The 230,532-nt window shown below is 45.3% G+C and carries 201 protein-coding genes, 24 tRNA genes, 1 rRNA gene and 1 other RNA gene; 128 read left to right on the plus strand and 99 right to left on the minus strand.

Annotated elements, in window-relative coordinates; all coding sequences use genetic code 11:
• The first annotated feature begins 1 nt into the window (after position 1).
• The 6 genes from rrf (at position 2) to L3V27_RS19145 (ending at position 2,511) form a co-directional block, all read left to right on the plus strand.
• Positions 2–118: ribosomal RNA gene (gene rrf, locus L3V27_RS19120) — 5S ribosomal RNA — on the plus strand.
• Positions 119–164: 46 nt separating this feature from the next.
• Positions 165–241 (plus strand) — tRNA-Asp (locus L3V27_RS19125).
• Between the two features lie 35 nt (positions 242–276).
• Positions 277–353: transfer RNA gene (locus tag L3V27_RS19130), tRNA-Trp, on the plus strand.
• A gap of 345 nt (positions 354–698) precedes the next feature.
• On the plus strand, positions 699–1,031 hold the full coding sequence (locus L3V27_RS19135; protein WP_005391613.1) for a DUF1904 domain-containing protein: 333 nt from the start codon (positions 699–701) through the stop codon (positions 1,029–1,031).
• A 12-nt stretch (positions 1,032–1,043) separates the two neighbouring features.
• Complete coding sequence (gene mepA, locus L3V27_RS19140; RefSeq protein ID WP_237312536.1) at positions 1,044–1,880, plus strand: penicillin-insensitive murein endopeptidase; 837 nt, start codon at positions 1,044–1,046, stop codon at positions 1,878–1,880.
• 322 nt (positions 1,881–2,202) lie between these two features.
• The gene (locus tag L3V27_RS19145) at positions 2,203–2,511 is read left to right on the plus strand and encodes a hypothetical protein (RefSeq protein ID WP_005391608.1); all 309 of its coding nucleotides are present in this window, start codon (positions 2,203–2,205) and stop codon (positions 2,509–2,511) included.
• A 42-nt stretch (positions 2,512–2,553) separates the two neighbouring features.
• On the opposite strand, the gene L3V27_RS19150 is transcribed toward L3V27_RS19145, so the two are convergent.
• From L3V27_RS19150 to rdgC, 3 genes are all read right to left on the minus strand, one after another.
• Positions 2,554–2,808 (minus strand): YfhL family 4Fe-4S dicluster ferredoxin, encoded by a 255-nt coding sequence (locus L3V27_RS19150; RefSeq protein ID WP_031780214.1) that lies wholly within the window; start codon positions 2,806–2,808, stop codon positions 2,554–2,556.
• 2 nt (positions 2,809–2,810) lie between these two features.
• Positions 2,811–4,211 carry a tRNA 5-hydroxyuridine modification protein YegQ gene (gene yegQ, locus L3V27_RS19155; protein WP_006741904.1) on the minus strand — a complete coding sequence of 467 codons (1,401 nt, stop codon included), beginning with the start codon at positions 4,209–4,211 and terminating at the stop codon, positions 2,811–2,813.
• 165 nt (positions 4,212–4,376) lie between these two features.
• Positions 4,377–5,291: a recombination-associated protein RdgC gene (rdgC, locus tag L3V27_RS19160; protein ID WP_005391604.1), complete on the minus strand. Its 915-nt coding sequence runs from the start codon at positions 5,289–5,291 to the stop codon at positions 4,377–4,379.
• A gap of 224 nt (positions 5,292–5,515) precedes the next feature.
• On the opposite strand from rdgC, the gene phoB reads away from it, so the two are divergent.
• The 3 genes from phoB to L3V27_RS19175 are packed head-to-tail and all read left to right on the plus strand — an operon-like array spanning position 5,516 to position 8,503.
• Positions 5,516–6,205 (plus strand): phosphate regulon transcriptional regulator PhoB, encoded by a 690-nt coding sequence (gene phoB, locus L3V27_RS19165; protein WP_005381752.1) that lies wholly within the window; start codon positions 5,516–5,518, stop codon positions 6,203–6,205.
• Between the two features lie 40 nt (positions 6,206–6,245).
• Complete coding sequence (gene phoR / locus L3V27_RS19170) at positions 6,246–7,544, plus strand: phosphate regulon sensor histidine kinase PhoR (RefSeq protein WP_048626037.1); 1,299 nt, start codon at positions 6,246–6,248, stop codon at positions 7,542–7,544.
• Entirely contained in the window at positions 7,544–8,503 is a 960-nt protein-coding gene (locus L3V27_RS19175; RefSeq protein WP_237312538.1) for a phosphate ABC transporter substrate-binding protein PstS family protein, read from the plus strand. Before phoR ends, L3V27_RS19175 begins: the two co-directional genes overlap by 1 nt.
• 34 nt (positions 8,504–8,537) lie before the next feature.
• On the opposite strand, the gene ppx is transcribed toward L3V27_RS19175, so the two are convergent.
• Entirely contained in the window at positions 8,538–10,043 is a 1,506-nt protein-coding gene (gene ppx, locus L3V27_RS19180; protein WP_237312539.1) for an exopolyphosphatase, read from the minus strand.
• A complete protein-coding gene (ppk1, locus tag L3V27_RS19185) occupies positions 10,027–12,117 on the minus strand; it encodes a polyphosphate kinase 1 (protein WP_005391598.1) in 2,091 nt (696 codons plus the stop codon). The genes ppx and ppk1 overlap by 17 nt, the downstream gene beginning before the upstream one ends.
• Before the next feature lie 207 nt (positions 12,118–12,324).
• On the opposite strand from ppk1, the gene L3V27_RS19190 reads away from it, so the two are divergent.
• Genes L3V27_RS19190 through phoU form a run of 4 tightly spaced genes read left to right on the plus strand, consistent with a single transcriptional unit; the run spans position 12,325 to position 17,783 of the window.
• The gene (locus L3V27_RS19190; protein WP_145532433.1) at positions 12,325–14,529 is read left to right on the plus strand and encodes an ABC transporter permease subunit; all 2,205 of its coding nucleotides are present in this window, start codon (positions 12,325–12,327) and stop codon (positions 14,527–14,529) included.
• A 30-nt stretch (positions 14,530–14,559) separates the two neighbouring features.
• On the plus strand, positions 14,560–16,233 hold the full coding sequence (gene pstA, locus L3V27_RS19195) for a phosphate ABC transporter permease PstA (protein ID WP_237312540.1): 1,674 nt from the start codon (positions 14,560–14,562) through the stop codon (positions 16,231–16,233).
• A gap of 2 nt (positions 16,234–16,235) precedes the next feature.
• Positions 16,236–17,054 (plus strand): phosphate ABC transporter ATP-binding protein PstB, encoded by an 819-nt coding sequence (pstB, locus tag L3V27_RS19200; RefSeq protein WP_005381745.1) that lies wholly within the window; start codon positions 16,236–16,238, stop codon positions 17,052–17,054.
• A gap of 30 nt (positions 17,055–17,084) precedes the next feature.
• Positions 17,085–17,783, plus strand: coding sequence for a phosphate signaling complex protein PhoU (phoU, locus tag L3V27_RS19205; RefSeq protein WP_005381744.1), 699 nt, complete (start codon positions 17,085–17,087; stop codon positions 17,781–17,783).
• A 62-nt stretch (positions 17,784–17,845) separates the two neighbouring features.
• On the opposite strand, the gene ppk2 is transcribed toward phoU, so the two are convergent.
• From ppk2 to L3V27_RS19220, 3 genes are all read right to left on the minus strand, one after another.
• Positions 17,846–18,622: a polyphosphate kinase 2 gene (ppk2, locus tag L3V27_RS19210; RefSeq protein WP_237312541.1), complete on the minus strand. Its 777-nt coding sequence runs from the start codon at positions 18,620–18,622 to the stop codon at positions 17,846–17,848.
• Positions 18,623–18,692: 70 nt separating this feature from the next.
• Positions 18,693–19,442, minus strand: a complete 750-nt coding sequence (locus tag L3V27_RS19215) for a copper homeostasis protein CutC (protein WP_237312542.1) — start codon at positions 19,440–19,442, stop codon at positions 18,693–18,695.
• A 277-nt stretch (positions 19,443–19,719) separates the two neighbouring features.
• Positions 19,720–20,331: a peroxiredoxin C gene (locus L3V27_RS19220; RefSeq protein WP_005381738.1), complete on the minus strand. Its 612-nt coding sequence runs from the start codon at positions 20,329–20,331 to the stop codon at positions 19,720–19,722.
• Between the two features lie 199 nt (positions 20,332–20,530).
• Here L3V27_RS19220 and L3V27_RS19225 point away from each other — a divergent pair, with 199 nt between their 5' ends.
• The 3 genes from L3V27_RS19225 to aceA all read left to right on the plus strand — a co-directional run bounded on the left by L3V27_RS19225 (position 20,531) and on the right by aceA (position 25,105).
• The gene (locus tag L3V27_RS19225; protein WP_005383681.1) at positions 20,531–21,436 is read left to right on the plus strand and encodes a hydrogen peroxide-inducible genes activator; all 906 of its coding nucleotides are present in this window, start codon (positions 20,531–20,533) and stop codon (positions 21,434–21,436) included.
• 606 nt (positions 21,437–22,042) lie between these two features.
• Positions 22,043–23,671 (plus strand): malate synthase A, encoded by a 1,629-nt coding sequence (gene aceB / locus L3V27_RS19230; protein ID WP_237312543.1) that lies wholly within the window; start codon positions 22,043–22,045, stop codon positions 23,669–23,671.
• 120 nt (positions 23,672–23,791) lie between these two features.
• Positions 23,792–25,105, plus strand: coding sequence for an isocitrate lyase (gene aceA / locus L3V27_RS19235; RefSeq protein ID WP_005391585.1), 1,314 nt, complete (start codon positions 23,792–23,794; stop codon positions 25,103–25,105).
• A 124-nt stretch (positions 25,106–25,229) separates the two neighbouring features.
• Here aceA and L3V27_RS19240 read toward each other — a convergent pair whose 3' ends face one another.
• Positions 25,230–25,679: a CBS domain-containing protein gene (locus tag L3V27_RS19240; protein WP_005391583.1), complete on the minus strand. Its 450-nt coding sequence runs from the start codon at positions 25,677–25,679 to the stop codon at positions 25,230–25,232.
• A 323-nt stretch (positions 25,680–26,002) separates the two neighbouring features.
• On the opposite strand from L3V27_RS19240, the gene L3V27_RS19245 reads away from it, so the two are divergent.
• From L3V27_RS19245 to secF, 6 genes are all read left to right on the plus strand, one after another.
• On the plus strand, positions 26,003–27,169 hold the full coding sequence (locus tag L3V27_RS19245; protein WP_046874342.1) for a serine protease: 1,167 nt from the start codon (positions 26,003–26,005) through the stop codon (positions 27,167–27,169).
• Positions 27,170–27,439: 270 nt separating this feature from the next.
• The gene (queA, locus tag L3V27_RS19250; protein ID WP_237312544.1) at positions 27,440–28,492 is read left to right on the plus strand and encodes a tRNA preQ1(34) S-adenosylmethionine ribosyltransferase-isomerase QueA; all 1,053 of its coding nucleotides are present in this window, start codon (positions 27,440–27,442) and stop codon (positions 28,490–28,492) included.
• 150 nt (positions 28,493–28,642) lie between these two features.
• Positions 28,643–29,791, plus strand: coding sequence for a tRNA guanosine(34) transglycosylase Tgt (gene tgt / locus L3V27_RS19255; protein WP_005391577.1), 1,149 nt, complete (start codon positions 28,643–28,645; stop codon positions 29,789–29,791).
• 166 nt (positions 29,792–29,957) lie between these two features.
• Entirely contained in the window at positions 29,958–30,287 is a 330-nt protein-coding gene (gene yajC / locus L3V27_RS19260) for a preprotein translocase subunit YajC (RefSeq protein WP_005381725.1), read from the plus strand.
• Between the two features lie 21 nt (positions 30,288–30,308).
• Complete coding sequence (gene secD / locus L3V27_RS19265; RefSeq protein WP_006741889.1) at positions 30,309–32,165, plus strand: protein translocase subunit SecD; 1,857 nt, start codon at positions 30,309–30,311, stop codon at positions 32,163–32,165.
• A gap of 14 nt (positions 32,166–32,179) precedes the next feature.
• Positions 32,180–33,127 (plus strand): protein translocase subunit SecF, encoded by a 948-nt coding sequence (gene secF / locus L3V27_RS19270; protein ID WP_005391572.1) that lies wholly within the window; start codon positions 32,180–32,182, stop codon positions 33,125–33,127.
• Between the two features lie 197 nt (positions 33,128–33,324).
• Here the strand turns inward: secF and suhB are convergent, their stop codons facing one another.
• Positions 33,325–34,128 carry an inositol-1-monophosphatase gene (suhB, locus tag L3V27_RS19275; RefSeq protein ID WP_012842115.1) on the minus strand — a complete coding sequence of 268 codons (804 nt, stop codon included), beginning with the start codon at positions 34,126–34,128 and terminating at the stop codon, positions 33,325–33,327.
• Positions 34,129–34,359: 231 nt separating this feature from the next.
• Here suhB and trmJ point away from each other — a divergent pair, with 231 nt between their 5' ends.
• The 20 genes from trmJ (at position 34,360) to L3V27_RS19375 (ending at position 53,145) form a co-directional block, all read left to right on the plus strand.
• Positions 34,360–35,079: a tRNA (cytosine(32)/uridine(32)-2'-O)-methyltransferase TrmJ gene (gene trmJ, locus L3V27_RS19280; RefSeq protein WP_006741887.1), complete on the plus strand. Its 720-nt coding sequence runs from the start codon at positions 34,360–34,362 to the stop codon at positions 35,077–35,079.
• Between the two features lie 125 nt (positions 35,080–35,204).
• Positions 35,205–35,711, plus strand: coding sequence for a Fe-S cluster assembly transcriptional regulator IscR (gene iscR, locus L3V27_RS19285; protein WP_005381720.1), 507 nt, complete (start codon positions 35,205–35,207; stop codon positions 35,709–35,711).
• Positions 35,712–35,739: 28 nt separating this feature from the next.
• Positions 35,740–36,954, plus strand: coding sequence for an IscS subfamily cysteine desulfurase (locus tag L3V27_RS19290; RefSeq protein WP_005391556.1), 1,215 nt, complete (start codon positions 35,740–35,742; stop codon positions 36,952–36,954).
• A 38-nt stretch (positions 36,955–36,992) separates the two neighbouring features.
• A complete protein-coding gene (gene iscU, locus L3V27_RS19295) occupies positions 36,993–37,376 on the plus strand; it encodes a Fe-S cluster assembly scaffold IscU (protein ID WP_005381718.1) in 384 nt (127 codons plus the stop codon).
• Positions 37,377–37,446: 70 nt separating this feature from the next.
• Positions 37,447–37,770 carry an iron-sulfur cluster assembly protein IscA gene (gene iscA, locus L3V27_RS19300; RefSeq protein ID WP_005391554.1) on the plus strand — a complete coding sequence of 108 codons (324 nt, stop codon included), beginning with the start codon at positions 37,447–37,449 and terminating at the stop codon, positions 37,768–37,770.
• A gap of 55 nt (positions 37,771–37,825) precedes the next feature.
• Positions 37,826–38,341: a co-chaperone HscB gene (gene hscB / locus L3V27_RS19305; RefSeq protein ID WP_012842113.1), complete on the plus strand. Its 516-nt coding sequence runs from the start codon at positions 37,826–37,828 to the stop codon at positions 38,339–38,341.
• 21 nt (positions 38,342–38,362) lie between these two features.
• Positions 38,363–40,216 (plus strand): Fe-S protein assembly chaperone HscA, encoded by a 1,854-nt coding sequence (gene hscA / locus L3V27_RS19310; protein WP_237312545.1) that lies wholly within the window; start codon positions 38,363–38,365, stop codon positions 40,214–40,216.
• A 13-nt stretch (positions 40,217–40,229) separates the two neighbouring features.
• Positions 40,230–40,568 (plus strand): ISC system 2Fe-2S type ferredoxin, encoded by a 339-nt coding sequence (fdx, locus tag L3V27_RS19315; RefSeq protein WP_005391548.1) that lies wholly within the window; start codon positions 40,230–40,232, stop codon positions 40,566–40,568.
• A 44-nt stretch (positions 40,569–40,612) separates the two neighbouring features.
• Positions 40,613–40,807, plus strand: coding sequence for a Fe-S cluster assembly protein IscX (gene iscX / locus L3V27_RS19320; RefSeq protein WP_005391546.1), 195 nt, complete (start codon positions 40,613–40,615; stop codon positions 40,805–40,807).
• Positions 40,808–40,968: 161 nt separating this feature from the next.
• A complete protein-coding gene (gene pepB / locus L3V27_RS19325; RefSeq protein ID WP_005391544.1) occupies positions 40,969–42,267 on the plus strand; it encodes an aminopeptidase PepB in 1,299 nt (432 codons plus the stop codon).
• A 94-nt stretch (positions 42,268–42,361) separates the two neighbouring features.
• On the plus strand, positions 42,362–42,787 hold the full coding sequence (ndk, locus tag L3V27_RS19330; RefSeq protein ID WP_005391542.1) for a nucleoside-diphosphate kinase: 426 nt from the start codon (positions 42,362–42,364) through the stop codon (positions 42,785–42,787).
• Between the two features lie 377 nt (positions 42,788–43,164).
• Positions 43,165–44,292, plus strand: a complete 1,128-nt coding sequence (locus L3V27_RS19335) for a bifunctional tRNA (adenosine(37)-C2)-methyltransferase TrmG/ribosomal RNA large subunit methyltransferase RlmN (RefSeq protein ID WP_237312546.1) — start codon at positions 43,165–43,167, stop codon at positions 44,290–44,292.
• A gap of 435 nt (positions 44,293–44,727) precedes the next feature.
• Positions 44,728–45,678 (plus strand): cytoskeleton protein RodZ, encoded by a 951-nt coding sequence (gene rodZ, locus L3V27_RS19340; RefSeq protein WP_182033312.1) that lies wholly within the window; start codon positions 44,728–44,730, stop codon positions 45,676–45,678.
• A 6-nt stretch (positions 45,679–45,684) separates the two neighbouring features.
• Entirely contained in the window at positions 45,685–46,803 is a 1,119-nt protein-coding gene (gene ispG, locus L3V27_RS19345; RefSeq protein ID WP_005391537.1) for a flavodoxin-dependent (E)-4-hydroxy-3-methylbut-2-enyl-diphosphate synthase, read from the plus strand.
• A gap of 26 nt (positions 46,804–46,829) precedes the next feature.
• Positions 46,830–48,098, plus strand: a complete 1,269-nt coding sequence (gene hisS / locus L3V27_RS19350; RefSeq protein WP_237312547.1) for a histidine--tRNA ligase — start codon at positions 46,830–46,832, stop codon at positions 48,096–48,098.
• Between the two features lie 126 nt (positions 48,099–48,224).
• The gene (locus tag L3V27_RS19355) at positions 48,225–48,839 is read left to right on the plus strand and encodes a YfgM family protein (RefSeq protein WP_005391529.1); all 615 of its coding nucleotides are present in this window, start codon (positions 48,225–48,227) and stop codon (positions 48,837–48,839) included.
• A gap of 12 nt (positions 48,840–48,851) precedes the next feature.
• Positions 48,852–50,012, plus strand: coding sequence for an outer membrane protein assembly factor BamB (gene bamB / locus L3V27_RS19360; protein ID WP_237312548.1), 1,161 nt, complete (start codon positions 48,852–48,854; stop codon positions 50,010–50,012).
• A 167-nt stretch (positions 50,013–50,179) separates the two neighbouring features.
• On the plus strand, positions 50,180–51,676 hold the full coding sequence (gene der / locus L3V27_RS19365; RefSeq protein ID WP_005391527.1) for a ribosome biogenesis GTPase Der: 1,497 nt from the start codon (positions 50,180–50,182) through the stop codon (positions 51,674–51,676).
• A gap of 59 nt (positions 51,677–51,735) precedes the next feature.
• A complete protein-coding gene (locus tag L3V27_RS19370) occupies positions 51,736–52,611 on the plus strand; it encodes an alanyl-tRNA editing protein (protein WP_237312549.1) in 876 nt (291 codons plus the stop codon).
• A gap of 309 nt (positions 52,612–52,920) precedes the next feature.
• Positions 52,921–53,145 carry a zinc ribbon domain-containing protein gene (locus tag L3V27_RS19375; protein WP_237312551.1) on the plus strand — a complete coding sequence of 75 codons (225 nt, stop codon included), beginning with the start codon at positions 52,921–52,923 and terminating at the stop codon, positions 53,143–53,145.
• Between the two features lie 13 nt (positions 53,146–53,158).
• Here L3V27_RS19375 and xseA read toward each other — a convergent pair whose 3' ends face one another.
• On the minus strand, positions 53,159–54,490 hold the full coding sequence (gene xseA, locus L3V27_RS19380; protein ID WP_237312553.1) for an exodeoxyribonuclease VII large subunit: 1,332 nt from the start codon (positions 54,488–54,490) through the stop codon (positions 53,159–53,161).
• Between the two features lie 231 nt (positions 54,491–54,721).
• Here xseA and guaB point away from each other — a divergent pair, with 231 nt between their 5' ends.
• From guaB to L3V27_RS19405, 5 genes are all read left to right on the plus strand, one after another.
• On the plus strand, positions 54,722–56,188 hold the full coding sequence (gene guaB / locus L3V27_RS19385) for an IMP dehydrogenase (protein ID WP_005391524.1): 1,467 nt from the start codon (positions 54,722–54,724) through the stop codon (positions 56,186–56,188).
• 99 nt (positions 56,189–56,287) lie between these two features.
• Complete coding sequence (gene guaA, locus L3V27_RS19390) at positions 56,288–57,841, plus strand: glutamine-hydrolyzing GMP synthase (protein ID WP_005391523.1); 1,554 nt, start codon at positions 56,288–56,290, stop codon at positions 57,839–57,841.
• 165 nt (positions 57,842–58,006) lie between these two features.
• Positions 58,007–59,530 carry a Na+/H+ antiporter NhaC family protein gene (locus tag L3V27_RS19395; RefSeq protein ID WP_237312555.1) on the plus strand — a complete coding sequence of 508 codons (1,524 nt, stop codon included), beginning with the start codon at positions 58,007–58,009 and terminating at the stop codon, positions 59,528–59,530.
• A 212-nt stretch (positions 59,531–59,742) separates the two neighbouring features.
• Positions 59,743–61,446, plus strand: coding sequence for a chitinase (locus L3V27_RS19400; RefSeq protein WP_237312556.1), 1,704 nt, complete (start codon positions 59,743–59,745; stop codon positions 61,444–61,446).
• Positions 61,447–61,628: 182 nt separating this feature from the next.
• Complete coding sequence (locus L3V27_RS19405; RefSeq protein ID WP_005391518.1) at positions 61,629–62,219, plus strand: GPR1/FUN34/YaaH family transporter; 591 nt, start codon at positions 61,629–61,631, stop codon at positions 62,217–62,219.
• 99 nt (positions 62,220–62,318) lie between these two features.
• Here the strand turns inward: L3V27_RS19405 and L3V27_RS19410 are convergent, their stop codons facing one another.
• Both L3V27_RS19410 and L3V27_RS19415 read right to left on the minus strand, forming a co-directional pair.
• A complete protein-coding gene (locus L3V27_RS19410; RefSeq protein ID WP_012842106.1) occupies positions 62,319–63,866 on the minus strand; it encodes an alanine/glycine:cation symporter family protein in 1,548 nt (515 codons plus the stop codon).
• Positions 63,867–64,173: 307 nt separating this feature from the next.
• Positions 64,174–65,430, minus strand: a complete 1,257-nt coding sequence (locus tag L3V27_RS19415; protein WP_237312557.1) for a D-amino acid dehydrogenase — start codon at positions 65,428–65,430, stop codon at positions 64,174–64,176.
• 106 nt (positions 65,431–65,536) lie between these two features.
• On the opposite strand from L3V27_RS19415, the gene L3V27_RS19420 reads away from it, so the two are divergent.
• A complete protein-coding gene (locus L3V27_RS19420) occupies positions 65,537–66,454 on the plus strand; it encodes a LysR substrate-binding domain-containing protein (protein ID WP_237312558.1) in 918 nt (305 codons plus the stop codon).
• 63 nt (positions 66,455–66,517) lie between these two features.
• Here L3V27_RS19420 and L3V27_RS19425 read toward each other — a convergent pair whose 3' ends face one another.
• The gene (locus tag L3V27_RS19425) at positions 66,518–68,263 is read right to left on the minus strand and encodes an amidohydrolase (protein WP_237312559.1); all 1,746 of its coding nucleotides are present in this window, start codon (positions 68,261–68,263) and stop codon (positions 66,518–66,520) included.
• Positions 68,264–68,552: 289 nt separating this feature from the next.
• Between L3V27_RS19425 and L3V27_RS19430 the strand changes: the two genes are divergently transcribed.
• The 3 genes from L3V27_RS19430 (at position 68,553) to L3V27_RS19440 (ending at position 72,190) form a co-directional block, all read left to right on the plus strand.
• Positions 68,553–69,821, plus strand: coding sequence for an O-acetylhomoserine aminocarboxypropyltransferase/cysteine synthase (locus L3V27_RS19430; protein ID WP_005496305.1), 1,269 nt, complete (start codon positions 68,553–68,555; stop codon positions 69,819–69,821).
• A 207-nt stretch (positions 69,822–70,028) separates the two neighbouring features.
• Positions 70,029–71,360: an aspartate aminotransferase family protein gene (locus L3V27_RS19435; RefSeq protein WP_237312560.1), complete on the plus strand. Its 1,332-nt coding sequence runs from the start codon at positions 70,029–70,031 to the stop codon at positions 71,358–71,360.
• Positions 71,351–72,190, plus strand: coding sequence for a 3-keto-5-aminohexanoate cleavage protein (locus L3V27_RS19440; RefSeq protein ID WP_237312561.1), 840 nt, complete (start codon positions 71,351–71,353; stop codon positions 72,188–72,190). Before L3V27_RS19435 ends, L3V27_RS19440 begins: the two co-directional genes overlap by 10 nt.
• A 70-nt stretch (positions 72,191–72,260) precedes the next feature.
• On the opposite strand, the gene L3V27_RS19445 is transcribed toward L3V27_RS19440, so the two are convergent.
• The 4 genes from L3V27_RS19445 to L3V27_RS19460 all read right to left on the minus strand — a co-directional run bounded on the left by L3V27_RS19445 (position 72,261) and on the right by L3V27_RS19460 (position 77,138).
• On the minus strand, positions 72,261–73,628 hold the full coding sequence (locus tag L3V27_RS19445) for a Na+/H+ antiporter NhaC family protein (RefSeq protein WP_005381672.1): 1,368 nt from the start codon (positions 73,626–73,628) through the stop codon (positions 72,261–72,263).
• A gap of 180 nt (positions 73,629–73,808) precedes the next feature.
• Positions 73,809–74,396: a DedA family protein gene (locus L3V27_RS19450; RefSeq protein ID WP_005391489.1), complete on the minus strand. Its 588-nt coding sequence runs from the start codon at positions 74,394–74,396 to the stop codon at positions 73,809–73,811.
• Between the two features lie 204 nt (positions 74,397–74,600).
• On the minus strand, positions 74,601–76,136 hold the full coding sequence (locus tag L3V27_RS19455) for a bifunctional GNAT family N-acetyltransferase/carbon-nitrogen hydrolase family protein (protein ID WP_005391488.1): 1,536 nt from the start codon (positions 76,134–76,136) through the stop codon (positions 74,601–74,603).
• 120 nt (positions 76,137–76,256) lie between these two features.
• On the minus strand, positions 76,257–77,138 hold the full coding sequence (locus tag L3V27_RS19460; protein ID WP_006741861.1) for a LysR family transcriptional regulator: 882 nt from the start codon (positions 77,136–77,138) through the stop codon (positions 76,257–76,259).
• A 424-nt stretch (positions 77,139–77,562) separates the two neighbouring features.
• On the opposite strand from L3V27_RS19460, the gene L3V27_RS19465 reads away from it, so the two are divergent.
• Positions 77,563–78,126, plus strand: a complete 564-nt coding sequence (locus L3V27_RS19465) for a porin family protein (protein ID WP_164666635.1) — start codon at positions 77,563–77,565, stop codon at positions 78,124–78,126.
• A 285-nt stretch (positions 78,127–78,411) separates the two neighbouring features.
• On the opposite strand, the gene ssrA is transcribed toward L3V27_RS19465, so the two are convergent.
• Together ssrA and smpB are read right to left on the minus strand one after the other, a co-directional pair.
• Positions 78,412–78,779: a transfer-messenger RNA gene (gene ssrA, locus L3V27_RS19470) on the minus strand.
• Positions 78,780–78,845: 66 nt separating this feature from the next.
• Positions 78,846–79,331 carry an SsrA-binding protein SmpB gene (gene smpB, locus L3V27_RS19475; RefSeq protein WP_005391476.1) on the minus strand — a complete coding sequence of 162 codons (486 nt, stop codon included), beginning with the start codon at positions 79,329–79,331 and terminating at the stop codon, positions 78,846–78,848.
• 118 nt (positions 79,332–79,449) lie between these two features.
• On the opposite strand from smpB, the gene L3V27_RS19480 reads away from it, so the two are divergent.
• Positions 79,450–79,893: an SRPBCC family protein gene (locus L3V27_RS19480; RefSeq protein ID WP_005391473.1), complete on the plus strand. Its 444-nt coding sequence runs from the start codon at positions 79,450–79,452 to the stop codon at positions 79,891–79,893.
• The gene (locus L3V27_RS19485; RefSeq protein WP_005391471.1) at positions 79,883–80,236 is read left to right on the plus strand and encodes an RnfH family protein; all 354 of its coding nucleotides are present in this window, start codon (positions 79,883–79,885) and stop codon (positions 80,234–80,236) included. The genes L3V27_RS19480 and L3V27_RS19485 overlap by 11 nt, the downstream gene beginning before the upstream one ends.
• Before the next feature lie 108 nt (positions 80,237–80,344).
• Here L3V27_RS19485 and bamE read toward each other — a convergent pair whose 3' ends face one another.
• The 4 genes from bamE to nadK form a co-directional block, all read right to left on the minus strand.
• A complete protein-coding gene (gene bamE, locus L3V27_RS19490) occupies positions 80,345–80,704 on the minus strand; it encodes an outer membrane protein assembly factor BamE (protein ID WP_005391468.1) in 360 nt (119 codons plus the stop codon).
• 330 nt (positions 80,705–81,034) lie between these two features.
• Complete coding sequence (gene recN, locus L3V27_RS19495) at positions 81,035–82,699, minus strand: DNA repair protein RecN (protein ID WP_237312563.1); 1,665 nt, start codon at positions 82,697–82,699, stop codon at positions 81,035–81,037.
• Between the two features lie 167 nt (positions 82,700–82,866).
• Positions 82,867–84,057 (minus strand): DUF3103 domain-containing protein, encoded by a 1,191-nt coding sequence (locus L3V27_RS19500; protein WP_005391464.1) that lies wholly within the window; start codon positions 84,055–84,057, stop codon positions 82,867–82,869.
• Positions 84,058–84,322: 265 nt separating this feature from the next.
• Positions 84,323–85,207: an NAD(+) kinase gene (nadK, locus tag L3V27_RS19505; RefSeq protein WP_005391462.1), complete on the minus strand. Its 885-nt coding sequence runs from the start codon at positions 85,205–85,207 to the stop codon at positions 84,323–84,325.
• A 146-nt stretch (positions 85,208–85,353) separates the two neighbouring features.
• Here nadK and grpE point away from each other — a divergent pair, with 146 nt between their 5' ends.
• From grpE to dnaJ, 4 genes are all read left to right on the plus strand, one after another.
• Positions 85,354–85,950 (plus strand): nucleotide exchange factor GrpE, encoded by a 597-nt coding sequence (gene grpE / locus L3V27_RS19510; RefSeq protein ID WP_012842091.1) that lies wholly within the window; start codon positions 85,354–85,356, stop codon positions 85,948–85,950.
• 417 nt (positions 85,951–86,367) lie between these two features.
• A complete protein-coding gene (locus tag L3V27_RS19515) occupies positions 86,368–87,642 on the plus strand; it encodes a dicarboxylate/amino acid:cation symporter (protein WP_012842090.1) in 1,275 nt (424 codons plus the stop codon).
• Between the two features lie 347 nt (positions 87,643–87,989).
• Positions 87,990–89,903, plus strand: a complete 1,914-nt coding sequence (gene dnaK, locus L3V27_RS19520) for a molecular chaperone DnaK (RefSeq protein WP_005391455.1) — start codon at positions 87,990–87,992, stop codon at positions 89,901–89,903.
• Between the two features lie 204 nt (positions 89,904–90,107).
• Positions 90,108–91,256 (plus strand): molecular chaperone DnaJ, encoded by a 1,149-nt coding sequence (gene dnaJ / locus L3V27_RS19525; protein WP_005391453.1) that lies wholly within the window; start codon positions 90,108–90,110, stop codon positions 91,254–91,256.
• Positions 91,257–91,325: 69 nt separating this feature from the next.
• On the opposite strand, the gene L3V27_RS19530 is transcribed toward dnaJ, so the two are convergent.
• On the minus strand, positions 91,326–91,757 hold the full coding sequence (locus tag L3V27_RS19530; RefSeq protein ID WP_237312609.1) for a type IV pilin protein: 432 nt from the start codon (positions 91,755–91,757) through the stop codon (positions 91,326–91,328).
• Between the two features lie 103 nt (positions 91,758–91,860).
• On the opposite strand from L3V27_RS19530, the gene L3V27_RS19535 reads away from it, so the two are divergent.
• From L3V27_RS19535 to tadA, 6 genes are all read left to right on the plus strand, one after another.
• Positions 91,861–92,376, plus strand: a complete 516-nt coding sequence (locus L3V27_RS19535) for a GspH/FimT family pseudopilin (RefSeq protein WP_065645090.1) — start codon at positions 91,861–91,863, stop codon at positions 92,374–92,376.
• A 10-nt stretch (positions 92,377–92,386) separates the two neighbouring features.
• Positions 92,387–93,013, plus strand: coding sequence for a pilus assembly protein PilW (locus L3V27_RS19540; RefSeq protein WP_104971338.1), 627 nt, complete (start codon positions 92,387–92,389; stop codon positions 93,011–93,013).
• Positions 93,013–94,308, plus strand: coding sequence for a hypothetical protein (locus L3V27_RS19545; protein WP_065645092.1), 1,296 nt, complete (start codon positions 93,013–93,015; stop codon positions 94,306–94,308). The genes L3V27_RS19540 and L3V27_RS19545 overlap by 1 nt, the downstream gene beginning before the upstream one ends.
• Complete coding sequence (locus L3V27_RS19550) at positions 94,298–94,708, plus strand: prepilin-type N-terminal cleavage/methylation domain-containing protein (protein ID WP_031780848.1); 411 nt, start codon at positions 94,298–94,300, stop codon at positions 94,706–94,708. Before L3V27_RS19545 ends, L3V27_RS19550 begins: the two co-directional genes overlap by 11 nt.
• Before the next feature lie 288 nt (positions 94,709–94,996).
• Positions 94,997–96,556: an AbgT family transporter gene (locus L3V27_RS19555; protein WP_005383758.1), complete on the plus strand. Its 1,560-nt coding sequence runs from the start codon at positions 94,997–94,999 to the stop codon at positions 96,554–96,556.
• 212 nt (positions 96,557–96,768) lie between these two features.
• Positions 96,769–97,317, plus strand: a complete 549-nt coding sequence (gene tadA, locus L3V27_RS19560) for a tRNA adenosine(34) deaminase TadA (protein WP_237312565.1) — start codon at positions 96,769–96,771, stop codon at positions 97,315–97,317.
• Between the two features lie 586 nt (positions 97,318–97,903).
• On the opposite strand, the gene mltF is transcribed toward tadA, so the two are convergent.
• Positions 97,904–99,481, minus strand: a complete 1,578-nt coding sequence (gene mltF, locus L3V27_RS19565; RefSeq protein WP_237312611.1) for a membrane-bound lytic murein transglycosylase MltF — start codon at positions 99,479–99,481, stop codon at positions 97,904–97,906.
• 299 nt (positions 99,482–99,780) lie between these two features.
• Between mltF and purL the strand changes: the two genes are divergently transcribed.
• A complete protein-coding gene (gene purL, locus L3V27_RS19570) occupies positions 99,781–103,674 on the plus strand; it encodes a phosphoribosylformylglycinamidine synthase (protein ID WP_237312613.1) in 3,894 nt (1,297 codons plus the stop codon).
• Positions 103,675–103,969: 295 nt separating this feature from the next.
• On the plus strand, positions 103,970–104,278 hold the full coding sequence (locus tag L3V27_RS19575) for a DUF3622 domain-containing protein (RefSeq protein ID WP_005391432.1): 309 nt from the start codon (positions 103,970–103,972) through the stop codon (positions 104,276–104,278).
• Between the two features lie 90 nt (positions 104,279–104,368).
• Here the strand turns inward: L3V27_RS19575 and L3V27_RS19580 are convergent, their stop codons facing one another.
• From L3V27_RS19580 to L3V27_RS19590, 3 genes are all read right to left on the minus strand, one after another.
• Positions 104,369–104,812 carry a DNA-directed RNA polymerase subunit beta gene (locus tag L3V27_RS19580; RefSeq protein ID WP_114323826.1) on the minus strand — a complete coding sequence of 148 codons (444 nt, stop codon included), beginning with the start codon at positions 104,810–104,812 and terminating at the stop codon, positions 104,369–104,371.
• Between the two features lie 118 nt (positions 104,813–104,930).
• Positions 104,931–107,117 carry a TonB-dependent receptor gene (locus L3V27_RS19585; RefSeq protein ID WP_237312567.1) on the minus strand — a complete coding sequence of 729 codons (2,187 nt, stop codon included), beginning with the start codon at positions 107,115–107,117 and terminating at the stop codon, positions 104,931–104,933.
• Positions 107,118–107,381: 264 nt separating this feature from the next.
• The gene (locus L3V27_RS19590) at positions 107,382–108,449 is read right to left on the minus strand and encodes a succinylglutamate desuccinylase/aspartoacylase family protein (RefSeq protein ID WP_005391426.1); all 1,068 of its coding nucleotides are present in this window, start codon (positions 108,447–108,449) and stop codon (positions 107,382–107,384) included.
• 329 nt (positions 108,450–108,778) lie between these two features.
• On the opposite strand from L3V27_RS19590, the gene L3V27_RS19595 reads away from it, so the two are divergent.
• Positions 108,779–109,318 carry a DUF3332 domain-containing protein gene (locus L3V27_RS19595; protein ID WP_237312569.1) on the plus strand — a complete coding sequence of 180 codons (540 nt, stop codon included), beginning with the start codon at positions 108,779–108,781 and terminating at the stop codon, positions 109,316–109,318.
• Between the two features lie 62 nt (positions 109,319–109,380).
• On the opposite strand, the gene L3V27_RS19600 is transcribed toward L3V27_RS19595, so the two are convergent.
• The gene (locus tag L3V27_RS19600) at positions 109,381–110,853 is read right to left on the minus strand and encodes an aminoacyl-histidine dipeptidase (RefSeq protein WP_237312570.1); all 1,473 of its coding nucleotides are present in this window, start codon (positions 110,851–110,853) and stop codon (positions 109,381–109,383) included.
• Positions 110,854–111,878: 1,025 nt separating this feature from the next.
• Between L3V27_RS19600 and L3V27_RS19605 the strand changes: the two genes are divergently transcribed.
• The 14 genes from L3V27_RS19605 (at position 111,879) to pgpA (ending at position 124,754) form a co-directional block, all read left to right on the plus strand.
• Entirely contained in the window at positions 111,879–113,168 is a 1,290-nt protein-coding gene (locus L3V27_RS19605) for an NCS2 family permease (RefSeq protein ID WP_237312572.1), read from the plus strand.
• A 263-nt stretch (positions 113,169–113,431) separates the two neighbouring features.
• Positions 113,432–113,896, plus strand: a complete 465-nt coding sequence (tet(34), locus tag L3V27_RS19610) for an oxytetracycline resistance phosphoribosyltransferase domain-containing protein Tet(34) (RefSeq protein ID WP_005391418.1) — start codon at positions 113,432–113,434, stop codon at positions 113,894–113,896.
• A 91-nt stretch (positions 113,897–113,987) separates the two neighbouring features.
• Positions 113,988–115,235, plus strand: coding sequence for an esterase FrsA (frsA, locus tag L3V27_RS19615; protein ID WP_237312574.1), 1,248 nt, complete (start codon positions 113,988–113,990; stop codon positions 115,233–115,235).
• A gap of 115 nt (positions 115,236–115,350) precedes the next feature.
• Entirely contained in the window at positions 115,351–115,740 is a 390-nt protein-coding gene (gene crl / locus L3V27_RS19620) for a sigma factor-binding protein Crl (RefSeq protein ID WP_005391414.1), read from the plus strand.
• A gap of 121 nt (positions 115,741–115,861) precedes the next feature.
• A complete protein-coding gene (proB, locus tag L3V27_RS19625; protein ID WP_145474374.1) occupies positions 115,862–117,001 on the plus strand; it encodes a glutamate 5-kinase in 1,140 nt (379 codons plus the stop codon).
• Between the two features lie 17 nt (positions 117,002–117,018).
• Positions 117,019–118,269, plus strand: a complete 1,251-nt coding sequence (locus tag L3V27_RS19630) for a glutamate-5-semialdehyde dehydrogenase (RefSeq protein ID WP_104969126.1) — start codon at positions 117,019–117,021, stop codon at positions 118,267–118,269.
• 206 nt (positions 118,270–118,475) lie between these two features.
• Positions 118,476–118,925 (plus strand): transcriptional regulator NrdR, encoded by a 450-nt coding sequence (nrdR, locus tag L3V27_RS19635; protein ID WP_005381578.1) that lies wholly within the window; start codon positions 118,476–118,478, stop codon positions 118,923–118,925.
• 7 nt (positions 118,926–118,932) lie between these two features.
• A complete protein-coding gene (ribD, locus tag L3V27_RS19640; RefSeq protein ID WP_237312576.1) occupies positions 118,933–120,060 on the plus strand; it encodes a bifunctional diaminohydroxyphosphoribosylaminopyrimidine deaminase/5-amino-6-(5-phosphoribosylamino)uracil reductase RibD in 1,128 nt (375 codons plus the stop codon).
• 8 nt (positions 120,061–120,068) lie between these two features.
• Positions 120,069–120,722 (plus strand): riboflavin synthase, encoded by a 654-nt coding sequence (locus L3V27_RS19645; protein WP_053811835.1) that lies wholly within the window; start codon positions 120,069–120,071, stop codon positions 120,720–120,722.
• 173 nt (positions 120,723–120,895) lie between these two features.
• Positions 120,896–122,005: a bifunctional 3,4-dihydroxy-2-butanone-4-phosphate synthase/GTP cyclohydrolase II gene (ribBA, locus tag L3V27_RS19650; protein ID WP_005381573.1), complete on the plus strand. Its 1,110-nt coding sequence runs from the start codon at positions 120,896–120,898 to the stop codon at positions 122,003–122,005.
• A 169-nt stretch (positions 122,006–122,174) separates the two neighbouring features.
• Positions 122,175–122,645, plus strand: a complete 471-nt coding sequence (gene ribE, locus L3V27_RS19655; protein ID WP_005381572.1) for a 6,7-dimethyl-8-ribityllumazine synthase — start codon at positions 122,175–122,177, stop codon at positions 122,643–122,645.
• On the plus strand, positions 122,645–123,112 hold the full coding sequence (gene nusB / locus L3V27_RS19660) for a transcription antitermination factor NusB (protein ID WP_005381571.1): 468 nt from the start codon (positions 122,645–122,647) through the stop codon (positions 123,110–123,112). Before ribE ends, nusB begins: the two co-directional genes overlap by 1 nt.
• A gap of 78 nt (positions 123,113–123,190) precedes the next feature.
• A complete protein-coding gene (gene thiL / locus L3V27_RS19665; RefSeq protein ID WP_237312577.1) occupies positions 123,191–124,156 on the plus strand; it encodes a thiamine-phosphate kinase in 966 nt (321 codons plus the stop codon).
• A 91-nt stretch (positions 124,157–124,247) separates the two neighbouring features.
• Positions 124,248–124,754, plus strand: coding sequence for a phosphatidylglycerophosphatase A (pgpA, locus tag L3V27_RS19670; protein WP_150916388.1), 507 nt, complete (start codon positions 124,248–124,250; stop codon positions 124,752–124,754).
• Positions 124,755–124,800: 46 nt separating this feature from the next.
• Here pgpA and dxs read toward each other — a convergent pair whose 3' ends face one another.
• From dxs to xseB, 3 genes are read right to left on the minus strand one after another with little or no spacing between them, the layout of a single operon-like run.
• Positions 124,801–126,666: a 1-deoxy-D-xylulose-5-phosphate synthase gene (dxs, locus tag L3V27_RS19675; RefSeq protein WP_237312579.1), complete on the minus strand. Its 1,866-nt coding sequence runs from the start codon at positions 126,664–126,666 to the stop codon at positions 124,801–124,803.
• Positions 126,667–126,686: 20 nt separating this feature from the next.
• A complete protein-coding gene (gene ispA, locus L3V27_RS19680; RefSeq protein WP_005391389.1) occupies positions 126,687–127,571 on the minus strand; it encodes a (2E,6E)-farnesyl diphosphate synthase in 885 nt (294 codons plus the stop codon).
• Between the two features lie 21 nt (positions 127,572–127,592).
• Complete coding sequence (xseB, locus tag L3V27_RS19685; protein ID WP_005381566.1) at positions 127,593–127,835, minus strand: exodeoxyribonuclease VII small subunit; 243 nt, start codon at positions 127,833–127,835, stop codon at positions 127,593–127,595.
• 263 nt (positions 127,836–128,098) lie between these two features.
• On the opposite strand from xseB, the gene pomA reads away from it, so the two are divergent.
• The 7 genes from pomA (at position 128,099) to rlmM (ending at position 134,994) form a co-directional block, all read left to right on the plus strand.
• Complete coding sequence (gene pomA, locus L3V27_RS19690) at positions 128,099–128,860, plus strand: flagellar motor protein PomA (RefSeq protein ID WP_005381564.1); 762 nt, start codon at positions 128,099–128,101, stop codon at positions 128,858–128,860.
• A gap of 14 nt (positions 128,861–128,874) precedes the next feature.
• Positions 128,875–129,822 (plus strand): flagellar motor protein MotB, encoded by a 948-nt coding sequence (locus tag L3V27_RS19695; protein ID WP_074190973.1) that lies wholly within the window; start codon positions 128,875–128,877, stop codon positions 129,820–129,822.
• A gap of 211 nt (positions 129,823–130,033) precedes the next feature.
• Positions 130,034–131,482 carry a tRNA uracil 4-sulfurtransferase ThiI gene (thiI, locus tag L3V27_RS19700; protein ID WP_031780206.1) on the plus strand — a complete coding sequence of 483 codons (1,449 nt, stop codon included), beginning with the start codon at positions 130,034–130,036 and terminating at the stop codon, positions 131,480–131,482.
• Between the two features lie 511 nt (positions 131,483–131,993).
• Entirely contained in the window at positions 131,994–132,914 is a 921-nt protein-coding gene (locus L3V27_RS19705; protein ID WP_005391378.1) for a transcriptional regulator GcvA, read from the plus strand.
• Positions 132,895–133,518 carry an alpha/beta fold hydrolase gene (locus tag L3V27_RS19710; RefSeq protein ID WP_104971354.1) on the plus strand — a complete coding sequence of 208 codons (624 nt, stop codon included), beginning with the start codon at positions 132,895–132,897 and terminating at the stop codon, positions 133,516–133,518. The genes L3V27_RS19705 and L3V27_RS19710 overlap by 20 nt, the downstream gene beginning before the upstream one ends.
• Positions 133,508–133,906, plus strand: coding sequence for a DUF423 domain-containing protein (locus L3V27_RS19715; protein WP_005391376.1), 399 nt, complete (start codon positions 133,508–133,510; stop codon positions 133,904–133,906). The genes L3V27_RS19710 and L3V27_RS19715 overlap by 11 nt, the downstream gene beginning before the upstream one ends.
• A complete protein-coding gene (rlmM, locus tag L3V27_RS19720; RefSeq protein WP_005391375.1) occupies positions 133,903–134,994 on the plus strand; it encodes a 23S rRNA (cytidine(2498)-2'-O)-methyltransferase RlmM in 1,092 nt (363 codons plus the stop codon). The genes L3V27_RS19715 and rlmM overlap by 4 nt, the downstream gene beginning before the upstream one ends.
• Positions 134,995–135,101: 107 nt before the next feature.
• Here rlmM and xni read toward each other — a convergent pair whose 3' ends face one another.
• From xni to queF, 5 genes are all read right to left on the minus strand, one after another.
• On the minus strand, positions 135,102–135,884 hold the full coding sequence (gene xni / locus L3V27_RS19725) for a flap endonuclease Xni (RefSeq protein WP_005391374.1): 783 nt from the start codon (positions 135,882–135,884) through the stop codon (positions 135,102–135,104).
• A gap of 58 nt (positions 135,885–135,942) precedes the next feature.
• Positions 135,943–137,319, minus strand: a complete 1,377-nt coding sequence (ppnN, locus tag L3V27_RS19730) for a nucleotide 5'-monophosphate nucleosidase PpnN (protein WP_005391372.1) — start codon at positions 137,317–137,319, stop codon at positions 135,943–135,945.
• A 290-nt stretch (positions 137,320–137,609) separates the two neighbouring features.
• Positions 137,610–139,175, minus strand: coding sequence for a GGDEF domain-containing protein (locus tag L3V27_RS19735; RefSeq protein WP_237312581.1), 1,566 nt, complete (start codon positions 139,173–139,175; stop codon positions 137,610–137,612).
• A gap of 98 nt (positions 139,176–139,273) precedes the next feature.
• Positions 139,274–141,556 carry a hypothetical protein gene (locus tag L3V27_RS19740; RefSeq protein WP_005391368.1) on the minus strand — a complete coding sequence of 761 codons (2,283 nt, stop codon included), beginning with the start codon at positions 141,554–141,556 and terminating at the stop codon, positions 139,274–139,276.
• Between the two features lie 164 nt (positions 141,557–141,720).
• Positions 141,721–142,566 carry an NADPH-dependent 7-cyano-7-deazaguanine reductase QueF gene (queF, locus tag L3V27_RS19745; protein WP_005391365.1) on the minus strand — a complete coding sequence of 282 codons (846 nt, stop codon included), beginning with the start codon at positions 142,564–142,566 and terminating at the stop codon, positions 141,721–141,723.
• Between the two features lie 108 nt (positions 142,567–142,674).
• Here queF and syd point away from each other — a divergent pair, with 108 nt between their 5' ends.
• Together syd and L3V27_RS19755 are read left to right on the plus strand one after the other, a co-directional pair.
• Positions 142,675–143,220 (plus strand): SecY-interacting protein, encoded by a 546-nt coding sequence (gene syd, locus L3V27_RS19750; protein ID WP_237312583.1) that lies wholly within the window; start codon positions 142,675–142,677, stop codon positions 143,218–143,220.
• Between the two features lie 2 nt (positions 143,221–143,222).
• The gene (locus L3V27_RS19755) at positions 143,223–143,999 is read left to right on the plus strand and encodes a Zn-ribbon-containing protein (protein ID WP_053808746.1); all 777 of its coding nucleotides are present in this window, start codon (positions 143,223–143,225) and stop codon (positions 143,997–143,999) included.
• Positions 144,000–144,108: 109 nt separating this feature from the next.
• Here L3V27_RS19755 and L3V27_RS19760 read toward each other — a convergent pair whose 3' ends face one another.
• The 3 genes from L3V27_RS19760 to metN are packed head-to-tail and all read right to left on the minus strand — an operon-like array spanning position 144,109 to position 146,652.
• Positions 144,109–144,918, minus strand: a complete 810-nt coding sequence (locus L3V27_RS19760; protein WP_005391357.1) for a MetQ/NlpA family lipoprotein — start codon at positions 144,916–144,918, stop codon at positions 144,109–144,111.
• Between the two features lie 32 nt (positions 144,919–144,950).
• Complete coding sequence (locus L3V27_RS19765) at positions 144,951–145,628, minus strand: methionine ABC transporter permease (RefSeq protein ID WP_005391355.1); 678 nt, start codon at positions 145,626–145,628, stop codon at positions 144,951–144,953.
• A complete protein-coding gene (gene metN, locus L3V27_RS19770) occupies positions 145,618–146,652 on the minus strand; it encodes a methionine ABC transporter ATP-binding protein MetN (protein WP_047010146.1) in 1,035 nt (344 codons plus the stop codon). The genes L3V27_RS19765 and metN overlap by 11 nt, the downstream gene beginning before the upstream one ends.
• 341 nt (positions 146,653–146,993) lie before the next feature.
• Here metN and gmhB point away from each other — a divergent pair, with 341 nt between their 5' ends.
• The 4 genes from gmhB (at position 146,994) to treC (ending at position 151,971) form a co-directional block, all read left to right on the plus strand.
• Positions 146,994–147,545: a D-glycero-beta-D-manno-heptose 1,7-bisphosphate 7-phosphatase gene (gene gmhB / locus L3V27_RS19775; RefSeq protein WP_237312585.1), complete on the plus strand. Its 552-nt coding sequence runs from the start codon at positions 146,994–146,996 to the stop codon at positions 147,543–147,545.
• Between the two features lie 103 nt (positions 147,546–147,648).
• Positions 147,649–148,596 carry a trehalose operon repressor TreR gene (gene treR / locus L3V27_RS19780; protein WP_237312587.1) on the plus strand — a complete coding sequence of 316 codons (948 nt, stop codon included), beginning with the start codon at positions 147,649–147,651 and terminating at the stop codon, positions 148,594–148,596.
• Positions 148,597–148,773: 177 nt separating this feature from the next.
• Positions 148,774–150,198 carry a PTS trehalose transporter subunit IIBC gene (gene treB / locus L3V27_RS19785; protein ID WP_237312588.1) on the plus strand — a complete coding sequence of 475 codons (1,425 nt, stop codon included), beginning with the start codon at positions 148,774–148,776 and terminating at the stop codon, positions 150,196–150,198.
• Between the two features lie 87 nt (positions 150,199–150,285).
• Positions 150,286–151,971: an alpha,alpha-phosphotrehalase gene (gene treC / locus L3V27_RS19790; protein WP_237312590.1), complete on the plus strand. Its 1,686-nt coding sequence runs from the start codon at positions 150,286–150,288 to the stop codon at positions 151,969–151,971.
• 101 nt (positions 151,972–152,072) lie between these two features.
• Here treC and L3V27_RS19795 read toward each other — a convergent pair whose 3' ends face one another.
• The 3 genes from L3V27_RS19795 to L3V27_RS19805 all read right to left on the minus strand — a co-directional run bounded on the left by L3V27_RS19795 (position 152,073) and on the right by L3V27_RS19805 (position 155,317).
• Positions 152,073–152,972, minus strand: coding sequence for a hypothetical protein (locus L3V27_RS19795; RefSeq protein WP_006743213.1), 900 nt, complete (start codon positions 152,970–152,972; stop codon positions 152,073–152,075).
• Positions 152,973–153,103: 131 nt separating this feature from the next.
• Positions 153,104–154,624: a winged helix-turn-helix domain-containing protein gene (locus tag L3V27_RS19800; protein ID WP_237312591.1), complete on the minus strand. Its 1,521-nt coding sequence runs from the start codon at positions 154,622–154,624 to the stop codon at positions 153,104–153,106.
• A gap of 90 nt (positions 154,625–154,714) precedes the next feature.
• Complete coding sequence (locus L3V27_RS19805; RefSeq protein WP_031780204.1) at positions 154,715–155,317, minus strand: YitT family protein; 603 nt, start codon at positions 155,315–155,317, stop codon at positions 154,715–154,717.
• A gap of 347 nt (positions 155,318–155,664) precedes the next feature.
• On the opposite strand from L3V27_RS19805, the gene glyA reads away from it, so the two are divergent.
• Positions 155,665–156,915 (plus strand): serine hydroxymethyltransferase, encoded by a 1,251-nt coding sequence (glyA, locus tag L3V27_RS19810; protein ID WP_005391333.1) that lies wholly within the window; start codon positions 155,665–155,667, stop codon positions 156,913–156,915.
• A 447-nt stretch (positions 156,916–157,362) separates the two neighbouring features.
• Here the strand turns inward: glyA and lipA are convergent, their stop codons facing one another.
• The 12 genes from lipA to leuS form a co-directional block, all read right to left on the minus strand.
• Entirely contained in the window at positions 157,363–158,328 is a 966-nt protein-coding gene (gene lipA / locus L3V27_RS19815) for a lipoyl synthase (protein WP_005391329.1), read from the minus strand.
• Complete coding sequence (lipB, locus tag L3V27_RS19820) at positions 158,325–158,987, minus strand: lipoyl(octanoyl) transferase LipB (protein WP_005391320.1); 663 nt, start codon at positions 158,985–158,987, stop codon at positions 158,325–158,327. The genes lipA and lipB overlap by 4 nt, the downstream gene beginning before the upstream one ends.
• 176 nt (positions 158,988–159,163) lie before the next feature.
• Positions 159,164–159,442, minus strand: coding sequence for a DUF493 family protein YbeD (gene ybeD, locus L3V27_RS19825; protein ID WP_005384135.1), 279 nt, complete (start codon positions 159,440–159,442; stop codon positions 159,164–159,166).
• 139 nt (positions 159,443–159,581) lie between these two features.
• Positions 159,582–160,760, minus strand: coding sequence for a serine hydrolase (locus tag L3V27_RS19830; protein WP_012842069.1), 1,179 nt, complete (start codon positions 160,758–160,760; stop codon positions 159,582–159,584).
• A gap of 90 nt (positions 160,761–160,850) precedes the next feature.
• Positions 160,851–161,654, minus strand: a complete 804-nt coding sequence (locus tag L3V27_RS19835) for a septal ring lytic transglycosylase RlpA family protein (RefSeq protein WP_237312593.1) — start codon at positions 161,652–161,654, stop codon at positions 160,851–160,853.
• Positions 161,655–161,656: 2 nt separating this feature from the next.
• Positions 161,657–162,778 carry a rod shape-determining protein RodA gene (gene rodA / locus L3V27_RS19840; RefSeq protein WP_005391317.1) on the minus strand — a complete coding sequence of 374 codons (1,122 nt, stop codon included), beginning with the start codon at positions 162,776–162,778 and terminating at the stop codon, positions 161,657–161,659.
• On the minus strand, positions 162,778–164,694 hold the full coding sequence (gene mrdA, locus L3V27_RS19845; RefSeq protein ID WP_005391316.1) for a penicillin-binding protein 2: 1,917 nt from the start codon (positions 164,692–164,694) through the stop codon (positions 162,778–162,780). Before mrdA ends, rodA begins: the two co-directional genes overlap by 1 nt.
• A gap of 29 nt (positions 164,695–164,723) precedes the next feature.
• Positions 164,724–165,194, minus strand: coding sequence for a 23S rRNA (pseudouridine(1915)-N(3))-methyltransferase RlmH (gene rlmH, locus L3V27_RS19850; protein ID WP_017821762.1), 471 nt, complete (start codon positions 165,192–165,194; stop codon positions 164,724–164,726).
• Positions 165,195–165,198: 4 nt separating this feature from the next.
• Positions 165,199–165,516 (minus strand): ribosome silencing factor, encoded by a 318-nt coding sequence (gene rsfS, locus L3V27_RS19855; protein WP_005373015.1) that lies wholly within the window; start codon positions 165,514–165,516, stop codon positions 165,199–165,201.
• Positions 165,517–165,604: 88 nt separating this feature from the next.
• Positions 165,605–166,624: a DNA polymerase III subunit delta gene (gene holA, locus L3V27_RS19860; RefSeq protein ID WP_012842066.1), complete on the minus strand. Its 1,020-nt coding sequence runs from the start codon at positions 166,622–166,624 to the stop codon at positions 165,605–165,607.
• Positions 166,625–166,629: 5 nt separating this feature from the next.
• Positions 166,630–167,169 (minus strand): LPS assembly lipoprotein LptE, encoded by a 540-nt coding sequence (gene lptE / locus L3V27_RS19865; protein WP_237312595.1) that lies wholly within the window; start codon positions 167,167–167,169, stop codon positions 166,630–166,632.
• A gap of 152 nt (positions 167,170–167,321) precedes the next feature.
• Positions 167,322–169,895 carry a leucine--tRNA ligase gene (leuS, locus tag L3V27_RS19870; protein ID WP_005391313.1) on the minus strand — a complete coding sequence of 858 codons (2,574 nt, stop codon included), beginning with the start codon at positions 169,893–169,895 and terminating at the stop codon, positions 167,322–167,324.
• 153 nt (positions 169,896–170,048) lie between these two features.
• Between leuS and L3V27_RS19875 the strand changes: the two genes are divergently transcribed.
• Positions 170,049–170,519 (plus strand): zinc ribbon-containing protein, encoded by a 471-nt coding sequence (locus L3V27_RS19875; protein WP_005373024.1) that lies wholly within the window; start codon positions 170,049–170,051, stop codon positions 170,517–170,519.
• Between the two features lie 84 nt (positions 170,520–170,603).
• Here the strand turns inward: L3V27_RS19875 and lnt are convergent, their stop codons facing one another.
• The 5 genes from lnt to miaB form a co-directional block, all read right to left on the minus strand.
• Positions 170,604–172,121, minus strand: a complete 1,518-nt coding sequence (gene lnt / locus L3V27_RS19880; protein ID WP_104974405.1) for an apolipoprotein N-acyltransferase — start codon at positions 172,119–172,121, stop codon at positions 170,604–170,606.
• A gap of 33 nt (positions 172,122–172,154) precedes the next feature.
• Complete coding sequence (corC, locus tag L3V27_RS19885) at positions 172,155–173,054, minus strand: CNNM family magnesium/cobalt transport protein CorC (protein ID WP_005384118.1); 900 nt, start codon at positions 173,052–173,054, stop codon at positions 172,155–172,157.
• A 105-nt stretch (positions 173,055–173,159) separates the two neighbouring features.
• Positions 173,160–173,624, minus strand: a complete 465-nt coding sequence (gene ybeY, locus L3V27_RS19890; protein WP_005391311.1) for an rRNA maturation RNase YbeY — start codon at positions 173,622–173,624, stop codon at positions 173,160–173,162.
• 2 nt (positions 173,625–173,626) lie between these two features.
• The gene (locus tag L3V27_RS19895) at positions 173,627–174,724 is read right to left on the minus strand and encodes a PhoH family protein (protein WP_005373033.1); all 1,098 of its coding nucleotides are present in this window, start codon (positions 174,722–174,724) and stop codon (positions 173,627–173,629) included.
• A 73-nt stretch (positions 174,725–174,797) separates the two neighbouring features.
• Positions 174,798–176,222, minus strand: coding sequence for a tRNA (N6-isopentenyl adenosine(37)-C2)-methylthiotransferase MiaB (gene miaB / locus L3V27_RS19900; protein ID WP_005391310.1), 1,425 nt, complete (start codon positions 176,220–176,222; stop codon positions 174,798–174,800).
• A gap of 257 nt (positions 176,223–176,479) precedes the next feature.
• On the opposite strand from miaB, the gene L3V27_RS19905 reads away from it, so the two are divergent.
• Positions 176,480–177,658: a 2-octaprenyl-3-methyl-6-methoxy-1,4-benzoquinol hydroxylase gene (locus tag L3V27_RS19905; RefSeq protein WP_074190987.1), complete on the plus strand. Its 1,179-nt coding sequence runs from the start codon at positions 176,480–176,482 to the stop codon at positions 177,656–177,658.
• A gap of 134 nt (positions 177,659–177,792) precedes the next feature.
• On the opposite strand, the gene L3V27_RS19910 is transcribed toward L3V27_RS19905, so the two are convergent.
• The 25 genes from L3V27_RS19910 to lolB form a co-directional block, all read right to left on the minus strand.
• Positions 177,793–177,877 (minus strand) — tRNA-Leu (locus L3V27_RS19910).
• A 53-nt stretch (positions 177,878–177,930) separates the two neighbouring features.
• Positions 177,931–178,005: transfer RNA gene (locus tag L3V27_RS19915), tRNA-Gln, on the minus strand.
• Positions 178,006–178,055: 50 nt separating this feature from the next.
• A tRNA-Leu gene (locus L3V27_RS19920) sits at positions 178,056–178,140 on the minus strand.
• Between the two features lie 29 nt (positions 178,141–178,169).
• Positions 178,170–178,254, minus strand: a tRNA-Leu gene (locus tag L3V27_RS19925).
• A gap of 46 nt (positions 178,255–178,300) precedes the next feature.
• A tRNA-Met gene (locus L3V27_RS19930) sits at positions 178,301–178,377 on the minus strand.
• A 22-nt stretch (positions 178,378–178,399) separates the two neighbouring features.
• Positions 178,400–178,484 (minus strand) — tRNA-Leu (locus L3V27_RS19935).
• A 53-nt stretch (positions 178,485–178,537) separates the two neighbouring features.
• A tRNA-Gln gene (locus tag L3V27_RS19940) sits at positions 178,538–178,612 on the minus strand.
• 30 nt (positions 178,613–178,642) lie between these two features.
• Positions 178,643–178,727 (minus strand) — tRNA-Leu (locus L3V27_RS19945).
• A gap of 54 nt (positions 178,728–178,781) precedes the next feature.
• A tRNA-Met gene (locus L3V27_RS19950) sits at positions 178,782–178,858 on the minus strand.
• A 22-nt stretch (positions 178,859–178,880) separates the two neighbouring features.
• A tRNA-Leu gene (locus tag L3V27_RS19955) sits at positions 178,881–178,965 on the minus strand.
• Between the two features lie 53 nt (positions 178,966–179,018).
• A tRNA-Gln gene (locus tag L3V27_RS19960) sits at positions 179,019–179,093 on the minus strand.
• A gap of 30 nt (positions 179,094–179,123) precedes the next feature.
• Positions 179,124–179,208, minus strand: a tRNA-Leu gene (locus L3V27_RS19965).
• A gap of 53 nt (positions 179,209–179,261) precedes the next feature.
• Positions 179,262–179,336 (minus strand) — tRNA-Gln (locus L3V27_RS19970).
• Positions 179,337–179,366: 30 nt separating this feature from the next.
• Positions 179,367–179,451: transfer RNA gene (locus L3V27_RS19975), tRNA-Leu, on the minus strand.
• 53 nt (positions 179,452–179,504) lie between these two features.
• Positions 179,505–179,579: transfer RNA gene (locus L3V27_RS19980), tRNA-Gln, on the minus strand.
• Between the two features lie 31 nt (positions 179,580–179,610).
• Positions 179,611–179,695 (minus strand) — tRNA-Leu (locus tag L3V27_RS19985).
• A 54-nt stretch (positions 179,696–179,749) separates the two neighbouring features.
• Positions 179,750–179,826 (minus strand) — tRNA-Met (locus L3V27_RS19990).
• 77 nt (positions 179,827–179,903) lie between these two features.
• Positions 179,904–179,978, minus strand: a tRNA-Gln gene (locus L3V27_RS19995).
• 32 nt (positions 179,979–180,010) lie between these two features.
• A tRNA-Leu gene (locus tag L3V27_RS20000) sits at positions 180,011–180,095 on the minus strand.
• Positions 180,096–180,135: 40 nt separating this feature from the next.
• Positions 180,136–180,212, minus strand: a tRNA-Met gene (locus L3V27_RS20005).
• A gap of 283 nt (positions 180,213–180,495) precedes the next feature.
• Positions 180,496–181,587: a redox-regulated ATPase YchF gene (gene ychF, locus L3V27_RS20010; protein WP_005393178.1), complete on the minus strand. Its 1,092-nt coding sequence runs from the start codon at positions 181,585–181,587 to the stop codon at positions 180,496–180,498.
• A gap of 10 nt (positions 181,588–181,597) precedes the next feature.
• Positions 181,598–182,188, minus strand: a complete 591-nt coding sequence (gene pth, locus L3V27_RS20015) for an aminoacyl-tRNA hydrolase (protein WP_005384112.1) — start codon at positions 182,186–182,188, stop codon at positions 181,598–181,600.
• A 151-nt stretch (positions 182,189–182,339) separates the two neighbouring features.
• Complete coding sequence (locus L3V27_RS20020; RefSeq protein WP_005393176.1) at positions 182,340–183,284, minus strand: ribose-phosphate pyrophosphokinase; 945 nt, start codon at positions 183,282–183,284, stop codon at positions 182,340–182,342.
• A gap of 27 nt (positions 183,285–183,311) precedes the next feature.
• A complete protein-coding gene (gene ispE / locus L3V27_RS20025; RefSeq protein WP_046874292.1) occupies positions 183,312–184,184 on the minus strand; it encodes a 4-(cytidine 5'-diphospho)-2-C-methyl-D-erythritol kinase in 873 nt (290 codons plus the stop codon).
• Positions 184,181–184,792, minus strand: coding sequence for a lipoprotein insertase outer membrane protein LolB (gene lolB / locus L3V27_RS20030; RefSeq protein WP_164666689.1), 612 nt, complete (start codon positions 184,790–184,792; stop codon positions 184,181–184,183). Before lolB ends, ispE begins: the two co-directional genes overlap by 4 nt.
• A gap of 161 nt (positions 184,793–184,953) precedes the next feature.
• Between lolB and hemA the strand changes: the two genes are divergently transcribed.
• From hemA to ybaK, 8 genes are all read left to right on the plus strand, one after another.
• Positions 184,954–186,210 (plus strand): glutamyl-tRNA reductase, encoded by a 1,257-nt coding sequence (gene hemA, locus L3V27_RS20035; protein ID WP_005384104.1) that lies wholly within the window; start codon positions 184,954–184,956, stop codon positions 186,208–186,210.
• Positions 186,211–186,239: 29 nt separating this feature from the next.
• Positions 186,240–187,328: a peptide chain release factor 1 gene (gene prfA, locus L3V27_RS20040; protein ID WP_237312597.1), complete on the plus strand. Its 1,089-nt coding sequence runs from the start codon at positions 186,240–186,242 to the stop codon at positions 187,326–187,328.
• Between the two features lie 3 nt (positions 187,329–187,331).
• On the plus strand, positions 187,332–188,186 hold the full coding sequence (gene prmC, locus L3V27_RS20045; RefSeq protein ID WP_237312599.1) for a peptide chain release factor N(5)-glutamine methyltransferase: 855 nt from the start codon (positions 187,332–187,334) through the stop codon (positions 188,184–188,186).
• A 40-nt stretch (positions 188,187–188,226) separates the two neighbouring features.
• Positions 188,227–188,610 carry a SirB2 family protein gene (locus L3V27_RS20050; RefSeq protein ID WP_005382225.1) on the plus strand — a complete coding sequence of 128 codons (384 nt, stop codon included), beginning with the start codon at positions 188,227–188,229 and terminating at the stop codon, positions 188,608–188,610.
• 6 nt (positions 188,611–188,616) lie between these two features.
• Complete coding sequence (locus tag L3V27_RS20055; RefSeq protein WP_005384098.1) at positions 188,617–189,426, plus strand: SirB1 family protein; 810 nt, start codon at positions 188,617–188,619, stop codon at positions 189,424–189,426.
• Between the two features lie 53 nt (positions 189,427–189,479).
• Entirely contained in the window at positions 189,480–190,331 is an 852-nt protein-coding gene (kdsA, locus tag L3V27_RS20060; protein ID WP_005384095.1) for a 3-deoxy-8-phosphooctulonate synthase, read from the plus strand.
• Between the two features lie 151 nt (positions 190,332–190,482).
• Positions 190,483–192,165: a bifunctional UDP-sugar hydrolase/5'-nucleotidase UshA gene (ushA, locus tag L3V27_RS20065; RefSeq protein ID WP_237312601.1), complete on the plus strand. Its 1,683-nt coding sequence runs from the start codon at positions 190,483–190,485 to the stop codon at positions 192,163–192,165.
• A 102-nt stretch (positions 192,166–192,267) separates the two neighbouring features.
• Positions 192,268–192,741 (plus strand): Cys-tRNA(Pro) deacylase, encoded by a 474-nt coding sequence (gene ybaK, locus L3V27_RS20070; protein WP_237312603.1) that lies wholly within the window; start codon positions 192,268–192,270, stop codon positions 192,739–192,741.
• Between the two features lie 68 nt (positions 192,742–192,809).
• On the opposite strand, the gene rluF is transcribed toward ybaK, so the two are convergent.
• The 3 genes from rluF to L3V27_RS20085 form a co-directional block, all read right to left on the minus strand.
• Positions 192,810–193,967, minus strand: coding sequence for a 23S rRNA pseudouridine(2604) synthase RluF (gene rluF, locus L3V27_RS20075; RefSeq protein WP_237312604.1), 1,158 nt, complete (start codon positions 193,965–193,967; stop codon positions 192,810–192,812).
• 95 nt (positions 193,968–194,062) lie between these two features.
• Positions 194,063–194,644, minus strand: a complete 582-nt coding sequence (gene smrA / locus L3V27_RS20080) for a DNA endonuclease SmrA (RefSeq protein ID WP_005393162.1) — start codon at positions 194,642–194,644, stop codon at positions 194,063–194,065.
• Positions 194,645–194,776: 132 nt separating this feature from the next.
• Positions 194,777–194,917: a DUF3149 domain-containing protein gene (locus tag L3V27_RS20085; protein WP_005382236.1), complete on the minus strand. Its 141-nt coding sequence runs from the start codon at positions 194,915–194,917 to the stop codon at positions 194,777–194,779.
• Positions 194,918–195,177: 260 nt separating this feature from the next.
• Here L3V27_RS20085 and L3V27_RS20090 point away from each other — a divergent pair.
• Positions 195,178–195,254, plus strand: a tRNA-Pro gene (locus L3V27_RS20090).
• A 303-nt stretch (positions 195,255–195,557) separates the two neighbouring features.
• Here the strand turns inward: L3V27_RS20090 and L3V27_RS20095 are convergent.
• Both L3V27_RS20095 and L3V27_RS20100 read right to left on the minus strand, forming a co-directional pair.
• A complete protein-coding gene (locus tag L3V27_RS20095; protein WP_237312605.1) occupies positions 195,558–195,980 on the minus strand; it encodes a hypothetical protein in 423 nt (140 codons plus the stop codon).
• Positions 195,981–196,107: 127 nt separating this feature from the next.
• Complete coding sequence (locus tag L3V27_RS20100; RefSeq protein ID WP_237312606.1) at positions 196,108–196,980, minus strand: TraB/GumN family protein; 873 nt, start codon at positions 196,978–196,980, stop codon at positions 196,108–196,110.
• Positions 196,981–197,475: 495 nt separating this feature from the next.
• On the opposite strand from L3V27_RS20100, the gene L3V27_RS20105 reads away from it, so the two are divergent.
• Together L3V27_RS20105 and L3V27_RS20110 are read left to right on the plus strand one after the other, a co-directional pair.
• Complete coding sequence (locus L3V27_RS20105) at positions 197,476–200,127, plus strand: beta-N-acetylhexosaminidase (RefSeq protein WP_237312607.1); 2,652 nt, start codon at positions 197,476–197,478, stop codon at positions 200,125–200,127.
• Positions 200,128–200,565: 438 nt separating this feature from the next.
• On the plus strand, positions 200,566–201,258 hold the full coding sequence (locus L3V27_RS20110) for an oligogalacturonate-specific porin KdgM family protein (RefSeq protein ID WP_005382004.1): 693 nt from the start codon (positions 200,566–200,568) through the stop codon (positions 201,256–201,258).
• A 55-nt stretch (positions 201,259–201,313) separates the two neighbouring features.
• Here the strand turns inward: L3V27_RS20110 and L3V27_RS20115 are convergent, their stop codons facing one another.
• Entirely contained in the window at positions 201,314–201,763 is a 450-nt protein-coding gene (locus tag L3V27_RS20115) for a DUF411 domain-containing protein (RefSeq protein ID WP_012842060.1), read from the minus strand.
• Between the two features lie 21 nt (positions 201,764–201,784).
• Positions 201,785–204,514 (minus strand): heavy metal translocating P-type ATPase, encoded by a 2,730-nt coding sequence (locus L3V27_RS20120; protein WP_237312608.1) that lies wholly within the window; start codon positions 204,512–204,514, stop codon positions 201,785–201,787.
• Between the two features lie 479 nt (positions 204,515–204,993).
• Between L3V27_RS20120 and chiP the strand changes: the two genes are divergently transcribed.
• The 4 genes from chiP to L3V27_RS20140 all read left to right on the plus strand — a co-directional run bounded on the left by chiP (position 204,994) and on the right by L3V27_RS20140 (position 210,043).
• A complete protein-coding gene (chiP, locus tag L3V27_RS20125; RefSeq protein ID WP_006743034.1) occupies positions 204,994–206,115 on the plus strand; it encodes a chitoporin in 1,122 nt (373 codons plus the stop codon).
• Between the two features lie 125 nt (positions 206,116–206,240).
• Positions 206,241–206,834, plus strand: a complete 594-nt coding sequence (locus L3V27_RS20130; RefSeq protein WP_012842058.1) for a DUF2057 domain-containing protein — start codon at positions 206,241–206,243, stop codon at positions 206,832–206,834.
• A 178-nt stretch (positions 206,835–207,012) separates the two neighbouring features.
• Positions 207,013–208,440, plus strand: coding sequence for a glutamate--tRNA ligase (gltX, locus tag L3V27_RS20135; RefSeq protein WP_005393148.1), 1,428 nt, complete (start codon positions 207,013–207,015; stop codon positions 208,438–208,440).
• 640 nt (positions 208,441–209,080) lie between these two features.
• The gene (locus L3V27_RS20140) at positions 209,081–210,043 is read left to right on the plus strand and encodes an OmpA family protein (RefSeq protein WP_006743033.1); all 963 of its coding nucleotides are present in this window, start codon (positions 209,081–209,083) and stop codon (positions 210,041–210,043) included.
• 113 nt (positions 210,044–210,156) lie between these two features.
• Here L3V27_RS20140 and L3V27_RS20145 read toward each other — a convergent pair whose 3' ends face one another.
• The 3 genes from L3V27_RS20145 to L3V27_RS20155 form a co-directional block, all read right to left on the minus strand.
• A complete protein-coding gene (locus tag L3V27_RS20145; protein WP_031780328.1) occupies positions 210,157–210,663 on the minus strand; it encodes a hypothetical protein in 507 nt (168 codons plus the stop codon).
• A gap of 277 nt (positions 210,664–210,940) precedes the next feature.
• A tRNA-Arg gene (locus L3V27_RS20150) sits at positions 210,941–211,017 on the minus strand.
• Positions 211,018–211,194: 177 nt separating this feature from the next.
• Positions 211,195–212,328, minus strand: coding sequence for a flagellar assembly protein FlgT (locus tag L3V27_RS20155; RefSeq protein WP_124008603.1), 1,134 nt, complete (start codon positions 212,326–212,328; stop codon positions 211,195–211,197).
• Between the two features lie 169 nt (positions 212,329–212,497).
• Here L3V27_RS20155 and L3V27_RS20160 point away from each other — a divergent pair, with 169 nt between their 5' ends.
• Together L3V27_RS20160 and flgP are read left to right on the plus strand one after the other, a co-directional pair.
• On the plus strand, positions 212,498–213,136 hold the full coding sequence (locus L3V27_RS20160) for a FlgO family outer membrane protein (protein ID WP_005382013.1): 639 nt from the start codon (positions 212,498–212,500) through the stop codon (positions 213,134–213,136).
• Between the two features lie 9 nt (positions 213,137–213,145).
• Complete coding sequence (gene flgP, locus L3V27_RS20165) at positions 213,146–213,577, plus strand: flagellar assembly lipoprotein FlgP (RefSeq protein WP_031854523.1); 432 nt, start codon at positions 213,146–213,148, stop codon at positions 213,575–213,577.
• Positions 213,578–213,689: 112 nt separating this feature from the next.
• On the opposite strand, the gene flgN is transcribed toward flgP, so the two are convergent.
• From flgN to flgA, 3 genes are all read right to left on the minus strand, one after another.
• Entirely contained in the window at positions 213,690–214,115 is a 426-nt protein-coding gene (gene flgN, locus L3V27_RS20170; protein WP_012842057.1) for a flagellar export chaperone FlgN, read from the minus strand.
• A 27-nt stretch (positions 214,116–214,142) separates the two neighbouring features.
• Positions 214,143–214,457, minus strand: a complete 315-nt coding sequence (gene flgM, locus L3V27_RS20175) for a flagellar biosynthesis anti-sigma factor FlgM (RefSeq protein WP_005382018.1) — start codon at positions 214,455–214,457, stop codon at positions 214,143–214,145.
• A gap of 116 nt (positions 214,458–214,573) precedes the next feature.
• Positions 214,574–215,320, minus strand: coding sequence for a flagellar basal body P-ring formation chaperone FlgA (gene flgA / locus L3V27_RS20180; RefSeq protein ID WP_005393139.1), 747 nt, complete (start codon positions 215,318–215,320; stop codon positions 214,574–214,576).
• Between the two features lie 76 nt (positions 215,321–215,396).
• On the opposite strand from flgA, the gene L3V27_RS20185 reads away from it, so the two are divergent.
• The 14 genes from L3V27_RS20185 (at position 215,397) to L3V27_RS20250 (ending at position 229,975) form a co-directional block, all read left to right on the plus strand.
• The gene (locus tag L3V27_RS20185; RefSeq protein ID WP_005382022.1) at positions 215,397–216,323 is read left to right on the plus strand and encodes a chemotaxis protein CheV; all 927 of its coding nucleotides are present in this window, start codon (positions 215,397–215,399) and stop codon (positions 216,321–216,323) included.
• Positions 216,324–216,334: 11 nt separating this feature from the next.
• Positions 216,335–217,162 carry a protein-glutamate O-methyltransferase gene (locus L3V27_RS20190; protein WP_005393137.1) on the plus strand — a complete coding sequence of 276 codons (828 nt, stop codon included), beginning with the start codon at positions 216,335–216,337 and terminating at the stop codon, positions 217,160–217,162.
• A 307-nt stretch (positions 217,163–217,469) separates the two neighbouring features.
• The gene (gene flgB, locus L3V27_RS20195; protein WP_005382026.1) at positions 217,470–217,865 is read left to right on the plus strand and encodes a flagellar basal body rod protein FlgB; all 396 of its coding nucleotides are present in this window, start codon (positions 217,470–217,472) and stop codon (positions 217,863–217,865) included.
• A gap of 5 nt (positions 217,866–217,870) precedes the next feature.
• A complete protein-coding gene (gene flgC / locus L3V27_RS20200) occupies positions 217,871–218,284 on the plus strand; it encodes a flagellar basal body rod protein FlgC (RefSeq protein ID WP_005393132.1) in 414 nt (137 codons plus the stop codon).
• A gap of 17 nt (positions 218,285–218,301) precedes the next feature.
• Entirely contained in the window at positions 218,302–219,012 is a 711-nt protein-coding gene (gene flgD / locus L3V27_RS20205) for a flagellar hook assembly protein FlgD (RefSeq protein WP_005393125.1), read from the plus strand.
• A gap of 30 nt (positions 219,013–219,042) precedes the next feature.
• On the plus strand, positions 219,043–220,356 hold the full coding sequence (gene flgE, locus L3V27_RS20210) for a flagellar hook protein FlgE (protein ID WP_005393123.1): 1,314 nt from the start codon (positions 219,043–219,045) through the stop codon (positions 220,354–220,356).
• Positions 220,357–220,645: 289 nt separating this feature from the next.
• Positions 220,646–221,395, plus strand: coding sequence for a flagellar basal-body rod protein FlgF (flgF, locus tag L3V27_RS20215; protein WP_005382031.1), 750 nt, complete (start codon positions 220,646–220,648; stop codon positions 221,393–221,395).
• An 18-nt stretch (positions 221,396–221,413) separates the two neighbouring features.
• On the plus strand, positions 221,414–222,202 hold the full coding sequence (gene flgG, locus L3V27_RS20220) for a flagellar basal-body rod protein FlgG (RefSeq protein ID WP_005382032.1): 789 nt from the start codon (positions 221,414–221,416) through the stop codon (positions 222,200–222,202).
• 30 nt (positions 222,203–222,232) lie between these two features.
• Positions 222,233–223,012, plus strand: a complete 780-nt coding sequence (gene flgH / locus L3V27_RS20225; RefSeq protein WP_006743029.1) for a flagellar basal body L-ring protein FlgH — start codon at positions 222,233–222,235, stop codon at positions 223,010–223,012.
• Positions 223,013–223,055: 43 nt separating this feature from the next.
• Positions 223,056–224,147: a flagellar basal body P-ring protein FlgI gene (locus tag L3V27_RS20230; RefSeq protein WP_048626115.1), complete on the plus strand. Its 1,092-nt coding sequence runs from the start codon at positions 223,056–223,058 to the stop codon at positions 224,145–224,147.
• 16 nt (positions 224,148–224,163) lie between these two features.
• On the plus strand, positions 224,164–225,090 hold the full coding sequence (gene flgJ, locus L3V27_RS20235; protein WP_046874278.1) for a flagellar assembly peptidoglycan hydrolase FlgJ: 927 nt from the start codon (positions 224,164–224,166) through the stop codon (positions 225,088–225,090).
• Between the two features lie 159 nt (positions 225,091–225,249).
• Positions 225,250–227,190 carry a flagellar hook-associated protein FlgK gene (gene flgK / locus L3V27_RS20240; protein WP_012842055.1) on the plus strand — a complete coding sequence of 647 codons (1,941 nt, stop codon included), beginning with the start codon at positions 225,250–225,252 and terminating at the stop codon, positions 227,188–227,190.
• A gap of 13 nt (positions 227,191–227,203) precedes the next feature.
• Positions 227,204–228,397: a flagellar hook-associated protein FlgL gene (flgL, locus tag L3V27_RS20245; RefSeq protein WP_005393113.1), complete on the plus strand. Its 1,194-nt coding sequence runs from the start codon at positions 227,204–227,206 to the stop codon at positions 228,395–228,397.
• A 423-nt stretch (positions 228,398–228,820) separates the two neighbouring features.
• On the plus strand, positions 228,821–229,975 hold the full coding sequence (locus tag L3V27_RS20250) for a flagellin (protein WP_006743025.1): 1,155 nt from the start codon (positions 228,821–228,823) through the stop codon (positions 229,973–229,975).
• Positions 229,976–230,532: the final 557 nt, after the last annotated feature.

Raw genomic sequence — 230,532 nt, forward strand, 5'->3', positions numbered from 1 at the left:
GCTTGGCGACCATAGCGTTTTGGACCCACCTGACTTCCATGCCGAACTCAGAAGTGAAACGAAATAGCGCCGATGGTAGTGTGGGGCTTCCCCATGTGAGAGTAGGACATCGCCAGGCTTTAAATTTTGGACACTTGCTGATTACAAGCGGGTGATACCACTGCGGAGTGGTAGTTCAGTTGGTTAGAATACCGGCCTGTCACGCCGGGGGTCGCGGGTTCGAGTCCCGTCCACTCCGCCACTTATTTGAGAGTCGTCTCATTAAACACGAACTGCAGGGGTGTAGCTCCAATTGGCAGAGCAGCGGATTCCAAATCCGCGTGTTGGGAGTTCGAATCTCTCCACCCCTGCCATATCTCAAGGCTCTGACTTAGGTCAGAGCCTTTTTCGTTTCTAACGAATAGTTCGAATAGTTGTCGATATCTGATACACATTGATCTTAAGAACATATTACATCGGTGACTTAAGCCATTCTATTTTTCCTTGCAATAGATTGCGTCACTAAGCTTCGGTGTATCGTTTTACCCCTTCTTACCTCTATTCATACTCCCATTATTCTTCGTTAGTGAGCTAGTTGATTTACTACTTGATCTATATGACGTGTATAGAAAAGGTTAGTGGTTACATTGGCTTGGATGATTACTGACTTGGTTCCTGTTATTATCATGAGTTAATGCTAATAATTAGGAAGTAAGTTTATGCCACATTTTCGATTCCGTGCTGTAGAGCCGCAAGCTGTTCAGGCACTATCAAAGCCTCTGACGGATGAACTTCAGCCTCTGATGGACTGTCCGCGTGAGGATTTTACTTTTGAGTACATCTACACTACGTTTTTCAATGAGGGCGAGGTGAGTGCTGCATATCCTTTTGTCGAAGTGCTTTGGTTTGACCGTGGTCAGGAAGTACAAGATAAAGTTGCTAAGCTTATTACACAGCAAGTTCGTGGTATTGCTGGTGCAGATATTGATGTTGCAGTTATCTTTTCAGCTTTATCCCCTAAAGCTTATTACGATAATGGCGAACACTACTAAAGGCTAAAAGCTATGAAGCTGAGTTTCATTGTATCTTTGGGTTTATGTTTCTCAGCTTCTGTATACTCTACTCCTTGGGAGTCTGTTGCTAACCCTACCCTAAACTCTTCTTCCTCTATTGGTAGTTATGCCAACGGTTGTTTGGATGGCGCATTACCTTTGCCTCTTGATGGCGTTGGTTATCAAGTTTTACGTAGTAAAACGAAACGCTACTATGGGCACCCTAAAACGATAGAATTTATTGAAAACCTAGCGCTTCAAGCTCATCAAAATCTCAACACAACGCTGCTTATAGGTGATCTGTCTTTACCACGAGGAGGAAGGTTTTCTTCTGGCCATTCTAGTCACCAAACTGGGTTAGATATTGATATCTGGTTAAGACTCGCTGACCAACCGCTTTCTTATAACGAATTACAACTCCCTAAGCCAATGAGTGTGGTGGACTTAAAAGGCTATTCCATACTTAACCATCGCTGGGAAGATAGGCACTTTAGGCTGATTCGATATGCTGCACAGAGTGAGGATGTTGCACGAATTTTTGTACATCCTGTCATTAAGGAGCAGCTTTGCTCGCAAGAAGAAGGCAAAGAACGTTCTTGGTTACGTAAAGTTCGCCCTTGGTGGGGGCATCATTACCACTTCCACGTCAGGTTATCTTGTCCTGAGTCGAGTGGCTATTGTGTTGAACAAGTTCTGCCTCCCGCTGGTGATGGTTGCGGGGTAGAGCTTGCTAGTTGGGGACCGAAAGTTAAGCCTATCGATAAGCCTCCGTCTGCGAAAGTTATTACTAAGCCCAAGCGAAAAAAAGCGATTCCACCGCAATGCCAATCACTTATCTCTACTAACTAGAGTGACTCTACAGGTTTATATTCCCTTACGTATCTCTTTTATGAAACTGGAGAAACATCATACTTTTGTCTACAGTGAATAATACCAATACAAAAACTAACCTAATTAGTTTTGGTGACATAATATAGAAATCTAAATTAAACAAAGAGTTGTAGTATAGATAAGTCGTAACTTCTCTGTTTAGAAAGATCTTTCGTCACGATACTTTGGTTTCTTAGCAATATGTCTGTCAGTTGGCTAGCGAAGCAATAACAAGGCAGACAAGTGTGTGATGCAGGAATGGATACTTCTCCTGCTAGAAGAGTAAATCAAGGATAAAACCATGACTATGATTTGTGCAAAAGAATTTGCAGAGTGGTTAAGACACAGATTTAGCAGTGAAACGAAAGGGGTCTTATTGACTCGGGTTGATGTAAATCACCTGACAGGACGTCAGCGTCTTGATCCCGGATTTGTTAATGATGTGCATTACGAGCTGATGCAATATGGAATGGCTTTCGTTACGGACACGAGCCGAGAAAACTTTTATCTTGTGCCGGTTTCCCAAGCAGAAAATTGGCGAGATAGGTTAGAGTCTCATTTTGAAAAAGAGTTGTTTTGTAATATCTATCCTATTGAAAAGTCGGGTTAAAAAAAGGTTCAACTTTGTCTCCAAAGTTGAACCTACTTGTTCTTATGCCAACCCTTGAATAATCACGAACTTCTCCAGTAACTGCTCTTCTGTTTCTACATGATCCGGGTCTGTGATGATGCATTTTGTAATCGGACACACTGACTGACAGGTCGGCTTTTCGTAATGTCCCTTACACTCTGTACATAGAGCTGGGTCAATCTCGAAAATGCTTTCTCCCATGCTGATTGCCCCATTGGGGCATTCGGGATCGCACATGTCGCAGTTGATGCATTTGTCAGTAATGAGCAAGGCCATGATTACTTACCAGTCGGGTTACGGGTGTCCTGCCCTGAGTTCAAGTTACGCATCAATAGACCGTATTCTAAATCTAGATCTGCTGGTACTGGAATGAAGACGAAGTGACCATTCCCTTTGGCATCCTCAATAGACTCTGACTTACGGTTTTCCATCGCTTCTAGCGTGAAAACAACATTACCTTTTGGCGTCATTAGCTCAAGACTATCACCGACAAGGAATTTGTTTTTCACTTCTACTTCAGCCATATCACCACGACGTTTACCAGTGAACTCACCGACAAACTGTTGAGCATCAGAGACTGAGTAGCCGTAATCGTAATTTTGGTAGGTATCGTGAGTATGACGACGTAGGAAGCCTTCGGTATAGCCACGGTGAGCTAGGCTCTCTAGTGTACCCATTAGGCTTTCATCAAATGGTCGGCCTGCTACAGCGTCATCAATTGCTTTGCGGTAAACCTGTGCAGTACGAGCACAGTAATAGAATGATTTAGTACGACCTTCGATTTTCAGCGAGTGCACACCCATCTTAGTTAAGCGCTCAACATGCTGTACCGCACGTAGGTCTTTAGAGTTCATGATGTAAGTACCATGTTCATCTTCGTACGCTGCCATTTTTTCTTCTGGACGGTGCGCTTCAGAAAGTAGAACGACTTCATCCGTTGGTTTACCACGACCAATTGTGGTTTCAGGGCGTTCGTCTTGTACTTCGACAGGCTGTGCTTCAGATGGGTCAAACTTCTCTACAATATCACCAGCGTCGTTTTCTTTGCCTTCTTCCACTTTGTATTCCCAACGGCACGCGTTGGTGCAAGTGCCTTGGTTAGGATCACGTTTGTTTATGTAACCAGAAAGTAGGCAACGACCAGAATAAGCCATGCATAATGCACCGTGAACGAATACTTCAAGTTCAGTTTCAGGACAATGCTCACGAATTTCTTCGATTTCTTCTAGAGATAGCTCGCGAGAAACGATCACTCGTTCCACGCCATTCGCTGCCCAGAACTTAACAGTCGCCCAGTTTACAGCGTTTGCTTGTACAGAAAGGTGAATTGGCATTTCTGGGAAAGCTTCACGAACCATCATGATTAGGCCTGGATCTGACATGATCAATGCGTCAGGACCCATTTCTACGATTGGTTTAAGATCACGGATGAAGGTTTTTAGCTTCGAGTTGTGTGGTTGAATGTTACATACCACATAAAGCTTTTTGCCTAGAGCATGTGCTTCATCGATACCGATTTTTAGGTTTTCGTGGTTAAACTCATTGTTACGTACGCGGAGGCTGTAGCGAGGTTGGCCAGCGTAAACTGCATCTGCGCCGTAGGCGAATGCGTAACGCATGTTTTTCAGGCTTCCCGCAGGAGACAGTAGCTCAGGTACGAATGCTTTCTCAGTTGTCATTGCTCAATTCTCTTTTATCTGATCACAAGTCAGGCCAATTCCACCTAATGGAAATGGGGCGCAAATTTTACGTCAAAATGTGAACTGTGACTAGGGTAATTGTGCTTCAGATAGAAAAACGCCCTCAAAAAAAGTGAGGGCGTTATGGTTAACCTTTATACAATATTAAGCGTTGGGATTTGGTAAGCCGCCTAGCGCATCGTATAGGTTGGGTAGGAAAGCACTGAACTCCCCACACATCAGAGAGAAGTCTGCATCAAATCGAGCTGCTTGATCTTCACGTGGAATATCGTCATTTTGATCTTTCAATTCATCAGAGAATTTTAGACGCTTAATACCCGCATCTTCTGTCATGATGAATTCAATACGATCTTGCCAATTAAGTGCAAGCTTCGTTACGACTTTATCTGCTGCGATGTGGTTGCGGATTTCATCTGTGGTCAGCTCTTGCTTCTTACAACGAATCACGCCACCTTCTTCAAGCACGGATTTTAGCTCAGCTTCGTCCATCATGGTGATACCTTGAGGTGTGTCGCCCGTTTTCACCCACTCGGTTAGCGTTGTTTCAATCGCTACTTCTGGAATGGCAGGAACAACAGGTAAACTACCCATGGTTTTACGAAGTAGTGCTAATACGTCTTCCGCTTTTTTGTAGCTGCTTGCGTCAACAAGGATGAACCCTTCTTTTGGCATGATGAGCACGTGAGTGTGGCTGCTGCGGCTAAATGCGCGAGGCAGTAAATCCATTACGATGTCATCTTTCAGGTTGTCTTTCTCTTTCTTCTTCAGAGGACGACCTTCTTGCGCTTCCATTGCTTCTACTTTTGCATTCAATGACTCTTTGATCACTGAGGCAGGTAGCATTTTCTCTTCTTTCTTGGCGCAAATCAGAATGCGGTTTTCTGACACGTGAGTCATCATGTCGCCATGTCTACCCATTGCACTGACCCAGCCAAATTTCTGTTTATCTTGACTGCCACATGGGGTGAATCGGAATTCAGACAGTTGAGTTTCTAGTTGTTCGGCGTTGAAAGTAACCTCGCGGTTAACGCGGTATACCAGACAGTTTTTAAACCACATAAATCTTCTCTAGGCTTGATGACAAGGGACTAATCATAGGGAATTTTTGTGCTGATGTCTTAATAGAAATGAAAAATATCCGAATGAACCTCAAAAGAAAGTTATATGAAAATTTGTTTTCAAAGGTCACAAAAGTGTCATAATTGGTAGTGATAATGCTTATGCATAGAGAGGCGCTTTGTCTCTTAAATTCATTAGCTCAACGAACATAAGGTTACTCAATTATGTCTAGAAGGATTCTGGTTGTTGAAGACGAAGCTCCTATTCGCGAAATGCTGTGCTTCGTACTTGAGCAGAAAGGTTACCAAGCGGTAGAAGCGGAAGATTACGATACTGCAGTAACCAAACTGGCTGAACCCTTCCCTGATTTAGTTTTACTGGATTGGATGTTACCAGGAGGCAGCGGCATTAACTTCATCAAGCATATGAAGCGAGAGGAATTAACGCGCAACATTCCAGTTGTGATGCTTACCGCTCGTGGTGAAGAAGAAGATAAAGTGCGCGGTTTAGAAGTCGGTGCGGATGACTACATTACTAAGCCATTTTCTCCTAAAGAGTTGGTTGCCCGTTTAAAAGCGGTGATTCGTCGTGTAACCCCGACCGCACTGGAAGACGTAATTGATGTGCAGGGATTGAAGCTTGATCCTGTATCACACCGTGTCACGGCTAATGATGCACCATTAGATATGGGCCCAACAGAGTTTAAAATGCTACATTTTTTCATGACGCATCAAGAGCGTGTGTATAGCCGTGAGCAGCTATTAAACAATGTTTGGGGTACTAACGTGTATGTTGAAGATCGTACGGTCGATGTTCATATTCGCCGCCTGCGTAAAGCATTGGAAGCCGCAGGTCATGATAAGCTGATCCAAACTGTTCGTGGTGCTGGATACCGCTTCTCGACAAAGGCATAAATTAACACGCAGCTTATCGGTACCATTTCTGGAGTTATGAGTGGTTGAAAGATTAACGTGGAAAAAGCTGGCCTGGGAGCTGGCTTTTTTTTACACCCCATGGGTGATAGTAGGTTGGATATTCGGTTATATGCCGTGGTTGCTTTTGGCAGCTACGGCATTGCAGCTTGTGTGGCATTTGCATAACCAAGTACGTTTATCTTCTTGGTTATGGGATGAAAAGCGCCTGACGCCACCGTCTGGTAGCGGTAACTGGGAATCTTTGTTCAATGGCTTGTATCGCTTACAGCAGCGCCAACGCCGTAAACGCAAAGAGCTTACTAATCTCATTCGCCGATTCAGAAATGGTGCGGAATCGTTACCCGATGCCGTCGTGGTGTTCCGTGCTGAAGGCAATATCGTTTGGTGTAACAAACTGGCTCAACACTTATTGGGTTTCCATTGGCCGGAAGACTCTGGTCAACCTATCTCCAACCTCATTCGTACGCCTGACTTTATCAAGTACCTCAACAAGAAAGACTTCTCTGAGCCATTGGAAATGCGCTCACCACTCAATGTCGAACGCATGCTAGAACTACGTATCGTACCGTATACCGAAGGTGAACATTTGATGGTGGTGCGTGATGTTAGCCAGTTAAAACAACTTGAGGGAATGCGCCGCAACTTCTTTGCTAACGTTTCTCATGAACTTCGTACACCAATGACGGTGCTGCAAGGTTATTTGGAGATGACAGAAGATCCTGACATGGTTGTGGGCCCAATGTGGAGCAAAGCGCATGGTGTTATGACGGAGCAGCTCAACCGCATGAACAGTTTGGTGAACCAACTACTGACGCTATCTAAAATTGAAGCGGCACCTATGCATGAGCTTGAAGATGTCGTGAATGTACCTGCGATGCTAGAAGTACTAGAAAAAGAGGCGGTCAGCCTTAGTGGGGACAACCAACATAAATTGAAATTTGATGTTGATGCTAGCCTACGTGTACTGGGCGATGACGACCAGTTACGTAGTGCTATCTCTAACCTCGTTTATAATGCTGTCAAATACACACCGCCTGGCGCGAACATTAATGTTCGTTGGTTCCAGACATCTCAAGGCGCATGCTTAGAGGTGGAGGATAGTGGTGATGGTATAGAGCCTCAGCACCTCCATCGACTTACTGAGCGTTTTTATCGCGTCGATAAAGCAAGATCACGCGATACCGGAGGGAGTGGGTTAGGGTTGGCTATTGTGAAACATGCGCTGAGCCACCATGATTCTCATTTGGAAATTCACAGTGAAGTGGGCGTGGGCAGTAAGTTTTCTTTTGTATTGCCTGAACGTTTGGTGGTGAAATAATGGCATTAAGAGTCGCAAAAGTGTTCAGTCTACTGGTTCTTGCTTGCTCCGGTATGGCTGTTGCTCAAGATAAACCATTGCCGAATTATCATAAAACGACTGGGATTGTCGGGAATTTGCTCTCTGTCGGCTCCGATACGCTTGCGGGCATGACAACACTTTGGGTTGAAGAGTTTAAATCCATTTACCCGAATATTAATGCGCAAGTCCAAGCGTCTGGCTCTTCCACGGCGCCCCCAGCATTGACCGAACAAACAGCTCAGTTTGGTCCCATGAGTCGCCCGATGCGTTTAAGAGAGGTTGAAGCGTTTGAACGTGAACATGGTTACAAGCCAACGGCGCTTAGGGTTGCGATCGATGCTATCGGTATTTTTGTCCATCAAGACAATCCAATTCAAGGGCTCAACTTTAGTCAGTTAGATGCTTTGTTTTCTGCAACTCTGCGCTGTGGTGAAAGTCAATTTGTCACAAACTGGCAGCAACTCGGTCTTGAATCACAGTGGGCAAAGCGAAACGTACAGTTGTTTGGTCGTAACTCCGTTTCTGGAACTTATGGTTACTTCAAAAGCAATGCCTTATGTGGCGGCGACTTTAAAACCCGAGTTAACGAGCAGCCAGGCTCCGCGTCAGTTGTGCAAGCTGTTGCGTCAACCATCAGTGGAATTGGTTATTCCGGTGTTGGTTATCGAGTAGCAGGCGTACGCTTAGTTCCGGTGGCAAAAACGGGGAATGACTATGTGACGCCAACGCGAGAACATATTGTTAGTGGTAAGTACCCACTATCACGTTACTTATATGTTTACGTGAATAAGCACCCGGATTACCCATTAACACCAATTGAAGCCGAGTTTATTCGCTTTATTTTCTCCGCTCAGGGGCAAGCGTTGGTTGAGAAAGATGGTTATGTGCCCATTACGGCAGATTTTGCAGAAGAAGAGTTAAAAAAAGTCGGCCTGTAAGCCGACTTTTTGTTTAGGTATGAACAGCACGAGATCAGAAAGTGAGTGTCCACTTCGCGCTGTCCCAACGTTCTTGTTCTTCCTGTAAATCAGCATGAAGCAATTTGTTGTTTTCTAGCCATGCTTTATCTGTGCACGTAAGAATCCATTCATCATTTTTGATGGATAAAGTGATGTCAGGCAATGGATCTTCGTTACGCTGTCCATTTAATACGATAGAAAGTCGTAATATTTTGATGAGGCTTATCACGTCACTTTGTTTGTAGAGGTTGAAAACTGGCAGTTCTTGCAGTTTAAGTGCTTTGCGTTGGAAGCGGGCTAATGTTGCGAGCACTAATTGCTGTTCACGGTTGAAGCCTTGTAGAGTGGAATGCAACAGAATATAGAAAGAGTGGCGATGGAAGCTACGTAAATTGATACTTAATCCGACTTCATGAAGCAATGCTGCCCATTCTAGTAAGTCAAATAACTCACTCTTTTTCTTAATGCCTAGTTCAGAGCGCACCTGACATAACATCTCACGTGCATGGCCTTTAACACGAGCAGCATGCTCTAAGTCAACCCGGTGTTTGTTGGCTAAATTTTCAGTTGTGCGCATACGTATATCGGAGCGCGCAAAACGCTCTTCCATTTCGTACAACAGACCTTCGCGCAGAGCACCATCGGAGAAAAACATCTGCTCAATGCGAAGTGCTTTGAAAATGGCGGACAAAATCGCCACGCCTGCCGCGAATACGGGCTTACGTTCTTCTGTTAAACCTGTCAGTTCAATCTCTTCAATTGAATCAAAATTACACAGAGTTTCAATAAGCGTGTCCAGTCTCTTCGCGGTGATCAGGCCATCTTCAAAACCTAATCCTACTAGCACTTCTTGAATCGCTTTGATGGTTCCTGATGAGCCGAGCACGATATCCCAGCCTTTTTTACGGTATGCTGAAGCGATGGACTCGAGTTTTTGCTCGGCGGCTAACATCGCTTTATTGAAGTTTTTCCCAGACAGTTTGCCGTTTTTAAAATATTGCTCTGTAAAGCTGACGCATCCCATCTGTTTACTGTTGAGAAGCTCAGGTTCAAACTCTTGTCCAATGATCATTTCGGTACTGCCGCCGCCAATATCAACGACCAACTTGGAGTTTGACTCTACTTGAGTGTGAGCGACACCTAAGTAAATCAAGCGGGCTTCTTCTTCCCCTGGGATGATTTCTATTGGGAAGGGCATCACTTCTTTCGCACGCTCAATGAATAGATGAGCATTTTTAGCGCGTCTTAGTGTGTGTGTCGCGGCGATACGCACATTCGACTCATCAAGCCCTTGCAGTCTCTCTGCGAACATGGCTAAGCACTCTAACGCACGTTCCATCGCGGAATGACTTAAGTTCAATTCACTGTCGAGTCCTGATGCTAAGCGAACACGCTGTTTATGACGGCTAACCAGTTGTAAGTCACTGCCTACAACTTTGGCCACCACCATGTGGAAACTGTTTGAGCCGAGGTCTATCGCGGCAATGTAGCGAGTATCTTGTTCAAGTATTTGAGGCATCTGAATTTTGTTTTCTAGTTTGCTTTTCTATATTTTTAAGATAGTCATAGATAGCGATTTGAGAACGAACTTTTTTGCGATTACCTCGTGGTACGTAAGCGTTGCTCATTTCCTTATCTATAAAACGAGCCTTTACTGTATCGGTAAAATGGATATTCGTTATATCAATAATTCTCTGTTTCAAACGTGGATCACGGACTGGCGCCGCCACCTCAATGCGGTGATCGATATTTCTTGTCATCCAGTCAGCAGAAGAGATATAGACTTGCGGATCGCCATCGTTATGGGTAATCACCACGCGTGGGTGTTCCAAAAAGCGGTCAACAATACTGATGATGCGAATATTGTCGCTGATCCCCTCAATGCCCGGTACTAATGAGCACATGCCGCGAATGATCATATTTATTTTCACTCCCGCCGTACTTGCTCCATATAGCTTATTGACGATGCCCTTATCGACTAGGTTATTGACCTTGATCGTAAGAGCGGCTTTCTTTCCTAGCTTGGCATTCGCAATTTCATTATCAATTAAGCGGTAGATTTGGGTACGAGAATTACGTGGAGATACCATGAGGTGATTGAACTTCACTGGGCGATATGGATTCTCAATGTAACCGAAGACATTACGAACTTCGTTAGTGATTTCTTGATCTGCGGTAAGGAGAGAGAAGTCGGTATAAATTCGTGCCGTCTTCTCATGGAAGTTGCCTGTGCCGATGTGCGCGTAGCGAATAATTTCTTCACCTTCACGGCGACTGATCATCAGTAGCTTTGAGTGAATCTTAAGGCCAGGCGCTCCGAAGATGACGTGCACACCAGCTTCGGTCAACACTTTTGACCATTCGATATTGGCTTCTTCATCAAAGCGAGCCTGCAGCTCCACGACCACTGTGACATTTTTGCCGTTGTGCACCGCATCAATTAATGAGTTCATCAAGCGAGAATCTTTCGCGACACGGTAAATGTTAATCTTGATACTAAGTACTTTCGGATCGAAGGAGGCTTGGCGCACCAACTCACTAATGTGGTCAAAAGTGTGGTAGGGGTAATAGAGTAGAATATCTTTCGCTTTAATCGCATCAAAGCTGTTAGCGTAACCTTCGAAATCGGCGCATTTCATTGGCGGAAGCGGTTTATTTTCAAGGTACTCTCGCCCAACATTTGGAAACGCAATGAAGTCTTTAAAATTGTGATAGCGGCCGCCGGGGATAAGGTTATCGTAATTAGAGATATTGAGCTTGTTACAAAGAAACTCTAGCATTTGGGGCGGCATATCACGTTCGTAGACGAAGCGAACGGGCTTTGCTGTCAGTCGCTGATTGACACCTTCCGACATTTGTTCGAGCAAGCTGTATTCGATTTCGTTGCGTAAATCGTATTCGGCGTCACGCGTCATTTTCATCGCATAGCCGCTAAGCTCATCATAATCAAAAAAGCCTTTGAACAGCTCATCCAAACAGTGGCGGATAATATTATCAAGTAAGATGATGGTTTTTCGACGCTTTCCTTTCTGTTCTGGTACCATCACAAAGCGGGGAAGGTGATCGGTCGGAATTTCGATCAAAGCGTACTGGTAATGCTCTTCTTTACGTAGCTCTACAGCGATGTAAGCGTACTCGTCTTTGAGAAATTGCAGAACATCGATCTCATCTTTCATTAGCAGAGGAGTGATATGCGGCATGACCTCTCTACGGAAGTATTTCGCGATCCACTTTTGTTGCGATTCATCCAGTTGTTGTTCGTTGACCAAGAAAATGCGACGTCGCGCCATTTCTCGAATCAATTCGCTGTAAAGCTCATCAAATTGTTCGTTAAGCTTGAGTGCTTTCGACTGCATTTTGGTTAACAGTCGTTTAGGGCTATCACTGCCACCGCGCTCTTGGCTGATTAGGATTCTGCGCTTCACGTCCGCAAAGCGTACTTTGTAAAATTCATCTAAATTGTTGGAAAAGATCCCAAGAAAGCGAATACGTTCGATCAAAGGGACGGTTTTATCGGCAGCTTCTTGTAATACTCGTTCGTTGAAAGACAACCAACTAAGTTCTTTTTCTATATATAGTTTTTCTGCGCTCATAACCTTACCTAGCCAAAAGTGAAGTAATACGTACTCATCTTGGAAAAATGGATGAGTGAGAACATTATGAGATTTTCATTACAGATTTATTTCATACCACGCATTGCATAAGAGTTGTATTCTTTTCAGGTGTTTAATGTGATCTGTAATATAATTGTCATCTTAACGACATATTCTAGTACTAAGTCAAAAAAGGTAGATATTTAAATGGCACAAGCCGAGTTTTCATTGCAGGAAAAAGATAAGAAACGACTGATAAAAGATCGTTTAGTTCGACTTGCAGTGACATCCGGTGGTGTCGGCGTACTCGCGGCGCTTATTTTGATCTTTGTCTACCTCGCCATGGTGATCATTCCGCTTTTTTCTGATGCGGAGATCAAAACCAACCAAGCCATTCGAGCCTCCCATATTGAAACACCACTGGCGATTTCGGTGGATGATTACGCTCAGCTCGCGTTCGTTCTAACCCAAAGTGGTGAGATTCAATATTTGTCGATGGACGATCCTACGAAGCCTGCGGTGTATAAACAGCAAATTGTCCAGGAACCCGTCGCTTTCTCTCAATCGGCTCCTGGACTAGGTTGGTATGGGTTTGTTGATGGGCAGGGTAAAGCGCACCTTTTCAAGCCTGAATTTAATGCCACGTTGAGAGAAAATACACGTCCACCGGAAGTGATTGAGCTAGACACCAGCATGGATCTGACGCTGAGTACGCCTCAAGATCCTGTGACTCAGTTTGTGTTTGCAGCTTCAACGCCGTTACCAACAATTGTTTGGCAGACACAAAGCGGTGAAGTGAAGGCTCGTTGGCAAGTGGCTTCGTCTTTGGGGACGCCTCCGACAACGATCGATTTTACGTTCTCTTCAGGCTTTGATGCCCCTCAGCAAATGTTATTGACACCTGATGGTGAAACGCTTTATTTGCGCGATGGCTCTGAGTTGATCGTGTTAAAGAAAACCGCACGTAAATTTGCTGTGCGAGAGGTGGTCGACCTCACTCAAGGTGATAAGAAGCACTCCGTTCGTACAATGGACCTACTGGCTGGTGCTTACTCGCTTTTGGTGACACACAACGATGGTCGGGTGTCGCAATGGTTTGATACGCTGCAAGAAGAGAGACGCACGTTAACGCATATTCGTGATTTTAAATTGGCATCAGAGCTTAAGTATTTGTTGCCGGATTCTCATCGAAAAGGATTTTATAGCTTTTACACCAACGGCACGTTGCAAAGCCATTATACAACCAGTGAAAAACTGGTGTTGTTTAAGCGTGCTTACAATCAAGCGCCCGCAATCGCAGCAATGTCCAACAATGAACGCTACTTAATCACTTGGCAAAGTAATGAGTTAAATGTTGCGGAAGTGGACAATGCCTATCCGGAAATTTCCTTGTCCTCATTATGGCAAGAAGTGTGGTACGAAGGGTATCCTGAGCCTGAATTTGTGTGGCAATCGACTTCGGCGAGCGATAACTTTGAGGCTAAGTTCAGCCTAGTACCTATTGCGTTCGGGACGATAAAAGCGGCAATGTTTGCGATGCTGTTCTCAGTACCGCTCGCAGTGCTAGGTGCTATTTATACGGCGTACTTTATGTCGCCACGCATGCGTCGTGTCGTAAAACCGTCGATTGAGCTAATGGAAGCACTGCCGACGGTGATCATTGGTTTCCTAGCGGGGCTGTGGTTCGCGCCTATTGTCGAAGATCACCTGATTACGATCGTCGTCATGCTGTTTGTTTTGCCCTTGAGCACCATGATTATGGGCGGGCTATGGGCATTAATACCGCAACCTTTGCGTAATCGTCTGCCTAATGGTTGGCATGCTTTAGTGCTCATGCCTGTCATATTGGTACTGATTGGGCTTGGCGTGTGGATTTCGCCTACGATTGAGCAGACGTTCTTTGGTGGCGATATGCGCTTATTCTTAACCGAGCATGGTATTGGTTACGATCAACGCAATGCATTGGTGGTGGGGTTAGCGATGGGGTTTGCTGTTATCCCGACGATTTTTACCATCGCCGAAGATGCCATTTTCTCTGTACCGAAGCATTTATCGGATGGCTCTTTGGCATTAGGGGCCACGCCTTGGCAAACTTTAATCTATGTTGTCTTGCTTACTGCAAGCCCAGGTATTTTTTCTGCCATTATGATGGGCCTGGGACGCGCTGTTGGCGAAACCATGATTGTGTTAATGGCAACGGGCAATACGCCATTAATGGATTGGAATATTTTGGAAGGATTGCGCAGCCTGTCGGCGACCATCGCCGTTGAGTTGCCAGAGTCGGAAGTTGGAAGTTCGCATTATCGCCTGCTGTTCCTAGCTGCATTGATTTTGTTTGTGTTTACGTTTGCAGTAAACGCGCTTGCGGAGTGGGTTCGTCAGAGACTGAGAGATAAGTACCGTGCGTTGTAATAATGGTTTGAATAAAGAGCGAGTAATAACGTGTTAAATTGGATTCGTTCTGGCGCACCGTGGATATGGCTAACAGGCGGTGCAGTCAGCATCAGTTTGTTGTCGGTATTAGGGTTGTTACTCCTTATCGGCTGGAAAGGCCTGACTTACTTTTGGCCAGCTCCTTTGTATCAGTGGAATGTTGCAGCGTTGACCCCTGTGCAAGGCGAAGTGCTACATGAAAATACTATTCTGATTGGTCAAGTGTATGAACGCAGTTTTGTACCGAAGAGTTATCTGCCTGAAAGCGCGGCGCAGCAATTAGAAGACGATGAAGACTTTGCTACGCGACTCAGTATCAAAATCGCCAACCGAGAGTTGTATCCTGCTGATTTTATCTCCGTATTGCAAATGCAGTTGGATGACCCCACGACGCCAAAAGAGTGGGCAGTGATCGAGCGCAGTAGTGGCGGTTACTTTTTTGGTAAGCTGGTGGCGTTTCAGGATGGAGATAACTTATACACCAACGATATTCAATCAATCTTGAACAAAAAACTGGATGATGCAGAAAATCTGCGCCATGAGATTGACTCTTTGGTTGTCGATCAGCTTAAAGAGCTTGGTTGGAAGCTAGAGCAGTTGCGATTAGAAAAGCGCAAGCATGAGTTGAATGAAACGCTGACAGAAAGCTTCTTAAAGGAAAACCAGACGAAAAAAGAGCGGATAGAGAAAGCTCTGGCGACGTTAGATTTACAGCTTGATGGCTTACGATTACAGCTTTCTGGCTATGCCCTGATTGTCGAGGATATGACGGGCTCACAAGTATCGATTCCGCTCGAAGACATTTTGGACTACTGGTACCCAAACCAAATGTCACTGCCTGATAAAGTCATGCACTGGGGGAAGCAGGTTTGGAAGTTTTTATCTGAAGATCCAAGAGAGTCGAACTCTGAAGGAGGCGTGTTCCCTGCGATATTTGGTACGGTTTTCTTAGTACTCATCATGTCGATCATTGTGATGCCACTCGGGGTGATCGCCGCTATCTATCTACATGAATACGCTAAGAATAACGCTCTAACCAGAGTTATTCGTATTGCGGTTATAAACCTAGCGGGTGTTCCATCGATTGTTTATGGCGTGTTTGGTTTAGGTTTCTTCGTTTATACGATTGGTGCCTCTATCGACAACGTATTCTATGCGGAGAAGCTACCGGCACCAACCTTTGGTACTCCGGGTTTGTTGTGGTCTGCACTAACTCTTGCCGTGCTGACGCTTCCAGTTGTGATTGTGACAACAGAAGAAGGTTTAACTCGTATTCCTAGTTCAGTACGACATGGTTCTCTGGCGCTTGGTGCAACTCAGTTCGAAACACTATGGCGTGTGGTTTTGCCTATGGCGACGCCAGCTATTATCACAGGGCTGATCCTTGCGATTGCGCGTGCAGCTGGCGAAGTAGCGCCACTGATGCTGGTGGGGGTCGTGAAATTGGCATCCAGTTTACCGGTTGACGGGCAATTCCCTTATGTGCATTTGGATAGAAAGTTCATGCATTTAGGTTTTCACATTTACGATGTTGGCTTTCAAACCTCCAACATCGAAGCGGCGCGACCATTAGTTTATGCCACCTCTTTCTTACTCGTGACAGTGATTGTCGGGCTAAACTTAACAGCAATCAGTATTCGCAATAATTTACGAGAAAAATACAGAACGTTAGGACAAGATTAAGTATGTTTAATTTTGATAGTACATTAGGTTATGAGCCACCATTGGACGTTCATAATTTAACGGATGAACAAACAGCAATCTCAATCGAGAACCTTAATCTGTTCTATGGTCAAACTCAGGCGCTGCATGATATTTCGATGCGAATTCCCAAAGGGCGAGTCACCGCTTTTATCGGTCCTTCAGGGTGTGGAAAGTCGACGTTATTACGTTGCATCAATCGCATGAACGACTTAGTAGAAGGGTGTCGAGTCACAGGTAAAGTCCGTCTACATGGCAAGAATGTTTATCATCCTAATGTCGATGTTGCGACACTTCGACGCCGAGTGGGGATGGTGTTTCAAAGACCCAATCCATTTCCTAAGTCTATTTATGAAAATGTAGTTTATGGCTTACGCTTACAAGGTGTAAAAAACAGCCGCAGTTTAGATGACGCAGTGGAGCGATCCTTGCGCTCGGCGGCGTTGTGGGATGAGGTAAAAGACCGCTTGCATGAGAACGCATTTGGTTTATCTGGTGGTCAGCAACAGCGCTTGGTCATTGCGCGTGCGGTGGCGATTGAGCCGGAAGTCCTGTTATTGGATGAGCCGACATCAGCGTTGGATCCAATCTCAACTTTAACTATTGAAGAGCTTATCAATGAGCTTAAGACTCAATATACTGTCGTTATCGTTACCCATAACATGCAGCAAGCGGCGCGAGTGAGTGATCACACCGCATTCATTCATATGGGTAAGTTAATTGAATACTCTGACGCGGACTCGATCTTCACTTCGCCAATGAAGAAACAGACCGAAGATTACATTACGGGTCGATACGGTTAAGTCGCGACTCTATACGGAATAAGGAACATCATGCACTTTGGACGTCATATTTCAGGACAATTTAACGTAGAGCTAGAATCGATTCGTACTCATGTATTAACCATGGGTGGCTTGGTAGAACAGCAGCTTTCGTATGCTATTCAAGCCTTGCATAAAGAAGATATCGAACTGGCGCGTAAGGTTGTGCGTGACGATCATAAAGTGAATGCGATGGAAGTCTCGATCGATGACGCCTGCACACGCATTATTGCTAAGCGTCAGCCAACGGCAAAAGACTTGCGCTTAATCATGGCTATCATCAAAACGATCACTGATTTAGAACGTATCGGTGACGTGGCGACACGCATTGCTTACGTTGCCATTGAAAGCCCATCATCAAAAGAACGACAGTTCCAAGTGTCGTTAGAGCCTCTCTGCCGTCAGGCAATTAATATGCTGCATCAGGTTTTGGATGCGTTTGCCCGCATGGATGTAGAAGCGGCAGCAGAGGTGCACAAACAAGATGACAAACTAGACGCCGAGTATGAAGCGGTGATTCGTCAGTTGATGACCTACATGATGGAAGATCCAAAAAATATCCCCAATATTCTGCAAGTGATGTGGTCTGCACGCGCGATTGAACGCGTGGGGGACCGTTGCCAGAACATCTGTGAATACATTATTTACTTCGTGAAAGGGAAAGATGTACGCCATCTAGGTGATCAAAGCATTGATGACGTACTGAAGTAACTGATTTCAATAAATAGACCAGCTTTTAGGCTGGTCTATTTATTAGGGAGAGGGAAAGTACATCAATATTTATCGGGCACGAAGGTCTGATCATCAATGGGCGCTCTGACATTACCTTCTTTATTGAGATCGGGTAATTCAATCGGTGGGTACTCAAGTGCTTTGTAATCAATCTGGCTAAGTAAATGACTGATGCAGTTCAAGCGCGCTTTCTTTTTCGAGTCAGAGGGGACGACCCACCAAGGGCAGTTTTTCGTGTCTGTATAGGCAAACATCTTATCTTTTGCTTCCGAATACTCCGCCCAGCGATGACGTGACTCCAAATCCATTGGGCTGAATTTCCAACGTTTGATCGGCGTATTAATTCGACCTAGAAAACGTTTTTCCTGCTCTTCGTCTGAAACCGAAAACCAATACTTAATCAGAATAATCCCTGAGCGTTGCAACATTCTTTCGAATTCAGGACAAGAGCGTAAAAACTCTTCGTATTCATCAGGCGTACAGAACCCCATGACTTTTTCGACACCTGCTCGGTTATACCAACTTCGGTCAAATAACACGATTTCACCAGCAGATGGCAAATGAGCGACGTAACGTTGGAAGTACCATTGCGTTTTTTCTTTTTCTGTCGGTGCAGGCAGAGCTACCACGCGACAAACACGCGGGTTTAGCTTTTCTGTGATGCGTTTAATCACCCCGCCTTTGCCCGCAGCATCACGGCCTTCAAACAGAACCACCACTTTTAACCCTTTGTGTTTGACCCACTCTTGAAGTTTTACGAGCTCAACTTGAAGGTTTTTGAGCTCCTTTTCGTATTCCTTTTTCTTCAATTTAGACATACACCTTTCCTCACTCCTTGATAAACAATATGTTAGCACTCAAAAGCTATGCGTGTGAGGTTACGGTCGTCTATTTGAGAGCTGCTACGACATCGGTAATGGCTTGTGTACTTGTGATGGGGATTAAGAAATCATCGATATCAGTTGCGCCCATTTTGCTTTGTTCAGCAATAAAGTTCATATTACTAGGTCGAGTCGTTTTGCCTGACAGATGGATTTCAGGAACTTGAGTGTCTTCTACTAACGCACGTACGTTACTCGCATTAACGCCAGCACCCGCCATGATTGCAATGCGTCCTTGGGCTTGCTTAACCAAAGCTCTAAGCACATCGATCCCTTGTGGTGCTGAAGGCGCAAGACCGGAGGTTAAAATACGTTCACAACCTAAGCTGATCACTTCTTCCAAAGCTTTTTCAGCGTCACGACACTGGTCAAAGGCACGATGGAAGGTCACGCCTAAGCCAAGCGCTTGAGCAAGTTCACACAGCGCAGCCGCGTAAGGCATATGAATATCACCGTCTTGAGTGAGCACGCCGAACACGACACCGCTCAAGCCTGATTGGTGAGCTGCTTCAATATCCCAACGCATCATTTCGATCTCTTCTGCATTGTAGAAGAAGTCACCTTGGCGTGGGCGGATCATGGCATAAACTGGAACACTCGAAAGCTTAGCTGCTTGCTGCATAAAGCCATAACTGGGTGTTAGTCCGCCTAAAGCCAAAGAGGAGCAAAGTTCAATCCGAGTGGCGCCGCCAGCAATGGCGTAGTGCAGAGATTCAATATTATCAGTACAGACTTCTAGGTGAGTAACCACGTTCATTCATCCTGCTAACGTTACAAATAAGTGTTGTGGCTAAGATATTAACAGGGCCAGTAAGCAGAATCTGTATGGAGGGGATGATAAATAGAGGTAAAGTTTACGCTGAAGCGTTACCTCATTTTGGCGGTTTATCTGAAGGTAAAAGAAAGCCCAGAGCATTTGCTCTGGGCTTTGATAGGACTTTACTTAGACTGATTGGCGTTTGCGGTTTTCCGCATTAGCTTTTTGCTTTATATACATCCAACCATCACACCCGTTGAGCTAGGGTGAAGGTCTATTATTTTTTGCCTAGGTCAGCTGCGTGCTCAGATAGGAACGCTGCAACACCTTTTGGAGATGCGTCCATACCTGCTTTACCTTCTTCCCATTGTGCAGGACATACTTCGCCGTGCTTCTGGTGGAAGTTAAGAGCGTCAACCATGCGTAGCATTTCGTCGATGTTACGGCCTAGTGGTAGGTCGTTAACTACTTGGTGACGTACAACGCCTTCTTCGTCGATTAGGAAAGAACCACGGAAAGCAACGCCTGCTTCTGGGTGCTCAACGTCGTAAGCTTTACAGATTTCGTGCTTAACGTCAGCAACTAGTGGGTACTTAACTTGACCGATACCGCCATCTTCGATAGCAGTGTTACGCCATGCGTTGTGAGAGAACTGAGAATCGATAGAAACGCCGATTACTTCAACACCTTTAGCTTGGAAATCAGCTAGACGGTTGTCGAATGCGATTAGCTCAGATGGGCAAACGAAAGTGAAATCTAGTGGGTAGAAGAATACTACTGCTTTCTTACCTTTAGTGAACTCTGCAAAGTTGAAGTTTTCAACGATTTCACCGTTACCTAGAACAGCTGCTGCAGTAAAATCAGGGGCTTGACGACCTACTAGTACCATTTTTTTGCTCCTAAAAATTATGGTTAGTTCCAAACCGAATTCAGTTGTGTCGGTTTGGTCCGTGTTTGTACGAGACAAACTATAGTACAGATTGTAGTATTGAAAAAAGCGAAATAAATAGATTGAGTTAATCGAAAAAAACGATAATAGCAAAACTCTTAACTCGATCACTGGAACGGCGGTAGATACAAATACAATTATGAATAAATGGCCCAGTTTGAAGCAGTTGCACTACTTAGTCACACTGCATGAAACAAGACATTTTAGTGATGCTGCAGAGCGTTGTTTTGTCAGTCAGTCTACTTTAAGTAAAGGTATTCAAAACTTAGAGGAATTGATTGGTTGTCCATTATATGAAAAGAAAGACAAGAAAAGCCCACTGGTTTTTACCCAAACAGGAGAAATGGTAGTAAAGCAGGGGCGAGAGCTGTTAGCAAAAGGGCAAGATTTGGTCGAGCTTGGACGTATGTGCCAAGGCGACGATATGCAAGGCCAGCTAAAAGTGGGATGCATACCAACAATTGCTCCGTTTTTACTGTGTGATTTGGTGCAAGAGGTTAACTACCGTTTCCCACAACTGAATCTTTTATTAAGAGAAGACACGACAACAAACTTACTTCAAGCGCTTAGACACGGTGAGTTGGATGTGCTCATTTTAGCGTTGCCAGTGGAAATTGACGGTATGGAAAGTCGAGTGGTGGGTAAGGATCCGTTTCGAATGGTTATTAGTGCGAATCAAGCCCAATCGGTGCCTGTGCCGATTCGTTACGCAGATTTACCTGACGAATCCGTCTTTTTATTAGAGAAAGAGCATTGCTTAACGGAACACGCGGTATCTGCGTGTAAATTAACAGATAAGGAAAAAATTAATCCGTTTACAGCAACCAGCCTTCATACTTTGGTGCAAATGGTTGCGAATGGTTTGGGAACGACGTTCATTCCTCAAATGGCTATCGACCACGGCCTGCTGCATAACCAGAATTTAGTCGTGATCGATCCCCCAGGAAAGCAAGCCTATCGCGAAATTGGCTTAGTTTGGCGTCCGAGTTCATCAAGAACGAAAACATTTAATCAGCTTGCAGAAGTAGTTTCCGAACTGCTTTAGCTATTAGTATTAGCCTCTACATCTCCATTATTTATCTAAAAGCGCACTGAAAACAGTGCGCTTTCTAGTATTTTATTCTGTTGGTGAACTTTGACTTGTAAAATTTTACAGCTCTTCTTTGATGAAGCTTTCATAAAATAGTGAAATTTCACAATGTTAATTTTACACAAAACCTTGTATGTCTTGTTTGACCCTTGTTTGAATCCACCTTGCCAGCCCTTGTGAATACAAGGCGTTTGTTTACCAGTCTATATTCATACACTCGTTTGAAATGATAAATCGACCTTAAAATTAATGTAATTTAATTACGTAATAACTTACAAAAATAGGTGTTCGATAGGCGGTTTTTACCCTGCCGAATAAAACTTCGAATTTTCTGTTTTGTTTATCTTGGGGGTTTCGTTAAACCCTTTGTTGAGATAGCTTATTTAAAGGCCGATAAGACTTATGTCTAGATTGAAAATACACATAACATTACGCAATCTATCGACATGGCTAGACGAGTTGAACACAAAGTTAAAGGATGTAATTTGTTGTTCATAACTTACAAATGTAGCTTTACGCTGACTGCCCAAGATGGATAAAGCACGTTAAGGATGAATGATTATGCTTGCTCAGACAGAACAAAAAACACAACAACTAAAGCAAACCCAAGGCATGCTTGAGGTGAATGGAGTCGTTGCTCCAGAACATCAAGCAATTTTCCCTGTTGAAGCCCAAACCTTTTTATCTCTACTGTGTGAAAAATTTGCCGGACGTGTTGAGCAGTTGCTGGAAGCACGAGAAGAGAAGCAAGCGCGTATCGATGCAGGTGAGCTGCCAGACTTTTTACCAGAGACACAAGACATCCGTGAAGGAAGCTGGAAGATCCTGGGAATCCCACAAGATCTGCAAGATCGCCGTGTGGAGATTACCGGACCAACTGATCGCAAGATGGTGATTAACGCACTGAATGCGAATGTAAAAGTGTTCATGGCAGACTTCGAAGATTCAATGTCTCCAGCATGGAGTAAAGTGCTGGATGGGCAAGTGAATTTACGCGATGCCGTGAATGGCACCATCAGTTACACCAACCCTGGCAATGGCAAGCATTATCAGCTGGAAGATGACCCAGCGGTGTTGATCTGCCGTGTTCGCGGCCTTCATTTAAAAGAAAAACACGTTACGTGGCACGGTCAGATCATTCCAGGTGCGCTATTCGATTTCGCTCTGTACTTCTATAACAACTACAAAGCGTTACTTCAAAAAGGCAGCGGCCCTTATTTCTACATTCCAAAACTGCAATCGCATCACGAAGCGAAGTGGTGGAGCGAAGTGTTCCATTTCACGGAAGACTATTTCGGTCTTGATACAGGCACCATCAAAGCGACTGTGCTGATTGAAACTTTACCAGCCGTATTCGAAATGGATGAGATTCTGTTCTCACTTAAAGAACACATCGTTGGTTTGAACTGTGGTCGCTGGGATTACATCTTTAGCTACATCAAAACCTTGAGGAAGCACCCTGAACGCGTACTGCCAGATCGCCAAGTGGTCACTATGGACAAGCCATTCTTGAACGCTTACTCGCGATTATTGGTGCGTACTTGTCATAAACGAGGCGCATTTGCGATGGGCGGCATGGCAGCCTTTATTCCGGCTAAAGACCCACAAGAAAACCAAAAAGTGCTGGATAAGATCCACAACGATAAATCACTAGAAGCCAACAACGGTCATGACGGTACTTGGGTTGCTCACCCGGGGTTGGCAGACACCGCAATGGAAGTGTTCAGTGCCACACTGGGGCAGCGCACCAACCAATTGGATGTGAGTCGCTCAGAAGACGCACCAATCACCGCTGCAGAGTTACTTGAACCGTGCAAGGGTGAACGTTCAGAAGAGGGCATGCGACATAACATCCGCGTTGCGCTGCAATACATCGAAGCTTGGATTTCTGGTAATGGTTGTGTACCGATTTATGGCTTGATGGAAGATGCGGCGACAGCTGAAATCTCTCGCGCTTCTATCTGGCAATGGATTCAACACGGCAAGTCGCTAGATAACGGATTGAAGGTCACTAAGGATCTGTTCGAGCTCTATCTAAAAGAAGAGATTGAAGTAGTGAAACAAGAAATTGGCGAGCAGCGCTACCAAGCGGGTCGATTTGAAGAAGCGGCAGACTTGATGGCAAGGCTCACTACGAGCGATGAGCTGACCAACTTTTTAACAATTCCTGGTTATGACTACCTGGATTAATAAAGAATAACTGTAACACCAATAACGTGAAGGATTTTCAGGGCAGATAGGGAAGTACTGCCTGAGAACGGAAACTCAACGCACACGCATAAAGTGCAAATTATAAAGAGGGATAGACCAATGACTAACTTAACTCGCCGCCAACAAATTGAAGCTCTGGAAAAAGACTGGGCAACTAACCCGCGCTGGAAAAATGTAAAGCGTACATACACTGCTGAGGAAGTGGTGGAACTGCGTGGTTCTATGGTACCTGCCAACACAATTGCACAACGTGGTGCAGACAAACTTTGGTCACTGGTCAACGGTAGTGCGAAAAAAGGTTACGTAAACTGTCTTGGTGCGTTAACTGGCGGCCAAGCTGTTCAACAAGCTAAAGCTGGTATTGAAGCGATTTACCTATCTGGTTGGCAGGTAGCGGCGGACAACAACACCGCTTCGACGATGTATCCTGACCAGTCTCTATACCCAGTCGATTCTGTACCGTCAGTAGTAAAGCGCATCAATAACTCGTTCCGTCGTGCAGACCAAATCCAATGGTCAGCAGGTAAATCGCCTGAAGATGAAGGCGGTATTGACTACTTCCTACCAATCGTAGCGGATGCTGAAGCGGGCTTTGGTGGTGTGCTTAACGCTTACGAGCTCATGAAGTCGATGATCGAAGCAGGCGCAGCGGGCGTTCACTTTGAAGACCAGCTAGCATCAGTGAAAAAGTGTGGCCACATGGGCGGCAAGGTATTAGTTCCAACGCAAGAAGCGGTACAAAAACTGGTTGCTGCTCGTTTAGCTGCTGATGTAGCGGGTACAACAACCTTGGTTATTGCTCGTACTGATGCGAATGCGGCGGATCTCATTACGTCAGATTGCGACCCATACGATAAAGACTTTATTGAAGGTGAGCGTACTCAAGAAGGTTTCTACCGCGTTCGCGCTGGTATCGACCAAGCCATCTCTCGTGGCCTGGCTTACGCACCATATGCAGATTTGATTTGGTGTGAAACGGCTACTCCATGTTTGGAAGAAGCACGTAAGTTTGCAGAAGCGATTCACGCTGAATACCCAGATCAATTGTTGGCGTACAACTGCTCGCCTTCATTCAACTGGGAGAAAAACCTAGATGCAGAAACCATTGCTAAGTTCCAACAAGAGTTGGCAGACATGGGCTACAAGTACCAATTCATCACGCTAGCAGGTATTCACAACATGTGGTTCAACATGTTCGAACTGGCACACGCTTATGCTCAAGGTGAAGGTATGCGTCATTATGTTGAGAAAGTTCAGCGTCCTGAATTCCAGGCGGCAGAAAAAGGCTATACATTTGTTGCACACCAACAAGAAGTAGGTACAGGTTACTTCGATAGAATGACCAATACTATCCAAGGTGGTAACTCTTCAGTGACCGCATTGACAGGTTCGACCGAAGAAGACCAATTCTAATTGGCAGAGAAACACTTCCTTAATCAGCGTCAGTAATGGCATTTTGAGCGGCAACCTTGCCGCTCTTTTTTCGTTTAAAACGTTTAAGAAACGAAATTTACACCCAAGATAACGCGTTTGCGTATTATTCTTCTGGCTCGATTTCTTCGGGTTCCACTTCTTCTTGCAGTTCCAATAAGTTAATCGCAATGGTCACAAAGTCACTGTCAGTAATGATGCCTACCAATCGACCCTTGGTGACAACAGGTAAACAGCCAACTTTGTGCTTTTGCATGTAGATAGCGCTCTCTTTAAGCCCCGCGATGGGTTCGGCCGTCATGATGTTGGTGTGCATCATTTCGTAGAGCGGTGTATCTAGAGTAAAAGATTGTTCAGCCTCATCTGGGTGCAAGCTCGATTCTTGAGCAGCAAGAATGTCGCGTTGAGTCACCAAGCCTTGTAAGTGGTTATTGGCATCAACAACCGGAATATGTCGAATATCAAGCGCATCCATCATGCTTTTTGCATCACGCAAGGTGTGCGTGCGCAGTAAGGTATGAGGATTACGAGTCATCATGTCTTCAACCTTGATCATAGAGACCTCCAGCGGCATTGTCCTTCTCTTAAATATAGAGAATATTTTTCTGTATATCTGGGAGCTAACTCGTTTTTCATCAATTAAATAGCACAATACACTTGCGCTTCTTTTTGTCTGCGTAATCTGTGTCTTATCGACGTTTTTATTAATTTGAATAAGTCGGTTTGTGTGCGAGTCAGTTGGCATTTTGGGTTGATATTGAATGGACCGCTAAGGTAATCCAATGAATTGAATCGCACATTTTTATTCGCTGGATTTTCCAAAATTCGTCTCTCGAAGAAGATACGTTCAGGCTTACCAAATTGAAGACAGCAACCTAAATGAAAAGAACAACGTGTAACAAACTCATTGCGCTGGCAGTGGCGGCATTCAGTGTGCAATCAGCACAGGCGATTGTGTTAGGAGATGAACTAACCGACTCTGTTGATCGTGTTACTTTACGAGCAAGTAATATGGCAGAGTTCCCACTGTGTGGCGGCACCATGCTGACGGAGCAGTGGGTGTTGACTGCGGCACACTGCGTGGTAATGGGGCAGGGAACGAACGAAGCAAGCTACTATGTGACCCCGCCGGGCGAGTTGTCGGTGAATGCGAATGTGCATGAACTTAATTCAGCAGGGCTTGATAACTTCTATCCGGTGTCTCACGTTGTGGTTCACCCTGATTACACGCGGATTTCAAAAGCTGAGACCGACAGTAATGGCAACGTGAAACCTATCCAAACCGGTTTAGACTCAGACATCGCGTTGCTGTATCTCACGCGCCCAGTGGCAAACGCAAGCTTTGCTGATTTAGCAAACAAAGCCGACATGGAGAGTATCGAAGCGCGGTTGGCAGCGGATTGGAACGATAATTACCTGACCAATCAACGTGTCGAAAATGTGCAAGTGTTTGGGTGGGGGACCACTCAGCCGGATGCTTCTGAACCTTCCAATACGCTCAAAACCACCATTAGTACATTTTTACCCATCGACAAATGTTATGAGCGTTTAGAAATTGGCAGCAGTTTTCCGGGGATCATCGACTCAAGAGAAAACCAAACCAAAATTTGTACGCTACCAACGAAAAACCGAGTATTAGAGCCGGATAGCCACACCCAATATGGTAACTCTGCATGTAAAGGTGACAGTGGGGGGCCGCTGGTCGATGTGGCTACGGGAAAACAGATTGGTATTGTTAGCGGTGGACCTCTCATTCTTCCGACTTGTGGCTCTTTGACGATTCCAAGTTTCTACACCAAGGTGAGCCAATATTACGACTGGGTACAGTCTTACATTACTGCCGATGCGCCACCAAGTAGCTACATCATTGCACCGAACTTTATTAAAGAGGCTAATAACGAAGTCGGCGGAGATAAAGAGTGTCACGACGGTATTGCAACCAATAACTGTGATTTCAAAGGGTCAGATGATGATGGTGGCAGTCTGGGTCTGTGGCTATTGGGTCTATTCGTACCCTTGGCGTGGTGGCGAAGGCGTGAGGTTTGATAGGGCGATTTGAATACCAAACGAGTAAGCAGCGTTATGCGCTGCTTTGCTTTTTAATGTTCCATTTCTGTCGGCTTAAACTGAAAAACAATGCCAAGTGATCGCGGTTTTTCACGTTTTATTACACTCTTCATCATGGCTTTTACAGTGATATTCTGGGGATTTGCTTGCTATTGCAGCATGTAAACATATACTAGTCTGCTGCGAAAAACTCGTCGCAATTTTATCGTCGTCCTAGACGTGATTTGACCAATATATAAGACAAGTAACATGCAAGTATCAGATTTCCATTTCGACCTTCCAGATGAACTTATCGCTCGTTACCCTCAGCCAGAGCGTACCGCTAGCCGACTATTACAAATGGACGGCAATACCGGAGAGCTAATTGATGGCACATTTACTGATGTATTGGGCCAAGTTCAACCCGGTGATCTCGTGGTGTTTAATAATACTCGTGTTATACCTGCTCGTCTTTTTGGTCGTAAAGAGTCGGGTGGTAAGCTAGAGGTGCTGGTGGAGCGCATGCTTGACGAGAAAAGCATCCTCGCGCACGTTCGCTGCTCTAAATCTCCAAAACCAGGTACAACCATCATTGTTGGCGAGAATGATGAATACTCAGCAGAAATGGTGGCGCGTCATGACGCTCTATTTGAACTGAAATTTAACGCTGATAAGACGGTATTAGAAATTTTGGAAGAAATCGGCCACATGCCACTTCCTCCTTACATTGACCGCCCAGATGAAGATGCAGATAAAGAGCGTTACCAAACCGTATATAACCAGAAGCCAGGCGCAGTAGCGGCGCCGACAGCGGGTCTTCATTTTGATGATGTTCTACTAGAGAAAATCAAAGCGAAAGGCGCAGAGTTTGCTTACGTCACTTTGCACGTTGGGGCAGGTACATTCCAGCCAGTAAAAGTAGAAAACATCAACGATCACCATATGCACGCTGAGTACGTAGAAGTACCGCAAGAAGTCGTCGAAGCAATTAAAGCGACGAAAGCGCGAGGTGGACGAATTATTGCTGTTGGTACTACATCGGTACGCTCACTTGAAAGCGCAGCGCAAGACGCATTGAAAAAAGGGACTGAGTTGGTCCCATTCTTTGGTGATACAGAAATCTTTATTTTCCCTGGCTACGAATATCAGCTTGTGGATTGCTTGATTACCAATTTCCACCTGCCAGAATCCACACTGATCATGTTGGTGAGTGCATTTGCAGGTTGTGAGAACACCATGAATGCTTACAAGCATGCGGTAGAAAACAAATATCGCTTTTTCTCATATGGTGATTCAATGTTCATCAAGAAGAAAACGATTTAGTAAAAAATAAGATTTACGAGTGCTAGCAGTAAGCTAGGAAATAGAGCAGAACCTCTGCTTTATCTCTCGCAAGGAAAAGCGACCGCTCCTTAAAGTAGGGTAGAGCCCTAAACACTCAGTCAGACTGTTTCTCTGACACCCGGAGGCATCGTGAAATTAAAATTCGATCTTAAGAAGAAAAACGGCAATGCGCGTCGTGGTCAACTGACTTTCGAACGTGGCACTGTTCAAACCCCAGCGTTTATGCCAGTTGGTACTTACGGTACGGTTAAAGGCATGACGCCAGAAGAAGTGAAAGGTACGGGCGCAGAAATCCTACTCGGTAACACGTTCCACCTTTGGCTGCGTCCAGGTCAAGAAGTCATGAAAATGCACGGCGACTTGCATGATTTTATGAACTGGCACGGTCCTATTCTTACTGATTCAGGCGGCTTCCAAGTATTCAGCCTTGGCAAGATGCGTACTATTACCGAAGAGGGTGTGCACTTCCGTAACCCAGTTAATGGTGACAAGATTTTCATGGACGCAGAAAAGTCGATGGAAATTCAAAAAGACCTAGGTTCTGACATCGTCATGATTTTTGACGAGTGTACGCCATACCCAGCGACACACGATGAAGCGAAGAAATCGATGGAAATGTCGCTACGTTGGGCACAGCGCTCACGTGATCACTTCGAGAAGCTAGAAAACCCGAACAACCTGTTTGGTATTGTTCAAGGTGGTGTTTACGAAGATCTACGTGATGTGTCGGTAAAAGGTCTAACGGAAATCGGTTTTGACGGTTACGCGGTTGGTGGCTTGGCAGTAGGCGAGCCTAAAGAAGATATGCACCGTATTCTTGAGCACACTTGTCCGCAGCTTCCAGAAGACAAGCCTCGCTACCTAATGGGCGTGGGTAAACCAGAAGACTTGGTTGAAGGTGTTCGCCGTGGTATCGACATGTTTGACTGTGTAATGCCAACGCGTAACGCGCGTAATGGTCACCTGTTTGTGACTGGTGGTGTGATCAAGATCCGTAATGCGAAACATAAAACGGATACAACCCCGTTGGATCCGCACTGTGACTGTTACACTTGTCAAAACTACAGTAAATCGTACCTTCATCACTTAGAGCGTTGTAATGAAATTCTGGGTGCTCGTCTGAATACGATCCACAACCTACGCTACTACCAGCGTCTGATGGAAAGTATTCGTAAAGCGATTGATGAAGATCGTTTTGATGAGTTTGTTACCGAGTTCTATGAGCGTCGTGGCCGTGAAGTGCCACCACTAGCAAAAGAACAGTCATTGACGGACTAAAAAGAATTAAAGCCTTTGGCATGTCGCCAGAGGCTTTTGCTAATAAAGTAGGCTAACGCACGTTATTTTTGAGAGAGTGATCGCTATTAGTTACTCTCAGACTTGAATCTAAAATGCGAAAGCCCAACTTGTTGGATTATCAATAAAATATAATGAGGATGTTTTAATGTTTATTTCTCAGGCTCACGCAGCAGCAGAAGGCGCGCCAGCAGGCGGTGGTTTTGAAATGCTAATCATGCTTGGCATGTTCGCAGTGATCTTTTACTTCATGATTTACCGCCCACAAGCGAAACGTGTAAAAGAGCACAAGAACCTAATGGCTTCTATGGGCAAAGGCGACGAAGTTCTAACTAGCGGTGGCCTAGTGGGTAAAATCACTAAGATTGCTGAAGACAATGACTACATTTCAATCGAGCTTAACGCGAACAATGAAGTGGTAATCAAGAAAGACTTCATCACTGCAGTGTTGCCAAAAGGTACGCTTAAGTCTCTATAAAACAGCTAAAGGATCCTCGCTGTGCTAAACCGTTATCCATTATGGAAGTACTTGATGGTATTTTTTGCCATCATCACCGCTGCGTTATACGCACTTCCAAATATCTACGGTGAAGATCCGGCTATTCAAGTTACAGGGGCGCGTGGCGCCTCTGTAGATATGTCAACGCTGGATGCTGTCACTACTGCTCTTGATAAAGAGCAACTCTCTCATAAATCCATTGCTCTCGAGAATGGATCAATTCTTGTTCGTTTTAACGACACTGACACGCAAATCAGTGCTCGTGATGTCATCAGCGAAGCGCTTGGCAAAGACACAATTGTTGCACTTAACCTTGCTCCTTCTACACCCGATTGGCTAGAAGCGATTGGCGCGTCACCATTAAAGCTGGGTCTTGACCTTCGTGGTGGTGTCCACTTCTTAATGGAAGTAGACATGGACGCTGCGATGGAAAAGCTCGTTGGTCAGCAAGAAGAAGCTTTCCGTAGCGAACTTCGTGAGGCAAAAATTCGTTATCGTGCTATCCGCCCTTCTGGCAAAGAAGCGGTAGAAGTTCTGCTACGTAACGAAGAGCAATTAGCAGAAGCGAAAGCAATGCTAGAAAAGAATCACCCGGACATGCTCTTTGTCGAATCTGATTCAAATGGCCGTTACGCTCTTACTGCGACCTTTACCGAGCAACGTTTACAAGAGATCCGTAACTACGCTGTTGAGCAAAACATTACGATTTTACGTAACCGTGTAAACGAGCTAGGTGTTGCAGAGCCTCTCGTTCAACGTCAAGGTGCAAGTCGAATTGTTGTTGAGCTTCCTGGTGTTCAAGATACTGCTCGTGCAAAAGAGATTCTAGGTGCGACTGCAACGCTAGAATTCCGTGAAGTTGACGATAAAGCTGACCTATCAGCGGCGGCAAATGGTCGTGCGCCAGCAGGCAGTGAAATCAAAATGGACCGAGACGGTCGTCCGGTTGTGCTTAAGAAGCGTGTTATTCTTGGTGGTCAAAGCATTACGGATGCAAGCTCAAGTGTCGATGAATACGGTCGTCCACAAGTTAACATCTCGCTAGACAGCGAAGGTGGTAACAAGATGTCAGCGTTCTCTAAGAAGAACATCGGTAAGCTAATGGCTACCGTGTTTGCTGAGTACAAAGACAGTGGTCGTCGTACGCCAGAAGGCAAAGTCATCCTAGATAAGCATGAAGAAGTCATCAACCAAGCGACGATTCAATCGGCTCTTGGACGTAACTTCCGTATCACGGGTATAGACTCCGCAGCTGAAGCGCACAACCTTGCACTTCTATTACGTGCTGGTGCACTGATCGCACCTATCTCTATCGTTGAAGAGCGTACTATTGGTCCATCAATGGGCCAGCAAAACATCGATATGGGTATCCAAGCGTGTATCTGGGGTATGGTTGCCGTAATGCTGTTTACGCTGCTTTACTACCGTGGCTTTGGCTTGATTGCCAACATCGCTCTAATGGCTAACTTAGTGTTGATCATTGGTGTTATGTCGATGATTCCAGGCGCTACCATGACGCTTCCGGGGATTGCCGGTATCGTGTTAACGGTCGGTATGGCGGTTGATGCGAACGTACTGATCTTCGAGCGTATCCGTGAAGAGCTTCGTGATGGGCGTAGTCCACAACAAGCTATTCACCAAGGTTACGCGAATGCATTCAGTACGATTGCCGATGCGAACATCACGACACTGATTACTGCAATTATCCTATTTGCAGTCGGTACTGGTGCAGTGAAAGGTTTCGCGGTTACTCTATCTATCGGTATCTTAACTTCAATGTTCACCGCCATTATTGGTACACGTTGTATCGTGAACCTGATTTACGGTGGCAAACGCGTTGATAAATTGTCGATCTAAGGCTGGGAATTAATATGTTTCAAATTCTAAAAGCAGAGAAGACGATCGGCTTTATGCGTTGGTCGAAAGTAGCATTCGTTTTTTCAATCTTTATGATTGCTGCTTCTATCTTCACTTTGTCAACTAAGTGGCTAAATTGGGGCCTAGACTTCACTGGCGGTACGCTAATTGAAGTTGGCTTTGAAAAACCTGCGAACCTTGAAAAAATCCGAACCGCTTTAGATGCGAAAGGTTTTGGTGATGCGACAGTACAAAACTTCGGTAGTGCTCGTGAAGTAATGGTTCGTCTTCGTCCACGTGATGACGTTTCTGGTGAAACGCTGGGCAACCAAATCATTGGTGCTATCAAAGATGGTACTGGCGAAAGCGTAGAAATGCGTCGTATTGAATTCGTAGGTCCTAACGTTGGTGATGAGCTAACAGAAGCTGGCGGTCTAGCGATCCTCGTGTCGCTGATCTGTATCCTGCTTTATGTCTCGATGCGATTTGAATGGCGTCTAGCGGCTGGTGCGGTTATGGCATTGGCTCACGATATCATTATCACGTTAGGTGTTTTCTCATTCCTACAAATAGAAGTTGACCTAACCATCGTCGCGGCACTATTAACGGTAGTCGGTTACTCGCTCAACGATACCATCGTTGTGTTTGACCGTATCCGTGAAAACTTCCGCAAGATGCGTAAAGGTGAGCCAGCCGATATCATGGATGCTTCAATCACCCAAACGTTGAGCCGTACACTGATTACATCTGGTACGACGTTGTTCGTGGTAATTGCACTGTTCATGCAGGGTGGTGCGATGATTCACGGCTTCGCAACCGCACTTCTACTTGGTATCACTGTAGGTACTTACTCTTCTATCTACGTAGCATCAGCACTAGCGCTAAAACTGGGCATCCAGAAAGAGCACTTGATGCCACCTCAAGTAGAAAAAGAAGGCGCAGAGTTCGACGAAATGCCATAAGGCAGGTTGAGAATCGAAAACAAAAACCGCTGAGCAATCAGCGGTTTTTTTGTATCTGAATCGAGCCGTATGCTTGCAGAACCTCACTGTATGGTGCAGCTAAGTAGATACGGTTCAGTAGATACAAAAAAGCCCCGCTCATTGAGCGGGGCTTTCTAAAGTCATCAGCGTGACGGGCTAAATATGACTTTCAAATCTTACTTAAGGATCGCGCTGTTACCGTTTTCGCGGATGTGCTTAAGGATAGATTTTACGCCACGAGCGCTTGAAGCAACAATGTTACCAGACTTCATGTACTCAGTACCGCCAGCAAAGTCAGTTAGGATTGCGCCAGCTTCACGAGCAATAAGCTCACCTGCTGCCATATCCCAAGGTTTTAGACCTAGCTCGAAGTAACCATCAACACGGCCAGCAGCCACGTAACATAGGTCAAGAGCAGCAGAGCCGCTACGACGGAAATCAGCACATTCAGTGAATAGCGCACCAACGATCTTGATGTAAGACTCAGCGTGTTGTTTCTGTTTGAATGGGAAACCAGTAGCTAGAACAGTACCTTGAAGGTCTTTTAGTTGAGCAACACGGATACGCGCACTGTTTAGTTGAGCGCCTGCACCACGTTGTGCAGTGAATAGCTCGTTTTGCATTGGATCGTAAACACAAGCAACTTCAGTTTTGCCTTTGATACGAACTGCGATAGAAACCGCGAAGTGTGGGTAACCTTTTACAAAGTTAGTGGTGCCATCCAGTGGGTCGATGATCCATTGTACGTCTTTATCTTTACCTTCGATAAGACCTTGTTCTTCAGCAACGATACAGTGCTCAGGGTAAGACTGCTTGATAGTATCGATGATGATGTATTCTGCTTCTTTATCTACATTAGTGACAAAGTCATTAGTGCCTTTAAGAGTAGATTCTACTTTATCAGTGTTTTCTAATGATTTAGCAATATGATTGCCTGCCTTTCGCGCAGCGCGAATAGCAATGTTTAGCATTGGATGCATACGAATTTCCCAACGGATGTTAAAGAACAAATGAAAGCGGCGGCGAGTATACCAGAGATCAGTAAAAAAGGAAGTGGTTATTTTTTGTTCTAAAGTCAGTGGTTTTATTGTATTTAGCTTGAGGCGAACGAGAACAATGACCAAGAATGAGAAGAGAGGCCTTCTTCGCCCTAGGGTGTGTTAAAAAACTATGTTAACATTCTGCGGTTTTAATTTAGGTAGCAAACACAGATGTTGGATCAAGTGAAAATTGTACTCGTAGGTACCTCTCATTCAGGCAATATTGGCTCAGCAGCTCGAGCTATGAAAGTGATGGGGTTAAGCCAACTAGTATTAGTCGATCCACAATGTGAAGTGGACGAACAAACTCTTGCTTTGGCTGCGGGTGCTGGTGATATTGCTCAAAATGCAAAGATTGTCGGCACATTAGAGGAAGCGGTTGAAGATTGCAGCCTTGTGGTGGGCTCCAGTGCTCGCTCTCGTACATTAGAATGGCCAATGCTTGAGCCACGTGAATGTGGTGAGAAATTTGCGGTTGAGGGTAGAAAACACCCTGTCGCGCTCGTGTTTGGTCGTGAAAGAACTGGTCTAACAAACGAAGAGCTGCAAAGGTGTCACTACCATGTTTGCATTCCTGCTAACCCTGAATATAGCTCGCTTAACCTAGCGATGGCCGTACAAACTCTGAGTTACGAAGTACGAGTTGCGCATTTGAACTTAGAGCAAAGCCAGTTTGCCCCAAATGAGCCGGAAGAGTACCCACGTCATAGAGAGCTCGAAATGTTCTTCGAGCATCTTGAAAAGGTGATGGTTGAGACCCAGTTTATCAATAAAGAGCAACCAGGACAGGTGATGAATAAATTGCGTCGCTTGTTCTCTCGTGCTCGGCCAGAAACCCAGGAACTCAATATTCTACGCGGCATTTTAACCTCGATAGAAAAGAAGTTCTGAATAAAGGATAACCACTTTAGGTGTAAGGATGAATACCTGAGTAAAATGGTCAAATAAATACTTGACCAAATTACTCAGGTATGGAAAAATCTTAACCATTACAAACCATGTGGATACGGTGTGGTATGAAACTTACATCTAAAGGAAGATATGCGGTGACAGCCATGCTGGATGTGGCACTGCATTCGCAACAAAACCCTGTACCTCTTGCTGACATCTCAGAGCGTCAGGGGATCTCGCTCTCTTACTTAGAGCAGCTATTTTCAAAATTGCGTAAAGCAGGTCTCGTTGCCAGCGTTCGTGGTCCTGGTGGTGGTTACCGACTTGGTGCCGACGCACACAGTATCGCTATTGGTACCGTGATTGCAGCCGTTGATGAGTCAGTCGATGCAACCAAATGCCAGGGCAAAGGAGATTGCCAAGGTGGAACACGTTGCCTTACTCACACGCTATGGCGCGACTTAAGCTCTCGCATTAGTGACTTCTTGAATAACATCACTCTTGGTGAGTTGATGACAGACAATGAAGTCCTCGAAATTTCTGATCGTCAGGACATTGATCTGGCGGTAACCCATGGGCTATCAAACAAAAATACAACCGCCGCGCCCATCGGTGTAAACGTCCGCTCTTAGCGGTCAGCTTTTTACATTGGAGTAGAGAATGAAACTGCCGATTTATCTTGATTATTCCGCTACATGTCCAGTTGATCCACGTGTTGCTGAAAAAATGGTTCAGTACATGACAATGGATGGCACATTTGGCAACCCAGCGTCGCGTTCGCACCGTTACGGCTGGCAGGCAGAAGAAGCGGTCGATACTGCTCGTGAGCAAATTGCTGACCTTCTAAATGCAGATCCTCGCGAAATCGTATTTACATCTGGTGCGACAGAATCAGACAACCTTGCTATTAAAGGTGCAGCGCACTTTTACTCGAAGAAAGGCAAGCACGTAATCACTTGTAAAACAGAGCACAAAGCCGTTCTTGACCCATGTCGTCAACTTGAGCGTGAAGGCTTTGAAGTGACTTACCTTGAGCCAGAATCAAATGGCTTGATCGATCTAGAGAAGCTTAAAGCGGCAATGCGTGATGACACAGTGCTTGTGTCTATTATGCACGTAAACAACGAGATTGGTGTGGTTCAAGACATTACTGCGATCGGCGAATTGTGTCGTGAGCGTAAAATTGTTTTCCACGTGGATGCAGCGCAATCTGCAGGTAAATTACCAATCGACGTTCAAGAGATGAAAGTTGACCTAATTTCGCTTTCTGCTCACAAAGTTTATGGCCCTAAAGGCATCGGTGCACTTTACGTTCGTCGTAAGCCTCGTATTCGTCTTGAAGCGCAAATGCACGGTGGCGGCCATGAGCGTGGTTTCCGTTCTGGTACACTTCCTACTCACCAAATCGTTGGTATGGGTGAAGCATTCCGCATTGCAAAAGAAGACATGCAAAAAGATTACGATCACGCTTTAGCGCTTCGTAACCGTCTTTTTGATGGCGTGAAAGACTTAGAAGCAGTGACGGTAAACGGTGACCTTGAGCAACGTGTACCACACAACCTAAACATCAGCTTCGCATTCGTAGAAGGTGAATCACTACTAATGTCGCTTAAAGATCTAGCGGTATCTTCTGGTAGTGCTTGTACGTCTGCAAGCCTTGAGCCTTCTTACGTTCTTCGTGCCCTAGGCATGGATGATGAATTGGCTCACAGCTCGGTTCGTTTCTCGTTTGGTCGTTTCACGACTGAAGAAGAAATTGATTACGCAATTGAACAAATCCGCGTTGCAGTGACTAAGCTACGCGACATGTCTCCTCTATGGGATATGTACAAAGAAGGGATTGATTTGAGCACTGTTGAATGGGCTCACCATTAATCTCAGGGATTGAAATAGAGGATTCGAGGTAATTTATCATGGCATACAGCGAAAAAGTAATTGATCACTACGAGAACCCACGTAACGTTGGTTCATTCGATAAAGAAGACCCATCAGTAGGTAGCGGCATGGTTGGCGCTCCAGCTTGTGGTGACGTAATGAAGCTTCAAATCAAAGTGACACCGGAAGGTATCATCGAAGATGCGAAGTTCAAAACATACGGTTGTGGTAGTGCAATCGCATCAAGCTCACTAGTAACTGAGTGGGTAAAAGGCAAGTCAGTTGATGAAGCAGCAGCAATTAAAAACTCTGAAATTGCTGAAGAGCTAGAGCTTCCACCAGTGAAAGTTCACTGTTCAATTCTTGCTGAAGATGCAATCAAAGCAGCGGTTGCAGACTACAAGAAAAAACACCAAGAATAATTATTCCGTAATATAATGGGAGCTTTGACGCTCCCATTCCAATCGAAATTTAGACAGACTAAGGTGCAGTATGGCCATCACAATGACAGAATCAGCGGCAAGTCGCGTAAGAGCATTCCTAGATAACCGAGGCAAAGGTATCGGTTTACGTCTTGGAGTGAAGACGACTGGTTGTTCAGGCATGGCATATGTACTTGAGTTTGTTGATGAGCTTAACGAAGAAGATGAAGTTTTTGAACTCTCTGGAGTGAAAATCATCATCGACAAAAAAAGCTTAGTGTACCTAGACGGTACCGAATTGGATTACGTGAAAGAAGGGTTGAATGAAGGTTTTGAATTCAACAACCCTAACGCGAAAAGTGAATGTGGTTGTGGTGAAAGCTTCAACGTCTAATTGATTGTCCTTCTGGGCAAGCGAGTCCGGAAGGCTTTACTAGGACCCGAACTTAATGAATCACTTTGAATTATTTGGGCTACCAAGTCAGTTTAAGCTGGATGGTAGCCTTCTTTCTTCTCAGTTCCGAGAACTACAAAAACGCTTCCACCCGGATAACTTTGCAACGGGATCTGAACGTGACCGTTTGATGGCGGTGCAAAAGGCAGCGCAAATCAACGATGCCTATCAAGTTCTGAAAAATCCTATCTCCCGTGCCGAGTACATACTCGCAGAGCAGGGAGTTGAGATCCGAGGTGAACAGCAGACAATGCAAGATCCAATGTTCTTAATGGAGCAAATGGAGCTGCGCGAAGAACTGGAAGAAATTGCTGACAGCACCGATCCTGAATCGGCGCTTTTTGACTTCGATTCTAAGGTCAGCAAAATGTACAAACAGCATCTGGCAAGCGTCGAGCAAGAGCTTGATGATGGTCTTTGGGCTGAAGCCGCAGACCGAGTTCGTAAGCTAAAATTCATTGCCAAACTAAAGAACGAAATTGAACTAGTCGAAGACAAACTCCTCGGCTAGTTAGCGTGACAAGGACCTATCATGGCACTACTTCAAATCGCAGAACCGGGCCAAAGCTCGGCACCTCATGAGCATAAGTTAGCAGCGGGTATCGACTTAGGTACTACCAACTCTTTGGTTGCTTCTGTACGTAGCGGCGATGCAACTCCACTTGCGGACGAGCAGGGCCGTACTATTTTACCTTCAGTCGTTAATTACGCTGAGGAAACGTTAACGGTCGGCCACGAAGCCAAAGCTAAAGCAGAGTTTGAACCAGAGAACACGATTATCTCTGTAAAACGTTTGATTGGTCGTTCATTAAAGGACATTCAGTCCCGTTACTCTTCACTTCCTTATCGTTTTAGAGAGAGTGAAAATGGTCTTCCAATCCTGCAAACGCCTCAAGGTGACAAAAACCCGATTGAAGTATCTGCGGACATTCTAAAAGCGCTAGGTAAGCGAGCAGAAGAAACGTTAGGTGGTGAGTTAGCGGGTGTTGTGATCACTGTTCCTGCTTACTTTGATGATGCTCAGCGTGCAGGTACGAAAGACGCCGCGAAATTAGCAGGTCTTCATGTTCTCCGTCTGCTTAACGAACCAACCGCCGCGGCAATTGCTTATGGCCTAGACTCAGGCCAAGAAGGTGTGATTGCGGTTTACGATCTAGGTGGCGGTACATTTGATATCTCTATTCTACGTTTGTCGAAAGGCGTATTTGAAGTATTAGCAACAGGTGGTGACTCTGCGTTAGGCGGTGATGACTTTGACCATCTGTTAGCGGATTACCTAATGGAGCAAGCGGGTCTCGAAGCCCCACTTTCTGCTGAAAAAAACCGTACGCTACTGAACATTGCTACTGCGACTAAGATTGCTTTCTCTGAGCAAGACAGCGTTGATGTTGACGTGTTTGGCTGGAAGGGCACCGTTACTCGTGAGCAGTTCGAAGATCTGATTCGCCCATTAGTGAAGAAAACACTAATGTCTTGTCGTCGTGCATTAAAAGATGCTGATGTTAACGCAGACGAAGTACTCGAAGTTGTCATGGTTGGTGGTTCAACACGCACATTGCTGGTTCGTGAAATGGTAGGCGAGTTTTTTGGCCGCACACCGCTAACAAGCATTAATCCTGATGAAGTTGTCGCAATCGGCGCGGGTATCCAAGCCGACATTCTAGCGGGTAACAAGCCTGATTCAGAAATGTTACTTCTTGACGTGATCCCACTGTCGCTTGGTATTGAAACCATGGGTGGTTTGGTTGAGAAGATCATCCCTCGCAATACCACGATTCCTGTTGCGCGTGCGCAAGAATTTACCACATTCAAAGATGGCCAAACGGCCATGAGTGTTCATGTGGTACAAGGTGAACGTGAAATGGTTGATGATTGTCGTTCACTGGCTCGTTTCTCATTGAAAGGCATTCCACCGATGGCGGCGGGTGCGGCACATATTCGTGTGACTTACCAAGTTGACGCTGACGGTCTTCTTTCTGTTACGGCAATGGAAAAGAGCACCGGTGTTCAGTCAGAGATTCAAGTAAAACCTTCTTACGGGTTAAGCGATAATGAAGTGGCGGATATGCTGCGTGATTCAATGACTCACGCTAAAGAAGACATGCAAGCTCGTGCGCTAGCTGAGCAGCGTGTTGAGGCCGACCGTGTGATAGAAGGCTTGATTGCAGCCATGCAAGCTGATGGTGACGAACTACTATCAGAACAAGAGAAACAAGACCTGATAAAAGCCATCGAAGCCTTGATTGAGCTGCGTAATGGTGATGATGCAGATGCGATTGAGCAAGGCATTAAAGATACCGATAAAGAGAGCCAAGATTTCGCATCGCGCCGTATGGATAAATCGATTCGAGCTGCGCTGTCAGGTCAATCAGTAGACGATATATAAGAGATAAGTAGTTATGCCTAAGATTATTGTATTACCACACGACGATTTGTGCCCAGAAGGCGCAGTGTTGGAAGCAAACACTGGTGAAACCGTTCTGGACGTAGCGCTAAAAAATGGTATCGGTATTGAACATGCGTGTGAAAAATCATGTGCTTGTACCACCTGCCACGTGATCATCCGTGAAGGTTTTGATTCGCTAGAAGAAAGTGAAGAGCTGGAAGACGACATGCTGGATAAAGCGTGGGGTCTAGAGCCTGAATCACGTCTAGGGTGTCAGGCGAAAATTGCGGATGAAGACTTAGTAGTAGAAATTCCTAAGTACACGCTAAACCACGCTTCAGAAGATCACTAAAACTATCTTCCCAATATAGGGAAGAAGCAAAAGGAAGATGAGCAATGAAATGGACAGATTCTCGCGATATCGCGATTGAACTTTGTGACAAGTTTCCAGATGTTGATCCGCAAACGGTGCGTTTTACCGATCTTCATCAATGGATCATGGAGTTAGATGAGTTTGAAGATGACCCAAACCATTGTAACGAAAAGATTCTGGAAGCTGTTATCATGTGCTGGATGGATGAAGCAGACTAAGTCTGTAAAACACAGCCTAGTTAACAATTCTTACTAAAAAAAGCGGACCTTTAGGTCCGTTTTTTTATCCAATTGACATTTTTGCCCTACATAATGCTAACATCCGTGAGTTATTAAAAAGAAGCAGCGTAGGCAACGCTGCTATAAGACAAGGAGAAACCATGTCTACACAGATGTCTGTATTTTTAAGTCAAGAGTCGGCAGCACCACATTGGGGTGAAAAAGCACTGCTTTCATTCGCTGAAAACGGCGCAACCATTCATTTAGGTGAAGGTCACGATCTTGGTGCAATTCAACGTGCAGCTCGTCAGCTAGATGGCCAAGGAATTCGTTCTATTTTTCTTTCCGGTGATAACTGGGATTTAGAGAGCGTTTGGGCTTTCCACCAAGGTTACCGTAACCCCAAAAAACATGGCTCAGTTGAGTGGTCTGCATTGTCTGAAGAAGATCAAGCAGAGCTTCAAGCGCGTATTACCGCGACTGATTTTACCCGCGATATCATCAATAAAACCGCAGAAGAAGTTGCCCCTCGTCAGCTAGCGACAATGGCCGCTGAATTCATCAAATCTGTTGCGCCTAAAGGCACAGTGACAGCTCGTATCGTCAAAGACAAAGACTTGTTGGCAGAAGGTTGGGAAGGTATTTACGCCGTAGGCCGTGGTTCGGAGCGTACTTCTGCGATGCTCCAGCTAGACTACAACCCGACAGGTGACGAGAACGCACCAATATTCGCGTGTCTTGTCGGTAAAGGTATCACCTTTGATTCGGGTGGTTACAGCTTGAAGCCTTCTAACTTCATGAGCGCAATGAAAGCAGACATGGGTGGCTCAGGCACCATCACCGGTGGTCTTGCACTGGCGATTCTTCGTGGTTTGAACAAGCGTGTAAAACTGATCCTTTGTTGTGCAGAGAACATGGTTTCTGGTCGCGCACTCAAGCTTGGCGACATCATCACCTACAAAAACGGTAAAACCGTTGAAATCATGAACACCGATGCAGAAGGTCGTTTAGTGCTTGCTGATGGTCTTATCTACGCCAGTGAGCAAAAGCCTGAGTTAATCATTGATTGTGCAACACTAACAGGTGCGGCGAAGAATGCGTTGGGTAATGATTATCACGCATTAATGAGTTTCGATGACGAGTTATCGCATCAAGCGCTCACTGCGGCAAACCAAGAAAAAGAAGGTTTATGGCCGCTACCACTTGCTGACTTCCACCGTGGAATGCTGCCGTCAAACTTTGCTGACTTATCGAATATCAGTTCTGGTGACTACTCTCCGGGTGCAAGCACAGCAGCAGCATTCTTGTCTTACTTCGTAGAAGACTACAAAAAAGGCTGGTTGCACTTCGACTGTGCGGGTACATACCGTAAAGCCGCGTCTGATAAATGGGCTGCGGGAGCTACGGGTATGGGCGTTCGTACACTTGCTCGTTTCCTCAATGAGCAAGCTGGTAAATAAGATTGATTGCGGCACTCCTTGTTTGAGTGCTGCTCTTACCCAGTAAGTCACTTTAAAAACACAACTATTATTACAAGTACAGAAAGGAAATTTTATGGCTCTAGAAAGAACATTTTCAATCATTAAGCCGGATGCGGTAGAGCGAAACCTAATTGGTGAAATCTATAACCGTATTGAAAAGGCTGGCCTACGTATTGTCGCTGCTAAAATGGTTCACCTGACTGAAGATCAGGCAAGCGGTTTTTATGCAGAGCATGAAGGCAAAGAGTTTTTCCCTCCATTAAAAGAGTTCATGACATCTGGTCCTATTATGGTTCAGGTACTGGAAGGTGAAAATGCGATTGCACGTTACCGTGAACTGATGGGTAAAACTAACCCAGAGGAAGCGGCATGCGGTACGCTTCGTGCCGATTACGCACTTAGCATGCGTCACAATTCAGTTCATGGTTCCGATAGCCCTGAATCTGCAGCGCGTGAAATTGAGTTTTTCTTCCCTGAGTCAGAGGTTTTCTCTCGCTAATTAGGCGTGATACTTCACTTGTTAGTGATGCTCTGATACAGAAAAGCCTCGGAACTTTCCGAGGCTTTTTCATTTCATATACCTAAGTTGAGTGGCAATGTTGACTGCATAAGTGATCTCTTACACGCTAACTAGTCTGACTATATAATGGGCTTTAAAGCCCAGTAACGTGAGTTATTTTTAGTCTTTTCCCTTTACGATTTCTACGCTTTTACTTTTGATAGTGTAATAGCCACTTATAGCGTAAGGGGTGCTTGAAATTTAATCATTTTGATTTTAATGCCTTAGCAAACTCAGGGTTTTACACCCCTTGTTGTGGCTGCATAAAGGCTGTACAATTCGCGCCCTTATTCTTGTTTCAGTCATTGAGAGGCAACATGACCACTGAAAAAATCAATCTACTCGACTTTGATCGCAAAGGCATGCGTCAGTTTTTCGCAGAAGAACTCGGCGAGAAAGCGTTTCGTGCCGATCAGGTTATGAAGTGGATCTACCATTTCGGTGTAGATGACTTCGAAAAAATGACAAACATTAACAAGAAGCTGCGCGAAAAGCTTTTACACAAGTGCGAAATCAAGGCACCAACAGTCGCAGAAGCTCAGCACTCTTCTGATGGTACAATCAAGTGGGCGATGAACGTTGGTGATCAGGATGTGGAAACGGTTTACATTCCAGAAGATGACCGTGCAACGCTTTGTGTGTCTTCTCAAGTAGGTTGTGCGTTGGAATGTAAGTTCTGCTCAACCGCACAGCAAGGTTTTAACCGTAACTTGAAAGTTTCAGAGATCATCGGTCAGGTGTGGCGCGCTGCACGTGAAATTGGTCTTGAGAAAGAAACAGGTCGCCGCCCAATTACTAACGTCGTGATGATGGGGATGGGTGAACCGCTTCTAAACATGAAGAACTTGATCCCGGCATTAGAGCTAATGCTGGACGACCTTGGCTTTGGTTTGTCAAAACGTCGTGTGACTGTATCTACATCAGGTGTGGTTTCTGGTCTTGATCAGATGACAGGCAAAATCGACGTCGCGTTGGCAATTTCCCTTCATGCGCCAAACGACAAGCTGCGTAGTGAAATCATGCCAATTAACGATCGTTGGGATATTCAAGATTTCCTAGCATCAGTTCGTCGTTACATCGCTTCATCGAATGCAAACCGCGGTAAGGTAACGGTTGAGTACGTACTTCTTGATCATGTGAATGATGACATGGACCATGCTCGTGAACTGGCTGAGCTGATGAAAGACACACCATGTAAGATTAACTTGATTCCGTTTAACCCGTATCCAGGTTCACCTTACAAGAAACCAAGTAACTCACGTATCGATCGCTTCCAAAAAACATTGATGCAATATGAGCATACAGTAACGGTTCGTAAGACTCGTGGCGATGACATTGATGCAGCGTGTGGTCAGTTAGTCGGTGATGTGATTGACCGAACTAAACGTACTGCAATGTTAAAAGCGTCGTGCGGTGCTGATACCATTGAAGTAAAAGCCGTATAAACGACCGGAATTCAAAAATAGCCAGAGCCATTTGCTCTGGCTATTTTGTTTAGCGATAAGGGCATTTCTGCCAAGATTTATGACGACAACTCTCCAACTCGAGGTTATTTGGGTATAATTTCGAATTCCTTTGTCAAAGTTTGGACAAAAGCTTGAGCTATCTGTTAGTTTGAGTGTAAAGAGTTTTTGTCTTCGTTACACATTCGCTTATCATGATATGTGACATTAACGATGACACCGATAATTCTCAGCATTTTCTCACATACGCTTTGCTGATTTTTGCAAAACGGGTATTCACACTCAAATCGCTGAGAGTTTCTTAAAATTATTATTTTGGTTAACGCGTTTAGGCTAGCTATCTTTTAAAGAGGCTTAAGAACAATAACGAAAATACATAACCACGTTAGCCACTAAAACAGATTAAATACCACCATTATGACAGAACACGAAAATACGAATGAAGTGCCACTTTCTATTGAAGCTGGCACATTACTGAAAAACAAACGCGAATCTCTTGGGATGAGTCAAAAGCAAGTTGCTGATCGCCTGAGGCTTCGCGTTTCTGTTATTGAAGATATTGAAAATAACCGATTTGAGTCTCAACAAGTTGCGACATTTACGCGTGGTTACTTGCGTTCTTACGCGAAGTTCGTGGGCCTTGATGAGAAGATGGTTTTGACTGCGTTAGAGCAGACAGCAGATGTACAGCCACAAGAGCAAGAAATTGAAATGCAGAGCTTCTCTCGCAAAACAAAAGATGAGAAGCACAATAGCCGTATCATGCTCCTGACTTGGGTTATCGGGTTGGTCATTATTGGTATTTCTGCAGCTTGGTGGTGGCAAAACCAGCAAGAGAATAGCCTAACGAAGGAAGTTACGGATTCAAGTGTTGAAGCGCCGAAGCCCACAGCGCAAGAGTTAGCTGATATCGATTTAATGACGGCTGATGAGTTAATCGCAAGTACTCCTGAAGAAGTTGTTTCAACAAGTAATGATGTTGTTGAAACGAGTGAAGTACCAGTCGAGCAGGGTAGCGATCCTCTGCTTGCTGAAACTGAAAATACAACAAGCGTAGATTCTGAAGAACCTGTTGCCGTGATTGAAACTGCGGAAGAGGAACAGCCTGCGCCAGTCGTACCTGAAGGCATGACACTTCTTACTATGAAGTTTAAAGCGGACTGTTGGATTCAAGTAAAAGACACCAATGGTAAAACGCTGGTAAGTGGTACTCATAAACCAGGACAAGATGTAGAACTTACCGGAAAAGCGCCGTTTAAAGTGATATTAGGCGCACCGGAAGGGGTTACAATGACATTTGCAAGTGAACCTGTCGACCTTTCTGGGTATACTTCAGGCAAAGTAGCTAGATTCACTCTACCGTTATAAAAAATTATGCAACACGAATCTCCAATTATTCGTCGTAAATCGACGCGTATTTATGTGGGTGATGTGCCAATTGGTGATGGTGCGCCAATTGCCGTACAGTCAATGACTAACACTCGCACGACTGACGTAGAAGCGACAGTCGCTCAAATCCGAGCACTAGAAAAAGTCGGTGCAGATATCGTTCGAGTTTCTGTACCTACCATGGACGCAGCAGAAGCTTTCAAACTGATTAAACAGCAAGTTTCTGTACCATTAGTGGCTGATATTCATTTCGACTATCGTATCGCGCTGAAAGTGGCGGAGTACGGTGTTGACTGTTTACGCATCAACCCAGGTAACATTGGCAATGAAGAGCGCATTCGCGCTGTTGTTGACTGTGCTCGCGATAAAAACATCCCAATCCGTATTGGTGTCAACGGTGGATCTTTGGAAAAAGATTTACAGATGAAATACGGTGAACCAACGCCAGAAGCTTTGGTTGAATCGGCGATGCGTCACGTAGATCATCTCGATCGTCTTAACTTTGACCAATTTAAAGTTAGCGTGAAAGCTTCAGACGTCTTCCTTGCGGTGGATTCATACCGTCTGCTAGCGAAGAAAATCGATCAGCCTCTTCACTTGGGTATTACAGAAGCGGGTGGTGCTCGTGCTGGTGCTGTTAAGTCATCTGTTGGCTTAGGTATGCTGTTGTCTGAAGGGATCGGCGATACGCTGCGTATCTCTTTGGCTGCCGATCCAGTTGAAGAAATCAAAGTCGGTTTCGACATTCTTAAATCTCTGCGCATTCGCTCTCGAGGCATCAACTTTATTGCTTGCCCAAGTTGTTCTCGCCAAGAATTTGATGTGATTGGTACAGTGAACGCACTTGAGCAGCGTTTGGAAGACATCATCACGCCAATGGATGTGTCTATCATCGGTTGTGTGGTAAACGGCCCTGGTGAAGCAGAAGTTTCTCACTTAGGTCTAGCAGGTAGTAACAAGAAGAGCGCATTCTACGAAGATGGTAAACGCCAGAAAGAACGCTTTGATAACGATGACCTTGTGAATCAGCTAGAAGCTAAGATCCGTGCGAAAGCAGCCATGATGAATGGCGAAAACCGCATCGAAGTTAAAGTACAAGATTAATCTCAACGAGAATTACGGTAAGTATTGTGGCAAAAACAATTCAAGCAATTCGAGGCATGAACGATTGCCTCCCAACTCAGTCGCCACTGTGGCAAAAACTAGAAAACACAGTGAAAAATGTAATTAGCGCATACGGTTATAACGAAGTGCGCATGCCAATCGTTGAAGAAACAAACCTATTCAGCCGCGCTGTTGGTGAAGAGACAGACGTCGTTTCAAAAGAAATGTACACCTTTGATGATCGTAACGGAGACAGCCTAACACTTCGCCCTGAAGGTACGGCGGGTTGTGTACGTTCATGTATTCAAAACAGCCTTATCAACCGTGATGAACAGCGTCTGTGGTACATGGGGCCTATGTTCCGTCATGAGCGTCCGCAGAAAGGTCGTTACCGTCAATTCCACCAGTGTGGTGTTGAGGTGTTTGGTCTAAATGGTCCAGATGTTGATGCAGAGCTTATCATGATGACGGCTCGACTATGGCGTGAGCTAGGTATCAATGAACATGTTCGTCTTGAGCTGAACTCTATCGGTTCTCAAGAAGACCGCGCAGACTACCGTACTGCACTGGTTGCGTTCCTTGAGCAACATATTGATGTGCTAGACGAAGATTGTAAGCGTCGCATGCACACGAACCCACTGCGTGTTCTGGATACGAAGAACCCTGACGTTCAAGCTATTTTAGGTGATGCACCTCGCCTTTCAGATTACTTAGGTGAAGAATCTAAAGCACACTTCGCAGGTCTATGTGAACTTTTAGACGCCGCAGGTATCGAATACACAGTTAACGAACGTCTAGTTCGTGGTCTGGATTACTACAACCGCACGGTATTTGAATGGATCACTGAGAGTCTAGGTGCTCAAGGCACCGTTTGTGGCGGTGGTCGTTACGATGGTCTTGTAGAGCAATTAGGTGGTAAACCAACACCAGCAGTTGGCTTTGCAATGGGCCTAGAGCGTCTTGTTCTGATGCTAGAAACATTAGAGCTAACAGATGTTCGTCGCAGTGTGGATGTTTACGTAGTAACAGCAGGCGAAGGCACCATGATGGCAGGAATGAAGCTAGCAGAACTGCTTCGTGAGTCTATCCCTGGCGTTCGTGTGATGAATCACTTCGGTGGCGGTAACTTCAAGAAACAGTTTAAACGCGCAGACAAAGTTGGTGCTGTTGTAGCATTAGTTCTGGGTGAAAACGAAGTTGTGGATAATACCGTAGTACTGAAAGATTTGGCCGGTGGTGAGCAAGAGACTTACAACCAAGCAGAAGTTGCAGAAAAGATCGCAGCACTGATTTAAGTCTTTTAGTAATCTAACAAAATTACATCCTAGTTCGTAAGCTAAGGCTCCCAAATGTGGAGCCTTTAAACGAAATAGGAACAATGGCAGCTAAGCTGCCATTTACATGTTTTAAGAGGACAGGAAGTGGAACTTTACGATACTGAAGAACAACAAGTTGAAGCCATTAAAGACTGGTGGAAGGAAAACGGCAAAGCCGTCATCATCGGTGCGGTTGTTGGCTTAGGTGGTCTATTTGGCTGGCGTTACTACCAGGATTCTGTGATTCAGGCGAGTGAAGCAGCTTCTCAAAGCTACACGACAGCAATGAATGCTTTGCAAGATAAAGGTACTGATGCTCAAGCTGACGTGAAAGCTTTCATTGAGTCAAATGAAGTAAAAGAATATTCAGTATTGGCTGCGCTTCAACTTGCTAAAGCGCAAGTTGAAGCTCAAGATCTTTCTGCTGCATTAGAGCAATTGAAGTGGGCGCAAAGCAACACTCAAGATGCTGCGCTGTTACCATTGATTAGTTACCGCATTGCGCGCATTGAAACGGAAATGGGTAACTTCGACGCTGCAACGGCAGAGCTAAGTAACGTCACTGATGCAGCATGGACAGGTCGTATTGCTGAACTTCGTGGCGATATTGCGATTCGCCAAGGTGACAAAGATGCCGCATACGCTGCGTATACTGAAGCTCAGCAAGCGGCAGACGCAAGCCCGACACTACAAATGAAATTGGACGATCTGGCGAAATAAGGACCGCATTGGATGAAAAGAGTCTTTAACAAAGCCTTGTTAGGGGCGTTAACAATGGGAATTCTTGCCGGTTGTGCTGGTGAGAAAGATACCATTGTAATGGCGCCGCTACCTCAGGTAGTCAGTGAGTTTACAACCAGTAGTGAGTGGAGTACATCGGTTGGCGATGGTGTTGGTCATTACTTTTCAAAGCTATCCCCTGTATTTGCGAATGATACATTGTTCGTGGCAAGTCGCGATGGCTTAGTAAAAGCGCTGGATCCTGAAAACGGTAAACAACGTTGGCAAACGGACCTAGAAGAAGATGTCATTGCTCGTCTCTCTGGTGGTATCACAGCAGCATACGGAAACCTTTACATTGGCTCTGAGAATGGTGAAGTCATCTCTCTTGACCAAGAAACAGGTGAAATTGTTTGGCGTGTAAAAGTTGGTGGTGAGGTACTGGCGAAGCCAGTTGCAGACTCAGGCCTTATTATCATCAATACTAGCCGAGGCATGTTGATTGCCCTTAATGAGAGTACTGGTGAGCAACGCTGGGCATTGAGTACAGAAGTGCCGAACCTAACTTTACGTGGTGACAGTACTCCGACTGCAATTGGCGGCGGTGTATTTTGGGGAACGGCAAATGGCCGACTCGCAGCTGCTATCGTTGAGCGTGGTCAGCTGATTTGGCAACAGCCTGTTGGTACGCCAAAAGGCGCGACAGAAATTGATCGTTTGGTTGATGTTGATTCATCGCCAATTGTGTTAGGCGGTACTCTTTTCACCATTGGATACAATGGTCAACTTATCGCCATTGATTTGCGTTCAGCGAACCCGATTTGGAAGCGTAATTACTCATCTGCAACAGACATTTCTACAGATGGTAGCCGCATCTTTGTGATAACGGAAAAAGATCATGTTGTTGCCGTTGATTCACGAAGTGGGACTGAGTTGTGGGAAAACAGCTTGCTTGAGCACCGACAACTTACAGCGCCAGTTATTGTCGGCAATTATCTCGTTGTCGGTGACACGCTTGGTTACCTTCACTGGATGGATCGCTCAACGGGCGAATTTGTTGCACAGCAGTTTATCGATGATAGCGGCTTGGCCGTTGGCCCGACGTTATTGTCGGATGGTTATGTGATTACAACTCGCAACGGCGATGTAAAGAAACTAACCATTAACGAATAATATCGTGATATAATTCACATTCGGCTCCTGGCTGGTGACAGCTAGGAGCCGTTTTGTTGTTTGAATTTATTAACCCTGACGTGGTTATAGGTAAAAAGCTGGTTTGATTTGGCATCGAGCAAGTCGTTACCTATAACTACAGAAGAAAGATTATTGTAGAGGTTGTTATGGTACCTGTTGTAGCTCTAGTAGGGCGTCCGAACGTAGGTAAATCTACACTATTTAACCGATTGACACGCACTCGTGACGCGTTGGTTGCGGACTTTCCAGGCCTAACGCGAGACCGTAAGTATGGCCAGGCGAGACTTGGTGAAGAGCACGAATTCATTGTGATTGATACCGGCGGTATTGATGGCACAGAAGAAGGCGTGGAAACAAAGATGGCAGAACAGTCATTAGCCGCGATTGATGAGGCTGATGTTGTATTGTTCCTTGTTGACGGTCGTGCTGGTCTGACACCTTCAGATGCAGCAATTGCTGCGCATCTGCGTAAAATTGAAAAGCCAGCGATGCTGGTGGTAAACAAAATAGATGGTATTGATGCCGATGCGGCGTGTGCTGATTTTTGGCAGCTCGGCGTGGATGATATGTACCAGATTGCGGCCGCTCATGGCCGTGGTGTGACCGCTCTGCTTGAGCGTGCTTTATCTCCATTCTTTGATGATCTACTAACAAGTGAATCTGAAGAAGGTGAGATTGAAGACCTGACTGGATTCGAAGACGAAGAGCCTCTTGTTGAAGATTACACTGAAGAAGACGCAGAAGCTGAATTCAAGCGCCTTCAAGAGCAGCCGATTAAGTTGGCGATCATCGGTCGTCCTAACGTAGGTAAATCGACACTGACTAACCGTATTCTGGGTGAAGAACGTGTGGTTGTATACGATATGCCTGGTACGACGCGTGATTCTATCTACATCCCGATGGAGCGTGATGGACGCGAATACGTACTAATTGATACCGCAGGTGTTCGTCGTCGTGGTCGTATCAATGAAACGGTTGAAAAGTTCTCTGTTGTTAAGACGCTGAAAGCGGTAGAAGATGCAAACGTCGTTCTACTGGTGATTGATGCACGTGAAAATATTTCAGACCAAGACCTAAGCTTGCTTGGTTTTGCACTGAATGCTGGCCGCTCAATTGTCATCGCCGTTAACAAGTGGGATGGTCTAGACAGTGACGTGAAAGAAAGCGTGAAGAAAGAACTGGACCGCCGTCTAGGATTCGTCGATTTCGCGCGTATCCACTTTATCTCTGCGCTGCACGGTACTGGCGTTGGTCACTTGTTTGAATCTATCCAAGAAGCATATAACTCGGCGACAACGCGTGTGGGTACGTCAGTACTGACGCGTATCATGAAGATGGCAGTGGATGATCACCAGCCGCCAATGGTTCGTGGTCGTCGTATCAAACTCAAATACGCACACGCAGGTGGTTACAATCCACCGATCGTTGTTATCCACGGTAACATGGTTCGTGAATTGCCAGATTCGTATAAACGTTATCTTATGAACTACTTCCGTAAGTCTCTGGAAATTATGGGAACACCGATTCGCATTAACTTCCACAACAGTGATAACCCATACGAGAACCGTACGAATAAGCTTACGCTATCACAAGAGCGTAAACGTAAGCGTATGATGTCGATGGTGAAAAACCGCAATAAATAATGAAATTCGAATACCCAAGTTTCTACTTGGGTATTTTTTTATCAAAAGTAATCGTAAAAATGACTATCACAGCAACAAAGACTCGTTTTTGTCATCAAACATGGCAATTAGAAGCACAAATACAGCTCGTTCAATCTACGGAAGAAGTGACTTACGTTATTACAGATGTCACGCCGTTCCATCCCGTTAGTCACATATGGCCGGATCACCCTGCAGACAAAGGAACGTTGAAGGTGAATGGGGCTGAGCATGACGTGGTAGATTGTCAAGTGGGCGCAGTAGAGCAGAAAAGTGGTGCTCTGTATGTGGGTAGTGACATCCCTGTAAAGCGTGATGCTGAAGGTTGGGTGTTTGTCGTCGTGCATGTTTTATCACGTACGGAATCACTTGCAATTAATGACTTGGTGACATTAGCGGTAGATAAAGACTATCAAAATGCTTTGAGCCGAGGCCACACTGCAGGACACTTAGCGTATTTGGCGTTGAATAAAGTGCTAGCGGAAGACTATTGGCGAAAAGACGCAGACCGCAAAGACCCACATGGTTATTATGACTTTAATAGCTATGCACAAGTTACGAGTTATGTTACTCCAGACAAGTGCCTCGATACGTACCGTTTAGGCAAAACACTCCGTAAAAGAGGATTAAACAGTGCAGATATGCTGAATGACCTCCAGGCGATTGCAGAAAAAGTGAATGGCCAACTGGTTGAATGGCTTCAAAGAGATGCGATGATCATCATGGAATGCCACGGCGATAGATTAACTGATTCTCGCTATTGGAAGTGCGATTTAGGGGAAGGTCAATTAGCGGTAATCCCTTGTGGTGGAACGCATGCGAGCCATTTAAATGAGTTTGCTTTTATCCAAGTTAAACTCGTTGAGCTCGACGCTCAAACTATCGAAATGCACACCAATGTAAACACTGCTTTCTGAATAAGATCTTTTTATTAAATTCTAATTTTTCGTTTGATTAAATTTAAATTAGGTTTTTTATTCTGCCTTGAATTGGAATGCAGAATATGTAACTTATGCTTTCGGTGTGTGGTTATATAAATATTCTTTTAAGGGGTGATCGCTGATCAAGGAGTAAATATCAGACGATCAGTATAAGATCCTACTTATCAAGTATGGTTAGCGCCTCGTGAAACTTGTTGGGGCGGTGATGAAGATCAACATACTTGTTCGTTATTTTGAGTAGCATGCGTTAATCGAAATTGCTTAGTTTAGAGAGAGGAACGGGATATGCTGCAGAACATTTGCCCGACTTGCAATGTCGAACTGGAATGGACAGGACAATACCATTGTGCACAGTGTGAATCGGATTTTAAAAAAGTAGGTTTTTGCCCTGATTGTGAGGCGGAGCTGGAGAAGCTGCAAGCATGCGGTGCTGCGAGTTACTTTTGTAATGTGTGTAATGAACTCAAATCAAAATCACGTGTCCGATTTGAGTTCCAGAAAATGAGTTAACCAGAGTTTGTATTCAGTTAACGGTAGAACGAACGTCGCCTTCGGCTAATCGAGTAATCAATACATCTCCCGATTTTACATCTGAAGATTGAGTAATCACTTTACCTTGCTCAGTTTGAGTAATTGAGTAACCTCGTTTCAATGTCGCTAGCGGGCTGACGGTGTCTAACTTCTCTGCAGCAATCGCGAGTTGATGGCGCATAGTCAGTAACTTGCGATCCATTGCATCCATGAGCTTTTGCTCAACACGTTCTAGCTTCGACTTCTGCTCGGCAAGGCGTGTTACAGGAGAATTTAATTGCAGCCGATAATGTTGACGCTCGATTCGCTGTTGACGCAAGGCAATAAAACGACTCATCGCTCGCTGTAAGCGCATGTCCAACTCATCTAACTGTTGCGTCTGACGCTGCAAGCGATAGCTTGGGTGCTGTCTCTCTAGACGGTGCACTAATTGCGCAGATTGCTGCTTTTGTTGTGCTAGGTAGTAACGCATCGCGCTCGCTAACTTATGCTGGCGGGTAACTAAAGCTTGATCTTTGTGGCTGTTATCACGGCTTACTAGCTCAGCTGCTGCTGATGGAGTAGGCGCGCGTACGTCGGCGACAAAATCAGCTATTGTCACGTCGACTTCATGTCCAACGGCGCTAATAATAGGAATTTGGCTTGCTGCAATCGTGCGAGCTAATATCTCGTTGTTAAAGCACCATAAGTCTTCCAATGAACCACCACCTCGGCCCACAATTAGCACATCACATTCATCACGGCTGTTAGCGCAACCAATGGCTTGTGCGATTTGAATGGCTGCATCTTCACCTTGTACCACTGTCGGATAAATCACAACGGGTAGGGAAGGATCACGACGTTTCAATACGTCTAAGATATCGTAAAGCGCGGCACCAGTTTTCGATGTGATGACGCCAACACGTTTTGGGTGTTCAGGCAAAGGTTGCTTATTGGTTTGAGCGAACAACCCTTCTGCGGCAAGCTTCATTTTCAGCTCTTCAAACTCTTGCTGAAGACGGCCGTCACCTTCCGGTTGCATGCTTTCGATGATCAATTGGTAGTCACCGCGAGGCTCATAAAGAGAAAGACGAGCTTTTACTAGGACTTGATTACCGTTAGCGGGCTTGAAAGTAACGCGGCGATTGTTACCACGAAACATGGCACATTTAACTTGAGCGCGAGAGTCTTTAAGAGTGAGGTACCAGTGACCAGAGACAGGAGCTGAAAAGTTGGATATCTCTCCGACGAGCCAAACGATCCCCATTTCGTTTTCAAGGAGTAAACGAACTTCTGCGTTGAGACGAGAAACAGTAAAGATGTTTTGATTGGTCTTGGAGAGCACAGCTAATCTCTTAGACGTGAGTATGGAAATTAGCGGCAATATAATACATAGCAAGGGGGTAATTGCAAGAAAAAAATTAAAAAATTTGTGGTCAAGCGATTGCGTTAACCGTATAATCCCTCCGCAATATCTAATCCAAATGTAGCTTGTTGCTAACACAGGTTACCCTCATTATGCGAAACGATGAGATTGGATTGTTCTTTTTACTCCTCTAATTGTGAGATATTGCAAATGCTAAGAATTGCCAAAGAAGCGCTGACATTCGATGACGTACTACTTGTGCCAGCACACTCCACCGTTCTCCCAAACACAGCTGATCTTCGCACTCAGCTAACTAAGAACATCACCCTAAACATCCCAATGATTTCAGCGTCTATGGACACTGTTACTGAAGCTCGTCTAGCGATCGCGCTAGCGCAAGAGGGTGGCATTGGCTTTATCCACAAGAACATGTCTATTGAGCAGCAGGCAGCCGAAGTTCGTAAAGTTAAGAAGTTCGAAGCTGGTATGGTAACTGACGCGGTTACTGTAAACCCTGACGCGACCATCGCTGATGTTGTTGCGCTCACTGAAAAGCATGGTTTTGCAGGTTTCCCTGTTGTCACTGAGAGCAATGAGCTTGTTGGTATTATCACTGGTCGTGACGTTCGTTTTGTGACGGACCTTTCTAAGAAAGTATCTTCAGTAATGACGCCAAAAGAGAAGTTGGCAGCAGTTAAAGAAGGTGCAACACGAGAAGAAGTGCAAGAGAAAATGCACGAAGCTCGCGTAGAGAAAGTATTGGTTGTGAATGATGAGTTCCAACTAACCGGTATGATTACTGCGAAAGACTTCCACAAAGCAGAACGTAAACCAAACGCATGTAAAGATGAGCGTGGTCGCCTACGTGTTGGCGCAGCAGTTGGTGCTGGTGCTGGTAACGAAGAGCGAGTTGCTGCACTAGTTGAAGCTGGCGTTGACGTTCTACTTATCGACTCTTCACACGGTCATTCTGAAGGTGTTCTAAGCCGCATTCGTGAAACACGTGCAGCTTACCCAGATCTAGACATCATCGGTGGTAACGTAGCAACAGGTGCTGGTGCTAAAGCACTAATCGAAGCTGGCGTAAGCGCAGTGAAAGTTGGTATCGGCCCTGGTTCTATCTGTACAACTCGTATTGTAACGGGTGTGGGGGTTCCACAAATCACTGCAATCGCAGATGCGGCAGAAGTGGCTAATGATTATGGTATTCCAGTTATCGCTGACGGTGGTATCCGTTTCTCAGGTGACATCTGTAAAGCAATCGTAGCGGGCGCATCATGTGTGATGGTTGGTTCTATGTTTGCAGGCACTGAAGAAGCGCCGGGTGAAGTGATTCTATACAACGGCCGTTCTTACAAGTCTTACCGTGGCATGGGTTCTCTTGGTGCAATGTCTCAAGGTTCTTCTGACCGTTACTTCCAGTCTGACAACGCAGCGGACAAGCTAGTACCAGAAGGTATCGAAGGTCGTATCGCATACAAAGGCCGTCTAAAAGAGATCGTACACCAACAAATGGGTGGTCTACGTTCAAGCATGGGTCTAACTGGTTCTGCAACTATCGAAGATATGCGTACGAAAGCTGAATTTGTACGTATCTCTGGTGCAGGTATGCAAGAGTCTCATGTACACGATGTTCAAATTACTAAGGAAGCGCCGAACTACCGTCTAGGGAACTAATTACCTAACGAAAACGTTTGCTTTTTCCTTGAAGCATTAAGAAGAGGCGAGTACACTCGCCTCGGTTTTAATCACTTAGCCTTAAAAAGACTGCTCAAAATGACTAAAAATATCCATGACCAACGTATTCTGATCTTGGACTTCGGTTCTCAGTACACTCAATTAGTAGCACGCCGCGTACGTGAAATCGGCGTTTACTGTGAACTATGGAGCTGGGATGTAGAAGAAGCGGATATTCGCGAATTCAACCCAGATGGCATTATCCTATCTGGCGGTCCAGAAAGCGTAACGGAAGAGAACTCTCCACGCGCGCCTCAATATGTGTTTGATTCTGGTGTTCCTTTACTTGGCGTATGTTACGGCATGCAAACTATGGCGGAACAACTAGGTGGCAAAGTAGCAGGCTCTAACGAACGTGAGTTTGGCTACGCTCAGGTTAAAGTTTCTGGTGAATGTGCCCTATTTAAAGATCTTGAAGCAACTCAAGACGTTTGGATGAGCCACGGCGACAAAGTAGTAGAGATCCCAGCCGATTTCGTAAAAGTTGGTGAGACAGATACTTGTCCTTATGCTGCGATGGCGAACGAAGAGAAGAAATACTACGGCGTTCAGTTCCACCCAGAAGTGACACACACAAAAGGTGGCCTACAAATGCTTGAGAACTTTGTTCTTGGCGTATGTGGCTGTGAGCGTCTATGGACATCGGAATCTATCATCGAAGACGCGGTTGCTCGCATTAAAGAGCAAGTGGGTGACGACGAAGTTATCCTAGGCTTATCTGGTGGTGTGGATTCATCTGTTGTTGCGATGCTGGTGCACCGCGCAATTGGCGACAAGCTAACGTGTGTATTTGTTGATAACGGTCTACTTCGTTTAAATGAAGGTCAACAAGTGATGGATATGTTTGGCGATAAGTTCGGCCTAAACATCATCAAAGTTGATGCAGAAGATCGTTTCCTTGAAGCACTGAAAGGCAAGTCTGACCCTGAAGAGAAGCGTAAGACAATCGGCCACGTATTCGTAGATGTATTCGATGAAGAGTCGAAAAAGCTGAAAAATGCAAAATGGCTAGCGCAAGGTACCATCTACCCAGACGTAATCGAGTCTGCGGCATCTAAGACTGGTAAAGCGCACGTGATAAAATCACACCACAATGTGGGCGGTCTACCAGATGAAATGGAAATGGGTCTTGTTGAGCCACTACGTGAGCTGTTCAAAGATGAAGTACGTAAGATTGGTCTAGAGCTAGGCCTGCCTTATAACATGCTTTACCGCCACCCATTCCCAGGTCCTGGTCTAGGTGTTCGTGTTCTTGGTGAAATCAAGAAAGAATACTGTGACTTGCTACGTCGTGCTGATGCTATCTTCATTGAAGAGCTTCACGCTGCAGACCTATATGACAAAGTATCTCAAGCGTTCACGGTATTCCTACCAGTTCGCTCTGTAGGTGTAATGGGCGATGGCCGTAAATACGACTGGGTTGTATCACTGCGTGCAGTAGAAACCATCGACTTTATGACGGCACACTGGGCGCATCTACCATACGACTTCCTAGGTAAGGTATCTAACCGTATTATCAACGAAGTTGATGGCATCTCACGTGTTGTTTACGATATTTCAGGTAAGCCACCAGCGACAATCGAGTGGGAATAATTTTCCTCTAGACTGTTGAGTTTATAAGAACCAGCCTCCGGGCTGGTTTTTTTGTGCTTCAAATTTGTGAATAGGGGACTCAACTTTTTTACAGGAGATATATACATGCGGTAAAGTTAAATATATATTCATTTTAATTGTTTAAATATTATAAATGGTATTGCTATGGAACAGGCTGAAGTTACCTCTCTAATTCCCATCCTTATTACTCTTTTCCTCGCGCTGACGACGAGAAATGTCGTTGTTGGTTTATTCGCCGGTGTGGTGAGTGGTGTCGCTATGCTCGAAGGGACATTTGTCGAAAAAGGACCACTAGACTCGTTTAGTGCGTTGATGAAAAGCTATCTACTGCCGCAACTTACCGATAGCTACAACGCTGGTGTGATTTTGTTATTAGTGTTCATTGGTGGTTTCGTTGCGCTGATGGAAAAGTCTGGTGGTGGTGTTGCTTTTGCTAAAAAGGTTACTCAATGGGTGGCGAGTAAATGCCAAGCTCAACTGTCCGCATGGTTTGGTGGTGTGGTTATTTTCTTCTCTGACCTTGGTACACCGTTGATTGTTGGTCCTGTTTTTCGCCCTTTATTTGATAAGTTAAAAGTATCACGCCAAAAATTAGCTTTTATTATCGATTCTACTTCCTCTCCCGTCGCAATCTTGATTCCTTTTATCGGATGGGGCGTTTACATCATGGGGTTGATTCAAAAAGAGTTTACTGCCCTGAATGTCAGTATGAGTGACTGGGATGCTTTCATTGGCGCGATCCCGTATCAGTTTTACGCCTTTCTTGCGATCGCGATTGTGCCGATTGTCTCTTTCTTCAAATTAGATTTCGGACCGATGGCGAAGGCTGAACAACTAGCAGAGCAGGGTTCCGACTTTGGGAAAGTGCAGGAGTCCATGAATGTGTTTGCGCATAAAAATGCAAAATCTAGTTTTGTATGGGCACCTTTGCTCGTTATGCTGGTGGTTTTATGTACCATCCTCGTACCACACGGTTTTCCATTTCAAAAAGTAGCAGGCTCAACGTTCAGGGCTGCACTTTCTTCGGCATATTTCTTCGCAGCCTTTACTTTGATTGCGCTGATGGCGTTTTATGGCGTAAGAAAACTCTCTGATGGCATTCAGGTTTACCTAAAAGGGATGTCGAACATGATGTCTGTAGCCGTGATTTTGGTATTGGCTTGGGCACTTAGCTCGGTTGGGAAAGAATTAGGTGCAGCTGCATATATTGCTGAACAAGCTCAAGCCAGTTTCCCGTATTGGCTATTGCCAGCAGTCGCCTTTTTGCTTGCTGGTATTATTTCGTTCGCTACGGGATCATCTTGGGGGACATTCGCCATCATGATGCCATTGGTGATCCCAACGGCCGTCGCGATTGATGCTCCTTTGTTAGTTTGTATTGGTGCAGTGTTATCTGGTGGCCTGTTTGGCGACCACTGTTCTCCAATCTCTGAAACGACGATTTTGTCGTCGACAGGGGCAGGGTGTGAGCAGTATGAGCACTTCCGTACACAGTTGCCTTACGCATTACTCAATGGAATGATTGCATTAGGGTGTTTCCTTTTAGCTGGAATCAACGCCTCGCCAGTGATTGTGCTTGCCGCTATTGTTGCTCAGTGTGTGGTTTATTTTGTGTTGTCTAAACAAAAATCAACCGCGAAGCTAGACGTGGTTTCGGGAGAACAATAAAGATAGAAATATCATAAAGCGGAGGCTCATTGGGTCTCCGCTTTTCTTTTGAGTCAAGGTAACATTTTTCTTGTGACAAAATGTGTGCGAGGACTTATTTATTCATTTTGTCTCGCAGAATCAACGCACTTAGCTCGGCGTTTTGTATATATGATCCACTATATGTCTAGTTATTCCTTGTATATTGTATTGTTAAAATCCGGAGACTAGACATGTTTGCACTCAAACATCTTCCTCTTGCATTGAGTTGTGTCCTAGCTGCACAAGCGAATGCGAGTATGAATATCCAGCCCGATCCGCAGAATCCAAACGGTTATGTCATTGCTCGTGGTGACGTTCAAGCCGTAGAGCAAAGCAAAACCTCTGACCCTATGTATGCCATTTGGTCACAAGCATTAGAGACGCGCCCGAACTCAGTGGTGGAGGCGATTGTTCCAGGAGCGGCAACCAATCCAGAAAACGTGAAGCGTGTAGAGCGTGTGTTCCCTGAAAGTGAGTGGGACTTCCTGACTCAAATGGCGGCACCTGAATACACTTACACGCGTTTCCTACGTGCAATTGGTAAGTTCCCTGCATTCTGTGGTGAGTACACGGATGGTCGAGATTCGGATGCGATTTGTAAAAAATCGATCGTGACAGCCTTTGCTCACTTTGCGCAGGAAACTGGTGGTCATATTTCGATTGATAACGTATCGGATAACCCTCTTGGATTGGAAGAGTGGCAGCAAGCTTTGGTTCATGTGCGTGAAATGGGCTGGTCAGAAGGTCAAGAAGGTTACACGACAGGTTGTGGTCAGAATGACTGGCAAAACAAGCGTTGGCCATGTGAACCAGGACAAGGTTACTTTGGACGTGGTGCTAAACAGCTTTCTTACCATTTTAACTATGGCGCGTTCTCTGAAGTGATGTTTGATGGTGATGCATCTGTATTGCTAAAAAATCCAGGCTTGGTTGCGGATTCATGGTTGAACTTAGCATCGGCTATCTGGTTCTTCCTAACTCCACAAGCACCGAAACCTGCAATGCTGCATGTGATTGACCGTACTTGGGTGCCTTCACAGCGTGAGCTTGATGCTGGTATTGGTTACGGCTTTGGTACCACCATCAACGTGATCAATGGTGGTATTGAGTGTGGTGAGCAAAACAAGGATAAAGGTCAACCTGTTAACCGTATTCGTTATTGGGAAGGTCTTGCCGCCCATTATCAAATTCCAATTGAAGCTGATGAAACAAACACTTGTTGGCAGCAGACGCCTTACGGCAGTCTGAACCTAAATGGTGCGACAGACGTGCTTTACACCAACTGGGATGGTAACTGGAAATACTACTCAGATCGCCCTGGAGGCCATTCGTTTGAATGTGAGTTGGTTGGTTTCCAAACGGCTTACTCTGCGCTAGTTGCAGGTGATTATGAGAAATGTGTAACTAACTTCTACCAATCTCATGCGGGTTGGCCTGAAGTTCGTGTAGTTGACAAGTTAGACCCTATAGATCCGGTCGATCCACCTGTAGGTGGCGTGGCGGCTTGGGATGCAGGCAAAGTGTATAACACTGGTGATCAAGTTTCTTACCAAGGTGCTGTTTACGAAGCGAAATGGTGGTCACAAGGTAATGAGCCAACGCAAGGTGACCCTTGGAAGTTGGTTTCAGGCACTCCGACGGAGCCGCCAACAACGGAACCTGAACCACCGGTGACTGAGCCAGAACCGCCCGTCACAGAACCTGAGCCACCAGTAACCGAGCCAGAACCACCAGTGACAGGTAATTTTATTCAGTGGGAGCCGGGCGTAACGCAAGTCGCTAACGGCGATAAAGTGACGTACCAAAACAAATGTTTTGTTGCGAAAAATGGCCCTGGAGTGTGGGAAAGCCCAACGCAGAGCAACTGGTTCTGGGACGAGATTTCTTGCCAGTAATCGAGTGAAAAATAACCTAACCATATATAAAGACTCTGCTTTTTCGCAGGGTCTTTTTTTATATATGTAGTGGTTTATTTATGGAATCTAAGTTTTCAATAACAGTTTTTCTCTTTTGTTCTGGCGCCCATTAAAATTCGCGCGCATTTTTTATCAACATTTTTGAAAAAAGGTATTTGTACATGTCGACAAAACTGGCTAACCCAGCACCGCTAGGTCTAATGGGTTTCGGTATGACCACTATTCTGCTCAATATTCATAATGCAGGATTTTTCCCAATTGACTCTATGATTCTAGCGATGGGCATCTTTTACGGTGGCCTTAGCCAAGTAATCGTTGGCATCATGTGCTTTAAACGCGGCGACACGTTCGGCACAACTGCGTTTACTTCTTACGGTCTATTTTGGCTAACACTAGTAGGCTTGATCGTAATGCCTCACATGGGTCTTCCTGCAAGCCCAGCAAGCTTTATGGGTTGGTACCTAGCGCTTTGGGGCATCTTCACTGGTTTCATGTTCATTGGTTCTCTATGCTACCCAACAGCGAAGCAAGTGGTATTTGGTTCTCTAACTATCCTGTTCTTCTTGCTTGCTGCTCGTGATTTCACTGGTAGCGAAGTGATCGGTGCTATCGCTGGCTTCGAAGGTATCTTCTGTGGCGCAAGTGCAATTTACTTCGCAATGGCGCAAGTACTAAACAACGAATTTGGTCGTGAAGTTCTACCTGTAGGTAAAGCAAAAATCGCTCGTAAAGTAGAAGCTGTCGCTGCTTAATCCTTTACACATAATGCGGAAAAGGGGATTAACCAATGGTTAATCCCCTTTTTTATGCCCTTAAACGGACCACTGCTTTTTCTTGTTTATGCGTTAAGGCTATGTTGATGGTTGTTCAACAGTTTCTGTAGTACTGTTGTCTGCCGTTGGTGCCTTACCCGTTTTACGCTTGTACTTATCTTCCCAGTAATCTGCGCCTTTAATGCCTAGCGCTACAGGGTTGAATGTAAAGTCGGTCACACCACGTTTTTGTTGTTCTTCGTAATCGTTCAATGCTTTGAGAGCAGGTTTCGACATAAAGAAGATGATCAAAATACCGACGATGTTAAGCCATGCCATTAGACCTACACCTACATCACCCATCGCCCAGGCTAAGTTGGCGGTTTTCACGGTTCCGTAGAACACTGATGAAATAATGATGACTTTCAGAATAAACATCAGCCCATTTACTTTGAATGTACGACGAATGTAAGCAATGTTCGTTTCTGCAATGTAGTAGTAAGCCAGAATGGTCGTAAACGCAAAGAAGAAAAGTGCGATTGCGATGAATGGTTTACCCACGCCAGGTAGTGCACTTTCGATCGCCATTTGCGTAAATACAGGACCATTCGCACCAATATCAGCCGGTAGGTTTTGAATTAGGAACGTACCTTCAACTGCACCATTTACGTTGTACGCGCCAGTGATAAGAATCATAAACGCGGTTGCTGAACACACAAGTAGTGTATCGATGTAAATAGAGAAAGATTGAACAAGACCTTGCTGAGCTGGGTGATCAACACTCGCTGCAGCTGCAGCGTGAGGACCAGTACCTTGACCTGCTTCGTTGGAGTAAACGCCACGTTTTACACCCCAACCTATTGCCGCACCAACACCTGCCATTGGTGTGAACGCGTCACCAATGATCATGCCGAAAATGCGTGGAACCTCACCAATGTTTAGAAGGATGATGACAAATGCAGTGATGATGTAAGCCAGCGCCATAAATGGCACAACGATTTGGGTAAAGTTCGCAATACGTTTTACGCCACCGAAGATGATGAAGGCCAGAATGACACAGACAACCGTACCAGTGAAAATTTTAGCAAAACTGAAGGTACCAATAGCGGTTTCAATCATGTCACCTGAGCCAAATGCTGCTTCTACTGCGTTACCGATGCTGTTCGATTGAACGCCAGGAAGTAGAACACCACATGCAAAGATGGTTGCGATAGCGAAGATCCAAGCGTACCATTTTTGTCCCATTGCTTTTTCAATGTAGTAAGCAGGACCACCACGGAATTCACCTTCGTCTTCTTCTTTATAGATTTGCGCAAGTGTCGACTCTGCGTATGCGGTTGCTGCACCAAAGAAGGCAACGACCCACATCCAGAATACGGCGCCTGGTCCACCAAAACCGATAGCGGCAGCAACACCAGCAATGTTACCTGTACCTACACGGCCAGATAGTGAAACGGCAAGTGCCTGAAATGATGATATCCCTTTTGTTGAACTCTTCCCTGAAAGTAATAAGCGCCACATCTCAAAGAAGTGACGAATTTGTACAAAACGCGTCATGATTGAATAGAACAAACCTGCACCAAGGCACAAATAGATCAGTACCGGGCTCCAAATAATTCCATTCAGAAAATCAACTAATGACTGCATGAGTATTTTCCCTGTTAGTTGTGTTTGTGGTTGTTTTTCACACAATACATTACCCTTTATGTAATGCAATTGTTAACTTTTTTGGCTATAAATCCTTTGTAGCGTGATGGTGAACACAGAATAGAGAGTGATTGTTAAAATTTAGTTCTTGTTGCTTATTTGCTCCTTTGGGGTAGAAGATTTGTCTGGTGATTAAATATGCAGCACATTGTCATTAAAATGTGCTGCATATTTGATGAGTTGAAAATGCCAAATATTATGCATTTTGTGGAGTAAAGGCCTGTTTGTTTTTTATGCAGATATGCCCTTATGCATAACGGCAAAGGTTAAGCTCTGTGTCATCCATCACTTTCGCTTTTTCACCAACCATAATGCTCGCTAGCAAGTGGCCAGAACCACAAGCCATAGTCCAACCCAGAGTGCCGTGTCCGGTGTTAGTAAAAAGGTTATCGTATTTGGTCGCGCCGATAATCGGTGTGCCATCAGGCGTCATTGGTCTAAAGCCACTCCAAAACTCGGCTTGGCTAAAGTCGCCGCAGCGAGGGAAAAGATCACGGATGACCATTTCGATGGTATTTTTTCGTTTTTGCGGAAGGGAGGCATCAAACCCTGCTAATTCTGCGGTGCCCGCTACGCGAATTCTGTCATCAAACCGAGTCATGGCGACTTTATAGGTTTCATCCATCACAGTAGAGCGAGGAGAGAAGTGCTCATCTTCCATTGGGATGGTGAGCGAATAGCCTTTTACTGGATAGACAGGAATCTCAATGTCGAGTTGCTTGAGTAGCGCTGTAGAATAGCTGCCAGAGGCAACCACATATTGGTCCGCTTTAAACTGTCCTCGATTCGTTTGGACACCTATGATCTTTTTGCCTACTGTAACCCAATTGCTTACTTCGGTGTCGAACTCGAACCTCACGCCATGGGCCTTAGCGAGCTCTGTTAGTTGTTGGCAAAACTGATAGCAATCGCCTGTTTCGTCATCTGGCAGATGCAAGCCACCAACCAGTTTATCTTTCACAAGATCCAGTCCAGGTTCTTGTTCAATGCAGCGTTCTACGTCCATCAACTCAAACCGAGTCCCGCTTTGCTCTAGAAGCTGCATATCCTTTTCAATGGCTTGCAGCTGTTGAGGCGTTCGAAATACTTGCAAGGTGCCGAACTGGCGACCTTGATATTCAATGGCATGTTCTTGACGTAATTGTTCCAGACACATACGACTGTGGTTAGCTATCGAAAGCATGCGAGCTTTGTTGACTTTGTAGCGAGACAGGGTGCAGTTGGCCACCATCTTACTTGCCCAACTGATCATATCGGCATTGAGGGTTGGTTTGATTTTGAGTGGAGCATGCTCTTCCATTAACCACTTTATGGCTTTAACAGGAACACCAGGCGCAGCCCAAGGCGAAGAATAGCCGTACGAGATCTGCCCAGCATTGGCGAAACTTGTTTCCATTGCACTGCTTGGTTGACGGTCAATAACCGTAACTTGATAGCCTGCTTGAGATAAATACCAAGCAGAGGTTAAGCCGATGACGCCGCTGCCTAATACGATGACTTCCATTGATGTACTCCACACATTTATCTGAGTGGTTAGTTTCTTTTCTTTACCTTTTGTTAACAATCGATATAAATTACATACAGTGTTTAGAAAAACTATAGGCTCAAGGATGAGAAGTAATTTAATAAGTGGCTTGTGTCTGTTTAGCCAAGTCGCGGAACACAGCAGCTTTACTGGCGCGGCTAAGTTTTTGCACCTCACTACGGGAGCCGTGAGCCAACAAATTATTCATTTGGAAGCGTTATTAGGTTTTACTTTATTTGAACGCCATTCCCGCGGTATTCGTTTAACCGCTAAAGGCACTCAGTTACACCAAGCGACGCAGTTTCACTTTTCCGAGCTGAGCAAACTGCTTGATGAGCTCAAAGTAGAAAAGCACACCAATGAGATTCGCTTAAAATTAACGCCTTCTTTTGCTTTTAAATGGTTAGTCCCAAAGCTGGAAAGTTTTCATCACGAGAACCCGGATATCCAAGTGCAAATCTTCGCGGAAGGGGCGTTAGTGAATAGTGAGATAAAAGATTATGACGTCGCGATAGACTATGGTCTTCATCCTTACCGAAATGCTAACGCGGAGTTGATTTTGGATGAGCAACTGCTGCCCGTAATGAGTCCGAAGTACCTTGAGGATCATGGTTGGCTAAAAGTGCCTTTTGATGAACAAGAATCCTCAATGTCAGTGAATAAATGGCAGGAGGCGACGCTACTACACGATGCGATGCCATGGGAAAAAGCGACGCGTGACTATGAGTGGCTATATTGGGCGTCAGCAATGGGATTAGACTTTAAAACCGATGTTGGACACTTTTTCAATAGAACGGATATGGCGATGTCTGCGGCGGAAGCAGGAGTTGGGATTGCGATGGCACGAATGGCACTGATTGAGGATGAATTGACGACAGAGCGTTTAGTTTCTCCCTTTCAGCCGGTTCCAGCCAATGCAGGGTACTACTTGATCATGAACACACGAAGCCAGTCCACAAACAAGTTTCGTACTTGGTTATTACAGGAAGTGGCGAACAAATAGATATAGTACTTGGTGAGTCAGATAGAAAACACCGCCTCGATGACGGCGGTGTTTTATTTTGGATTACTGTCGTTGATAAACCGACTCGCCTCGGCTGATGGTTTCTTCCACGTTTAGGTCTTTTAGCGCATTAGGTTCAATCTTCATCGGGTTGTTATCGAGGATGATTAAATCCGCATTTTTGCCCACTTCGATAGAACCTTTATACGACTCCTCAAAGTGTTGGTAAGCCGGCCAAATCGTCATGGCTTGCAGTGCGGTATACGTGTCAACACGCTGATCTGGCCCCAGTACTTTATCGGTTCTGGTGGTGCGATTGACGGTCGCATCCAATACTCGGAATGAACTTGGCAGCGCCACAGGTGCGTCATGGTGTGTACTGAATTTTAACCCCGCCTTTCTCACCGCTTGAGTTGGTGAAATGAAATCGGCACGAGGATGGCCGAGTACCGAGTCCACATGCCAGTCACCCCAATAGAAAGTATGCATTGGGAATAGAGAAGGGAAGATGCCTTGCGCAGCTAAGCGATCTACTTGGTCTTGGCGCATGGTTTGGCCGTGAATGAGTACAGGTCGGCGGTCTTGCTTTCCTAGCTTTTCATTTGCTTTGGTCACTGCGTTGATAAATTGCTCGATCGCCGCGTCACCATTGGCATGCGTCAGCACTTGCCATTCATTTTTAAAGGCTGTTTCTACGTAATCGTAAGCTTGTTGATCTTCGAAAGTTGGGTAGCCAGCGTAGTCTTTATCTTGTCCATGTGGTGGGTGTAAGTAAGGCTGACTTAGCCATGCCGTTTTACCTTGTGGAGAGCCATCAAAGTTCAGCTTTACGCCACCGATGCGGAAATGGTTGGTGTACTCTGGCGTGTTGTATTCCGAGTCCATAAAATCACTGCTCGATACCATATCGGCGTAAGCAACCAAGTCGATCATCAGCTTGTCGTTTTTCGACGCGCGTTTCATCGCTTCATAACCTTCTGATGTAGCTCGTCCTTCTTGAGCCGTGGTATAGCCATATTTCGCGTACATACCTTGCGAGGCTTCTAACATGCGATCTTGAAGTTCAGAATCAATCAACTTATTGAGGTTGAACAGCATTGCAAAGTGCGCGTTTTCTTCTAGGACCCCATTTGGTTCTTGGCTGTTTTCCATTCGGCGGATAATGCCACCTTTTGGATCTTCCGATTCTGATGTGATGCCTGCTAGCTCTAACGCTTTACTGTTTGCGACACTCAAATGCCCCGAAGTATGGATGATTAATACAGGCTTATCTGTGCTGACTTTATCGAGATCCGCTTTGGTAGGGTAGTAATCCAGTTGGGCGTCGTCGTAACCAAAACCTAAAATCCATCCGGTTTTCTCAATGAATAGGCGTTGCGTATTATTGTTCTCGGCATTTTTCAGAGTTTCTATGATTTTCGCAACGGTATCGGCTTCGCCATCAGGAGATGGCAGCACGTTTGCGACCATGGCTTGCAGACCAACACCATATACATGACTGTGCGGATCAACAAAGCCAGGCAACATAGTTTTGCCTTTTAAGTCGACCAACTGTGTTTTACCGAACTTGTGTTCCATCGCTCCATCTTTGCTGCCGACATAAATGATTTTCTCGCCTAATGTCGCGACGGCTTCGGCGTACTCTGGTTTATCGCCTGCCATGGTTAGGATGTCGCCACCATAATAAATTTTGTCTGCGGCGGTTACTTTGAGTGGCTCGGCGACGGCTTCTACTTCTTTCGCTTCTTCAGAAAAACACCCCGTTAAAGCAAGCCCAGATAGGGCAATGGGGATCCAGTTTTTGTTCATCGGTCATCTCCATACAGAGTAAGTTTTTTGCCTATTGCTCCCATCTCAATGAGTTTGAGAACTCAATAGGTCAAATTCACTTTAGTTCATATTGAAGGAGGATTATCAACAAGATTAAAGACTTTCAATCAAGCGCAAGTTATACCTATCGATGAATATCAAAAATGTTACCTTTTCCCATTTCATAAACGTTTCTGGACTTGGGCAATGTGACCCATAACGAGGTTCTGTGGTTAAAAAGTCGGCATGATAAGTCCACGATTTATCTCGATGACGCTCAAGGAAGAACATGAAAGACGAAACGCTATCCATCCATTTTGGTTACGAAACTGACCCTACCACTAAATCTGTCGCGACACCGATTTATCAAACGGTCGCGTACGAGTTTGATAACGCGCAGCACGGCGCTGATCTGTTTAACTTGGAAGTGCCGGGTAATATCTACACTCGCATCATGAATCCGACTAACGATGTTCTGGAAAAACGCATGGCGGCGTTAGAAGGCGGCATTGCCGGGTTGGTCGTGAGTGCGGGGAGTGCAGCGATTAACTATGCGATTCTGACCTTAGCGCAAGCGGGCGATAACATCGTTTCTACGCCGCAACTTTATGGCGGTACTTACACCTTGTTTGCGCACATGTTGCCAAATCAGGGGATTCAGGTGAAGTTTGCCAAAGATGACAAACCAGAAAGTTTGGCTGAGTTAATTGATGAAAATACCAAAGCGGTGTACTGCGAGAGCATTGGTAACCCAGCCGGTAATATCATTGATTTAGAACGTGTAGCGGAGCTTGCTCACGCACAAGGCGTACCTGTGATTGTGGATAACACCGTCGCGACACCAGTGCTGTGCAAACCCATCGAATTCGGTGCGGATATCGTAGTTCACTCTCTCACTAAATACGTTGGTGGGCATGGCACCACATTGGGTGGCGTGATTGTAGATTCCGGTAAATTCCCTTGGGCGCAGCACAAAGGCCGTTTTCCCGTTTTCAACCAACCAGAACCTTCTTACCACGGAGTCGTGTATACCGAAGCGTTTGGTGAGGCGGCATTTATCGGGCGCGCGCGTACCGTACCATTGCGTAATACCGGTTCGGCATTATCACCGATGAATGCATTTATGCTTATGCAAGGGCTAGAAACGTTACCGCTGCGTATGGAACGCCATACTGAGAATGCTCTCAAAGTGGCTGAATTCTTGGAACAGCATGACAAAGTCAGTTGGGTGAGTTACGCCGGCTTGCCAAGTTCAGCACACTTCAACCTCGCCGAAAAATACATGAAAGGTAAGCCTTCTGCGATTTTGTCGTTTGGTTTAAAAGACGGTTATGAAGCCGGAGTGCGCTTTTATGACGCTCTGAAAATCTTTAAGCGTTTGGTGAACATTGGCGATGCAAAATCATTGGCTTGTCATCCAGCATCGACGACTCATCGTCAGTTGAGCGAAGCAGAACAAAAACAAGCTGGTGTGTCACCAGAGATGATTCGTTTATCTGTGGGTATTGAGCATATTGACGATATCCTAGCCGATTTAGAACAGGCACTAAACGCGTAAAACGATTCTTTTTTAGCTTTTGGTTACCCATAGGCCAGCCTTTAAAAAAGCTGGCCTTTATTTGTTTTATTGTTTAAATATCAAAGGCTTTATTGTTTTTGGGTTGTGGTATTCCAAAAGCTCATGGTGGGTGAAATTTATTCCCTTGTCGCGTTTGGGTTTGTTCCTGATGATGTGTGCAAATCTTACACATTGGAAGGGACTCAAATGTCTTACGTATTTCACCGTCATTGCCATGCCACGCTGCCAATCATCGATAAAGGTGAAGGTGTTTATCTATTTGATAAACAAGGAAAACAGTACCTCGATGCTTGTGGCGGCGCTGCGGTATCAAACCTTGGCCACAGTCATCAAGCCGTTAAAAAAGCCATGTTGGAACAGCTCGAGCGAGTGCCGTTTGCTCATACTGGATTTTTTACTAGTGACAGCAGTGAGCGACTAGCGGAATTGATTTGTCAGCAAATGCCTAGGCAGTTCAACCATGTGTATTTAGTCAGTGGCGGATCAGAAGCGGTGGAGTCGGCACTAAAAATGGCGCGGCAGTATTTTGTAGAATCAGGTAAGCCAGATAAAAAGCAATTCATCGCGCGTCAGCAAAGTTATCACGGCAATACGTTGGGAGCTCTGGCGGTCGGTGGTAATGAATGGCGACGTGAACCGTTCAAACCCATCTTGCATCCGAGTCATCACATTGCCCCTTGCTATGCTTATCGTTATCAGCAGAGTCATGAGTCGGAATTGGATTACTCATTGCGAGCGGCGAATGAACTAGAGGCAAAAATTCTTGAGCTGGGGGCTGAGAATGTCATGGCTTTTGTCGCCGAGCCTATTGTGGGAGCCACCGCTGGAGCTGTGCCTGCGACTCAAGGTTACTTCAAACGTATTCGCGAAATATGCGACCAATACGATGTGTTATTGATCTTGGATGAAGTCATGTGTGGCGTTGGGCGAAGTGGTAGTTTTTTTGCGTTTGAGCAAGAAGAGGTAGAGCCCGATCTGGTTTGTATGGCTAAAGGGCTTGGTGCGGGTTATCAACCTATTGGCGCGGTGGTTGCTAATGATCGAGTCTATCAAGCTATTGCTGATGGAAGCGGTTTTTTCCAACACGGTCATACCTTTATGGCGCACCCTGTGGCGTGCGCTGCCGCCGTGGCAACAATTGAAACCATCTTCCAAGAAGATTTATTAACGGCGGTGAATCAGCAAAGTGCTTTGCTGCGTAATGAGCTTGCTTCTGCATTGGCCCATTTACCGTACATTGGCGACATTCGTGGTAAAGGCTTGTTTTTTGGCATTGAGCTGGTGGCGGATAAAGAAAGCAAGTCGCCTCTGAGTAAAGCCACATTGGCAGACAAACGCATCAAACAGCGAGCAATGGAAAATGGCTTAATGTGCTATCCAATGGGCGGGACGATTGATGGCGTTAATGGGCACCATATTTTGCTCGCACCGCCATTCATTATTCAGTCTCATCATATTGATGAACTAGTCGGTAAACTCTCACTGACGTTAAAAGAGGTGGCGGAGACATGGAAGTAGCAAACCAATATTTGCGAGAACCTATCGCCATTATCGTGGCCCCAAACGGTGCTAGAAAAACTAAGCACGATCACGCCAACTTACCCATGACAAAAGACGAACTGGTTGCAGAGGCTATTGCTTGTCAAACGGCAGGGGCTGCCATGATCCATTTGCATGCGAGAGACGCCAACGGACGTCATTCATTAGACATCGACGACAACATGGCAATTTACCATGCCGTGAAAGAAGCGGTGGGAGAAACCATGATGGTTCAGCTCACCACAGAGGCGGTGGGTTTATATTCTCCGCCACAACAGCGGGCGTTAGTTAAAGCTGTGAAACCAGAAGCGGCTTCTTTCGCATTGAGGGAGTTAATCCCCGATCGCGCAAGTGAGAAAGAAGGGCATGCCTTTTTCCATTGGTTGGCAGAGAACAGCATCGTGAGCCAAATTATTCTCTACGATGCAACCGACATTGAACGTTATTTCCAACTACGCGATGCGGGCGTGCTACCTAAAACGCATCAGCATGCATTAGTGGTGTTAGGGCGTTATCACCAAACTCAACAGTCTTCGCCATGGGATTTACGAGGTTTGAATTTGGCGCGTTTTGACGAGGAAGAAATTCGATGCGCCATTTGTGCTTTTGGCGCGCGAGAGCAAGACTGTTTAGCGAGTGCGGTGTTACTTGGATTCGATGTGAGAGTGGGGTTTGAGAATAACCACTTCGATGTGGCAGGCGAGTTAGCAATCAGTAATGCGGCTCAGGTGGAAGCTCTACGCGATGTGGCGCATTGCTTCGCGATTCCTTTACACAGTGCGCAAAGTTTGCGTTCAGTTTTGAAGTAAATCTGTTCGCGGCAAGGAAAATAAAGAAGAAAGTAAAAAGGCTCCATCGGAGCCTTTTCGGTATTTGTCGTTAGTTTTCAGTTTGCGCTACAGGTTGACGAGCGGGATGTTTGATAAACACCGCGACAACAGCCGCTATCGCTAATGCAAAACAGTAGTAAGAATTAGCAACTACTTCAAGTGGCGATAGGTTGAATACGGAGCCTAGCAGCAGTACTTGAGCTCCGTAAGGCAACACGCCTTGCACCACGCATGAGAAAATGTCTAACAAGCTTGCTGAGCGGCGAGGAGAGACATTATTCTCTTCCGCCAGTTGGCGAGCAACGCTGCCCGATACAATGATGGCTACGGTGTTGTTTGCCGTACAGCCATTGACCATCGACACCAAGCCTGCGATACCTAGCTCACTCGCGCGGCTGTTGGCATGCTTAGAGTGGCTAGAGCCAAACGCGTGGATAAGGCTACTAACGAAATTTGTTAGAAAAGCAAGACCACCTTGGCGACGCATCAGTTCACTCAAACCACCAATTAGCATGGACAACAAGAAGATCTCTTGCATGTTACCAAAGCCTTTGTAAACGTCTTGGGCTAGATTAGTTAGTCCGTAATTGTCAATCGATGCCAAGCTCACGCCGCCAGCCAAAAGGATACCAATCGACAGAACCACAAACACATTCACACCAGATACCGCTAGGATCAAAATAGTGATGTACGGCAAGACTTTTAGCCACTCAATATCGCCAGTTGCAGGCACTTGAGTCGCTGTACTGTTGAAAGCGAACACTGCAATCGCGATCAACGCCGCAGGTAAAGCAATACGAATGTTCTCTTTAAACTTGTCTTTCATCTCACAACCTTGAGAGCGTGTCGCCGCGATGGTGGTGTCAGAGATGATAGAAAGGTTATCACCAAACATAGCGCCGCTCAGCACAACGCCTGCGGTTAACGGTAAGCTCATTCCTGCTGATTCAGCAATGCCTAACGCTACGGGTGCAACGGCTGCGATGGTACCCATCGAAGTGCCCATTGCTGTTGCGATAAAAGCAGAAATCAGAAAAATGCCCGGTAAAATCATGCTGGTTGGAATTGCGGATAAACCAAGGTTCACCGTTGCATCAACACCGCCAGAGGCTTTTGCTACCGCAGCAAAGGCACCAGCAAGCAGATAGATCATACACATTGCGATGATGTCTGGGTGGCCAACACCACGCATGAAGTGTTCGATTGAGCGGTTAAGTTTCTCTTTACTTAAAAGAAACGCAATGATGATGGCTGGTAATACCGCGATGGGTGCAGGCAGCTGGTAGAAGGCAAATTCAACGCCTTGCAAAGATAAGTAAGTGCCTACGCCAATAAACAGCGCAAGGAATACAATCAATGGGATCAGTGCGACCGCAGAAGGTGCAACTGTTTTAGTTGTTTGTTGGGAACCGGACATGTAAACGACAATGTTAATAATAAGAGAGAAGAGCAGACTAATATCACATTTACGCATTGTCAACGTCTAGACGTCTAAATGGCTGTTTAAATTTTGCACGTAAAGAAAAAGATAAAAGCTCGTATTACGTATCTCACTGATACCACGAGCTTTAGTTATGCACTAATGAAGGGACTGTCGTTATTGCATTGATTTGGCTTTTTTGCGTTTAACAATACCTAAAACCATCCATGTAAATAAGACAGCAGCAAATGCCCATACCAGATATTTGTATTCGGTGTACAGGTTGCTCAACACGCTTAAATGTTCAAATGCAAAGTGAGTTAACAAGCTAAATACCAATACCCAAACCGTCGCCGCGAGGGCGTTACCGAGCAAAAACTCTCTACGTGGCATTTTCGCGATACCGCATGCAAGAGGCATAAATTGCTTCATTCCTTCAATAAAGCGGCTGACGACCAAGCACGTAGGGCCGTATTTCTGGATAGTCAGTTGAAGTGTTTGCATCTTCGGGCCAGAGATATAGCCTTTTTTATCCAACCAGCCTTCAAAGTAATAACCGATTAGGTAACCACAGGTATTCCCAAAAAAGCAGCTTAGCCACGATACCATCATAACCATACTTAGGTTCATGACTTGTTCTGAAGAGAGCAAAGATGCCGCGATCATCAGCGATTGACCAGGCATCGGTACACCTATCCCTTCTAGAAATATACTGACAATCAGCGCCAAGTAGCCGTATTGCTCGAGCAAAGGCTTCATTGACATGAGAAGTTCGTTAATGTGTTCCAAAAGCTTTCCCCTAATAAAAGCGGAACGAAGTTGGAGTGATACTCCGAATGTCCTACTGGGTCAATTCTTGTTTCTCACCGCTGAGAAAAACTGACATGCCTCTGATTATTGTGCGGAATCAATCTGCTGCTTGTTTTATTCGCCGCCACGCTCCCGTGTGGCGACGAATAAGGCACACCTTTATGACTCTTTAGCTTTAGTAAATGCGCCATACAAATCAAGACGTCGGTGACGTAAGTTGGTTACTGAACCCTCGGTATTCAGTTGCTTCAACTTAGTCAAATCAACATCGGCGAAGATCATCATTTCGGTGTTGGCGCTTGCTTCTGTCAAGGTCGCATCGTGCGGGAAGTAGATATCCGACGGTGAGAATACGGCAGATTGTGCGTACTGGATGTCCACGTTATCAACACGAGGTAAGTTACCGACACTACCACCAATTGCAACATAGCATTCGTTTTCAATGGCTCGCGATTGGGAACAAATTCGTACTCGTTGGTAGCCATTTTTTGTGTCCGTCCAGAAAGGAACGAATACAATTTGTGCGCCTTGTTCTGCTAACATTCTTCCCAATTCAGGGAATTCGCTGTCATAACAAATAAGTATGCCGACTTTGCCCGCATCGGTTTCGAACACTTGAACATTGTCACCACCGTCGATCACCCAGTCTCTTTGTTCATGAGGCGTGATGTGGATTTTATATTGAGCGTTAATTTCACCATCTCGTTGCAGCAAGTAGGCCACATTATACAGTTTGCCATCTTCGATAACGGGCATACTGCCTGCAATAATGTTGATGTTGTAGGTGACCGCCATCTGCGAGAAACGGTTTTTGATCTCTTCCGTAAAGCTAGCCAAAAAGCGGATTGCCTCAACGGAATTTTTGTCGTTTTGCAAGCCCATCAGCGGTGCGTTAAAGAACTCAGGGAATAGGGCGAAATCGGCTTTATAGTTCGCAAGAGAAGAGATGAAGAACTCAGCCTGATCGAGCAAATCCTCCAGGTCATTCATCGCGCGCATTTGCCACTGTACGACACCAATCCGAATCAGCGTTTTTTCTACATCGTGTACGGATTGAATATCCTCTTCGTAGAAAAAGTTATCCCACTCCAGCAGTGTCGCGTAACCTTTAGAAGCGCTATCCTCTGGCAAGTAGCCGCGCATGATTCGTTTTACATCGAAGTCGTTAGCAAGCTGAAAAGACAAAATAGGGTCATGAAGCTCACGGCGTTTTACTTTGTCGATGTACTCTGCAACGCTCAGTTCATCTGCGTATTGGTGGTAATTAGGAATGCGACCACCGGCTAAAATGGCTTTGAAGTTCTTACTACGGCAAAGCTCTTTACGCGCATCATATAAACGGCGACCTAAACGTAGCCCTCGATAGTCTGGGTGGACAAATACATCGAGACCATACATTGCATCACCAGTTACTTGATTCTGTATGACGTTGTTTTCGGTAATGATATCGGTATACAGGTGAGGAAGAGAAAAGCGGTTGTAGTCCACTTTAATGGTTAATGCTGCACCGACTATTTTGCCGTTATCTTCAATACAGATTTGTCCATCAGGAAACTGATGAATGAGATCCATAATAGTCAGCCGTGGCCATGAGCCGCCAACATCAGGAAACACTAAGTCCATTAGTTCTGCAAGCTCAGGGTAATCCGTTGGCTCAATGGTACGTAATGAGAGTTTGGGCGAATTGCTGTCCATATCTTTCAATCCATTTATCCTTTTGAAACAGTGTTAATGAGAATGCCACAATTTGGAGCAGACAGATACTGAAGTCTTTGAGTTGTTTTGGTTTACCAAAAGCATTTCAAGAAAACAATATTAGCTTAGTTTGCTCTTCAACCATTCGTAAAACGCCGCCACTTTCTTAGCCGATAGGCGATAATTCGGGATCATCACGTAATAACCATAACCACTCTGTAAAGATAGGTTGAGAATACGTTGGATATCCCCTCTTAAAATAGAATTCTGCGCCATAAAATCAGGAAGTAAGGCGAGTCCTTTTCCCATTTTGACGGCTTCGTAAGCTAGGTAAAAATGTTCAAAGCCTACAGAGTGATAGGTAACGGTTGATTCTACTGCATGTGCAGCCTTAAATTGCTCCCACAACTGAGGGCGAGTGATTTGAGGTATCAACGGATAGTCGCTAACAGCGTGCACATTCTTGAGTGCAGGAGCGTTAGTACAACCGACCAATAGTAGTATTTCTTCGCATAGTAAGTGGCTGTATTCATAATGCGTGGACAATGGAAGACAACGAATATGCAAGTCGCTTTCACCGCTTGAACCTTTGACGTTCCCATCTCCGGTACAGATTCTTACACGGATATTGGGATGTCGCTGGTGGAAGTCATCAATATGAGGCACCAACCAAAGGCTAGCGAAAGAAGGAGTAACATCCACGGTGAGCAATTCTTGCTTTGAATCTGATTGGATTAAGTTGGCGGTTGCATTCTGAATAAGTTCTAGTGCTTCTGTGACTTGCGGTAGGTAGCGTTTTCCTTCCTCAGTTAACTCAATACCATTCGAGCCTCTTTGTATTAAAGGTAAACCCACTAGTTGTTCAAGCGCGGCGATTTGTTTGCTTACTGCGCTTTGTGTAATGCATAGGGCATCCGCCGCTTTAGAGAAGCTGAGGTAATTTGCAACCGCGACAAACGTCCTTAATGCTCGGATAGAAGGGTACTCACTGCCTTTTAACATACTTCAGTCCCATGGAGATAGCCTCTTCACAGAGTAGGAGATTTACCTATTGAAGCAAAGAGAGAAAAAGCCGATGTGTGATTACCTTCCTTACTCGTTCATAAAGAATCCAGACCAAAAATTAAGAATCCTAAATATAATGGGTATGTAAATAATTGATGATTGGGGTTTGTTTATTGATTTCTCCTATCTTTTGAAAAAACTACAAATAAAATAGAATGTTTTACATCATTAGTATTTACAGAAGTCTAATATTGTTTTTTCAAGGTAAATAAAACGATATAACTTTTGGTTTTGTTGTTTTAATTTTAAAATAATGTCAATTTTTTATAAGGTAGAAAATGTTTTTCATTAAATTAAAATTGGCATTGCATTTGCTTCGTATAATTCGAACTTTCAATGGCACTTATATTAGGAGAACGAAATGAAAAGCAATGTTGTTACTTTGATTGGCCTTTTTTCTTTAGCAACGTTTAGTACTTTATCTCACGCAGCGGACTCCAAAGATCATGGTGTTTATGTCGGCGCCAATTATGGTTACTTAAAAGTTGATGGACAAGATGACTTTGATGATGACAGTGATGCTATTCAAGGTTTGGTTGGTTACCGTTTTAACCCTTACTTAGCGTTAGAGGGCGGTTACATTGATTTTGGTAGCTATGGTAATAACTTAGCAAATGCCGAAACGGACGGTTACACCGCAGCACTAAAAGTTACAGTCCCTATTGCTGATCGTGTCGATCTTTACGCAAAAGGCGGTCAAATGTGGTACTCGACGGATTACAACGTTGCGGGCTTCCAAGGCAACAAAGATGACGAAGGTGTATTCGCTGGTGCCGGTGTTGGTTTTAAAGTTACTGATAACTTCTTAGTTAACGCAGAATATATGTGGTACGACGTAGAACTGAATGCAGAGAACGTAGCGAATGGTGCAAACACAAAAACTGATTTTAACCAAGCATCGCTAGGTGTGGAATATCGCTTCTAATATTGTTAACCATGTTAAACCCAATAAAAATGCGAAGCTAAATGGCTTCGCATTTTTATTTTTTAAGAGATTTAATTATCTGCATAAAATTACTAATGAATAAAATATTTATAAAGTTGGAAGTGTTGATTATTAGAGATCGTCTGCTTATTTTTCTATAGGCTATAAAAGAAGCCGTGCACTAATAGAAAGTAACATCGTAAAAGTAGATCGTGTACTGTTGCAACATAAGTACGGATAGCAGATACAAAAAAGGCCACCCGAAGGTGGCCTTTTCCAAACGTTTGGTGGAGCTGGCGGGAGTTGAACCCGCGTCCGAAAACCGTTCATCATTGGTACTACATGCTTAGTCGATCTTTAATTTCGCCACCCACCTGCGAACCGACACGCTAATGAATGACTAGCCTGAATTAAAATTCGCCGTTCATCTCTCAGGCGGGAGAATCCGGGCTAGCGCGTTTGGGTTTGATCCCTCGTTATTCCCCGTCTTACGTGCGGAAGCTAGGGCGAGAGAGCTCTGAGCAGGTTATTAAGCTGCTAGTGCGTAGTTTTCGTCGTTTGCGACTATTTTTTTGCGGTTTGTTAACGAGGCCTACCGCACCTCGGCATGCACCTCAGACTTCTGAATTCCCGTCGAATCCTAAATCAGCCCCAGGTAATATTCGCATAGTAACAGAAAAGCATTGGCTGTCCAGTACTATGCGTTTAAGTGGTCAAGATTAACGCAGTGTACTCTTCATTACGCGTGCTTTCTCTCTTGCCCAGTCTTTTTCTTTTAAATCCGTACGTTTATCGTGCAGCTTTTTACCTTTTGCTACGCCAATTTTTAGTTTCACCCAAGAGCGAGACCAGTACAGAGAGAGCGCCGTTAATGTCATACCTTCACGGTTCACACGTCCGAATAGGTTGTCTAGTTCACGACGACTCATTAGTAGTTTACGCACACGTGTGGGGTTCGCCACAACGTGTGTCGATGCCTGATTTAAAGGAGTGATTGTCATGCCACTCACAAAGGCTTCACCGTCACGCATAAATACGTAACTTTCAGAAATATTGGCTTTACCTTGGCGAAGGGCTTTCACTTCCCAACCTTGGAGCTCCAAGCCAGCTTCGATTTCATCATCGATGAAATACTCGTGGCGAGCTTTTTTATTCAGCGCGATAGTATTGCTACCCGCTTTTTGTTTCGTTTTTTTCTTTGCCATAATAGCGACATTATACGGGTTGGATATCGGATAGGAAATCCTTTTATTTGCGCAATCGTGGAATAAAAGTAAAATTGGCAGGAGCTTTAAATCTGTACATGTATCGATAGGAGTATGTATGAAGCAAGTCAGCCGTTCTGCGCTTGTGTCTTTTAGTGCTGAACAGATGTTCAATCTGGTTAACGATGTTGCTAAATACCCTGAGTTTCTGCCTGGTTGCTCGGGCTCTAGAATCATTGAGTCTTCGGGTAATGGTATGGTGGCTTCTGTCGATGTGGCGAAGGCTGGTATCAGCAAAACGTTTACTACTTCAAATGAGCTGATCCCAGGCCAAGCAATTATGATGAACTTGGTGGATGGCCCGTTTAAGACGTTGCGTGGTGGTTGGATTTTTACCGCGCTAGATGAGCAAGCTTGCAAAGTTGAGCTAAAGCTTGAGTTTGAATTCTCAAGTAAAATGATTGAGATGGCTTTCGGTAAGGTTTTTAACGAGCTTACCAGTAACATGGTAAATGCATTCACTAAACGCGCAAAACAGGTCTACGAGTGTTATGAGTATTGAGTCAGATATGATTCACGTAGAGGTTGTCTATGCTCTTCCTCATGAACAGCGTGTATTTAATTTAGTGGTGAATAATCACGCAACGGTAGAAGAGATCATTCGACAATCTGGGGTGTTAGAGTTATACCCTGAAATTGATTTATCTAAGAATAAAGTGGGTGTGTTTAGTCGTAATGTGAAGTTAGATGCGACCGTTCGAGATCGAGATCGAATAGAGATATATCGTCCGTTACTCGCAGACCCGAAAGAGATTCGTCGTAAGCGGGCGGAGCAGGCTAAAGCCGAGGGGAATGCAGACCCAGTCACCGGTGGTAAGCCTAGCTCTGTACGTAAGAATAAGTAGACTTGATATCAGTCCCAATGGATGGCGTCGTCATTGATTCAAAGTGTGATTGCGCGATATCTAGATAATAAAAAACCTCTCATGTGAGAGGTTTTTTGCAAAAGTCGTTTACTGAATCTGTTCGTAAAAAGCGTCACTTTTTGGGAAGTCACCGCTGATATCTGCGAGTGTGCCTTGATCGTTAAAGTTAACGATCAGGTCTTTTTGCACTGGATCACCGTGACCAGGAGTATGGTGATAGATGTAGTACCAAGTGTTTGGGTAGCCGTTTTCAATAAGCATTGGCGACCCTAGTACGAAGCGAACCTGTGCTTTAGTCATCCCAAACTTTAATTTATCTACCGCACTTTGTTCTACATAGTTGCCTTGGTTGATATCAATGCGATAAACCAGTTTTTCCAATACCGAACATCCTGTCAGCAATGTCATTGCTAATGGTACGGCAACTAACCACTTCTTTAATTGCATAATAATTTCTTAGTAACCTTTAAAATACTGCGCTGATAATAAACAAGCTCGACGCAGATGTAAAAAGCTATGCGTCGTATGATAGGAAATCTGACAACGAATTTTGAGTTGAGTTGCATTTATTGATTCTCTCACATGTATGTTTATGTCGATGAGCGATTTTCTATCCAGTTTAAGCGGTAACTAATGACAAATAGCCAAGTTATTGAGCTATGGGGTGGCACTGACCATTATTTCGAAAGGGAATCAGAACCCAAGCACTTTGATATGGTGATGGGGGAGGTAGAGTCACGGAGTAGTGTTCGTGACTCTATCTTTGAAAGAGCATGGCTAAGCGGCGATGAGGAGCTCTTTGGCGTTTGCAAGGGTAGAATCTGTAATTTGGCTACCTCCAAGTAGGCGAGCTAATTCTGCCACACGTTGTTGTTCATCTAATGCGTGCATTTGTGTTTCGGTTTGGCCAGCTTTTGTTTGTTTAGCCACGAACATTTGTTGATGGCCACAACCTGCAACTTGAGGGAGGTGAGTGACACACAATACCTGAGTAGACTCGCCAAGCTTGCGTAGCATTTTGCCGACTACAGCTGCTGTTGGACCACTAATACCGACATCCACCTCATCGAAGATCAAGCTTGGTGTATCCACTTTCTGAGCGGTAATCACTTGGATAGCTAATGAGATGCGTGATAGCTCACCGCCTGACGCAACTTTTGCTATAGGTTGCAATGGCTGTCCTGGGTTGGTCGATACTAAGAAGCACACACTGTCCATGCCAAGTGGTGATGGGTGCGTGTTTTCATTGCTGACTTCGATATTGAATACCGCTTTTTCCATGCTCAATTCGTGCATGCTTTGCGTGATCAGCTTATTCAGCTCTTTAGCGTAACGGCTGCGTGATTTGTGTAGTTTTTCTGCTTGGCTTAGGAAGCTTTGGTACTTTTGTTCCACTTCTTGCGCGAGTTCATCTAAACGTTCATCAGAGCAATCTAACGCTTCTACTTGGGCCAGAAGATCTTGGTGATGTTGGTATAGTTCTTCTGGCATCACGTGGTGTTTGCGAGCAACAGACATCACTTTAGAAAAACGTTCTTCTACATAAGCCATACGAGCAGGATCCACATCGATGCCATCTAGATAACTGCGTAATTCATTCTTCGTTTCTTCCAGTTGAATCATCGCTTCTGACAACATGTTGGGTAGCTCAGATAGCTTTTCATCTAACTCAGCTAGTTGAATTAGGGAGTGATTGGCCGATTGCAAAATACCAAGCGCATTGACTTCTTCACCTTCGTAAATAAGTTCGATGGCTTGCTGACAGGTAGTGGCGAGTTCACCACTATTGGATAGTCGTTTGTGCTCTTGCTCGAGCTCTGCAAATTCTTCTTCACCTAGCGATAACTCATTTAGTTCTTTGATTTGGTATTCAAGCAACTGTTTTTGCGCCTGGTTTTGCTGGCTATTTTCTTTTAGTTGCTTGAGGTTATTGTCTGCCTGACGCCAATGTTGGTAAGCACTTCGTGTGCTTTTTAGTAGGTTCAGATGACCTGCATATTGGTCGAGCATAGCCATTTGGTGTTCGCTTTTCATCAATTGATGATGAGCGTGTTGCCCATGGATATTGATCAGCAGTTGCCCTAGAGATTTGAGTTGTGATAGTGGGACAGGACTGCCATTAATGAAGGCTCTTGAGCGACCTTCTTTTGTGATGATGCGACGCAAAATACATTCACTGCCATCAAGCAGATCGTTATCTTCTAGCCAACGCGTTGCATGTAGGTTGTTGTCCAGTAAAAAAGCGGCACTAACTTCGGTTTTTTCTTCACCTTGTCGAACCATGCCAGCTTCGGCTCGTCCGCCTAAGCAGAGCCCAAGTGCATCGATAGCAATGGATTTACCCGCGCCTGTTTCACCTGTGATGGTGGTCATGCCCTTAGACAGCTCGAGTTGTAAATACTTAACAATCGCAAAATTATTAACACTTAGATGAGCCAGCATTTTTATTTACCTGTATAACTGAACAATACTGTATAAGAGAACAGTATATACTGTTTCTTTATACAGTAAAGACAGGTGAGAAAAAATTTCTGTGTGGGGTGCTTTTTTGTGATGAAGTGGGAAAAATGAGCCGAAGTGATTACAACGACTCATTAAAATTGAACAGGTTACGGACGAGTTGGGTTAATCGTGAGCGGCTCTAATGTGACTACTGCATTCACACCAGCACCTGGATGATCCACGTATGATGTGTCTTGCATTAGTGTGTAGTAAACGTCGACGAAGTCATCATCATTCGTTAGGACGCCGTCAGGGATCGTGTCGATGATCTTATTCGTGATTTGCGGAATAATCGCGTAAGCCTGAACTTCTGGATCTGGAATCGCTTTCAGCACTTCTCCAGCAACTTGAACAAGGAGTTTTGCCAACTGTTTATAGTCTGTACCATCATCTTGTTCCATGAGCACGATGTCCGCAGCGCCCCAACGGTAACGAGACCAGTGAATAATGATCTGATTTGGGTAGTAATCTTGGTTATCGTAGTCTAAGTATGGAAGCTCTACTAAATCGAGAGTAGGTTCATCACGACTTGGATTGACGCCCGTTACGATAGCGTAGATTTCTGCCTTGCCAGAGATCCAAGGTTCTTTGTCATCGGCTAGACGGATCTTTTTCAACTGCGTTGTTTGAATTGGAGCCGCTTCGCCCACTGTGCTACTTGACAATAGCGGTGCATTTTGGCGTTGTTCATCAGCAATATATGGTTGAACTAAAGCTGGCTGACCGAGTTTTTTCATCTCAGCTTGCATAGCTTGCAAGCCTGCTTTTAGCTCTGCAGAGCTGTTGTTATCAACAACGAGTACAGGTACCTCAGGGAGTTGGTAAACATCGAGTTGATGGATGTTGCCATACACATCAAATGCTTCGATATATTGCCAATTCTCATCATCACCACTTGGTTCAAATGCAAATAATGGCTCGACCTCGCCACTTTGCCATGCTGTTATCATGCTCTCATTCGCTAAACGAACTTCCAGCAACTGATCTGAGTATTCAGAAATACCTTTCCAGCTACGAATTTGAGTGTCAGCTTGTACAAGCTGACGGCTAAACTCGGAGTTGGGGTTTTGTTGAACAAATGCTGATACAGAGACGCTAGTCTGTTGTGGAGTAATATCTCTTCTCAACATGGGTTCAATGGCAGCATAGTTCTCACTCAATTGTTGAGCGAGGGCACGCTTCGTCTTAGTGATATCTTCCGCTTTTGCGTTGGATACACTGTTGACTTGCGTTTCCTCTGATTGGCAGCCAATAAGTGCTAATGTACTGAGAACAGACAGAATGATGGTTTTCTTCATAATATGTCCTTTATTGATTTTATGAAATAGAGTTAATACTCTATTCATGGTGAGAATATCACCGGACATAGATCATTGAATTTGCTTTTCTATCTTTTGTGTAAACTTTGCCCACAGGATCAAAATTTATAAACTTCTCTTTAATGACAGCAAATATCGTGTCGCCTCACTACTTTGTGTCTATTTCTTGTCTAAGAAAGCCAAAAGCCAGTGGCAATTAAGCTACTGGCTTTTTTATTGAAGTCATTTCCCTGAGTAACAAGTGTTAGAACAATTTACTAGACCAGCCAAGCTTATTCCGTAAGACGTGATAGTAGCTGTAGTCTTTTGGATGGATGAGCTTTAGTACATTTGGACTTTGATAGATGTGGATTTCGTCTCCTGGAGAAACAGGGAGAGACACTTGTCCATCACAGCTAACTTCTTGTGTTCCTCGGTTCTCTGGTGACACCACCAATTTAATTCGACGCTTTCCATCAACCACCAAAGGTCGACTCGACAAGGTATGAGGAAACATTGGCACGAGTGAAATGGCATTCAAGCTAGGCGAAAGAATTGGACCACCGCCAGAAAGCGAATATGCGGTCGAGCCCGTTGGTGTAGAGACAATCAAACCATCGGCTCGTAAAGAGAAGGCGAAGCTTTCATCAATGTACACTTCAAATTCAATCATATGGGCAATTTGCCCTGGGTGAAGTACAGCTTCATTTAGCGCAGCGTTGTGGCTTTTAATTTGCCCGTGACGGTGTACTTCCGCTTCTAAGAGAAAGCGCTCTTCTTCAATATACTCACCGTCGAGTACCGCTTGCAGAGACGCTTGGAACTCGTCTGGGTTTAAGTCAGTTAAGAAGCCTAGGTTTCCACGGTTCACCCCTATGACTGGAACATCAAATCGGGATAAAATTCTTGCCGCGCCTAGCATGTTGCCATCCCCACCAACCACAATGGCTAGATCGGCATTTTTTCCTAGTTCAACTAAACTGGCAAATTGACTCTGCGGGATATCATCCAGTATTGCGGCAAGGCGATCGTCAATAAATACTTTATAGCCTTCAGAGGTCAGCCATTGGTACAACTCTTTATGAGTTTGAATTGCTTGTTGATCTCTTGGTTTTCCGATAATCGCGATCACGTTACATGGATTTTTCATAGCATTTCCGCATTAAAGAGGCTTGAATCAGGAATCTTCATCCCCATAATAATGGCAAGTCACCTAAATATGCGAATTTTTATGTGGTTAAAGCCCGCAAAAACGCGCATGGCTTTAAGGGCATTATGTTGAATTCTGGAGATATCATGAGCAACGAAGAAAACAAAGTTACAGAAGAAGAGCTTGATCAAATCATCGAAGAGGCTGAAAAAGTAGAAGCTGAAGCACAAGAAGTAGAAGCTGAGCTTGAAGAAATTGGTGATGAGACAGACGCTAAGATTGCTCAACTAGAAGCGGCACTACTGTCTAGCGAGGCAAAAGTAAAAGAGCAGCAAGATGCGGTGTTGCGTTCTAAAGCTGAAGTAGAAAACATGCGTCGTCGTACCGAGCAAGAAATCGATAAAGCACGTAAGTTTGCGTTGAACAAGTTTGCCGAAGAGTTGCTTCCTGTTATTGATAACCTAGAGCGTGCAATTCAAGCGGCAGATACAGAGAATGAAACGGTTAAGCCGTTCCTAGAAGGTGTTGAGTTAACACACAAAACGTTTGTCGACGTTGTGGCGAAATTTGGCTTGAAAGCAATCAACCCTGAAGGTGAAGCATTTAACCCAGAGTTCCATCAAGCGATGTCGATTCAGGAAAGCCCTGATCATGAATCAAACACAGTTATGTTTGTTATGCAAAAAGGCTACGAACTAAACGGCCGTGTGATTCGTCCGGCAATGGTAATGGTTGCTAAATAACCTTAACTGCCTGTTTTCAAATATAAAGCGCCCATCATTTTTTGATGAGCGCTTTTTTGTTTTAAACGTAAGTTGTTGTAATGAGCTTCATTGTATATCGATAAAATGGAAGTTTGATCCCCTTCATATTTTTTCTTATTGGTTAATTATTTTCCTATAGGAGATTTCTTCTCATCTCACTGCGTGTTTATGAACGAAGAGGGCTATAAGTAATTGTAATCATTCGTTGTGTGAATGTTTGTCCTGCATAGGAATGTAAAGATAGTCATTTTTTCTACAACAATTCCGTTAACAAAAATGTAAATTATCACTTTATTTTGTAACCTTCGTGTGTATGATTTGCGACTAATGCTTTAAAAGTAAGCATATATAACTACAAAGATGTAAATAGCAAACACAACATATCGGAGATTTATAATGGATAAATCGCTTTCTAGTAAGATTTTTATAGGCTTGTTTGCCGGCCTTGTGCTCGGAACAGCAATTCAGTACTTATTTAGCGGTATTGCGATTTTTGATACATACCTACTTGGAGCAGCAGAAGGCGTTGGCGGCATGTTTGTCTCGCTGATCAAATTGCTTGTTGTTCCTTTAGTTTACGTTTCAATCGTATGCGGCATTGTTGACTTGAAAGACATCAGTGCATTTGGTCGTCTTGGTGGAAAAACTTTTACCCTCTACATTCTTAACACCATCATTGCGATTACGGCGGCTTTGACTGTTGGTTTGATTTTCCAGCCAGGAGCGGGTGCTAATCTGGCAGGAACGGTATCTGAGGCCGTACAGCTGACGACGACAGAAACGCCGGACATTTTCTCTCTAGTTGTTAACATTGTTCCTAGCAACCCAGTACAAGCGTTTGCTAACGGCGACATGCTGCAAATCATCTTCATGGCAATTCTGACAGGTCTTGCAATTCAAGCTTTGGATTCTCGTGGTGGTCCTGCCATCCGCACGTTCAAAATGGCAAATGAAATCATGATGAAACTGGTTGGGTTAGTGATGAGTCTTGCGCCATATGGTGTGTTCGCGCTAATGATTCAATTGGGTGCAACACTAAACGCCAATACATTGATGTCCGTGGCTGGTTATGTGGCCTTGGTGGTTGCGATGTTGGTGTTCTGGATCTTCTTCTTCTATCCAATGGCAGTAAGTCTTGCGACAGGGACCTCTCCAAAGACTTTCCTACGTGCAACTCGTGAGCAGATTCTGTTCTCTTTATCTACCGCGAGCTCAAACGCGACTATCCCGGTAACGATGCGAACACTGACAGAAAAGCTTCAGGTCTCTAAATCGGTTGCTGGCTTCGGTGTACCACTGGGCGCAACGATGAACATGTCTGGTGTGTCTATCTATATTGCTCTAGCAACGATGTTTGTTGCGAACGCTTTTGGCCAGCCAATTAACACCGCAGACATCTTCACGCTTGGTTTAACTATTCTTCTATTATCTATTGGTGCTGGTGGCGTTCCTGGAGGCGGCGTGGTAATGGTAGGCGTTTTGCTTCACCAACTAGGCTTACCACCTGAAGGCTTGGCAATTATTGCTGCGGTTGACCGTATTAATGACATGTTCTGTACGTCTTCAAACGTTGTGGGCGACACGGCAGTGAACACCATTGTGGCAAAAACAGAAGGTGAGATTGGTAAAGAAGAAGGCGTTGACGCTGAGCCTGCTCAAGCGAACGCTTAATGTCTTGAATCATTTATTTTAACCCTAATATTGAAACGAGCTCTTATGAGCTCGTTTTTTGTTTAGGAAGAGTCGGGCATAAATACATTTACCTGAGAAATGGTGTTTTGTTGCGCTACAGCAGTGTGACGAGTTCCCAACTAATCAGAAAGAAACACATAAATTTCGAAAAAAGACGCTTTTTTTTAATTCTGCCCTTGAAAAGCATTTTGCCGCCCTTATCTATGTGGCATAGAGAAGCAAACATTGATTATTTTTGTTTGTGAGCAAGGGTTGAAACCCGATTCTCCTCCCCCCACATTGGGGTTATAACCAAACGAAAATAGAATTTATTCGGAGATAGCCAGATGGGTAAAATCATTGGTATTGACTTAGGTACTACTAACTCATGTGTTGCTGTATTAGACGGCGACAAACCACGTGTAATTGAAAACGCAGAGGGCGAACGTACTACTGCATCGGTTATTGCTTACACTGACGGTGAGACGCTAGTAGGTCAACCTGCGAAACGTCAAGCAGTAACTAACCCAGAAAACACGCTATTTGCAATTAAGCGTCTAATCGGTCGTCGTTTTGAAGACGAAGAAGTTCAGCGTGACATCCAAATCATGCCTTACAAAATTGTTAAGGCTGACAACGGTGACGCTTGGGTAGAAGCAAAAGGCCAAAAAATGGCGGCTCCTCAAGTTTCTGCTGAAGTTCTTAAGAAAATGAAGAAAACTGCTGAAGATTTCCTTGGTGAGGAAGTAACTGGCGCAGTTATCACAGTACCTGCTTACTTTAACGATGCTCAGCGTCAAGCTACAAAAGATGCTGGCCGTATCGCAGGTCTAGAAGTTAAACGTATCATCAACGAACCAACAGCAGCAGCGCTAGCTTACGGTCTTGATAAGAAAGGCGGCGATCGCACTATCGCGGTATACGACCTTGGTGGTGGTACATTCGATATCTCTATCATCGAAATCGATGAAGTTGAAGGCGAGAAAACATTCGAAGTTCTAGCGACTAACGGTGATACTCACCTTGGTGGTGAAGACTTTGATAACCGCCTAATCAACTACTTAGTAGACGAGTTTAAGAAAGAGCAAGGTATCGATCTTAAGAACGATCCACTAGCAATGCAGCGTGTTAAAGAAGCAGCAGAAAAAGCGAAAATCGAGCTTTCTTCTACTTCTCAAACTGACGTAAACCTACCTTACGTTACTGCAGATGCAACTGGTCCTAAGCACATGAACATTAAAGTGACTCGTGCAAAACTAGAATCTCTAGTTGAAGACCTAGTACAACGCTCTCTTGAGCCACTAAAAGTAGCTCTAGCTGACGCTGATCTATCAGTAAACGACATCACTGACGTAATCCTAGTTGGTGGTCAGACTCGTATGCCAATGGTTCAAGCGAAAGTTGCTGAGTTCTTTGGTAAAGAAGCGCGCCGTGACGTAAACCCTGACGAAGCAGTAGCAATGGGTGCTGCAGTTCAAGGTGGTGTACTTGCTGGTGACGTTAAAGACGTACTACTACTAGACGTAACTCCACTGTCTCTAGGTATCGAGACAATGGGTGGCGTAATGACTAAGTTAGTTGAGAAGAACACAACTATCCCAACTAAAGCGAACCAAGTTTTCTCTACAGCGGAAGACAACCAGAGCGCGGTTACTATCCACGTTCTACAAGGTGAGCGTAAGCAAGCGATGTACAACAAGTCTCTAGGTCAATTCAACCTAGAAGGCATCCAGCCTGCACCACGTGGTATGCCACAAATCGAGGTTACTTTTGACCTTGATGCGGACGGTATCCTACACGTGTCAGCGAAAGACAAGCAGACTGGTAAAGAGCAGAAGATCACTATCCAAGCTTCTGGCGGTCTAAGCGATGAAGACATCGAGAAAATGGTTCAAGAAGCAGAAGCTAACAAAGAAGCGGACAAAAAGTTCGAAGAGCTAGCGACTGCACGTAACCAAGCTGACCAAATGATTCACGGTACTCGTAAGCAAGTAGAAGAAGCTGGTGAAGCACTACCTGCAGAAGAGAAAGAGAAGATTGAAGCAGCAATTTCTGAGCTAGAAACAGCGCGCAAAGGCGAAGACAAAGAAGCTATCGATGCTAAAGTTCAAGCACTGATGACCGCTTCTCAAAAACTGATGGAAATCGCTCAACAACAAGCTCAAGCGCAGCAAGCACAAGGTGCTGACGCCGATGCACAGTCTAAAGAAGACGACGTTGTAGATGCTGAGTTCGAAGAAGTTAAAGACGACAAGAAATAATATTTCTTAACCAGATGGCTGCAAAGCCATCTGGGGTCGATAAGACTTCGTGTGCGGGCGTTTGGGGCAACTCTTACGCCCGTATGTTTGTAAACGCTGTCTTTCTAGTTAAGTATGTTGCGGATAAGTACACTTACCTAGAACGATACAAACACCAAGCGGTGAATCGATGCCGTTTGTAGTAATTAATTGGTGACGAAGAACATGTCAAAACGTGATTTTTACGAAGTATTAGGCGTAAGCCGTGATGCCTCAGAGCGCGATATCAAAAAGGCGTACAAGCGTCTAGCGATGAAATTCCACCCAGACCGAAACCAGGGTGATGAGTCTGCGGCGGACAAGTTTAAAGAAGTAAAAGAAGCGTACGAAGTTCTGACCGACCCTCAAAAGAAAGCGGCGTACGACCAGTACGGTCATGCTGCTTTTGAACAAGGCGGCGGTGGTTTCGGTGGCGGCGGCTTTGGTGGCGGCGGTGCTGATTTCGGCGACATCTTTGGCGATGTATTCGGCGACATTTTTGGTGGTGGTCGTCGTGGCGGTGGTGGTCACCGTGCTCAACGTGGTGCGGACTTACGTTACAACATGGAACTGACGCTAGAAGAGGCGGTTCGTGGTGTAACGAAAGAGATCGAAGTACCAACACTAGTACACTGTGATACCTGTGATGGTAGTGGCGCGAAGAAAGGTTCATCTGCTGAAACATGTGGTACCTGTCATGGTCATGGTCAAGTACAGATGCGCCAAGGCTTTTTCGCAGTGCAACAAACCTGTCCTACCTGTCACGGTAAAGGTAAAATCATTAAAGACCCTTGTAATGAGTGTCATGGTCAAGGCCGTAAACAGAAAACTAAAACACTTAACGTTAAGATCCCTGCAGGTGTTGATACTGGCGATCGTATTCGTCTATCTGGCGAAGGTGAAGCGGGAGAAATGGGAGCTCCAGCGGGTGACTTGTATGTACAAGTGCACGTGAAAGAGCACCATATCTTCGAACGTGATGGTAACAACCTATACTGTGAAGTGCCTGTAAGCTTTGCGATGGCGGCTCTAGGTGGTGAAGTTGAGGTACCAACTCTAGATGGTCGCGTAAGCCTAAAAGTGCCTTCAGAAACGCAAACAGGTCGTATGTTCCGCATGCGTGGTAAAGGTGTGAAAGGCGTCCGCGGTGGCGGTATCGGTGACTTGATTGTTAAGTTGGTTGTTGAAACACCAGTAAACCTAAGCTCACGCCAAAAAGAGCTGCTTAAAGAGTTTGAAGAGTCTTGTGGTGGTGAAGCGGCGACAAAGCACAAGCCTAAATCAGAAGGCTTTTTCAACGGTGTGAAAAAATTCTTTGATGATTTAACCAGCTAAGACGTTAGTGAAAAGCACAAATACAAAGGCCTGCTAAAATGCAGGCCTTTTTGCATCTCGGTGTTCTTTTTAATTCCAGCAATCACTTGGTTCTTCGACATTTGTTGACGTTAAAGTAATCGTTTTAGCGCCAGTCAAGCACTCGTCGTCGTCTTGTCCCAGAGTCGATTTTGCTGTTGCTGTAATGGTATAGGCCGTACTTGCAGAGCTCGCAATATTGAAAGAAAATCTATCTGTGTCTGAATCGCATAGAGTGCATGTGCCTCCAGAGATAATATGACTCCAGTCGTACCCACCATCATAAGATGTCTCTAGCTCTAGCTGAATTCGACTAAGATCGCTCAAGGCAACCGTCCTATGAGACTTGAGCACATGATTGGTGTAAGAAGGGTAGGCGACAGCCGCAATGATCCCGACAATCACTACGGCTATCAGTAATTCGATCAATGTCATCCCTCCCAATCTTTTTTTGTAGCTGTTACAGCGAGAAATTCGAATCATCACGAGTAGTTTCCTTTTCACTTTTCCGCCTATTTTTGGCAGGTGATAGCATCTGTGCAAGATGAATTACGGCCCTTTTGCCGTTTACATAGGAATTTGGGAAATGCCTCGCGGGTTTACGTTGTTGGAGCTTCTTATTACTGTTGCTGTACTGAGTATTATATTGGCGTTTGCAGCACCATCTTTCCAAAATGTTTTTGAAACCAACAAAATGCAGCGCTTAGCTAATGAATTGCATGGCTTTGTTATTGAAGGCAAGTCTGAAGCAGTATTACAGCGTGAAAGACTTTGGGCACACATCATCATGCCCGGTAGTTCATCCAGTGATGGTAATTGGCGTATCGAGCTTACTGATAACGGAACGGAGGGGGAAGGGACAGTTTTGTTCTCTTTTTCAGGAACACCTTATGAGGGGATCGTCGTTACACCTAGCTACGCTTCAGACCAAATCAGTTTTGACGACGTTTATGGCCGTCCGTCATCAGGCAGTATTCGTTTTTATCCCGTAGGGGAACCTTCAAAAGTCCTCAAACTTATTTCCCACACTTTGTCTGCTCGCGTGCGAGTGTGTAGTGATAGCAGCAATACAGAATATTACGGTTATTCAACTTGCTCTTAAAAGGATGATTATGTTTAAACAAAAAGGGGCAAGCCTTGTTGAGTTTATGATCGCATCTGCACTTGGGCTTATTTCTCTTGCGACAGTGGGGGCAATTTATGTGAGTGGTCAAAGGGTGATAATGGAACGGTCGAAAGAGCTAATGTTGTTACAGAACTCTGAAAGTGTTGTGCAAATGCTCAAGAGTGACATTCAGCGTGCTGGTTTTGATGGTAACGATGGCCATTCTATAAAAATATCTGGCTCATCGAACACCATTTACACTCTCGATGATGTTGATAGAGGTGTGATTGCTTATGCCTATTACATAGGTGTTTCTGGCGCTTTTCCTTTATATAAAAACGTAGCTTATGAGCAACGAGTTGGCACGCCAGAGTCGCTATTTGTTTGTGAAAAAAAGCAAACAACGATATGGGATGTTGATGACGTGATTAACCTTGCAGGCACTGGCTCATGTAAAAATCTTTTTGATAAGAAAGTTATTCACGTTAATCGTTTTGACCTTACTAGTGAACTGTTAGAAAACACTGATGCAAAAAGTGCACTGGTGACCGTTACATTGGGAACCGAATTGAAAGATGTGACTGATATTCGCACTCAGCAGTCGTTTACTGCAATGCAAAGGAACTGGCAATAATGAATAAACAACAAGGTGCAGTAGCGTTACTCGTTGTCAGTGTATTACTTGTCGCAGCGTTAATGATGTCGCTTGGTAGCTACAAGTCTCTTTTTTATCAGATCAAGCGTGCCAATAATCAAATTGAATCACGACAAGAGCATTGGCGTGCTGAAGGGGGATTGGAGTGTTTCTATTCTTTAGTTCAAAGTACCGGTGATGTTTCTTCTGCAACTTCACTAATTTCAAGCCGATGTGAAACGCCTTTAGGTTTACATCAATTAGCATTGGAACCCGACAACAAGCTGTTAAGTAAGCCAGTTCCAAACTCCAGCCGGACCGTTGAAAAACAACTTATCCTTTCAAGAGGAAGAGCGTCCGGAGCAATAAAAAGTAGTACAGATTTATACGTTAATGGTAGCTCTGCATTTTCAACACCAGACCCTGGTGAATTTGTAGGAAGTGGGTGGGAGTGTGTTGCTATTCGCTATAAGAATGCATTTCACTCACGTGCTGGAGCGACAAACCAAGGGGTTATACATGGTTCTGCCCCTTATGCTGACTTTGTTCACAACAATATAGATTGTAAATCGGAACATATGAGTGTGACCTCTTCTGACTCAGGTTACGGAGAGGACTTTATTCAAGATGCAGACCTAGAGCCATTTTACGACATTTTTAGAGAGCCACGCAGTGACTGGAACTCGGTGAAATCAGGCTGGGGGTTTACTACGATTGATTACGACGACTCAGCTAACCAAGTCGTTACTGATTGTGGAAAGAAAGTTGGGGAGCAAATTTCAGCAGGGAAAACGCATATTTGGGTTACTGGGTCCTGTGAGTTTACTTCCTCGAAAAAGAATGGCTCTGGAGAGTATGAGAATGATTCTGATGGGATACCAATCAAAGGGGGCATTGATTATCTTAATGAAGCTTTTGCCGCTACTGGAGAAGCTCCAATATTACTTGTGGTTCAAGATGGTATTTTTGCTGTACATGGTTCAATGACATTCCCTGGTATGCTCTATCAACTTACGACTAATTCACTTACAGATTTAGATACACATTGGAACTTGTTCGAGGCCAAAGATCATTTTGGGGATGCGGCTAACTTTCCCACGCTTGCTCTAGATAAAGTCGTTTACCTGCAGCGTGGTTCATTTAGTTTTTCGGGGGGACAAGTGTTAGATAGTCCAGGTTATAGTGCTTATTTTGTTAACTCTCTAAATTTTGCATACAACCGAGATAACATTGATGAGGTCGTTGATCCGATTATTAATTTCCGCTGGAAAAAGGGCTCCTGGAATGATCTCTAAACAAAAAGGTTTTAACCTTCTTGAAGTTCTAATTTCTTTTCTGCTTATCGGTGTTGGGGCTCTAGGTTTAACGAAGCTAAACGTGTATCTAGAACGCGAATCCGAATATGCCATAAAAAGTATTGAAGCATTGCGTCTAACAGAGAACCAGCTTGAATGGTTCCGAACGCGTGGTGCTTCGGATGCGCTTTCTACGATTTCTACTGCCAGTTTTGCCTCTATCGTGACAGGATCTTCCGCCACTGGAGCGTACACGGTGGAGTGGGATGTGCCACCTGCTACTGTATCAGGTTCACTAAAGACGATCATCATCACAACAAGTTGGGAAGATAGAATGGGGCAGACGCAATCCGTTCAGCTGAAAACTATGATTTCACAGTACAGTGAATTCGAAAACTAAGTTCAATTGCATGCATGCGCTGAGACAAATGCGGGTGTAATTCCTGTTTGATACCGGATTTGGCACGGTTAATAAATGGTTTTTGAACTGTTAATTGAGTTGATGTGCTACTGTTTTTATTATGTTTAATTGAAGTGGTGTTTTTGCAAAATATGTCTCCAATTATGAAAAAAAATATAGAACCTTGTGCTTTCTCCATTAGTGTTTACTAGAATACTCGTTGGATAGTAGGCCGTCATAATTACTCAAATAGGCCTTGGCACCAACATCATTCACTATGGAGTTACCATGAGTAACCAAGCTGTAAATAAGGCACCATCATCGAAGCCGAGCGGGATGGAGCGCTTTTTAAACTTTATCGAGAGGACAGGTAACAAAATTCCTGATCCTGCGATTTTGTTCTTCTGGGCATTGATCATTACTTGGGCGGCGTCAGCACTTTTATCGAATGTATCATTCGATCTTCCAAACCCTCGAACGGGCGAAGCTCTTACCATCACTAATTTACTTACAGGCGAAGCGCTAGCAAGTTTCCTTGCTAACATGGTGACGACGTTTACTGGCTTTGCGCCACTGGGTATCGTACTTGTCGCAATGCTAGGTGTGGGTGTTGCAGATTCTTCGGGCTTTATTACGACGGGTCTTAAGAAGATGCTGAACTTCACGCCAGCTAAGCTTCTTACTCCAATGCTGATTTTGGTTGCTATTGTGTCGCATACTGCGGCAGATGCAGGCTATGTTCTGGTTATTCCTCTGGGCGGTATTATCTTCCATGCGGCAGGTCGTCACCCTCTAGCGGGTATTGCGGCAGCATTTGCAGGTGTATCTGGTGGCTTCTCTGCAAACTTTATCCCTTCTGGTATCGATCCACTACTTGCAGGCTTTACGCAAACCGCGGCGCAGGTTCTTGATCCTGAATACGTGGTTAACCCATTAGCGAACATCTTCTTTACTGGCCTATCTTCCATCATTATTGTAGCGATTGGTTGGTACGTGACAGAAAAAATCATTGAGCCTCGTTTGTCAAAAATGCCAATTGATGACGATGCGGAAACTGCGCCAAACCTAGGCTCATTTACTGAACTGGAATCAAAAGCATTTCGTTATGCTGGTTGGGCAATGATGGCGGGTATTGCCTTACTTGTTGCAGCATTAATTCCAGAAACATCAGCGCTACGCTCGCCTGAAGGTGAAATTACGGCCTTCTCAGCACCGATCATGAAGTCTATCGTGCCGTTGATCTTTATTCTGTTTATCATTCCTGGTTACGTTTACGGTAAAGTGTCTGGAACGTTCAAGACCAGCAACGACATTATCAAAGCGATGGCTGATACTATGTCGACCATGGGCGCATACATTGTCATGTCATTCTTCTGTGCCCAATTCTTGTCTGCGTTTGCTCAATCGAACATTGGGACGATGCTGGCGCTATATGGTGCAGAAGGTCTGAAAGCGATGAACTTACCTGGTGAAGTGACCATCATTGGTATGATCCTTCTAACTGCGTCTGTAAACCTACTTATTGGTTCTGCATCGGCAAAATGGGCTTTAATTGGTCCAATCTTAGTGCCAATGTTAATGGCGGTTGGTATCTCGCCTGAGCTCTCTCAAGCGGCTTACCGTGTGGGTGACTCAGTATCGAACATCATTTCACCTCTAATGGTATTTTTCCCTCTTGTAGTGGTTTACTGTCAGCGTTATGTGAAGTCGGCTGGTATCGGTACGCTTGCGTCACTAATGATGCCATTCTCGATCGCAATGCTGATCGGTTGGTCTATCTTCCTAGTTGCTTATTGGATGGTAGGTATCCCGCTAGGCATTCAAGCTCCTTACACTTACACAATGTAAAAACGTGTAGGGTGTGAAAGCCGCTAATTGGCAGCCAAAAAGCGCAGGTCTTCGATCTGCGCTTTTTTGTTCTCGTAAAACGAACATCGATAGGTCTTGTAACTAGTTTTTTGGAGTTGCAGACTTTGTCCCGTGATGTGTTGCTGTAGTGAAACCGAAGTTGGTGATAAAATTCCTGACTTCAATCGTTTTTTGTTTCTTTGGAGCCTCCTTTGTCTAACCATCCGTTTTCCCCTCAAGATGAATTGTTTATGCGCAGAGCGATGGAGCTTGCTGAGCAAGCAGAAGCTGAGGGGGAAGTACCTGTCGGCGCAGTGCTTGTCAAAGATGGTGAAATTATCGCTGAGGGGTGGAACCGCTCTATTGGCACCCATGACGCTACCGCACATGCTGAGATTCAAACACTGCGTAAAGCAGGCCAAAAGCTAGAAAATTACCGCCTTCTGGATACGACTTTGTATGTAACACTTGAGCCATGCCCAATGTGTGCGGGAGCCTTATTGCATAGCCGCGTTAAGCGGGTCGTTTTTGGAGCGCCAGATTTAAAAGCTGGAGCAGCAGGAACAGTGCTTAATTTGTTTGAAAGCCAAGCTGCTTACCATTACGCCTTGGTTGAAAAGGGGCTACTAGAAGATGAGTGCCGCACTCAGCTACAAGCGTTTTTTAAGCGTCGCCGAAAGGAAATTAAAGCAAAGAAACAAGCACAAAAAGCATTAGAAAATGGAGAGAGCGAACAAGGTAGTGGGAGTAGTGAGGGCTAGCAAACACCTACAACGTGGTAGATGTTTGCTTGGACGCACTAGTGATTGACTAAATGTACAAAAACACGATTACGTGAACTTACTTTCTTTTTCATACATGTCAGTTTACGTTTACGTCGGATAGCAGCTACTGTGTTATTTAAACGCTTTGACTGCACTCTACGTCTTCTCATATTCAAAACCTCCTGCAGACAAGACTTATACCAGTAAATAGCGGTTCATCGATGCTTTACAATAGGCTCGATAATCGCACTAAACATTTGATGGTTTAACGTTCTTCATTTGACTTCTGCATTGCACAGAGCCAGCAAACAATTTCAATACGATGCTTAATAATAGGAGTGACGTTATTTCGGCAGAGCGTAGCCGAAAGCGCCGCTTCCTCAAGTGAGCTAAACCATGTGGTTACGAAGCAATCTGTTACAAAGCAATCAGTTTAACTAATGGTGAAGAAAAGGCGACCAACCATAGGAATGATTGAGTGTGGTTGGTGTCACTCAGAATATTGGATTCTAGATAAGTTTTCGCTAGGACTCAACAAAAATGACGAGCTCATGGGCTCGTCATTTTTTAGTTTACAGCGGGTCTATTCTTCAGGGCTTTCTTGTTCGGTGTCTTCTTCAACCGTGACGTCAGAAGCGCCAGATATTTGCTCTACAACGGTCTCTACTGCTCCTGATATCAAAATGTCAGGGTTGAGCGGCGGGATAACTTGCAAGTCATCGCTATTCTCATCAATCGCTGGTCTTTGGCTGACATGACCAATGATGGATTGGTAGTAACGTCGAATATTTTCTACGTAATTACGCGCTTCATCACCTCTGGCGTACCCATAGCGAGTTTGACTGTAGTAACGCTTCTGACGCAGTAAAGGCAATCTGTCTTTTACATCCGCCCAAGCGTTTGGATCGCCACCTTGCGCGTTAGTAAGTCGTCGTGCGTCCATCATGTGGCCATAGCCAATGTTGTATGAAGCCAGGGCAAACCATATTTTTTCATGCTCGTTGATGCTATCAGGCACGCGACCTACAATGCGACGTAAGTACTCGACACCACCACGAACAGATTGCTCAGGGTCTAAACGGTTTGTTACCCCGACGCTTTTCGCTGTTGGCAGAGTAAGCATCATCATCCCTCTAACACCCGTTGGCGATTTTGCCGCTGGCTTCCAGTGTGATTCTTGATACGCCAATGCTGCAATTAAGCGCCAGTCGAACTCTTCGCTGTACTTTTGGAATAAAGGTGCCCACTTAGGCAATTTGTCATCCAGAGCTCGAATGAATGCGCGAGTATCAACGTAGTCAAATGCTTCAATATGACCAATGTACTTCTCTTCGAGAGTGGACAGTTCTCCTGATTGTTTAATGTTACCGAAAAACTCTATCAGCATCGCATACAAACTTTCGTCTTCAGAGCGTCGAGTAAACCACGATACTGGTTGATCTTCTGTAAGTTCAAACGCGAGCGCAAGATCGGGGTAAAGGCGCTGAGCTAGGGAAAGTTCTACAGAGTCAGTCACAGTAAAACGCAACTCACCAGTGGATACATATTTAAGTAAGTCTCTCGTATCAGCATCGCCAACAATTTCAAACTGTAGCTCTGGGTATTGCTTCTTTAATGCGGTTAGGGTCGGAACATATTGCGATTGTTCGACGATCTTTAATGTTTGTGCGCCTGCATTTGTATCTTCGTCAGATTCGCTATCTTTCGATGCTTGGTATTCAATCAGCTGTTCGATATCACGTGGTCGAAGTTGCCCCTTTTTATACACAACTTGTTGGCTTACATAATAATAAGCAGGGCCAGGTCTAAAGCGTTTTACCGCTTGTGACGTTTGATTTAAGCCCGTAGCGATGAGATCAATATCTCCTTTCTTAAGAGCTGGAAAAAGCTCGGCTTGGCGAAAGGCAGGTTTAATCTCGAGCTTGACGCCAAGCTGCTCCGCAAACTGACGCGCCAATTCGTAATCCAACCCAGCGGGACCATCGGGACCAATATAATAGGAAAGCTGATTGTTTAGCGTGCCAACACGAAGCACGCCACGTTCCTGAATTTTTTCGAATTCACTTTTGGGTTCCGACTCAATCTGGCAGGCAGAGAGTAGTAGCACAGAAACAAAAATTAGAGCGCTGCGCTTGAGTCGGTTGAGCTGGCTTATTTGCATTAATAGGTACATCTTAGGAAATTTCTATTTGCCTTTATATCAAAGCGAGCTCATGGGGCAAAGTGAATCACACACTTATAGCGTGACATTGTGTGTTTTATCGACATTTTAGTCGTAATTCAAATTTGACAAAAAAAATGACGCAAACGGTTGCTTTTGGTGTTACATCACAAAAACAATTGCTATATAATGCGCTCGCAATGACGAGGTGGAATCGGCATAGGTTCGACAGGGCTTATTTTAAGTGTCTGAATTTATTCCAATATCACCTTAATCAATTGCATAAGAGACCTAAGCACATGAGAATTTTGCGTGGCTCCCCAGCTCTTTCTGAGTTTCGTGTTAATAAACTACTGGAACTTTGTCGTGAACAAGATCTGCCTGTAACTGGCATTTATGCCGAGTTTATGCACTTTGCCGATCTAAAGTCTGACCTTGATGACCAAGAGTTAGAAAAACTTGAAAAGTTACTAACTTACGGCCCAACCATCGAAGAGCATGAGCCAGAAGGTCTTCTACTTCTTGTTACGCCTCGTCCAGGCACTATCTCGCCTTGGTCTTCTAAATCTACCGATATCGCTGTTAACTGTGGCTTGGATAAAGTGAAACGTCTAGAGCGCGGTACGGCTTATTATGTCGAATCTTCAGTTGTTCTATCAGAAGCTCAAGTTGGCGCTGTCAAAGCGTTAATTCATGACCGCATGATGGAAACGGTATTTACAGAATTTGAAGCTGCGTCAGCGCTGTTTACAGTCGCTGAGCCTAAGCCAGTGGCGCATGTTGATATCTTAGCGGGCGGTCGTCTTGCGCTTGAAGAAGCAAACGTTTTCCTAGGCTTGGCACTCGCAGAAGATGAAATTGATTACTTGGTAGAGAACTTTACTAAGCTTGGGCGTAACCCAAACGACATTGAATTGATGATGTTTGCTCAGGCGAACTCAGAGCACTGTCGCCACAAAATTTTTAACGCAGATTGGACTATCGACGGGGTAGATCAACCTAAGTCTCTGTTCAAAATGATCAAAAACACGTTCGAAACGACACCTGACTATGTACTGTCTGCATACAAAGACAACGCGGCCGTTATGACGGGTTCTAAAGCGGGTCGTTTCTTCCCAGATCCAAAATCACGCCAATATACTTACCACCATGAAGATGCACACATCTTGATGAAGGTAGAGACGCACAACCACCCAACGGCAATCTCTCCATGGCCGGGCGCATCGACTGGTTCAGGCGGTGAGATCCGTGACGAAGGCGCGACGGGTATCGGCGGTAAGCCAAAAGCGGGTCTGGTTGGTTTTACAACCTCTAACTTACGTATTCCTGGTTTTGAACAGCCATGGGAAACCGACTTTGGCAAGCCAGGTCGTATTGTTAACGCGCTAGACATCATGCTTGAAGGTCCTCTAGGCGGCGCGGCATTCAACAATGAATTTGGTCGTCCAAATCTATTGGGTTACTTCCGTACTTACGAAGAAAAAGTGACCTCTCACGCGGGTGAAGAAATCCGTGGTTACCACAAACCAATCATGATTGCTGGTGGTATGGGTAACATTCGTGACGAACACGTGCAGAAGAAAGAAATTCCAGTGGGTGCGAGCTTAATCGTACTTGGTGGTCCTGCAATGAACATCGGTCTTGGTGGTGGTGCGGCGTCTTCGATGGCATCTGGTCAGTCAGCAGAAGATCTGGACTTCGCGTCAGTACAGCGTGAAAACCCAGAGATGGAGCGTCGCTGTCAGGAAGTGATCGACCGTTGTTGGCAGCTAGGTGACGACAACCCAATCGCATTTATCCACGATGTGGGCGCGGGCGGTATCTCTAACGCATTGCCTGAACTTGTCGACGACGGTGAGCGTGGCGGTAAGTTCCAGTTACGCGATGTACCAAACGATGAGCCGGGCATGAGCCCACTGGAAATCTGGTGTAATGAATCACAGGAACGTTACGTTCTTGCGGTAGCGCCAGAAAACATGGAAGCATTCGATGCAATCTGTAAGCGTGAACGCGCACCATATGCAGTGGTGGGTGTGGCGACAGAAGAGCGTCATCTAACGCTAGAAGATTCTCACTTCGACAATACGCCAATCGATATGCCAATGGATATCCTACTTGGTAAGCCACCGAAGATGCACCGTGACGCAACCACACTAAAAGTGGAAAGCCCTGCCATTGTTCGTGAAGGTATTGAGCTTAATGAAGCGGTGGATCGCGTACTTCGTCTTCCAGCGGTTGCAGAAAAAACATTCCTAATTACTATCGGTGACCGAACAGTAACGGGTCTGGTTGCTCGTGATCAAATGGTTGGCCCTTGGCAGGTACCAGTAGCAAACTGTGCAGTAACAGCGGCAAGCTATGACACTTACCACGGCGAAGCAATGTCGATGGGTGAGCGCACGCCAGTGGCATTACTAGACTTTGGTGCATCGGCTCGCCTAGCGGTTGGTGAGTCACTAACGAATATTGCGGCAACAGAAATCGGTGATATTAAACACATTAAACTGTCTGCGAACTGGATGTCGCCAGCGGGTCACCCAGGTGAAGATGCCGGTCTTTATGAAGCAGTCAAAGCGGTGGGTGAAGAGCTCTGTCCTGCATTAGGTTTGACGATCCCAGTTGGTAAAGACTCCATGTCGATGAAAACCAAGTGGGAGGAGAACGGCGAGAGTAAAGAAGTCACTTCTCCACTGTCGCTAGTTATCACGGCATTTGGTCGTGTGGAAGACGTACGTAAGACCGTGACTCCACAACTACGCACTGACAAAGGCGATACTTCTCTAGTTCTTGTTGACTTGGGTAACGGCAAAAACCGCTTAGGTGCGACAGCATTGGCACAAGTATACAAACAGCTTGGTGATAAACCTGCTGACGTAGATAACGCAGAGCAGCTAAAAGGCTTCTTTGATGCAATGCAAGCGTTAGTACGTGATGACAAGCTAGTGGCTTACCACGATAAGGGCGATGGCGGTCTATTTGTTACACTGGCTGAGATGGCGTTCGCGGGTCACTGTGGCGTAAAAGCGAACATCGCAGAGCTGGGTGATGATGCGCTAGCCGTTCTATTTAACGAAGAGCTAGGTGCGGTTGTTCAAGTTAAGAATGATGATCTGGATTCAGTTCTATCTACTCTGGCGGCAAACGGCTTAGAGGCATGTTCACATGTGATTGGTTCAGTTAACGCTTCAGACGACTTTATTATCACTTCTGGTGATGCAGTTGTGCTTGAACGTTCACGTACCGAACTACGCGTTATCTGGGCTGAAACAACGCATAAGATGCAAGGTCTACGTGATAACCCAGCGTGTGCTGACCAAGAGCACGAAGCTAAGAAAGACAACTCTGACCCGGGTCTAAACGTTAAGCTCAGCTTCGACGTAAATGAAGACGTTGCAGCACCGTACATTGCGAAAGGTGCTAAACCTAAGATGGCGATTCTACGTGAGCAGGGTGTTAACTCCCACGTTGAAATGGCAGCAGCGTTTGACCGCGCAGGTTTTGAAGCAACCGACATTCATATGAGTGATATCCTAACGGGTCAAGCCGTTCTGGATGAATACCATGGCCTAGTAGCTTGTGGTGGCTTCTCTTACGGCGACGTACTAGGTGCGGGTGAAGGCTGGGCTAAGTCTATCCTGTTTAACGCACAAGCTCGTGAACAGTTCCAAGCCTTCTTCAACCGTGAAGAGACGTTCTCTTTAGGTGTATGTAACGGTTGTCAGATGCTATCAAACCTGAAAGAACTTATCCCGGGTGCAGACTTGTGGCCACGTTTTGTGCGCAACGAATCTGAGCGTTTTGAAGCGCGATTTAGCCTAGTTGAAGTGCAGAAATCTGATTCTGTATTCTTTGACGGTATGGCAGGTTCGCGCATGCCAATCGCGGTTTCCCACGGAGAAGGGCGTGTAGAAGTACGTGATGCAGAGCACCTAGCAGCGATCGAGGCATCAGGTACGGTTGCGGTTCGTTACGTGGATAACCTCGGTAACCCAACACAACAATACCCGAACAACCCGAACGGTTCGCCAAACGCGATTACCGGTTTAACAACAGCAGACGGTCGCGTAACTATCATGATGCCTCACCCAGAGCGCGTATTCCGCACAGTTGCAAACTCTTGGGCTCCGGAAGGTTGGGGTGAAAATGGTGCTTGGATGCGTATGTTCCAAAATGCACGTAAGAATATCGGTTAATTAACCTCAGGTTAATCTAGCTTAAGTAAAGCGTTGGTTGAGAGACCAGCGCTTTCTTTTTTCTTATCACTCTTTTTTCTTCGTCGCTCTTTCTCGTGACTAGGCGAAACGTTGCTTTGTTCTGTCTCTTCTTTGTCATCTATTATCTCGCATAAAAAACTTGCAGCGTTTAGATTACTTTTATGCTCTAATACCGCGCTTACCAAGGGATGGTGTTAAACAGCTCAGCTTAGATGGAGTTATCAAGTTGACCGAATCCCTGATTGATCCCTAAATCCCTTAGGAAATGAAAGAAATGTCTAAGAATCCAAAATTTGCTATCCGCGTCACTGAAAAACGTAACGGCTGGAGCGCAGAAATCACTCGCCAAGTGACATCTCGTAAGACTGTAGTATCAAAGCGTGAAACTGGCTTTGACAGCGAAGAGAAAGCACAAGCTTGGGCTGAACAAGAACTGGCTGGTTTTATCCAAAACCAAGTGGTTCGTAACGAGCGTAAAGCCGCGCAACGTCAAGAGCGTGAAGCAGAACAACTAGCGGCAAAAGTTCGTAAAGAAGAAGCCCGCAAAGCACGTGACGCTGAAGTAGACGCTGACGAAGAATAGATTCAAGTCGGTGAGATGGTGACGTCACCCATCAAACAAAAAGTGAAAATGCCCTGAGCTTTGTTTCAGGGCATTTTTTATTGTATCGACTTAAAAACAATCCGAAGATACAGACAGGCTAAACGTACCGTCTTCAGGGGCTGCAAATTGTTTATTGCCAGGAAGAAGGTGAGGGTTATTAGCATAAGTGCGATGTGTTGACTTGCCCTTTGCCGAGTGCCTCTCTGGTAAATCAAAGTGTTGCAATCCGTCAGATAGATCGTTTGCTTCACCGTAGTCGAAATGTGTTGCGACGTCTTTAGGCTGCTTGGCGTAACGACAGTGATCCGGCTTTTCTTCTTCATGCCAAGTTAACGCGTTTGCTTTGGCGTCTAGATTCAGATTATTTGTTGTTGGTTGTGCGTAATGATCCTCAATAACTTGGTGCTGACTCTGCTCTTGTAAGTAGTCAGCAATGCTCTCAGAGGGCTGCGCCAGGCTTTGACTTGCTGGAACGAAGCAAGCAAGAAGAAACAGTGTTTTTAAGTTGTTCATAGTGTGTATGCAAGCAAAAAGAAATGATAGTACTGATAAATAAAACGGTGTGCAATTATGGTTGTTCGTTAAGAAACAGCAGGGCAGTTAATGTCTGCCCTGCATCTTTTAGGTATGGTTAGTATTGATAAGTGAGGTGCAGTTTGACTTCGCGACCAGGCGAAGGCACGCCATTAGATAGGTATGCTTCGTAGTAACGATCGGTTAAGTTTTTCACAACCGCGCCAACACTCAAGCCTTCGACTTGTTGTATTTCCCAAACCACGTAAGCGTTTTGTAGCGTGTATTGCTCACTTGGCGATTTCACTTTTAAATTGTTACCGCTTGCCTTGGTTTTGGTTTGCGCATCATACCAACGGACTTCCCAGCCAGTGCGTAAACCTGGAATCCATTCGTAACCTAAACCTAAGTTGATATTTAATGGTGGCACATCAGGGTGATCATCATCTGAACCTGTGGAGTCAGATAGACTGCCTTTGTTTTTGCCGCGAATGTAACTTGCTGAGAAATTACTGTAGAAATCTTCAATCCGGTATTGTGAAATTAGCTCAAAGCCGTAGTTTTTAAAGCCATCTAGGTTTGTATTCCAGCTTTGTAACTCAGTAGTATTTTTGTCGAGGTTTTCGCCCGTTCGTATATCAACTGTGTCGCTAACATCGTTATAGAACAAAGTTAACTCTGTTGCGAGGTTATCGCGAGAGTTCACCAGCCCTTCCGTTAAGTTGATAACGCTTGCTTGATAAGCATGGATACGAGACACGTCCAGATTCAAAGCAGTAGCCGTAGCGGTAGCTCGCGCATATTGCACTGAGTAGATGTTATCAACGGTTGGTGCTTTTAAAGCGTAGGCGTAGGAGGCGTTTAAACGCGTATTATTGGTCGCATCAAAGTCGATATCCAAACGTGGGCTAAAGCCTTTATGCGTCGTTTCACCGTAGTCATGTCCGGCGGCTGGATCATTATAATCCGGCGCGGCGTTCCCTTTTCCTTCACTCTTGATGTATTCGTAACGCAGAGAAGGTGTGATGGTTAAACGGTCTGTTGCTTGATAGTGATCAGCAATGTAAGCCGCATAAATTGACTGAGTGCCAGATGGTTCGTAGTAAGGGGTATACCAACCGTAGTTTTTGGCTTCATTACTGTCGTATGATGCGTTGAATACTAATGAGTCTCTATCGGTTTTTTGATATTGAAGCCCTGTCACTAGAGTGTGGTCTCCGAGTTGCGCTTGGTTAAACACATCAACATAGTCACGCTCGTAACTCAACCAAGACTCGTGACCGTAACTGCCAACAGAAACGAACATTTTCTCGAATGCCACGTCAGGGCGAACCCAGTGACGATCGTTTTCAGAACGTGCCATTTTGATATTGAAATCAATATACGGGTTAGTCGGCATGTAGTGGTAAGAGATGGTCGTGGTGTTATCCGTGTATTTATTATCGACGGTGTATGCGTATTTGGCTTTTTCTAATGATCCGTATTTCTTGATGTTGTACTCAGTGATGTTAGGCATTTTTCCGCGGCGGTTAGCCCAAGGTTTACGACCTTCATCTTTGTAGCGAGTGTGGCTAATTTCAAACTCGTGATCGTTGTTTTCATAACCGACTTTTACGAGCATGTTTTCTTGCTCGTAACCTGAGTAATCCAGCGTTTCACCACCACCGACTTTAATGTCATCAGAATCTTTTACAGAGCCATTCGCTAGAAAATAAAAACCAGCATCGTTTTTACCATAGAGTGTTAGCGTGTAAGCATTCTCATCGCCGTTGGTGTTATATGCACTTGAGATGCGAGCACCAAAGTTTCTATTGCCGTACAGTAGGTCATCGACACTCTTGGTTTTAATACGAATTGAGCCACCAAACTTTCCGTTGAGTGCTCGATAGTCGTGCGCGCCCTTGATAATTTCTGCTTCACCAATCAAGAACGGATCAAAAAAGAAAGTTCCGTAGCGGTATTGTTGAAAGCCAATAGGAGCGCCATCGACAAATACGGCGATATCGCTTGGATCATCAAAACCACGAATGTTAATACGTTCGCCACCAGAACGACCGCCACCATCTAATGATGCGCCCGGAACGGCATCGATCATTGAGGCAAAATTAGAGTACTGTTGCTCTTCAATCTCTGACCAATCAATGGTGGTTTGCGCAGGCTCAGCAATGGTAATAGGTTTGGCATAACGCACACCGATGACTTCAAGTTCTTCATTTGGCGTTGTCTCGGCATATGAATAAAGAGGGAAGAGCAAAGTTAGTGAAATGAGATTTACTTTGAATGGATGACTTTTTAATCGTTTCATATTGATGATTTATAGTGTTTTTATGAAGCTCGGATTATAAGAACATTATTACGATTAATAAATGATAATGAGATTAATTATCAAATGTGTTTTTGCGATGGCTTGTAAAGTTTTTTATCCATTCGTGGAAACTACGATGAGTATCGTTAGCTTACAGAAAACAAAAAGCCCAGCATCATGGACGCTGAGCTCATTGGCTTTTAAACAAGATGGTGCGAGCACTGTTGCTCCTTTCGAGCTAATCAAGTGCGTACTTGGTAGGAATTACTGAGTTTCTAACGGGATCTGTCCGGTAGTCAGTGGCTCGACATCGAACTCGGTCAGTCCTTCAATGTAACTTTCAACGGCTTGTTCTACCGAATCATCACCTTGGTTGAAGTAAGCGAGGTGGAAGATCGCATCGCCTTCATTAACCAGTGGCAAAGTTTGTTGACCGATCACCAAGCCACGCTTTGGCGCTTTGAGCTCTACCTCATCATGTCCAAGAGGAGAGCTGATATAGGCGAGAGTTTCACCCTGTTCCACTTTGTCTCCCAGATTAACGACAGTACGCAAAATACCGTTACCTGACGCACGAACCCAGCTGGTGGACTTCGCTATGATAGGCTCAGGCAGCTTTTTTCGGCTAGCGCGCAGCATGCCAATGGCTTGCATTACACGCCGAACCCCGAGTACACCAGCGCTGATTGACAGTGGATCAAAACGCAATGCTTCGCCAGCCTCGTAGGTTAGCACGGGGATATCACATTTTTCTGCTTCACTGCGTAAAGAGCCATCACGCAATGCTGAATCAACAATCACTGGCGTCGCAAACGCCTGAGCAATACGCAGAGTTTCTGGGTTGCTTAAGTTTGCGCGAATCTGTGGCAGGTTCGTGCGGTGAATGGCTCCGGTGTGCAGATCCAAGATGTAGTCACAACGCTTGGCAATGTTGTTAAAGAACCCGTGTGCCATTCGAGATGCAAGCGCGCCTTTTTCACTGCCAGGAAAGCAACGGTTGAGATCTCGTCGATCGGGCAAGTACCGTGATTTATGGATGAAACCAAACACGTTAACGATAGGTACTGCAATGACAGTGCCTTTCAGTTTTTGTGGATCCAGTTGGTTAATGATCTGACGAACGATTTCTACGCCATTAAGCTCATCACCATGGATAGCAGCATTGACCATTAACACAGGCCCTTCTTGTTTCCCATGGATGATTTCCACAGGAATAGATAAAGGCGAATGTGTGTATAGCTTCGCTGCTTCAAATTCGATCTCTAATCGTTGTCCTGGTTGTATTTGATGCCCTAAGAGCTCAAACACTTTGCTTTTTTTACTTCTGGCCATAAACCATCTCTGTCAAATGCGTTATCAGCAATGTAACAATTGCTGCAAAATCGCACTAATCATTCTCATTAAGGACACGACAAATTACTTTAATCGTCATGCGCGAAATCTCAGCATGTGTGAAGTTTTTGTTTTCAATATGATCTTTTCTATCAGTTTAATACATAACGAGAGGCACAGAAGGAAGAACAATCATAGCCTTAAAAAATGTGACTGTATTAAAAATAATACTGATAATGAAGGACAAAAAAACGGACTTTTAACCCTACTTTTTATCCGATAATATCCGCGCCGAATTTGAGGTCTAACATTTCTAACTAGAGGTTTTGATGAAAAAGGCAATTGCTAAAATTGGTGCATTGACTGCTGTAGCAGTTTCACTTTCAGGTTGCGTTGGCAGTAATGCCGTGACAGGTTATGTCATGGGGTTTAACTTGAAAGCTGTAGACAACCGTTACGCTCGAGGTGGTCTAAACATGCTTTTAGCACCTGTTTATGGTGTCGCAATCGCAGCGGACTACATCGTGTTTAACTCTCTAGAGTTTTGGACGGGTAAGAACCCTTTAAATGGTAAGCCACATATCTTCGATACAAAGATGGATACTTATATCGATGTCAATCACCAGTTAGATAAATCGTTAACGACGGCGCCAATTGCACCGTTAGCGAATAACCGTGTTATTGAGCAGGGTCGAATGCAGCAAATCGATGAGAATACTGTTCAAATGGATATTACTTACAGTAACGGCGAGAAGGCGACACTCATGGGTGTGCGCGATGGTGAGTTTGTCACTTACTACATTGATGGCGAAGTCGTTGCACAAACCTCAATGGATGAGCTAGCTGCTTATACGCAAAATCGCGTGTAATTTTGTCCAGCCAAACAAAAAAGGGTGCCGTAAAGCACCCTTTGTCGTTTTTCGTGCTTGAATTACGCTTTCTCTGGAATTGCCTCTAGAAGCGCTACCATTTGGTCCCAGTACAGCTGAACGGTATCAATCTTCACTTTCTCATCTGGTGAGTGAGGGAATTTAATTGTTGGACCGAAAGACACCATATCCATGTGTGGGTATGGTTCTTTAAATAGGCCACACTCAAGACCAGCATGGATGACCATGATGTTCGGCTTATGACCGTAAATGCCTTCATACATATCACGGAAAATTGCCATGATCTCGGAATCTGCATCTGGCTTCCAGCCAGGGTAAGCACCTGAGAACTGAATTTGTGCGCCTGCTAATTCAGCAATTGAACGTAGCATACTCTCAACTTGGCTGCGGCCAGAGTCAATCAAAGAGCGAATCAGACACAGAACTGTCACTTTATTTTCTTCAGTAGTGATCACGCCAACGTTCAGTGACGTTTCGACCACACCTTCAATTTCGTCGCTCATGCGCATGACACCATTTGGACAAGCGTTAAGTGCGGCAATGAAGCGTTGCTGATCGGCGATTGAAAATACTTGTGCGTCACTAGCAAGCAATTCATTAAAGGTTTCGATACCTGTTTCGATTTTACCCAGCTCAGTTTTAAGCAGATCAGTGTAGTGATCGAACAACTCTGAAAGTTTGTCTTGGTTTTCAGCAGGAAGAGCGACAGTGACAAACGCTTCGCGAGGGATTGCATTACGTAAGCTACCACCACGGAATTCTACCAAACGTAAATCAAGCTCTTGAGCATGACCCGCTAGGAAGCGGCCAAGTAATTTATTGGCATTACCACGACCTGTGTGAATGTCACAACCTGAGTGACCACCTTTTAGGCCTTTCAGCGTTAGTTGGCGTGTTACGAAACCGGCAGGTGTTGTTTCTCTAGAAATGCCGAAAGTCATGGTGCCATCAACACCACCGGCGCAACCCATGTAGACTTCGCCTTCTTGTTCAGAGTCTGTGTTGAGAAGAATCTCACCTTCTAACCAACCAGCCTCAAGACCAAATGCGCCAGTCATGCCTGCTTCTTCATCAATCGTAAGCAGAACTTCGATTGGGCCGTGCTTAATGTCTTTAGATGCCAATACAGCAAGGCAAGAAGCCATACCAATCCCGTTATCTGCACCAAGTGTCGTGCCTTTCGCCGTTACCCATTCGCCATCGATATAAGGTTGGATTGGATCTTTGGTGAAGTCGTGTTCGGTGTCTTCGTTTTTCTGCGGCACCATGTCGATGTGTGCTTGAAGTACAACAGCCTTCTTATTTTCCATTCCAGGTGTCGCGGGCTTTTTGATGAACACGTTACCGGTTGGATCACGGCGAACGTCAAAGCCTTGCTCTGTTGCCCAGTTGATAATGTACTGTGCTAATGCTTCTTCATGTTTAGATGGGTGAGGGATAGAACAAATCTTATCGAAAAACTGCCAAAGTGGAGCAGGTGATAAGGTACTGATCTCAGAATGGAACTCAGACACGGAGGACTCCTTTTGATGTGCTTTGCCAAATATATACCGTAAAAATATTGTCGAAATAGCATTAAATGCTAGACGATTTGGCCTTAAAATTGCCGTTTAGCATACCACCAGATAAGGAGTACGAGTAGTCGCGTGCACAAGGATTTCTCTCAGAACTGTCACAGTTTGTGAATACAATAACAGGCAATATGTGTGCTTTATCATACATTCTGAAAGTGGCTTTATTTTTTAATTCACAAAACTGTAATTTAATTACATTTAAACTTTGATGAAGGTCAATTTATATATTTTTTGTGATTCTAGTCACTAAAATCCTTGTAATTAAATTTCTTGGTGGTATATTTGTAACCAGCTTCTGAGAGAAGAATGAAATGCTCAAAGGATGAGTCCGTTTTATCGCCTCCAAGGAACCGAGAAATCAACGAATGTTTAATTGATTTAAAAGGTGATAGTTATGAAAGGTTTACCAAGTACAATGTTCTGGAATAGCAAGTCTGTTTACACCGGCAACTTTGTATACCCAACAAGCTTTGGCTACTAAGTGAAGTCAACGCATGTGACTCGAACAGTTTGTTCACCCCTATAAATTGGAATTTTTTTTCAGTGATAGTGCTGACATGATTCGCCGCCACCCAAATTGGGTGGCGTTTTTTTATCTCCACTTTCTCTTTCTGACATATTTTCTGCCATCAAGGCTGGATTCTATTCTCCGTTCTTCAGTTTTATCGACTTTCCCGTCAAATCCACCTAGATATGACGCTTAAAACGCCCAGTTTCTATTTGAAAGTTTAGTACATTGTTCAGTTTTTATTCTGTTGTTGGGTTCTGAGCAATAATTATTAATTGTTGTTTTATAAGAATATATTTTCTGTTTTGCTTTTAAGAATTAGCGAATGGGTTTCATATCCAAAGAAAAAAATCGCATTAGAGTGAAGATTCTATCTAGAATTTGCTATTTGATAACTTTATAATTCCCGCCAATCGATTACGCAACCGTTTACTTTTTACCTTTACAGGATTCGATCATGCTCGAGAGGCTTTTTAAGCTCAGTGACAATGGCACAAATGTGCGCACTGAGATCATTGCAGGTGTTACCACCTTCCTAACCATGGCTTACATTATTTTTGTAAACCCAGCGATCCTGTCGGATACCGGTATGGACCGTGGTGCCATTTTTGTTGCAACTTGTCTTGCGGCCGCTATCGGCTGTTTCATCATGGGATTTGTTGCCAACTACCCAATTGCACAAGCACCAGGAATGGGACTGAACGCATTTTTCACTTACTCTGTTGTGTTGGGAATGGGCTATACGTGGCAAGTTGCGTTAGCGGCGGTGTTTGTTTCAGGCCTGCTGTTTATTCTTTTGAGTATATTTAAGATCCGTGAGTGGATTATTAACTCGATCCCGCATTCTCTTCGAACTGGTATTTCAGCCGGTATCGGTCTTTTCTTAGCATTTATCGCATTAAAAAATGCAGGCATCGTCGTTGATAACCCTGCGACATTAGTTTCTATGGGAGACATCACATCATTGCCATCTGTATTGGCTGCGATTGGTTTCTTCCTTACTATCGCGCTTGTTCACCGTGGTGTGAAAGGTGCGGTGATGATCGCCATTCTTGGTGTTACAGCGCTTGGCCTTCTATTTGGTGATGTGCAGTGGGGCGGCATTATGTCTACGCCACCAAGCATTGCACCAACTTTCATGCAACTGGATTTCTCTGGTTTGTTTGAAGTTGGCATGATTTCCGTTGTGTTCGCTTTCCTATTTGTCGATTTGTTTGATACCGCAGGTACGCTAGTTGGCGTTTCTCAAAAAGCAGGCCTCACGGATGAGAATGGCAACATCCCGCGTTTAAACAAAGCGTTACTTGCAGACTCAACAGCAACGTCAGTAGGTGCACTACTTGGTACCTCAAACACCACATCTTACATTGAGAGTGTTTCTGGTGTGGCGGCTGGTGGTCGTACTGGTCTAACAGCCGTGGTTGTTGGTGTGTTCTTCCTACTTGCTCTATTGTTCTCACCACTAGCAGGAATGATCCCAGCTTACGCAACATCGGGCGCTCTGTTCTATGTCGCGATTTTGATGCTGTCTGGACTGGTAAGCATTGATTGGCGTGACCTAACCGAAGCATCACCAGTTGTTGTGACTTGTTTGGTGATGCCATTAACGTTCTCGATTGCAGAGGGTATTACGTTAGGCTTTATCGCGTACTCGGCGATCAAATTATTCAGCGGCAAGGGCCGTGAAGTGTCGATGAGTGTGTGGGTGATGTCTGCCATCTTCATCGTCAAATACCTCGTCGGTTAATTTCTCGAGCAAAAAGCCAGTGTGGATTTATTCACGCTGGCTTTTTCTTTTTTACGTTGTTCACAGAAGACGGTTTTTCTGCGGAATAGGCAGAGAATTTTGATATCACCGTTGGTATTAGCGGTGTGTTTCGGTAGAATAATCGTTTGCGCAGCTTGAAATCCTCGTCTCCAAACATTTTGGAGAAGTTAGTGAGCATTCCGCTTTTGAGTGACTTCGCTAGATTTTGAGGATGCATATTTTCAAATTATTAGGTTATTACAATGAGTAAAAAATTCATTATCACTTGGGATGCAATGCAGACTTACTGCCGTGAACTGGCTGAAAAACAAATGCCAGCTGAGCAATGGAAAGGGATTTGGGCGGTAAGCCGCGGTGGTTTAGTTCCTGGCGCTATCTTGGCTCGTGAACTGGGTATTCGTTACGTTGATACAATCTGTATTTCAAGCTACGACCATGATCATCAGCGCGATATGACGGTACTAAAAGCACCTGAAGGCGATGGTGAAGGTTACCTAATCGTTGAAGACCTAGTAGACAGTGGTGATACGGCGCGCAAACTACGTGAGATGTATCCAAAAGCGAAGATGATCGCTGTGTGTGCAAAACCTTCAGGCAAAGCGTTGCTAGATGATTATGTGGTAGATATCGCGCAAGACACTTGGATTGAACAACCTTGGGATATGTCAATCCAGTACGCTGAGCCTGTAAACCGCAAGCAAAAATAAACGCTATTAAAGAATATTGAGAAATGCCCCTGTATAGGGGCATTTTTTTTATTATCATAACAACTCATGCTAATAGCCTAAGGTTCTTCCTATGTCTGAAGACGTCAGTAAAAATCTTTCCGAAACTTTGTTCGTGAAACATAAGCAAGCAAAAGAAACCTCTGCGCTTACCCAGTACATGCCGACCAGTCAAAAAATACTTGATGAGCGAGAGGCGCAGGGTGATCGTGCTTGGTATCGTCATTTGCGCCGCTTGCAATGGGCTTGGCAAGGGTTGTCTCCGATAGAGATGGAAGGTGTGCTTTCTAAAATCGCTTCTTCTTCCCACTCTCGAACCAATGATGATTGGTTAGACACCGTAATGGGATACCACAACGGCAACTGGACATTTGAGTGGATTAAGCTCGGCATGGAGCATCAGAAGCGTGCAAATGAAATGCAAGGTGAGGAGGCCGCCGATGAACTCTTCACTGCTTCTTTGTGTTTTAGTATCGCAGGCTACCCACATCTGAAGAATGATAATTTGGCCTTGCAGGCTCAAGTGCTGGCAAACAAAGCGTACTCTGACGGCGCAGAGAAGACCAAGTACACCATCAAGCAAATTGAAGTGCCTTACCAAAATCGCAAAATCATCGCGAACCTTCATTTGCCAAGAACCGACAAGCAACTGCCTGTGGTGATGGTGAGCGCTGGTCTCGATACGTTACAAACCGACATGTGGCGTTTGTTCCGCAATCATCTTGCACCACGAGATATTGCAATGTTGACGGTCGACATGCCTTCGGTGGGGCACAGTTCTCACTGGCCTTTGACTGAGAACTCAAGCTGTCTGCACCAAGCGGTACTAAATGAGCTGTATTCATTGCCTTGGGTGGATCATCACAAAGTGGGGTTAGTTGGATTTCGTTTTGGTGGTAATGCCATGATCCGACTCTCTTTTGTTGAGCAAGAGAAGATCAAAGCTTGTGTAGCCCTCGGCGCACCCGTACATGATATTTTTACTTCCCCTGAGAAGCTGCAAAAAATGCCGAAGATGTATCTGGATCTGTTGGCTTCTCGCTTAGGGAAAAGCGCGGTTGATATTAATAGCATGGCGGGCCAGATGATGGCCTGGTCATTGAAGGTTCAGGGCTTCTTGAGCAGTAGAAAAACCAAAGTACCTATTTTAGCTTTGAGCCTTGAAGGCGATCCGGTGTCTCCACACAGTGATAACCAACTCGTCGCGCTGTTTAGCCAGTATGGCAGAGCGAAAAAAATCAGTTCCAAAACGATTACAAAAGGATATGAGCAATCCCTCGATTTAGCCATAAAGTGGCTAGAAGATGAATTATTAGGGTGACAATTCTCCTAAATTAGTTAAAAGTGATATATCTGAGCAAAAAATAAGCTCATGATAATTAAAAATAATAATCATTCTTGGGTGTTTACTTTTAACTATGAAAACGGAGATTCATATGTCAGAGACGACTCAGGGCCCGACTCACTTTCGCTTGATGTCAAAGTTGAAGGCGATAGGGCCTTACCTGCGCGAACCACAATCGCAAGAAGGGCGCTATTATTTTGATTGTCTATCTGTTTGTGTAGACGACAAAAAATCGCCTGAGAAGCGTGAATTTTGGGGCTGGTGGATGGATTTAGAATCCATCGAAGGAGGCTTTACTGCCAAATATCATATCGGCAAGTACAACAAAGAAGGGCAATGGGTATCTGAAGCCCTGCCTAAAAAAGCGGTAGAGGAAGTGTATCTGACGCAGAGCACATTCCATCAAAAGCTGGTTGATACTTTAGAAGAACACTTCAAATTAGAAGTCGAATATCACACGGAGTCTTTCGATTTCGCTTAATTTAGTTGTTTTCATTTAATACCAAACAAAAAGGTGCGAAAACGCACCTTTTCTCTTGTTAATTCCCTCTTTGATTGTTAAAACATCCTCTCTTTATTTGTTTTTCACTTCAGAAGACATCATGACAACGAATCAACAAAATGCAGTTGTTTCACAACCACAAACAGTCGTTGTGAAACTGGGTACAAGTGTGCTGACAGGCGGTACTCTGGCACTCGACCGTGCTCACATGGTTGAGTTAGCGCGCCAGTGTGCTGAGCTTAAAAAACAAGGCCATTCAGTGGTAATGGTTTCGTCTGGTGCTATTGCAGCAGGCCGTGAGCATCTTGGTTACCCCGCATTGCCCAACGAGATGGCGAGTAAACAATTACTTGCGGCGGTGGGTCAAAGTCGCTTGATTCAAACATGGGAGTCTTTGTTTGGTATTTACGGCATCAAGATCGGCCAAATGCTACTAACTCGTGCTGATTTAGAAGATCGCGAGCGATTCTTAAACGCACGTGACACCATCAATGCGCTCGTTGCGAACGATATTATTCCTATCGTAAACGAAAATGATGCCGTTGCGACCAGCGAGATTAAAGTGGGCGATAACGACAACCTTTCCGCTTTGGTGGGCATTTTGTGTGGCGCAGATAAGCTCTTGCTTTTAACTGACCAAAAAGGTCTGTTTACTGCTGATCCTCGTAAAGACCCAAACGCAGAGCTGATCAAGGAAGTAAAAACCATCGACGATACGCTGCGTAAAATAGCAGGTGGAAGTGGTACAACATTGGGTACAGGCGGTATGGCAACGAAGCTGCAAGCCGCAGACATCGCTCGCCGCGCTGGTATCGAGGTTATTATTGCTGCCGGTAGTGCACCGAATGTTATCTTTGACTCTTTGAGTGCAGAGCCACAAGGCACGCGCTTCCTACCTTGCGCTGAAGCTTTAGAAAACCGTAAACGCTGGATTCTAGCGGGACCTGCGGCATCGGGCGACATCATTATTGATGATGGTGCGGTAAATGCCGTGGTCGGTAAGGGCAGTAGCTTACTTGCTAAAGGGGTAATCAAAGTAAGTGGTGACTTTGCACGAGGCGAAGTGGCGCGTATAACAAATTCTCACGGTAAGTTGGTGGCTCGTGGCATTAGCGCCTACTCAAGTGATGACCTAACTAAAATTACTGGTAAGCACAGTAAAGATATCATCTCTATTTTGGGTCATGATTATGGCTCTGAGGTGATTCATCGCGATGATTTGGTCGTCATTCAGGAATAGAATTAGAGGGAAGCAAAGTGGATTTAACGAATATGGGTAAAGCTGCTAAAGATGCAGCTTTCGAATTAGCGACAGCGTCAACTGCGCAGAAGAACCAAGCATTAGCCATCATTGCTGATGAGCTAGAAGCAAACTCCGTTGCTATTTTGGCGGCAAACGCTAAAGACATCGAACTTGGCCGTGAAGCGGGTTTAACCGACGCACTGCTTGATCGCCTTTTGCTGAATGAAGAACGATTGACTGCAATTGCGAATGATGTTCGCAACGTCATTAGCTTGAACGATCCTGTAGGCAGCGAAATCGACAGTAAGGTACTGGAAAATGGGATGTCATTGTCTCGTCGCCGCGTACCACTGGGAGTTGTGGGCGTAATTTATGAAGCGCGTCCTAACGTGACCATTGATATTGCGGCACTGTGCTTGAAAACCGGCAACGCAAGCATTTTGCGTGGCGGCAAAGAGACGTTTTTCTCGAATATGGAATTAGTGAAGGTTATTCAGTCTGCGCTAGCAAAGGCGAACCTTCCTGCCGCTTCGGTTCAGTACATTGAAAAGCCAGATCGTGAGCTAGTCTCTCAACTGCTTAAACTGGACGATTACGTCGACATGATCATTCCACGCGGTGGTGCTGGCCTACACAAAATGTGTAAAGAAAACAGCACGATTCCGGTGATTATTGGCGGCTTTGGTATCAGCCATATCTTTGTCGACGAATCCGCTGATCTAGAGAAGTCCCTGAATGTGGTTGAGAACTCTAAAGTTCAACGTCCATCTGCGTGTAACTCACTAGATACGCTGCTCGTGCATGAAAAAATTGCAGCACAGTTTCTGCCAATGATCGTTGAGCGTATGGACGAAAAAGTGACGTTCGTGGCAGAGCCAAAAGCAAAAGAACTCATGGAGCAAGCGAAACAAGTTCGCGATGCTGTTGAAGGTGACTTTGATACGGAATGGTTGAGCTACACCCTTGGTGTAAAAGTCGTGTCTGATGTGAAAGATGCAATTGATCATATGCGTGTTCATAACGCGAGCCACTCAGATGCGATCATGACCAATAGTTTGGAGAACTCAGAACTGTTCATCAATTCTGCTGGTTCGGCGGCGGTTTATGTGAATGCTTCAACGCGCTTTACAGACGGTGCGCAATTTGGCCTTGGCGCAGAAGTCGCAGTATCCACGCAAAAGCTACATGCCCGTGGTCCAATGGGCTTAGAAGAGCTAACTAGCTACAAGTGGGTTGGTAAAGCGAATTACTTAGCACGCAGTTAACACATTCAACGAGATCTTGAGTGAAAAAGGGGCCTTTGGGCCCCTTTTTGTTTTGTCTAACATACCAATTCCGCTACACTACATGAGCTTTTATTTCGGTTTGAAAGCGTTATACCCAAATAGCTTTAATAGAGTCCGTATAACCATGAACGCGTGGTTAGCCGTGATTGCTCATGAGGTTATTTGGGTATAGATATGGAGGTGATATGCATTGTCCTTTTTGTTCCGAGAACGATACCAAAGTTATTGATTCCCGCTTAGTGGCTGATGGCCATCAAGTTCGACGTCGCCGTCAGTGCTTGGCGTGTAGCGAGCGTTTCACTACGTTTGAAAGCGCAGAGTTAGTGATGCCTAAAGTGATCAAATCGAATGGCAACCGTGAACCATTTGATGAAGATAAAATGGTTGGCGGTATTCAACGCGCTTTAGAGAAACGCCCAGTGAGTGCCGATTCTATAGAGTTAGCGATCAGCATGATCAAATCACAACTGCGTGCGACGGGTGAGCGAGAGGTTCCGAGTGAAATGATTGGTAATTTAGTCATGGACCAGCTCAAAGAGCTCGATAAGGTGGCTTACATTCGTTTCGCTTCCGTTTACCGCAGCTTTGAAGATATTCGCGAGTTTGGCGAAGAGATTGCCCGCCTAGAAGACTGAGTAGCTCATGACTCAACACACTCCTGAAAGAGCGTTTTCTGATTTAGATTTCGCCATGATGTCACGAGCTATTAAGTTAGCGAAACGTGGCATTTATACCACCGCCCCGAATCCAAATGTAGGGTGTGTCATCGTTCGTGATGAAGAAATTGTCGGTGAAGGCTATCACCATCGTGCTGGTGAGCCACATGCCGAAGTGCACGCGATGCGCATGGCGGGTGAAAAAGCAGTTGGTGCAACCGCTTATGTGACGCTAGAACCTTGCTCTCATTACGGCCGTACACCGCCATGTGCCGAAGGGCTGATTAAAGCCAAAGTGGCACGTGTGGTTTGCGCCATGGTAGACCCAAACCCGAAAGTTGCGGGGCGGGGCATCCAGATGTTGCGTGATGCCGGAATTGAAGTACAAATCGGCTTGTTAGAGCAAGATGCCCTTGCCCTTAACCCTGGTTTTATAAAGTACATGCGTACAGGCATGCCGTTTGTTCAATTAAAAATGGCAGCCAGTTTGGATGGGCAAAGCGCACTCAGCAATGGGCAGAGCCAATGGATCACCTCCCCAGCGGCCCGCCAAGATGTACAGCGTTATCGAGCGATGAGTGGTGGCATTCTCTCTACCAGCAAAACGGTGATTGATGATAATGCATCACTCAATGTGCGTTGGGATGACTTACCTACCAGTGTTCAAGCGCAGTATTTACGAGAAGAACTTCGTCAACCAGTACGTGTAATCTTAGACCGTCAGAACCATTTAACGGATGCGCTCAAGCTGTTCCACACCGATGGAGAGCGAGTTATTGTTAGCCCAGATGGAGACTGTATCCCTCTATTGGACAGCGCTGACCAAATTGACTTATCAACAACATTAAAACGTATCTCGGATGAGCACCACATCAATCACTTATGGGTTGAAGCTGGAGCCACGCTAGCGAGTGCGATGATAAAGGCTAATCTTGTAGATGAGCTCATTGTTTACCTTGCGCCAAAACTCATGGGCAGCGATGGTCGGGGGCTGATTGGTGCTTTAGGGTTAAGCGCTATGGCTGACGTCACTGATTTAAACATTACAGACGTTCGTATGGTTGGGGTAGACATTCGCATCACTGCCACCATCAAACGTAAAGAACTTAGATAAGAAATAGTATGTTTACAGGAATAGTAGAAGCAGTTGGCAAGTTAGCTGCGATTACGCCGAAGGGCGAAGACATCACCGTCACAGTTGAAACGGGGACTCTTGATATGTCAGACGTTAAGTTAGGCGATAGCATCGCGACCAATGGTGTTTGCTTAACGGTAGTTGACTTCGGAAGCCATTATTACAGTGCTGATCTGTCATTAGAAACCTTGAAGAAAACTGGGTTTGCTGAATACCAAGTAGGCGATAAGGTGAATCTAGAAAAAGCCATGTTACCAACAACGCGATTGGGGGGACATATCGTTTCTGGCCATGTCGATGGGGTTGGTGAAATTGTCGAACGCAATTTAGTTGGCCGCGCGATAGAGTTTTGGGTTGCAATGCCTGCGGAAATTAGCAAGTACGTCGCAGAGAAAGGCTCGATTACCGTTGATGGTATTAGCCTAACTGTCAACGACTTACGTAAAAATGCTTTTAAGCTGACGATCGTTCCTCATACGAGTGAAGAAACTACGATTGACCAGTTTCAAGTGGGACGTAAAGTAAACTTAGAAGTTGATGTACTTGCTCGTTATATGGAGCGTTTACTGCAAGGACAGCAAGAAGATAAGGCCGAGTCTCGTATCACGATGGACTTTTTACAGCAAAACGGTTTTGCATAAGTCTTGGGAGTGGCTGCGTGAGGCATGCGATAAAGAGCAGACTCACAGAACACCGCGAGATTCATTGACTTGCTTGGTGCAAAGCTCAAACTATTGACCTAACTAGCATTCACTGCAACATGATTTTTCATTGCTGTCGCAATAACAAATTTAGAATAACGGGAAAACAGACTATGCCAATCAGTACGCCACAAGAAATTATTGATGATATTCGCGCAGGCAAAATGGTCATCCTAATGGATGATGAAGACCGCGAGAATGAAGGTGACTTGATCATGGCTGCCGAGCATATTACGCCGGAAGCCATCAACTTTATGGCAACCTATGGCCGTGGCCTGATTTGTTTAACCATGACCAAAGATCGTTGCGAAAGCCTAGGTCTGCCACCAATGGTGCAAGACAATAATGCGCAATACACAACCAACTTTACTGTTTCGATTGAGGCGGCAGAAGGGGTAACGACGGGTATTTCAGCCGCGGATCGCGCACGTACGGTTCAAGCGGCAGTCGCGCCAAACGCCAAAGCTGCGGATTTGGTGCAGCCTGGTCATATCTTCCCGCTCGCGGCCCAAGATGGCGGCGTACTGACTCGCGCTGGTCACACTGAAGCTGGCTGTGATTTGGCTCGCCTTGCTGGTTTAGAGCCTGCATCGGTGATTGTTGAGATCTTAAATGACGACGGCACCATGGCTCGTCGCCCTGATCTAGAGATCTTTGCAGAGAAGCACGGTATTAAATTGGGCACTATTGCCGACCTAATTGAGTACCGCAATAACACTGAGACAACGATTGAACGTGTGGCAGAGTGCAAGTTACCGACAGAGTTTGGCGAGTTCACGTTAGTCACGTACAAGGACACCATTGATAACCAAGTGCACTACGCAATGTGCAAGGGCGATTTGAAAGAAAAAGCGCCACTGGTTCGCGTACATCTTCAAGACGTTTTTACCGACTTACTACGTAGCGATCGTAATGCAGAGCGCAGCTGGACACTAGATAAGGCAATGAAACGCATTGGTGAAGAAGGCGGTGTGCTGGTTGTTCTTGGCCATGAAGAATCGACCGATCTACTTATTCATCGCGTGAAGATGTTTGAAGCGCAAGACAAAGGTGAAGCACCAACGCTTGCTAAAAAACAAGGCACGTCTCGCCGTGTTGGTGTGGGGTCACAGATTCTTGCGGATCTCGGTGTACATGATATGCGCCTTCTGTCATCGACCAACAAAAAGTACCACGCATTAGGTGGTTTTGGTCTGAACGTGGTTGAGTACGTCTGCGAGTAACAACCGAACAATAAGTTCCTAGTCTTTTACGCACTCAACTCGTCAATGGCTAGGAACCGGTGATTTGCCTCCAATTTCCATTAGATATTGCTCACAAATTTGTGCTAGAATCCGGCGATTCTCACTTGATGAACATATTTCACTTATAAATAGAGTTAAAGGAAAGCTTATGAAAGTGATCGAGGGTGGCTTCCCAGCGCCAAATGCAAAAATTGCTATCGTTATTTCTCGTTTCAACAGTTTTATTAACGAAAGCCTACTTTCTGGTGCGATCGATACACTAAAGCGTCACGGACAAGTAAGCGAAGACAACATCACGGTTGTGCGTTGTCCAGGTGCCGTAGAACTACCTCTAGTAGCTCAGCGTGTTGCTAAAACTGGCAAATTCGACGCTATTGTTTCTCTAGGGTCTGTTATTCGCGGTGGAACGCCTCACTTTGACTATGTTTGTAGTGAAATGAACAAAGGTCTAGCACAAGTGTCTATGGAATTCAGCATTCCAGTAGCATTTGGTGTTTTGACTGTTGATACGATCGATCAAGCGATTGAACGCGCAGGAACCAAGGCTGGTAATAAAGGTGCAGAGGCTGCACTAAGCGCACTTGAAATGATTAATGTACTATCTGAAATTGATTCCTAATGGGGGCCAGTGTGAAACCAGCCGCACGTCGTAACGCACGTCAATTCGCTCTACAGGCGATCTACTCATGGCAAATTACTAAAGAGAATGTTGCCAAGATTGAAGAACAGTTTTTGTCTGGCGACAAATACGATGAAGAAGAACTTCATGCATCTGAGCCAGCGCTTGCTGCTCCAGAAACAGACGTAGCTTACTTCCGTGAACTACTAAGCGGTGTTGTACTTAGCCACGCTGAGCTAGATAGCAAAATTCGTCCATACATCTCTCGTCCTATGCAGGATTTAGATATGATGGAACTTGCTCTTCTTCGCCTTGCTATGTACGAGATGACTCGTCGCGAAGATGTTCCTTACAAAGTTGTTATCAATGAAGCGATTGAACTTGCAAAAGTCTTCGCAGCAGAAGATAGCCACAAGTTTGTGAACGGTGTACTTGATAAAGCAGCACCTCACATTCGTAAGAAATAACGATTTCTTCAATGAAAAGGTCAGCACATGCTGACCTTTTTTGTATCAAAAGCTTTTACATCAAAAAGTAAGTGAATTATGTCTGGTGAATTTAATCTGATAGACAAGTACTTCGTCGGTCGTCAGAGCCAACGTAAAGATGTCCATCTAGCAGCTGGTGATGATTGTGCTTTAGTCAAAGCGCCAGCTAATGTTCAGATTGCGATTAGCACGGATACATTGGTAGCTGGAACGCATTTCTTAGCCGACGCGAACCCAGCATGGGTCGCACACAAAGCATTGGCTTCTAACATCAGTGATTTGGCTGCGATGGGCGCAACGCCTGCGTGGGTGAGCTTTGCATTAACGATGCCCGAGCCAGATGAAGAATGGCTGGCTCCTTTCTGTGATGCATTTTTCGAACTGGCTGATTACTATGGTATCCAGTTAATAGGCGGTGACACCACCAAAGGGCCATTGTGTCTGACACTAACGGTGCAAGGTTTTGTACCTGAAGACAAAGCGCTCACGCGATCCGGCGCAAAGCCTGGGGATTGGGTATACGTAACGGGAAACCTTGGCGATGCAAAAGCTGGCTTGGATGTGATTCTAGATGGCTCTCTGCGCAGCAGAGTCGGCGCGGAAGCACTAGAGCGAGCTCATTACCTTAGTTCTCCGCGTGTGCTTGCTGGACAAGCTCTTGTTGGCTTAGCCTCGTCGGCGATAGATATTTCAGATGGTTTAATCTCTGATATTAAGCACATTTTACAGCGATCTCAGGTTGGGGTGAGTATTGATGTCTCTCAGCTACCGATCTCTTCAGAATTAGTCCAGTTTTTAGATGATAAGATCAGCGCGCAGCAGTATGCTTTAGCAAGTGGCGAAGAATACGAGTTGTGTTTTACCGTGCCGGAGCAAAATCGAGGCTCGTTACAAAGCGCTTTATCTCATACTGGCTGTAAGGTCACATGTATTGGTCAAATCCGACCAAATGGAACCTTCGAGCTGCATGATAACAATCAACCACTTGATTGGGACTTAAGTGGCTTCGACCACTTTAAATGATCTGAGCTAAGCTCTAGCCAAGAGCCTGTTACTATTGAGCAGCTCACAGGCATGACGATTGAAACCAAACTAGCAGTATAGGTTTAAGGATATGACCAACCCTCTTTCTCTGATTTCATTAAAGAACCCGTGGCATCTATTGGCGACGGGTTTTGGCAGTGGATTATCCCCGTTTATCCCAGGAACAATGGGGACACTGGCGGCCGTGCCCTTCTTTTTGTTGTTGGCGCAATTGCCATTTACGGCGTATGTCATTGTTGTTCTGATTTCGTGTGTGATCGGCATTCAAATCTGCCAAGTGACGTCTGCAGACATGAAAGTACATGATCATGGTTCAATCGTATGGGATGAGTTTGCGGGTTTTTGGATTACGATGAGCATCGTCCCTGCGCTAAATATTCCGTTGACCGAGTGGAAGTGGTTGCTCACTGGCTTCATCTTGTTCCGTTTTTTCGACATGGTAAAACCGTGGCCAATTGGGTGGCTAGATAAGCGAGTTCACGGTGGGCTGGGTATTATGGTTGATGATATCGTGGCGGGAATTATGGCCGGTGTTGCCCTGTTTCTAGTCGCAAAATACGCTGGCTGGATGAATTAAACGCTGGACATAAAAAAGGGATGCCATGAGCATCCCTTTTTAAATTCTATTTTGCTAAATAATCCAAGATGGATTTTTCAATCCCTTTTGCATCGAGACCAAGCTCTTCATGCAGTTCATCTTGTGTTCCTTGATGAATAAACTCATCGGGTAAGCCTAGGTTTAAGACTGGCTTAATGATTTTATCTTTCATCATGAACTCAACGACACCTGCACCTGCACCACCTGCGATAACATTTTCTTCTAACGTCACGAGCACGTCATGATCTGCAGCTAATTGACGAATTAATGCTTCATCGATCGGCTTCACAAAGCGCATATCAGCAACAGTGGCGTTAAGGTATTCTGCCGCTTCTAGCGCGTTACCCAAGAAAGTACCAAAGTTCAGAATAGCAACTTTTTCACCTTGGCGAACCATGCGTCCTTTACCGATTTCTAAAGCCGTAAACTCAGTTTCGATTTCTACGCCCATCCCGCTACCGCGAGGGTATCGAACCGCACTAGGGCCAGTATGTTTATGGCCAGTGTAAAGCATTTGTCGACATTCGTTTTCGTCACTTGGCGCCATGATCACCATGTTCGGAATACAGCGCATAAAGCTTAGATCGAATGCGCCTTGGTGAGTTTGGCCGTCTGCACCAACGAGACCTGCACGGTCGATAGCGAACATTACTGGTAAATCCATGATCGCGATATCGTGGATCAGTTGGTCATAACCACGTTGCAAGAAAGTCGAATAGATAGCTACGATTGGATGATCGCCAGCAATTGCCATACCTGTTGCAAGTGTCACAGCGTGTTGCTCAGCAATCGCCACGTCAAAGTATTGGTCTGGATATTCTTTTGAGAAACGTACCATACCAGAGCCTTCGCGCATTGCTGGCGTAATTGCCATTAGCTTAGGATCTTGGGCCGCCATATCACATAAAAAGTCACCAAAGATCTTTGAGTAAGTTGGCTTACCGCCACTGCTTTTCGGTAGACAGTTATGCGTTGGATCGAACTTAGGAACACCGTGGTAGCCGATAGGATCTTTCTCGGCAGGCTCATAACCTTTGCCTTTCTTGGTCATGATGTGCAGGAACTGAGGACCTTTGAGCTCACGCATGTTTTTTAGCGTTTTGACGAGTTCATTGACGTCGTGCCCATCAATCGGACCAATGTAATTAAAGCCGAACTCTTCGAACAGAGTACCAGGCACTACCATGCCTTTGAGGTGCTCTTCCGTACGGCGAACCAACTCTTTAATAGGTGGAACACCAGACAGCACTTTCTTACCGCCTTCACGGATAGAAGTGTACAAGCTGCCAGAAAGTACCTTAGCAAGGTGGTTATTCAGCGCGCCTACGTTTTCTGAAATCGACATTTCGTTGTCGTTCAAAATCACCAACATATCAGGATGAACGTCGCCAGCGTGGTTCATGGCTTCGAATGCCATGCCTGCTGTAATTGCGCCATCGCCAATCACACTGACAATTTTACGACCTTTGCCTTCTTTTTGTGCGCTGATGGCCATGCCAAGACCTGCACTAATCGATGTCGAAGAGTGACCGACAGATAAGGTGTCATATTCACTTTCTTCACGCCAAGGGAAAGGGTGTAGACCATCCTTTTGGCGAATTGTTGGCATTTTATCGCGACGTCCGGTGAGGATTTTATGCGGGTAAGCCTGATGACCAACATCCCAGATCAATTTGTCGATAGGGGTGTTGTAAACATAATGCAGAGCGACAGTTAGCTCCACGGTGCCTAAGCCAGACGCTAAGTGTCCGCTAGATTGGCTCACTGAATTTAGCAGATACGTTCGCAGTTCATCACACAGATTTGGTAATGTTTCTTTCGGAAGGAGACGTAATTCTTCCGGTGTATTTGCTAACGCCAGTGTTGGGTACTTTGAAATATCAAGAGTCATATAAATGCGCGCTTATAGTGTTAATTTTTGCGCTCGATGACATATCGGGCGAACTCTTCGAGTAACTGAGTATTGTATGGGATAGCTTCCAATGCTTGAAGTGCTTCCTGTAACAGAGTGTGAGCTTTCTCTATGGCTCCCTCTAAACCCAGCAGGGAAGGATAAGTGCTCTTATTCAGACCTTGGTCGGAACCTTGAGGCTTACCCAGTGTTTCTGTGTCACTGATGATATCAAGAATATCGTCTTGAACCTGAAACGCCAAACCAATTGCTTTTGAGTAGCGCTCCAAGTGAGGTAGAACCTCGATACCTTTCTCACCAGCAGCTAATGCACCTAATTTTACCGCACAATCAATCAGAGCTCCGGTTTTTTTACGGTGTATCTCTTCCATTTCTTCAAGAGAAACTTGGCGATTTTCCGCGCCTAAATCTAAGGCTTGTCCAACACACATGCCGTTGGCGCCAGAAGAATGCGCCAACGCTTTGATCATGTTGATGCGTTGAGTCTCGGCTGCCGGGTTTAATTGACCATCGGCAATAATGGTGAAGGCGAGAGTTTGTAGTGCATCACCTGTCAGTATTGCGGTTGCTTCATCAAACTTAATATGACAAGTTGGTTGACCTCGACGCAGTTCATCATCGTCCATGGCTGGCAGATCATCATGAATGAGTGAGTAGGCATGTATACATTCGATAGCAGCGGCAGGAGTATCTAAGTCTTCTGGTTTACAGCCGAGCATTTGACCTGTGATGTAAACAAGAAAAGGGCGAACGCGTTTTCCACCTAGCAAAAGGCCGTATTTCATTGCTTGAATCAATGGCTGCTCTTGATATGGAAGCTGATCGAGCCACAAGTTCAATTGCTGATTGTTTCTTTGTTGAAAAGACGTCAATGTCTGTTGCATCACATTGCTCACTACTGATGGTTATTCTGAATCTGGTTTGAAGTCACTCAGTGGTGCTTCATCATCTTCGCTAAGAAGAATACTTACGCGCTGTTCGGCGTCGCTAAGTTTAGTTTGGCCGGCACGAGCTAAGGCAATGCCTCGTTCAAACTTACGTAGAGCATCATCTAGGGCAAGATCGCCATTTTCTAATTGATCAACCAAGCTATCAAGCTCTTCAATGGTTGCTTCGAAGGTCATGTTTTCTGGTTTCTTGACCGCCATCTTTTTTCTGCCTTAATCAAGCCTTGGAGAAGATGCACGAAAGTTACCTTAGCCTAGTAACTTGGTCAAATTTAACCTTATATAATTGTCACAAAATTAGCGTTAAACGAGCCTAAGCGCTGAAACCCCATATTTTGGTTAAGGTTGTTAAGTCTAATTTGTGATCCATTAGCTAAGATTTTTCTAAAAATTCTGCGCGAGTTGTCGATACAGGTAATAATCCGCCCAATGGCAGTATTTGAGTATAGCGTGAGGAGTGCTTTGTGGATTTAGCAACCCTATTAGGTTTGATTGGTGGTTTTGCATTCGTCATTATGGCGATGGTGCTTGGTGGCAGCATCGGCATGTTTGTCGATGTCACGTCGATCCTTATTGTCGTTGGTGGCTCAATATTTGTAGTACTGATGAAGTTCACAATGGGACAGTTCTTTGGTGCAACCAAGATCGCAGGTAAAGCTTTCATGTTTAAAGCGGATGAACCGGAAGACTTGATCGCAAAAATTGTGGAAATGGCCGATGCGGCACGTAAAGGTGGTTTTCTTGCTCTTGAAGAGATGGAAATTAATAACACTTTTATGCAAAAAGGCATTGATTTACTAGTTGATGGTCATGATGCCGACGTGGTAAGAGCGGCCTTAAAAAAAGACATCGCGCTTACGGATGAACGACATACTCAAGGCACTGGCGTATTTCGCGCCTTTGGTGACGTTGCCCCTGCAATGGGGATGATTGGTACCTTGGTTGGCTTAGTCGCGATGCTTTCAAATATGGATGATCCAAAAGCGATTGGACCAGCAATGGCGGTTGCACTCTTAACCACATTGTATGGCGCGATCCTGTCCAACATGGTGTTTTTCCCTATTGCGGATAAGCTTTCTCTGCGCCGTGACCAAGAAACGCTAAACCGCCGTTTGATCATGGATGGTGTATTAGCGATTCAAGATGGTCAAAACCCGCGAGTGATTGATAGTTACTTGAAGAACTACCTCAACGAAGGTAAACGTGCCCTTGAGATTGACGAGTAACTTGGAGAGTAGTGATGGATGATGAAGATAACAAATGCGATTGTCCGCCACCCGGTCTCCCGTTATGGATGGGGACATTCGCGGATTTAATGTCGCTACTGATGTGTTTCTTTGTTCTTCTGCTCTCGTTTTCTGAAATGGACGTACTGAAGTTCAAACAGATTGCGGGATCAATGAAATTTGCCTTTGGTGTACAAAATCAACTTGAAGTGAAAGACATTCCCAAAGGTACCAGCATCATTGCTCAAGAGTTTCGACCGGGCCGACCAGAACCAACGCCGATTGATGTCATCATGCAGCAAACCATGGACATCACTCAGCAGACGCTCGAGTTTCATGAAGGGGAGTCTGACCGAGCTGGTGGCACAAAGCGTGATGAAGGCAAGTTAACCGGTGGTCAATCGCCAGAAACGTCAACGCAAAACAATCAATCTTCAGAAGCGGATATGCAACAGCAGCAATCTGAAGAGATGTCGCAAGAGATGGAAACCTTGATGGAAAGTATCAAGAAAGCCTTAGAGCGAGAGATTGAACAAGGTGCGATTGAAGTTGAAAATCTTGGCCAACAGATTGTTATACGCATGCGTGAAAAAGGTGCATTCCCTGAAGGTTCGGCCTTCTTGCAGCCTAAATTCCGCCCTTTAGTTCGACAAATTGCAGAGTTAGTAAAAGACGTGCCAGGCATTGTGCGAGTATCTGGTCATACGGACAACCGACCGTTGGACTCAGAGCTTTATCGTTCTAACTGGGATCTCTCTTCTCAGCGCGCCGTATCGGTTGCACAAGAGATGGAGAAGGTGAGAGGCTTCTCTCATCAACGTTTGAGAGTGCGAGGCATGGCAGATACTGAACCATTGTTGCCGAATGATTCTGATGAAAATCGCGCGCTTAACCGACGGGTTGAAATCAGCATCATGCAAGGCGAACCACTATACAGTGAAGAAGTGCCTGTAATTCAATAACTAGACTTTAGTTTTAAGTCAGTAGAGAGATAAGAAAGCGAGCAGATTGCTCGCTTTTTTTGTTTTTCCAATCCGCTTGGGTGTATAATCTTGCGCCTTAAAAGTGAGCTCAGACTACTTTTTGTGACTGAAACGCGGTTTTACTGCGTATGAAGCATTGAAGTTGAGTGTCACTCTTTGTTGATTGCGAAACTAACCTGCGAATTAGACTATGAAATTTATTGTAAAGCCCCATCCAGAAATTTTTGTAAAAAGTGAATCTGTGCGTAAGCGCTTCACAAAGATTTTAGAGTGCAACATTCGTAACATCATTAAGAGCCGCACGGAATCTGTCGCGGTATTCAACCGTCGTGATCACATTGAAGTGACCTCTGAGAGTAACGAATTCCACGCTGAAGTTCTTGAGGTTTTGACTCATACACCAGGCATTCACCACGTACTGGAAGTGAAGCAGACCGAATTTAAAGATTTGCACGATATCTTCGAACAAGTACTGGAGCTAAATCGCTCTGCACTCGAAAATAAAACCTTTGTTGTACGTGCGAAGCGTCGCGGTAAGCACGACTTTACCTCTATCGAACTAGAGCGTTATGTCGGCGGTGGTTTAAACCAAGCGATTGAGAGCGCAAGAGTTAAGCTGCAAAACCCAGACGTGACGATCAAGGTGGAAGTCTCGAACGATAAGCTAAACCAAGTGCTGGCTCGTCATAAGGGTTTAGGCGGCTTCCCACTGGGCACGCAAGAAGACGTGTTGAGCTTGATCTCTGGTGGTTTTGACTCTGGTGTTTCTAGCTACCTTCATATCAAGCGTGGCTCAAAAGTACATTACTGCTTCTTTAACTTAGGTGGTCCAGCACACGAAATCGGCGTTAAGCAGGTTTCTCACTACCTATGGAACAAATACGGTTCTTCTGCAAAAGTACGTTTCATTTCAGTTGATTTCGAACCTGTGGTTGCGGAAATCCTAGAGAAAGTCGATGACGGCCAAATGGGGGTTATCTTGAAGCGTATGTTCATGCGTGCAGCAGGCATGATCGCTCAGAAGATGAAGATAGAAGCATTGGTGACTGGCGAAGCGCTCGGTCAGGTATCGAGCCAAACGCTAACTAACCTCCGCCATATCGATAACGTAACGGACACGTTGATTCTGCGCCCACTTATCAACTGGGATAAAGAAGACATCATTAACCTAGCACGCGAAATCGGCACAGAAGACTTTGCGAAGACTATGCCAGAGTATTGTGGTGTTATTTCTAAGAAGCCGACAGTAAAAGCGATTAAAGCGAAGCTAGAAGCGGAAGAAGAGAAGTTTGACTTTAGCATTCTTGAGCAAGTAGTTCGTGATGCACGCATGATGGACATTCGTGATATCGCGAAAGAGTCTGAGCAAGCAGCACCAGAAGTCGAGCAGGTTGAGGCGGTAGAAGAGCACGCGGTTGTGCTAGATATTCGTAGTCCTGAAGAGGAAGACGATAACCCGCTCGAAATCGAAGGTGTGGATGTGAAACATATCCCATTCTACAAGTTGGGTACACAGTTTGGTGATTTAGACCAATCTAAGACATATCTATTGTACTGTGACCGTGGGGTGATGAGCCGTCTGCAAGCACTTTACTTGCAAGAGCAAGGCTTCAATAACGTAAAAGTTTACCGCCCATAGTTGACTGATAAAAAGACGTTAAAAGGCGCAAATTGAGACATCAATTTGCGCCTTTTTTGTTTTTGATCGCGTTACAGCTAATCATTACTTAGCATAATGTTGAGGCTTATCGCAAAGCCATACACTTTGTGTTGATATAACGATAATTAATCCGAAAGAAGAGTAATAAAGTGATGTTGCTGCCAGATATGCGGATGAGATTTTCGATAGATAAAAAAACACCGCCTAATTTAGGCGGTGTAACAAATTTGACAGACAGGTCAAAAATAAATACAGGAAGTATATGTTTTGTCACAGGGAGTGTGGACAAAACATTATGGTAGAAATCTACCTAACTCGAAATACGAGTTTGCAAACACAACATCGCAACAACGAAGCCAATTGATTTCCAAAGAAATCAAGCCGTTCAGGCTCGTGTTGCGGGGTGAAATATAGAATTTATCTGGCTGTTCGACAACGGACATTTTATAATGTTTCAGATTAAAAAAACTAATCCTATTTGAGGTCCCATATGTCTCGCAGATTGCCTCCATTAAATTCGCTTCGAGTCTTCGAAGCGGCTGCTCGCCATCTCAGTTTTACGCGAGCGGCAGAAGAGTTGTTTGTTACTCAAGCCGCGGTCAGTCACCAAATTAAAGCACTCGAAGAGTTCTTATCGTTGAAGCTCTTTCGTCGCCGTAATCGTTCGCTATTGTTGACAGAAGAAGGACAAAGTTACTTTCTCGACATCAAAGATATTTTCACCTCGATTGCCGAGGCGACAGATAAGGTATTGGAACGTAGTGAAAAAGGGGCATTGACGATCAGTCTACCGCCGAGTTTTGCTATCCAATGGTTGGTGCCTCGTTTGGCCGATTTTAATGCTCAAGAGCCAGATATCGATGTACGTATTAAAGCTGTGGATATGGATGAAGGTTCACTGACTGATGATGTAGATGTGGCTATCTACTATGGCCGTGGGAATTGGCCGGGTTTGCGAGCGGATAAATTGTACCAAGAGTTTCTGATCCCACTTTGTTCACCTTCGTTACTTTTAGGCAACAAACCATTAGAATCTCTAAGTGACCTCAAATTACACACTTTGTTACATGATACTTCGCGTAAAGACTGGAAGCAGTTTGCGCGTCATTACAACATCGAAGGTATCAATGTAAACCACGGTCCTATTTTCAGTCACTCGACGATGGTGCTACAGGCTGCTGCGCATGGTCAGGGGGTTGCGCTTGGTAACAACGTACTCGCCAAGCCAGAAATGGAAGCTGGACGACTCATCGCGCCATTCGACGAGGTGTTGATCTCCAAGAATGCATTCTACGTGGTGTGTCATGAACAGCAGGCAGATATGGGCCGAATCGCAACGTTTAGAGACTGGATGTTAGCGACCGCGAGAAAAGAGCAAGAGGAAGTACTAGATGAGCCAATGGATAGTTGAGGGACCTGAAAGCGGTCCTCTATTTATCTTTGCCCATGGCGCTGGAGCGGGGATGGAACATGATTTCATGACCGCCGTTGCCAAAGGATTAGTTGAGCAAGGAATTCGCGTGGTGCGATTTAACTTCCCGTATATGATTAAGCGAGCGGAAGATGGGAAAAAGCGCCCACCAGATCGTGCGCCAAAACTGTTGGAAGCCTATGAAGAAGTGATTGCTCACTTTACCTCTCAACCTATTGTCATTGGTGGCAAGTCAATGGGTGGTCGCATGTCGAGTTTACTGGCTGAAAATGAGCTGGTGGCGGGCATTGCCTGTTTAGGGTTTCCATTTCACCCACCGGGAAAACCAGAGAAATACAAAGGCGAGCACTTAGCAACTATTGAGAAACCTACGCTGATTCTACAAGGGGAGCGAGACACCTTTGGTAAGCGTGAGGAGTTCGATGACTTTGTCCTTTCATCGCAAGTTAAGGTGAGTTTTTTACCCGATGGTGACCACAGCTTTAAACCGCGCAAGAGCTCAGGCCATACCGAGGCGGGTAACATCGAGCTCGCGGTAGAGCAGTTAGCGGCGTTTATCAAAGGGGTGTACCGTGAAAAGTAAGTGGTTACTCTCATTTTCTGGTCTGTCTGGGCTGGTTTCTGTCGCTCTAGGTGCCTTTGCTGCACATGGGCTAAAAGCTCAGCTGGCTCCGTATTTGCTTGGCGTATTTGAGACCGGAGTGTTGTACCAATTTATTCACACGCTGGCGATTGTGTTTTGTGCGGTTTTATTGCTATTGAATTTGGGACAAAAAGCACAAAAATATTTTTTCATTGCAGCGATTTGCTTTATCATCGGCATCTTTTGTTTTAGCGGCAGTCTTTACGCACTGGCGCTGACAGGCATTAAGTGGTTTGGCCCGATTACTCCAATGGGAGGATTGCTGTTCATGATTGGTTGGTGTCTGTTCTTTTTTGCTGCGTTCAATATCAAAGAGGTCTCCAAGTGAAACAACTAATGCTCTATTGCCGTTCTGGCTTTGAGAAAGAGTGTGCTGGTGAAATTCAGGACAAAGCGACACAGCTGGAAGTGTATGGCTTCCCTCGTGTGAAGAGAAACTCAGGTTATGTTGTCTTCGAGTGTTACCAAGATGGAGATGCGGACAAACTTGCGAGAGGTTTGGACTTTAAGTCGTTAATCTTCGCTCGCCAAATGTTTGCGGTAGCGGCTGAGTTTCAATCGCTGCCAAGTGATGACCGCATTAGCCCAATTTTGAATGAGCTAGCAGACATTGAAGCGTTTCCTCGCTGTGGGGATTTGAGAATTGAAACTCCGGATACGAATGAAGCGAAAGAACTACTGAAATTCTGCCGTAAATTTACTGTCCCAATGCGTCAAGCGTTGCGCGGTAAAGGTTTAATGTTGAACAAAGACAACGCGAAGAAGCCAGTACTGCACATTTGTTTTGTGGAGCCTGGCCACTGTTATGTCGGTTATTCTTACACTGACAATAACTCTCAGTTCTTCATGGGTATTCCTCGCCTTAAGTTCCCAGCAGACGCCCCAAGTCGTTCAACGCTTAAACTGGAAGAAGCATTTCACGTCTTTATTCCACGTGAAGAGTGGGATGAGCGTTTGGCTCCAGGAATGTGGGGGGTCGATTTAGGGGCATGTCCAGGCGGTTGGACGTACCAACTGGTGAAGCGCTCGATGTTCGTTCACTGTGTCGATAACGGCATGATGGCAGACAGCTTGATGGAAACCGGCCAGATCAAGCATCATATGGTGGATGGTTTTAAATTCGAACCAGACCGTAAGAACGTAACATGGATTGTTTGTGACATGGTAGAAAAGCCAGCTCGTGTTGCTCACCTTATGGGCCAGTGGCTGTTAAAAGGTTGGGCGAAAGAGGCAATCTTTAACCTTAAGCTGCCAATGAAAGGCCGCTATGACGAGGTGCTGCAAGACCTTGAAAACCTGAAGCAGTTCCTGATTGATAATAAGGTAAAGTTCAGACTACAAGCTAAGCATTTGTATCATGATCGTGAAGAAATCACGATTCATATCCAGTGTCTATCGAACATTTCGCCGTATTAATTCTATCTCCTAGTCATTTGGGGATAGTCCCGAGAATAGAAAAAGCGCCTTCAAATGGCGCTTTTTTATTGTCTGAGAGCTTTATGGTTTGAAACCATCATCAGACACTATTCCGCCTTATTTGGTCCTGTAAAGCGAATGTCCTGTAAGTTAAAGCCGAGTTCAATGTCGCACTTTAAAGCCGCGACGCGTTTACATAAGCGTGCAGACTCAATGTGCTCGTCTAATTTTTTACGGTATTTCGGTGCGAGGTCTTCACTGGCGTAGGCTGCTTCAATATTCTCAAACTGAGTAAGAATCTCTTTCGCCGCTTTCGGTCCAATGCCCGGAACCCCTGGCACTTGACTAGAGCTGATCCCCGTTAACCCCCAATAATCGGCCAGTTGGCTCGGTTTTACGCCGAACTCTTTTTCGATAAACGGTTCATCTAACCAACGATGTTGGAAGTAATCACGGATCTGTAGGGTAGGAGAAAGCAGCTGACAGTAGCCTTTATCCGTAGAAACGATGGTGACTTTTTCACCATGACTGGCCACTTTCGTCGCGAGAGTCGCAACCAAGTCGTCCGCTTCATCGCCTTCAGAAAGCAATGAATCAATACCTTGTTCCCACCATGCTTGCTGAATCGCATCTAGACCTTGCATCAGTGGTTCCGGCATTGGTTTTCGGTTTTGCTTATAGTCTGGGAGAATCTCGGCTCGCCATCCTCTGTCTTGTTCATGGTGATCGAAAACCGCGATGATGTGTGTCGGGTTGGCTTCTGACAGAATGCGAGTGAGGGTTCTTTGTGTCGTGGTGATGGTTCTTGCTATGTCGGTTGGATCCGGTTGTGCAGAGTGCACACGGCGGATCAGATTTAGGGCATCAATAATAACAAGGTGAATAGACATAATGACTTAGCAATAAAAAAGGGGCGTAATGCCCCTAGTGTAACGAATGCTAGCCTGACTATCGACCACCAATTTCTGGGTGAGCGATGCGATAACACGGTTCGTAGTCTGAACCGCCAGGTAATTTCATTCGGTGTTGTTCGACAAAGTCTTGTAGTAACTTATCGAGCTTTTTCATTAGCACAGGATCACCGTGAATGGTGAAAGGGCCTCGACGTTCGATTTCTCGAATGCCTTCGGCTTTGACGTTACCAGCAACGATACCGGAGAAGGCTTGGCGCAGGTTGGCCGCTAAGACTTGAGGTTCTTGATCTAAGCTTAAATCCAATTGCTCCATCGACTCATGAGTTGGATCGAATGGTAACTGGAAGTTAGGCTCGATTTTTAATGACCAGTTAAAGCTATAAGCGTCGCCTTTTTCTTTTCGGTGAAGGCGTACAGAGTCCATTGAGCGCTTCATGATACGTGCCACTTCTGCCGGATCGTCAATGACGATCTCGTAATGCTTTTGACCTTCTTCGCCAAGTGTATCGCGAACAAACTCGTCGATAGAGCGGAAGTACTCTTCACTCTCTTTTGGTCCTGTTAACACGATAGGCATTGGTTGATCGGCGTTGTCTGGGTGCATCATAATGCCAAGAATATACAGCAACTCTTCTGCAGTACCCGGACCACCAGGGAAAATCACAATGCCATGCGCCATACGTACAAAGGCTTCCAAACGCTTTTCGATGTCTGGCATGATAACCAGCTCATTCACGATTGGGTTTGGTGGCTCGGCTGCAATAATCGAAGGTTCGGTTAAACCAAGATAACGTTGCTGAGTATAACGCTGCTTCGCATGTCCGATAGCGGCACCTTTCATTGGCCCTTCCATCGCACCAGGGCCACAACCCGTGCAGATATTAAGTTCACGCAAGCCAAGCTCGTTACCGACTTCACGTGTGTATTGATATTCCACGCCATTGATAGAGTGACCACCCCAACACACGACGAGGTTTGGCTCGATACCTGGTGTGAGTGCTCTGGCATTACGCAGAATACCGAACACGAGGTTAGTGATGTGAATTGGGTTCGTCAGGTTGAGTCGTTGTGCGTCTGCTAAATGCATATTGACATAAACGATATCGCGTAACACGGAGAACAGATGCTCTTGGATACCTTTAATTATCTCGCCATCGACAAAGGCGTGTTCAGGTGGGTTAGTCAGCTCAAGCTTAATACCACGCTCGCGGCGCACTACGTTGACATCAAACGACTGGTGTTTATCGAGCAGCTCTTTCGAGTTATCGGTATGACTGCCGGAGTTCAACACCGCTAACGTGCAGTTGCGGTACAGTTGATAAAGTTCACTCGAGGCCGTGTTTTTTAAGCGCTCTACTTCTAATTGAGATAGCAAGTCCATGCTACCAGCGGGGCTTATATGGGTAATCATAACGCCTCCTTGTGTTGCATTATTTTGAGGGAAAGTACCAACTCACCTTTTTGGGTTATACGTATGGTTTGATGAAAGGCAGTTGGCCGATTTGGTTTTATGGTTATTGACTCCCAAGCAACCTCAAGATGGTACATTCGCGTTCTGTAAATGCATCATCTTGAAGTGACTTGGGTTTTTACAGCTTAGCAGACTGAAAGGGAAGAAATGTGATAACTCGTTGAAAATGGGTGGTTATAAAGCGTAAATTGCGCCAATTCTGGTTTGTTTGTTCGATTTTTGTACGAAGTCTAGCTCCAGTTAAGCTGATTTGTTCCACGTTTTTTAGCGTCCGCAAGCATCTTGCCGAGTCGATCGAGTACATACTCTGGCGTATCGGACTCTTTAAAAGAGGTCGACACAGCCGCTAGGGTGATCATGATATTTTGCTCACGGAACTTAAATGGTAATTGGCTAATATCACGCTGGATATGTTTAATGAGATCCAGTGTGTATTCTTCAGATTGTTCTGGAACGAGTAAAATAAACTCTTCGCCACCAAAGCGAGCTACCGTTTCAGTTTCTGATACGCGTTTATTAATGGTGCGAGCGATGATCTTCAACGCTTTATCACCAGCCGTATAGCCATAGCTGTCATTCACCGCTTTGAAGTTATCAACGTCAAACAACACTACACGCAGGTTCTGTTGAGAGCGAATCCAACGGCGATACTCTAGCTCTAGTCGATCATTAAATGCGGTGCGGTTATAGACTTTAGTCAGAGGGTCGAGCAACATGCGTTGAGCTTGGTCATCTAAGCGTCGACGATGATCTTGGGTGGTTTCAAACACGGCTTCGAGCTGGTTCTTACTGTAATTCAAACGCTCTTGCAGCGCTTGTTCTCGTTCTTCCGTCATTTTAAGTCGCTCTGTCAGCGACGCCATTTTCGCAAGTAACGGGGCGATTTCTTTTTTTACATCGGCTAGATCTTGAGCTTGGTCGAGCGATAGTTGACTCAATTCAACCAGACTGTTCATTTCTTTGTTGAGCTCTTGGCGGTGCTCAAAGTAGGTATGATGTTGGTCGACGTTCTGATGAACTGTTTTTAGGTTATTTGCGAGAGAAGTGTTCAGCTGATCAAGGAATTGGCTAGACGCTTCGCGCTCGAACTTTGTTGCTTCGACAACCAATTTCAGCGTTGAGAGCGTAAGCTCAATGAGAGATTCTGCACTCACGCCAAGAAGCAGCTTAGCCCGAATATCGAGCAATCGATCTCCCGTTTCTCCCTCAAAATCCAGCTCGGTGATGGTATGTTGTAGATCGCTGGCTAAGCACTCAAGTTGAGACTTATCAGGATTATTCTCAAACTCACTGAGATGCAAACGCGAGTTGGAAGTGATGATTTTCAGAGCGCGTTCGTAAATGCTCAGTAGCTTAGTGGCTTGATCGGCTTTATTGCTGGCATGAGCTTCTGAGAAACTCATTAAGTTCCGTAGTTCACGTTTTAACTGCGCAGGTAAACCTGTGACACGTTGGAGTGTTTCACCACTGTGTTTGATTTGTTCGTCTAAGTAGCCGTTCTGTTTGTCCATCGTCTTCGACTGCTGTTTGAGCATTCTCTCTAATACCGCTAAACGTGGGATAAGAGTACTGATATCTTTTTGATGTTGCAGCTCTTGTTGGATTTCAAACAGGTAATTGGATACCTGGGTATTCGAACCCTGGCAAGCTGAAGACAATGATGCCACAACGCGTTTAAGAACTTGTTGTTCACGTTTGAATTTGAGTGAAGTATCACGATGTGTCAGTCTGAGTTGGTCAAGTTGACAACTCAGCTGATGAAGCTGCGACTGAATATCGGATTCCAAGATTCCCATGAAGTGACTACGGTTAAGTCCATGTACTACTGACAATTATCCGATAATAACAAAAAACGTTATAGCGTCATTAGTTATTATGTCTAACAGGCGTTTAATTATCCATTTTTTAATATTTTCTTGATGTCGTCCTCATTCTTGTAGGACGAATGGATCTTAATCAGGCCTTGGCTAATGGCATGCTGACAGGCGGTTCTTATGTTACCCGTTGCAAAGCTCGCGGCGGGTGCGTTATCGATGGCTTTCAAGAAAACCCAGTGGCTTTGCTTATCCTTCAAGCTGACTTCTCGCGCAATGTGAGTCGCAAGCAGCAACAGATCGAGTAATTCCTCGTCGTTAATTGCAGTGTAGGCTCGTGGTAAGAACGGATAATCGCTGATACCCATGCGAATAATGCGGTTGACGTTGTGCTGCTGAGCGAACTCATCCACCCAAGTCTGGAATTTCTCGAACATGACTTCGGCAGAAGCATCACGGTCAGCGTTCGGCTCGATATAGAGTAGGTTTGCATCTGAGAAATGGTAAAGACGCGACGGTTTTTCTATCTTTTCCGCTAGGAAGTCACCAAATGCGCGCTCCAGCTCCAGGCCTGCTTTATAACCGTTGTGGACGTACATGCTTCGTAGGAATGGCAAGTCGATCATGACAAAGCGCAGGCGATCGTTAAGTGGCTCGTGGATCAATTCGCCCATTTGCCATTGCTCGAAAGTTTCGCTCGACTTTTTCAATGAGCGAGACAGCTTCACGTTCAGCATACGCAAGTTACGTAAACGGGAACGAGAGTGAGTGAAGAGATCATTACGCAGTTTTTCGATTTCACTTGCTTGGCGCTGCATGATCACGCCGCGGCGCATAATGAACAAAAACATCACCAACACAGTAATAAACAATGCGAATGAGATTTTCTGGAATTTGCGGTGTTCCCTTTCCACTTGCTCAAGGCGTTCCGATTGGCCGATATAGTGGATGGTTTGTTCAGCAAACTCTTTTTGTTGGCGGAATGCATCCTCACTGATTTGGTTGAGCTGCTTTTGCTCTAAACGCACAAGGTTGGTGTATTTCTTATAAGCCTGCAGAGAAAGTTGGTATTCGCCTGCCTGTTCGTAACCAAGCCCGAGTAAGCGGTAAGACTGCTGCTTAATGAAGTTGTTATTTTCAGGTGACTTTTCAGCAAGTGCTAACGCCAGCTTTGCATTGGTAATGACGTTTTTACTGTCGTTTTGATGATAAGCCAAACCTGACTGAAGCAACGCTGCCTTTGCTTCAAGCTTAGGAATGTCAGTGTATTCTAAAAGCTCTTTAGAACGGTCTAGGTATTGTTCAGCTAGCGCGTAGTTATAGAGTTGCAGATAGGTAGCCGCCAAGCTTAAGCGAATCTTAATGATCCGATTAATGTTCTTACTGGTGCTTTCATGGTCCAGCACGTTGAAGTAGTGCACTAAGGCAAGGTTAAACTTGCCTTGGTAAAAATAAATGTCACCCATTTGCTCAAGGACATCCGCTAGGATGGGAGAGCTAGGGTAGGAGTCATAGAAGTCTGCGGCTTGAGATAAGTATTCGATCGCTTTGTCGTAAACTCGGCGCTCTTGGAAGAGTCTTGCCAACAGGCGATTAACTTTTGCTAACCTTGCGCCACTGTCACTCTCAATAGATTGCCAATAACCATAAAGCAGTTCCGACAAAGCCAAATTGTATTTCTTGCTATTCAGATAAAACTCGCCGACGGCTGTGTAATAGTCGATCAAGGCTAAGTCAGATCGGCTGTCTTCAAGCATAGTTTTGGCTTGAGAATACAAACTTTCCGCTTTAATCAGATCGCCACTATGTGAAGCGAGGAGCGCTCTTTGCATCACTAATCGATAGCGAACGCTGTCGGTACGTTGCAATACCGCATCAGCTTCATCGAGTTGCTGCTCAATTTGGTTAAGCGTGTCTTCCGCTTTTGAGTAGTTTTTGTCGTACATCCAAATCATTTGGTTGCGCATCAGCTGGAGATCTAAGTCCATGTAAGGCAATTGATATTCTTGCGCTAAGCGCTCGGCTTTGTTTAGGTGTTCGATAGCCGAACGAACGTTACCCATGGCGTAGTCTGCCTGAGCGATAATCTTGTGTGCTTCGATGGTGCTGCTTGGTGTGCGAACGCTACGATCGGTCTCGTCACGAGACATCGCAGAAGGGCTGTCACTCTCTTTGCGTTCCGTTAGCTCACGTTGTGACAAGTAGTTGGTTGCCGCTTGTTTTGCTTGTGATGGCTCTATTTCCGCCAATTGTTGTGCTTCGTTGAGTAACGCGGACGATAAAATGGTCGCGTGAAGCGGCTGTACAAACAGCAAGCAAAGAAAGCCAATCAACTTGAATAGACGCGAACTGTCCCAAAACATCCTTTCGTTCCCTCGAACTGTTTTTAGATATGGCGGATAACGGTAAAGACCTCAACAAGCCTCTTAAATGCAGGTTGAAGCCATTTGATATAGTAACATGCTTGGACAACAAAAACGTCCGGTAACCCTTTAGATTACCGAACTTATTTCTGTCACTAACGCGATTACTGACGAGCCATGCGGTGGTTGTGATCTGGCTTGTCTTGTTCCGTTGAGCGGTACGGGTTGATGTCCAAGCCACCACGGCGCGTGTAGCGGGCGAATACGGTCAGTTTGCTTGGTTGGCAGTATTTCATTAGATCCGTAAAAATACGCTCAACACATTGTTCGTGAAATTCGTTGTGCTCGCGGAAAGATACCAAGTAACGCAGCAGTTTCTCGCGATCTATTTTCGCACCTTGGTAGCGAATTTCTACACTGCCCCAGTCGGGTTGATTGGTGATCAAACAGTTTGACTTCAATAGGTGGCTATGTAGGATTTCTTCCACTTGCTCTTCACCTGCTGCGCCTTCAAGCAAATCGGCATCAAAATCGTAACTGGTGATGTCAATGTCTTGGTCATCAATGCATTCGCCTTCCATTGTCACAATAGGCTGATTGGTGTAGTGAGTAACCGGGTTCACCTCGACCAACACCTTTTCACCGGCACATTCAGATAGGTCTTGCGTTAAACGCTCTTCAACTTCTTCCCAGCTTGCAAAGCGGGTTTGGTTGTAGCTGTTTAAGTACAGTTTGAAAGACTTCGACTCAATCAAGTTTGCACTGGTGGCTGGAATGTATACTTCGCCAACGGCCACTTGTGGTAAGCCTTTACTATTTAACCAAGAGAGCTCGTACAGCGTCCAAATGTCGTGGCCCATAAAAGGAAGGCTGTCGCCTAACTGAAGGTCATCTCGGTTTAGGCTACGAGGAACTGGTTGCAGCAAGCTTGGGTCGTATTGGTTCGCATACTCGGTCTTTTTACCTAGTGTTAGGCCAGCAAGCTCTTTAGCGTCAGAATATTTGCTCATACTTTGTGGTCGTTTTCGATTAGAATGGCGAGAATTTTACTGAATCCGCTGGTCAATTGCCATCCGGCAAACACGGCTATCTGATAAATAAGGAATGAGGAGACCTTCATGACCCAAAACGTTACTCAGGCGCTACAAGAGTTCAGCCTGCGCTACCAACAAGCTTGGCAAGCTAAATATAATGAGTTGCCAAGCAGTGAAGAGCTTGCAGATCTTGTTTCTCCTTGTGTCGAAGAGAAGCGTGATGGAAAGGTGCTTTGGAAAGCGGTCGCACGTGATGAAATGGCCGATTTCACTAATGTGGAAAACGCCATTGAGTTGTCACTGCAAGATGATGTAAAAGCCTTTTATGGTTCTCAATACAGCGCCGATATGGAGGCAACTTGGCAACGTAATTCGTTGACGCTGCTGCAAGTGTGGAGCGATGATGATTTTGTGCGCCTACAAGAAAATATTCTTGGTCATTTGGTGACGCAACGTCGCCTGAAACTTAAACCAACGGTATTTATCGCGGCGACAGATGAGGAAATGGATGTGATCTCGATTTGTAACCTCACTGGTAATGTGATTTTAGAGCGTTTAGGTACGTCTAAACGCGATGTGCTGGCGGATTCATTGGCTGAGTTCTTGAGCAAGTTAGAGGCCGCTGTCTAAATATGTACGTTGTTGAGTTGCAGTTTGAGTGTTTTGATAACACCACCGTCAGCGCGGTAGACAAAGCCATTAATGGCTTGATGGATGCGTTGCGTTACAACGGCCAAGTACTAGGCCGTGAATTCCCGATAGTGATGGGAGATGGCGAGTTTTATGTTCGTGTCGTTTGCCCAGAGCAAGACAGTTTGCATCCACGTTATCACTCAGATTTTGTCAAAGTGTGCATGAACCGTTTGTCAGACGCGTCCTTGCTTGCACCGAAAATGCGTATGCTTGGCCGTGATTTAAATTCAGAACAAGCGGCCGAAGAAGAGACACCTAGCTGGCAAGTGTTGTACACGACTTATGTTCATACATGTTCGCCATTGCGCAGTGGGGAAACGTTGTTGCCGATTCCTTTGTATCGCAATGAGCCGACGCTAAATGGTGACCATAAAGCCGTCATCAAATGGCAGACAGAATGGCAAGCGTGCGATGAAATCCAAATGGCTGGCGGGTGCCGTGCAGAGCATGCGGCGCTGCACGAGATTTGCGATGTAGACAGCGTGTTGTTCCGCCGCGGTTGGGATTTGCGAGGTCGTATCGAATACATCACGAAGATTCCTACGTACTATTACCAGTATCGTGTCGGTGGTCAGTCGCTGGAGAGTGAGAAAGCGCGCAAGTGCCCAAAATGCGGTGGAGAGTGGCTACTCGATGAGCCACTACATGACATATTTCACTTTAAGTGTGATGACTGCCGAATCGTGTCGAATATCTCTTGGGACCACCTTAAGTAACTAATTGAGGTTACTTAAATGGTTAGATAGAGAAATAAAAGGGCTGATGTTTTCACATCAGCCCTTTTATGTTCAGACTATATTTTCAGTACGGTTTAGAAAAGTGGGATTACCAACCTTTCACTACGCCGCCTTTGAATAGCTCTTTTGCTGCTTCGTAAACTTCTTCCGTTTGATAAGCTTTTACGAAGTTTTGTACGTTTTGCGCATTAACATTTTCTTCGCGAGCAACAATTAGGTTTACGTATGGTGAGTCTTTATCTTCAACGAACACGCCGTCACGCTCTGGCGATAGGTCGATAGAGCTTGCGTAAGTGGTGTTGATGATAGATAGCGTTACGTCATCCAATGAACGTGGAAGTTGTGGCGCTTCTAACTCAATGATTTCGATATTTTTAGGGTTGCCTACGATGTCACGTACTGTAGCGAGTAGACCAACGCCATCACGTAGCGTAATCAAACCTTGTTGCTCAAGAAGCAGTAGTGAGCGACCTAGGTTTGTTGGATCGTTTGGAACTGCGATGCGTGCGCCATCTTGGATTTCATCGATTGACTTCACTTGCTTAGAGTAACCAGCAATAGGGTAAACGAATGAGTTACCCGCGATAGCCAGTTTGTAGCCGCGGTCTTTCACTTGTTGGTCTAGGTATGGTTTATGTTGGAACGCATTCGCGTCTACTGAACCATCATCCAGAGCGGCGTTTGGGGTTACGTAATCGGTAAATGTTACTAATTCAACGTCTAGGTTGTACTTTTCTTTTGCTACTTTAGCTGCAACTTCGGCAACTTGTGCTTCAGCACCAGCAATAACGCCAACTTTTACTTTATTTACGTCTACTTCTTTGTCGCCACAACCCGCTAGAACAAGAGCAGAAGCGGCCGTTGCTACAGTCAAAAGACCTTTAAGGCTAAATTTCATCTTTATCTCCTTATAATTTGTATTTTCAATGCTTATCTGTGGTCTACACGGCGCACCACTGCGTCACCGATAGACTGAATAATCTGTACTAGAACAATCAGCATCACGACAGTCACAGCCATGATAGTTACATCGTAGCGGTGGAAACCGTAACGGATGGCTACGTCGCCGAGGCCGCCGCCGCCTACCGTACCCGCCATGGCCGAGTAGCTAACGAGAGTGACTAAGGTGATCGTTACTGAGTTAACAATAGTCGGCATTGCTTCAGGTAGTAGAACTTTTGTGATGATCTGTGTTGGTGTCGCCCCCATTGATTGTGCCGCTTCCACCAAGCCTGTTGGTACCTCTAACAAAGCACCTTCAATAAGACGGGCAACAAACGGAATGGCACCAATAGTCAGTGGGACGATTGCTGCGGTTGTACCGATAAAGGTTCCAACTAGCATTTTTGTCACTGGAATAATCGCAACCATCAGGACGAGGAATGGCACAGAACGACCAATGTTAACGACAGCGCCTAAGCTGCTATTTAGTTTGGTGTTTTCAAGTAGGCCGCCTTTCTTAGTAATATGGAGGATTACGCCTAATGGAATACCCACGGCAAAGCCGACTAATCCGGCAACCGCAACCATGTAAAGCGTTTCCCACGTTGCACCTAAAAGTAGTTTGCTGTTTAAACTCAGCCATTCAGAAATTGTGTTAAAGGACATAACCAAGTACCTCTACTTTTACGTTGTGCTTACGCAGGTATTCCAATGCTGCGTTATCATCTTCTTCGTTACCAAATAGCTCTGCGACCATCATGCCGAATTTCACGCCGCCAGCGTAATCAAGATCGGAGCTCAAAATACTCACATCAATATTGTATTTACGAGAAATTTGCGACATTAACGGTGCATCGACGGTTGCGCCAGTAAACTCTAAGCGAACCAACGGGTAGCTGCCTTCAACACGCTCTGCTTGCAGACGTGCTTGGTAATCTTCAGGAATGGATAGATCTAGCGTTGAGCGAATGAATTGATGCGCCAGCTCCGTTTTAGGGTGCGCGAAAATATCGCCAACGGTGCCTTTCTCCACCAACTCACCACCACCGATGATCGCCACTTCGTGACAGATACTTTTTACCACTTCCATTTCGTGGGTGATCAGTAGAATCGTGATGTTGAGTTTGCGGTTGATCTCTTTCAATAGCTCAAGGATAGATTGAGTTGTTGCAGGATCCAGTGCGCTAGTGGCTTCGTCACACAGTAGTACGCTTGGATCGGATGCCAATGCGCGAGCAATAGCCACACGTTGTTTTTGACCGCCACTTAGGTTGGACGGATAGCTTTCGTGTTTGTCGGCTAAGCCAACAAGTTTTAATAACTCAGTGACTTTTGTTGTGATTTGCGATTTGTCTTTGCCTGCCAGTTCCAGTGGTAGCGCCACGTTATCAAACACAGTACGAGACGAGAGCAGATTAAAATGCTGAAAGATCATGCCGATGTTACGGCGCGTTTCGACCAACTGCTTTTTGCTGAGTTTTGTTAAATCAATGCCATCAACGATGATGGAGCCAGATGTTGGTGCTTCTAACATGTTTACGCAGCGGATCAGCGTACTTTTACCAGCACCAGATGAACCGATAACACCGAAGATGGTGCCCTTGGCGATGTGTAGGTTAATGTCTTTCAGGGCAAGGATTTCCTTACTGCCTTGGTAGAACACTTTATTGACGTTTTTTATTTCTATCATGTTTCAACCTGCCCAAAGATACGGGGAACTTCGCTGTCAAAAACGGCCTTTGACAGAACTTAATGTTGAGCTTTATCTCACTTCTTAGTTGATGCTATGGGTTAACCAGAATGAAGTCAATAGATATTTTTACGTCTAGACGTCTAAATGTATGGATGTTCTGTTTTGAAGAGAATGAGGAGTAAGTTACGAGGAGAAGATAAGTGGAGAGCCCCCTCAGAATTACCGATTCTTGCCCAACAAATCAACTGTTTTGTCGAGGCCTAGAATGAATTAGATAGTGTTGAAGTTTATAAGGTATGTAATAATCTGATTAAACCGAGTTAATAGAGAAATACGTTTTGGCAAAACCTGCTGTTTTTATCGATCGTGATGGCGTGATAAACGTTGACCACGGCTACGTTCATGACGAACATGATTTTGAGTACATTGATGGTGTGTTTGAAGCGACGAAAGCGCTGAAAGATCAAGGTTACCTCTTAGTGCTAGTGACGAATCAATCGGGCATCGCACGTGGTAAATTCAGTGAAGACCGTTTCTTGTCTCTGACTCAATGGATGGACTGGAACTTTGTTGATCATGGTGTTGAGTTTGATGGTATCTACTACTGTCCACATCACCCTGAACATGGCATTGGCGATTACAAGCAGGATTGTGATTGCCGCAAGCCTAAACCTGGTATGTTTATCTCTGCTCGCGACTTCTTGAAAATCGACATGGAAAAATCTGTGATGATTGGTGATAAAGCCGAAGACATGATGGCAGCAGAAGCCGCGGGCGTTGGCACCAAGATTTTGGTGCGCACAGGTAAGCCTGTTACTGAGCAAGGTGAAGCATTAGCAACGGTTGTGCTTGATAGTGTTGTTGACGTGCCTGCATATTTAAAGAAATAATCTGCACAATTCGCATATTTAAGGGAAGCGTTTGCTTCCCTTTTCTCTTATTACTGTTAAAGTTCAGTCACCTAAGCATTCATCCATTCTAGTTTGATCACTTATGAGCAAAAAACTCACCATTCTTGATATCGCGAAATTGGCAGGCGTTGGCAAATCAACAGTAAGCCGTGTGCTTACCAACGATCCAAAAGTGAAACCTCAAACGCGAGAGAAAGTAGAGCAAATCATTCGTGAATCTGGTTATGTACCGTCCAAATCTGCGCAATCAATGCGTGGCGGTAGCCAAAAAGTCATTGGTGTTATCATCTCCCGTCTGGACTCACCATCCGAAAATCGTGCTGTTGGTACAATGCTCAATGCATTGTATTCCGCTGGTTATGATGCGGTGATCATGGAGAGTCAGTTTGACCGAGACAAAACCAATGAGCACTTGAGTGTGCTTAAGCGTCGCAATGTGGATGGCGTGATTGTATTTGGGTTTACAGGATGCGATGAGCAAGCCTTAGCTGAGTGGGGCAATCGCATTGTGGTGATTGCGATGGATACCGATAACGTCTCTTCCATCAATTATGATAACCAAGGCGTGATAGACATGGCTTTGTCTCACCTTGAGCAGCAATCTTTATCTCGCATTGCTTATATTGGTGTTGATCCTGAAGACAAAACCACTGGCTTAGCTCGTCTAAATGCTTATAAATCGTGGTGTCAACGCAAGCAACTTACGCCTTGTTTCCAAACCGGTAAGCTTAGCCATGAAAGTGCTTATCAGCTGGTGGACCACGTTCTCAATGCAGACACGCAAGCCATTGTGTGTGCCAGCGATACCATTGCATTGGGCGTAATCAAGCGTCTTCAAGAGTTAGGTCGTGAAGACGTGGTCGTGACAGGCGTGGGTGGTAACGAGTTGCTTTCTTTCCTTTTCCCTAAAGTATTTAGTGTCGATCCTGGTTATACCCTTGCGGGTGAAAAGTCCGCTAAAATGCTGATTAATCAATTAAATGGCGATGAAGAAGTCGCTCACTTCACTCAACAACCTATTTGCCGCTAATCCACACTACAGCGATTTGCTCTAAAATTATACTGTGATCATTCTCAATTAATGGGACTGTTCCCATTTTGTTTTTTGTCTTTGAGTGGCAATATTAAAATCAAGAAATGGGAATGTTCCCATTTATAAAAAATAAAATGATGAATCGAATGTATCCAATACAGGGTGGACAAAGTTATGAGTAAGATTGCGCGTAAAGACGTGGAGCGTCTTATTGAGCTGGTCGGGGGGCCGGACAATATTGCCAGTGTAAGCCACTGTTTAACTCGCTTGCGTTTTGTTCTAAACGATACGGACAAAGCTGACACAAAACAGTTAGAAGCATTACCGATGGTGAAGGGCTGCTTTACCAACGCAGGTCAATTCCAAGTCGTCATCGGCACTGAAGTTGATGAGGTTTACAAAGTACTGATCGAGCTAAGCGGTAAAAGTGAAGCGAGCAAAGACGAATCCAAGAATGCTGCTCGCCAAAACATGAATATCATTGAGCGTGGTATTTCCCACCTTGCAGAAATCTTTGTACCACTGTTGCCTGCGATCATTACTGGTGGTTTGATTCTTGGTTTCCGTAATGTGATTGGCGACATCAAAATGTTTGATGGTCAAACCCTAACGGAAATCAGTCAGTTTTGGGCGACTGTTCATTCATTCCTATGGTTAATTGGTGAAGCAATTTTCTTCTTCCTACCCGTTGGTGTGTGTTGGTCGACCGTGAAAAAGCTCGGTGGTACACCGATTTTGGGTATCACGCTTGGTGTAACTTTGGTTTCGCCGCAGTTAATGAACGCCTACCTGATTGGTAAGCAAGTACCTGAAGTGTGGGACTTTGGGTTGTTTGCGATTGAGAAAGTCGGTTACCAAGCGCAGGTGATTCCCGCGATGTTAGCAGGTATCGCACTGGCGTTTATCGAAACACGCTTAAAACGCATCATTCCGTCTTACCTTTACCTAGTAGTAGTACCGTTTGTTTCTATCATTGTGTCTGTGATTCTTGCGCACTCTATCATTGGCCCATTCGGTCGTATGTTGGGTGACGGCGTAGCATTCGCAGCAAAAGCAGCCATGACGGGTGACTTTGCGATGATTGGTTCAACCATCTTCGGCTTCTTATACGCGCCACTTGTGATCACAGGTATCCACCACACAACCAACGCCGTTGACTTGCAGTTGATGCAAGAATTGGGTGGCACGCCGATTTGGCCTTTGATTGCACTATCGAACATTGCTCAAGCATCGGCAGTGGTTGGCATCATTATCATCAGTAAAAAGCAGGATGAGCGTGAAGTCTCAGTGCCAGCAGCGATTTCTGCCTACCTTGGCGTAACAGAGCCGGCGATGTACGGCATCAACTTGAAATACAAGTTCCCAATGTTGAGTGCGATGATCGGTAGTGCATGTGCTGCTGCTATCTGTGGTAGTGCGGGCGTCATGGCGAACGGTATCGGTGTGGGCGGCTTGCCGGGCATCTTATCTATCCAGCCGCAGTTCTGGGGCATCTTTGCTCTGGCGATGTTGGTCGCGATGGTGGTACCCGCTGCATTAACGTTACTTCTTTATAAGCGTGCACAAGCGAAAGGTGAGCTTGAGGCGGCAAACGCGTAATTCAATTTGAGGCAGTGACTTGGCTGCCTCCTCCTATTTTTCTTTTCAAATTTTAAGTTTCCGATTACTGGTAAGTGAGTGTTAGAAATGGCTATGACCAAGCATGATGAGAGCTGGTGGAAAACCGCAACCATCTATCAAATTTACCCAAAAAGCTTTTGTGACAGCGGCAGTAAAGGCACGGGCGATATTAAAGGGATCATTTCTAAACTGGATTATCTAAAACACCTCGGTGTGGATGCGATTTGGCTGACGCCAGTGTATCAGTCTCCAATGGTTGATAACGGTTATGACATCTCCGATTACTACGCGGTCAACCCCGAGTTCGGCACGATGGAAGATTTCGATACCCTGTTGTCAGAGGCTCATCAGTTGGGCATTCGAATCATCATGGACATCGTGGTCAACCATACTTCGACAGAACACAAGTGGTTCCAATCTGCGTTAGGTGATAAAAACAGCCCTTACCGTGATTACTACATCTGGAAAGATCCGGTTGATGGCGTAGAGCCCAACAACTGGCAATCGAAGTTTGGAGGCAATGCTTGGGAATTGGATGAAGCGACAGGGCAGTACTACTTGCACCTTTTTGCTAAAGAGCAGGCGGATTTGAACTGGGAAAACCCAGTGGTGCGCGAAGAAGTCAAAGAAGTCATCAGTTTCTGGGCAGACAAAGGCGTGGATGGTTTCCGTCTTGATGTCATCAACCTGATTTCTAAACAACAAGATTTCCCAAGCGATGATATTGGCGATGGCCGTCGTTTCTATACTGATGGTCCTCGCGTGCACGAATATCTGCAAGAAATCAGCGAAGCCGTGTTCCAAAAGTACGGCAGCGTCACGGTGGGGGAAATGTCTTCCACCACGCTAGAGCACTGCCAGCAATACTCTTCGCTAGACGGCAAAGAGCTATCCATGGTGTTCAACTTCCACCACCTGAAAGTGGATTATCCGAATGGTGAAAAATGGACCAAAGCGCCGTTTGATTTCATTCAGTTAAAGCAGATCTTCAACCATTGGCAAACGGGCTTAAATGGCAAAGGGTGGGGGGCGCTGTTCTGGTGTAACCACGACCAACCTCGTGTGGTCAGCCGCTTAGGCGATGATAAACAATACCGCGTCGAATCAGCCAAAATGTTGGCGGCGTCTGTACACATGATGCAAGGCACACCTTATGTTTACCAAGGTGAAGAGATTGGTATGACCAACCCAGGTTACACTGATATCAGCCAGTACCGCGACGTAGAAAGCACCAACATGTACGACATCATGGTTAACCGCGATGGTGTATCACACGAGGAGATGATGGCGATTTTGGCGCAGAAGTCGCGTGATAACTCACGTACGCCAATGCAATGGAACAGCCAAAAGCACGCCGGTTTTACCGAAGGCACACCGTGGCTCGAAGTGGCGCAGAACTACTCTGAAATCAACGCAGAAGCTGCGGTTGCTGATTTAAACTCGGTGTTCTATTTCTACAAACGTTTGATTGAGCTACGCAAACAGGTTTCGGTGATCACTGATGGCTGTTATGAAGATTTATTGCCAGAGCATCAACGCATTTTTGCTTACGCTCGCCAGAACGACAAACAAACACTGCTGTGTATCAATAACTACTACGCTGAAGAGGTGGAATGCGTTCTGCCAGAACGTTTTGATATGAGTAAAGCGAAAAACTTGCTATCTAACTATCAAAACTCAGCGAGTGCAGTCGCGTCTAACCATCAAGTATTACGACCTTACGAAACTCGTATTTTATTGATAGAAGAATAAACTCGGGTGTCACCCCCTAAGATTGATGTTCGAGATAAAGGCTTTGGTGTGCTCCCCAAAGCCTTTTTTATTGAGATGCGAGATACTTGTGGAGTACAGGCTTATTTTGCTTCAATTGCTGTTAGCAGCACTTTCTCTTCATTGATTTGTACTTGTTGTACTTTTAGCAGTTCGATTTGCTCAATCAGACCTAAGCTCGGGTTAAACCAACGTTCTGCCGAAGTGGCGAACTCCATTGAGTCCATACCATCGCAGTTTAGGTTGTAAGTATTCTCTTCCGTCAGGTACGCCGCTTCAATTTTCTTGCTTGAAATTGAGAACGTTTTACGTACGCCAGTCTCTCGGATTTGCTGCTGCCAAACCACTTGGCAAGATGCTGTCATTGGCAGGTTTTGCACCCACTCATGCTCTTCAAAACTGTCTAGTAGGTTGTGAACTGCGTAGCCTGTTAGAGTGGTTTGCAGAGATATGGTCTCTTCACCGATATCAATGTTCGGGCTTTTCTCTTTTACGTCGTCACCGTTGAGACGGAAAATAGGGCTGCTGTGCATCAGCATGGCAACAAACTGCTGGTTAATGGAATAAGCGTCGGTGACTTCATGAAGTGCGCCATCAGAGCCTGCAAAATAAAGCGTATTGCCCTCTTCATCGTCGTTGTACTGTTCGTCAGAATAGTAGAACTGTTTGGCGCCGTAGTTCACCAAGTCATTAACCAACTGGACCATTGCTTCGCTGTTTGGGATTTGTGCCAATGCTGCCAACAATTGCTCGTTATCCATCGCTTGGAAACTCAGTTTCATCTCGCCTTCAGGTTGGCCATCCAGGCTAAACGCGTAGTTTAGTTGTGTGCTTGGCGTGGGAGCGAAGATTGAGTTTTGAATCGCGATGTCGAAACTTTCTTGAGGCACTTTGTTTGGATTAGCACTGCCAGAAGATGAACCGCCGCCACAGCCGTAAAGAGCCAGAGTTGCTGCTGCGATAAGCGTCATTTTGTTTAGCATGGTTTACATTCCTGATTGATTAGGCCGTTTCATGTTGGGCCGTTGCTTGAATGCGAGCATGCTAAGTTTAGTGAGCTAAAAAGGGCAAAAAACAAAAGCTAATAGGGCTTAACGAAAGCTTAATTTTATATTTAGGTCTTTGTTTTATTTGGGCTTATTTCGTTAGCTACGTTGGTGCAATACTCGTTGATGAGCGCTTTCCATCGGCTGATAATTTCTTGATCGGTCAAACTGACATGCAACGTTTTCCATGGTTGAAGGCAAGTTTCTTTCGATTCAGATTGAGAAAGACGTTCAAACAATGTCTCGGAAGGTAAAACGCGCAGCAGTGCCACCAGTGATTCCATGTAGTTGAGACGGAACTGTTCGAGTTTGTTTTGTTTATAAGCGATGTGAGACACAAACGTATAAATCAGCGCGTTTTGAATACGTGAGTCGCCATCTGGAGTGGTCAGCAGAACTTTTGCTCGGTCTAGGTTACCTAGTTTGAAATGCAATACGCCCAACCAGAGGCTTAGCTCATCTGGCAAAACATCGAACGACGACTGCACTTGCGTCAAATACGCTTCCAGCTTTTGAGGTTCTTGCTCGTACAAAGCGAGATGCCTTGCGGTTGTGATCGCTGCAAACTCATCAGCTTGTTGGAGAGGTTGGTTAGAAAAGACATTCTCAAACAGCATTTTTTGGTGAACGTCTGACAGCTGCCATGTGCTTGCCGAAGGTGCAGGCAAGTTGAAGTATTGCGCGACATCTGAGTGAATTTGGAAGATATCCGATTGTAGGTCGGATAAGCGCAGTGTGTATTCGTTGCGAAACGCCAGTTTCCCTGTCGCAGGATAAATAAGGTTCATCTGAGCTTTCAAGGTGCCTTGCTCTGCGCCGTCTTTTAACTCTATGTTGAGTTCGTAATCACTGGTCTGCATGTTTCGCGCGCCAGGGAAATACGGCGTATGACCGATAGGATCAAGAAAGTAACTGGGAGCGTCTTGGTTGGCGATGTCGGTGTATGGATATTCGACCTGTTGTTGCAGCAAGATGGCTTTGACCAGTATGCGATATTTTCTTGCTTGGGAGCCAATCGCATCGACACGGTTGAGCAGCAGTTCGACTTTGGGGATAAGTAACTGATGACGTGTTTGTTGCGTTGAAATCTCTTGGCGTTGCCATAACAAGCTTGCGAGCGTCACGCTACAAACCGTAAGTACGGCACATAAGCTATAAGCACAAATCAGCTTTATGTTCTTACGGTTCGCAACTTGAGCTGTAATAGCACGTCGATGGTTTTTCGCTGGTGGTACTAAACGGATATTCGCAGGGTTTAGAAAGTAACCTTTGCGAGGATAAGTGACCAAGAGCTTAGTCGCATCGTACTCGGGGAGATGCTGTTGTAGCAGCGCACGTAAGGTGCTAATGCGGTTAGTGAGTACATTCTTAGAGATGAATTTGCTCTGCCAAATGGTTTCGATAATAGTATCGGCAGAGAGCGGATGTCCCACGCTTGTTAGCAGCAGCTCTAATAACTCAATGGTACGAGGTTCGAGATCAATCGCGACAGTGTCTTGATGAAGAGTTTGTGTCTTCGGATTATAGACCAACTCGCCAATCGCAATACAACTGTGAGTTTGTTTGGCTTGTTGCAAAAAATCGCGCATACCGCACCGCGTTATTTGGAAATGGCGAAATATTATATAGCGATTGGAGCGCGAAATCTTATAAATTGCGCTCCAATTATCATCAAAAGTTTATGAGCCGTAGGTCACGGAGTAGCGATGAGGCTTATGGTTCATCGCTAACACGACATTCAGTGCAAACGCGCCCAAAATCGAAAGACCAATTACTTCTGGAGTGACAAAGAAGAATGACGCAAACAGGATGCACGCATCGATTGCCATTTGGCTTTTGCCAACTGAAATGCCAAATTTGTCCTGAATAAATAAACACAGCACGTTAAAGCCACCTAAGCTGGAGCGATGTCGGAACAAGATCAGCATACCGAGTCCCATTAAAAGCCCACCTGCGACGGCACAATAAACTTCATTTACCGATTCGAGCGAGATTAGCAAATAAAGATGATCGGCAAAGATAGAAACCAAAGCGCCAGAAATGGCACTATTAATGGCGAAATGACGGCCGAAGCGTTTCCATGCTAGCAAGTAAAAGGGACTGTTTGCTAAAAAGTACAGCACACCAAACGTAAAAGGTGTAAATTGGCTAATAAGCAGAGCCAATCCTGTCGTCCCCCCTGTTAGGAGGTTTGCGGATTGGAGAAAGAAAACGCCTTGAGCTACCAAAAAAGTACCCGTGAGAATCGCTATCCAGTCTTCTTTTAATGAGTGTTTTTCCATCAATGTTGCAGTCATTAGTGATAAATAAGGCGTGCATAGTAGTAAAAAGATGATCTTTTCGGTAGCTAGAGGGTAAAATTTACGGTAAACCTATGTAATTGCTGTTTTACAGGGTGTAAAGCACAAAATTGACAGGCAATAGATCGTCGTTATGCAATTGCAATGCGGGCGTGATACAGATTGCTTGCCATCATGAAAAAACTGCATGAGAAAAATTGTAAATTTCTCTTTATGACCCAGATCAAATTATGTAGAATGCGCGCCATTAGGGTGACGAAAACGTTTGCGTAGGGTCATTCAACAGTTTTTTTGCAACTTTCAGTACTAATCTGAGTCAGGAGATACAGATGCTTAAGCGTGATATGAACATCGCAGATTACGATGCGGAACTGTTCGCAGCTATCCAGGAAGAAACTCTTCGCCAGGAAGAACACATTGAACTTATCGCTTCTGAAAACTACACAAGCCCACGTGTAATGGAAGCGCAAGGTTCTCAGCTAACGAACAAATACGCTGAAGGCTACCCAGGCAAGCGTTACTACGGCGGTTGTGAGTACGTAGATAAAGCGGAACAACTTGCTATCGACCGTGCATGCAAACTGTTCGGTTGTGAATACGCGAACGTACAGCCTCACTCAGGTTCTCAAGCAAACAGCGCGGTTTACATGGCGCTTCTTAACCCAGGCGATACAGTTCTAGGCATGAGCCTAGCGCACGGTGGTCACCTGACTCACGGTTCTCCAGTAAACTTCTCTGGTAAGCACTACAACGTTATCCCTTACGGTATCGATGAAGCGGGTCAAATCAACTACGACGAGATGGAACAGCTAGCGCTTGAGCACAAGCCTAAGATGATCATCGGTGGTTTCTCTGCTTACTCGCAAATCGTTGATTGGAAGCGCATGCGTGAAATCGCTGACAAAGTAGATGCTTACCTTTTCGTTGATATGGCGCACGTAGCGGGTCTTATCGCAGCAGGCGAATACCCAACACCTGTTCCACACGCTCACGTAGTAACAACAACAACACACAAAACACTAGCAGGTCCTCGCGGTGGTCTTATCTTGTCAAATGCTGGCGAAGATATGTACAAGAAATTGAACTCAGCAGTGTTCCCTGGTGGTCAAGGTGGCCCTCTAATGCACGTTATCGCTGGTAAAGCAGTCGCGTTCAAAGAAGCGATGGAGCCAGAGTTCAAAGCTTACCAAGCTCGCGTAGTGAAAAACGCAAAAGCAATGGTTGGTCAATTCCAAGAGCGTGGCTACAAAATCGTATCTAACGGCACAGAAAACCACTTGTTCCTTGTAGACCTGATCGACAAAGACATCACTGGTAAAGATGCAGACGCGGCACTAGGTGCAGCAAACATCACAGTGAACAAAAACTCGGTACCAAATGACCCACGCAGCCCATTCGTAACGTCTGGTATCCGTGTAGGTACGCCAGCGATCACTCGCCGTGGCTTCACTGAAGAAGATGCAAAAGAGCTAGCAAACTGGATGTGTGACGTTCTAGATAACATCGGCAACGAAGAAGTTATCGAAGCGACTAAACAGAAAGTGCTCGAAATTTGTAAGCGTCTACCGGTTTACGCCTAACTGTTCTTCATAAAATGAGTCGATTTCGGTGTCGAACATACTCATTTGCTCGCGCAAACTCCGTGTGTTCTCCTAGAACTCGACTCGTCTATTTTGAACATTGATATACTAAAGGTCCTCAATTGAGGGCCTTTTTGTTTGTCTGGCGTTTGGAATGAGATATAGAGAAGAGTGTGTGATAAGGGGATGGCTACCAACACTGTCTCTTTTCAATATATTCAAACTACGTCACCGACGAGCCTAGGCGAGATCAGGAATCTTGTTGAGGCACACTCTTTTACTCAGCGTTTCCCCAAAAAATCATCAGTACGTTGGAAACTGATTCTCAATCACGCTCGTTCCTCGCTGTTCAGAATGACGGAGGTAGAATGGCTTTTTATCACCATTTGACTGATACAAAAAAGGTTGGCACTGAGCCAACCTTTTCTCTTCAAAATAAGCGAGTGCTTATTTAATCTCGATGCCTTGAGCCTGCATATCGGCATGGTAAGAAGAGCGAACAAATGGACCACACGCTGCGTGCGTGAAGCCAAGCTCTAGTGCAACTTCTTTTAGCTCGTCAAACTCTGATGGCGGAACGTAACGCTCTACTGGCAAGTGGTGACGGCTTGGCGCTAGGTACTGACCTAGAGTTAGCATCGTTACGCCGTGTGCGCGTAGATCTTTCAGTACTTCGATGATTTCTTCTTTGGTTTCACCAAGACCCATCATCAAACCAGATTTGGTCGGTACATCTGGATGCTGCTCTTTGAACTTCTTAAGAAGCTCAAGTGACCATTTGTAGTTCGCACCTGGGCGAGCTTTACGGTAAAGACGTGGTGCAGTTTCTAGGTTGTGGTTGAAGACATCTGGTGGGTTGTCTTTCATTAGATCCAGCGCTACGTCCATACGACCACGGAAGTCAGGAACCAGAGTTTCAATCTTAATATGCGGGTTCAACGCACGGATCTCGCGGTTACAGTCGGCAAAGTGCTGTGCACCACCATCACGCAGATCGTCACGGTCTACAGAAGTGATTACTACGTATTTCAGCTTCATATCGGCGATGGTTTTCGCCAGTTTTTGAGGCTCTTCTGCTTCCGGTGGTAATGGGCGGCCATGAGCAACGTCACAGAAAGGACAACGACGAGTACAAATGGCACCTAGGATCATGAAGGTAGCTGTACCGTGGTTAAAACATTCCGCTAGGTTAGGGCAAGATGCTTCTTCACATACGGAGTGAAGTTTATTCTTGCGCATCGCCGCCTTGATGTCTTGAATTCGTTGGCTGTCGGCTGGTAGCTTGATCTTCATCCAATCAGGCTTACGTAGCACTTCTTTCTGCTCTGTAGGCATGTTCTTTACGGGAATCAATGCCATTTTATCGGCGTCACGATATTTAACGCCTTTTTCCATCTGGATTGGTTTGCTCATGCTTTATTACCTTGAGAAGGTGCTTCTGTGCTGAATTCTACTTGCTCATAGTCGAGCAAAGTAACGAGTTCTTCTATTAATTGTTTTTCTACGGCTTCTACATTGTCTGGGCCGCCAAATTGGCTGACCTGAACCATTTCCATACCTTCATAACCACAAGGGTTAATACGCAGAAACGGTGTTAAATCCATATTTACGTTCAAGGCTAAGCCATGAAACGAGCATCCTTTACGAATGCGTAAACCGAGAGAGCATATTTTTTTACCGTCAACGTAAACGCCTGGTGCGTCAGGTCGCGCGGCCGAATCGATATTGTATGCTTTTAGCGTGTTGATCACGAGGTTCTCGATAGTGGTAACGAGATCTCGTACACCTAATTTTTTGCGGCGTAGGTTGATCAAGAAATAGGCGACCAACTGACCAGGGCCATGATACGTAACCTGGCCTCCGCGATCACTTTGTACAACAGGAATGTCACCAGTGTTAATAAGGTGCTCAGCTTTACCTGCCTGACCTTGCGTAAATACTGGGTTATGTTCTACCAACCAGACTTCATCAGGGGTTTCTTCTGTGCGTTGGTCGGTGAACTCATGCATCGCCTTCCATACAGGCTCATAGTCTTGGCGGCCAAGTCGTTTTACAACAAGTTGGTGTTGCATGGGAATTCCTGTTGCTAATATATAAAGTTTTTGGATTATAAACCGGATAACCCTGATGCTCTACCGCTGAGTAACAGATTTTTAACTGAAAGCGATGTAAAGTTTTGTTATCTGGTTGATAAATAAAAAGAAAGCAGCCGAAGCTGCTTTCAAAAAAAATTTAATCTATCAAAAAATTATAGAACCATGCGCACGATGTCAATTTCACCTAACTCTTTGTATAGCGTCTCAACTTGCTCGATAGACGTTGCAGTGATGTTGATTGATACCGAGTGGTAGTTGCCCTTAGCACTTGGTTTAACGGTCGGGCTGTAGTCACCTGGAGCATGGCGCTGAATAACTTCAAGAACAAGCTCTGGAAGTTCAGGCTTTGCATGACCCATTACCTTGTAAGTAAATGAACAAGGGAACTCAAGCAGGTCTTTTAATTTTGCATCAGAGTTGATGGTTAGCATATCGATAACTCCAGTAGATATTCGTTGCGGTGCGAAATAGTACAGTCAAATTAGGGGGAACTCAAGACGAGGATCTCAAACTTAAAAAGCCGCCCTTTCAGGCGGCTTTGCGAATAAGTTTGCTACTCTAACGTTCTTCTTAGAAAAAGCTCTTGAATAACAATACGATGTAATCCCACATGCGGCTAAATAGACTACCTTGCTCTACGGTTTCTAGTGCCATTAGTGGGTATTCGGCAATATCTTCACCATCGATCTGATAGTATAGCTTACCAACTACATCACCTTTATTAATTGGGGCTTCTAGCTCTTTTTCAAGGACGAAGCTGGCTTTTAGGTTTTTCGCTTCACCACGTGGTAGTGTTACGTAAGTATCTTGGTCAAGGCCCAACGCTACAGTGTCTTTGTTACCCATCCACACTTTTTCTTCAACGAACGTTTCACCTGCTTTGTGCGGCGCTACTGTTTCGAAGAAACGGAAGCCGTAGCTTAGTAGCTTTTTGCTTTCTGACTTACGAGCATTGGCATCTTTCGTGCCCATTACGACCGCAACCAAACGCATTTGACCTTCAGTTGCTGAACTTACTAAGCTGTAACCTGCATTGCTTGTGTGACCCGTTTTGATGCCATCAACGTTCATACTCTTGTCCCAAAGTAGACCGTTACGGTTGTATTGGGTGATGCCGTTGTAAGTGAATTTCTTCTCTGAGTACACGCGGTACTCATTTGGTACGTCACGGATCAGGGCTTTACCTAGTAATGCCATGTCGTATGGTGTCGAGTACAGCTCGGCGTTATCTAAGCCATGAACGTTTGCAAAGTGCGAGTTCGTCATACCTAGTGTGTTGGCCCAAGCGTTCATTAGGTCAACAAACGCATCTTCTGAGCCTGCAATATGTTCAGCCATTGCTACACAGGCATCGTTACCAGACTGGACGATGATACCGCGGTTTAGGTCACGTACTTTTACAGTTGTGCCCACTTCAATGAACATTTTTGATGATTCAGGGAAGTTTTTCGCCCATGCATTTTTACTGATGGTGACATCGTCATCTTCTGAGATATTACCACGCGCTAGTTCTTGGCCGATTACGTAGCTGGTCATCATCTTAGTCAGACTGGCTGGAGACAACTTTGTGTTCATCTCTTTCTCTGCCAGTACTTTACCTGAATGGTAATCCATCAGAACGTAGCCCTTCGCAGCGATTTGAGGGGCATCTGGAACAACGATAGGTGATGCAAGAGCAGATTGAGCGAAAGTTGCAGAAAGGGCAACCGAAGAAACGAGAATAGATTTCACAAACTTATTTTTATTCATGGTAATTCAAATTTTTGGGTTAACTGCGGACATCTTATCAGAATCCCCAGCTATGTAAGAGGGGATCGAGGAGAAATTCATGACACTAGGTCATTTGGCAGTGTTGTGTTTTTTAATAAATGCAGACGAATAGCCGAGCAACTTTACTTTATCTAGAGTGGCTTGCGTCAGGGAATAGTCAGTAAATGGCCCTAACAACAAGCGATAAGACTCTTTCGCATTTTCTAGGAAAGTTTCTGTCTCCAGTTTTTGACCAAGCTCTGTCCCTAAAGTTCGTGCGCGTTCTTCATTTTTTGATGATGCCACCTGAATAACGTACTTAGGGTGCGCTTCTAAAGATTTTTTATCCGTGGGCTGATTGATACTGATTACTTCAATTTCCACGTTAGCTGTACCTGTTTTTATCACATCTAACTTATGTGCTGCGGCATAGCTTAAATCGATAATACGGCCATCGTGAAACGGACCTCGGTCATTAACTCGTACTACGGTAGTTTTGCCGTTGTCAGTGTTGGTGACTTTTACGTAACTCGGTAACGGTAGCGTTTTATGAGCCGCTGTCATTGAGTACATGTCATAGATTTCGCCATTAGAAGTCAAATGACCTTGGAACTTCTTCCCATACCAAGATGCGCGGCCTTTTTCTTTAAAGCCTTTGGCATCGCGAACTATTTTGTAGTCTTTGCCACGCAAGTGGTAATCTTTGTTCCCACCTAGGCTGTACGGTTCATATTTAGGGTGCGCATCCTCGATGTGTTCGACTGAAAGCGGTGTATCCGGTGCAACATCGGATTCGAGTTCGTAACGGCCTTCTTGTTCTTTTTGGCTAGTTGATGAACAGCCTGCCAAAATAAGAGCAGAGAAAACCAAGGAATATAAAGCGCGTTTTTGCATGTCTAGGTCGCCTTAGAGAATGCTTTTCGGTGCGTATGAATTGACATCAGAATACCAAAGCCAGCCATCAAGGTTACCATTGATGTGCCGCCATAACTAATGAGTGGCAACGGTACACCTACTACAGGTAGGATGCCACTTACCATGCCAATATTTACAAAAATATACACGAAGAAGCTGAGTACAATACTGCCTGCCATCATTCGTCCAAATGCAGTTTGCGCTTGGCTGGCGAGGTATAAACCTCGTCCAATAATAAATAGATAGATGGCTAAAAGGCAAAGGAAGCCAATCATACCCCATTCTTCAGCAATTACTGCAAAGATAAAGTCAGTGTGTCGTTCAGGAAGAAATTCCAGTTGTGATTGAGTGCCTTGCAACCAACCTTTGCCTGAAATACCACCAGAGCCAATCGCGATTTTACTCTGAATAATGTGGTAGCCCGCACCAAGCGGATCTGACTCTGGGTTAAACAGAGTACGTACGCGAACTTTTTGGTATTCGCGCATCAAGAAGAACCACAAAATCGGAATGAAACCACCGAGTGCGATGGCGGCACCAGCGATGATTTTCCAACTAATGCCCGCGAGGAAGATAACAAAAATACCGGAAGCGGCGATTAGAATAGAGGTCCCTAAGTCAGGCTGTTTTGCAATGAGGATGGTTGGCAAGCAGACCATAATCAGTGCAACGATGAGTGTTTTTAGCGTTGGCGGAAGGGGTTGTCGACCTACATAGCGTGCCACCATTAATGGCACCGCGAGCTTCAATAACTCGGAAGGTTGAAAGCGCACAAAACCGAGGTTAAGCCAACGCTGTGCGCCTTTCGAGGCTTCACCGAAAAACAGCACGCCAAAGAGCAGTATGACGCCGCCGACGAACATCAAAGGTGCCAGGCTCTCGTAGGTTCGTGGAGAAAGCTGCGCAAGAACGATCATCACAACGAGTGAAAGCACCATCCGCATAGCTTGGCGATCCATCATCAGTAAACTTTGGCCACTAGCGCTGTACATGATCACGAGGCCAAACCCCATCAGGGCCAATATGCCAAGTAGGAGTGGTAAGTCGATATGGAAGCGTTCAAACAGGGCGCGATTTTTACCTGTAGAGGGATCCATCTTCATTACTGTTTTACCTCTTTCTTCGCATTGTTTTCAGGCTCAATTTCTTCTGGGCCTAGAACGACTCGGTCAAAAATTTTCCTTACTACTGGGGCACCGTTGCTAGAACCACCGCCGGCGTTTTCTAGTACTACAGTGACGACCACTTTTGGATCATCAAATGGTGCAAAGCCAGTAAATAACGCATGGTCACGTAAGTGCTCGGCGATCTCATCGGCGTTGTACTCTTCGTTTTCACCCAGACCGAAGACCTGTGCAGTACCTGATTTACCCGCTGTTTGATAACTCATTTTGTAGAATGAGCGGCGAGCTGTTCCGCGCGTGCCATGGTTTACCCGACGCATGCCTTCTTTCGCCATATCCCAGTACTTTTTCGGTACATTCTTGATTGGCGGGTAAGTCACGTATTCTGTTGTTTGTTGTTCTTCGAAGTCGTTGCCGTTCTCTATCGTCGCTTTTAGTAAGTGAGGTGCGATCACTTCTCCCTCATTTACTAATACGGAGGTCGCTTTGGCGATTTGCATTGGTGTTGCTGTCCAATAACCTTGGCCGATACCCACAGGGATCGTATCGCCTTTGTACCACGGGGTTTTATGGCGAGACATTTTCCAGTCACGAGTCGGCATATTCGCCTTACTTTCTTCGTAGATATCGATGCCAGTGTAATCACCAAAACCGAACATCATCATCCAATTCGAAATACGGTCAATACCCATGTCATAAGCGATTTGATAGTAGAAGGTATCAACAGACTCTTCGATCGACTTAATGATATCGACGCGTCCGTGCCCCCAACGCAACCAGTCCCGGAACGGACGTGTGTTAGAGTTTGGTATGCGCCAATAACCAGGATCATTTCGTGTGGTGTTAGGTGTGACGACGCCTTCTTGCAGCGCGGCTACCGCCATAAATGGCTTGATGGTAGACGCAGGTGGGTAAATGCCAAGTGTGGTGCGGTTGACCAGAGGACGGTTTTTATCGTTCAAAAGGGCACGATAGTCTTTACCTGAGATTCCGTGCACGAACGAGTTAGGGTCGTAGCTAGGGCTTGAAACCATAGCCAGTACGCCGTTGTCTCTAGGATCGATCACTACAGCACTGCCTCGGCGGCCGTCCAACAATTGGTGTACGTACAACTGCAAGTTGATATCAAGGTTTAAAACGATGTCTTTTCCGGGTACAGGTGGAACGTACTTTAAGGTACGAATTACTCGGCCGCGGCTGTTTACCTCGACTTCTTGATATCCGGCTGTACCGTGTAAGAGGTCTTCGTAGTATTTTTCAATACCTAGCTTACCAATGTCGCGAGTGGCTTGATAGTTTGCGTCTTTTTCTTCTCGGATCAGGCGCTGCATGTCGCGATCATTGATCCGAGAAACGTAACCAATCACGTGGGTTAAGACTTCGCTGAAAGGGTAGTAGCGCTTTAAGGTCGCACTTATTTCTACACCAGGAAAGCGGTACTGATTGACGGAGAATACCGCTACTTGTTTTTCGTTCAGTTGGGTAAGCAGTGGGACCGACTTAAATCGACGAGTCCGTTTACGCTCTTGGTGGAAACGTTCAATCTGATCTGGGGTAATTTCCAGAATGGTTTGTAGTTCTTGGATGGTTGCATCAATGTCTTTAATTTTTTCTGGAGTCAGTTCTAAGTTAAAGACGGGACGGTTCTCTGCCAGTAAAACACCATTTCGATCATAAATCAGACCTCGGTTAGGCGCGATAGGAACCACTTTGATACGGTTATCGTTCGAGCGGGTTTGATAATCTTGAAACTGGTTCACCTGAATGTTGTACATATTGGCGACCAGAGCTCCCATCAAGAGAACAATGCCGATAAAAGCGACAATAGCGCGGCTGGCAAACAGACGCGCTTCGGCTTGATAATCTCGGATTTGACTGCGGCGCTTACGAATCATTAACGCTTGGCTCTAAAGTTAAACAACGATTATTCGCGGTGGTAAGGATGGTTCGCGGTGATGCTCCACGCTCGGTACAAGCTTTCTGCCATTACGATACGCACTAAAGGGTGGGGTAGCGTTAAGGCAGACAATGACCAGCTTTGGTCTGCTGCAGCTTTGCATGCAGGAGCGAGTCCTTCAGGACCGCCGATTAAGATTGATACATCACGCCCATCTAATTTCCAAGCTTCTAACTGCTCAGCAAGTTGAGGAGTGTCCCATTTTTTACCTGGGATATCTAACGTGACGATACGGTTGCCTTTTGGTACCGCAGCGAGCATCGCTTCCCCTTCTTTTTGCAGGATGCGAGCGATATCGGCATTTTTTCCACGTTTGCCAGCAGAGATTTCAATCAACTCCAATGGCATATCATGTGGGAAACGGCGACGATATTCTTGAAAGCCTTCCTCAACCCATTTTGGCATTTTTGTGCCAACAGCAATTAGTTGAATTTTCAAAAGATTAACCCCAGAGTTTTTCTAGCTGGTAGAGTTCGCGGTGCTCTTCTTGCATCACGTGAAGCATGGCGTCGCCCATATCTAGGACTACCCATTCACCTTCGTTTTCACCTTCCATTCCTAGTGGCTCAAGACCGGCTTTTTTCACTTCTGTTGCAACGTGGTCAGCGATGGATGAAACGTGGCGTTTGGATGTGCCAGTACAGATGATCATGTAATCTGTCACGCTTGATTTATCTTCCACATTTAGGACGATAATGTCTTCCGCTTTCATGTCGTCGGCTTTATCAGCTAAAAAGTCTTTCAGTTCTTCGCGAAGCACTCGGTTTTCCTCGGTTTGTCTCTTATCTCTACAGTGTTTTACATTCTTGCTTGCAAAACAGGTCGCGCACTATATCACGCTTTGATTTTTAAATTGCCAGCTTAATATCAGGAGAGCAGGTTTCTAAGCTCAACTGATGAATAGTTGGCCATACAGACTCGTCATATTGAGTTTTGGCTTTTATCTCTGCTTGAGCCAACAAGGAGAGCAATGCACAAATACGACTCGCCGATAAGCGGGTCAGTGCTGCGTTATAGAGTGGACGCTTGTTTTGCCAAACTCGATATTTCTCAAATACCTGGTTCATTCCCATTTGAGTTAAGTCTTGATGCATATTTAAAAGTTGGCTCAACTCTTTTTGTACACTTCGAATCAAGATCACGGTCTCGACCCCTTCCGCCTCAAGTTGGCGAAGAATACGTTGTGCACGGTTTGCTTTACCTGCCAGTAAGGCGTCGATCCAGTTAAACGTAGTAAAGTGATTATGGCGACTTAGGGCTTCCTCTAAACGTATGATGGTCAGCTCACCATCCGGGTAGAGTAGGGCCAATTTCTCTAAGCTTTGTGACAATGCAAACAGGTTACCTTCATGCCATTGAGCCAACATTTGCAGTGATTGTTGATCGGGTTTTAGGCCCAACGTGCGGCAACGTGCCTGAATGAACATAGGTAAGCGTTGTAGATCTGGCGACAAACAGCTTACCCAGTCGCCTTTTGAGCTTAATGCTTTGAACCATTTCGCATTTTCTTGGGCTTTGGTCAGTTTGCTACCAACAATGACGAGCATGATGTCATCATGCAGCATATCACACAGTGTTTGCAGCTCTTTGCTGACGGCGGTTGTCACGCCACTCTCTGGAATTTCAAGCTCGATCAATTGACGGTTTGAGAACAGGCTCATCGCTTGGAAGCAATCGTAAACTTGATTCCAGTCGATGCTTGCGTCTACCGCAAAACGGTGTTTTTCCTCAAAACCTTGTTGAAACGCTGCCTTTTGGATTGCTTGGCGGCTCTCTTGAATCAGTAACGGCTCATTCCCAAAGATTAGGTAAACTTGTTTAACGTGTTTAGTTAAATGATCCGTTAATTTATCGGCATAAATTCGCATAGTGATTAAGAGGTTGTGTTCGCTGGCTCAGAGATTTGTCCTGCTTCATATTCGGCACGAATACGGCCCAACTGGCGCATCATCTGTTTTGCAGCTTGCAAGCGCATCTCGTCTTCAATTACGTCACGTTCAACAGATTTTGCAAGTGCCGTCAACGGGTTGTCTAGGTAGTTGCGGTTTACTGTTGTCGTAAAGTTTTTAGAGCCATAGCCAGGAATCGTCACACGGTATTTTACTACGTATGTCAGCTCTTTTTCTGCTGCACGGCTATTTTGATACAGAGACAGTGTACGCTCATCGATAGTCGCTTCCGTCAAATGAAGGTTGGGTACAGTCGATGATGGTTGAACAAGTTCAACTTTGTTCAGTTCGAGTTGAGAGCGAACATAGCGAGTTAATTCACTGTATTCATCGTAGCTGGAGAAAGACATAGTGTGCAGCTCTTCCGGTACGGAATACTCGCCGCGAAGGTGAAAACCACAGGCAGAAAGAAGCCCCGCTAATACCAATACCACTGGTAGTTTAATCAAAGAGAAAAAGCGCATTGATTGTATTCATCCTAAATTGAAGGGGTTATTTACCTTAAACCACTCATGTGAATGGTTTGAGGTAAATAAACAGGGTAGCGAACTACCCTGTTTAATGACTCTTGGTTAACAAATAAGTTCGCTAAACAGAGACAAATTGCAAGCTGTGATTAGTTTGCAACGATGTTCAGCAGTTTACCTGGAACGTAAATGACTTTACGAATAGTCAGGCCATCAGTGAACTTAACCACGTTTTCGTCGTTTAGACCAAGCTGTTCGATATCGTCTTTAGAGATATCTGCTGGAACTGTTAGCTTCGCACGTAGCTTACCGTTAACTTGAACAACGATAGTTTTTTCGTCTTCAACTAGCGCTTTTTCGTCAAACGTCGGCCATGCCGCGTTATCAATGTCTGTTTCACCTAGTGCTGCCCATAGCTCGTATGAGATATGCGGAGTGATAGGGTAAAGCATGACAACAATAGCTTTCAGCGCTTCGTCAAGGATTGCACGATCTTGCGCAGATTCTTGAGGCGCTTTCGCTAGTTTGTTCATCAGCTCCATGATCGCTGCGATCGCGGTGTTGAATGTTTGACGACGAGCGATATCGTCCGTCACTTTCGCGATGGTTTTGTGAACGTCACGGCGAAGTGCTTTTTGATCACCAGAAAGCGCGGCTGTATCTACTGCTTCTGCTGCGCCTTTCGCTGTGTGCTCTTTCACTAGTTTCCAAACACGTTTCAGGAAGCGGTTCGCACCTTCTACGCCAGACTCTTGCCATTCAAGCGTCATGTCTGCTGGAGACGCGAACATCATGAATAGACGTACTGTGTCAGCGCCGTACTTATCTACCATTTCTTGAGGGTCGATACCGTTGTTCTTAGACTTAGACATCTTGATCATGCCTGAGTGCGTTACATCGCGACCTTCAGTGTCTTTAGCAGAAGTAATGCGGCCTTTACCATCACGTTCAACGGCTACGTCTGTTGGAGCTACCCACTCTTTGCCGCCTTTCTCGTTCTCGAAGTAGAACGCATCAGCTAGTACCATACCTTGACACAGTAGTTGCTTGAACGGTTCGTCAGACGTTACGTAGCCCGCGTCACGTAGCAACTTGTGGAAGAAGCGTGAGTACAGTAGGTGCATACAAGCGTGCTCGATACCGCCGATGTACTGGTCTACTGGTAGCCAGTAGTTTGCTTTTTCTGGATCTAGGATGTCGTCTGCTTGCGGTGAACAGTAACGCGCGTAGTACCAAGAAGATTCCATGAACGTATCGAACGTATCTGTCTCACGTAGAGCAGGTTCGCCGTTGAATGTGGTCTTCGCCCATTCTTTATCTGCTTTGATTGGGCTGGTTACGCCGTCCATTACCACGTCTTCTGGAAGAATCACTGGTAGTTGGTCAGCAGGTACTGGGTGAACTTCACCGTCTTCAGTCGTTACCATTGGGATTGGTGCGCCCCAGTAACGTTGACGAGATACACCCCAGTCGCGTAGACGGAAGTTTACAGTCTTAGTGCCTTTGCCTTCTGCTTCTAGCTTCGCTGCAATTGCATCGAACGCCGCTTGGAATTCTAGGCCGTCGAATTCACCTGAATCGAACAGTACACCTTTCTCTGTGTATGCCGCTTCAGAGATGTCTAGCTCGCTGCCATCAGCAGGCTTGATAACTGGCACGATGTCTAGACCGTACTTCGTTGCGAACTCGTAGTCACGTTGGTCGTGCGCAGGTACAGCCATTACCGCGCCTGTACCGTAGTCCATCAATACGAAGTTTGCTACGTATACTGGTACTTCGCGGCCGTTCAATGGATGAATAGCAGTAAGGCCAGTTGCCATACCTTTCTTCTCCATTGTCGCTAGCTCAGCTTCTGCAACCTTGTTGTTCTTACATTCGTCGATAAACGCTGCAAGCTCTGGATTGTTCTCTGCTGCAAGAGCTGCAAGAGGGTGACCGGCTGCGATGCCCACGTAAGTCACACCCATTAGCGTATCTGGACGTGTTGTGTAAACTTCTAGGTCTTGTTGACCCTTAACTTCAAACTTCAGTTCAACACCTTCAGAACGACCAATCCAGTTGCGCTGCATGGTTTTCACCATTTCAGGCCAACCTTCAAGCTTGTCTAGGTCGTCTAGTAGCTCTTGAGCGTACTCAGTGATTTTGATGAACCATTGAGGGATTTCTTTTTGCTCTACAGGCGTATCACAACGCCAGCAACAACCGTCTTCAACCTGCTCGTTTGCAAGAACAGTTTGGTCGTTAGGACACCAGTTAACAGAAGAAGTCTTCTTGTAAACTAAACCTTTCTCGTAAAGTTTAGTGAAGAACTCTTGTTCCCAGCGGTAGTACTCCGGTGTACATGTTGCGAATTCACGGTTCCAATCGTAACCAAAGCCTAGAAGCTTAAGTTGGTTCTTCATGTATTCGATGTTTTCGTAAGTCCAAGGTGCTGGCGCAGTTTTGTTTTTTACTGCTGCGTTTTCTGCAGGTAGACCGAATGCGTCCCAACCGATTGGTTGCATCACGTTTTTGCCTTGTAGGCGTTGGAAACGAGATACTACATCACCGATAGTGTAGTTGCGCACGTGACCCATGTGCAGTCGACCACTTGGGTATGGGAACATGGATAGACAGTAGAATTTTTCTTTATTTGGGTCTTCACTTACAACAAAGGTTTTGTTGTCATCCCAGTGCTTTTGAACTTTTTGTTCAATATCTTGTGGGTTGTATTGTTCTTGCATCGATGGTATCCGTTATCTTGGAATTTGTGAGTTCGGTTAGAACAGACTTAAATAGATCGTCATAGAATACCTAAAGCTAGGGATCACAACAATAGCCAATCTGTACCCATGCGCCCTTAAGTGACGCAGGTAGGAGAAAGATGGAGGTCAGTTATGCCTAAACGTAAAACAGGTTATGAGGAAATGCTCGAGGATGTGATTGAAACCTTGAAGCACAGTCCGGAAGAAGTTAACAAAGCGATTGAGACGTCGGGCAAAGTGGTGGATGCTGCTAATGACTTGACCAAAGATGAATTGGCTTTAATCAAGGCGTACCTTAAAGCAGACTTAAAAGAGTTTTCAGAGAGTTACGAGGATAGCAAAAGCGGCCCGTTTTACTTAACGATTGCGGACTCGATATGGCAAGGGTTGTTAGAGATTACAGACCGAACTAAAGTTGAGTGGGTTGAGTTGTTCGATGACTTAGAGCATCAAGGGCTATATGAAGCAGGAGAGGTGATAGGCTTAGGTACTTTGGTCTGTGATGAGTGTGGTCACAAGACAACGTATAACCACCCAACTGTAATCATTCCGTGTATTAAATGTGGTCACAAAGGCTTTACTCGCCAGTCATTAAAGCCATAAATGGCGCGTAACGACTGTATAATGCAATGAATAAAAAAGAGGCTTGGTCGCCTCTTTTTTGTCTTTTCTACTTTCAAGCTGTTATCAGCTCTGTTTTCTTCTTAAACCGAAAGCCAGCGCTAAACTTAACCCAACCCAAATATACAATGGCCAAGTACCAACGATTCGATATGGCGTTTTCCCATCGGTTGGGGTGAGCTCTGCGCGCAGTACTGCAGTTTCAAACTGCGGTACTTGCTCAACGATTTTACCCTTGTGATCGGTTACCGCTGTTAATCCATTGTTCGTCGAGCGGATGAGCGGTTTGCCTAATTCTAAGGCACGCATACGGGCGATCTCCATATGCTGAAGAGGACCGATAGAGTGACCAAACCATGCATCGTTCGAAAGCGTTAGAATGAAGTCTGTTTCGTCAGTCACATTTTGACGCACTTGCTCATTAAAGATGATCTCATAGCAAAGCGCTGGTGCCATGTGCATGCCATTCGCAACGATGTTGGGCTGCACAAAAGCCCCACGGCTAAACGACGACATCGGCAAGTTAAAGAATGGCGCTAATGGGCGCAGAATATCCTCAAATGGAACAAACTCACCAAACGGTAATAGGTGATGCTTATGGTAGCGTTCGCTCAAGTCGAAACTGTAGTCACCGTATGGTGTGATGCCAAGGGACAGAATACTGTTGTAGAACTGTCGATCCTCAGCTTGGTTGACGACACCAGTGATGATTGCGCTATTATTCATTTTTGCTGCGCTGTCAATATTGCTCAAAAATGAAGGCACTTCAATTTCAAAAGCAGGAATTGCAGCTTCTGGCCAGACGATAATATCAGCGTCCCAGTTTTCACGAGTGAGATCGGCGTATTTCATGATGGTTGGCCAACGTTGGCTTGGCAGCCACTTAAGGTTTTGGTCAACGTTACCTTGAATCAGCGCGAGCTTAGTCGTGTCTTCTGGTCGAGGTGTTACCCAATCGTAGTTACGAATCCCAAAGCCTGTGCTGAGTAATACCGCAGGAATAATCACCATCAGCCACTGTTTATGAACCCAAGCATAGGCTAATGCCCCCGCACTAATAAGGATAAACAGAGTGAGCAGTTCCACGCCACCGATAGGCGCAAAGCTTGCTAGTGGAGCATCAATCTGGCTGTAGCCTAGCCATAGCCACGGGAAGCCGGTCATCACCCAACCACGCAACCAATCACTGATTAGCCATAAAGCGGGCGCAGCGAGAAGCGCTTTTGTGAGCGTAAATTGAGGAAAGAGTTTGTTGTTTAGCCAGGCAAATAAGCCTGAATAAACAGCCAAGTAGGCGACAAGCAAGCCCATTAAAAATAAATTAGCAATCAGTGGCATGCCACCAAAGCCGGAGATACTGACGTACACCCAGCTAACGCCAGTTGCAAATTGACCTAACCCCCAAGCATAGCCAATCCACAGTGCGCGTTTCGGTGTTTGGTTAGCAAGAAGAATCAGTAGAATAGCTGGACTAAGAATGGCAATAGGCCACAACTGGTAAGGTGCAAAAGCGAGCGTAGTAGAGGCGCCAACAAAAGCGGCCACTAAGGGCCGCTTGAGGCGATGAAAGAGTTCATTCATCATTATAATTTTCTGAGATTCCCAATGGGTATCGCGTTACTCTTGAGTGGCTTCAACCAGGGTTTCTTCGTCTGGGATCGTCACTTGGAGTTGAATGACACGACGGTTATCGGCAGCGGTGACTTTGAAGTTGTAACCTTCAATTTCAACCAGTTCACCACGAGAAGGTAAGTGACCAAAGGCAGTCATGACCATGCCACCAACGGTATCTACTTCCTCATCGCTGAAGTTAGTTCCAAATGTCTCATTAAACTCTTCGATGGTTGTCAGCGCTCTGACAGCAAACGTATGCTTGCTAAGCTTACGAATGTCTGTCTCTTCGCTTTCATCGAATTCATCTTCGATATCCCCGACGATTTCTTCAAGGATATCTTCAATGGTCACAAGACCAGAAACACCACCGAATTCATCGACAACAATGGCCATATGATAACGTTCTTCACGGAACTCTTTCAGCAGTCGATCAACGCGTTTACTTTCCGGTACCACAACGGCTGGTCGAATAACTTCTTCGATATCAAATGGATTACTGCCTGAGCCTAAGTATTTAAGTAAGTCCTTCGCAAGAAGAATGCCTTCCACATGGTCTTTATCTTCGCTGATCACAGGGTAGCGAGAGTGTTGAGCATCGGTAATCAAGGCAACCAAGGTATCAAGGTCGTGAGTACGCTCAACCGTAACCATTTGCGAACGCGGGATCATAATGTCACGCACGCGCATTTCGGAGATTTCCATAACACCTTCAAGCATATCGCGGGTGTCATGGTCAATCAGGTCATTGACTTCAGAGTCACGGATAACATCCACAAGCTCTTGGCGATCTTTTGGTTCGCCCTGAAATAATTGACCTAGACGTTCAAAGAAGGACTTTCTACTCGGACCTTCTGCCTTTTCTTTCTTATCTTCGTTAGAAGAGGGAGAATTATCTTCGTTCATTGTTTCTCAATTAAGTAACGCTATCAGAAGTGTGATAGCACACATAGAGAGGCGAACACGAGAATCATTTTGGTGGTTCGCCTTTCCCTGCTGAATAGCCAATGGCTACTCTTTTTCAGCAATGTAAGGGTCTTCATAGCCCATACCCTGCATGATTTCGGTTTCGAGGGACTCCATCTCTTCGGCTTCGTCATCCTCAATATGATCATAACCTAGCAGATGCAAGCTGCCATGTACAACCATATGCGCCCAATGTGCTAACAGAGGCTTGTTCTGTTCAATTGCCTCTTTTTCAACGACTTGGCGGCAAATAATTAAGTCGCCAAGTAAATCTATTTCCATACCCGGAGGAGCTTCAAATGGAAAAGACAGCACATTAGTCGGTTTATCTTTACCACGATACTCATGGTTAAGCGTGTGACTTTCTTGTTCATCCACAATGCGAATGGTCACTTCGGCTTGTGGCTGGAAGAGAGGAATCGTCTTATCTAGCCACAATTGGAAATCTTGCTGCGAAGGCAGCCCTTCTTCATTTTCGACTGCCAGTTGCAGATCAAGTTCAATCGCCATGATTATTCCTTAGTGGAAGCAACTTGTGCATTCAGTTCAGCTTTTGCTGCTTCTAGTAACTTCGCATCGCGTTCTTCACGACGACGCTTCTCGAACTCTTTACGCTCTTTCTGGTCTTGTGCTTCCCACTTCTCATACGCGTTAACGATACGAGCAACCACTGGGTGACGTACAACGTCGTCTGCTAAGAAGAAGTTAAAGCTGATGTCGTCGACTTCGCTTAATACTTCAATAGCATGACGAAGACCTGATTTTGCACCACGAGGTAAGTCGATTTGCGTGACGTCACCAGTGATAACTGCGCGAGAGTTAAAACCAATACGCGTTAGGAACATCTTCATCTGCTCAACCGTGGTGTTCTGACTCTCATCAAGAATGATGAAAGCGTCGTTTAGAGTACGACCACGCATGTAAGCAAGAGGGGCTACCTCAATCACGTTACGTTCAATCAGCTTCTCTACGCGCTCAAAGCCCAACATTTCAAATAGGGCATCGTATAGCGGACGTAGGTATGGGTCGACTTTCTGGCTTAAGTCACCAGGTAGGAAGCCCAGTTTCTCACCGGCTTCAACCGCAGGGCGCGTCAATAGAATACGACGGATCTCTTGGCGCTCTAGTGCGTCAACTGCTGCAGCAACGGCAAGATAAGTTTTACCTGTACCAGCTGGGCCAATACCAAAAGAAATATCATGCGTGACCATATTAACCAAGTACTGCGCTTGGTTTGGCGTACGTGGTTTGATCACACCTTTCTTGGTTTTGACGAAGACTTCTTTACCATGCTCGATATTAGACTCAGTATTCTGCTCAAGAACACCAGACTCTTTAATCGCTAAATGGATCTGTTCAGGCTCAATGTCTGGGATCTCACCTCGTACAGGCGCGGTATCAACATACAGAGTTTTCAGGATATCCAGCGCAGCTGATGCGGTATGAGGTTTACCGACAATTGTAAAATGGTCACTACGGTGGTTAATTTCAACGCCTAGACGACGTTCTAAATGCTTGATGTTGTCATCGAATGGACCGCACAGGCTAGCAAGTCGGCGGTTGTCGGAAGGTTCTAGGTTAATTTCTAGAGTTACGATTTTATTACTCAATGTTGCCTCTCATTTTTTGCCACTTAGTGAGAGCCTGATAACGACCAGGCTCTCCATGGCTATTTATACGAGCTTACGGCGTAAAAGTAGCTACACCCAGCTCATCTTCGCGACGTGTTTTCGCCATCATCTGCGTTGGGGAAATCACACTACGAAGATCCATGTCTTTTTCAGTACGTACTAGCTCACCACGCAGTGAGTTCGCAAATACGTCTACGATCTTCACATCAACGAACTGACCAATTAGGTCTGCACTACCTTCAAAGTTTACTACACGGTTGTTTTCTGTACGAGCGCGCAGTTCCATTAGGTTTTTCTTCGAAGGACCTTCAACTAGAACACGTTGTTCTGTGCCAAGCATTAAGCGAGAGTAACGCATCGCTTGAGCATTGATAGTTTGCTGTAGTTCGTAAAGGCGCTCTTTCTTAACTTGTTCTGATACATCACAAGGGTAATCCGCTGCTGGCGTACCTGGACGTGGAGAGAAGATGAAGCTGAAGCTCATGTCAAAGTCTACATCTTTGATTAGCTTCATTGTGTCTTGGAAGTCTTTGTCTGTCTCACCAGGGAAACCAACAATAAAGTCTGAACTGATTTGAATATCAGGACGAGCTTTACGCAGTTTACGGATGATCGACTTGTACTCGATAGCGGTGTGAGGGCGTTTCATCATAGTTAGGATACGGTCACTACCACTTTGCACAGGTAAGTGCAGGAAGCTCACAAGCTCAGGCGTATCTTCGTAAACCGCGATGATGTCGTCAGTGAATTCTAGCGGGTGGCTCGTTGTGAAACGAATACGGTCGATACCATCGATAGACGCAACCAAACGAAGCAGTTCTGCAAATGAACAGATTTCACCGTCGTGTGTTGGACCGCGGTACGCGTTTACGTTTTGACCCAGTAGGTTTACTTCACGTACGCCTTGTTCAGCAAGCTGTGCGATTTCGAACAGCACGTCATCCATTGGACGGCTTACTTCTTCACCACGAGTGTACGGTACGACACAGTAAGTACAGTACTTCGAGCAGCCTTCCATAATAGAAACGAATGCTGTCGCGCCTTCTGCACGAGGCTCTGGTAGGCGGTCGAACTTTTCGATCTCTGGGAACGAAATGTCCATAACTGGTGCGTCATCCGACTGAGATTGTTTGATCATCTCAGGTAGGCGGTGCAGAGTTTGTGGGCCAAAAATAACGTCGACGTATGGTGCACGTTCACGAATATGGTCACCTTCTTGCGTTGCTACACAACCACCTACACCGATAACTACGCCAGGTTTTTTATCTTTTAGTGTTTTCCAGCGGCCAAGCTGGTGGAAAACTTTCTCTTGCGCTTTTTCACGGATCGAACAGGTGTTAAGTAGAAGTACGTCTGCTTCCTCTGGCTCTTCCGTCAGCTCGTAGCCGTTTGCAGCATTAAGCAGGTCGGCCATTTTTGATGAATCGTATTCGTTCATCTGGCAGCCCCAGGTTTTAATTAGCAGTTTCTTACTCATCTCACTTTCGCTCGTTCAGTTGTACTTAAATTGGAGAGCTATTGCTCAAATTATAGCCGCCATCACGGCGGTAAGCGGCGTATTGTACTGCTTTAAAAAGCACCTGACTAGTGATCTGGCTAATTCTCTGCAAAGCCTGATGAAATCTAGTTTTTCGCCCTATGCAGAACAAGGTTTTTTGTTAAACAATTTTGTAAAAATAGCCATGGAAAGTACAATAAAAAACGCCAATTAATCAGCACGATGAAGAGTGAAAAATGAACAAGTATGACATCGCCGTGATCGGTGGCGGTATGGTTGGGGCAGCCGTCGCTGTTGGATTTGCCAAGCAGGGCAGAAGCGTTGTCTTGGTTGAAGGTGCAAAACCCAAAGCTTTTGATGCCGCTCAGGTGATGGATATTCGCGTATCTGCGATTTCGCACCAGTCGGTGGAGTTACTTGATTCACTCGGCGCATGGTCAGAAATTAAAAGTATGCGAGTTTGCCCTTATCGGCGTTTAGAGACTTGGGAGCACCCGGAGTGCCGTACTCGTTTTCACTCTGATGAACTGTCATTGGAGCAACTAGGTTATATCGTTGAAAACCGCCTAATCCAATTAGGTCTTTGGCAAGTCTTCTCTCAGTATGACAATCTAACCGTGATGTGTCCCGAGCGATTAAAAGACATTGAGTTTGCAGATGTAAACCTTGTGACACTAGAAAGTGGGGTGCAGTTTGAAGCTAACTGGGTAATTGGTGCTGATGGTGCAAACTCTAAAGTTCGTCAATTGGCTGGAATTGGTGTGACTGCGTGGGATTACCGACAACACTGCATGTTGATTAACGTGAAAACAGAATTGCCACAGCAAGATATCACTTGGCAACAATTTACTCCTTCGGGCCCGCGTTCATTTTTACCTTTGTGCTCTTTGACTAATGAAGACGGTCAAGAAGTAGGCCAAGGTTCGTTGGTTTGGTATGACTCGCCAAAACGCATTAAACAATTGTGTGCGATGGGGAAGCCTCAACTAAGGGAAGAAATCTTACGTCATTTCCCTGCTGAATTGGGTGATATTGAAGTTTTACAGTTTGGCTCATTCCCACTCACTCGTCGTCATGCGCAAAGCTATTCAAGCAAAAATTGCGTGTTAGTGGGTGACTCTGCCCATACGATCAACCCACTTGCAGGGCAAGGGGTAAACTTAGGCTTCAAAGATGTAGACGTTCTCCTTTCGGTAACAGAACACCAAGAAAAGCTGGAAGATACCTTACTCGCGAAATACGAACGCGCACGTCGACCTGACAACTTACTCATGCAGACGGGCATGGACTTTTTCTATAAAGGTTTTAGCAACGATCTTGGGCCATTGAAGTTCGTACGTAATGCTGCATTGAAGCTTGCTGAAAACTCAGGGCCAATTAAGGCTCAAGTACTGAAATACGCGTTAGGTATGTAGTAAGCTACTCAAATCACAGATAGAAAAAAAGCGAGCCATGAGCTCGCTTTTTTAATTCGGCAAATCTAATGATTTCCCGAGTCCAGAACCAAAAAAGAAAAAACCCAGCAAAGTCATGCTGGGTTTTCCGATAATGGTGCGGAAGGAGAGACTTGAACTCTCACACCTTGCGGCGCCAGAACCTAAATCTGGTGCGTCTACCAATTCCGCCACTTCCGCAACTTAATCTGTAGATATCAAGATAATTGGTAAAATCTCAATATCGTTGTGTATGGCAGGGCTACCTGGATTCGAACCAGGGAATGGCGGCATCAAAAGCCGCTGCCTTACCGCTTGGCGATAGCCCTACAGCTTAAATAGTCAAAGACTACTTAACCTCTCTTATCGAGAGAAAGAATGGTGCGGAAGGAGAGACTTGAACTCTCACACCTTACGGCGCCAGAACCTAAATCTGGTGCGTCTACCAATTCCGCCACTTCCGCGTATTCTGATAGTGTAGATTAATTTAAGATGGTGCGGAAGGAGAGACTTGAACTCTCACACCTTGCGGCGCCAGAACCTAAATCTGGTGCGTCTACCAATTCCGCCACTTCCGCATCTTAAATCTACGTGACTGATAGCTTATGCTAGCAATCCAATCAATGGTGGCTACGACGGGATTCGAACCTGTGACCCCATCATTATGAGTGATGTGCTCTAACCAGCTGAGCTACGTAGCCATTTTAAACTTTTGATCAATAATGGTGCGGAAGGAGAGACTTGAACTCTCACACCTTGCGGCGCCAGAACCTAAATCTGGTGCGTCTACCAATTCCGCCACTTCCGCAACTTGATCTGTAGATATCAAGATAATTGGTAAAATCTTAATATCATTGTATGTGGCAGGGCTACCTGGATTCGAACCAGGGAATGGCGGCATCAAAAGCCGCTGCCTTACCGCTTGGCGATAGCCCTACATTGCTCTAATACAAGAGACTTTAATAATGGTGCGGAAGGAGAGACTTGAACTCTCACACCTTGCGGCGCCAGAACCTAAATCTGGTGCGTCTACCAATTCCGCCACTTCCGCAACTTATTCTGTAGTTATCAAGGTAATTGGTAAAAACCTAAATAACGTTGTTTATGGTGGCTACGACGGGATTCGAACCTGTGACCCCATCATTATGAGTGATGTGCTCTAACCAGCTGAGCTACGTAGCCATTTTAAATTTTTGATCAAGAATGGTGCGGAAGGAGAGACTTGAACTCTCACACCTTGCGGCGCCAGAACCTAAATCTGGTGCGTCTACCAATTCCGCCACTTCCGCAACTTAATCTATAGATATCAAGATAATTGGTAAAATCTCAATATCGTTGTATATGGCAGGGCTACCTGGATTCGAACCAGGGAATGGCGGCATCAAAAGCCGCTGCCTTACCGCTTGGCGATAGCCCTACTTTGCTCTAATAAAAGAGACTTAAATAATGGTGCGGAAGGAGAGACTTGAACTCTCACACCTTGCGGCGCCAGAACCTAAATCTGGTGCGTCTACCAATTCCGCCACTTCCGCAACTTATTCTGTAGATATCAAGATAATTGGTAAAATCTCAATATCATTGTATGTGGCAGGGCTACCTGGATTCGAACCAGGGAATGGCGGCATCAAAAGCCGCTGCCTTACCGCTTGGCGATAGCCCTACATTGCTCTAATACAAGAGACTTTAATAATGGTGCGGAAGGAGAGACTTGAACTCTCACACCTTGCGGCGCCAGAACCTAAATCTGGTGCGTCTACCAATTCCGCCACTTCCGCAACTTGATCTTTAGATATCAAGATAATTGGTAAAATCTCAATATCATTGTATATGGCAGGGCTACCTGGATTCGAACCAGGGAATGGCGGCATCAAAAGCCGCTGCCTTACCGCTTGGCGATAGCCCTACATTGCTCTTAATAAAAGAGACTTAAATAATGGTGCGGAAGGAGAGACTTGAACTCTCACACCTTGCGGCGCCAGAACCTAAATCTGGTGCGTCTACCAATTCCGCCACTTCCGCAACTTATTCTGTAGTTATCAAGGTAATTGGTAAAAACCTAAATAACGTTGTTCATGGTGGCTACGACGGGATTCGAACCTGTGACCCCATCATTATGAGTGATGTGCTCTAACCAGCTGAGCTACGTAGCCATCTTTTGGAGCGAGACAATATAAACCTTCACGCTCTCAGTGACAACCCCTTTTATAAAGGAATCTCACTTGAATAATGGCAGGTCTACCTGGATTCGAACCAGGGAATGGCGGCATCAAAAGCCGCTGCCTTACCGCTTGGCGATAGACCTGCAGGCAATAGTCACAATGACTATTCAAAATATGGTGCGGAAGGAGAGACTTGAACTCTCACACCTTGCGGCGCCAGAACCTAAATCTGGTGCGTCTACCAATTCCGCCACTTCCGCATCTATTCCTAATTGCTCTGATAAAAAGAACACTTAGGAATGGTGGCTACGACGGGATTCGAACCTGTGACCCCATCATTATGAGTGATGTGCTCTAACCAGCTGAGCTACGTAGCCATTTTAAATTTTTTGCTCTCAACGCTTCGTTGCCTTGTCGTTGGGAACGGCGCGCATTATGCGAAGTTGAGTGAGATCCGTCAACAGTTTTTTTTAATAAATTTCGGAAAAAACCTCGTTCGCTTCCTTTTTAAACAAAGAGGCGTGTTTATGATCTAAAACTGGAAATAAATTAGCTCGCAGTTAGGTAATTTATTTTTGCTCATTTACTTAAGGTATTAAAAAAGCCAGCTTAGCAGCTGGCTTTTAGTGTAAATGAAGTGTTTAAAATTCATTCATTTAATTAAACATTGAAGCGGAAGTGTACAACATCACCATCTTTTACGATGTAGTCTTTGCCTTCTAGACGCCATTTACCTGCGTCTTTTGCGCCATTTTCACCATTGAATTGGATGAAATCGTCGTAACCGACTACTTCTGCACGAATAAAGCCTTTCTCGAAGTCAGTGTGGATCTTACCTGCAGCCTGAGGCGCAGTTGCACCAACAGGGATTGTCCACGCACGTACTTCTTTAACACCTGCCGTGAAGTAGGTGTGAAGAGTCAGTAGCTCGTAACCAGAGCGAATTACACGGTTCAGCCCCGGTTCTTCGATCCCCATATCCGCTAGGAATTCTTCGCGATCTTCATCTTCTAGTTCAGATAGTTCAGATTCGATAGCTGCACATACAGGTACAACGACGTTGTTTTCTTTTTCTGCGAACTCGCGAACCGCATCTAGATATGGGTTATTTTCGAAACCATCTTCGTTTACGTTTGCAATGTACATAGTTGGCTTCAGTGTAAGGAAGTTTAGGTAGCCGATTGCTGCTAACTCTTCTTTAGATAGCTCAACTGTGCGCGCCATGCCGCCTTCAGTTAGTACTGGTAACAGTTTTTCTAGTACTGTTAGTTCAAATTTTGCGTCTTTATCGCCGCCTTTTGCCTTCTTCGCGTTACGTTGAATCGCTCGCTCACAAGAATCAAGGTCAGCCATTGCAAGTTCAAGGTTGATCACTTCGATATCTTCGATAGGTGAAACTTTACCTGAAACATGAACAATGTTTTCGTTTTCAAAACAACGTACAACGTGGCCAATCGCGTCTGTTTCACGGATGTTAGCTAGGAATTTGTTACCTAAACCTTCACCACGTGATGCACCAGCAACAAGACCAGCGATGTCCACGAACTCCATCGTCGTTGGAAGAACTCTCTGTGGGTTAACGATCTTAGCTAGTGCGTCTAGACGCAGATCTGGCACAGGAACCACACCAGTGTTTGGTTCAATGGTACAGAACGGGAAGTTTGCTGCTTCGATACCCGCTTTAGTTAGTGCGTTGAACAGAGTTGATTTACCTACGTTAGGTAGACCAACGATGCCACATTTAAAACCCATGATAGTAACCTTATTCAGCTTTGAACGTGTGGAGGCGATTTTGTGCTTTAGATAGGCCATCCTTAATCAGGATATCTAGACAACGAACAGCCTCATCAGCTGCTGCATCTAAAAGCTCTTGCTCTTTAGCTGGCGCTTTACCTAATACAAAACCCGCCACTTTATCTTTGTGTCCCGGATGACCAATGCCAATGCGAAGACGATAAAAATCTTTGTTATTGCCCAGTTTGCTAATGGTGTCACGCAGACCGTTGTGTCCACCGTGACCCCCACCTTTTTTAAACTTAGCGACACCTGGCGGTAAGTCTAGCTCGTCATGAGCGACCATGATCTCTTCAGGTTTAATTTGATAAAATTTCGCAAGCGCTGCGATCGATTTACCTGATAGATTCATGAAGGTGGTTGGGATAAGCAAACGGAGATCCTGGCCATTGACCATAATGCGTCCTGTTAGACCAAAAAACTTTGGTTCGTTCTTCAGTGTAACGTTGTGAACGCGTGCTAATTCTTCTACAACCCAAGCGCCCGCATTGTGACGAGTTCTGGCGTATTCTGGTCCTGGATTAGCAAGACCAACAAGAAGTTTGATTTGTTGACTCAAGGTTAGGATCTCTCTGGAATCTCAAAAAGCGCAGTATGATAGCACAGAATTCTCGCAGTGGGCGACCAAGGGATTTTCTGGTTATCAGTACAAATAAAAAAACACCCCAAAGAGGGGTGCTTTTGAAATCAGTGTAACTGAAATGTTCGGATTAGTTGAACATTGCAGAGATTGACTCTTCGTTGCTGATACGACGAATCGCTTCAGCTAGCATGCGAGATAGGCTTAGTGTTGTCACTTTGCCTGTTGCAGCCATCTCTTTAGATAGAGAGATAGAGTCAGTTACGATAACTTGGTCAAGAACTGAGTTCTTGATGTTGTCCGCAGCGTTGCCTGAGAATACAGCGTGAGTAGCGTAAGCGAATACACGCTTAGCACCGCGCTCTTTTAGTGCTTCAGCTGCTTTACATAGTGTGCCACCTGTGTCGATCATGTCATCAACGATCACACAGTCACGACCTTCAACATCACCGATTAGGTTCATTACTTCAGAAACGTTTGCACGTGGACGACGCTTATCTACGATTGCGATGTCGATGTCGCCTAGTGCTTTTGCTGTTGCGCGAGCACGAACAACGCCACCTAGGTCAGGAGATACCACAACAGGGTTATCTAGACCGCGAGCCTGCATATCTTCAAGTAGCACTGGCGTGCCGAAGATGTTGTCTACAGGTACATCGAAGAAGCCTTGAATTTGCTCTGCGTGTAGGTCGATAGTTAGAACGCGGTCAACACCAACGTTAGATAGGAAATCAGCAACAACTTTTGCAGTAATTGGCACACGCGCAGAACGTACACGACGGTCTTGGCGAGCGTAGCCGAAGTAAGGGATAACTGCAGTGATACGGCCTGCTGAAGCACGGCGCATTGCATCAATCATAACAACCAATTCCATTAGGTTGTCGTTAGTCGGTGCACAAGTGGATTGAATGATGAAAACATCGCTACCACGAACATTCTCATTGATTTGAACTGCAACTTCGCCATCAGAAAAGCGAGAAACAGATGCATCACCAAGAGAGATGTAAAGACGATCAGCAATACGTTGGGCTAGTTCAGGTGTTGCGTTACCAGCAAATAGCTTCATATCAGGCACGGTGGAAACCTCGGGTTTGCGTCCAGTTTAAATAGGTCGGTGTGAGGCTGATTGGTATTCAGCCAAAGTCTCTTTTAATGGCGAAATATTGCGCCCTTGAGCGACAAATGCCGAGACTTTATCAGAGAGTTGTGCAAGGATAGTTTCTGCTTCAGATTTGCTCGAAAATTCAGCAAAAACGCAAGATCCTGTCCCCGTCAATCTTGACGGCGCGTATTGTAGCAGCCAAGAAAGTTGCTTATCAACCTCTGGGTAGAGCATTCGTACAATTTTTTCGCAATCGTTTACGCTTGGCGTATTTAAAAGTGTTTCTAGATCTCGTTTTGGGGTGTTTCGCGTCAGATCTGGATGACAAAAAACGTCGACGGTTGCGATAGAAACATTCGGTCTGACGACTAAATACCACTTTTCTTCTGGATAAGCGGGGGAGAGTTTCTCGCCAACACCTTCAGCGAAAGCTGCAAATCCGCGCACAAATACGGGCACGTCTGCGCCCAGTTTTAAACCAATTTCAGCCAGTTCGTCGTCAGTTAGATTCAGCTGCCATAAGTAGTTCAGTGCCACTAATGCTGTAGCCGCGTTCGATGAGCCCCCACCAATGCCCCCACCCATAGGTAGCACTTTCTGTAGCTCAATATGTGCGCCAAAAGGGCACTCTGAGTATGCTTGGAGTGCGGTTGCTGCTTTCCAAATTAAATTGTCTTGAAGAGGCACACCTTCTATATCTGGAGAAATCGTAATATCACCAGAATGGTTTGCTTGAATGGTGAGCTCATCGCCGTGATCGACGAATTGGAATAAGGTTTGTAACTCGTGGTAGCCATTCTCTGTACGGCCGTTGATATATAGAAAGAGATTCAATTTCGCTGGTGATGGCCAGCGTGTTGAAAGTTCAATCATTGGGTGATGTTCCATTTTGTGATCACTAGATTTATTTTTACGTCAGCAGTGGTGAGTTTCAGCTTATTTGGCAGTGGTAGAGACTGCTCATGCCATTGAACGTCGCCATACCGTTGATAAGCAATACTCCAATCATTTAAACCAATTTGTTTGTTTAACGCTTGCAGTGTATTGGTTGAGGACAATTGGAATTTGTCGGCATCGGTCGGTAGGCCTAATAGCCAGTCAGGCATGTGTTCAACGGGCATCATTAACCCCGTAAGACGGTAAATTAGCTGGTTTGCACTGCGAGAGGAAAGGACCTGATCGTCGTAAGTTTCTACTGTGGCACCTTGTGGGGTGATGGTGAGCTTTAATGCCGTTTGTCCGAGAATCGTAGTTAAACGTAGTTGACTGAGTGCTGAAGAATGTTTCCAGTAGAAATTTAAATTTTGTCTTTGGTCTGGGCCAATATAACCAAGTTTTCCCGTTGCTTGAAAATCTTGGATGGTCTCGAGTCGTTGCTCATGAGCTTGCCATTCAACGCTGGTAACACTTTCAGGAACGGAGGAACAACCAGCGAGCAGTAAGCTCGACAAGAAAAAAAGAATAAAGGAGCGTAACGTCATGTTTGATGGCTTATTAATCAGTTTCGTCGGGAATCGCTCACAACTATAGCATTGAAAAGTCGCAGTTAGGAAAACAAATCCGGCTTACCCTTTCAATAAATGCGTGCTTACAGTAAAATTCTGGACCTATTTTATAACCTATCCCAGAGATACCACGTTAGATGTCCTTGCTTGCTATTGGAATCAATCACAATACAGCGTCTGTCGACTTGCGAGAGAAGGTGGCGTTTGGTCCGGATAAACTCGGCCCTGCACTCGAGCAACTTAGAGAGCACGAAGCGGTTAACGGCAGTGTGATTGTTTCAACCTGTAACCGAACTGAGTTGTACTGCGATGTTAAGCAAGGAGCGCGAAATAAGTTAATCGATTGGCTTGCTCAGTTTCATCAAGTGAGCCGCGAAGATTTAATGCCGAGTTTGTATGTGCATGAAGAACAAGCCGCAATTAAGCATTTGATGCGCGTATCATGCGGGCTAGATTCTCTGGTGTTGGGGGAGCCTCAAATTTTGGGGCAGGTAAAACAAGCATTTTCTGACTCGCGAGATCATCAAGCTGTCGATGCTTCAATTGATAAACTGTTTCAAAAGACGTTCTCAGTCGCCAAGCGTGTGAGAACAGAAACAGATATCGGCGGTAATGCTGTGTCCGTGGCTTATGCCGCATGTACATTGGCAAAACATATTTTTGAGTCGTTATCTGATTCAACCGTGCTTTTGGTTGGTGCGGGAGAGACGATTGAACTGGTCGCGAAGCATTTAGCATCCAACGGCTGCACAAAAATGATTGTCGCGAACCGCACTAAAGAGCGTGCGCAAGGCCTAGCGGATCAATTTGGCGCAGAAGTGATCAGTTTGAACGAAATTCCTGAACATTTGGCGAAAGCGGATATCGTGATTAGCTCAACGGCGAGCCCATTGCCTATTATTGGCAAAGGTATGGTCGAAACGGCTCTGAAGCAGCGCCGACATCAACCTATCTTGTTAGTCGATATTGCGGTGCCGCGAGATGTAGAGTCGGAAGTCGGTGAACTGAACGACGCATATTTGTATTCGGTTGATGACTTGCAATCTATCATCGACAGCAACATTGAGCAGCGTAAAGTCGAAGCGATTCAAGCCGAAGCGATTGTTAGTGAAGAAAGCGCTGCGTTTATGACATGGTTGCGTTCACTGCAAGCCGTCGATAGTATTCGCGACTATCGCAAATCAGCCAACGAAATTCGTGAAGAGTTACTGAGCAAAAGTTTGCAATCTTTAGCGGCGGGCGCAGATCCAGAGAAAGTGCTGCGCGAGCTGAGTAATAAACTCACCAACAAACTGATTCACGCTCCAACTCGCGCATTGCAAAGTGCGGCAGAGCAAGGCGAACCAGCAAAATTAACGATTATCCGCCAGACACTCGGCTTGGATGATCTATAACTCACGCTTTTTATTAAGAAAACGACACTATGAAAGCCTCTATTCTGACTAAGCTAGAAACGCTAGTAGAACGTTACGAAGAAGTTCAACATCTTCTTGGTGATCCTGATGTAATTGGAAATCAGGACAAATTCCGTGCTCTATCAAGAGAGTACTCTCAGCTAGAAGAAGTAACCAAGTGCTTCCAAGCTTATCAACAAGCACAAGAAGATCTTGTCGCCGCTGAAGAGATGGCAAACGAAGACGACGAAGAAATGCGTGAAATGGCGCAAGAAGAAATCAAAGAAGCGAAAGCGACGATTGAGCGTCTTACTGATGAGTTACAGATTCTTCTTCTGCCAAAAGATCCGAACGATGATCGTAACTGTTTCCTAGAAATTCGTGCAGGTGCGGGTGGCGACGAAGCGGGTATCTTCGCGGGTGATCTATTCCGTATGTACAGCAAGTACGCAGAAAAGCGTGGCTGGCGCATCGAGGTGATGTCTTCAAACGAAGCTGAACACGGTGGTTACAAAGAGATGATCGCAAAAGTGAGCGGCGACGGTGCGTACGGCGTACTAAAGTTTGAGTCTGGTGGTCACCGTGTACAACGTGTTCCTGCAACTGAATCCCAAGGCCGTGTGCATACTTCTGCATGTACCGTAGCGGTGATGGCGGAAATCCCAGAGGCGGATCTGCCAGAAATCAAAGCAGCAGACCTGAAAATCGATACGTTCCGTGCATCTGGCGCGGGTGGTCAGCACGTTAACACCACGGATTCTGCAATCCGTATTACCCACTTACCAACGGGTACGGTAGTAGAGTGTCAGGACGAGCGTTCACAGCACAAGAACAAAGCGAAAGCGATGGCGGTTCTTGCTGCTCGTATCGTTCAAGCGGAAGAAGAGTGTCGTGCTGCAGAAGTGTCTGATACACGTCGTAACCTTCTAGGTTCTGGTGACCGTAGTGACCGTATTCGTACCTACAACTACCCACAAGGTCGTGTGTCTGATCACCGCATCAACCTAACCATCTACCGTTTGAACGAAGTGATGGAAGGTGACCTGCAGAGCTTGATTGATCCTGTGATTCAAGAGCACCAAGCAGACCAACTTGCGGCGCTCGCAGAGAACGGCTAATCGATGAGCCAAGTTCAATCAATTGAGCAAGCACTGAAAAGTGCGACGGCGAAACTGGCAGAAGGCGGCAAAGAGTCGCCTTCTCTCGATGCAGCTGTACTCCTCTGCCATGTCCTTGGCAAACCACGAACTTATCTACTGACCTGGCCAGAAAAAGCATTAGAAGCAGAGCAACAAGCAAAATTCGACGCTCTACTTGAACGACGTTTAGCTGGTGAACCCGTCGCTTATATTATTGGTGAGCGAGAGTTTTGGTCTCTACCGTTCAAAGTTTCTCCCTCCACCTTGATCCCAAGACCGGATACAGAACGTTTGGTCGAAGTTGCACTCGATAAGACCTATGAGCAAACAGGACCTATTTTAGATCTTGGAACGGGGACGGGGGCAATTGCTATCGCACTCGCATCTGAAATGCCAAAACGTCAAGTGATGGGCGTAGATCTCAAGCAAGAAGCGAAAGCACTTGCAGAGTACAATGCTGAGCAGCTAAACATCAAAAATGTGACCTTTGCTCAAGGCAGTTGGTTCGAGCCTATTGCAGAGGGTACGAAGTTTGCTTTAATTGTCTCCAATCCGCCGTATATTGATGAAAAAGATCCACATTTATCCCAAGGTGATGTGCGCTTTGAGCCAAAATCTGCATTAGTTGCTAAGGAGAATGGTTTAGCCGATATCCGCCATATCTCGGATCTTGCTCGTCAGTATCTTGAAGTAGGCGGTTGGCTGGCATTCGAACATGGTTATGATCAGGGGGAGGCGGTGCGTGAGATAATGCGTGGTTTTGGTTACCAACAGGTCGCCACGGAAAAAGATTACGGCGGTAACGATCGAGTAACGCTCGGTTGTTTTGCCTGTTAATCACGGAAGTCAGCACACACTAACTAAAAAGAGAAGAAAAATGTACGTAGCTCTAAAACACATACACTTAGTGACGATTGCGCTCAGCGCGACACTATTATCGATCCGATTCGTGTTAATGATGATGAACTCACCGAAGCGAAATAATCGCTTTTTGAAAGTGTTTCCCCACATCGTTGATACTGCATTGCTAGTGTCAGGTATCGCGCTTATTTTCATTACTGGTTTCATCCCGTTTACTGATGCCGCACCGTGGTTAACAAACAAAATCACCTGCGTACTGGCGTACATTGCACTCGGTTTCTTCTCGTTGAAGCTTGCGAAAAACAACCTACTGAAGATATTTGGCTTTTTCGGCGCATTAGGTTGGTTGGTCATGGCTGCAAACATTGCTGTGTCTAAGAGCCCTACGTTATTTGGATAAGACGTCATGTTAGAGTTTTTTGACGAAGATTTTGACAATATACCGTTGGTGGAAGGTGCGCTTGAGCTAAACAAAGCGATTAACCCAGAAACCAAAGTACATTGGGCGAAACAAGAGTTAGAGCGTCTTTACAAAGATGCAGAAGCCACGCTTGTTCATGAAACCGATGAAGAGCAGCGATTTGATGCATTCCTACGACTGTTTTTCCATGAGTGGGGATTCAAAGGCGACGAGCAGGAATACTTTATTTCGGACAACAGCTTTATCGATAAAGTGTTGGAGCGCCGAAAAGGTATCCCGGTTAGTTTAGGTTCGATTTTATTATATCTAGGTAAAAAGCTGGGTTTCCCGTTGAAGGGAGTCACTTTCCCTACTCAGTTTCTGCTAAAAGTCGATTGGATGCATAAAAAGCCAGACTACATTAACCCATTTAATGGTGAGTATGTGGGGGAAAGAATTCTCCAAGCTTGGCTTATTGGGCAAGAAGGACCGTTGGCTCAGTTAAAGCCAGAACACTTTGAAGAAGCTGACAATCCAACCATTATTGGTCGCTGGTTAGCGTTGATCAAAAGCGCGATGTTACGTGAAGAGCACTACACGCTGGCGTTGCGTTGTACGAACCTTGCGTTAACCTTTGTGCCAGATGACCCATACGAGATTCGTGATCGTGGTTTTATCTTCCAACAGCTAGAGTGCCCTCAAGTGGCGGTGTCAGATTTTCAGTACTTTATTGACCAATGCCCTGACGATCCGGCTTCTGAGCTACTAAAATCACAAGTTAATGTGATGAGTGAAACGCACGTCACACTTCACTAATTTTATCGATGTGCCGAACTGTGGCGTATCGTGGACAGAAAAAGAGAATCAAAATGGAACAGAAAATCGTTAATATCGGCGACATTCAGGTTGCTAACGACAAGCCATTCACCCTATTTGCAGGTATGAACGTTCTTGAGTCTCGTGATCTTGCGATGCAGATCTGTGAGCACTACGTAAAAGTAACGGAAAAACTTGGCATTCCTTACGTATTTAAGGCGTCGTTTGACAAAGCAAACCGCAGTTCTGTTCATTCATACCGTGGCCCAGGCCTTGAAGAAGGTATGAAAATCTTCCAAGAGCTAAAAGACACATTTGGTGTGAAGATCATCACTGACGTTCACACTGAAGCGCAAGCTCAACCTGTCGCTGACGTGGTAGACGTTATTCAGCTTCCTGCATTCCTAGCTCGTCAAACTGACCTTGTTGAAGCAATGGCAAAAACAGGTGCGGTTATCAACGTGAAGAAACCTCAATTTATGAGCCCAGGTCAAGTGGGTAACATCGTTGAGAAGTTCGCGGAATGCGGTAACGACAAGATCATCCTATGTGAGCGCGGCTCTTGCCACGGCTACGATAACCTAGTCGTAGACATGCTTGGCTTTGGTGTGATGAAAAATGCGTCGAAAGGCAGCCCAATCATCTTTGACGTGACGCACTCACTACAGATGCGTGACCCGTCAGGTGCGGCGTCTGGCGGTCGTCGTGAGCAGACAGTTGAACTTGCGAAAGCGGGTCTAGCAACAGGCATCGCAGGTCTATTTATCGAGGCGCATCCAAACCCAGACCAAGCACGCTGTGATGGCCCATCTGCACTGCCGCTAGACAAGTTAGAACCGTTCCTAGCGCAAATGAAATCTCTTGATGATCTGATCAAGAGCTTTGCAGATATCGATATCAAGTAAACGCCAGATGACTGGTGATCAAATGCAATAGCCAACCTCGTGTTGGCTATTTTTTTATCAGATGGCGCATCATTCTCAGCTTCTTGCTGTAAAGGCTCTAGGCTGCTGGGAATGTGCATCAGTGACTCCCAATAAGAAAAAAGGTAAATAAATGAAGCAGCGTCTGATTATTAAAACTGCGTTGAGTGCCGCTATTTTGGCCTCGTTAGCTGGGTGTGCTACGCAATCTGCACCAGAATGGAATGCCGATACAACCTATAAATTGACCGTGTTGCACACTAACGATCATCATGGTCGCTTTTGGCAAAATCGATACGGTGAATATGGCATGGCGGCGCGTAAAACGTTAATCGATGATTTGCGCGAAGAAATACAAGCAGAGGGGGGCAGTGTGTTACTGCTTTCTGGTGGTGACATCAACACTGGAGTACCTGAGTCTGATTTACAAGATGCCGAGCCAGATTTTAAAGGCATGAGCAAAATTGGTTACGATGCGATGGCGCTAGGTAATCATGAGTTTGATAATCCATTGGATGTGCTTTTCAAGCAGCAAGAGTGGGCAAGTTTTCCGATGTTGTCTGCCAATATTTACGATAAAAATACTGGCAAGCGCCTATTCCAACCGTACGCGATGTTTAACAAACAGGGTATTAAGATTGCAGTAATTGGTCTTACAACCGAAGATACAGCGAAACTTGGCAACCCTGAATTCATTGAACAAATTGACTTCCGTGACCCAAAAGAAGAAGCCAAGAATCTAATTGCTGAGCTGAAAGAAACGGAGTACCCAGACCTTATTTTTGCTGTCACACATATGGGACACTATGAGAATGGCAATAGAGGCATCAATGCACCTGGTGATGTAGCGTTAGCTCGTTATTTGAATGAAGGTGATCTGGATATGATTGTCGGTGGTCACTCACAAGAGCCGGTTTGCATGGAAGGTCCAAACGTCATCAAAAAGAGTTTTAAACCGGGTGATGAATGTCAGCCTGATCAACAAAATGGTGCTTATATTGTTCAGGCACATGAGTGGGGGAAATATGTGGGACGCGCCGATTACGAGTTTCGTAATGGTGAACTCTCGATGGTGAGCTACGATCTGATCCCAGTAAACTTGAAAAAGAAAATTAAAGTTGATGGTCAGTCGCAACGAGTTTTGATCCAAGAAGAGATTGAACAAGACGAAGCGATGCTTGAGTTTCTTCGTCCTTATCAAGAAAAAGGTCAGGGCAAGCTAAACGTGAAGATTGCAGAATCTAACGGTAAGCTTGAGGGTGACCGCAGTGTGGTTCGTTACCAGCAAACAAACTTAGGTCGATTAATTGCAACGGCTCACATGGAACGGGCAAAAGCAGATTTCGCCGTAATGAATTCTGGCGGCGTTCGCGATTCGATTGCAGCAGGTGACATTACCTACAAAGATGTGCTGACTGTGCAGCCATTTGGCAATATGGTCTCTTACGTTGATATGACGGGCAAAGAAGTATTGGATTACCTAAATGTCGTTGCAACTAAGCCTGTCGACTCTGGAGCTTACGCGCAGTTTGCGGGTATTGCGATGAGTATCAATAATGGTGAGGTAACCAATGTGTTCATTGGTAATAAGCAACTTCGCTTAGATGGTAATTACCGCTTTACCGTACCAAGCTATAATGCTGCTGGTGGTGATGGTTACCCTAAAATCGACGATCATCCTGGGTATGTAAATACAGGTTTTACCGATGCTGAGGTTTTGAAGGATTATTTAGAAACACACAGCCCTATTGATGTTAATGAGTATGCCCCTTCAGGTGAAATCACGTATTTAGTTGATACGGCGATTGATCAGTAACCCAACAGAGAAAAAGCGATTGACTCAAACTCGCTGATATCATTAACTAAAAGCGCAGATCCAATTCAATCTGCGCTTTTTGTTTTTATGAGGAGAATCTTGATGACTCCGGCCATTAATCTTGCGAAAAAGAAAAAAATTCCACACACGATTCATCAGTATGAGCACGACCCTAGAGCCGATAGTTATGGCTTGGAGGCTGCTGAAGTACTGGGGCAGGATCCGAAAACAGTATTTAAAACCTTGCTGTTCTGCTTGAACGGCGAGCCAAAGAACCTTGCGGTTGCGATTATCCCTGTTGATCAAAAGCTGAACCTAAAACTGGCAGCGAAAGCAGCGAAGGGCAAAAAGGCCGATATGGCTGATCCGGAAATCGCGCAAAAGATCACAGGTTATGTTGTTGGTGGGATTAGCCCACTGGGGCAGAAGAAAGCCTTACCTACTTTTTTGCACGAAAGCGCAGCAGAGCAAGACACAATCTGTGTAAGCGCAGGGAAGAGAGGCTTAGAGATTGAACTCGCCCCGAAAGATTTGCTTGGATTAACTCGTGGTCAGTTTGCACCTCTTTGTTTGTAAACTCATGACAAATAAAAAGGACGCTCATGAGCGTCCTTTTTTGATCTTGCCTGTCAGAGAAGCGTTACTTACTTCTTCAGACTCAATGTACCACCGGTGCGTTTAGCTGGTTTGCTTGGCTTCGCGGCATTTGGGTTCATGTAATGCTGCTTAGGCTTACTCGGTGATTGAGGCTTGTTTGCTGAGTGCGTATTGCTCGATGCATCTGGTTTACGGTGTGATTTTCCATGCTCGCCTTGCGGTCTGCTACGTTCACCTTGTGGTTTCGCTTTGTAATGTTCTTTAGCTGGACGTCCGCCTTCGTCTTCACGCTGACGGCGCTTTTGTTGACCTTTTTTCGAATTTGGAGCATGACGAAAATCGTCTGCGTTATTTCCGCGGTAGGTACGTGGCTTTTGATTTCGTCGAGATACCGAGTCTTGGTTTTCTTCACGGCTGTCATATAACTTCGCGTCGGTCGCTTTACGAATATTGCGGCCTTTTGAGTCAACAAGAGATGCCTCTTCTGTACCCACCGAACCATCGCACATAGCAAGAATCTCAGCGACTTCATCGTCAGTTAAGTAACGCCATTTTCCGTTCGGAATACCGTCAAGAGAGATATTCATGATTCGAACACGACGAAGCTTAAAGACTTCGTAACCTAGTGCTTCACACATACGACGGATTTGGCGGTTAAGTCCTTGAGTGAGCACTATACGGAAAGAGAACTTAGTCTCTTTCGTTACCTTACAAGGTAGAGTGACGGTATCGAGAATTTTAACGCCGCTCGACATCTGTTTGAGAAACTCACCTGTAATCGGTTTGTCCACGCGCACAACGTACTCTTTTTCGTGGCTGTTGCCGGCACGGAGGATTTTGTTGACGATATCACCATCGTTGGTCAAAAAAATAAGACCATCAGAGGGTTTATCCAAGCGGCCGATCGGAAAGATACGTTTTTTGTGACCGATAAAATCAACGATGTTCCCGGGTACATCTCGTTCTGTTGTACAGGTGATGCCTGTTGGTTTATTGAGAGCGATATAAATCGGCTTCTCTTTTGCTGCAACTGGCTTACCATCCACACAAACATCATCACCAGGTAGTACTTTTGTTCCCATTTCAGGCTTGTTTCCATTAATGGTGACACGACCTTGTTCAATCAGTCTGTCTGCCTCACGGCGTGAACAAAAGCCAGTTTCACTAATGAATTTATTTAATCGTTTAGCGTTGTCTTGTGACATTTTTGTCTCCTAACGTTTCACAACGGCGAATGAAGTTTCCTTCCCGTGAAAGGGAAGGAAGAATAAGGGCGGGCATTCTAGCATTAGGGTGAAATTTAGCCCAACCGTTTTTGGTGACGTTCGCGAGTTTCTAATTTCTTTTCCGCACTTTTTCTCAGTAGAACGTAAACGGCTCCGGTTCCACCGTGAAAGCGTTGCGCACTATGCACGCACTGTACTTCCCTGATTTGTTGTAGCCAGCTGCTAACAAAGCTTTTCATTAGTGCTGGTGGATTTGAGCGTTCTCCTCGGCCGTGGACAATAACGACCGTTCGTATGTCCATTGATAGGCACTGTTTTAAAAACTTTACGACTTCATCACGAGCTTCTTTCAATGTTTTACGATGCAGATCTAGGCGTGCTTGGATTGGATATTTGCCAAGACGAAGCTTGCGGTAAACCCCGTCTTGTACGCCATCACGTTTAAACTCAACAAAGTCCTCTGGTTTCAGCATTTCTGCGTGATCAAGTGACAGGTATTCTGGGTCATCTTCTGTTAGCCAGATTGCTGCTTCTCTCTTGGCGAGCTGTGCTTCGGTTACTTGGTGTACTTTTTTGTGTTCGGCGGTGTCTTGAGTGATCGGCTTTACATCGCCCATCATCTGTTGGAACAGATCAAAATCGTCATCGTGAGACATAGTAGTAATCTCATTAAGAACAGGGAGGAATAATAGGATTATATCAATGAGTGGTGCATTGAGATCAAATAAAAAACCGGAGTAGGCAAGTAACCGACTCCGGTGCAAAGCGTTTCTAGAGCTAAGCGAGATCTAGTGAGGAGATTTGTCGTTCATGATCTTGTATATGAAGAAACCGCCGTAAAATAACATCAGACCAATTGCCCCAAAGATTACTATCATTGACGATAGACCCACTGCATTACCAAATAGGAGATCAAGCCAAAAGTCCATACGTTTCCTCCAAGATGTTCCCGACAGGCATAAAACTAAATGGCAGTGCCTTGTTGCACACTGATCTGGATCAATTATGTTGCTAAGGTTAATAAACTGTATTTTGTTGTGAGTTATCAGTCACATTTTACGTGCTAGTGTTCAGTTATTCATCAAACGAATTAAGACCTAAGGTTTTTTTGTAAAAAGCACTTGCGTCACAGTCCAGAATCCGTAATATACGCATTCGTTGACGGGGACAAGTCCTCAGTTAAACATCTCGGTGAATAGCGCAGTTTGGTAGCGCATCTGGTTTGGGACCAGAGGGTCGGGGGTTCGAATCCCTCTTCACCGACCATATTGAGAAAAAGGCTCTACAGAAATGTAGAGCCTTTTTCGTATTTGGTGATATTTATTTGGAGCCAGAGGGTCGGGGTCTGGAATGCCAGTCCAATCGAATCCCTACTTCACCGACCACTTTTAGAAAGCCTGCTCAATGAGCAGGCTTTCGTCGTTTTTAGCGCTAGTAATTTTAGACTTCAATAGTATCGAGCCAAATGGGTTCACCTGACGTTAGAATATGGCACTTCACCGACACGTATTGAGAGGAAGGCTCTACATAGATGTAGGGCCTTTTCATTTTTTAGAGCGAGTAAATTTATTACTTGATGTCACACGAGATAGTGCTGATAGGGGTTTCAGAAGTTGTGAAGCAAACATAAGCGGTCTTTGGATGGTTTGGACCAACTTTGACGTAACCTGCTTTTAGTTCGTCTTCATCAAACGTGACAGAGTGAGATTTGCTCGAGCTTCCATCAAAGTAAACAGCTTCAAAGCCTTGATTCATCATATGTGCGACGCGATTTCGGGTATGGTTAGTGGAAAAAGTGATGTTCGCACAACGCATCATTGGTTTTTCGGTAATAAGAAACTGGCCACTCTCTTTATCTAATAGCCCGCCTTTTGCTTCCGGGGTTATATCAATAGCTTGAAAATTTTCTACGTTACATGACGGTTTAGCATAAGCAAGCGATGAAGTGAGCATCATGCTGCTCACGCATAGGAATAAAGCTTTAAATTTCATATGAGTTATTATGTATCCGCATAGGTTAGAGTCGTTTTAGCAGAGGAGTAAACCATTGTCAGTGATCGTGTTAGCGTGATGCTTGGCTATTCATCATTGATGAGGCCGGCTGTCTTCAGATAAGTTTCTAAATATGGCACCTAGCTTGGCGGGTTTTACCGAGTGGTTTTATGTCAAAGCCCCTTTTTTTAAGCAGCTCAATCAGATTATCTTTACCAACTAAATGCAAACTGCCGACAACAACGGTATAGCGACCCGAACGTTGAGGTAGGACACTGCCAGTATCAAGTTTTTTCGCCCAATCTCGATTGCGCTCATATAAGAAAGCCTGATTAAAATCTTCTGTTGCTTGATCGGTTAATGATGCCTCGACCAACATACTACCATCACCGCTCTTCCAGCTTTCTATCAAACACTGAACCAATTCTTCCCCACCGTCATATTCTTCAATTGACGAGAGGAGCATCTCTTTACCGCCTTCTGATTGACCTGCTATTAAATCGATTTGGAATTGCACGGACTCCAGTGGAATGACCGGGATTTGTTTTTTATCAGCGAGTCCTATTAAGTGCATGTCGACCCCTTTATCAGAGACATACCCCAGTTTGTTGACTAAAGCGAGTTGGATGGTTAATGCAGTCGTCCATGGTGGAGAATTCAAAAGTTGAGTTTCTGGTAACCCTAAATCTTGTGCTATCTCGACTAAGTGGCGACGTTGAGCCTTGCCTAAAACATCTTTAGAAAGAATGGTTGTTTGTGGGTAAACCAAGCCTTCAGAGTTTCTGACATCTGCTTCGATAATCAACCCAGCGCTTTGGCTTAAGTGCTGAGTAATAGTTTTAGGGAGTGGGTACATCGTTTTATCGCCCACATGCACAGAGCCAATGATCATCAGCTCGGTTTCCCCTTTTTTTGCTAACCAATGTTGCGGCTCTGCATAAGAAGAAAAGGGAGCAAAGGCAACAAGTAGGGATGATATGAGTGTCAAGAGACGAAACATAGAATGGTCCTCAAGTAAGATACCTTTAAACTTTATACGCAAAAATGCTTGAGGTTAAGTGCAATTTCTCTAGTGGGGATATTCGACAAAATCGTCATTTCTAAAAATATTGACGAGTTTTGACGACGAATAAATGAGAGTCACTTCACGAAAGATAAATAGGTAATTCGCTTACTAATGGTTCACAAAATAATTAGGCGTGATCCAAATCTTACAAAATCAGTCGTAACTCATGAATATGAGTGACCTAGATCGCAGCAAACTCGTCAAAACAAGTTGTTCGATTTTGACGTAGCTTGTAACTTCATGAAAGTTAAGTTTTTATGGTTTTTGCTGAGTATCATTTTTTGAACTAGATCACTTCCTATTTCTATTTATTTTACGCTTAGAAATAACTGGTTGTATGTTGATTGCAACTGTTAGGCCCCTCGCATTTGAGGAGCCGCGATTTTTATCATTGTCGTTTTGAACCACTGACTTTTTTGGGGAAGTAAGATGTTTAAACCTAGTCTGATTGCTGTTTCTGTTATCACCACATTAGCAGGTTGCTCTGCTCTGCAAAGCTCTGAGCAACAAGCTGTAAATTCACTGGCTAATAACCTTGATATTCAATACCAAGTGTTGACTAACCACGGTGCAAACGAAGGTCTTGCTTGTCAGGATTTAGGGGCTGAGTGGGCTTCTTGTAACAAGGTGAACATGACGCTAGTTAACCAAGGTGAAGCGGTTAACTCAAAAGATTGGGCTATCTACTTCCACAGCATTCGTCTGATTTTGGATGTAGATAATGATCAGTTCAAAATATCTCGTGTAACGGGCGACCTACACAAACTGGAACCAACAGATAAGTTTGATGGCTTTGCGGCGGGCGAAGAAGTGGTACTTCCACTAATTGGCGAATACTGGCAGTTATTTGAAACCGACTTTATGCCAGGCGCTTTCGTGGCTGCACCAAACGCAGAACCTAAGATGATCGCTTCTCTTAACACAGAAGACGTTGCGTCTTTCGTGACTGGCCTTGAGGGTAACAACCTAAAACGTACGCCAGATGACAACAACGTATTTGCAAACGCTGTGTCTCGCTTCGAGAAGAACGAAGACCTAGTAAAACAAGATGTATCAACCACGTTACTACCAACGCCAATGTCTGTTGAAGCAGGCAAAGGTACAGTAGATATCGCGGCAGGTATTGCGCTGCCTAAAGACGCATTCGATGCGACTCAATTCGCAGCAATTCAAGATCGTGCAGAAGTGGTAGGTGTGGACGTTCGTGGTGATCTTCCTGTAAGCATCACTGTTGTTCCTGCAGACTTCACCGGTGAACTGGCAAAATCTGGTGCTTACGAGATGAGCATCAAAGGCGATGGTATTGCGATTAAAGCGTTTGACCAAGCAGGTGCTTTCTACGCAGTACAATCTATCTTTGGCCTGGTAGATAGCCAAAATGCTGATTCTCTACCACAACTGTCTATCCAAGATGCACCGCGCTTTGATTACCGTGGTGTGATGGTGGATGTGGCTCGTAACTTCCACTCTAAAGACGCCATTTTCGCAACGCTAGACCAAATGGCAGCGTACAAGATGAACAAACTTCACCTTCACCTAACCGATGATGAAGGCTGGCGTTTAGAAATCCCAGGCCTACCTGAGTTAACAGAGGTTGGCGCTAATCGTTGTTTCGATACACAAGAGAAAAGCTGCGTACTGCCTCAGCTTGGTTCCGGTCCAACGACAGACAACTTTGGCTCTGGCTACTTCAGTAAAACAGACTACGTGGAAATCTTGAAATACGCGAAAGCGCGTAACATTGAAGTCATTCCCGAAATCGATATGCCAGCACACGCGCGTGCAGCGGTAGTATCAATGGAAGCACGTTACGACCGCCTGATGGAAGAAGGTAAGGAAGCTGAAGCGAATGAATACCGCCTGATGGATCCTCAAGATGCTTCTAATGTCACTACGGTTCAGTTCTACGATAAGCAAAGTTTTATCAACCCGTGTATGGAATCTTCCACTCGCTTTGTAGATAAAGTGATTTCAGAAGTGGCAGCAATGCACGCTGAAGCTGGGGCACCGCTAACGACATGGCACTTTGGTGGTGATGAAGCGAAGAACATTAAGCTTGGCGCTGGTTTCCAAGACGTTAACGCGCAAGACAAAGTTAGCTGGAAGGGCACGATTGATCTGTCGAAACAAGACAAGCCATTTGCGCAATCTCCACAGTGTCAGGCGTTAATCGCAGACGGCACAGTGAGCGATTTTGCTCACCTACCGAGTCATTTTGCACAAGAAGTATCAAAATTAGTTGCTGAGAAAGGCATTCCAAACTTCCAAGCATGGCAAGATGGTTTGAAATACAGCGAGAGTGAGAAAGCATTCGCAACAGAAAATACGCGTGTTAACTTCTGGGACGTTCTTTACTGGGGTGGTACATCATCAGTGTACGAATGGTCTAAGAAAGGTTACGACGTGATCGTTTCTAACCCTGACTATGTGTACATGGACATGCCATACGAAGTTGATCCGAAAGAGCGTGGTTACTACTGGGCAACACGTGCAACAGACACTCGTAAGATGTTTGGTTTTGCACCAGAGAACATGCCTCAGAACGCAGAAACCTCTGTAGACCGCGATGGCAACGGCTTTACTGGTAAAGGTGAAATCGAAGCGAAACCTTTCTACGGTCTATCAGCACAACTTTGGTCTGAGACAGTACGTAACGACGAGCAATACGAGTACATGGTATTTCCTCGCGTACTCGCAGCCGCAGAGCGTGCATGGCACCGTGCAGATTGGGAGAATGACTACAAAGTCGGTGTTGAGTACTCGCAAAACTCTAACCTAGTTGATAAAGCATCGCTAAACCAAGACTACAACCGCTTTGCGAACGTACTTGGCCAACGTGAACTGGCTAAGCTAGAAAAATCTGGTATCGACTACCGCCTTCCAATTCCTGGTGCGAAAGTAGAAAACGGCAAGCTAGCTATGAACGTTCAGTTCCCTGGCGTTGAACTGCAATACTCGTTAGACGGTCAAAACTGGCTGACTTACGCAGACAATGCTCGTCCAAGTGTAACTGGTGAAGTGTTTATCCGCTCTGTATCGGCGACAGGGGAAAGATCAAGCCGCGTAACTAGTGTGAAATAACCTTAATCTTCTCAGCTAAATTTAAGCAAACCCTCAATGTCATGTTGAGGGTTTCTTTATTTTTATGGGAAATTAAGTGTGACCAATGTCTGATTATTTTTTATTGATAAATAAGTTTTAGCTTGTAATGGTTAGGGTTATTGTGAACTGGATCGACTTAATTTGCTAAATGTCAATAAATTACCTGTTTATGATCACACTTCTATTTTTTGAATCATTATAGAAAAATACGGTAAGTGCCTGTATTTACCATACTTTTATCAGGGTTGTTGAGCGTCGGTTTGAACAAGATCACTTTTTAAAATGTTTTATTTTCCATCGCGAATTAATTGGAACAATATTGCGATCGCCAAGGAGGCACATTCCAAAGTTTGCGATAAAAGGGAAGAGAAGCCCTTTAAAACCGTCGCATAACGTGAATAAATAAAGGCAGTAATTATGAAAAACATTTTTGCACTGAGTGCTCTTTCTCTCGCTTTCGCTTCTAGCGCTTTTGCTGGTTCTTCTTACGTAACAGGTAACGTTCAATTCCACGATGATGGTCGAATCCATGGTTCGGACGTTACGTCTACACTGGAAGCTGGTCATACTTTTGATAACCAATTTGGTGGCTTTACGGTTTACACCGAGTTTGATGGTATTCAGCTGGGTAAACTGGAAACAGAAAACGGTGGCGCGGGTAACACAACACCAGCAATCACTGTGGGTGGTGAGCAGTCATTTAACATTACCGATCATTTATGGGTTGCAGCGGGTTACCAACACTTGTTCTCTGCTGGCGAGAACGTACAGTACCGTCCATTGGTTAAGATCGGTTACAACTTCGATAACGGTATCTCGCTAAGTAACCGTACTCGTGCGCATATTGATGCGACAGACGCAGATGCGGATACAGATTACCGTATGGATAACCGTATTGGTTACGTGATGAATGAAGATGTGACGCTAAGCTACAACAACGTCTACATGATTGAAGCGGAAACGATGGACCACGAGCTTCGCGCAACGTGGACACGTAAAGGTGTTCAGCCTTACTTTGAGTTCCGTAGCCAAGCACACGGTGCAGAAAACGCAAGTGGTGATAGCCTAGTTAACAATGCGTTTGTATTTGGTGCCTCTTACGGCTTCTAATCTTATATTTGTCCATTAAGAAAAAGCCCAGCAATTGATTTGCTGGGCTTTCTTGTTATTTGTCGTTGCCTTCGTGGTGGCTATATTCGAACACTTGGCCTTTTTCGTTAAAGGCGTAAACAGTGTAGCTGTCTTTTTTATCGCCATACTCCATACCAGGGGAACCCATTGGCATGCCCGGTACCGAGAGCCCTTTTGCGTTACGTGGTGGATTTTCTAAGAATGCTTTAATGTCTTCGGCTGGAATGTGACCTTCGAACACATAGCCGTTGATTTCTGCTGTGTGGCAAGAGTAAAGCTGTTCGTTCTTGATGCCTAGATCGCGTTTTATGGCGTTCATGTCATCGTGCAATTTCTCTTCGACCGTAAATCCGTTCTCTTCCATGTGTTTTGTCCATTCACCACAGCAGCCGCAGTATGGCGATTTGTGGTTAATGACATCAGCTGCCAATACGTTGGCGGATGCGGTCGCAAGCATTGCAAAGGTCAATAATTTCAACTTCATAATAGCCTCAAATATAAGTGGTTATTTTACTGAAAAAAGTCGTAGTCGATTTGCATTACTAACGACAGTAATAGATGACAGCGCCATTGCCGCACCTGCGACAACTGGGCTGAGCAAAAATCCAAATGCAGGATAAAGTACGCCTGCGGCAACAGGGATCCCCAGTGAGTTATAAACGAAGGCTCCAAATAGGTTTTGCTTCATGTTTTTAAGTGTAGCGCGCGACAGTTCAATCGCATGTACCACCGCCATTGGTGACGTGTTAAGGATGGTCATTTGCGAACTTTCAATGGCGACATCACTGCCGCTACCCATGGCAATACCAAGGTTGGCTAACGCGAGAGCAGGGGCGTCGTTAATGCCATCCCCCACCATTGCCACGACATGGCCTTGGGATTGAAGTTGCTCAATGTGCTGAGCTTTCTCATCTGGCATTACTTGAGCGATTACTTCATCAATACCAAGTTCTTGACCGATAGCGTTGGCTACGTGTTGGTTGTCACCCGTCAGCATTACCGTTTTGATGCCTTGCGATTTTAATGCAGAGAGCGCTTGTTTTGCATCCGATTTGATTGGGTCAGCAATGGCGATCAGGCCGACTAACTTACCATCGAGCGCAACGGCAACCGGAGTCCATGCGTTCTGAGCACATTCGTCAATTTCATCCTGAAGAGCCTCTGTTGCAACGTTTTCCGCTTGCATAAATTGAAGCGAGCCAATAAGCAGCGGTTTACCTTGATACGTTGCCAAAATGCCGCGTCCACGAACGTTTTCAAATTTATCGAGAGTCACTTCTTGTGTGTCGTGCTGATTAGCAAAATCGCATACCGCTTTTGCTAGTGGGTGCTCTGACTGACGCTCGGCGGCGTACGCTAACCCCAACAGCTCTTCTTGGCTGGTGGTCTGAGTAAACACTTGCTGCACACTCGGTTTACCTTGGGTAAGCGTGCCTGTTTTATCGAACACAACCGTATCTATTTTACTCGCTAGCTGTAGGGCATCAGCATCTTTGATCAAAATGCCGAGTTCTGCGGCTTTACCCACTCCCACCGTGACAGAAAGTGGGGTTGCTAAGCCTAGAGCACAAGGGCAGGCGATGATAAGTACGGTAGTGGTGACCACCAGCATATAGCTCGCTTTTGGCTCTGGGCCAACGGCAAACCAAACAAGCGCGGCCAGTATTGCTATGCCTACAACGACAGGGACAAACACTGATGAAATCTGGTCTGCCAATTTCGCGATGGCAGGCTTACTGCTCTGAGCGCTGCGCACCATACGAATAATACGTGCCAGCATGGTATTTGCGCCAATGCCCGTTGCCTCAATGACTAATCCACCATCGGTATTTAATGTCCCGGCAGACACTTGAGCCTCTTGCGCTTTTAACACTGGTACTGGTTCACCAGTGAGCATGGACTCATCGATATACGATTCACCATTGATTACCGTACCGTCGACGGGCACTTTCTCTCCCGGCTTGATACGTAACTTCATTCCTAAAGTGATTTCTTCTACCGCGATTTGTTTATCACCTTGCTCAGTGATGACGGTCGCTTGTTGAGGCTGTAAGTTCACCAAAGCCTGAAGCGAGCGCGTTGTGTTTGCTTTCGCTTTGGCTTCTATATAGTGGCCTAGTGAAATCAAACCAATGATCATCGCGCTGGCTTCGAAGTAAACATGACGAGATGCCATTGGGAACCAATCTGGGAAAATTACCACAAGCATAGAATAGAACCACGCTGCGCCAGTACCGAGCGCAACTAAGGTATCCATCGTGGCGCGCTTGTGAGTGGCCGCTAACCAAGCGTTACTAAAGAACAGTTTTCCGGCAGTGGCAAGCAGCAGCAAACACACAATACCGATCGCGCCCCAAACCAATTGGTCATTGGTGTTGCGAATCATCATGTTGCCACCAGCAACACCCCAAATCATCAAAGGGGCACCCACAACAAGGCCGGCAATTGCATCCAACTTAAAGCGTTTTTGCTGTTGACGTTGTTGCTGCGCTTGCTTTTCTTGCTGTGTCGCGGCGTCTTGTAAAACCTCGCCTTGGTAACCCGCTTGTTTGACAGATTGCAAAATAGATTGATGTAACGAATCTGAGTCTTCAGTCACAAACACCAGTGCACTTTGTTCTGCGAGGTTTACCTGAGCTTTTTCAACCCCTTGTACATTAGTCAGGGCTTTTTCTACTGATGCGACACAGCTTGCACAGGTCATACCTTGAATCAACATCTGTAGCTGAGCCGTGCCTGCTGGTTGCTCGTCAGGCGCTGCTTGGTCGCCTTTTTCGCTTTGATATGTCTGGCTTTGGCGTTGATCGGGAGTGATTGCCTTGTGCTCTTCAGCAACTGAGTTATCAGTAACAGCGCTATTGTTGGCCGTATAGCCCAAGCTGGCAACTAGCTCAATGACTTGTTGCTCGGAGAGTAGGGTACGAATCTCTAAGTGCGTTGTTGAAGCCTCGAAAGAAATAACGTCTTGATGAGAGTCTAATAAAGACGAGAGTTTTTTCACGCAGCCGCCACAGCTTAAGCCTGAAAGGTTTAACTCGTACTGATTTCCTGCTTGGTAACCAAGAGATTCAATTGATGAGACAAGCTCTTTAAGCGAGGACTCGGTTTTGACCTCGACTTGCGTTGGGGACAAAGTGAGGATCTCTACATCGTGATTCGCATGTAAAGCCTTCTCAACTTTTCTTGCACAGCCCATGCAGTTGAGCCCTGATAAAGGTATAACAAACTGATACATAATCTGCACCTCAATAATAGTGATACATTGAGCTTAAACCTTCCTGCAAGGGTAAGGTCAATACCCATTTTTTGCTCTCAACAATTTCGTCAAAATCGCTTGAATCACAAAAGTTCACTGCCATTTTACTTGCGAGTGATCTCAAGGTTTTTTCTCTCTGAATATAAAGTTCCGTTAAAACACCTAAAAGATGAATGAAGTCGCTCACGCTTTTGAGATGCTCTCAATGTCAGTTCAGTGTCAAAAAGTGCTTTTAACGTTTTTGATTTTTTATATTTAAATTTAAGTTTTTGATTTTTAATTGATTATATTATTTTTGATCTTCTCATTTTGAAGTCGCTCAGATTGCTGTAGGGAAAGTTTTTTAGTGCGAAAAAAGTTTGTCATATTTGCCCCGTCCAAACATTGTTTCAAGTTCCTGCCATGTCCTAGTTAGCGAATTTGAAAATGGAAAAAACTAAAAAATATAGGGGTTAAAAATGTCTTACCTAAAGAAAAGCCTACTTGCTACGGCAATCACAGGCATGATGTTCAGTGGTGCTGCATTTGCTGATGGTGCAAACAGTGACGCAGCAAAAGAGTTCCTAACCAAAGATTCATTCTCTTATGAAGTTTACGGGATCATCGCGATGCAGGCCGCGTACCGCGATTACGATTCTGGCAACAAAGCAACGGACGATGATCTAGGTGGCATGCAGCTAAACAACGAATCTCGCATCGGTTTCCGTGGTAAAAAACAATTTGCTAACTTCGGTCCTACTTTTATTTGGCAAATCGAAGGTGGTTACGTTGACCCTAGCTTTGGCGGCGAGGGTGCAGGTCTTGGTGAACGTGACACATTCGTCGGTTTTGAAAGTGCATCTTGGGGTCAAGTTCGTTTAGGTCGAGTATTAACACCGATGTACGAATTGGTTGACTGGCCTGCATCTAACCCAGGTCTCGGTGATGTTTACGACTGGGGTGGTGCAATCGGTGGTGCTAAGTATCAAGACCGTCAATCAAACACCATTCGTTGGGACTCGCCAATGTATGCGGACAAATTCTCTCTAGATATTGCGGCTGGTGCAGGTGACAAAGCGGGTCTGGGTGAAGGTGATGACTACTGGGGTGGTATCGCAGCGCACTACAAAATTGGTCCAATTCAGTTAGATGCAGCATACGAGGGTAACCGTAACATTAAGATGGAAGGCCAAACGTGGGAAAACAACACATACTTGGTGGGTGCTCAAGGCTGGTTTGATAACGGTATTTCTTTCTTCGCGCAATACAAATACATGGAAGCTGACGCAAGCAACGGCGTGAGTGAGAAGCAAGACGCAATGTCTGCCGCTATCATGTACACCACAGGTGATTGGCAATACAAACTGGCTTACGCAGCGAACTTCGATCTAGAACGTGATGGTAAGACAATTAACGATACAGCAGACGATGTACTATCTGCACAAGTTATGTACTTCGTAGACCCATCGGCAGTGCTTTACGTACGTGCTCGTACTCTAGACTTTGGCGACGGTGCATATCAACTGGATAAACCAACAGAAGCGCGTTGGAAATCTGCAGACTACGATGAGTTCTCTGTGGGTGTTGAATACTACTTCTAATAAAGAAGCAGCTAAAAGGGCGGAAACGCCCTTTTTGTCTTGATACTGATTCAAATAAGCCTTTGGAATGACTGGCCTGTAAGTTTCAGAGGCTTATCTAAATTGGTATAAAGTGAGAAACCACGATGAAAAAAACAACGACACTTCTCGGACTTTGCGCAATGCTTTCTGCGCCTGCTTTTGCTGCTCAACTGACTCTGCAAGCTGAACTGGTTCCTCGCGTTCTCAACGGTGAGTTCGTGTACCCTGAGTGGATTTCCAAAAATAACAGCATCGAGCTGAAGGACGGGGAAAATCAGTTGGCGGTGACGGTTGGACAAATTGTCTTTGAAGATGGCAAGCGCCGTAAGTTCGATTCGCAGCCACTGGTATTAGAGTTTGAAGCAGAAAAAGACGCCGAGCTATCGCTGACTTACAAAGCGTTCCGTACCATCGAAGAAGCGAAAGCTTTCGAACTCGATCCAAAAGTGGTATTGAAAGACAAACACGGAAAAGAAGTGGCATTCTCTATGGTTCAACTTCGTAAAGGTGGTTTGCAAGGTTTTCGTGATTACGAGCGAGAAGTGGCTGACTATAACAATGCAATGAACAAAGAATCGACCAAGGCAAGCATTGCGTCTTCTCCGGCGGAAACCAAAACAATCAAAGCATCGTTTAATGAGTTAAGCCGTGAAGAGCAGCAAGAATTTATGCAATGGGCGATGCGTAACCTGAAGTAATTTCGTTCTGCACTTTAACAGTAAATAGGAGGGCAGTACCTTTATTGGTGCTGCCCTGTTTGTATTTCTGGTGTCAAACCGATTGTAGAATTGACTTACGGTGGTAAAATGTCGCCACTTTTATCCTTGACATTACAACGAGAGATCTCTCGTTGCTCATTACCCCTAAGGAACTCAAATGACGGTTAAAACTCGTTTTGCTCCTAGCCCAACTGGCTATCTACACGTTGGTGGTGCGCGTACTGCACTTTACTCTTGGCTATACGCTAAAAACCAAGGTGGTGAATTCGTTCTACGTATCGAAGATACAGACCTTGAGCGTAACTCTCAGGAAGCGGTTGATGCAATTCTTGAAGGCATGGAATGGCTAGGCTTGGAGTGGGATGAAGGTCCTTACTACCAAACTCAACGTTTTGATCGTTACAACGAAATGGTTGATAAGCTGCTGGCAGAAGGCAAAGCTTACAAATGTTACGCGTCTAAAGAGCTGCTAGATGAAATCCGTGCAGAGCAAGAAGCAAATAAAGAAATGCCTCGCTACGATGCTAACCATCCAAAAATCAAAGCAGCAAACGAAGCGGCAAAAGATGGCGATCCATGTGTTATCCGTTTCCGTAACCCGAAAGAAGGCAGCGTAGTATTTGATGATCAAATCCGTGGTCGCATTGAAATCCGCAACGATCAAATGGATGACCTAATCATTCGTCGTACTGACGGTTCACCTACTTACAACTTCTGTGTAGTAGTGGATGACTGGGACATGGGTATCACTCACGTTGTTCGTGGTGAAGACCACATCAACAATACGCCTCGTCAAATCAACATCTACGAAGCACTAGGTGCGCCAGTACCAACGTTTGCGCACTGTGCAATGATCTTGGGTGATGACGGTGCGAAACTGTCTAAGCGTCATGGTGCAGTATCAGTCATGCAATACCGCGATATGGGTTACTTGCCTGCAGCACTAAACAACTACCTAGTGCGTCTAGGTTGGTCTCATGGCGACCAAGAAATCTTCTCTCAAGAAGAGATGATCAACCTATTCAGCCTAAACGCAGTATCTAAGTCAGCGTCTGCCTTCAACACGGACAAACTGCAATGGTTGAACAACCATTACATCAAAAATTCAGATCCTGCGTACGTTGCAGAGCACCTACAATGGCACCTAGATCAACAAAAACTAGACGTAACGAATGGTCCTGCTATCACTGACGTGATCAAGCTAGTGGGTGAGCGTTGCAACACGCTAGTTGAGCTAGCTGAGCAAATCCGTTACTTCTACGAAGATTTCTCTGAGTTTGAAGCGGGCGCAGCGAAGAAACACTTACGCGGTGTGGCTAAAGAGCCTCTAGAGCTTGCTCTAGCGAAAGCTGAAGCACTGACCGAGTGGACAACAGCAAACATCAAAGATGGCGTTATCGCTGCAGTCTGTGAAGAGCTAGAAATCGGCATGGGCAAAATCGGTATGCCATTACGTGTTGCTGTAACAGGCGGCGGTCAGTCTCCTTCTGTAGATGCAGTAATGGAACTGGTTGGCAAAGAGCGTTGTGTTGCTCGTATTAAGATGGCGCTTGAGTTCATTGCTGAGCGTGAAGCAAACGCATAATTGCTTTGAACTAAACGTTCTTTTGAATAAATAGTCACAAAGCCGCGGTAAACACCCGCGGCTTTTTTGTATCTGAATCCTAGATAATGAGAAATCTTCTCATATGTCGGTGAAGGATGTGGTATTTAGGACCGTAATTCACCTAGGTATGGATAAGATTTTTTAATCCAAACATCGTTGGCATGAATAAAAAACGAGCGATTATATATCAAATATCTGATTGATTTTTATCCACCTTCCTTAAAGTTCCATTTTTGTTGTCTCATTTTTAAGAAAAAACTTTGCTTAAGTTGTAGTGTTCCAGAAAATAAAGCAAACGTTTGCGTCGTGATTGTGTGGGGATTTTTTTGCTTAAGATCACATGTTGTTGAGATTTTTGATGACAATAAATTGACAGAGTTGGGATTTTTCTCGCGATTTCTTAGCGTTATAGTTCACCCCGTCAGTGATACCGAGATGGCGATATGTATCACTGAACAGGAAATGTACGTAAGTAGCTTCCATAAAAAAAATGCATGTGCATAAAAAGAAGCTGACTAAGTATCTCACTCAAGGAATGAATAAAAAGAATTGAAATACAACGTCAGTCAGACGGCGCATTTCGGCATCTAACAAAAGAACTTCTTTAGAGGAATCAATAATGAAAAAATTAGCAGCGGTAATTTCAGCGTCTCTACTTATGGCTTCAGCAGCACAAGCAGAAGTATACGTTGGTGGTAAGATGGGTAAGTCATGGATGGAAGACGCGTGTGTAGCGGGCCAGGCTTGTGACAAAGACGACTCTACTCTTGGCGCTTTTGTTGGTTACGAAATGAATAAATACTTCGCAGTAGAAGCAGGTTTCGACAACATCGGTGATTTTAACCAAACTTCTTTCGGTGGCCATGTAGAAGCAATCACTCTTGCACCTAAATTCAGCCTACCAATCACTGAAGACATCGCACTTTACGGTAAAGTGGGTGGCGCTTACGTAATGTTTGATGGCAAAGATGATTACTCTTACCTAGGCGCAGCTGGCCTTGAGTTCAACCTAAGCCAAAACGTAACTGCTCGTGCGGAATACCAAACTCTGACTGATATCAGCAACGATGTAACTCGTGCGACAGGTAACACAGCAACACTGGGTGTTTCTTTCAAATTCGGCGGCAACGATGAGCCAGTAATCGTAGAAGAGCCAGTTGTTGTTGAAGAAGTGGTTGTAGAAGAAGTGGTAGAAGAGCCAGTAGTTGTAACGAAAACATTCGAAACTCAAACAATCGGCACTGGTAGCTTCGATCTAAACAGCACAACTCTAAAACCAGAGAGCGCTGCAAAACTTGATAACCTAGTTGCTTTCCTAAACGAGCACCCACAAGCGAACGTTGAAGTTGTAGGTTACACAGATACTTCTGGCCCAGCAGCTTACAACCTAAAAGTTTCTGAGAAACGCGCTGAATCTGTAGCTAACGCACTTGTTGAAAAAGGCATTGATTCATCACGTATTCAAGCGCGTGGCGAAGGTGAAAACAACCCAATTGCTTCAAACGACACTCGTGAAGGTCGTCAGCAAAACCGTCGCGTAGAAATCGTTGTTCCAGAATTTGAATACCAAGTTCAGCAATAAGCTTCTATCCGACCGTAGTATAGAAGACTAAAGCTGAAAGCCCCAAAGAGTTCGCTCTTTGGGGCTTTTTTATTTCTATTTGAAACGGACTGAAAAGCTAAAAACGGTAAACATCACTTGAGGTCAATGCTGTTTAAGCGCCCCATGAATGTTAGGATTTCCAAGTTGTCTTTATGTGCTTCTAACAACGCTTTTTTGGTTTGCATGTAGGCGGCAAGCTTGCCGTATTTACTAATAGAGCGAACCACCGTTTTGTATTTGTAGTCACCGTCATCATTGAACTCTCGCCACTTAGCGATGTAACACGTATCTCGGTTATCTGGGTTTTCAAGAGTGGGGTTAGGCTTGTGAACAATTTTTGGCTCAACGCTGTGTGGGAGTCTGGTCATGAGGTAAGGATCCTTCAAAAGACGTCGCCAAAATTTGCCCCACATTTGCCGGCCTAATTCGTTTCTCAGCTTAATGGCTTTTTGTAAGCCTTTCTTTTCTCCAATACGAACAAACCCAACCGAGCGGTGCAGTACCGTGTCCTCGGGGGTATGGATATGAATCTTAAAGGCAGTCTTGCCTTTAGAAATAAAGCGGTGTCCAGTGTTAGTTATTAAATTGCTCTTAGACATAGTGCTAACTAATAATTTTATTAATAGCTAAAAGGGTAAGCAAAACTCATAGATAATTAAAGTAATAAAATACAAAACTGTAAATAGGGCTTGTTGAAATGATTTCAAGGGGAAGAGATCGGATCAGTAAAAGGTTTTATCTCGTCGAGTAAAGGAGCGAGGCAATAATATTGATTACTGAGGAAATTGTTTCACACGTTACTTGGAAACGCTCTGTGAAGCTCGAAATAGTGGATACAAAAAAGCCTTAGCTCAAGTGGGAGCTAAGGCTATGATATGGCGCCCCCAGTAGGATTCGAACCTACGACCTGTCCCTTAGGAGGGGACTGCGCTATCCAGCTGTGCCATGGGGGCGTAATACCAATAGTTGCAGTTCATTGAACCGTTTTACTGAATGCAAACCTAGCAACTTTGTTTAGGTCTTTATCAGTATCACTTTGAACGACTTACTACGGTCATTGGTATAATCAAATAAGATGCGCTGCCTATGATATTCAAAAGTGAGCATATCTCAAGACTTAATGTTTGCTTTTATAGGATCTTGTTCATTACGTCGCCAATTTGAACACTAGAGGCTAAATTTGGCTGATCAATCGTCAGCTCGGCTTCGTGTTCGTATATACGAGATACCGTCAATGTAATTTCACTTTGCGATACTTTATTTCTTGGTAGTCCGTTTTGGTCGATAAATGATGCGGTGTGCCAAAGCTGCAATTTGTCTCCCTCTTTTACGCCATGCATACGGCCGAGATCTATCGTTACGGTATTGCCGAAGACAGCAACGACCTCTGGCAGCGTAATTTTGCAAGACAGCTCTGACTCTAGATCCAGCATTATATTGCGACTAACGCGTAGCATCATCTCGCCATAGGTCGACGCCCAAAAGCGCGCACTGCGAGTATCCACTTGGCTCGTTTTGGCAAATGGCCAACGCGCCACTTCACGGTAGGCTTTGTTGAAGACTTCATGGCCAGTTTTACCATCAAATACTTTCATCTCTAACGCAAACTGACGATTGATGATGTCATCTTGCAGTAGTTGAGATTCGACCGTCGCAGTGAGATCGGTAATGACTCCCCCAATGATGTATTGTGCGCCGTTATCTTGCGCGATCATTTGAGTACGAGCGGGATAGTTACTGCTAATTGAATAGTCCGTTGTACCCACAGATACAAAGCTGCGAGAGGTTTGATCCAGCTGGCGATTCACCACGCGGCTAAAATCGTCACCCACTTGGTAAATCTGTCCCATCACCGCTTGTTGTGGTGAGGCAACCTCAATATTGCCGACAAGGATCGTCTTTTTGTATTGGTCGGTGTGGCAACCCGTTGCCGATGGATAAATATCGACGCGAATTTTTACCTCGACTTTACCTCGACGTTTACGCTCAGACTCGACCAAAATGTAACGGACTTCATGGTTGGTAAACTGGTACTCGTTACGGCTTTCCTCTAACAGCGGCATCAAATTGCTAATACTGCCAATATCTGCGCCCGAAAAATTGACGGCTTTGAACAGCGCGTCTTCCAACGCATGGAGCCTTGCCGTTTCTTCTGAAGAAACGATAGTGGCAACGCCTGTTACTTCATACCAAGATGCCATTACTTTAAAAGGCACAAGCATCACTAAAGTGATTGAAAACAGACTGTTTAATATTTTTTTCATTGATTACAACCGTTCGGGTATAAATATTGCTTTAACAATTTCAGTGAAGTTTGGTGGATTTTTCTTCGTTAGGCAAACAAAGAAAAGCAAAGACTGTTCCAATATTCACTTTCTTAGAAAGGAATTAATCAAGAACGGTATCACCTAAGATTATCTGGAGAATCAAACCATGAAAAAGTGGCTTGTCGCCGCATCGATGATGACGCTTCTGACATCGTGCGCGTACTCACCGATTTACAATGGTAAAGAACCGTACTCGGGAAGCCAGTTCATGCTGATGGATAGTCCACGTCATACGATGGACTTTTTCATTGAAAGCATGACCGAAGACCTGATGGTTTCTAATGTGGCGGTATCTGCGCGGACACCGATTGCAATTACCTCGTTTGTTGACCTACAAAATATGGATGCAACAAACTGGTTAGGTAACTCGGTTTCGGAAGGTTTTATCCATCAGTTCCAGCGCCGAGGGTTTAAAGTGGTTGATTTCAAAACTACGGGCTCTATCCAAGTGACGCAGCAGGGCGATTTTGCTTTAAGCCGTGATTGGCAAGATCTGGCGCAAGAGCAACAAATTCAGTATGTACTGACTGGCACGATGCTGCGCCAAGAGGGCGGGGTGCTGGTCAATGCACGTGTGGTCGGTATGCAGAGCCGTGTGGTTGTAGCAACGGCGCAGGGTTTCCTTCCGGCTGACCGTATTGGTCGTGACTTAGATACGTTAAACAGTATCCGTACGCAAGATGGCGTGTTGATTCGCTCAGACCCAACCATTCGTCAGCCGTACACTGTGATTCTGCGTCCATAGGATAGAAGCATGAAGAAGTTCTTATTTATTATTGCCACACTGATATTAGTGGGGTGTCAGCCACTACAACAGATGCGTCAAGATGAAATCTTAGTGGCAGTGGGTTATGCGAGTGTCAGTGAGCAAACTGGCCGCACAGTAGAAGAGAAGCGTGTACGAGCGATGCGCGCATCAAAAATTGATGCTTATCGTGAGCTAGCAGAACAAGTGTATGGCATGCGTGTTAGTGGACGTGCCGAACTGCAAGACCAGCGTTTGGGTATTGAAAGTACCACTGGTGCGGTCGATGGTGTGATTCGCGGTGCAGAAGTTGTGCGTAGTTATCTTGTTGAAGACAGTTACGTGACAGAGCTGCGTCTTGATATTCGTAAGATGGATAAGTTGCGTGATTACGGAGAAGTTCAACAGGTGCCTGAGAAGCGTCAACAAACCTTGTTCTAATGCACTGAGCGCATTACTTCAGAAGACCAGATAATCTTTCCCGCGGCTGATTGGCAACAATGAGTCGCTTTTTTATATCTACATTCTAGAGATGGTGGGGCAGGAGTGACGTTTAGGCTTTTATATTGGTGCCAAGTGTCGAAATAGTATGGGTTTTGCCACCGGCATTGTAGGTCATGCCCACTTTGCCATGAGTTCGCTGAAGCATGTTATTGAGTTTATTGAAACTCAGCTGTGCGCGACTAAGCGATTCACCATTTACTTTGTTGACTTGTTGACAGTCGAGGACGATCGATTGGATTTGAGCAACAACCTGACTTAGGTGCTCATCTTCAGTAAGTTGATTGACGTGCGGGTGAGAGGCGATTCGCTGATCAGTCGTTCTAAGCTGATCAATGAGTGTCATCTTCTGTTTGGCAATATTCTCAATCTCGGTAGAGACACGCGCAGTTATCGCTTGTGTTTCTTGACGCAAAACAGCAGAAAGTGCCTTAGCATTTTCTAGTTGGAAATTGACGAGATCGACTAATGCTGCCATAAAATACTTACCTTCGGCCTAAGTCAGTTAGCTTTTGCCTTGCAATTCGTTTTCAAACTTAATCATGTTGTCGGCCAATTTTTCAGGATCGACTTTGTATGAACCGTTTGTGATTGCTTCTTTGATTGCCGCCACTTTGGCGCTGTCATAGGCCGGAGAAGCTGCCATATCTTTTTGGAGTTTGCTAACGGCTTTGCTTTGCTGGCTGAGTGATACAGCGTCTTGTTGTGCGGGTGCTTTTTTCGATTCAGTCGTGCTGGTAGCATTGGAATCGTTACGCGCAGGTGCACGACTTGTCGTCGTCATCATTTGCCCTGAACGTATATTATCTATACCTGCCATGTTTAACCTTTGCCTTGTATCGTAATACTGGTATCCAGACTATCGACCAGTGCAAAAATAACTTTAGTCATTTTTTGCATTTTTATTGATCAGTTTAAACACGCTACCAGTGGGTATTAAAAATTAACAGTGATTTCCGCAATGCCAGTCACTATGCCTTCTATTATACGCTGTGACTTATCATTTTTCACTCTTACTTGATCGCCAGCCGCACCATCTTGCAATGCTGTGCCTTGCGTGGTGATTGTCATGCCAGAATTCACCGCTTTAATTGTGACCTTTTCATTCCGGCAAACGACACAGACATCATTACGCTCAACAACATCACCTAAGCGAACGTTGCGTTTTAGCTTTGCGCCAACCACTTGATCGTAGTTAGAAAAGCCATCTTTGCGAAAGCGCTGCAGCTCGATCATGGAAGTGGTGACATCCGACGCGCTGACGATTTCTCCTCTCCCTAGCGTTCGTGTTGCGACGATCATTGGCACCGATACAGAGATCCGTACAGGCACATAGACTTTCCAGTCATCCGGTGGGCATTCCACTAGAACATTGATGTTGCTTCGAGTACTGCTGGTGGAAGAAGCTGACGTATCTAGGGGCACTGGGCAATCCGTTGCTTTTATTCTCGAGTCGATATCTGCCGCATTAACAGATAGCTCGCCACCATCAGGCTGATCAACTGTAGCAAGAATATGTTGTTCTGCTGCCGTTTTTATTTGCTCGATCTGATTATCTGAAGCTGAATGAACAAAAAAGCTAAACATACTGAGCAAAATGCCGATAGACTTAGCGTACTTTGTAATTAGCGCTCTACATATTGTCATAGTCAATGGTGTCGAAGTGAAAGTGAAATACGCCATACTGTCTCCCTGGTATCGTGCTTGCCAGTGGTAGAGTATCATTTAAAAACAAAAAGTTTGAGATGGAGATGAGCATATGACGGGGATTCTTGACTCGGTGAATCAGCGTACGCAACTCGTCGGTCAGAACCGATTGGAATTATTGACCTTTCGACTGATGGGCCGACAGCGCTACGGCATTAACGTATTCAAAGTGAAAGAAGTACTGCAGTGCCCTAAGCTGACTTCAATGCCAAATCTACACCCGCTGGTAAAAGGTATCGCTCATATCCGCGGCCATACCGTGTCCGTTATTGATTTGAGCCTGGCAATTGGTGGCCGCCCAACCACTGATCTGGATAAATGTTTTGTTGTTATCGCAGAATTTAACCGTACGATCCAAGCATTTTTGGTATCATCGGTTGAGCGTATTATCAATATGCATTGGGAAGCGATTTTGCCACCGCCAGACGGTGCGGGTAAAGCGCACTACTTGACCGCAGTGACGAACATCGACAACGAGCTGGTTGAAATCCTTGACGTTGAAAAAATCCTGGCAGAGATTGCGCCGGTTGATGAAACGATGGATTCCGCTATCGGTGAAGAAATCGCGCAAGCAGAACAAGAAAAGCCTATTGTACGCCGTATATTGATTGCTGATGACTCGACTGTCGCGCGTAAACAGGTAGAGCGTGCGATTACATCAATCGGTTTTGAGGTCGTATCTGTCAAAGATGGCAAAGAAGCGTACAATAAGTTGATTGAAATGGCTCAAGAAGGCAATATCTACGATCAAATTTCGTTGGTTATTTCCGATATTGAAATGCCAGAAATGGACGGTTATACCTTAACGGCTGAAATTCGCAGACATGCCGATTTGAAAGACCTTTATGTTATCCTCCATTCTTCATTAAGTGGTGTATTCAACCAGGCTATGGTTGAGCGTGTAGGTGCCAATACCTTCATTGCGAAATTTAACCCAGATGAATTGGGTAACGCGGTTAAATCTGCATTAACACAATAAAAGAGACATTAATGACTGCTATTACAATCAGTGATCAAGAGTATCGTGACTTTAGCCGTTTTCTAGAATCGCAATGTGGCATCGTGTTAGGTGATAGCAAGCAATACCTTGTGCGTAGCCGACTGAGTCCTTTAGTGACGAAGTTTAAGCTCGCATCGTTATCAGATTTGCTACGTGATGTTGTTACAGGGCGCAATCGTGAATTACGAGTGGCCGCTGTGGACGCGATGACGACTAACGAAACCTTGTGGTTTCGAGATACTTATCCGTTCACAGTTTTAGCTGACAAATTATTGCCAGAAGTAGCGGCAAGCAAGCGCCCAATCAAGATCTGGTCTGCAGCCAGTTCATCGGGCCAAGAGCCGTATTCTATTGCAATGACGATTCTGGAAACGCAACAGCGCAAGCCGGGTTTGTTACCAAACGTGTCTATTACAGCAACAGACATTTCAGCAAGTATGCTCGAAATGTGTCGTGCAGGTGTGTATGACAATTTGGCTCTAGGGCGCGGACTTTCACCAGAACGTCGCCGCACCTTCTTTGAGGATGCGGACGGTGGCCGTATGAAAGTCAAAGACAACGTCAAACGTTTGGTGAACTTTCGTCCACAAAACTTGATGGACAGTTATGCACTGATGGGTAAGTTCGACATTATTTTTTGTCGCAACGTGCTGATTTACTTCTCACCGGAAATGAAATCAAAAGTGCTTAACCAAATGGCGAGCAGCTTAAACCCAGGTGGTTATCTGCTGTTAGGGGCATCAGAGTCGCTAACTGGTCTGACTGATAAATTTGAAATGGTGCGCTGTAATCCGGGTATCATTTACAAGCTTAAATAGCGGTATCTCTTCATTGATAAAAAGCCTGACCTAGTGTCAGGCTTTTTTTGTTTGCTGGTTTCCTGCCTTCGAGTGTTTCCACGTTTTCACTTGCTAAATTGAAGCGCGATTTTGCTTTGTTCCCTCATCACGGTGTATCTTTATTAAGTGAACAAGGTGAAACGACATGACATTCCAGTCACTTTGGCTCACTTATTGCTATTCCAATGGGTGATAGCTATTAAGTAGATAGAGCGCTTTATGTTTTTGGCATGCTAATTGCTTTTTGGTTATCAATCACGGTCAGTTCTTAATTGTAGAGGCAAACATGGCTATATCTTTTGACAATGCACTAGGCATCCACCAGCACACGGTGGGCGTACGTGAGCGCAATGCTGAGGTGATTTCCACCAACATTGCACAAGCCAACACGCCTGGTTACAAAGCAAGAGGTTTAGACTTTGCGAAGGAATTGCAAGCGGCAACATCTGGGGCAAGCATTGGTCTTAGTCGTACGGATGGTCGGCATATTCCTGCCACTACAACGTTGGTTGGGGACAAGCTATATCGTCTTCCTACGCAACCTGATACGGGTGATGGCAATACGGTTGATTTGGATTTAGAGCGTAACTTGTTTATGCAAAACCAAATCAGACACCAAGCATCACTCGACTTTCTAGGCAGCAAATTCAAGAACTTAACCAAAGCAATCAAAGGGGAATAATTTAGATGAGCTTATTTAACGTTTTCAATGTGACAGGTTCCGCAATGAGCGCTGAATCCGTTCGTCTGAACACTACCTCAAGCAACTTGGCGAACGCCGACAGTGTCAGCAGCTCTGCGAAAGACACTTATAAAGCGCGCCATGCTGTGTTTGGTGCTGAGTTAAGTAACGCCATGCGTGGCGGTGATACGGTGCCAGTGAAAGTGATGGGCATTGTAGAAAGCGATAAACCGCTGAGTGCGGAGTACAACCCAGACCATCCCCTTGCAAACGAAGAAGGCTACATCTACAAGCCGAACGTCAATGTAATGGAAGAAATGGCGAACATGATTTCAGCTTCTCGCGCATACCAAACCAATGTGCAAGTAGCAGATTCTAGTAAACAAATGCTGCTGCGTACGCTGCAGATGGGTCAATAAGGATAAGGAGGTAGCGTATGGCCGGAATTAACAACGTTGGTCAAAGCGGCTTGTCCTATATCGACCAGCTTAAAAGTCTACAAGAGAGTAACAAGAAGACGGAAGAGAGCACGGGTAAGCAGGACCTAAAACAGGAAGACTTCTTATCATTGCTCACGAAGCAATTGTCTCAACAGGACCCTTTTAAGCCGGTAAGTAATGACCAGATGATTGCGCAAATGGCTTCATTTGCGACCGTTGATGGCATTGGCAAGATGAACACTCAGTTTGAGAGTTTGAACTCGTCAATGACATCAAACCAAGCGTTACAAGCTTCCTCTTTGGTAGGACGTGACGTATTGGTCCCAGGAGCGGCAGGTGTGAAGCAGGACGACGCGCCAATGGCGGCAATGGTTAAGCTTTCACAATCTATCGATAATCTGTTTGTTCGTGTAGAGGATGAAGCTGGCCAACTGGTTCGTACTTTTGAGGTAGGAGCGAAACCAGCCGGCGACACGCGTGTGCTTTGGGACGGTAAAGATGAAAGCGGAAATCCACTGCCTGCTGGCAAATACAAAGTGAAAGCGTCTGGCTTAGTTGAAGGGGAGTCGCAAGAGTTCCCAGTATCGACATACGCCAACGTAAACAGCGTATTGCTCGGCAAAGGTGACGGAAACGTATTACTCAATCTGGCTGGTTTTGAATCGCCAGTTCGACTTGCAGAAGTTTTGGAAGTCGGCAAAGCGTAGTCATAGCTCGCTAGATTAGGAGATTTTGGAATGTCATATGTATCTTTAAGCGGTTTGTCCGCCGCCCAACTGGATTTGAACACCACCAGTAACAACATTGCGAACGCCAACACGTACGGCTTTAAAGAGTCCCGTGCTGAGTTTGCTGATGTTTACTCTAACTCTTTATTTACTAACGCAAAAACCACGCCGGGTGGTGGTGCGCAAGCAAGCCAAGTGGCGCAGCAGTTCCATGAAGGCTCAAGCATTTACACCAACAACCCAATGGATCTGCGTGTTTCGGGTACAGGTTTCTTCGCCGTGGCGAAGGAGCGTCTGACTCCACAACAGAATGAACTGACACGTAATGGTGCATTCCATTTAAATAAAGAAAACTACATGGTGACCGCGAACGATGAGTTCTTATTAGGTTACCAAGTGGATCCAAGCTCTGGTGAGGTTTCTTCATACGAGCCACAACCTATCAATATTCCTGCTGAATTTGGTAAGCCAAAGCAAACAGCAAACATTGAAGTGGGCGTGAACTTGCCAGCTAACGGCGATTTGAAAGATCCGACTCAGTTTGATTTTTCAGACCCAGATACATACAACCGTTCAACCTCTTCGACTATTTATGACTCGATGGGTCAGTCTTACAAGCTAACGACGTACTACTTGAAAGATCAGACTCAGCCAAACACGTGGAACACTTACTACACCGTGACAGACAAAGAAGGTGAAAAGCCTTTAAATGTTGCGGCAGGTGATGCACAAACGCCAACAGGCCATGTGGGTCATACCATGAAGTTCAACAACGATGGTACGTTGGCGAGCTTGAACAATGGTCAGCCAATTACGTCTGTGGCATTAGGCGATCCGGCGACGAACACGACACCAGTCGATATGAATGGTGCCGATCCTGCGCAGACGCTTAACTTTGGTTTAGGCTCGGCAACACAGTTTGCCGCTCCGTTCGAATTGACCAAGTTCGATGAAGACGGTGCAACAACGGGTTTCCTAACCAAAGTTGACTTCGATGAAAACGGCAGCGTAATGGGGACTTACTCAAACGGCGAAAACGTCACATTGGGTCGTGTCGCGCTAGTACGTGTTCCAAACGAGCAAGGTCTGGATAAGAAGGGCGGTACGCAATGGGATTCAACTCAGTTCTCTGGTGACAAGATTTGGGGTGAATCTAACAAAGGCTCTTTTGGCACCATCAACAACGGTATGCTGGAACAGTCAAACATTGATATGACGCAGGAGCTGGTGGACCTGATTTCTGCTCAGCGTAACTTCCAAGCAAACTCACGTTCGCTAGAAGTGCACAACCAGCTACAACAAAATATCCTGCAGATCCGATAATCTGCATCATCAAGTTAGGCGAGCTTTCGCCACTTGGCTTGATAACATCATGACATTCATCTGATGCTTAGCCTGAAAATACCTCAGTTCAGGTTAAGCATGCTTTGATCTCTGATTTGCCGCCGTTGCCGCCATGTGGATCAAAACCTTGCCCCTTGTTGCAGTTTTCTGCCACTGAAACCCCTCTTAATCTTTTGTTTCTTATTTAAGTGTTTGATAAATAAGCTCATTTTGTGTTGGCATAACTATTGCTTTTACTCCGTGTACAGAGAAGTTTTTGGAGTAATTTATGGATCGCGCACTGTTTCTCGCAATGAGTGGGGCCAAGCAAAATATGCAGGCACTACAATTGCGTGCTAATAACTTGGCTAACGTAAGCACGACAGGGTTTCGTGCGGATTTAGCACAGGCTCGCTCAATGCAGGCTTATGGTGAAGGCCATCCTTCACGTGTGTTCAGCATGACAGAGCGTCCAGGGCATAACTTTGCTCAAGGTAGTGTGATTACAACAGGGCGTGATCTGGATGTGACTATTGAAGGCAGCGGCTGGATATCGGTACTCGATCACACGGGTAAAGAAGGGTTGACCCGTAACGGTAACCTAAAAGTCGATCAAAATGGCATGCTTACTAACGCAAGTGGCCATTTGGTGCTGGGTGAAAACGATGCGCCGATTACTTTGCCTATTCCTCTCTCCAAAATTGAAATCGGTCGTGATGGCACCATCTCTGTGCTTCCTCAAGGTGCCCCGGCGGAAGAATTCCAAGCGGTTGATCGCATTAAGCTTGTTAAGCCTAATGATCAAAGCTTATTTAAAGACACCAATGGCTTATTTCGCCATAAAACTCCAAACCAACCTTACGAAGCAGACGCTACTGTTAGCCTCCAGACAGGAGCGATTGAAGGCAGTAACGTGAATGCCGTAGGTGAAATGACCGCATTGATTGACTTACAGCGTCAGTTTGAAATGCAAGTCAAGATGATGAGCACTGCTGAAGAGATGGATAAATCTTCAGATTCACTGCTTCGTATGAGTTAACAGAGTTAGAGGTTCACTATGCATCCAGCACTATGGGTAAGTAAAACAGGTCTAGACGCCCAACAAACCAACATTGCCACGATTTCGAACAACTTGGCGAACGCCTCTACTGTGGGCTACAAAAAGAGCCGTGCGGTATTCGAAGATTTGTTCTATCAGAACATCAACCAGCCTGGCGGCCAATCATCTCAGAACACTGAGCTTCCGAGTGGCTTGATGCTAGGTGCGGGTTCTAAAGTGGTTGCGACGCAAAAAGTGCACACGCATGGTAATGCGCAGACAACGACCAACGCACTGGACATGATGGTTGAAGGCGACGGCTTCTTCCAAGTGACGTTGCCGGATGGCAACATCGGTTACACCCGTAACGGTCAGTTCACGTTAAATGGTGAAGGCACGTTAGTCACGTCGGGTTCTGGCTACCCTGTAGAACCTGAAATTGTGATTCCAGAAGATGCGATTTCTATCACTGTCGGTACGGATGGTGAAGTATCGGTTCGCGTCCGTGGTCAGCAAGACAACCAAGTCGTTGGTCAGCTAACCATTACAGACTTTGTTAACCCAGGTGGCCTAGAGCCAATTGGCCAGAACCTTTACTTACCAACGGGTGCCAGTGGCGATCCACAAGAGGGTGTTCCAGGTTTGGACGGTTTGGGTGAAATCCGTCAATCCATGCTGGAAGCGTCTAACGTGAATGTAACGGAAGAGTTGGTCAACATGATCGAAGCCCAGCGCGTTTACGAAATGAACTCAAAAGTGATCTCGTCAGTCGATAAGATGATGAGCTTCGTTAACCAGCAGTTATAACGGTTAAGAGCAAGAATTGAGGAGCTCACGATGAAACGTATTTGTCTACTTGCTTTGATTGCCACGATGTCGGGTTGTGCCATGTTAGAGCCGATTGAAACGGATGAAGTGACACAAGCAACGACGGTGGTTGACGCGGTAGAAGGCGATAAATCGAAAGAAGAGAGCAGCGGTATCGTGGATACACTGCGTGGCAGAAGCGATCCGGTTGCGGGTGATCCTGCATGGGCTCCTATTCATCCGAAAAAGAAACCTGAGCATTATGCTGCTGCAACAGGTTCACTGTTTAGCGCCGAGCACATTACCGATCTTTACGACGACTCCAAGCCACGTGGTATTGGCGACATTATTACCGTGACACTGGATGAGACTACCAGCGCCACGAAAAGCGCCAATGCCGATTTATCGAAAACTAATGAAGCGCAAATGGACCCGCTTCAAGTGGGTGGCGAAGAGCTGCAAATTGGTGGCAAATACAATTTCTCTTATGACTTAAATAACTCAAACTCATTTGCGGGTGACTCTTCTGCTAAGCAGAGTAACAGCATCAGTGGTTACATTACTGTTGAGGTGATTGAAGTTTTGGCAAATGGCAACCTCGTTATCCGTGGAGAAAAATGGATGACGCTTAATACGGGTGATGAGTACATACGTTTAAGCGGCACTATTCGTCCGGATGACATTAGTTTCGACAATACTATTGCATCAAACCGCGTTTCTAACGCAAGAATTCAGTATTCTGGCACCGGTGTACAACAAGATATGCAAGAGCCGGGTTTCTTGGCACGATTCTTTAATGTAGCGCTATAACACGCCGTGCTGACGGCAATTTGACTGCAAGAGATAAGTAAGCATGAAAAAACTCCTTTTAATACTGATGAGCGTTGCTCTGTTTTCTAGCGCTGCCCAAGCTGCACGTATCAAAGACGTCGCGCAAGTGGCAGGTGTACGAAGCAACCAACTCGTGGGTTATGGTTTGGTTTCAGGCTTACCTGGCACAGGCGAAGCGAACCCGTTTACGGAGCAAAGTTTCGCCGCTATGCTGCAAAACTTCGGCATTCAGATGCCGCCGGGCACAAAGCCAAAAATTAAAAACGTTGCTGCAGTCATGGTAACGGCAGAGTTGCCGCCTTTCTCTAAGCCGGGTCAGCAAGTAGACGTGACAGTCTCTTCCATCGGAAGTGCCAAAAGTTTGCGTGGTGGTACGCTACTGCAAACGTTCCTCAAAGGTCTCGATGGTCAAGTTTACGCGGTTGCTCAAGGTAACTTAGTGGTGAGCGGCTTCAGTGCTGAAGGTGCTGACGGTTCAAAAATCGTAGGTAACAATCCAACCGTTGGTCTTATCTCTAGTGGTGCGACAGTAGAGCGAGAAATTCCAAACCCATTTGGTCGTGGTGATTACATCACGTTCAACTTGCTTGAGTCAGACTTCACAACGGCTCAACGTATGGCGGATGCGGTAAACAACTTCCTTGGCCCACAAATGGCGAGTGCAGTAGACGCGACGTCGGTACGTGTACGTGCCCCTCGTGATGTCAGCCAGCGTGTGGCGTTCTTATCGGCAATTGAAAACCTAGAGTTCGACCCAGCAGATGGCGCAGCCAAAATCATCGTTAACTCTCGCACGGGTACCATCGTAGTTGGTAAGCATGTTCGCCTTAAACCTGCTGCGGTAACGCATGGCGGCATGACGGTTGCGATCAAAGAAAACCTGAATGTTAGCCAACCGAACGGCTTTTCTGGCGGGCAAACCGTTGTCGTGCCAGACTCGGATATCGAAGTCAGCGAAGAGCAGGGTAAGATGTTTAAGTTTGAGCCAGGCTTAACGTTGGATGATTTGGTCCGTGCCGTTAACCAAGTCGGCGCAGCGCCGTCGGATTTGATGGCTATCTTGCAAGCATTGAAACAAGCTGGTGCCATTGAAGGCCAGTTGATCATCATTTAATGGTTAGGAGGTAGGTATAATGAACAATCCTAACGACATTGGTTTTATTCATGACATCAGTTCGCTGGATACCTTGCGTCAAAAAGCAGTGAAAGAAGGTAAAGATGGCGAGCAAGAAGCACTGCGTGCAGCGGCTCGTCAGTTCGAATCTATTTTCACCTCCATGATGTTGAAATCCATGCGAGAAGCCAATGAGGGCTTTGAGTCCAACATGATGAACAGCCAGAACGAGAAGTTCTACCGACAAATGCTGGATGAGCAGATGGCGAGCGAGCTCAGTTCGTCTGGTTCAATGGGCTTGGCCGATATGATTGTTAAGCAATTAACGGCTGGGCAAGGTAACGACAAGAGTGAAACGGCAATGCGTGATGCGGCAAATAATGCCGTGGAATATCGTCGTGTTGACCCGAAAAAAGCGCGTGAGATTGAACAGCGCTTGATTGAATCTGGTCAGCTATCACGACCAAGCAATGAACCAACTCGATTCGATTCGCCAGAATCTTTTGTTAACTCGATGAAGCCATACGCGGAGAAAGCCGCGAAAGCCCTAGGTGTCGAGCCATCTCTGCTACTTGCGCAAGCGGCTTTGGAAACCGGGTGGGGACAAAAGGTCGTGAAGAACGCGCGTGGCAGCAGCAACAACTTATTTAACATCAAAGCAGATCGAAGCTGGCAGGGTGACAAAGTGACGACTCAAACGCTAGAGTTCCACGATAATACGCCAGTGAAAGAGACGGCAGCGTTTCGCGCCTACTCAAATTACGAAGACAGCTTTAATGACTTTGTGCGCTTTTTAAATGACAACCCACGTTACGAGACAGCATTGCAACAGCGAGGGAATTCAGAGTCCTTCATTCGCGGCATTCACAGCGCGGGTTACGCGACCGATCCGAATTACGCAGACAAAGTCCTGCAGGTGAAGCAGAAAATCGAAAGTATGTAATTTACTCTTCGCCAGTTCATGTTGTTTTCGAAGGCTTGCCACAGTGCAAGCCTTTACTTTTTCTGAACATTCACACCTCTCTTTTATTTGGCACACCTTTTGCTTTGATGTGTCTAGGTGATCGGTTTTGCCGATTTTATTTCGTTTTTGGGGGCATGTATGGCGTCAGATCTTCTGAATGTAGGTACTCAAAGTGTGCTTACTGCTCAGAGACAATTAAACACCACTGGTCATAACATTTCTAATGTTAATACAGAGGGTTATAGCCGCCAGTCTGTTATCCAAGGTACGAATGATCCGCGCATGTTTGGTGGTTCTACCTACGGCATGGGGGTGCATGTGGAAAATGTTCGCCGCTCGTGGGATCAGTTTGCCGTGAATGAACTGAACTTGTCGTCAACCAACAATGCCAACAAAACGGATACCCAAGACAATCTTGATATGCTCTCTAGCATGTTGAGCTCAGTTGCATCGAAGAAAATTCCAGAGAACTTGAACGAGTGGTTCGATGCGGTCAAAACCATGGCAGATACCCCGAACGATTTGGGGGCACGGAAAGTGGTATTGGAAAAGGCGAAAATCTTCTCTGATACATTAAATGACTTCCATGAAACCGTGCGATTGCAATCTGATGTGACCAATAAAAAATTGGATATGGGCATTGAACGCGTGAACCAACTTGCGTTGGAAATCCGCGATGTGCATCGGTTAATGATGCGCACACCCGGTCCACATAATGATTTGATGGACCAGCATGAAAAGCTGGTTACTGAGTTATCTGAGTACACCAAAGTTACCGTAACCCCACGCAAAAATGCCGAAGGGTTTAATGTTCACATCGGCAATGGACACACGCTAGTTTCGGGCACGGAAGCAAGCCAGCTCAAAATGATTGACGGCTATCCTGATGTTCACCAAAGACGCTTAGCAATGGTGGAAGGGGATGGCATTAAAGCGATCAAGTCTGACGACATGGATGGCAAAATCGGTGCCTTGCTTGAAATGCGCGACAAACACATTCCACAACTTCAGGATGAAATGGGCCGTTTAGCGACGGGCTTTTCCTACAAAATTAATCAGCTGCAATCTCAAGGTCTGGATCTTAACGGTAAGATAGGTAAAGACGTATTTACCGACGTGAACTCTGAGCTGGTGGCAAAATCTCGAGTTTTTGCTGCGCCTGACTCTCAGGCTGATGTTGCGGTGTACATTGATGATATCTCAGCGATCAAAGGTGGTGAATATTCGCTACGTTATGATGGCGACCAGTATAGCGTGACAACACCGAAAGGTGAGCAAATGTCGTTGAACATTGATCAATCAGATTCTTCGTTTGTTCTGGATGGTATGAAAGTGCAAATCGGTGAAGGTCTTGCCGCTGGTGAGCGCGTATTATTGCGCCCAACACGAAGTGGCGCAGCCATCATCAAGATGGAAACCAATGATGCAAAAGCCATTGCAGCGCAAAGTTATGAAGCTTCAACCACTTTTGCTCAAGGTAATGCCAAGTTCAAAATTCGTGAGGCGGGGGATGTCAAAGAGTTTGAGGTTACCGTACAACCAGCCGACGAGAAACATGATAAGCCATGGTTAAAGATCACGGACAACAAAGGCAATTTGCTATCGGACAAATACTCATACCCGCTAGACAAAGATAACCCGATGATTGAAATCTCAGTGCCGAAAAGTCATCCGCTGTATAAAAATGGCGATGCGACTGTATTTGAGCTGAGCGAAGGTGCGCTGATGAATGACAAGTTCACCGCGAACTTGGTGCCTTCGGAAGGTGGTAATGGCAACTTGAGAAAAATGCAGAAGATCCAAACAGATAAGATGATGGACGGAAAATCCAGTACTTTGATTGATGTTTATCACAACCTCAATACCGAAGTCGGATTGAAATCTTCTACAGCAAACCGATTAGCCTCTGTCGCTCGCTTAGAGCATGAGGCGGCACAAGAGCGCGTTGCTTCTATCTCTGGCGTTAACCTCGATGAAGAAGCGGCCAACATGATGAAGTTTCAACAAGCGTACATGGCTTCATCACGTGTGATGCAAGCGGCGAATGATACCTTCAATACCATTTTACAACTGAGGTAAGGAGAAGAGATAAGTGCTAACCCGAATTTCTAGTTTCCATAACTATCAGTCCGTACAAAATGATTTGCGTCGTCAAGAGAATAAGGTTCACCATAACCAAGAGCAACTTGCTTCAGGGAAAAAGTTACTGAAACCTAGCGACGATCCCCTTGCGTCGCATTACATTCAAAATATTAGTCAGCAACAAGAACAGCTACAACAATACCTTAGCTCAATAGTGTTGGTGCGTAATCGTCTAGAAAACCACGAAGTTAATATCGCCAATGCAGAGAATTTTGCCGACGAGTCGAAGCGCTTAACGATGGAGATGATTAACGGTGCGTTTTCTGCGGAAGACCGACAAGCAAAGAAGCGTGAGCTAGAAGAGATTGCGAACAACTTCCTTAACTTAGTGAATTCGCAAGATGAATCTGGTAACTACGTGTTTGCTGGCACTAAGCCAAAAAGCCAACCATTCTATCGCGATAAAGACGGTAGTGTTCAGTACGCTGGAGACGATTACCAGCGCAAAATGAAAGTCTCCAGCATGCTTGAGATGCCAATGAACGATCCTGGCAGCAAGCTGTTTATGGAGATACCAAACCCATTTGGCGATTATCAGCCGAATTACGATCTACAAAACGGTTCTGAGTTGCTATTAAACAGAGCCACTAACGTTGATACGAAGGATGATGCGGCGTATCGCGTGACATTTGTCGATATGAACAACGGCAAATTTGGTTACCAACTAGAGCGTAACGGTAAAGTCGTGGATGCCGATGAGTTTTCTCCAGAAAAAGGCATTGAGTACAAAGGCCTGAAAGTGCACGTAAAAGGTCAAATTACGCCTGGCGATAGCATCGAGATCGAAAAGCGGGCAGAGTTCAGCATTTTCGATACCTTCAAGGATGCAATGGCGTGGTCAGATAAATCGGTGTCGGATACGTCGGCGACCGCCAAATTGCACCAAATGACAGAAGAATTTCACGCTGCTTTTATCCATTTGAATAAAGCGCGTACTGATGCTGGCGCTCGATTGAGCACGCTCGATATCCAAGAGCAAAACCACGAAGACTTTAATTTGTCTCTGGCGAAAGCGAAGAGCAACTTTGAGGATTTGGATTACTCTAAAGCCGTTATCGAGTTCAGTGAAAACTCGCGAGCGTTACAGGCATCGCAACAAGCATTCGGTAAGACCAAAGATCTAACTCTGTTTAACTATATTTAGTCTGACTTAAGACACACTGTCTGATTTTTGATGCCTTATGTGCAAAGCCTTAAGTGCGATAAATCGACGTAAATTAAGAGTCATGCTATGCGGCACGATTTTACCCAAAGCGGCAATGACGCGAGAGGCAAGTCGGGCGGCAACAAAGTAGCGGTCAATATCTATGAAGCAAGATGAGCCTCATTATCCGGAAATGGTTTAGTGATAACGCTAACTTATTGTTTATGTGCTTCTTTTAAAAGCGGTGAAATAAATTTTATAAGTTGGCACACAAATTGTATTGAAAATATCAGAACAGATTTAGAGATTCTAAACCCTGCGTTTAAGGCAGATTTAGCAAGTAATTTTTACGGTCAGTGCTTATCCAAATGAGAGTAAAGCTGGCCGCTTCGCAAAAGCTTGCGAACTCAAAAGGAGAGCAAAATGGCTGTAACAGTTAGTACTAACGTCTCCGCGATGACCGCGCAGCGTTACCTAAACAAAGCGACTGACGAATTAAACACGTCGATGGAGCGCTTATCTTCAGGACATAAGATTAACAGTGCAAAAGATGATGCGGCAGGTCTACAGATCTCTAACCGCTTAACTGCACAGTCTCGTGGTCTAGATGTCGCAATGCGTAACGCGAACGATGGTATCTCGATTGCACAAACCGCTGAAGGTGCGATGAATGAGGCAACATCTGTCATGCAACGTATGCGTGACCTTGCTATCCAATCATCGAACGGTACTAACTCTCCGGCTGAGCGTCAGGCGATCAACGAAGAGTCAATGGCATTGATTGACGAGCTAAACCGTATCGCAGAAACCACGTCATTCGGTGGCCGTCGTCTATTGAACGGCTCATTCGGTGAAGCGGCATTCCAGATTGGTGCGAGCTCAGGTGAAGCAATGATCATGGGGCTAACCAGCATTCGTGCGGACGATACTCGCATGGGCGGTGTGACCTTCTTATCGGAAAACGGTAAAGATAAAGATTGGGGCGTTGACCCAGCTAAATCGGACCTAAAAATCACTTTGCCAGGTATGGGTGAAGACGAAGACGGCAATGTCGATGATCTAGAAATCAACATTAATGCAAAAGCAGGTGACGACATCGAAGAGCTTGCTACGTACATTAATGGTCAGTCTGATATGATCAACGCGTCTGTAAGTGAAGATGGCAAGTTACAAGTTTTTGTTGCACATCCAAACGTTCAGGGTGAGATTTCAATTTCGGGTGGATTGGCGTCTGAGCTTGGTTTGAGCGATGAACCTCTTAGAACATCAGTACAAGATATTGATATGACAACCGTACAAGGTTCTCAAAACGCTATCTCTGTGCTGGATTCGGCACTGAAATACGTGGATTCACAACGTGCGGATCTGGGTGCGAAGCAAAACCGTCTGAGTCACAGCATCAACAACTTGGCAAACATCCAAGAAAACGTTGACGCGTCGAACAGCCGAATTAAAGACACGGACTTTGCGAAAGAAACCACGCAAATGACCAAAGCACAAATTTTGCAACAAGCAGGTACATCGATTCTTGCTCAAGCGAAACAGTTGCCAAACTCTGCAATGTCACTATTGCAGTAGTTTACTTAGCCTGTACTCAATACATTCAGACGTGGATGGGAATGCAGGCTTTTGGCAAGCAACTTTATAATAGAATGAGCGGCTCTCTCATCTCTCACCTGCCAATCATTTTCAATGTAAAGTTGCACTCGGTATGCCGGAAATGTGTTCATTTCTCTTGATCTCCACATAGGCTCTGGCGACCAACCTAGCCCCAGTTCTCTCAAAGGAAAAGGGGCTTTTTCTTTTCTAATTCTCACGTCTATCGTCTGCGAACTTACCTTCAATTGTTTCCTTTTGCTGATTTTCTATACAATTTGGCCCTCTCGGCTCGATTTGTGGAAACTTGAGCACTTTTTCTTACTTTTCTTCAATTTTTTTAGCCAAATCTCGCAATGTTATTTTTTTAAATTTTTTTCTAAAGCTTCTGAATTTGGTGTCGTTAATAGGGGTAACTTTGAGAGAACTACTTGGTTTTCCGAGACGTCGGAAACCGCTATACCGGAAAATCAATTGGAGAAATCACCATGGCAGTGAATGTAAACACTAACGTATCAGCGATGACCGCTCAGCGTTAC

Origin of the sequence: Vibrio sp. J2-3(2022), assembly GCF_021725735.1 — a bacterium.
Lineage (GTDB): Bacteria > Pseudomonadota > Gammaproteobacteria > Enterobacterales > Vibrionaceae > Vibrio > Vibrio diabolicus.

Bases quoted from the DNA above. Each gene is read 5' to 3' on its own strand.
- L3V27_RS20085 (WP_005382236.1), bottom strand. From the start codon at position 194,917: ATGGACTTTTGGCTTGATCTCCTATTTGGTAATGCAGTGGGTCTATCG.
- rodZ (WP_182033312.1), top strand. From the start codon at position 44,728: ATGACAGAACACGAAAATACGAATGAAGTGCCACTTTCTATTGAAGCT.
- rdgC (WP_005391604.1), bottom strand. From the start codon at position 5,291: ATGTGGTTTAAAAACTGTCTGGTATACCGCGTTAACCGCGAGGTTACT.
- miaB (WP_005391310.1), bottom strand. From the start codon at position 176,222: ATGAGTAAGAAACTGCTAATTAAAACCTGGGGCTGCCAGATGAACGAA.
- L3V27_RS19645 (WP_053811835.1), top strand. From the start codon at position 120,069: ATGTTTACAGGAATAGTAGAAGCAGTTGGCAAGTTAGCTGCGATTACG.
- L3V27_RS19830 (WP_012842069.1), bottom strand. From the start codon at position 160,760: ATGAATAAAAATAAGTTTGTGAAATCTATTCTCGTTTCTTCGGTTGCC.
- ribE (WP_005381572.1), top strand. From the start codon at position 122,175: ATGAAAGTGATCGAGGGTGGCTTCCCAGCGCCAAATGCAAAAATTGCT.
- L3V27_RS19135 (WP_005391613.1), top strand. From the start codon at position 699: ATGCCACATTTTCGATTCCGTGCTGTAGAGCCGCAAGCTGTTCAGGCA.
- L3V27_RS20055 (WP_005384098.1), top strand. From the start codon at position 188,617: ATGTTAGAGTTTTTTGACGAAGATTTTGACAATATACCGTTGGTGGAA.
- flgC (WP_005393132.1), top strand. From the start codon at position 217,871: ATGAGCTTATTTAACGTTTTCAATGTGACAGGTTCCGCAATGAGCGCT.
- L3V27_RS19220 (WP_005381738.1), bottom strand. From the start codon at position 20,331: ATGGTACTAGTAGGTCGTCAAGCCCCTGATTTTACTGCAGCAGCTGTT.
- corC (WP_005384118.1), bottom strand. From the start codon at position 173,054: ATGAACGAAGATAATTCTCCCTCTTCTAACGAAGATAAGAAAGAAAAG.
- ppk1 (WP_005391598.1), bottom strand. From the start codon at position 12,117: ATGAGCGCAGAAAAACTATATATAGAAAAAGAACTTAGTTGGTTGTCT.
- frsA (WP_237312574.1), top strand. From the start codon at position 113,988: ATGTCTGAAGACGTCAGTAAAAATCTTTCCGAAACTTTGTTCGTGAAA.
- lnt (WP_104974405.1), bottom strand. From the start codon at position 172,121: ATGATGAATGAACTCTTTCATCGCCTCAAGCGGCCCTTAGTGGCCGCT.
- L3V27_RS19515 (WP_012842090.1), top strand. From the start codon at position 86,368: ATGGATAAATCGCTTTCTAGTAAGATTTTTATAGGCTTGTTTGCCGGC.
- L3V27_RS19240 (WP_005391583.1), bottom strand. From the start codon at position 25,679: ATGATCAAGGTTGAAGACATGATGACTCGTAATCCTCATACCTTACTG.
- kdsA (WP_005384095.1), top strand. From the start codon at position 189,480: ATGGAACAGAAAATCGTTAATATCGGCGACATTCAGGTTGCTAACGAC.
- treC (WP_237312590.1), top strand. From the start codon at position 150,286: ATGGCTATGACCAAGCATGATGAGAGCTGGTGGAAAACCGCAACCATC.
- treB (WP_237312588.1), top strand. From the start codon at position 148,774: ATGAGTAAGATTGCGCGTAAAGACGTGGAGCGTCTTATTGAGCTGGTC.
- ybeD (WP_005384135.1), bottom strand. From the start codon at position 159,442: ATGCTAACCATCAACTCTGATGCAAAATTAAAAGACCTGCTTGAGTTC.
- grpE (WP_012842091.1), top strand. From the start codon at position 85,354: ATGAGCAACGAAGAAAACAAAGTTACAGAAGAAGAGCTTGATCAAATC.
- secF (WP_005391572.1), top strand. From the start codon at position 32,180: ATGTTTCAAATTCTAAAAGCAGAGAAGACGATCGGCTTTATGCGTTGG.
- L3V27_RS19500 (WP_005391464.1), bottom strand. From the start codon at position 84,057: ATGAAGAAAACCATCATTCTGTCTGTTCTCAGTACATTAGCACTTATT.
- fdx (WP_005391548.1), top strand. From the start codon at position 40,230: ATGCCTAAGATTATTGTATTACCACACGACGATTTGTGCCCAGAAGGC.
- L3V27_RS19245 (WP_046874342.1), top strand. From the start codon at position 26,003: ATGAAAAGAACAACGTGTAACAAACTCATTGCGCTGGCAGTGGCGGCA.
- guaA (WP_005391523.1), top strand. From the start codon at position 56,288: ATGACTAAAAATATCCATGACCAACGTATTCTGATCTTGGACTTCGGT.
- L3V27_RS19575 (WP_005391432.1), top strand. From the start codon at position 103,970: ATGTCTAAGAATCCAAAATTTGCTATCCGCGTCACTGAAAAACGTAAC.
- queF (WP_005391365.1), bottom strand. From the start codon at position 142,566: ATGAGCAAATATTCTGACGCTAAAGAGCTTGCTGGCCTAACACTAGGT.
- glyA (WP_005391333.1), top strand. From the start codon at position 155,665: ATGCTTAAGCGTGATATGAACATCGCAGATTACGATGCGGAACTGTTC.
- rodA (WP_005391317.1), bottom strand. From the start codon at position 162,778: ATGAAGATGGATCCCTCTACAGGTAAAAATCGCGCCCTGTTTGAACGC.
- L3V27_RS20140 (WP_006743033.1), top strand. From the start codon at position 209,081: ATGAAAAAATTAGCAGCGGTAATTTCAGCGTCTCTACTTATGGCTTCA.
- flgA (WP_005393139.1), bottom strand. From the start codon at position 215,320: ATGGCGTATTTCACTTTCACTTCGACACCATTGACTATGACAATATGT.
- L3V27_RS19445 (WP_005381672.1), bottom strand. From the start codon at position 73,628: ATGTCCGGTTCCCAACAAACAACTAAAACAGTTGCACCTTCTGCGGTC.
- ispA (WP_005391389.1), bottom strand. From the start codon at position 127,571: ATGCAACAGACATTGACGTCTTTTCAACAAAGAAACAATCAGCAATTG.
- guaB (WP_005391524.1), top strand. From the start codon at position 54,722: ATGCTAAGAATTGCCAAAGAAGCGCTGACATTCGATGACGTACTACTT.
- hscB (WP_012842113.1), top strand. From the start codon at position 37,826: ATGAATCACTTTGAATTATTTGGGCTACCAAGTCAGTTTAAGCTGGAT.
- ppk2 (WP_237312541.1), bottom strand. From the start codon at position 18,622: ATGTCTAAATTGAAGAAAAAGGAATACGAAAAGGAGCTCAAAAACCTT.
- pstB (WP_005381745.1), top strand. From the start codon at position 16,236: ATGTTTAATTTTGATAGTACATTAGGTTATGAGCCACCATTGGACGTT.
- yegQ (WP_006741904.1), bottom strand. From the start codon at position 4,211: ATGACAACTGAGAAAGCATTCGTACCTGAGCTACTGTCTCCTGCGGGA.
- pepB (WP_005391544.1), top strand. From the start codon at position 40,969: ATGTCTACACAGATGTCTGTATTTTTAAGTCAAGAGTCGGCAGCACCA.
- ybaK (WP_237312603.1), top strand. From the start codon at position 192,268: ATGACTCCGGCCATTAATCTTGCGAAAAAGAAAAAAATTCCACACACG.
- holA (WP_012842066.1), bottom strand. From the start codon at position 166,624: ATGCGAATTTATGCCGATAAATTAACGGATCATTTAACTAAACACGTT.
- L3V27_RS19215 (WP_237312542.1), bottom strand. From the start codon at position 19,442: ATGAACGTGGTTACTCACCTAGAAGTCTGTACTGATAATATTGAATCT.
- lipA (WP_005391329.1), bottom strand. From the start codon at position 158,328: ATGAGCAAACCAATCCAGATGGAAAAAGGCGTTAAATATCGTGACGCC.
- flgG (WP_005382032.1), top strand. From the start codon at position 221,414: ATGCATCCAGCACTATGGGTAAGTAAAACAGGTCTAGACGCCCAACAA.
- L3V27_RS19420 (WP_237312558.1), top strand. From the start codon at position 65,537: ATGAGAAGTAATTTAATAAGTGGCTTGTGTCTGTTTAGCCAAGTCGCG.
- dxs (WP_237312579.1), bottom strand. From the start codon at position 126,666: ATGACTCTTGATATTTCAAAGTACCCAACACTGGCGTTAGCAAATACA.
- smpB (WP_005391476.1), bottom strand. From the start codon at position 79,331: ATGGCAAAGAAAAAAACGAAACAAAAAGCGGGTAGCAATACTATCGCG.
- flgM (WP_005382018.1), bottom strand. From the start codon at position 214,457: ATGGCAGGTATAGATAATATACGTTCAGGGCAAATGATGACGACGACA.
- L3V27_RS19705 (WP_005391378.1), top strand. From the start codon at position 131,994: ATGTCTCGCAGATTGCCTCCATTAAATTCGCTTCGAGTCTTCGAAGCG.
- L3V27_RS19755 (WP_053808746.1), top strand. From the start codon at position 143,223: ATGTACGTTGTTGAGTTGCAGTTTGAGTGTTTTGATAACACCACCGTC.
- L3V27_RS19400 (WP_237312556.1), top strand. From the start codon at position 59,743: ATGTTTGCACTCAAACATCTTCCTCTTGCATTGAGTTGTGTCCTAGCT.
- L3V27_RS19440 (WP_237312561.1), top strand. From the start codon at position 71,351: ATGGAAGTAGCAAACCAATATTTGCGAGAACCTATCGCCATTATCGTG.
- L3V27_RS20110 (WP_005382004.1), top strand. From the start codon at position 200,566: ATGAAAAACATTTTTGCACTGAGTGCTCTTTCTCTCGCTTTCGCTTCT.
- pgpA (WP_150916388.1), top strand. From the start codon at position 124,248: ATGACCAACCCTCTTTCTCTGATTTCATTAAAGAACCCGTGGCATCTA.
- nrdR (WP_005381578.1), top strand. From the start codon at position 118,476: ATGCATTGTCCTTTTTGTTCCGAGAACGATACCAAAGTTATTGATTCC.
- crl (WP_005391414.1), top strand. From the start codon at position 115,351: ATGTCAGAGACGACTCAGGGCCCGACTCACTTTCGCTTGATGTCAAAG.
- L3V27_RS20050 (WP_005382225.1), top strand. From the start codon at position 188,227: ATGTACGTAGCTCTAAAACACATACACTTAGTGACGATTGCGCTCAGC.
- dnaJ (WP_005391453.1), top strand. From the start codon at position 90,108: ATGTCAAAACGTGATTTTTACGAAGTATTAGGCGTAAGCCGTGATGCC.
- L3V27_RS19740 (WP_005391368.1), bottom strand. From the start codon at position 141,556: ATGTTTTGGGACAGTTCGCGTCTATTCAAGTTGATTGGCTTTCTTTGC.
- L3V27_RS19425 (WP_237312559.1), bottom strand. From the start codon at position 68,263: ATGAACAAAAACTGGATCCCCATTGCCCTATCTGGGCTTGCTTTAACG.
- ybeY (WP_005391311.1), bottom strand. From the start codon at position 173,624: ATGGCGATTGAACTTGATCTGCAACTGGCAGTCGAAAATGAAGAAGGG.
- L3V27_RS19465 (WP_164666635.1), top strand. From the start codon at position 77,563: ATGAAAAGCAATGTTGTTACTTTGATTGGCCTTTTTTCTTTAGCAACG.
- ndk (WP_005391542.1), top strand. From the start codon at position 42,362: ATGGCTCTAGAAAGAACATTTTCAATCATTAAGCCGGATGCGGTAGAG.
- L3V27_RS19530 (WP_237312609.1), bottom strand. From the start codon at position 91,757: ATGATTCGAATTTCTCGCTGTAACAGCTACAAAAAAAGATTGGGAGGG.
- recN (WP_237312563.1), bottom strand. From the start codon at position 82,699: ATGCTGGCTCATCTAAGTGTTAATAATTTTGCGATTGTTAAGTATTTA.
- L3V27_RS20155 (WP_124008603.1), bottom strand. From the start codon at position 212,328: ATGAAAAAAATATTAAACAGTCTGTTTTCAATCACTTTAGTGATGCTT.
- L3V27_RS19455 (WP_005391488.1), bottom strand. From the start codon at position 76,136: ATGGACAGCAATTCGCCCAAACTCTCATTACGTACCATTGAGCCAACG.
- aceB (WP_237312543.1), top strand. From the start codon at position 22,043: ATGCTTGCTCAGACAGAACAAAAAACACAACAACTAAAGCAAACCCAA.
- L3V27_RS19580 (WP_114323826.1), bottom strand. From the start codon at position 104,812: ATGAACAACTTAAAAACACTGTTTCTTCTTGCTTGCTTCGTTCCAGCA.
- L3V27_RS20250 (WP_006743025.1), top strand. From the start codon at position 228,821: ATGGCTGTAACAGTTAGTACTAACGTCTCCGCGATGACCGCGCAGCGT.
- L3V27_RS19805 (WP_031780204.1), bottom strand. From the start codon at position 155,317: ATGGAAAAACACTCATTAAAAGAAGACTGGATAGCGATTCTCACGGGT.
- mepA (WP_237312536.1), top strand. From the start codon at position 1,044: ATGAAGCTGAGTTTCATTGTATCTTTGGGTTTATGTTTCTCAGCTTCT.
- L3V27_RS19480 (WP_005391473.1), top strand. From the start codon at position 79,450: ATGAAGCAAGTCAGCCGTTCTGCGCTTGTGTCTTTTAGTGCTGAACAG.
- mltF (WP_237312611.1), bottom strand. From the start codon at position 99,481: ATGCAAATAAGCCAGCTCAACCGACTCAAGCGCAGCGCTCTAATTTTT.
- L3V27_RS19835 (WP_237312593.1), bottom strand. From the start codon at position 161,654: ATGCAAAAACGCGCTTTATATTCCTTGGTTTTCTCTGCTCTTATTTTG.
- L3V27_RS19335 (WP_237312546.1), top strand. From the start codon at position 43,165: ATGACCACTGAAAAAATCAATCTACTCGACTTTGATCGCAAAGGCATG.
- L3V27_RS19485 (WP_005391471.1), top strand. From the start codon at position 79,883: ATGAGTATTGAGTCAGATATGATTCACGTAGAGGTTGTCTATGCTCTT.
- L3V27_RS19375 (WP_237312551.1), top strand. From the start codon at position 52,921: ATGCTGCAGAACATTTGCCCGACTTGCAATGTCGAACTGGAATGGACA.
- L3V27_RS19405 (WP_005391518.1), top strand. From the start codon at position 61,629: ATGTCGACAAAACTGGCTAACCCAGCACCGCTAGGTCTAATGGGTTTC.
- lolB (WP_164666689.1), bottom strand. From the start codon at position 184,792: ATGACGTTACGCTCCTTTATTCTTTTTTTCTTGTCGAGCTTACTGCTC.
- L3V27_RS19550 (WP_031780848.1), top strand. From the start codon at position 94,298: ATGATCTCTAAACAAAAAGGTTTTAACCTTCTTGAAGTTCTAATTTCT.
- flgH (WP_006743029.1), top strand. From the start codon at position 222,233: ATGAAACGTATTTGTCTACTTGCTTTGATTGCCACGATGTCGGGTTGT.
- xseB (WP_005381566.1), bottom strand. From the start codon at position 127,835: ATGGCGGTCAAGAAACCAGAAAACATGACCTTCGAAGCAACCATTGAA.
- prmC (WP_237312599.1), top strand. From the start codon at position 187,332: ATGAGCCAAGTTCAATCAATTGAGCAAGCACTGAAAAGTGCGACGGCG.
- chiP (WP_006743034.1), top strand. From the start codon at position 204,994: ATGTCTTACCTAAAGAAAAGCCTACTTGCTACGGCAATCACAGGCATG.
- proB (WP_145474374.1), top strand. From the start codon at position 115,862: ATGACAACGAATCAACAAAATGCAGTTGTTTCACAACCACAAACAGTC.
- L3V27_RS19535 (WP_065645090.1), top strand. From the start codon at position 91,861: ATGCCTCGCGGGTTTACGTTGTTGGAGCTTCTTATTACTGTTGCTGTA.
- L3V27_RS19395 (WP_237312555.1), top strand. From the start codon at position 58,007: ATGGAACAGGCTGAAGTTACCTCTCTAATTCCCATCCTTATTACTCTT.
- L3V27_RS19145 (WP_005391608.1), top strand. From the start codon at position 2,203: ATGACTATGATTTGTGCAAAAGAATTTGCAGAGTGGTTAAGACACAGA.
- L3V27_RS20105 (WP_237312607.1), top strand. From the start codon at position 197,476: ATGTTTAAACCTAGTCTGATTGCTGTTTCTGTTATCACCACATTAGCA.
- hscA (WP_237312545.1), top strand. From the start codon at position 38,363: ATGGCACTACTTCAAATCGCAGAACCGGGCCAAAGCTCGGCACCTCAT.
- L3V27_RS19410 (WP_012842106.1), bottom strand. From the start codon at position 63,866: ATGCAGTCATTAGTTGATTTTCTGAATGGAATTATTTGGAGCCCGGTA.
- L3V27_RS19545 (WP_065645092.1), top strand. From the start codon at position 93,013: ATGAATAAACAACAAGGTGCAGTAGCGTTACTCGTTGTCAGTGTATTA.
- L3V27_RS19190 (WP_145532433.1), top strand. From the start codon at position 12,325: ATGGCACAAGCCGAGTTTTCATTGCAGGAAAAAGATAAGAAACGACTG.
- L3V27_RS19175 (WP_237312538.1), top strand. From the start codon at position 7,544: ATGGCATTAAGAGTCGCAAAAGTGTTCAGTCTACTGGTTCTTGCTTGC.
- rluF (WP_237312604.1), bottom strand. From the start codon at position 193,967: ATGTCACAAGACAACGCTAAACGATTAAATAAATTCATTAGTGAAACT.
- ribBA (WP_005381573.1), top strand. From the start codon at position 120,896: ATGCCAATCAGTACGCCACAAGAAATTATTGATGATATTCGCGCAGGC.
- lptE (WP_237312595.1), bottom strand. From the start codon at position 167,169: ATGCGCTTTTTCTCTTTGATTAAACTACCAGTGGTATTGGTATTAGCG.
- L3V27_RS19585 (WP_237312567.1), bottom strand. From the start codon at position 107,117: ATGAAACGATTAAAAAGTCATCCATTCAAAGTAAATCTCATTTCACTA.
- L3V27_RS20160 (WP_005382013.1), top strand. From the start codon at position 212,498: ATGAAAAAGTGGCTTGTCGCCGCATCGATGATGACGCTTCTGACATCG.
- ppx (WP_237312539.1), bottom strand. From the start codon at position 10,043: ATGCCTCAAATACTTGAACAAGATACTCGCTACATTGCCGCGATAGAC.
- L3V27_RS19875 (WP_005373024.1), top strand. From the start codon at position 170,049: ATGCCTAAACGTAAAACAGGTTATGAGGAAATGCTCGAGGATGTGATT.
- L3V27_RS20100 (WP_237312606.1), bottom strand. From the start codon at position 196,980: ATGTTTCGTCTCTTGACACTCATATCATCCCTACTTGTTGCCTTTGCT.
- L3V27_RS19595 (WP_237312569.1), top strand. From the start codon at position 108,779: ATGAAAAAGGCAATTGCTAAAATTGGTGCATTGACTGCTGTAGCAGTT.
- L3V27_RS19590 (WP_005391426.1), bottom strand. From the start codon at position 108,449: ATGGCCAGAAGTAAAAAAAGCAAAGTGTTTGAGCTCTTAGGGCATCAA.
- xni (WP_005391374.1), bottom strand. From the start codon at position 135,884: ATGTCTATTCACCTTGTTATTATTGATGCCCTAAATCTGATCCGCCGT.
- flgK (WP_012842055.1), top strand. From the start codon at position 225,250: ATGGCGTCAGATCTTCTGAATGTAGGTACTCAAAGTGTGCTTACTGCT.
- ispE (WP_046874292.1), bottom strand. From the start codon at position 184,184: ATGATTGAACTTTCAACACGCTGGCCATCACCAGCGAAATTGAATCTC.
- flgD (WP_005393125.1), top strand. From the start codon at position 218,302: ATGGCCGGAATTAACAACGTTGGTCAAAGCGGCTTGTCCTATATCGAC.
- L3V27_RS20185 (WP_005382022.1), top strand. From the start codon at position 215,397: ATGACGGGGATTCTTGACTCGGTGAATCAGCGTACGCAACTCGTCGGT.
- L3V27_RS19415 (WP_237312557.1), bottom strand. From the start codon at position 65,430: ATGGAAGTCATCGTATTAGGCAGCGGCGTCATCGGCTTAACCTCTGCT.
- L3V27_RS19555 (WP_005383758.1), top strand. From the start codon at position 94,997: ATGAGTAACCAAGCTGTAAATAAGGCACCATCATCGAAGCCGAGCGGG.
- phoU (WP_005381744.1), top strand. From the start codon at position 17,085: ATGCACTTTGGACGTCATATTTCAGGACAATTTAACGTAGAGCTAGAA.
- leuS (WP_005391313.1), bottom strand. From the start codon at position 169,895: ATGCAAGAACAATACAACCCACAAGATATTGAACAAAAAGTTCAAAAG.
- nusB (WP_005381571.1), top strand. From the start codon at position 122,645: ATGGGGGCCAGTGTGAAACCAGCCGCACGTCGTAACGCACGTCAATTC.
- flgP (WP_031854523.1), top strand. From the start codon at position 213,146: ATGAAGAAGTTCTTATTTATTATTGCCACACTGATATTAGTGGGGTGT.
- L3V27_RS20095 (WP_237312605.1), bottom strand. From the start codon at position 195,980: ATGAAATTTAAAGCTTTATTCCTATGCGTGAGCAGCATGATGCTCACT.
- mrdA (WP_005391316.1), bottom strand. From the start codon at position 164,694: ATGATTCGTAAGCGCCGCAGTCAAATCCGAGATTATCAAGCCGAAGCG.
- metN (WP_047010146.1), bottom strand. From the start codon at position 146,652: ATGATAGAAATAAAAAACGTCAATAAAGTGTTCTACCAAGGCAGTAAG.
- bamE (WP_005391468.1), bottom strand. From the start codon at position 80,704: ATGCAATTAAAGAAGTGGTTAGTTGCCGTACCATTAGCAATGACATTG.
- L3V27_RS20145 (WP_031780328.1), bottom strand. From the start codon at position 210,663: ATGTCTAAGAGCAATTTAATAACTAACACTGGACACCGCTTTATTTCT.
- L3V27_RS20120 (WP_237312608.1), bottom strand. From the start codon at position 204,514: ATGTATCAGTTTGTTATACCTTTATCAGGGCTCAACTGCATGGGCTGT.
- purL (WP_237312613.1), top strand. From the start codon at position 99,781: ATGAGAATTTTGCGTGGCTCCCCAGCTCTTTCTGAGTTTCGTGTTAAT.
- ispG (WP_005391537.1), top strand. From the start codon at position 45,685: ATGCAACACGAATCTCCAATTATTCGTCGTAAATCGACGCGTATTTAT.
- der (WP_005391527.1), top strand. From the start codon at position 50,180: ATGGTACCTGTTGTAGCTCTAGTAGGGCGTCCGAACGTAGGTAAATCT.
- ppnN (WP_005391372.1), bottom strand. From the start codon at position 137,319: ATGATTACCCATATAAGCCCCGCTGGTAGCATGGACTTGCTATCTCAA.
- ushA (WP_237312601.1), top strand. From the start codon at position 190,483: ATGAAGCAGCGTCTGATTATTAAAACTGCGTTGAGTGCCGCTATTTTG.
- L3V27_RS19760 (WP_005391357.1), bottom strand. From the start codon at position 144,918: ATGAAATTTAGCCTTAAAGGTCTTTTGACTGTAGCAACGGCCGCTTCT.
- iscA (WP_005391554.1), top strand. From the start codon at position 37,447: ATGGCCATCACAATGACAGAATCAGCGGCAAGTCGCGTAAGAGCATTC.
- ribD (WP_237312576.1), top strand. From the start codon at position 118,933: ATGACTCAACACACTCCTGAAAGAGCGTTTTCTGATTTAGATTTCGCC.
- queA (WP_237312544.1), top strand. From the start codon at position 27,440: ATGCAAGTATCAGATTTCCATTTCGACCTTCCAGATGAACTTATCGCT.
- trmJ (WP_006741887.1), top strand. From the start codon at position 34,360: ATGTTGGATCAAGTGAAAATTGTACTCGTAGGTACCTCTCATTCAGGC.
- aceA (WP_005391585.1), top strand. From the start codon at position 23,792: ATGACTAACTTAACTCGCCGCCAACAAATTGAAGCTCTGGAAAAAGAC.
- suhB (WP_012842115.1), bottom strand. From the start codon at position 34,128: ATGCATCCAATGCTAAACATTGCTATTCGCGCTGCGCGAAAGGCAGGC.
- bamB (WP_237312548.1), top strand. From the start codon at position 48,852: ATGAAAAGAGTCTTTAACAAAGCCTTGTTAGGGGCGTTAACAATGGGA.
- flgN (WP_012842057.1), bottom strand. From the start codon at position 214,115: ATGGCAGCATTAGTCGATCTCGTCAATTTCCAACTAGAAAATGCTAAG.
- L3V27_RS20130 (WP_012842058.1), top strand. From the start codon at position 206,241: ATGAAAAAAACAACGACACTTCTCGGACTTTGCGCAATGCTTTCTGCG.
- yajC (WP_005381725.1), top strand. From the start codon at position 29,958: ATGTTTATTTCTCAGGCTCACGCAGCAGCAGAAGGCGCGCCAGCAGGC.
- L3V27_RS20115 (WP_012842060.1), bottom strand. From the start codon at position 201,763: ATGAAGTTGAAATTATTGACCTTTGCAATGCTTGCGACCGCATCCGCC.
- L3V27_RS19150 (WP_031780214.1), bottom strand. From the start codon at position 2,808: ATGGCCTTGCTCATTACTGACAAATGCATCAACTGCGACATGTGCGAT.
- L3V27_RS19540 (WP_104971338.1), top strand. From the start codon at position 92,387: ATGTTTAAACAAAAAGGGGCAAGCCTTGTTGAGTTTATGATCGCATCT.
- L3V27_RS19460 (WP_006741861.1), bottom strand. From the start codon at position 77,138: ATGTTAAAAGGCAGTGAGTACCCTTCTATCCGAGCATTAAGGACGTTT.
- L3V27_RS19430 (WP_005496305.1), top strand. From the start codon at position 68,553: ATGAAAGACGAAACGCTATCCATCCATTTTGGTTACGAAACTGACCCT.
- thiI (WP_031780206.1), top strand. From the start codon at position 130,034: ATGAAATTTATTGTAAAGCCCCATCCAGAAATTTTTGTAAAAAGTGAA.
- lipB (WP_005391320.1), bottom strand. From the start codon at position 158,987: ATGCAACACCAACTTGTTGTAAAACGACTTGGCCGCCAAGACTATGAG.
- L3V27_RS19765 (WP_005391355.1), bottom strand. From the start codon at position 145,628: ATGTCCTTTAACACAATTTCTGAATGGCTGAGTTTAAACAGCAAACTA.
- syd (WP_237312583.1), top strand. From the start codon at position 142,675: ATGACCCAAAACGTTACTCAGGCGCTACAAGAGTTCAGCCTGCGCTAC.
- smrA (WP_005393162.1), bottom strand. From the start codon at position 194,644: ATGTCTCACGATGACGATTTTGATCTGTTCCAACAGATGATGGGCGAT.
- iscU (WP_005381718.1), top strand. From the start codon at position 36,993: ATGGCATACAGCGAAAAAGTAATTGATCACTACGAGAACCCACGTAAC.
- L3V27_RS19290 (WP_005391556.1), top strand. From the start codon at position 35,740: ATGAAACTGCCGATTTATCTTGATTATTCCGCTACATGTCCAGTTGAT.
- L3V27_RS19795 (WP_006743213.1), bottom strand. From the start codon at position 152,972: ATGCTAAACAAAATGACGCTTATCGCAGCAGCAACTCTGGCTCTTTAC.
- prfA (WP_237312597.1), top strand. From the start codon at position 186,240: ATGAAAGCCTCTATTCTGACTAAGCTAGAAACGCTAGTAGAACGTTAC.
- L3V27_RS19370 (WP_237312549.1), top strand. From the start codon at position 51,736: ATGACTATCACAGCAACAAAGACTCGTTTTTGTCATCAAACATGGCAA.
- L3V27_RS19435 (WP_237312560.1), top strand. From the start codon at position 70,029: ATGTCTTACGTATTTCACCGTCATTGCCATGCCACGCTGCCAATCATC.
- iscR (WP_005381720.1), top strand. From the start codon at position 35,205: ATGAAACTTACATCTAAAGGAAGATATGCGGTGACAGCCATGCTGGAT.
- L3V27_RS20230 (WP_048626115.1), top strand. From the start codon at position 223,056: ATGAAAAAACTCCTTTTAATACTGATGAGCGTTGCTCTGTTTTCTAGC.
- thiL (WP_237312577.1), top strand. From the start codon at position 123,191: ATGTCTGGTGAATTTAATCTGATAGACAAGTACTTCGTCGGTCGTCAG.
- flgE (WP_005393123.1), top strand. From the start codon at position 219,043: ATGTCATATGTATCTTTAAGCGGTTTGTCCGCCGCCCAACTGGATTTG.
- gltX (WP_005393148.1), top strand. From the start codon at position 207,013: ATGACGGTTAAAACTCGTTTTGCTCCTAGCCCAACTGGCTATCTACAC.
- L3V27_RS19605 (WP_237312572.1), top strand. From the start codon at position 111,879: ATGCTCGAGAGGCTTTTTAAGCTCAGTGACAATGGCACAAATGTGCGC.
- phoB (WP_005381752.1), top strand. From the start codon at position 5,516: ATGTCTAGAAGGATTCTGGTTGTTGAAGACGAAGCTCCTATTCGCGAA.
- iscX (WP_005391546.1), top strand. From the start codon at position 40,613: ATGAAATGGACAGATTCTCGCGATATCGCGATTGAACTTTGTGACAAG.
- flgF (WP_005382031.1), top strand. From the start codon at position 220,646: ATGGATCGCGCACTGTTTCTCGCAATGAGTGGGGCCAAGCAAAATATG.
- L3V27_RS19695 (WP_074190973.1), top strand. From the start codon at position 128,875: ATGGATGATGAAGATAACAAATGCGATTGTCCGCCACCCGGTCTCCCG.
- hemA (WP_005384104.1), top strand. From the start codon at position 184,954: ATGTCCTTGCTTGCTATTGGAATCAATCACAATACAGCGTCTGTCGAC.
- L3V27_RS19225 (WP_005383681.1), top strand. From the start codon at position 20,531: ATGAATAAATGGCCCAGTTTGAAGCAGTTGCACTACTTAGTCACACTG.
- L3V27_RS19800 (WP_237312591.1), bottom strand. From the start codon at position 154,624: ATGCGCGATTTTTTGCAACAAGCCAAACAAACTCACAGTTGTATTGCG.
- ychF (WP_005393178.1), bottom strand. From the start codon at position 181,587: ATGGGTTTTAAATGTGGCATCGTTGGTCTACCTAACGTAGGTAAATCA.
- dnaK (WP_005391455.1), top strand. From the start codon at position 87,990: ATGGGTAAAATCATTGGTATTGACTTAGGTACTACTAACTCATGTGTT.
- flgB (WP_005382026.1), top strand. From the start codon at position 217,470: ATGGCTATATCTTTTGACAATGCACTAGGCATCCACCAGCACACGGTG.
- L3V27_RS19905 (WP_074190987.1), top strand. From the start codon at position 176,480: ATGAACAAGTATGACATCGCCGTGATCGGTGGCGGTATGGTTGGGGCA.
- treR (WP_237312587.1), top strand. From the start codon at position 147,649: ATGAGCAAAAAACTCACCATTCTTGATATCGCGAAATTGGCAGGCGTT.
- L3V27_RS20190 (WP_005393137.1), top strand. From the start codon at position 216,335: ATGACTGCTATTACAATCAGTGATCAAGAGTATCGTGACTTTAGCCGT.
- L3V27_RS19735 (WP_237312581.1), bottom strand. From the start codon at position 139,175: ATGGGAATCTTGGAATCCGATATTCAGTCGCAGCTTCATCAGCTGAGT.
- L3V27_RS19450 (WP_005391489.1), bottom strand. From the start codon at position 74,396: ATGTCAATGAAGCCTTTGCTCGAGCAATACGGCTACTTGGCGCTGATT.
- L3V27_RS19710 (WP_104971354.1), top strand. From the start codon at position 132,895: ATGAGCCAATGGATAGTTGAGGGACCTGAAAGCGGTCCTCTATTTATC.
- nadK (WP_005391462.1), bottom strand. From the start codon at position 85,207: ATGAAAAATCCATGTAACGTGATCGCGATTATCGGAAAACCAAGAGAT.